The following is a 230686-nucleotide window of genomic DNA, read 5'->3' as shown; positions in this document are numbered from 1 at the left end:
GCCATTGTCCGGATGGGGCTTTTCGATAGTTTTTGAAATAGTGTCGAGCGGTAATTCACTTGCCGGAGTTTCCGTCAAGGGTACGTCAATATAACTCCAGTCAGTGTTCTTAGGAATAATAGGATCTATGACGTCGTAAAAATCGGGATACAATAAATCAAAACGTTCTTTGCCAAACATTCGAAGGGCATTGGTGTACTCTAAATCATTATCAGAACCTGCCAGATCTTTGGTCATGTACATCAATAGCAGAGCTGTTTTTTTAGCGGTCCAGGGCTCCGGCTTATAATCGAGCAGTTTGTATTCAACGGGGATGTCTTTTGGCTGTAATTGGCTGATGTAACTATTCACACCTTCTGCGTAAGCCTCTAAGTAAGCCATGGTTTCCGGATCTTCTTTGATCTTTTCAATCGTTTTTTCTGCACCAAATCCCATTCCTTGTCTGCGTTGTCGTCGGTCATGGTTCAGAGCTGCTTCACCAATAAATTCCGATAAACGACCTGCTGCAGCCATGGTTTGAAACTCCATTTGCCATAGTCTGTGCTTGGCCGTAATATATCCCTGCGCCCTGTACAAATCATTTTCATTCTCAGCAAAAATGTGTGGAATTAGTTGTTCGTCGTAATGAACGGTTACCTTGTCTTTGAGCCCATCAATTGAAACAATTCCGGTAATTGATTCGTCTTTTTCATTTTGCCAGATGCCGGTGGCCGGATTTAAAAATTTACCGATTGGCGGAACGGAACCAAATTTGGTATTGAGACCATAAAAGATAATTGCTGTTAGAAGAAGGGAAATTGTAAATTTTAAGTATTTCATAAATGCCGGTAATTATGATGCTGAAATTACTAAATAAAGTGCTCTCATTTTTCTATGTTTTACAATATGTTGTTTGCCTATTACTTCAATTCTTCATCAATGAGCTTTAAAACGGCTTCACACCTGCTAATTAATTCAAGATAATAGGTATTGCTTGCCTTTTGATTGAATGCCGTTGCCGAAATTGCTCTGACAAAAATTTTAAACCCCGGATCTTCTTTATTATTCAAAAAAGAATAATCATTTTCATTCAGCATTTCTTGTGTTGTAAAAATATCAGCAACGCTCCTGTTAAATTTGATAAAATCTGTTTCATTGGTCTCGTTGGTCGCAACGTTTACCATCCATGCACCTATTGCGGATAACAACGCCCTTTTTTGGTCGTATTCGCTATAAAGATCAACTATTTCCTCTTTCAATTCCGGGTTCTTAATCAGTCCTAATGCGCCTGAACTTATCATACCTTTATAGGTATTGTCATTTGGAGAAAAAACCTGATCCAGAGCTTTGTCATAAATGGCACTCATATATTGAGCTTCCTCTATACTGTCCACGCCATCATATAATGTAACTAGCAACTGTTTAATATCTTCCCGTAAATGATTATTGTTATGGATGATCCGCCTGAAGTTAATGGTGTCCTGGACTAAATCGCGATGAATTCGGAACAAATAATCCTCACCTGCTCTCCGGTCATTATTTTCCTGGTTCCAGTTGTTGACACTCAGGGCAATCAAAATTCCAAGAACCACGAGCACAATTTCTCCAATGGCGTAAAGTAGATACTTGCTGAACCTGTTTTCTGTGAGAAGTTGTTGTCTGATATGTCTGAAGAATTTTATCATGTTTTGTGGTTTGGCTATTTGAATCATAACCATCCGTGTGGTTATAGGTTCAGAAAGATTAGAAAGAGAGTCTTAACATATACCTAGCGTTTATGTTATTTTTTAATTAATCCAGACTATCCAATTGTTTTAAAAAAGTGATTGTTTGCTTTTTCACATTTTCAATTTCATTGACAAAGGAATAATGTGCAAAACCTTTGATATCCGTAAGACTAATAAAACCCGATGCCATTTTCCTTTCATTTATATCGGTCCAGATTGAATTGAAAATTTTTGAATTCTGATGCCCGGATACTGGATAATCATCTGAAAACCTTGATATTTTACTGGAATATACATTAGAATACCATTCCGAATTTTCTCTTTCAATATCCTGCAATGATATCAAGGCCATAAGCATATCATTAAATTCTTTTGAGAATAAATCAATATTACCCGATGCTATTAATGTGTTAAAGGTATTTCTGTTATACTTAAACCGAGTATTTAGTTCAGGCTCAAATTCATCCCTTGCTATTTTAATAAGAGTGTCTATTGGTGTTTCCAGGCCTAAAAACCTTTTTTGTTGCATGCGCAAAGCGTCCATAACCCGGTAATTTTCTGTGATCAATTTTCCCAGCATCAAAGTATCTTTTGACAGGTCATTTATCAAAGAGACTTTATAGGAATCCTTTAATTTTTCCTTTTTTCGATGCTCATTCCAATTATTGATTTGCAGTGCTATAAGAATTCCGAGAACCACAAGAATTATTTCCCCAATTGCATATTTCAAATACTTTCCTGTTTTTGAGCCTGCGGTAGCTCTGGCAGAGGTTGGGTTTTCTTCCATAAGGTCGTATCTGATTCGTCTAAAAAACTTAATCATGTTTCAAGTTTCAATTTTTTTTACAAGTGACTGTCTCACCCAAATATCCGCAGGGCATTTGATTTTACAAAGTAAAATTAAGTTTCGAGAACTAAAGAATTTTATCATTGGTCAATTGGTCAATGGTTGGTCATAGTTTCTGTTCCGAAGCTTTTCAGCCCTCGTAGCCATGCCACTTGGCCCTTGGTTATTATTCTGATCGGCATTGTCCTGTAAGCTTGTTCTGCCCATAAAAATACTATTTTGTAAGAAACGATCATCTTCCTAACCGACAATGCGGAATGGATTATGATCGATAATGAAACCCTTCACTCTTCAAATCTCTTATACTTTTTAAGTGTTTCAATTTTTAAGACATTGGGCGTGGAAACCCAGGATTCTTTGATTCCTTCCCAATCTTCATGAGTGCTGTGAACGGTGATTTAGTCTGGTTAAACCTTTTTCAGAACATTTTTACCGGTAATGGCCATGGTAGTCAAAACCCCTGAAAACAAAGCTCCTCCTATTCCTGCCGTTACAATATCCTGACCTGTAAGATAAAAGTTTTTGATTGGTGTCCTGGGAATTAAAAAAGCTTGCCTGAACCTGGAGGGACTGTGATCCAAACCGTAAATTTCTCCCTTTTTATAATTAACAAAATGCTTAGTACTAAGCGGGGTAGAAAGTTCATAACAATTCACTTTTCCTTTAACCTGAGGAAGTTGTTTGTATAGTTCCTTCAATAACCTTCGAGCAAGCTCCTCTTTTATTGCTTCATATTCCTTTCCCCTTTTTTTCCATGGGGTATCAGACCATTTTTCAAATATTTCGTAAGGGATCAGTGTAATGATATCAATAGTGCTTTTCCCGGGGTACCGATTAGACCAGTCAGGATCTTTGGCAGAGGGGAATGATATATAAACGACCGGAAATGGTTGTGTCAAATCCTTTAAATATCGTTCAACACACCTATCATGATCGCCTTCGGGCGGATAAACCCAATAATTTGTTTTTGGAAGTTGAAGTTCTTCCGGGGAGCCCTCCAAGCCAACATAAAGGCTTGCATGTGCCACTGATGGGTTTACTCTTTGTAGTTGTTCTTTAAGCTGATGCTTTTTAACTGATTCAGAAGGCAGTAATTTGGTATAGGTGGTCATTATACCTGCATTGCTAACGATGTTTTTGGCCTTAATTATTTTTCCATCTGTCATCCGAACCCCAATAGCCCTATTATTTTCAATGAGTACTTCTGCTACTTCTGCGTTAATAAGTATTGTCCCGCCGGAAGCAGCTATTATCGGGGCAACTTTTTTTACGATCTGCGAAGAACCGCCAACCGGGAAACTCCCACCATCAAAATAATGCCTTACAACTGTAGCGTGCATGTAAAAACTACTTTGTTTGGGAGGCAATCCGTAGTCCCCGTATTGACCGCAAAGTACTTTTATCAAAGTTTCATTGGTAGTCAGGGAACGCAGTACCTCATCGGTTGTTTGATCCGCCATTTTGTAAAACGGTGTTTTAAGGAACCTTCCGATCAGGGTGTTTAGAAAGGGAGGAATAGCCTTACTGATGAAATAGTTCCTGCTTGCTTTTACAGTCTTAAAGACTAAATCCACATAAGTGTTTATGGCGTGCTCTTCTTCCGGGAAATAGGAAATCATTTGTTTCTTAAAGTTTTTGACCCCTTTCACAAAGTCAAAGTGCTTTTCGCCAATGACAATCCGGTCATATACTTCTCCCATATCGGCCCACTTCAATTCACCATTGGTAATATAATCAAACAGTTTACGCATCATACTGTTTTTCCGTTGTACTTCCCCAATATAGTGGATACCCACATCCCATTCATAGCCTTTGCGTTTAAATACATGGGTGAAACCACCTGCTGTATAATGCCTTTCCAATACCAGAACCTTATGGCCCTGCTTAGAAAGGATTGCTGCCGTTGAAAGACCACCCATTCCAGAGCCAATTATAATTGTATCATAAGCTTCCTCTAATTGTGGTTGCTGTTTATAGGATTGAATCATGTTATTAGTTTTTTCATAAAATACAAAATTGAATAACCTTAACGAAAAAATGGCATGCTTACCAATGGGTTATAATACTTGTTAGAAGCTGTTTTAGTTTTGTTCAATACTAATTTTGCCCTTAACCCAATCCGGCAGGTAGAAATTCATACCTGTACTTTTTTCTGTTTCAACTAATTTATTCCTTAGTCCAATAGTTCTTAAACCAATCTTTTGCCTTAATTCATCGGTTTCAGATAAGGTTGATTTCTCAGGAGGGTTTAAAAACCCATATCCCGTTTCTGACCGATCAGATGAAGTTGCCTTTAGCCAGTCATCAATCAATGCAAACTCATAGGGAGACATCTCTCCGACCTTAATAGCCTGAATTAACCGGGGCCTTACATACTCGTAAATTGTGTCGTTTTTGGAATATTCCTGAGATATTGAATTATGGTGACTGATTATAGTTGCCATCCAGAAATCATTTCCGATAAGTTTTTCTCCCGGATACCCTTTATTTTGCAGCATCGTAATGAGTTTCGCCATCTGAATTTCACTATGCGGAGCAAATTTATTTGTTGCATATTTTTCCTGTGCTTTGTCACCTATTTTGAATAAGGCACCAAGGGCTTTTCTTTGATCTTTATTGAACATGGAATGTACACTGTCTCTTGCAGGCAGGTCAATTCTGGTTACATACAAATGGTGAAGACTGTCATACTCTTTTTTTATGGTCTTCCATTCAGGACCAATTTGAAATTGTCTTAAAAATTTATTCTTTTTTAACGCTTTTAATTCCAACCCGGCAGCTATGCATTTTTTTATATAGGAAAAGGCCTTTTGTTTTTCATTTAAGTAGAATGATAGCTGTGCTGCAACCAGACAATCTCTTAAAAAGACAAAATCATAGAAGTTAAAAACTTCCTCATATATGGTTATGGCTTCATGGAATTTTTCATCACCAATAAGGCTTTCTGCTTCCGCAATTTTACTGTGATAGTTTAGATAGTCCCAATTAGTATTTGCATTCAGAGTCAATGAAGCGAATATGGAAATGAAGAAAAACAAAAAAGCAAATCGATTTAATTTCATGATTTCAATACTAGGTGGATATAGTCAACCCAAACTGTAAGGTAACAAGGGTGTTATAATGTCCTTTAAACACTACTAAAGCTGGTTTTTATTTAATGCCGAATTTACATTAAATGAGAAAACATCGGGTCTTGAATAGTGTCCGACAGCATCAAACATTCGCTTCGATTTTATGATTTGCTGAAAGTCGATTTCTGCATATAATATTCCTTCTTCCGCCTCCAGTGGTCCTGCCAAAATCTGACCGTTTGGAGCAATTATAGCGCTATTGCCGGTATTTATCCATTTTCTCCCTTCCGGATATAGTTTTTTAAACTCATATTCATCCGGGATATCATCTATTTTTATAGCCATACAGGTGCTTATTACGAATAAACCACCTTCTCTTGCTATATGCTGCATAGACTGGAGCCAGTTTGGACTTTTATCCCAGGTAGGGGCTGCTAAAATTTGAGCCCCGGATTCATAGATGGCATTCCTGGCCAGTGGCATATAGTTTTCCCAGCAAATCAACCCTGCAATTTTTCCTGCTGAAGTATCGTATGAACATAAAGTACTGCCATCTCCCTGTCCCCATATTAATCGCTCACCACCGGTGGGGATTAACTTCCTGTGTTTTCCCAGAATTTCACCCTTGTGACCTATAAAGAGCAGGCTATTAAATAAACTTGAGTTGCTGGATTCTGTATTTCGCTCATGCATGCCTATTACAACATTAGTTTTAGCCTTTTTCGCGGCTTCACAGAGTTTACTGGTGGCATTATCCGGGACAGAAACAGCACTTTCCACAAGTTTGAGGTAAAGTTCATTTAATTCAGCTCCTTTACTGTTCGGAATAAGCCAGACCCAATCCGGGTATCCCGAGATAAAAGCCTCCGGGAAGACAACTAAATCAGCGCCATTTTTTCCGGCCTCAGATATGGCAGCACATGCTTTTTCAACAGTTTCTTCTTTGTTCAGGAATATTGGAGATAATTGGGCGGAGGCTACCTTTATAGTTTTATTCATTTATGTCATTTTTAATCGGCTTAAGTGTTTGCCATAGCTTATTTGAACTTCATTTTCTTGCGTAGTTCAATAAAACGGGGATTTTTTAAGAGATCGTCTGTGTAAAAAACATCAATATTTAATAAATAGGTGCCTGTTTCCTTTTCCTCAATACATCTTTCTGCCCAATCCAGGGCTGTTTCCACTTCACCATTGGTGTTATAGACACTGAATACCGCAAATGGATCTTCATAGTTATTTTCATTGACATGCTCAAAAAACTGTTTCGTTAATTCAGCCGTTTTAGAATTATTATTGCAATTACCATAAATATAAATTAGTGCAGATTCTATTAATTCGGATCCCCAGCCACTTAATAATTCCTTTGCTTTAGAAGCATCTGTCTGGGCCTGGTCACATTTGTTTTGATACAATCGGGCATAACCTCTCTTTACATAGCCCCAAATCCAATTTGGATGGAGGGAAAGAGCTTCTGAAAAGGCATCTTCTGATTCTTTAAAATTACCGGCAATTAGTTGTACCCATCCAAGATTATGAAGACTTGAAATAGAAATTGGATCCAGCGCAATAGCTTTTTTTGCCATGACTATAGACTCCTCGTATTTTTTCATTGCTGCCAGGAAAGCAGAATATCTGATAAAGGCATTGGCATTATAGGGGTTTAGCTCTATTGATTTTTTATAGGACGCTTCGGCTCCGTCCCAATCAAAATTACCATAAAACCTGATGGCTCCGTCCACATAATAGGCTTCTGCAGAATTAGGGTTAAATGCCAATGCTGTTTGTACAGCAAGCCGGGCTTCATTGAATATTTCATCCCTTTGAGCTGTAGAAAAAATAGCCTGGATTATCTTTTCATTGGCTATGGCAACATAAGCAGCCGCAAAGTTGGGGTCTATTTCTATGGCCTTTCTGAAATGCTCCAGGGCTTTTTCCGATTCATCGGCTGTAGAGCCATAACTTAATACCCTTCCCTTCATAAAATGGGATTGTGCTTCAGGATAGGCACTTGCTTCATTATCACTGGTCTGCAAGTTAGTTTTTACAGAACCCGGTAAGCTATTAAGGAGCGAACTGACCATATATTGCTCTAATTCAATAACATCGTTATTATCATAAAATATTTTATCGCCCCATATTTGAATGCCATCTTCAGCATTTATAAGTTCACAGCTAATAACCAATTGATCGTTCAATTTTTCAATTCTTCCTGTGAGCAGGAGGTCAGCCCCCAATTTTTGCTTTACTCCCGGAGCATTTCTTTCAGACGGTTCCAGAATAAATGTTGAATTCCTTGATAAAACCTGCAAGTTTGTTGTTTTGGAAAGCCGGTTGATAAGATTTTCCGGGATACCTTCTGTGAGATATGTTAATGATGAATCCGGGGCATTATTTTCAAAGGGTAAAATGGCCAGTTTATTGGATGCATCCCTATTTATTGCAGTTAATGTATAATCTATGTCCGGGGTTTTTGCCCAGAAATAAGCACCGGATAGCAATGTTACGGCTATAATAATTCCATAAGTTACCCTTTCTTTTATTGAAAAATCCTGAGCTCCTTTTTCGCCATGGTTCCAGTTCCACAGAACGGAAATTATAAAGCCACCAATCAGAAGAATTAAAGATAAGGTTAATGATTTGGGATTGAGATCGTATTTGGTAATGAAAAAGTCTACCGCCTGAAGTATGACAAAGGCTGCCGCAGGATATGCCACAAAAGACTTCCATATCTGACGTTTCTTAATATTTAAAAGCGGATTTTTCACTAACCTGATTATTCAAAACTTGTTTTGCAGTTAAATGTAGGGAAACTTCTTTACCTTAACCAAAAAGCCCAATGAATAATAGTCTTTGTGGTTCTTTTACTTTTTCATTCACTATATAAATATTTTGCTGCGGCAACTCCTGTTTTTATATGGTAGTGTCTGACATTTGTTATGATTTCCAATTGCCAATTAAATTCCAGCCCCATTCCCTCGGCAATATTCTTAGATTTAGTAAAAAAATATTTACCTCTTTCCAATCGATGCAAATCTTGCTTATCTACCGAGGGTGAATGCAATAGAAGACAGCCTTTTTCATTTTCATTATCCAGTTCACCAATAAAGAGAACCAATTTTTTTTAAATGATGCTAATAATTCTTTTCATACGTTTATTTTGAACTTAATTATTACCAGGGCAGGTTTAAGTGTTTAACTTCAGACTGGTAAAAATATTCAAGTTTTTCTATATGATTCCGTGAAACAGAAATATCTGTACTTTTGACATTGCTTATTAGCTGTTCTATATTTACGTTACCAGGAATAACTGTGGAAACAGCATCATAAGCCAAACAAAATGCTATTGCTATATGGGCCAGGTTTTCTTCTGTTCCAATAATGGGCTTAATTTTAGTCACCAGCTTAGCTCTGGTTTCAATATCTTCTTTAGACCATCGGCTTCGAATATCATTAAACCTGCTTTCGGCATTATATTTCCCGGTTAACCAGCCGGAATCCAGCGGAATTTTTACAATAATACCAACATCCTTATTTTGTGCTTCTTCAAATCCGCGCAGGGTATCCTGATGAAAGATATTAAAAAAAGCCTCAATCACTTTTGAATTTGTAGTATCCATCAACAACTTCATATCGTCATACGTATCCAAAGAAGCACCGTATGCCTTTATTTTTCCTTCGACAATTAACTTATCGAGTATCTCGTAATGGTCATTTTTATTTCCATCAAAATATTCAGAAGGTGGGTTGTGAATAATGAGTGAGTCAACATAATTTAATTGAAGTCTTTTTAAACTGCCTTCCAAAGATTCTTTAATATAATCAGAACTAAAGTTTATGGTACCTGTATGGGTGTGGCCAAATTTTGTATTAATTACTATTTTACTTCTGTCTCTGCCTTTAAGAGCCTTGCCCAATCTTTCCTCACTGGTGCCATGTCCATAATTTGGAGCCGTATCAAAAAAATTGATACCCAAATCCAAAGATTTATGTACAAGTTTAAGTGCTTCATTTTCCGTTATACTTTTCCATCCGGAGTTATGTCCTAATTGCCAGGCTCCAAGACCAATTTCAGATATATTTATTGAGCCTTTTATGTATTTTTTGTATTTCATTATGTGGAAAATACATTATTTGAAAGGTTTTGAATACTTATTGCGCTATTACTTATAAAACTTGTTAGTCGCTGATTATGTTCTCTATACGTTCTTTTATTGGTCTAAAATCTATCCAATAAATATCTCCACTATCCTCCCCACCTCTATGAAAAAACAAATACTTTCCATCGGGTGATACACTGGGACACATTTCGGTTAGTTCTGTATTTACTTCAGTGCCTAAATTAATCGCTTTTGTCCAGGTGCCGTTTTTATTGAAACTGATGTACAAATCATTTTCTCCATATCCTGAAGAACTTTCACCGTCATAAATGATATAGCTCTCATCTGGTGAAATATAGGGATGGGCGATATATTTTCCAGAGAAGTTTATTTCATTTCCCATTCTATCAATACTTTTATACGCACCTTGTTCATTGATTGAGTTATATATGACCCAGTCTTCGGGTTTGTCGCCTTTCTCTCCGGTAGTGAAGTATAAATTTCCATTCACTGAAGACGTTAAATACATTATAACAGACCTGTCCACAAATGGTTTTTCCAGGGGTTTTGGTTTTCCCCAACCACTTACATTTTTTTTACAATACCATTGGTGTAATCCTGAAGGCAAGATAGTGTCGTTAAGTGGTCTGGTGCTTCCAAAATAAAGTCGTTTTCCTTCGGGGTCGATATGAGGTTCAAAATCCCATCCTTTATCTGCTTTGAAGAAAGCTGATTCCGGAATAGACCATTTTCCATCCACTAATTGCATAGAATAAATTTCATTGTCCTCGTCCGGTTTTCTCCGTGTAAAATAAAGTTCATCCATTTCAGGACTGAAAGTAATGGCAAATTCAAAATTGTCTGTGGAAATAATACCCTGTCCAAAAACCAGGGCAGTATTTGTAGGGATTTGTTCGCCGAGTAATGTAAGATTTGCCTTTTCACTGTCCTGACAAGAAGTAATAAAGGCTGGCAGGAAAGTCAAAATGGGCAGGTATTTTTTAAATTTCATATTAAAATAGGATTGTATTGATTTCACGTATATGGGAATAGAAATTAACGGTTTAGTATAAGCGCTTGTTTTCTTCGATCACCGAAGCTTTGGGGATGGAGATAATGCCGCTTATAAATTGTTGGTTACCTTTTTTTTAGTTCAAACAAGTCTTTTCTTCTGTCTTTTAAGTTCCTTACACTACCAAACTGATGAAGCTCTCTCAAAAGGTCGATGTCTAAATCAGCAATTAATATCATTTCCGTATTTGGTGTGGCTTCCGCCTTTATTCCGTTCGTTGGAAAGGCAAAATCACAGGGAGTGAAAACCATGGACTGTGCATATTGAATGTCCATATTATGAACATTTGGCAAATTGCCTACACTTCCCGCAATGGCAACATAACATTCGTTTTCAATTGCCCTTGCCTGTGCACAGTTTCGTACTCTTGAATAGCCATTTTGGGTATCCGTAAGAAAAGGGACAAATAGGATATCCATTCCCTGGTCGGCAAGTAACCTGCTTAATTCGGGAAACTCTGAATCATAGCATATAAGCACACCTATCTTTCCACAATCGGTATCGAAAACTTTTAGTTGTTCTCCTCCTTGAAGCCCCCATACTTTGGCTTCATCTGGAGTTACATGTAATTTTTCATATCTTTCAACCGTGCCATCTCTTTTACATAGGTATCCTACATTATAGAGTTTACCTTTTCTAATTTCGGGCATACTGCCAGCGACAATATTTATATTATATGAAATAGAGAAGTTTGAAAACTTCTGAACAATCTCTTTGGTATGTTTGGCCAATTCTCTTATCGCTTCTGACTCACTCAGATGGTTGTCTTTCGCCATTAATGGCGCATTGAAAAACTCGGGGAATAAGGCAAAGTCAGATCGATAACCGGCAACAGCGTCAATGAAGTATTCTGCTTGTTGCAACAACGTCTTAATATTTTGGTACGGTCTCATTTGCCATTGAATCAATCCCAACCGAACAACTTTTTTCTTTATCGCGGCCTTTTTTATTGGCTTTTCATAGTATATGTTGTCCCATTCCAACAAGACTGCAAACTCCTTTGAAGATGAATCACCTTCCAAATACCCTTTAAGAATTCTGGCAGGATGAAAATCATTTGACATTTGAAAATTTAAGACCGGGTCGTGAATCTCTTTAAGTCTTACTTTTTCAATATATTCCTTTGGACTCAGTTTGTCGGAATACTTATGATAATTAGGAATTCGACCACCAAAAGCAATACCCCTCAGGTTCATTTTCTCACAAAGGTCTTTCCGGTAATCATATAGTCGTCTTCCAAGTCTCAGCCCTCTGAATTCAGGCTGTATAAACACATCTATACCATATAAAACATCGCCATCCGGATTATGCGAGTCAAACGAATAATCTGAAGTTATTTCCCGATAAGTATGGTTGTTGTCAAATTTGTCATAATCAACAATTATGGACAATGCGCAACCCGCTATTTGACCATTTACTTTTATTACCACCTGACCTTCAGGAAATTTATCGAGCAAACTCATAATATGATTTTCCTTCCAGTAGGCTTCCGGCATTGAAGCGTATGATGCCTGCATGGCATCTTTTATCTCCAGATAATCTTCAATCTGGAGGTATAGCAATTCAACCTTATCTATTTCGCTTAGTTTCATTTTTCCTTTTTTATTATTATGCCCAACAGTTACGCACATTAGCTGTATCTATGTGATTTCTCGTATACGTCGTTGGTTTAGTTTTTTGCAAATTCTATTAGAGGCTCAATGTTTCCATTGTCAGCTTCCTTCAAAGCGTTTATATACTCTTTCCTTGTTTTATCTGTTTTGACCATATTTGATCGATGCCAGGTAAACACCTCTTTGTCAAATATAGACTCTATAATAATATCGGCCATCATTCTGGAATGCCTTCCGTTTCCATTAGGAAAACAATGAATTGATACTAGTCGATGTTTGAATCTAATTGCAATTTCTTCAGGTGGATAAGTTTTATTCGCAATCCAATATTTTGTGTCGTCTAACAAGTTCTTTAATTCTATTCCAATGAGTGGCCAAGAAATGCCGATATTTTTCTCGGACCTCCTAAATTCCCCAGCCCATTTCCAAACATCCCCATACATTCTCTTGTGTAAGTCTTTTACAAATTTTTCAGTCAATATTTTGTTAGCCTTCAAATTTGCATGTATGGTCCATTCGACTGCTTTTTCAATGTTCAATTGCTCAAATTCATCTAGCTCTCCGTGAGTTGTAATTGTCTTAATTTTAAGACCTTTCTTTTCATCCTCATCTAATGGGGTTTGGCCTTCTCCATATTTTAGTTCTAGTCCCATATAGACTTTCTTACCTCTCGTTTAATTTCATTTGTGAGGTCTTTAATTGTTTTATCTAATTTTTCATCTCCGATTCCCTGATCCTCTAGTTTCATATTTTGATTCGTCCTCAAAACTATTTTTCGAGCTAATTTTTCTGATTTTTTGCTAATTAATTTTTCAATGGAACCATCGTTTGGGACAAATCCATATACAAATTTCATATCCAATGCTTGGGCAACATCTTTCAATTTGTTTATTGTTATTTGACCTGAAGCCTCTCGTTCTTCAATCTTTTGAATAGCCCCTTTGGTCATTTCAAGTTTGGTCCCCAATTGGTCCCTTGTCATATTAATGGTAGTCCGAATAGTGTTTATCCATCCTTTTGTTGGGACCAGGACCATTGCTGAATCTTGAAATTTTTCTAATTTTTGGTCCAGTTGTTCTATTTGAAGTTGTTTTTTGTTTCTCATCTTTCTAAAATATACATATATGTATTTCTAAACTCATTAAAAGTATACAAATATATATAAAAAATAAATAATAAGAATACTTATGTGTATTCTTTAAAATATAAAGCATACAAATATGTATGGTATTGAAAAGTAAAAAATAGGCGGTCAAAATTAAAGCCAAAGGTCTCGGCTATGCGTAGTTGCGTGTCCCGATAGTTATCGGGATTCAGAAGCCTGTCCTGAGCGCAGTCGAAGGATAGGCGATAACAAGCAATTACTTATAGCCATCCTAAGTTTGTAATATCTTTATTTTCTGATGTTATTTCAACTCTTGTTGAATCCATTTACAGACCAATGTTCTTTGGTGGATACTTTTTAAATGTTGCCGCATGCGTTTTCAACTGTGCACCTAGAGAAGCTAGCCATGCGTTTCTGCGGTGTCCTACGGGCATTTCTTCTTTTGGGTCTATATATAAATTGAACAGCCAAGGTGCCAAGCCAACATCCTGAATTGTTGCATAGTCAATCCACATATGTGGTGCTTGCGGGACAATGACTTTAATATGTTCCTTATACTCTCGCATCCGAATCCCCATCAGTTCAGTACCCCACCAAAAATAGACCGATTCACGATTCCCCTTTCCATTGTCATGAATTAGGAAACTTGATTGATCAATAAAATCATAATATCTATCGTCAGGTAGTAAGTCTTGAGATATACCTGCAAGGCGAAGGCTAGTGCCAAATAGATCCATTAAATCAAAAACATCATCGCTTACTCTACCGGGATTTATCATTCCTTTCCAATAGGCAATACCCGGTACGCGAACACCACCTTCAAATGTTGTTCCTTTAGCACCTCTAAATGGAGTATATCCACCATCTGGCCAGGCATCCATTTGCGGGCCGTTGTCTGAGGTGACGAAAATAAAGGTGTTTTCTAATTCGCCTGAATCTTCCAATGCTTTTACAATGCGACCAATATGCATATCTACCTCAACAACAGCATTTTTATAGGGATACTTGGCGGCACTAAGTCCGGGATAATCAGGGTTGTCAAAGTTATCGGCATGCACTTTCATAAAGCAGTGCTCAATAAAGAAGGGCTTGTTGGAACCAGATAATTCCTTAATTTTAGAAATGGTAAAATCAGCCAATTTATGGTCAGCACCTCCCATGTCTTCCAAGCTTTTAATTTCCTCCAGTTCGTTGGTTGTACCGTCTTTAAATCCATGAGTCAGGTGATTTGCCGGGCGAATGGTTTCAAATGCTTTCATGAGTTCTTCATTGAATACCAAGTCAGGGAATCGTCTTGGGTCAATGCCTTGTGTAATCTCTTTTTGGGCTGGATAATAACCGTAGTATTCATCAAAACCTACATCGTGAGGGCGCATACCTTTACCTTCGCCCACATGCCATTTTCCTGTGAGCAGGGTATAATAGCCATTGTCGCTAAGTAGCTTGGGTAAGCTTACTTCATCAGCCCAAGGATTCTGAGATATTTTATCGCCCGCAAGTATGGGACGCGTTAATCCGGTGCGTACTGGCAGCCTACCTGTTAAAATGGCTGACCGAGTTGGAGTACAGGTTTGTTGAGAATAACAGGAGGTCAATCTTAAACCTCCATTAGCCAGTTTATCCATTTCTGGTGTTGCAGCGCCAATAGCAGCGCCACCTCCATAAGCGCCTGGTTCTCCATACCCCAAATCATCAATAATGATCCAAACAATGTTTGGTTTCTTACCTGTCTTTTTCTCTAGGTCAGATAGTTTTTGGGTTACTTCTGCATCTTGTTGCGCGTGAGGAATTAAGGCTTCAAAGTTCTCTTTCGTCTTAATCGCCCGATTAAAACTTTGGGCGTTTGATTCAAAGTATCCCAAAACCAGAAAGAGTCCGATTAGGATTAAATGAAAGGCTTCTTTTTTCATATTAATTCATTTTTGTATTTAATCCTGCATGAAACACAACTGGTTGTATGTGCACTAATATACCGTATTATCACAAAAATTTGCCGAATAAGTATACCTTTTTTGGGATAAAAGCAGATCGTGAGACAACTAACAAGATCAAGTTTGGAAAAATTCATTTCTGCTCCCCGGAATTTAATTTGAAGTATCAATGCTTTTTGTATTTTTATTCAAAGTTAAATTTATGCCAACCTCTGAAGAGCAAACCATACAGCAATGTAAAAATTGCGAAGAAACCTTTGATGCCTCCTTTGAGTATTGCCCTTACTGTGGGCAGGAAACTGCAGATAACCTTACTATTGGGGTACTCTTTAGCAATACTATAGATAATTATATATCTATCGATGCCAGATTCTTCAGGAGTTTTGGGACCCTTATGACCAAACCAGGCGTGCTGGCCCGGAGGTTTGTAGATGGGAAACGACTAAAATACCTGCACCCGGCGCAGTTTTACCTCTTTATCTCGGTTATATTCTTCTTTATCTTTTCTTTTACCATCCGAAAGGCAGATAGCGAAGTTTCCGAAGTAATCAAAAAAGGAATGGAACAGGAGATCAATCTGGATTCTATTCCTGTAAAACAGGATTCATTGGCGCTTGCCGAAGCTAAAAAAGTCCTGAAAAGAAGTCAGAAAACTATAGGTTTAACAGATAAAGAAATTAGGGAAATAGATTCTGTAATGGCTTCAGAGCCAGAGGTGGTTAGCGTAGATTTTGGTTTTAAGCGCGATAGGTTAGACTCCCTTATCGCTGTAGGGGCCCCGATAGAAGAAAAAATAAAGGCAATGGGAATGAAAGAAGATGCGGATGCAGTTACCCAAAGGTTCTACACCCAAATGCTTAAGTTTTATGAGCAGCGGGGTGGGGGTATCTTACAGACGTTATATGATACTATTCCTGTGGCAATGTTTCTTCTTTTGCCACTTTTTGCCGTGCTTCTGAAAATTTTTTACTGGAAACCGGCCGTTTTTGCTCACCATCTCGTATTCAGCTTTTATTTCTTCACTTTTATATTTACAACCTTTTGTACCATTCTCCTCGTGAACAAAGTGTGGGAGGTGCCCATTGGGCTGGAAGTGCTCATTTGCTTCTCTTTTGTCATCTACCTTATGATTGCCCTGCGAAATTTTTATAAGAGTTCCTGGGTGGGTGCTTTTTTTAAAGCCGGTATCATCTCTTTCCTGTATATGCTCATTATTGTGCCTGTGGCTGCAATTGGGATTGTAACGGTGGCCTTTATGCTTTACTGAACATAAGTAAGGTGTGATAAGATTATTTGGCCATAAAGATAGCGTTCACAAAAAAAAGTTTTCCATTTTCCCAGAACCCCCTGAATAATGGGTTGTCCACCATATAAACAATTTGCCCTTTACCATGTTCTTCAACACCAAATACGAGGCTTTTACCCATTTTTTTCTGAGCTTCAGAACCTGCAAACCCGGCAACCGGTATGGTGTCTTTTGAAATATAGGCCACAGTGCCATTTTCGAGATAGTCATAGCTGTCAATTCCTATTTTAAGGCTAAAATAGGTGTCTTTATATCCAAATGCCATTGGATGTGAAGAGTCTACCCTTGCTTTAAAAATGGCACCTGTAATGTCATTTTTCATTTTCTCCCGCTCCAGATTTTCATGTGGTACCATTGTGGCAATTTCTAAACTATCCTTTTCCTTCTCCTTTGCGGTGATTTTGAACCCCCCTTCACCGCCCAAAAAAGCGATGGATTCACCCATGGAAATAAGTCTTCCGCCCTGATTTACCCATTCTTTCAAACGTTTGAGCATACTACTATCCAAAAACTTATCATATCCATTACCCCCCGGTAGAACTAATACATCATATTTTGTTAGATCTACTTCAGCAATATAACTGGCGTCTAAAACGGCAAGCGGATAATGTAATTGTTGCTCAAAGAAGTGCCATATCTCCCCGAAGCGCAGCGTGGAGGTTGGCATACCAGACAACACGGCCACCTTTGCAGCCGGGATCATTTTTACATACTTAGAACCTAAATCCTTGCCATCTTCTACAAAACCGCTGCTCACAGCAGTAAGTGATTTTTGATATTTATTTGCTGCCTCGATCAGTATAGCAGACAAATTTGTTATTCTTTCATTATCCACTTTGGTAATGATCAGACTTCCTCTTTCATAGCGGTTACCTTCGAGCGTAAATGGTTTTTGAGCCTGCCTGACCTTGATATTTTTTTGGTACAATTCAGCTAAAAACCTGGCATCATCCATTCCGTTCCAATCTGTAAGGATAGCGTAGGCATCAGAAATGGAATTCTCTTTTATTGCAGTTGATTCTGCTTTAGCCATTCCGTTGACCAAATTCTCAGAAGCAATAGCTTTTAATCCATATGCATAGGGCAGGGACCAGGCCGTTATATCATAGGTAAGCGAATCACTTAATCTTGCATTGGGTTCAAATAGCACTTTTACCAGGGTTCCCCTTGTCTGATTGGTCGAAATAATAAGGCTCTCAGAGTTGGTCTTCAGGCTCCCGTACCTGCCCGTTTTATAGTTAAAACCTTTTACCATATCTCCGGTTCCGTATGAAAAGGTTATCTGGTGCTGGTCCAGGAGTTTGGTAAGTGCTTTTAAATGATCTTGTTCCCCGTTGAGAACAAAACTCTTGTATTTATAATTTTTCGGTAAATAAAATCTTTTAAATTCCTCATTTAATTTGGGCACATTCTTAGAAGCAACTTCCACAGTGGATAATCCGGTACTAAGATGATGAGCAATCCTGTCTTTCAGGGTTAGTGTATCGCCATTGGCTGTAAGGACCCCAAGACCGGCCCGGCCACTGCCTCCCTGCTCATAAGTCATCCCAATAGCCCCGCTATATGTAGGGTAAGTGTCGCCATAACTGGGATAAAACAAATCAAAACGCTCCTTGGTATTGTATAGCCAACCGTTAGTGTCAAAATATTTCGCATGGTTCTTGCCAATTGTAACCTGAAAATCGCGCTGAAAATCTGTAATAACTTCGTGAAAAGGCTCCGCCGAAGGCGCAAAAAAATAGGGGCTATCTATACCTTGTTCATGGAAATCCACATGGATATGAGGCAGCCATTTATTATAAAGTTTTATCCTCTGCCGGCTTTCCAGCTGGGTAAGCCATGCCCAATCCCGATTGAGATCGAACATATAATGGTTGCTGCGTCCGCTCCACCATCCTTCGTGGTGTTCCTTGCTGTTTGGATCAGCCTGAAGGGCGGAATTTTTATATTGATTATACCAGTTCACATATCGCTCTCTTCCATCGGGATTAATACAAGGGTCTATAATTACTATGGTATTTTCCAGATAAACCTGTTTGTTGCTTAATAATTCATATATGGTTTGCATGGATGCCTCGGTACTCACGCTCTCGTTACCATGAACGTTGTAGCTGAGCCATACTATAGATTTCGAAGATGCGCCTGCTCCATTTGTACTTTTTAGATGTTCCTTTCGGATTTCCTCCAGATTCTGCATATTTTCCGCTGAAGAAACATAGGCCAGAAGCAGGGACCTGCCTTCGTTGGTTTTTCCATATTCAATGAGCCGTACACGGTCTTTAGCACCATCAGAAAGATATTGGTAGTAGTCTACAACCTGGTGGTGAAATGTGAATCTGGTTCCAAGTTCATAGCCAAGGAATTCAGAAGGCGATTTTATTTCCTGGGCATTAAAATTGCAGGTAATAAGTAGAAAGAGCATGGGTAAAATTCGCTTCATTAACCAGATTTTGATTTCGGACGCTAAAGCTAAGGATTATTCGGGAAACGCCATTTTAAGTTCGGTGTTTTTCGCCTGGGGGTCGCCAAGGTGCAAGCCGTTAAAGGAATTGCTTGTCATTTCTATGTTCTTAATACATCTTAACGTATTTTTGGGAAGAGTAAAACCCGAGAATTTTATCTTTGATCGGATTTTAGAAGTTTCTATGGAAGTAGCCAGTATACCATTTAAAAAAACCGGATATTTTTCTGCACTTATTTCCGACTATCTGGACGAAAACAAGAAGCTGAAATCCTTTTACCATAAGTTTCCGAAAATTGAAGATTTCAAGGAACAAATAGACGAAAAGTCGGGGACCTTCTCACCAGCCAGCAGGAAAATACTAAAGAGGGCACTTCAGGAGCAATATAGGGGTGTAAAGGCAACAAAGGCTACTTTAACTAATATTTCAACTTTCGAAAACACAGATACATTTACCGTTGTTACGGGGCATCAGCTCAATATATTTACTGGTCCGCTGTATTTTTTATACAAAATAATTACTACAATAAATCTTACAAAAACATTAAAGAATAGTTATCCGGAAAAAAATTTTGTGCCGGTATACTGGATGGCTACTGAAGACCATGATTTTGATGAGATAAATTATTTTAACCTGCACAGTAAAAAGATCCAGTGGAACCGTGAAGCCAGCGGGGCAGTTGGCAGATTAAGTACTGAAGGACTTGAAGCTGTCTATGATACATTTTCCAAAGAACTGGGGCATACAACCAATGCCAAAGGCTTAATTAGTCTGTTTAAAAATGCTTATCTGGAACATAAATCCTTAGCCGCAGCAACCAGGTACCTGGCCAACGAACTTTTTGGGACTTATGGCCTGGTGATTGTGGATGGCGATGATAGTGAATTAAAAAAACTGCTGATACCATATATTGAGAAGGATATCTTTTCAAACCTGACTTATCAAAAAGTAAACGAGACTATTGCTGCCCTGGAATCTGTTTCACCTGTATACAAAATCCAGGTAAACCCCAGGGAGATAAATTATTTTTACCTAAAGGATGATCTGCGTGAAAGGCTGCTGGAGAAAGAAGGAGTATTTCATGTAAATAATACGGAGATTACATTTTCTAAAGATGAATTGCTTCAGGAAATTAAAGAATATCCGGAAAGATTTTCACCAAATGTAGTCACCAGGCCACTATATCAGGAAGTAATACTGCCCAACCTCTGTTATATTGGAGGAGGCGGGGAATTAGCCTATTGGCTGGAGTTTAAATCATCTTTTGATGCAATGAAAGTGCCATTTCCAATTTTGCTTTTGCGCAATTCTGCCTTGTTGCTATCAGAAAAGGATAATAAAAAAATTCTAAATCTAGGCCTCCAACCAGCCGATCTGTTTTTAAAGCAAAATACGCTTATCAATAAGAGAATAAGGGAAATTTCCAATATTGATATAGATTTTTCTGAGCAAAAGAAACATCTTAAACTACAATTTGAGGCGTTGTATCGGTTAGCTGAAGAAACAGACAAGTCCTTCTTCGGTGCTGTAAAAGCTCAGGAAGTAAAGCAATTAAAGGGTCTGGATAAACTGGAAAAACGTTTATTGAAGGCTCAGAAAATAAAACTAAAAGATCAGGTCATCCGTATGACGGCCCTCCAGAATCATTTATTCCCAAATCAATCGCTTCAGGAACGATCCTTAAATTTTTCGGAACTCTACATGGAAATGGGTGAAAAGCTTGTTCCTTTTCTAATTAATGCTCTGAATCCCTTGCACCAGGAATTCCTTGTGTTAAAATACTAAGCCAATAAATGGCGTAGATTCCTTTTCCATAGTACTTTTACTAAAAACTATTCTCATGCATAATGTAGATATAGAATTGGTGGAAATGACCCTCGATGTCATGAAATATGCAATTCACAGAATAACAAATGAATCACCAGAGCTGGGTGCGCCTCGTAAAGAAGAGGAATTAAAGAGTGAAGTAGGGGAGACAATAACCCCTTTGGGCATAGGCGGAGAAAAAGCCTTTCATCTTTTTCGAGATGTATTGGTTAAAGCAACCGTTCCAATAGATCACCCCAGGCATTTGGCCTTTGTTCCTGCGGCACCTACCAGGGCGGCGGTTATGTTTGACCTGGTGACTTCTGCATCCAGCATACACGGGGCTTATTGGATGGAAGGAGCGGGGGGTATTTTCTGTGAAAATGAAGCAATGAAATGGCTTGTATCTCTAACCGGCATGCCGGAAGGTGCTTTTGGCGTTTTTACAAGTGGAGGTACTGCGGCTAACCTCTCTGCAATTGTTACAGCAAGGGAATATTGGAGGCAGAATAAGAAAAACAGGAATAAGAAAGGCTGTCTGATTACTTCGGTTGGGGCACATTCTTCCATAAAGGCCATGGCAAAAGTAATTGATGCCGATGTGCTGTTGGTGGAGACGGATGATCTGATGACGGCAGAAGCCTTGCAGGAAAAAATAGATTCACTTGATAAAAGTACCATGGAGCGGGTTTTTGCTGTAGTAGCGACCGGCGGTACAACCAATGCGGGTATTGTAGACGACCTTGAGGGAATTGCCGCCCTTTGTGAGAATCTTAATCTTTGGTTCCATGTAGATGCAGCCTATGGAGGAGGGGCCCTGGCGGCAGACTCTGTCAGGCATCTTTTTAAAGGAATTGAAAAAGCAGACAGCATTACCATTGATCCGCACAAATGGTTATTCTCGCCCTATGATTGCGGCGCTATTATTTACAAAAACCCTGAATTGGCGAAAACTGCACATTCTCAGGAGGGCTCGTATTTGGATATAATAAAAGACCCGGGTGCCCACGGATTTAACCCGTCGGATTACCAGATACAACTAACAAGGAGGTTACGGGGTTTACCTTTGTGGTATTCCCTTGCCACTCACGGGACAAATAAATATAAATGGGCAGTGGAGCGAGGTATTGAACTTGCCAATTTAGCAGGCGAATTAATCTCTTCAAGAGTTGAGGTAGAATTAATCAGACCGCCAAGCCTTTCCTGTGTACTTTTCAGACGTATAGGATGGTCTGAAGATGATTATAAAAACTGGACTTATACAAATCATCATAAGGGATTGGCCCTGGTGACCCCCAGCAAATGGAAAACAAAAGGTGGTTTTGAGACCGTGGCCCGTTTTTGTTTTATTAATCCGGATACAACGGAAGATGATATCAAGATCATCCTGGATACTATGAAATAGTCCGGATAGCTTTATGGCACAAGGAATTCTCCACTCCATAGGTCGTCCCGGTTGGAAAACCGAACCCGTATATGTTCTGGCTGCTGTAATTTAAGATATTCTATTTTATAAGGCGTGACTTCAACCACACAGAAATGGTTTTCTTCATTCAGGTATTCGATTGGAGCAGCATCTTTTAAGGGTGTTCCCGGTGCAAGTGCAGTAGTATATTCCTTGCGGGATTGTTCCGGGATATTTTGCCCGTGTTTTTCTTCTTTTGCCGAGCCTTTAATTATAGTTGCAAGGCCTTCAATTTTGATTTGCAACAGTTTTTCAGAGTTATAAAATAATAATGCTACTCTATTATTTTCCTTAATGTGAATTATTTTTTTTGATCTGAAATCAGTGTAGAAAGAACATTTAAGATCCTCAGAAAAATCTCTTAAGACTACCGTTCGTTGTCTTACAAAGCGGTCCAGACCTACTGTTCCCAGGGTGAAGTAGCGAAAAGGATGCGTTTTTTGAGTGCTTCCCTTTTTTAGTTCATCCTTAATTTCTTTAAAAAACTTTTCTGTATGTCCTATGGGTTTCATTATTATAAAGGTAAAAAAATAAAAAATGAGGTAGGGTATTTTTAAAGAAGATTGTTATATATATAAATTGCTATGAAAAAGTAAATTTTTTATAGACAAAATTGTGTCATAACAAGTTCATGTGTTTAGGTTGGTTTTTGATTTGAAAAGTCCCGTCGATGGTCGTCGGGGCTTTTTCTTTTTATGGATAAACAATCACTGTTGCAATTATGATTGGAAGCGTAATTGTGTTAGTAATGTACCGAAAGAAATTCTCTTATTTTGCCTTGTATTCCAGTCGCATCGTAATAGATGCAGTCTTCTTTTTGGCAGATGTATTATAGGCCCCGCCCCAGCTGTAATCCTCATCAGAATTTTGTCCTGTGATTTGAAAAACACCCATTCGGGCTGAAATCAGATCGCCTAAAGCACCTCCGGAATTCTCTGCTATTTTCTCGGCACGGATCCGGGCATCTTCTGTGGCCTTGGAAATCATTTTAATCTTGAGGTCAGATAATTTGGTGTAATAATAGCGAGGCGGAGAAGAATTAAACTGCACGCCTTTATTCAGAAGTTCAGTAATCTCGCGAGATACTTTTTCTATCAGGGCTACATCATTAGATTCTATCTGTACAGATTGCGACAACTCGTACCCCCGGAAGATGGTCCCCACAAAATTCCCGTTTTCGTATTTATTGTCGCGTTGTTCAATAGTCTGCACAGAATTGAAAATTATGTTTTCCTCTTTTATTCCTTTAGATTCAAGGTAATCTTTTACGATTTCCTTGTCCCTGTTCAGTTGTTCAAAAGCTGTTTTTAACACGGTATTAAAGGCAACAAAACGTCCATCCCATACAATGAGATCTGATGTAAAGTTCTCATTTCCCAGGCCCGTAACGGAAATTACCCTGGCAGGACTTGATCTTTGAACATAAGCGTTGCCTAAAAAGTAAGCGGCTAAGACTATGGCGACAGCAAAAATAATGGCATTTAAATGTTTCATTCTTAAAGCGTTAATAAAGATGTTATAAATATACCGAAAACTTGTATTTGAAAATGTCTTGAATTACTATTTTTGCCCATGCAAAACAATGTCCTCATTCTAGATTTTGGTTCCCAGTATACCCAGCTCATTGCAAGAAGGGTTAGAGAACTTAATATTTTCTGCGAAATCAAGCCTTATAATCACCTTCCGGAAGACCTCTCCGGGTATAAAGCGGTAATCCTATCCGGTTCGCCTTTCTCGGTAAGGGCAGATGATGCCCCGCACCCGGATTTATCCCAGATAAAGGGCAAGAAACCCTTGCTGGCCATTTGTTATGGTGCGCAATACCTGGCTCATTTTCATGGCGGAAATGTTGCACCATCCAATACGCGCGAATACGGACGGGCCAAGCTATCTGGAATTAATCGGGATGAACCGTTTTTCTATGAAATACGGGAAGGTTCACAGGTTTGGATGAGCCATAGCGATACCATTAAACAACTACCCGAAAATGCGGTAAGGCTTGCAAGTACAAATGATGTGCAAAATGCAGCCTTTAAAATAGATGGCGAATTAACTTACGGAATTCAATTTCACCCCGAGGTTTACCATACCAAACAAGGGAAACTGATTTTAGAAAATTTTTTGGTACACATTGCAGGATTGCAACAGACCTGGACTCCGGATGCATTTGTAGAAACCACAGTAGCGGAGTTAAAAGAAAAAATAGGGACGGAAAAAGTTATCCTTGGACTTTCGGGAGGGGTCGATTCTACAGTTGCAGCCGTTTTATTGCATAGGGCAATAGGAGATCATCTTCATTGTATTTTTGTGAATAACGGATTGCTCAGAAAAAATGAATTTCAGGAAGTGCTCGATCAATATGAGCATATGGGGCTCAATGTAAAAGGGGTTGATGCTTCGGCACGCTTTTTGAACGCTTTGGCAGGGGAAGCTGACCCTGAAAAGAAAAGGAAAATTATTGGCGGGGTATTCATAGATGTATTTGATGATGAATCACATAAAGTGGAGGATGCTAAATGGCTTGCGCAGGGTACTATCTATCCGGATGTAATTGAGTCTGTTTCTGCAACAGGAGGGCCTTCGGCCACTATTAAGAGTCATCATAATGTAGGAGGGTTGCCAGATTTTATGAAACTTAAAGTAGTGGAGCCTTTGAAAATGTTGTTTAAAGATGAGGTAAGGAGAGTAGGGGCCACTCTGGGAATAGAAGATGAACGCCTGGGCCGTCATCCATTTCCGGGACCTGGCCTGGCGATTCGTATTTTGGGAGATGTAACGCAAGAAAAAGTAAATATTTTGCAAGAGGTAGATGCAATTTTTATTAATGGATTAAAGGAATGGGGGCTTTATAATGAAGTTTGGCAGGCCGGAGCTATGCTTTTACCCGTAAATAGTGTGGGAGTTATGGGCGATGAACGAACTTATGAAAAATGTGTAGCTTTACGGGCAGTTGAAAGTACAGACGGAATGACGGCAGATTGGGTTAATTTACCGTATGAATTTTTACAAAAGACCTCGAATGAGATAATAAATAAAGTTCCAGGGGTAAACAGAGTGGTTTACGATATCTCCTCAAAACCCCCTGCAACCATAGAATGGGAATAAAACCTACAAGCATGTCTATAAGAATATTAATTACAACAGCGGCGATTATTCTGTTTTCATGCCAGGCCGTGGCGCAAAAGTTTAGCTCCCATGCGGTTAAAACTGGTGAAACGGTATATAGCATTGCAAGGCAATACAATGTAAATCCTGCAGATATCCTTAAGTACAATAAAGAAATTGCAGAGGGTGATATACTTAAGCCCAATACAATTCTGGTCATCCCTATGGGAGCAAATGTGCTAAGCGCCCGGGATTCAATCGCATTACAAAAAAAACAGTTAGAGGAGGAACAGGTAACACCGATAGCGTTTAGTATGCACAAGGTGAAGAAAAGAGAAACAATTTTTAGCATTGCGCAACGATACAATGTTTCTGAAGAGGAAATTAAACGCTACAACACGGAATTGTATGCGAATCAACTTAAAAAGGGTATGCGTTTAAAAATCCCCGAGTACCCAAAAGTTGAAGTTGAAAACGATAGTATTAATTTGGATGATTTTGAAACCTATACGGTATTGCCAAAGGAGACAAGATGGAGTATAGCCAATAAATATGGTATTACGATAGATAGTCTGCTTGCTCTGAATCCTGAATTATCCGTTACCACCAGCTACCTGGCCGAGGGGCAGGAGTTAAAACTACCCAAAATTGCCGGAAGTAGCGTTGAGGACCAAAACGTTCAATTGTATATATCCTATACGGTTCCACCTAAAAAAACATTGTATAGCCTTTCCCAGGAGTATAAAATAAGTTCACAGGATATTGTGAGACTAAATCCTGAAATTGGTGAACGCGGAGGTTTAAAAGAAGGTATGGTAATACGGTTGCCCGAAATGAAGGTTTCCGATAATGAGATTAACACAGAGAATTATATTTTTTATGAGGTTAAGCCTAAGCAAACAGTATACTCCTTAACAAGGAATTTAGGAGTTGATTATAAAGAAATGCTCGACCTCAATCCGGAACTTTCCAAAGGCCTTAAGGCCGGTATGGTCTTGAAACTCCCTATAGAAAAAAGGGGTAGTCTGGAAGTAAAGAATTCGCTGATTCTGGATAAGATTAATCTTTTGGATAGCATTAATACCATTCACAGGCCAAAACTAATTTATCTGCTGCCTTTTCGAACAGATAAAATAAACCTTGATGATATTGAAAGCGCCACAGACGCAATTACACGAAGCAATGCAATAAACTATAGCCTTGGTTTATATAGCGGTGCTTTGATTGCACTTGATTCTATTTCAGAACTGGGATTATCTGTAGATGTAAAGACATTTGATACGCAATTAAACCCGGACAAGACCAGGCAAATACTTCAGGGAGAAGATCTGGAAGGAGTTAGTGCCATTATTGGGCCATTGCAATTGAACTCCCTGAAAGAAGTAGCTATTAAGGCTGCAAATGCTGATGTACCTGTAATTGCACCATTAGCATCTACCGGTGACTTTGAGCTGGAAAACGTTTTCTTTACTATTCCATCTGATCAGATTTTGCGTGAAAGAATGCTTGACTTTATTGAGGAAACCAGAACAGATGAGAATATTATAGTAATAACAGACGCAAAGAACAAGGAAGTCAGTGAACAGATAAAAGAGGAATTTCCTGTTGCCAAATCTGTTGAGCTTCTGGAAGATGAAGAAAATATTTCTTTGGATTTGGAGGAGTTTGCCGCCCTTCTTTCGCTTGAAACAGAAAACTGGGTTTTCGTTGAGACAAATAATTTTAAAGTTGTATCCAGTGTGAGTTCTATCCTTAATTCATCGAATTCGGATACTACCAAAGTACGGATGTTCACTACTAATAAGAATAAGGCATTCGAAAATGATGTCATCTCAGGGGCGCATTTGTCTAATCTGAATTTTACATATCCGAGTGTAGATAAAGAAACCAATAACAATGCATTTGTTAGAAGATACAGAAGGCGTTTTGGGGCAGATCCGGACAGGTACGCTATTCGCGGATTTGATCTTACTTTTGACCTTCTTTTAAAACTGGCCTATAAACAAAATTTGTTTGAGGCCTCAAACCTGGTTGGGATTACGGAGTATTGCGGTAATAAATTTGATTATAGAAACGAACTTGCATCCGGGTTTTACAATGAAGCTTCCTATATTATGATGTACGATGAAATGCGAATAACGCGTGTTAAACCAGAACAATGACCTCAAGAGTTACTTATACAGGAGAATTGCGTACTCGTTGTGTTCACCTTCGCTCTGGCGATGAATTCATAACAGATGCACCGGTCGATAATAATGGGTTGGGACAAGCCTTTTCACCCACAGATACTGTTGCTACCGGTCTGGCCAGTTGTATGCTTACCATGATGGGAATTAAGGCCCGGGATATGGAGGTTGATCTCAAAAGGTCTTATGCTGAAGTTACCAAACATATGGCTGCAGATCCCCGGAGGATATCGCAGATTGATGTTGAGTTACATATGCCGGCCGTTATAACGGAAAAGCACAAAAAGATCCTGAAGCATACTGCAAGAACCTGCCCGGTAATTTTTAGTCTTCATCCGGATATTAAAAAGGAAATAGTATTTCATTGGGATCTCTAGGATTCATATTCGGTTTTTTTGCGTTTCTATTTTCAGCTGGTTCATTCGCACAGCAGGAAGCTACAATTCTTTGGAATCCCGGACAGAGACTGAGCTGGTCAAATTTTAAAGCCGAACCCCCAAAGGATTCAGAAATAGCAGCCACTACGGCAAGTGGTTTGAGTTATCAGTTTTCTACAACTGAAGAAAACGGAAAATATAAACTGGATTATTCGGTGGACACATATTTTTATCCAAATAGATCGTGGTATCAGCCAGATATATGCGATGAGGTAATCCTAAGCCATGAGCAGCTGCATTTTGATATTTCTGAATTGTATGCCAGGAAAATGCGCAAAATTATGGATGCTACTATTTTTACAAAAAATGCCAAGGCTGAGGTAAAAGCCATTTATCGCCAGATAAACAAGGAGCTTGCAGCGTTTCAACAGGTTTATGATCAGGAGACTGATTACTCTCGCAACATTGAGCAACAACTATCCTGGAATAAGAAAATAAAAGATTCCCTGGCAAAATAGAATTGGGAATTAAGATTCCTTCTTCATACTAAATATCACAAATTGTAACCCCCTCCTTTAATGCGGCAATTTTGTCTTCCCAGCTGGGAATAAACTCCTGGGCCACATAGCCTTTAAACCCTGTTTCAACAATGGCCTTCATGATTGCAGGGTAATACAGCTCTTGTGTTTCGTTGATTTCATGTCTCCCTGGATTGCCACCGGTATGGTAATGGCCGAAATATTGATGATAATCTCTGATAGTCCTGATAATATCTCCCTCCATTATCTGCATATGGTAAATGTCATAGAGCAATTTAAAGTTCTCCGAGCCTATTTCATTGCATAAAGACACCCCCCATTCCACATTATCGCACATATAATCTTTGTGATCTACTTTGGAGTTTAAAAGTTCCATCTGAATAACCACGCCGTGTTTCTCTGCCACAGCCATAATTTGTTTCAATCCTTTTGCGGAATTTTTGAGCCCCTCTTCTTCATTCATGCCATTTCGATTTCCACTAAAACAAATCAGATTGGTGTAACCGGCTTCTGCCACTTTTGGAATCATTTGTACATAGTCTTTTATCAGTTCTTCGTGCAGTTTAGCATCGTTCCAGCCTTTTTCAATGCCAAAACCTGCACCCCAGCACATAGATGCGTGTATGCCATACTTTTTCATTATTGGCCAATCATCCGGACCGGTCAAATCTATAGCTGTAATACCCAATTCATTTAAGTTTTGGAGAAAATCCTCCATAGGAATCGTGTTATAGCACCAGCGACATACGCTGTGATTAATATTTCCCTTAAACTTATTATTTTGTACTTCTGTATTTGTTATGGCATTTGCTTTGGAGGTGGCTAATAAACCTGCTGTGGCTGCCATAGAAGAGCCGATAAATGTTCTGCGTTTCATTTTCTATACTTTTGAGCATTTTAAAGATAAATTATTTAGATTTAAAAATGGAATATTTTTCAGACAAGAGAAAGCTGATAGAACTGGCGCATTACAAAATGCCTTATGGCAAGTTTAAAGAGCTCTACCTGATTGATTTGCCTGAGGCATATTTGGCCTGGTTTCATAGAAAAGGTTTTCCCGAGGGCAAACTCGGGGAGCAGATGAGGGCTGTTCTTGAGATAAAAATTAATGGTTTGGAAGGACTGATCAGAAAAATTAGGGAAGAATTTCCTTTGGATACCCAATGATTTCTAGTTGCATTTTGTACCTTTGAATCCCGTAACATAGATGTTCAATATGCCAGATACTAAATATGTTTTCGTTACGGGAGGAGTAACTTCTTCACTTGGAAAAGGAATCATTGCAGCTTCCTTAGCCAAACTTCTTCAGGCACGGGGATATAAAACAACCATACAAAAGTTAGATCCTTATATAAATGTGGATCCGGGTACTCTTAACCCATACGAGCACGGAGAATGCTATGTTACCGATGACGGTGCAGAAACCGATCTTGATCTTGGTCATTATGAGCGATTTTTAAATGTAAAAACTTCACAGGCCAATAATGTAACCACCGGTAGGATTTACCAGAGTGTTATTGAAAAAGAGCGCCGCGGGGAGTTTTTAGGTAAGACAGTACAGGTAGTTCCGCACATTACCAATGAGATTAAGGAGCGAATTCAAATGCTTGGGAATAGCGGGGAATACGATATTGTAATTACTGAAATCGGAGGAACGGTGGGGGATATTGAATCCCTTCCTTATATAGAGGCAGTAAGACAATTACTTTGGGAGTTGGGGGATAACAATGGTATTGTAGTACATCTTACTTTGGTACCATATCTTTCTGCCGCCGGCGAGTTAAAAACCAAGCCAACGCAGCATTCCGTTAAAACATTGATGGAGAGTGGAATTAAGGCAGATATTCTGGTATGCCGGACAGAACACGAACTATCTGATGACATCAAACAAAAATTGGCATTGTTCTGCAATGTTAAAAAAGAAGCTGTCATACAATCAATAGATGCCTCAACCATTTATGATGTGCCGGTAATGATGCAAGATGAAGGTTTAGATACGGTAGCCTTGCAGAAACTGAATTTACAGGATAATACAAAGCCAGATCTCGATCAATGGAATGAGTTCCTGGACAGGCATAAACACCCAAAGTCTGAGGTAACAATTGGGCTTATTGGTAAATATGTTGAATTGCAGGATTCCTATAAATCCATTCTGGAATCATTTATTCATGCAGGAGCTATAAATGAAGTTAAGGTAAATGTGAGATCTATACATTCTGAATTTATCACGGCCCAAAACTTTGAAGAGAAAATGAAAGGCCTTCAGGGTATTCTTGTTGCTCCGGGTTTTGGAGAACGGGGTATTGAAGGTAAAATTAAAGCGGTACGTTATGCCAGAGAGAATAATATTCCATTTTTAGGGATATGTCTGGGAATGCAGATGGCTGTGATTGAATTTGCAAGAAATGTATTGAAGTTAAAAGATGCCAATTCCACCGAAATGGATGAGTATACAGACCATCCGGTAATCAGCTTAATGGAAGAACAAAAGTCAATCACCAATAAAGGGGGTACCATGCGTCTTGGGGCCTGGGAATGTGAAATTAAAGAAGGAACACTTGCACATAAAGCATACCATGGCAGAACTTCAATTTCTGAGAGACACAGGCATCGTTATGAATTTAACAATGATTATAAGGAGGAATTTGAGAAAGCAGGAATGCTGGCCTCAGGGATAAATACAGATACGGGTTTGGTTGAAATAATTGAACTACCTTCTCATCCATGGTTTTTAGGCGTACAATATCATCCGGAATATAAAAGTACCGTAGCGAATCCACATCCTCTTTTTGTGGGCTTTGTGAAGGCCGTATTGTTGCACAAAAGACAACAAACTAATGCCAGTATGGCATAAACTCCACAATTGGATATATATTTGCAAACCATTTGGAACAATCCGTGCACAGGCATGAGCCAAAATTATTGCGGATTTGTATTTAAATTATATTAAATGGAAGAAAAGAAACTCGACATAAATTCCATCATTGGCTTTATACTGATATTTGGAATTCTTATTTTTTGGTTTTACCAAAACCAACCCACACCAGAGGAACTGGAGGCTCAAAAGGCAGAGAGGGCTAAGGTAGAATCTCAGGTAGCTGAGGAAGAACCCGGCACACCTGAACCCGTTTTAGAGGAAACAAAAATTGATCTGCAAGACTCTGTTGCAATTGCTGATTACAAAAGTGCCATAGGTGGTTTCGGATTTACTTCGGCCAGGGAAGGAACCACCGTTCTTGAAAATGAAGTCCTCTTCCTGGAGGTGAGCAATAAGGGAGGGCAGATAGTTGAGGCCAGAATGAAGAAATTTGTCACCTTCGATTCAATACCTATTTATTTGGTAAAAGATGGAAATGCATCTTTTGGAATTAATTTTTCAACGAGGGACAATCGGGTTTTAGATTCCAGGGATCTGTTTTTTGAACCCTCAATTTCAAAAAATGGCGAGAATCAGGTGCTTTCAATGAAGGCTAAAGTTGCTTCGGATCAGTTTCTGGAATTTCGCTACGAAATGAAACCCAACGAATACCTGGTAGACTACACAATGCGCTCGCAAGGTTTAAGCAGAGTAATAAATGATGCCCAACCAATAAATCTTAATTGGAAACTAAGGGGTATCAGGCATAATAAGAGTATCCAGTATGAGAACAGGTATACGAGACTTACCTATAGACATGAAGATGATAAAATAAGCAAACTGTCGGAGAGTAGTGATGATGAAGAAATTGAAAATGGGGTTCGATGGCTTTCCTACAGGCAACATTTTTTTAGTTCTATTCTGGCGACTAAAACTCCTTTTGATACTGCTACTTTAAATTCCAGGAATTTAGTGGAAGAGGAAAGTAAAGAGGCTCAGGTGACCAAAGAATTTGCTTCAGTTGCGCCATTAAAAATGGAGGGTGGAGAACTTTCATATACTATGAATTGGTATTACGGGCCAACAGACATAGAAGTATTGGCGCAATATAAGGATTTAGGTCTGGCAGATTCTATTCCATACGGCTGGGGGATATTTGGCTGGATTAACAGATATGTGTTTACGCCGTTCTATGGTTTTTTAAGTTCTTTTCTGCCCTTCGGAATCGCCATTGTTGTTATGACCATTCTGGTAAGACTGGCCATGTCTCCGGTTACTTATAAGTCATACTTGTCTCAGGCTAAAATGAAGGTGTTGAAACCTGAAATTACTGAGCTCACTGAAAAATATAAGGACAATGCAATGAAGAAGCAGCAGGAAACAATGAAGCTGTACAACAAAGCGGGGGTTAGTCCTATGAGTGGTTGCGTTCCTGCATTGTTACAACTACCTATTTTCTATGCGCTGTTTATGTTTTTCCCTACGTCTTTTTCATTACGTCAAAAGGCTTTTCTGTGGGCAAGCGATTTATCTTCCTATGACACTATCGCAGAGTTGCCGTTTACCATTCCTTTTTACGGTGATCATGTTAGTTTATTTCCAATATTAGCATCAGTGGCTATTTTCTTTTATATGATGATGACCACCGGGCAGAATATGCAAACCCAACCGGGGATGCCAAATATGAAATTCATCATGTACCTGTCTCCTTTGATGATGCTTTTCTTCTTTAACAACTACGCAAGTGGGTTGAGTTTGTATTACTTTGTTTCAAACCTTATTACTATCTTCATCATGTTGGCGATAAAGAAATTTATATTGGATGAGGACAAAATACATGCTCAGATACAGGAGAATAAAAAGAAGCCAAAAAAAGAAAATAAGTTTCAGCGCAAAATGCGCGAGATGATGGAGCAGGCAGAGCAGCAGAAGAAAGGCAAGTAGAGTCTCAAATAATCATATAACAAAAAGCCCTGACATTTCTGTCGGGGCTTCTAGCTTTAAGTAGGTTTAATTTGGTAAGATTTGGGATTTCAAAGATGCACTATAGTTTTCCCAGAAAAAAAGAATAGTTGTAAAGGCTCATTTTTTGTATGCTAACAGTTTCAATTTTGATGTCTCGTTATCTTTGAGTGAATTACTGCCTTTTTTCTTACAAAAAAACTCCCCTGATTAATCAGGGGAGTTTTCGCTATCAAATAATCGAATTAGTCGCTACTAAATCAATATTGTAATTAGTTGGTAGTATCAGGAAGAAGTACCGAATCAAGTACATGAATTACTCCGTTTCCAGCCTGGACATCTACGGCGATTATGCCTTTACCTGTATTGCCGGCACCATCTGTCACATCAGCAATATTTGGGTCTGTACCTGGTAGGGTTATAATGATGTCGTCTCCTTCCAAAGTTGTGGCTGGTGTATCTCCAGCTGGATTAAGGTCACTCGATGTAATATTGTTTTCGCTCACTACATGGTGCAATAGTACTTGTGTTAAAACAACTTCTCCCGGAATCTCTTCCAAAGCATCAAACGCATCATTCGTTGGCGCAAAAACTGTAAATTCAGGATTTATGCCATCCGCATTGCTGCCTTCAGTCCTTGATAGGATATTTACAAAATCAGTTCCCGGTGTCAAAGTTGTTAGGGCGTCAACAAGAGTAGAGAAGTTTGGGTCAGCAGCAGCAAAAGTTACTACTGTTGGGATATCGATTACTGTACCTACAGCATGTATGATCCCGTTAGATCCAACAACATCAGCAGTAGTTACTGTTGATATTCCATTAAATTGAACGCCGTCAGAGGTATTGTAATACAAACTTAATGCATTATCTCCGGGGCCGGTAGCGCTGGTATTTGTATAGCCGGCTACTCCTGCAACAAGGTCAGTTGAACTAACAGCATCTCCAATTACATGATTAAGTAGAATTTGAGAAAGTGCAGCAGTATTAACATTTCCTATTGGCGTTCCATCTAAGAATGTTTCGAACGCGGCATTGTCAGGTGCTAAAACTGTAAACGGCCCATCACCAGATAACACATCTATTAAATTTCCATCTGCCAACCCTAAGGCTACAACCAGGCTGCTGAAGTCCGCATTAGCTGCAGCATGTGAAACAATAGATGGGATTGGAATTACTGCATCTACTATATGAATTGTTCCATTGGAAGCGTCGATATCGGCACCGCCATCTGTTACGGCTGATACGTTGTTAAATCGTACACCATTAGATGTATTGAAATAGATACTTATGTTATTATCCCCGGCGCCTGTGGCATTTGTACTTGCATACCCAGCTCCTGAAGCTGCCAAATCTCCGGAGGTGATATCTGCCGAGATAACATGGTTCAATAAAATTTCAGCCAATACATCTGTTGGAACGTCATCTAAGGAGTTAAAGCCATTTGCTGCTAAAAAAGTTACAAATGCTGCATTTGTTGGAGCGAGAACCGTAAAAGGACCGTCTCCTTGCAGTACGTTCACTAAATCTCCATCTGCAGCTTGCAGGGCCGAGACTAAGGCCGATAGTTCTGGTGTTCCCAGAGCAATTTCGACAATGTTTTGTTCTGTCGGCAGGGGTACCGAATCACCATTGTCATCGTTAGAACATGAAAACGATAAAACCAGGGCTAATGTAGCCAGTATCGCTTTTAAAAAATTTGGACTTGATTTCATTTTTCTTTTCTGTTTAAATTAAATTATTTATTAATGTTTATCAAAAGTATATAAAAAGTTAAACAAAAAAATTGTTTTATTAAATGTTTAACATTCATTTTTAATCTATATATATTTAGCCATATGAATTAAAAGAGCCAGTATAATAGATTTAAGAAGTAGATACATAAAAATATAATGGTTGCTTTTGTTTAAAGTAAAAATAAAAACATTTAACATAAAATTAAATAAAGCATAAGAGTTCCACCCAGTTTTTAGACACAAAAAAACTGCCGTTGATTCGGCAGTTTTAATAGAAGTTAAATCTAAATATAGTCTTATGCTAATTGGCAGTGTCCGGGATCATTACTTCGGTTATAAGATGTACAACACCATTTGACGCCTGAAAATCCGAAACGGCTAAGATAATTTCTGAATTTCCTGAACCGTCTGTAATTGTTATTAGACCCAGTGCTCTTGAAAAGGTAATATCATCACCTTCCAGCGTTGTAACCGTCGATTGATCTGTAAAATCCTCAGAACGGTTATTTCCATTGGCTACATGATGTTGTAATACCGTTGTTAACAAATCCTCTTCAATATCGCTTACTGAATTCCAGTTGTCGTTTGTAGCCAGCAAAGCATCAAAAGCCGTTTCGGCCGGGGCGAAAACCGTAAAAGGTCCTGTGCCGGAAAGAAGTCCCACGAAATCGGTAGCCGGTGTTGCAGTGGTAAGCGCGGTGGTCAGCTGTTGAAAATTTATATCTGTGGTTACAAAAGTAACAACCGTAGGAAAATCAATAACAGTATCTACGGTATGAACAACACCGTTAGAAGCAAGGATATCTGCATCAATTACATCTGATGCACCATTGAATTGAATCGCTGTACCTGTCGCATCGAAATAAAGGGAAAGCTTTGTGCCATCCGTTGGTCCGTCTGCCAGGGTCTCCGCATAATTCCTTATCAGAGATACAAAATTAGCTTCATTTATTTGAGAACCTATTACATGGTTAAGGAGTAATTGTTCCAACAAGGGTACAGGCACATCATTGATACTTGCAAAATTGGCGGTAGCTAAAAATAAGTCAAACGCCGCATTTGTGGGGGCGAGTACTGTGAAAGAGCCAGGGTTTTCCAGAGTACTTGTTAAGCCGGTAATTTCCAGTGCCTCCACCAAAGTGGATAAATTTGGATTCGCCATTGCTATTTCAATAATGTTTTCTCCGGTTGGCACACTGCCTCCATTATCATCATTACTGCACGAAAGAACCGTTAAAGCGATTAGTGTTAAAATCAGGAAATGTTTGAAATTTTGGTAGATTTTCATAATATTTTTTTTGAGTGGTATAAAAATGCGATATTTTTTGGTAGTATTTTTTTTGTAAAAGTAACTTTAGGATAATTTTAATATTCCCATTATTTTATTTTTTTTGGTTTTCATTTCAAGAGTATTTGCTTCTTATAAAAGGTTTCTTGAAATTTTTAAAATGCCCATATCATTTTACTGCTCTCTAAATTCATAACGTTATATATCTATAAATGGTGTTTGGTCTTTGCACTGAACCCAAATTACTGGCAAATTTTGTAAATTTGGGGCTCTTTAGCAAATATGGAAAAAGTAGTTGTAGGACTTTCGGGTGGGGTAGACTCTAGTGTAGCGGCCTATCTGTTGAAAGAACAGGGATATGAAGTTATTGGCCTTTTTATGAAAAACTGGCATGATGATTCCGTGACTATTTCCAAAGAATGTCCCTGGTTGGAGGATAGCAACGATGCATTGATTGTTGCTGAGAAGCTGGGGATTCCTTTTCAGACGGTAGACCTGAGCAAAGAATATAAAGAGCGCATTGTAGATTATATGTTTCGGGAATATGAAAAAGGCAGGACGCCCAATCCAGATGTATTATGTAATCGGGAAATTAAGTTTGATGTCTTCCTGAAAATTGCAATGCAATTAGGAGCTGATTATGTGGCAACCGGTCACTATTGTAAAAAAGGAGAAATTATTGATGCTAATGGAGCAGTATCATACAGATTGCTGGCTGGAGAGGATGAAAATAAAGATCAATCGTACTTTTTATGCCAGTTGTCTCAGGATCAATTGGCCAAAACACTATTTCCAATAGGGGAATTGACAAAACCTCAGGTAAGGAAGATAGCCTTTGATAATGGATTAATTACCGCCGATAAAAAAGATTCCCAGGGGCTTTGCTTTATTGGGAAAGTTCGTCTCCCCGATTTTTTACAGCAAAAGCTGAAGCCAAAAAAAGGGCCTATAGTGGAAGTCCCCAGTGATGTGGCCCAATACCAGCGAACAGAACCTTCCTTTAAAAATAAATTTGAGGAATTGGCCTATTTTGCCCAAAAACCGGTATATCAAATCTCGGATGGCAAAGTGGTTGGCCAGCATCAGGGTGCTCATTATTTCACCAAAGGGCAACGAAAAGGACTTGATGTGGGTGGTACCCCTGAGCCATTATTCGTTATAGAAACGGATGTTTCTAAAAATATAATCTTTACCGGTCAGGGAAAAGCACACCCCGGACTCTATAGACGTACATTGTTTATAAGGAATGATGAATTGCATTGGATAAGACCCGACATGAGTATTAAAGTAGATGAATCTTTGGAGGTATGGGCCAGGATACGTTACAGGCAACCACTCCAAAAAGCGATTTTATACAAGGTTGATGCAGGGCTTTATGTTGATTTTGAAGAAAAACAATCTGCCATAACTGAAGGTCAGTTCGCGGCCTGGTATATAGAAAACGAGCTTGTAGGTTCCGGAGTAATTTCTTAATTTTTCAACAAAACAATCCGTATTTTGATAACTCCGGTTTAACTCCGGGATTTTTATTTTAAATCTATGCAAAATAGAATATGCACACTTTTCGGAATTGAATACCCAATTATCCAGGGAGGTATGATTTGGGCAAGTGGCTGGAGGCTGGCCTCGGCAGTATCCAATGCCGGAGGACTGGGACTTATTGGTGCGGGAAGTATGTACCCGGAAGTCCTGAGGGAACATATTCAAAAGTGCCAGCAAGCGACGGAAAAGCCTTTTGGAGTTAACGTACCTATGCTTTATCCGGATATTGATAAGTTGATGGAAATTATAGTAGAATTGAAGGTCAAAATCGTTTTTACTTCGGCCGGCAACCCTAAGACCTGGACTAATTTTTTAAAGGAAAATGGAGTTACCGTAGTACACGTTGTAAGTAGTGTCAAATTTGCTTTAAAGTCACAGAATGCAGGCGTGGACGCTATTGTTGCTGAAGGTTTCGAGGCAGGTGGTCACAATGGTAGGGACGAAACAACTACACTGACCCTGATCCCGGCGGTAAGCGAAAAAATAAATATTCCACTGATGGCTGCCGGAGGTATTGCTACCGGGAGTGCAATGCTTGCGGTAATGATTTTAGGGGCAGATGGGGTACAGGTAGGGAGTAGATTTGTAGCAAGTGATGAAGCATCTTCCCATCCGTTGTTTAAGGAAAAAGTTGTGGAGGCAGGGGAAGGGGATACCCAATTGACGCTTAAGGAACTAGCTCCGGTAAGAATCCTTAAAAATAAATTCTACCGGGACCTGCAGCACGCCTATGAACTAGGTTATGGCGTGGAGGAGTTAAAGGATTTATTGGGCAGGGCCAGAGCTAAACGAGGCATGTTTGAGGGTGATATGGAAGAAGGTGAATTGGAAATAGGACAGGTTTCAGCTCTTATTCACGACATTAAGCCTGCTGCTGAAATTATTGAAGATATGATGCAGGAATTCAATGAAGCCAAAAAAAGATTGGCAGATTTGTAGGCTACAATAAAAATAGATTGCATTCGGGCCGGCTTTACCCGAAGCAATAATTTATTTATAACCGTAACCTTACCCTAAGCACATAACTATCTGCTGTTATATACAATGTTGATTTATCTGCATTAAATGCACAATTTGAGGTGGCTTGTCCGGTTTTAATTTTTCCCAGTACCCTGCCTTCGGGGGAGAATATAAAAACCCCTCCGGGACCTGTTGCAAATATGTTTCCTTCATTATCCACTTTTAAACCATCCGGCAGCCCTTTTTCTTGTGCGACCATCCCGGTGGCATCATAAAAGGTCCTTCCATTTCTAATTGAACCGTCCTCCAATACATCAAATACTTTCCATATCGCTAGTTCTGGATCAGAATTCGCTACATAAAGCTTCTTTTCATCCGGTGAGAAGGCAATGCCATTAGGTCTTGTAAATTCGGTGGTTAAAAGGGTTAACTCTCCTTCTTTGCTGAGCCTGTATACCCCCTGGTAGTCCAGTTCTTTGTCCGGGTCCTCCATACGCTTTGGCAGGCCGTACGGAGGATCAGTAAAATAGAGGTCCCCGTTGCTCTTGTATGCCGCATCATTTGGGCTATTGAATCTTTTACCTTTATAAGCGCTTGCCAGGGTTGTATAGTTGGCTGCTGGTTCCACAAGCGAACTTTGCATTAAGGCGATCTGCCTCTCCCCATGCTGGCATAATACCAGTTCACCTTCGCTATTTAGGAGTAAGCCATTAGCCCCGGGTTCTGAACCCTCAAAATTTTCACCCATAAAACCAGAAGGCTTTAAATACATTTTAGCTTCTTCTCCTTCCTTCCAGCTATAAATTGCATTTCTTGGTATGTCTGTATACAATAGCATCTCCTGTTCGGGTAACCACAGCGGACCTTCTGTCCAGTCATGGCCTGCTGCTAATACTTCAATCATCGATGCTTCCGGAATTACAGACCAGAGACTTTCCTCATATGCCTCAATCTCACCTTCTTCAAATATTCTGGACACATTTGGCTTTTCCTGTTCTTTAATGGAAGTCTCTTTTTTTTCGGTTTTGCATTGGATCAGGATTAAGGCGTTAAATGCTACAAGGCCCAGGTATAATCTCTTTTTCATATTCTTTGTACAAAGTTTAGTGCAGGTAGTAACCCGATTAATTTAAATGATTTGAGCAGGGTATAATGCAACTTAACAAAATATCTGCTACTGCTGCAAGATTCTGATGTCCTCAATTAAACGTACTATTTCTTCGTCTTTGGTGCCGTCATAGATTCCCCGTATTTGTTTCTTTTTGTCTACAAGTACAAAGTTTGGCGTATGTATAAAATCCTGCAAACCTCCATCACCTTGATCAACCACTGCGAAATAATTTTTACGAGCCAATTCATAAATGTGCCTTTTATTACCTGTAGTAATATTCCATTTTGTATCAAGTGCTCCATTTTTAGAGGCATAATTATATAAAACGGGCACACTGTCATATTCCGGCGTTACAGAAAGCGACAATAATTTTACATCGGCATCATTCAAAAACTCCGTTTGCAATTTTTCCATATTGTTGGTCATAACCGGACAAATAGTCGGGCAGCGGGTAAAGAAGAAATCTGCTACATAGATTTTACCTTCATAATCCTTTTCGGTTATTGTATCCCCGTTTTGATTGATAAGTCTAAAAGGACCAATAGTATGGTTAGTATTCATATCCTGAAGACTCCTGTCTACCAGGGCAGGATTCAAATCTGAAGGATTATAAACTGCCGGTTGTTCTTCCCGCAACCAATAGGAAAAGAAAATCAATAAGGATGTAAGCACCAGGAATATAATTATTCCCTGCCTTAGATGTGGGTTTTTTAAAAATTCAGTCTGCAACGATGTTTGTTTATGAACTTAAATTATAGTACTAAAAGACATACTCATATATTGTTTTTAGAGTATTGAATTATCTAATTCTATATCGGCATTTTCCCAGGCTTTATCATATTCGGCCTTTATCAGAGCTGCCTCATCCATTTTACCCTGGGCTAACAGGCTTTTATATAGTCCCATAAGCGACCAACCGTTTTGCCTTAGTACTTCCAGGTCTTCTTTATAAATAATTTCAGCTTCATTGAATTTATTGGCTTTTAATAGTACGGCACCAAGGTTTTGACGCGTAGGAACATGCCAGGCCGCGGGTTCAGTATAAACAAGTTTATCTTCCAGGGCCACTGCATTTCTTAAATGTTCAATGGCTTTTGGCAAATCTCCCTGAAGTGAGGCCAGTTCTCCGGCAACAACTTCATATGCGATACCTGCAATGGATGCCGAGTTGTTATTGGCTGTAGCAACAAGTTCTTCCAGCTCAGGATCTTCTTTAAGGGTGGCAATGGCTTCCAGCTCTTCCTGGGCTTCTTTCGCATTATTTTTTCGAACAAACGCTATTCCACGGGCATAGTGCCTCATTAGATTTACATGTTTAATAGCAGGGTTTGGGGCCGGGATTGTCAATATCTCATTCCATTTACCAAATCGAACATAGGAAAGTATAGGAGTTGACGCAAAATCCTGTAGAAATGGAAGCGTAATCAATTCCCCTGTTGGTACTTTTTCTGCTGTTTTTTTTGCGGCATCAATGGCTATCTCGCTGGCACCCAGTAGACTTGCAGCAGACCAAAGGAAATGAATATTGTGCGGGTAATACCCCAGGGGATAAAGTCCCTGTGAATAACATTGTGATATGTAGTCTTCATCGGCTAAGATAGCAGCCTGATTGGTCTTAACTGCATCCAGATAACGACCTACTCGGATATAGATATGTGAGGGCATATGGACTATATGTCCTGCGGCAGGCATAAGTGAAGCCAATTTATCTGCACTTGGAACAGCAAGGTCTGGTTTAGGAAGCTCTACCATATGAATATAATAGTGATGTGCTCCCGGATTATCCGGATTTAATTCCATGGCACGTTCCAGTGCAGCCTTGGCTTCGGTTATATTTGGTGACGGATTTCCATCTTTATCCCAATAATTCCAGGGTACGGTATTCATGACCGATGCCGCATATAAGGTCTGAATATTTGAATCATCCGGAAACTGTTTTACTACATCAGTCATGGCCTCCATATACGCCATATTCAATTCAGCCACATCTTTAGTTAGGTCAGTACTGTATCTGGATGTAAGTGCGTTAATCAAAGCCTGTTCTTTGTCACTTGCATTAACGGCAAGTTTTTTTGCTTTAGCAAGGGCTTCATTGTATTTTTCTTTACGCTCATCCGGAGGTAACTGATCATTTATATTAGGTCCAAGTGCGTAGGCCTGGCCCCAATAGGTCATGGCTGAATTTGGATCCAGTCTGGATGCCTCCATGAAAGAGCGGTGTGCTTCCGCATGGTTAAAAGCATAGGTGAGTTTTAAGCCCTGATTAAAAAAAGTCTGGGCCATTTCGTTGGTAGTGGTAATAGTAAAACTCAGATTGCCCAGGTTTTCAAATAAGGGCGAAATCTGCTGGGTGGTGTCCACATCGCTCAATAAATATTTGGCAACCGTACATTTAATAGCATAAAAAGAAGCTTTTTGAGAATTGTCCAGGGTTTTTTCACCACTTTGTTTTGGTAAAAAATAGACAAGGGCAAGTAGCCCAATTGCGATAATTATAAGGCCAGATTTTTTTTTCATGATAGTATTATTAATAGTTGTTGCTTGTTTTTTGTTATCATAATATCGGGATTTTACCCGGTATGTTGTTGGATGAATGTTTTAGCCTCCTTCACTTCAGGCCTGTCGCTTTGCGATGATTCTGTAAGTATTAATAGTTCTTCAAAATACCTGTATGCCTTTTCCTGATCACCAAATCGCTTTGCGGCCATAGCTGCCCCATAAATTCCGTTGAAACGATTAGGATTCACATTTAGGTTTTTCTCATATACCTGCAATGCTTCAAGTGGTTTGTCCATAGCCAGTAACATTTCAGCCAAAAATTCCCGGGCCGGGATGAGCTTACCGGGTGTAATACCATGAACACCTGTAATATCTTCCATTTCTACAGCCTCTTTTAAAAGTGTAATTCCTGCATCTTCTTCTTCACTATAAAAATGTAACCAGCCTTGAACGATTTTCATTTGGATTAATACCTGGTTTGCATTAGCCTCATTTCCACCATCTAATATTTCTTGCCTTAAAGTGCTGAGGATTTCCAACTCTTCGTTGGCAGCACTTAAGTTTTTTAGATGCAGTGAACCTATAGCTCTGGTAAAATGAAGCAAAGAACTTTGCCATGGAAATTGATCCCATTTCACCTCCGATTCATGAAATTGAAGATTAGCTGCGACATCCCATCTTCCATTTTCCAGGGCAATTCTTGCGGGTACAGCAGCAAAGGGATATGCAATAGCAGCAATGTTTGAAGGGTAAACATCGTAAATTGTTTTCATGTACTGGTATTGTTCATTTGCATTTTTATTATCGCCTTTTTGCAAATAAGCATATACCAAATAACCCATGGCATGAAGTTCGTTGGACCAGTGACCCTCCATCCCACTTGCCTCGGCATAACATCTTGCAGATGACGCCGAACTTACATTAGATTGTATGGATTCATCCCATAATCCCAATCGCGTAAAGATGTGTGAGGGCATGTGCTGTGCATGTGATGAGGCCGGCGCAATATCAGCATATCTTCTTGCCGTTGGTAATGCCAAATGAGCCAATTCCGGGTAATCATAATTATGTATGATATAATGGGCAATTCCGGGGTGGTTAGGTTGGTCTACAAATAAGTTTTCAAGAATCTTGCCCGATTTTTTTTGATTCTTGTAGGTTTTATCCTTGCGATCTGCAGATGCTCTCAAGGCTAAAGCATAAAAAACGGCCGCTTCATTATCCTCAGGGTACTTATTATAAATTTTTTCCATCTTCTTTTCATACAACAATGCCCGTGTATTTTGATCAACAGTATCCCAATCTTTATAGTATATGCTTATAGCATCCAGATAATCCTTTTCTCTTTCTCCTTTTGGAATTTTGCTTGCAATTTCCAGAAGTTTCGATCCTTTTTCCAGGTAACTATTATCAGACTGATACCATAATGAATGTACAATACTCATAGCCACTCCCCAATAAGCCATTGCACAATCAGGATCAGCATCCAACACCTGGACAAAGGCTTTTTCTGCCTCTTCATATTCAAAGGAGTGCAATAAGGATACCGCCAGGTCAAAAGTCTCGCGGGTATCATAATTACAGGACAGGGAAAAGCTCACTTCTCCGAATTGTTCTGAACTACATAAAATGAGTTCGCCTCTGAGCAGATCAATGGCTGCCAATTCAGGAATCGGTTTTGATTTATTTTTGCAGTTGGTGAAGCTAAGTATACCTATTACAAAAAAGACTATCAGCCCGGTGTTTTGAGATTTCATAATTATTTAAGTTTAATACATTGGGGCCTATGTATATGAAGTACTTGAAAAATTGCACTTTAAAACTTTGTGCAACTCCCTCTAAAGATAGTAAAATCTGTATTGGTTGAAATAGTCTATGAATAAAACTGTATAGTTTGTTGCCGTTTACACATAGATTGGACATTATAAAGGATGAATGCCGCTCACATGGGCCGCTGGGTTTATTCGTTTACTTAATCTGTAAAAATTTGCTGATTCCGGACTATCTAAGCTACGAGCTTTTAATGTTTATGACTTTCATTATAATGCTCCTTAAGAAGGTCGCGCCCAAAATCATTCGTAAGATCCCTTACAGCGGTATGAACATGATTGGCATTGTTCTGAGTATTGTCATATTCTATTAAAATTACCGGGCTTTGTATTCTGTAGTAGTGGCCTTTTCCCGGGACTAAACTGCCTGCCCATGCAAATGAGAGCTGATTCATTCCAGAAGTCTTTATTTTATCTAAAAGAGATTGGGAAAATCCTGATTCATAATTGTTCAGATAAACCATTAATAATTTTTCTAAAGCTTCTTTTTGATCCTTGGTTAAATCTGAATAGGAAATACCAGGGGGATCAAGATTCGTTACAACTGGTTTATTAATAGTGAAAATTTCTCTTGGAGCTTCTTCAGAAAAAAGAGCTGTGGCAAGCTGTTCTTTTGAAAGCGAGTTTACCAGGGCAAACCCAAGTTGTGTTTCTAATTTTAAAACCTCTTTGCCTTTTTGTGATCCTTCTCGGACTATAGCAGGATTGGAGCCCAGGAAAGAAGGTGTAGAGGCAACAATCTTACCCTCTGAGGCAACAAAATTAAAGGAAATGTGATGTCCTTCGAACCGCCACCCCCAAAACTGCTGGGTCGCCGGATCATTAAAAACACAAAAATGATAATTGAGTGCATCACGCCCCGGTGAACCATCCGGCATTTTGAATTTACCTCCTTCAATTTCCAGTAAAACATTTTCAAGTGCTATGATTTCTTTTGTTTTTCGAAACCCTTCGTTGCTCAATGATCCTCTGAGCAGTGCCATGGCAGCATTTTTTTGTTTGTCATTAAAGTCATGAAAAGTGGGTCCTTTTCTTATTATCGGCACGAAATGAAAATTAAGGCGTTCCTCGCTATCCATTGCAAAAATTGTCCTTGACTTTAATTCCGGATCCAGAGTATTTAAAAATTCTGCCGCCAGAGTATTAAGTTCCTGTGAGGATGCAATGGCCATATAAAGGCCGCATCCAAGCATTAAAAAAATTGATTTAAATTTCATTAGTCCCTCATTTTATTGGAATAATTTCCATGTTGACTGTATCTGTTAACCTTCCCTGTTTCATCTCTTTCAAATACTACCATTTCCCCGGGTTCATCATCTGTTCTGATTTTTTGAAAATTGTCTCCCTTAACATGCTTAAGGAAAGTCATGGATTTGGCAGGAGATTGAGAAGGAAGACGCAGCATAACCAGCTTTCCTTCCCAGCTTGAAATATAACTTTCACTACCCCAGGGTTGATTGCTATAATAACCGGTATAATCTGTCATATCTTTTTTAGTGGATTCATCTGTTTCACCATTTTTAGATTCACCTTTTACCTTATTTAGTATGGCATGCATTTCCGTGGCATATTTATGGGGGTTTGTACCATTTGCGTTAATCATGACAGTGTAAGCCATTTTAGATTTTGGATTTAACTGAATCCCGGATCTGTAACCCGGGCAACTACCCCCATGGGAAACCCATTTTGTGCCATCGCTGCCTTTAGATACCGCAAAACCCAAACCCCAGGTGGTTTTCCAATCAGGGTCAGTCCAGTGTACCTGTTGCATATATTTTAGTGTAGAGGGCTTAATTATTTCTGTGATAGTTGAATCCATTAAGCGAAATTGCCAGGAAGCAAATTTTCCCAGGTCCAGTACATTAGATGAAAATCCTGCTGCAGCTGTAATACCATTTGCCTGGAATAGTTTTACTTTTTTGCGTTGCCCCATTCTGTCTAAAGATGAATATCCAATGGCTAGTTGACTACCATATAAAGACTCAGGGAGTTGTGTCCTGGTTTCATTGAGTTGAAGTGGCTTTAAAATATTCTCTTCCACGTAGTCAGTAAATGATTCCCCTGAAACCTGTTCTATTATTTCACCCAAAAGCGTAAGACCAAGATTGCTATATTGAAAATAGGTTGATGCCGGGTACAGGGTCTCCTGGTTTCCTAATTCATTTTTGATTTCCTCCTGCGTGGGAAATGGAAAATCCGGGCCTGTCCAATATGGAAAATTGGCCTCTCTGGGCAGACCGGATGAATGTGTTAATAAACCGCGCACTGTTATGGGGCCGCTATCTGAATATTTCTGATCCAGATTATACCAGGGTAAAAGATCACTCACTTTATCGTCCAAACGTAACTTTCCTTCATCATAAAGCTTCATAATGGCCGTTGCCGTAAATAATTTAGAAATAGAACAAATACTGCAAATTGTATTTATTTCTGTGTTCACATCTGCTTCCACGTTTGCCTTTCCGAAAGCCCCTGACCAAATTATTTCCTGATCCTTTATTATAGCAGCTGAAATACCCGGGAGTTTTTCATAATCTTTTTGGGCATCCAGCCAAACTTCGATAATTTTAAATGCTTCGGAATAGTCCTTTTTTTGCTCTTGCGCATTGGTACGGAGGCAAATAAAAGCTATTATGAGAAAAAGTTTGAATTTCATATTACTAATTAATGCTTTAGTTGGTTTATAGGCAGTATTACTATTTAATTCGACTTATTGAGATGGAATTCGGTTATTTTTTTATAAAAAAAACACCAGATAATTCAAATCCACCAGGCTTATTCCCCCACATCATTAATAAAAACCCGGGTTAAGGTAATGATTAAATAGAGAACTTTTTATTATTATTATTCTTTTAAACTGGATAAGAACTCTACCAAATCCCTTAATTCCCTTTTAGTCAATACCGTTCCCATAGGAGGCATGGCAGAAGGCATATTTTCTCTTTTCTTTATTCTTGAAACAGCTATTTCCATTGGTTCCGCATCCGAGGTACGAAGAATTATTTCTTCCTTGTTTTCCGCCGCAAGTATTCCTGCTACAACCTGACCATCTTTAAGTGTCAATACTACAGAACCATAACCAGGGGCCAGTCGGGCGCCCGGTTCTATAAGGGATTCAAGTATTTCCTCTCTGCTCAGTACATTGGCAATATTATCCATGGGAGGACCTACTTTCCCGCCTGCCCCTGCCAGAGCATGACATCTTACGCACTGTGCCGCTGAATTATTCTTAAAGACATTCGCCCCGGATCGCCTGCTACCTCCATAAAGAGCTTCTTTATAGGAATCAACAGAATACCCGCTGCTTTTAAGTTTACTCAAACCGGCAATCAGATCTTCCGATTCAGTTGATTCAACAGCCTCAATCAGATCCAGAATTACTCCGGGATTTAATTGCTTCCTCCCTGCTTTTTGAATCAGATTCGTGAATGCATCGCGACTTTGATCTAATGGCATCTCTGTTAATGCATCTATCATTCGCTGTTGCTCTCTCAGAGATCCATTTTTAAAAATTGGACCTATTACTGCAGGCAATTCATTTTTTGGGATATTTAATTCGGGTATTAGCCCAACAGCGGCCGCTCGTACATTCTCATCCATGTCCTGCATCCCTGTTTTGACAACCGATGTAATATTATCATCACCCAATTCTCCCAAAGCTTCTATCATGGCTACTCTTACCTCCGGACTCCGGTCCCTGTTTAGAATAGATTTTAGTTGTGGATTGTATGACGATATTCCAAGTGTTCCCAGAATTTTTGAGGCGCCGATAAGAATATTAGGATCCTTGTCCTCTAAGAATATTGGAATATCTCCCTGAATTTTTTCTTTTACAAAATTTGAATCCCTATTTATTTCCCCCCGGTAGCGCCCGTCTACCCTGTCCAATACGGAAGGGGACGCCCAGGTTCCTATAGCAGCCAAAGCCTCACCCCTGAGATCTCCGGAAACAGTTGTTCTTTTGGCAAATTCAATAAGCATATCCAATTCCTCCTCGCCACCAACTCTTAAAGCGGCATTTATGCTTCTGCGAAGTAACGGTTCTGAAGTAAACCGTTCTTCCTTTAAAAGACCTGCCAGTGCAGGCATGGCTTCCGGAATTGACCAGTCGTCATTGATGGCACGTGCTGCTTCAGTAACTATATATTCGTCATTGTCTTTTAAAAATAATGCTACCTCTGCATTTTGTAATCTTCTTAAAACCAGAACCGAGGCTATTCGCAAGCTTCTTTCCGGACTCTCAGATAAAGCAACTATTGGTTCAATTTCGCCAATACGACTCAATGCCAGGACCCCGGCATGACGTAAATAGACATCCTCATCATTGTTAGTGGCCAGGAAATTAATTAAAGGCTGAACTGCATTTTTATGCTCAATTCTTCCCAATGCCTGTGCTGCGAAGAAACGCACCCTTTCGTTTTCGTGTTCCAAGAGCGTAATCAGTTTTTCACCGGCCTCTTTATATTTTACATCTCCCAGAACCTTTGCAGCCTGTGCTATAATTTCCGGATCTTCATCATCCAATAATTCCATCAAAGGTTCGGCCTTTCCGTTATTGTCAGAAGCAATTTGACCAATGCCCCAAATAGCATGTATTCTGGCAAATTGGTTTTTATCTTCCAGTATTACTTTTTTTAAGGCCTTATATCCCCAAAAAGTGCGGTTTGCAAGCTCAAATTGCGCTTTTTGCCTTATGCGCATATCCGGATAAGCCAATAGCTCAGTAAGCTCATCAGCCGACAGATCTTCATAGGCTACAATCATCAGCCTTTGTGTCTCTTGCCTTTGCGCTTCCAGGTCATTTTTTGAATCCGTTACGTCTAACTTCCATACGCGTCCATAATTTTTTGTTCCCCAGCCATTTATCCAATCAGCAAGATATAGTGCACCATCCGGGCCGAATTCCAGTCCGGTGGGCAATACCCCGCTTAATACATCTATTTCTTTATCGAGATCAAAAGAAGCCCCTTTTGGTATTAAGTTAAAGGCCCAAATGTGAGACCGTGCCGGATCTCCAATAAATTCAACCAGAAAAAATTTATCCAACCAATCCTTGCCTAGTGCCGTGCCGGGGTTATAAACCATCCCTGTAGGGCCATTATGGTAATTGGCAATAGGAGGAATTATATAGGCCGCCTGTCCTTCCCAGCGTGGGAGGTATAGTTTTTCATCCATCCACACTTTATAGCTATTGTTCTTAGGATCTGTATATTTTCCATATTGCCAATTGGCCCTCCATCCTGCATCCGAACCCTCAACTATGTGCACAAGTCGCTCACTTTCCCCTCTGTGATCCCCATCATTATCTGATGAGATTAAATTGCCATAGGCATCAAAAACAAATTCGTGTGTATTTCTAAGTCCCCTTGCATAAACCTCAAAGTTTGTGCCGTCAGGATTACACCTAACGATCATACCCTGATTGGGTAAGTGGTGTGTTTCACCTTCTACGGTGGTAATGCTCGCTCCAATATCACCAATTCCCCAATAAATTTTACCATCAGGACCTTCTATCGCCCCGGACATTCCGTGGGCTCCAAATCCAATATGAACCGCAAAGCCATGTGCAATAGAAGTCTTAGTATCCATAACACCATCACCATTGGTGTCTTCCACACGCCACATATCCGGGCCTATACCAACAAAAATATCATCCTCCCGCACCAATAGTGCACCTGCTACATCTGTAATTTCTTCATGAAAGTCTTCCAAAATACGTTTGGAAACATCTGCAACACCATCCTTGTTGGTGTCTTCCAGTTTCCATATTTCATCTTTTTCAACGGTGAGATCCTTCCAATCGTGAATACTGTCGTTATTAAGATCAGGGAACCATTCATTCTCTTTACTTAGTTCCGGGGCAAATGTTTTTCGTAAAAAAGCACGTCTGTCCTCCACGGTTTGCAAACTAATTGAGGCCGTCATCCAATCCTGATGCCCCCGAATATCAAATTCTGAGTTTTTTTGCCTGTTGGTTCTTGTCAGGTATACATTGCCTTCATCATCAATATCAATGGCAATCGGATCCGGAGCTAATGAATCTGATGCCCATAAGTCCAAAGTCAATCCTTCTGCTAATTTTGGTGATATATATTCCTGACTGGATTCTGCTATCGTTACGGCAGATAACGAATCCAGCGTATAGGTTAAAGGGGTTTCTTTCGGAATTTTTGACTTTTGACTACAGGAATATACCATTAAACCTACTGCAATTAATGCAACGAAATAAGATATGTGCTTTTTTAAAATCATTGTTATAAATTAACGGATTGGATTAAATTTTGATTATTTTATTTTGATGGAATGGAACAAAGAGATTCAATATGATCGTCTAATTTATTTAGTGTTTGTGCGAGTATTTTGATTTGCTCCCGTGCTTCCTGCCATTCTTTTTGCTCGATTGCTTCCCTGACACCGGGCAATGTCTTAACACCATAACCTGTATAGAAGCCTGGCGCATAAATCTGATGCTTGTACCATGATCTTCTGGGCAATCCTGAAGCATTGGTTAAAGCAAGTTCGGAATGCATGAGCTGTTTATTTAATGCTTCCAGTTGTTTGTCAGAAAGTGAATTTAATTTAATCGCATTAAACTTTGCAATTGTGGCTTCAAGATCCATCATGCTATTTTGTATTGGTGTGAAATCCAAATATGGGATATTTTCCTTTTTCTCTGGTCTAACAAAGGGCTTAGCAGGGTCTGCAGCCAGATAAAATGCATTTTCTTCTATTAATTTGTTGTGCTTTTCTACTTCTTTTCTCATGCTTTCGCACGACTTCATTACTTCCTCAAGGTAGGTTGCAATAGTCTCTCTTAAGGGGTCAAAATTGAAGGGTAAGATATCAGCATTTGCAAGACGCAAAACTATCCTGCCAGCTGTTTTTGACAATGCAGCTCCGTATTCAAATTCAGGATCCTTAAATCGTTTGTAATGCGAATAAGTATCATAGATGGTATGATATTCTCCACCCGCATTTTCACCACCAAACCCTAAATTCAGCGAAGCAATTCCCGCATGTTGAATAAATGGTGTATAATCAGATCCCGATCCCAGGGCATAAAGCTCAAATTTATCGTCTCCGCCATTGACCATATCCCTGGCAATTTTTCTTTCCTTAATAGAAACGCCTTTCTGAGGATCTGTAACTACTTCTGCTACTTCACTTACCATTGTCTGTAATGTGTGGGAGCCTCCCACGTTGAAAAACCCTCTGCCATTACCATCTGTATTAATATATGCTACGGCCTTTTCCTGCAATTCTCCTTTATGATGTTCTACCCACTCTGTTGAACCAATCAGTCCCGGTTCCTCCGCATCCCATGCACAATAGACTAAGGTTCTTCTGGGGCGCTGCCCTTTTTTAGCCAGTTCACCGACTGCTCTGGCTTCCTCCATCAGAGCTACCATACCACTTACAGGATCGGCAGCACCATGAACCCATGCATCATGATGGTTCCCACGTAAAACCCATTCATCAGGAAATTCGGAACCTGTAAGGGTTGCTATGACATTGTAAGCCGGTTTTAGTTGCCAGTCAAATTCCAGTTTTAGATGAACTTTTGCAGGCCCTGGTCCGATATGGTATGTAATTGGTAAGCCTCCCCGCCATGCATCAGGAGCTACAGGGCCCCCAAGGGCTTCCAGCAATGGTTGTGCATCTTCATAGGAGATAGGCAGCACAGGTATTTTTGTTATCGTAGGAGCATCTTTTCGGTTTAATCTCTCGGCCTCCGGGGTTGCTCCATAACCCGGTGTAAGAACATCTCCCGGATAAAGTGGCATATCCATTACTGATCCTCGTTGCACACCGGTTTTATTTTTAAATGCCCCTTTTGGATAAACATCACCGGTAACATACCCATCATCCTTGGGATCTGAATAAATAATACAACCAATAGCACCCTTTTCGGCGGCTAGTTTAGGTTTTATTCCACGCCAGGATCCGTAATATTTGGCAATTACTATCTTACCTTTTACATCTATTCCCAATTTGTCCAATGCTTCATAGTCTGCAGGTATCCCGTAGTTAACAAATACAAGTTCAGACTCAACCTCGCCATCTGTAGAAAATGCATTATAACTGGGCAATAACTCATCTCCCTGAGCTGTATATGCGTCACCCTCAACGGGTACCGCTGTTAATTTAGCTTTATAGGTTGTGGGTTCTGTCAATTCCAGAACCCTGACTTTTGGGTAGGGGAAGAGGACCTGGTAGGTTTCTATTTTGGCATCATACCCCCAGGATTTGAATTGCTTTAACATCCATTCTGCCAGTTCTTTTCCATATTCGGTACCTACATAATGTGGCCGGGCTGCCATTTTCTTCATCCATGAATCTAAATTCGCAGTAGATATTTTTGATTCAAAGGCTGTTTCCAGATCTAATTGTTTTTGTACATTTTCTGGCTTAAATCCTTTTATGTTCTGGGCATTCAGGCTCAAAAAAAGAAGTATCAAAAGCAATGTGAAGGTCTTTTTGTACAAGTTGGTTTTTGTCATAAATATATTTTTTAAACCAGTTACTCTATTTCTATTTTATCAAGATACAATTCAAAATCTTCCTTTTTTTTGTTTCCGATCAAAATTGCAAACTGCTCCAGATATTGCCCCGGATAATTGGGAAGATCTACTTTTTGTCCTCGAAATGACGGGGTCATTGCGGAGAATGGAATTTGTAGTGTCTGCCATTTTCCATTGGTCTTAATATAGGCGATATATGAATAATAATCAGAAGCCCTGGTTTTAACCCGTATCTGATATTGCTTCCCATCGCCCTTAAGGCGTAACTTTATTTTCTTGAAAGCCTTTACCGATTTAGATTCCAGATTGTAGCGGACGGAAGAGAAACCACCATTATTTTCTAATGATACATGCCCTTTAAAAAGCGCATGGCCTTCATCATTTAAAGAGAAGTCGCCTTTTGAAAGGCCTCCCATTACACCATCATTTACTACTTTCCAGTTTTGAATATTACTTTCTCTGGAGAAATCAAACAGAACAAAAGATTCAGACATCATTAACATGAAAAGTATTAAAAAAAAGTATCTAATAAATACCATATTCAGAATTTTCTGCCTTTTGGTTTACACAGGAAGAATTTTTCCTGACTAAAGCTATTTAAATTCTTTACGTTACTTTTTGGCTATTACAATTCTATTTCAGATTGCACGAGATCGTTTTCTAAAAGTAACGATAAAAATAAACTCAATTTTCATAAATAATACCAGTATTTTATCAATTTTTGCGTCTATATGTACAGAAAAGCTGTCCTGTGCAGTTTAGGTCTTTTGCTTCTTAGCTTTATCTAAATCTTCGAAAGCTCTGTAAGTAAGGCAAGTCCGACTAAGAAAATATGTGGTTAGAAAGCAGTTAAATGGAAAACACTATTCACTAATTTCTCCGATATGGATACCAAAAAGACTTTCTTCATTTCGAAGGCCAATAAACCGAAATGGATATAGTCCTGTGAAAACTGCAAATAATCCGCGAAAGAAATAGCCGGTATTGCGTCTTCCTTTTTTAAATCTATATTTCAAAATTAACTATGGAGTTTTTTATCATTTACTTGCTCGGCCAAATGATTTAAGTAGGGCTAAGCTCAGGATATTTTTCTCATATTTACAAAAACAATTCTTTTAGGACTCATTCCTCAGGCTGGGTTTATTTTTATAGTTTTATCCGCAATAAAAGTTTTAATCAAAGGAAAGGAATTATGTTTTATTTTCTAATGGATCTATTGGGCACTGTAGCTTTTGCTATATCGGGTGTCCTTGTAGCCATGGATAAACGCCTGGATCTTTTTGGCGTATTAATTATTGCATTTGTCACAGCTGTAGGTGGTGGAACCCTGAGGGATTTGCTTATTGGCAACACTCCGGTGGCCTGGATGCTTGAATCTACATACATCATAACCATTATAGGGGCCGTTATTCTGGCTATTCTTTTTAGGGAAAAACTCAGGTACTTGAGAAAATCATTGTTCTTGTTTGACACTCTGGGGATTGGATTGTACACAATGGTTGGAATAGAGAAAGGCCTTAATGCCAGCCTGCTTCCGGTAATGTGCATTATTTTGGGGACTATAACGGCAAGTTTTGGAGGGGTTATCAGAGATATCCTGTGTAATGAAATACCGGTTATATTTCGTAAGGAAATTTACGCTACGGCTTGTGTTGTAGGTGGGTTGAGTTATTTTCTGTTACGAAAATTACCCTGGGGTGATGAATACGTTTATTTTGCATCTATCCTAATTGTTATTGGCATTCGCCTGGTGGCGGTAAAATACAAAATTGCACTTCCCAGCATTTATAAAACAGCATAATCATTCAACTATTTCTGCTTTAAGAATGTAGATATTTTGCATGGGCCAGTCTCCCGTATCTACGGGCTGCTGGTTAATTTTGTCAACCACGTCCATACCACTGACAACTTTTCCAAATGGGGTGAAATCTCCATCTAAATGGTACGAACCGGGTTTTGTCACAACAATAAAAAACTCATACGGCGAAGCGAGCATATGTGGATTATCTATTTCACTACTGGGCATTGAAATTGTTCCCCTGTGATGCTTATAACCTTTTCTTGTATCAGGTGGCAAAAGGTATCTGCCAATTTCTTTTCGCTTGCGGGCGGTTTCAGCGTTGTCTGCATTACCTCCCTGTATGATAAAATCTTTTACAACCCTGTGAAACATGGTATTGTCAAAATATCCTTTTTTTGTAAGATAAATAAAGTTTGCCTTGTGATATGGTACATTATCATATAACTGTACCGTAAAAGCACCCATACTTGTAGTGAGTTTTACCCTGGTGGTTTTAAGATTTTTTTGGTATTTAAAAAAGAAGTCTATGGCATTTTCCTCGGTGAGCACAAATGGCTCTTCTTCCGCAATTTCAGATGATGAATTAGTTATTGTATCAGTCAGAACGGTATCTTCTTTAACCGCTTTTTCATTTTCTGACCTGGAGCCGGATGTGGGTGCTTGCCTGCATGCACCAAAGAAAAATAGTGGTAATATTGCAAGGCAGGTAAATTTTAGATGCGACATGAATTATTCTGATTTTGCTCTACAGGTAGCAAAAATAAAAAAACTACCTCTTCCGGGAACATCTTCACATTATAAAATGGCTCCACAAATTCGCATCCAGGAGTTAAAAGCCATGAAAAAGAAGAATACGAACCCCAAGAAGGCCGGTGTTGTCGCTTTGTTTTATCCTGATAAAGAGCAAATGACAAATTTATTACTCATTCTCCGACATACTTATCCCGGAATACATTCCAATCAAATTGGATTACCCGGAGGCAAAGCTGAAAAAAACGATAATAATTTGCTCGATACGGCCTTGCGGGAAACCCATGAAGAAGTTGGTGTTAGGCCAGGCGATATTAAAATAATCAGATCGTTAAGTGAAATTTATATTCCGCCAAGTAATTTTGAGGTGCGTCCTTACCTGGGTTTATTTGATAAAAAATACCCTTTTGTAAAACAGGAGGATGAGGTAGAGGAATTGGTTGAGGTACCTCTGATTGATTTTATGGATGACTCTAAAATGTCCACCCAGATTCTCAGCACTTCTTATGCAGATAACATTGAGGTACCTGCCTTTAAACTAATGGGTTATACGGTTTGGGGTGCAACGGCTATGATGCTAAGTGAAATCAAAGAGCTTTTCAAACAGGTGTTATAAGTCATATTTTGTAGTTTTGTAGACTATGGGCTTATTTAAGAAAAATCCGTTTGGACATATTTTATTTCTAAAGAAGTGGTTGATTCGCAGTTTGGGTCTCATTACCCATCAACGATATAAAGGGTTTAATACGCTGGAGATAGAAGGTTCTGAAATTATTCGCAACCTACCCGATAGAAAAGTATTATTTGTAAGTAATCACCAGACCTACTTCGCAGATGTGGTTGCCATGTTCCATGTATTTAACGCCAGTTTACATGGTCGTGATGATTCCATTAAAAATATAGGCTATTTGTGGAACCCTAAATTGAATATATACTATGTTGCAGCGGCTGAGACGATGAGAAAAAGTCTCCTGACCAAAGTTTTGGCCTATGTAGGCTCGGTTAGTATAGAAAGAACATGGCGAGCGGAAGGTAAGGATGTCAACCGTCAGGTTAAAATGAGTGATATTACCAATATTGGCACAGCTTTGAATGATGGTTGGGTAATTACTTTTCCCCAGGGAACAACCACTCCCTGGAAACCGTTAAGAAAGGGGACGGCGCATATTATTAAAAGGTATAAACCTGTGGTAGTACCCGTGGTTATAGATGGTTTCAGGAGGTCATTTGATAAAAAAGGACTGCTTATAAAGAAAAAAGGGATTCTTCAGTCATTGGTTGTTAAAGAACCACTGGAGATTGATTATGAAAACGAATCTATTGAATCTATAATAGAAAAACTTGAATATGCTATCGAACAACATCCTTCATTTCTGAAAGTGATCCCTGAGGAGGAATTGCTGGCTTATGAAGAAAAAAACAAGCAGCGTAAATGGCGAAGTTAAACCTCCAGCTTTTTTAATTCGGCGTAATTTTTTCGAAGCCTGTTTAGGAGTATCCCATAAAGTAGTTTATAGAAAAACCATATCAAGATAAGCACAATGGCTATTGCAATAAGCACCATGCCAAATAACATTACCCAAAAAAGCGTTTCATTGCCTGCCTGAGAAGCCGCCTCCCTGATTTTATCACTACTGGCTCCATAGTTCAGATTACCATAAAGACTTACCAGCAAGTAGGCTACAAATATTCCGATGTTGAACCAGACATATTGCGAGACGGTTCTTTTAACATTCAGAATAGTTTTCATTAATTTTTTTGAAGATTCCGTTAAGGATATGAGTTTGTAATTAGAATAAAACTTATAAATAAAATATATTAATACTACATAATTGATTATTGTTAGCGTAGTTGTTATTTCATAGATATGCCAGGTCTTTTCAAGCTCCAGTGATTCCTTGCTGTATGAGATTAAATTGAGCGCCGCCCAAAAGACAAATTCAATGATACTTATATAAAAGATCCATTTTACAGTAGAAGATGACTTCTTTTTAATCATACTGTAGATCTCGTTATATGACAATTTAGGATGGTGTTCCTCCTTTTTTTGCCAATCCTTCTTTAGTAATTCTAATTCATCCATCATATCACCTTAGGGATTAAGTATGGTTCTAAGTTTATTTTTAACGCGATTCATTTTTACCCTGGCATTAACCTCGCTGATTCCTAATGTCTCAGAAATTTCGCTGTAATCTTTGTCTTCCAGGTAAAGAAAGACCAATGCTTTTTCTATATCTCCCAACTGCCTTACGGCTTTATACATTAACTGTAGTTGTTTTTCCTCTGTAGCATCATATTCTTCTGTTTTTATTCTATAAATAACGGAATCAAAATCCTGTGTTTTTATACTTTTTTTCGATTTCCGATACAGTGTTATTGCCGTATTCAAGGCTACCCGGTACATCCATGTACTGAATTTAGAATCTCCCCTGAATTTCGGATATGCTTTCCATAGTTGTATGGTTATTTCCTGAAATAGATCATTGTGAGCATCCCTGTTTGTAGTGTATAAACTACACACCTTGTGAACAATATTCTGATTGTCCTCAAGTTCTGTCACAAATTTGTGTTCCAGTTCTTTGTTCACGCCTTGGATTGGTAGTAAATTATCTATTAGTAGGTTAAATTGCAGGATTGTTACATGTTGCTTGCAAAATACTAATTTGTTTATTCCCGGGCCCGGGAAATCTATCTCATTTTATATCCAAAATAAGTTCGTTATTTTCTGTAATCCAGAGCGGGTGGCCTATCTCCCAGCAATGGGATATAAACAAATTCGGAGCCTCTTCGTTCGAGAAATTCAGCTTTGGCCTTAGCAACCAGTTCCTCGCTGGCTAACAGATCAATCGCGGTTAAAGTCAGGGTTTTTGCCGCAACCATCATACCTTTTTTACCAATTGAAGTGCCACCAGCGGCCACTGCCTGCCAGCTATGAGCAGGTGTCCCCGGAACCCAGGTTGCAGAACCCATACCTGCTGTTGGTACGGTAAAACTTACATCTCCTACATCTGTAGAACCTGAAGACTCCCCAACGGTATTGTAGGGTTGAATGGTTTCGGCGGTTTCTAAATCGGCTTTGTCATATCCCATTGTTTTTGCAATCTTATCTGCAAATACTATTTCATCTGTTGTATAACTAATTCCTCCAACCTTTGAAAGGTTGTCATACATTAATTTTTGTAAAGTCAGGTTTGGTAATAGTTCATGTGTGCCTCCAATCAGTTCATAATCCATGGTTGTTCCTGTGCCAAGGGCAGCACCTTCCGCTGCTTTTGCAATCCGATCAAATATATCCAGAACAACATCTCTTTTGTCATGTCTGGCATAATAGTATACTTCGGCAAAATCAGGGACCACATTCGGAGCTTTTCCACCCTGGGTAATGACGTAGTGAATCCTGGCTTCTTCCGGGATATGCTCCCTCATCATATTTACCATCATATTCATAGCTTCAACACCATCGAGTGCAGAACGTCCTTTTTCGGGAGCTCCTGCCGCATGTGCAGAAATACCATAAAATCTAAACTTAGCCGATTTGTTCGCCAGTGCAGCTCCTGCATTCGCCTCATTTTCGGCTCCCGGATGCCAGTGCAATGCTATATCCACATCGTTAAATAATCCATCCCTCACCATATATACTTTACCTGAGCCACCTTCTTCTGCAGGACACCCATAAAATCGTATGGTTCCTTTATTATTACCCGCTTTCATCCAGTCTTTTACAGCGATGGCAGCTGCCGCAGAGGCCGTGCCAAAAAGATGATGACCACATCCATGGCCAGCCTCTTTATCTGCTGATGATTTTTCAGGTACTGCTTTTTGAGATAAACCGGGAAGTGCGTCATATTCACCCAGGATGGCAATCACAGGTGCACCACTCCCGTACTCGGCTACAAAAGCCGTGGGAATGCCAGCCACACCCTTTTTTATAGTAAAACCCTCATCACGCAACGTTTTTTGTAACAAAGAAGAACTCTTTTCTTCCAAATAGCCCATCTCCGCAAATTCCCATATATTCTGGGCTATGACTCCATAGTCTTCAGATTTATTGTTCATCTCAAAAAGGACTTCATCTTTCGTAAGTTGTGCCTTCATGGTATTCCCACAATACAGGATTAAAGCGCTCAGTAATATTAATTTTCGCATGTTTGCTATTTTTAATTTTGAAGATAAATATAATCAAACGCACAACTTCTGAGGTCATCGTGCAAAGAATTCATCAGATATGGGGATTTTTGGACCCAATTTCTGATGTCATAGTTTGGCATTTTAAAGAACTTTCGATTAGAAAGGTTCAATTCAGGATATTGAAAGAATGAACAACGGCATCCCTAAACCTGTCTTGGATGATATTTGTTTACGACTTCAGCCAAATGCGAACGATCTAAATGCATGTAAATTTCTGTTGTTGTTATGCTTTCATGGCCTAACATTTGCTGAATAGCTCGTAAGTCGGCGCCATTTTCCAGTAAATGCGTTGCGAATGAATGTCTGAAAGTATGGGGACTAATGTTTTTAGAGAGATCAATTTTGACCGCAAGTTGCTTGATTATAGTAAAGATCATAGCCCTGGTAAGTTGCTTTCCCCTTCGGTTTAGAAATAATATGTCCTCAAATCCCTTTTGGATTTTTTGATGATTGCGCACCTCCTTTAAATAAATAGTAATGTATTTTTTATTTATATTACCTATAGGAACAAAGCGCTGTTTGTCTCCCTTGCCGGTGACCTTGATGAAATCTTCTTCAAAAAACAGATCCGAAATCCTAAGTCCGATTAATTCCGAGACCCTTAATCCGCAACCGTATAGCGTTTCCAGCATGGCTCTGTTTCGCTCTCCTTCGGGCGCCGATAAATCAATGGCTTTGATAAGACTGTTTATTTCTGCGGTGGAAAGGGTGTCCGGCAGTTTTCGGCCAATTTTTGGAGATTCTATTAAATCTAAAGGAGTATCCTTTCTGTAATCCTCAAAAACCAAATAGTTGAAAAAACTTTTAAGGCCCGAAATTATGCGCGCCTGCGACCTGGGACCGACTTCTTTGGCAACTTCATAAATAAAAAGTTGCAATGTTTCACGATCCAGAGAAACGGGAGTTTCTTCGATTCCCTTATTCACCAGAAATACTCTTAGTTTTTCTACATCCCTTAAATAATTGGAGATTGAATTGGCCGCTAAACCGCGTTCGATCTTCAAATAGTATCCGTAATCTGTTTGGGCTTGCTTCCAATTCATACCATAAAGATATCGCTTGTTTCACTTAATTAGAAATATCCATTTTTTTTTTATCTCTTTAATTGAGATTTAAAGTTTGCTTAGAAAACAGCTTGAACAGTTTTTAGGATGGTCGTTATTAAGCCTGGCAACCGGCTACAAAAATATTAAAGCCAGGGAGTATCTCATTCGCTTTTTTAGCACTATACATTTTATTACTTTTAGCCTATGAAAATTATAATAATTAACGGGCCAAACCTTAATCTCCTTGGAAAAAGAGAACCGGAAATCTACGGTGGCAAAACGTTTGAGGCCTACTTCGCGGATTTGCAGTCCAAATTCAAGGATTTGGAATTAGAGTATTACCAGTCAAATATAGAAGGGGAACTGATAGATAAAATGCAGGAGGTGGGCTTTACTTATGATGGGATTATCTTAAACGCCGCCGCATATACGCATACATCTGTTGGTTTGGGTGATGCAGTGAAAGCCATCAATACTCCGGTCGTAGAAGTACATATTTCCAATACGCATCAACGGGAAGATTTCAGACATGTTTCCTATATCTCACCCGGGGCTAAAGGTGTTATCCTGGGATTTGGTTTGCAAAGTTATGAGTTGGCAATCCGGAGTTTTTTATGAAGCTGAAAGCGGTTTAAGGTAATTCTGATCCATATAGAATGTCCCAAAAGGCAATAGTGAAGCCAGTACCAGCATAATTATTTTTTTTGGAGCTATTTTTCTTTCCACAGAAAAGATTACAGCCAGAAGCATATAGGCTATAAAAAGAAACCCATGCACATAGCCAATATAAATATTAGGTTCGGAAATATTTGCCCAATATTTTAATGGCATACTTAAACTAAACAAGAGCAAATAGGAGATGCCTTCCAATATGGCACTCAGGCGAAATATTTTGAGCATTTTTATTTTTTTTATTTATTGGGCTAGAGGTGTATAACTTCGCCATAAGCCTCTGCAACCGCTTCCATTACCGCCTCACTCATTGTCGGATGCGGGTGAACCGCCTTGAGGATTTCATGTCCGGTTGTCTCTAATTTACGGGCTACAACTGCCTCTGCAATCATGTCCGTTACCCCGGCACCGATCATATGACAACCTAGCCATTCGCCATATTTAGCGTCAAAAATCACTTTAACAAAACCATCGGCATTTCCGGAAGCCTTTGCCTTGCCACTTGCCGAGAATGGGAATTTGCCAACTTTGAGTTCATATCCCTTTTCTTTGGCTTGTTTTTCTGTAAGGCCAACGGAAGCAACTTCCGGCATGCAATAGGTACAACCGGGAATATTTCCATAGTCTAAAGGTTCTACATGCATTCCGGCTATCTTTTCCACACAAAGGATACCTTCGGCTGAAGCAACGTGGGCGAGAGCCTGACCGGGAGTAACATCGCCAATGGCATAATAACCCGGAATATTGGTCAGGTAGAAATCATTCACAAGAATTTTATCCCTGTCCGTAGCGATGCCAACTTCTTCTAGGCCAATATTTTCAATATTTGATTTAATGCCTACAGCAGAAAGTACGATATCGGCCTCCAGAATTTCTTCTCCTTTAGCCGTTTTTACTGTAGCCTTAACACCTTCTCCCGAGGTATCCACATGGGTGACTTCAGACGAGGTTTTAATTTTTACTCCTGCTTTCTTAAAGCTGCGTTCTAACTGTTTAGAAACCTCTTCATCCTCTACAGGGACAATATTTGGTAAAAACTCAACTACCGTTACTTCGGTTCCCATAGCATTGTAGAAATAAGCAAATTCAATACCTATAGCTCCACTTCCAACTACAATCATTTTCCTGGGTTGCTTCTCTAATGTCATTGCCTTGCGGTAACCAATAATTTTCTTCCCGTCCTGAGGCAAAGCGGGCAGTTCCCTGCTTCTTGCACCAGTGGCAATTATTATGTGGTCTGCACTGTGCTCCGTATCCTTGCCTTCAGCGTCTGTTACAACCACCTTCTTTCCAGGGGCCAACTTTCCAAACCCATTAATGACTTCAATTTTATTCTTCTTCATAAGAAACTGAACACCTTTGCTCATTCCATCAGCGACATTCCTGCTCCGTTTTACAACTGCATCAAAATCTTTATCCACGCCATCTGCTTTAAGCCCATAATCGGATGCATGCTGTAAATATTCAAATACCTGGGCCGATTTCAATAAAGCTTTAGTAGGGATACATCCCCAATTTAAACATACACCACCAAGATTCTCTTTCTCAACAATAGCCGTTTTAAATCCAAGTTGTGATGCCCTGATGGCGGTTACATAACCTCCAGGCCCACTTCCTAAAACAATAATATCGAATTTGCCCATTCCAGTATTTTTTGTGATTCAAATTTATGAGGTCGCAAAGTTACAAAACCAAATTGAAAGCTTTTGAACTTCCTTGAGAATCTTAGATTAATCCTTAAATTTTGCCTGGTTAAAAGCATTTGATTGGCCTTTGGGTATAGACAGGGATACCCAATTCTCCCCTTTTATAGTCTTCCCGAGCAGCACAATTTGACCTATATGATAAGAATAATGGCCCAATTGCCGGTTTAGAGCCTGAGGAATTGAGTGTGGTTCATTTCGGATTTTGATTGTATTCTGAAAATTTTCTTCATTTATTTCTTTAAGGGCGTCAAAAAAGCAATTCCATCCTCTTTCCCAGGCTTCAAGCATTTCCTCTTTTGTCTGGTAGGTGGCCTCAAATTCTGAGTCCCTGTTTCTCCAGGTTTTTTCACCATCCTCGGAAAAGAAATTAGTCCACCTGCTAAGCATGTTGCCCGATAGATGTTTTACAATTACTCCAATACTGTTGCCTGTGCTTTCATATTTCCAATGGATGTCCTCTTTATCGAGCTGATCAAAGGTTTTGTCGCCAAGGGATTTATAGCGCTGGCATTCAAATAATAAACTTTTTAAATACTCTGACTGTAAATTCATTTATTTCAAATCCGATATTGAATTTTAAAAACACGTATAACCAAATAAGCGGGGACTATTTTTGGTCAGGCACGAAACGCAGGGCTGCCCCGTTTATACAATGTCTCAGACCTGTAGTCTCGCGCGGGCCATCTTCAAAGACATGGCCGAGGTGGCCGCCGCAAACGGCGCAATGTTCTTCTGTTCTTTTATATCCAATTTTGTAATCCACATCATAGGCCACATTTCCCTCAATTTCCTGGTCGAAACTTGGCCAGCCACTTCCGGAATCAAATTTGTTTTCACTTTTAAACAAAGCCGTTCCACAGCCGGCGCAGACGTATGTACCTGCTTTTTTGTTATTTAAAAGCTCACTGGAACCCGCATTTTCAGTTCCGGCCTTTCTGAGAACATAGAATTGCATGTCCGTAAGTTCTCTGCGCCATTCTTCTTCAGTCTTATCCACATCAAATGTTTCTGTTTGTTCGGCCTTTTCTGCAATAACGGATTCTTTCTCTTGCGAAACCCCTTTACATCCCATTGAAATTAAGAGGATAATACATACATATTTTTTCATGACAGGTAATTTTTTCTTTTTCTGATTTTTTTTGACGGTTTTGAATTCAAAACCTTTCAAAGTTAAGCATAACTTCATAAAAAAATCCCTGCACTATTCTTGCAGGGATTTTTTTCTTTCGTTAATAGAAGCAGTTACAATTGTATTCTGTTAATATCTGTTTCCCTAATATTCAAGCTATTCATAACTTCCTCAATGTTTGAAACATCCATTTTTGAAGATTGGGCAAATTCTGCAGGTACAATGGCTATTCTGAATACCTGGTTATCCGTATCTCCGGGAGAAAGGGTTCCAAGGTCAATATCTGATTCCAGAAAGACACTTACATCCAAAAAGGTAAAGTCATAATTGTATTGCAACAAACCCTGAGCCAAAATTCGCGTTTGTGGCAAAAGCCTCCAGATATCCAGAGGTTCCCCATTACCATCTTCAGCAACGTCCCAAAGCAAGTAAACCAGGACTACATCTGATTCGAAGACTTCAACTGTCTGTGGAAATTCATAAAACAGGGAATAATCATTTCCGGCATCAAAAGTACCTTCAATCTCCAGTACCTGTCCTAAAATATTAACTCCGTCCAAGCCATCCAGCCCATCAAAACCGGGAGGTCCGGGAGGTCCGGGAGGTCCTACGGGTCCCTCGCAAGACAAAATAATTAAACTTAAAAATGCGCTGAATACTAATGTAACTTTTTTCATAATAGTAATTGTTTAATGATTAATATTTTAAGTCTTTCCATTATTTTTTCGAAATTTTCAAATACTGTCTTAAGCCTGAAAACAAAAAGCGTTCCAAAAATGGAGTAAGTCGTTATATTGGGTATTATTTCGGTAAAATTTGGGGCGTTGAGGCACTGTATTTCATATATTTTCCTATTTTTAACAAAAACCCAACTAACTAATTATGATGTTAAGACAACAACGTGTTGTAATTGAAAATATTACTCCTCAGCTTCAGTGTGGGGCTTTTTTTATTAAGCGAGTCGTTGGAGAATCTGTTATAGTTTATGCAGATATAATAGGAGATGGACATGATATAGTACAGGCAGAACTCCAATACAAGCATTCCGGCGCGAAATCTTTTAATACTGCGCGCATGGAACACCTGGGAGACGATGTCCACAGGGTTTCTTTTAAAGTCCTTAAGCAGGGATATTACATTTACAGGATTTCAGCCTGGGTAGATCATGCTCAAAACTGGCAGCATGGTATTGAAGCGAAGTTAAAAGATGATCAGCATGTAAACAGCGAGCTTTTAGATGGTGTGCAATACCTGAAAACCTTGTTGAAAAAGATAGGTCCCGCGGACAAGAAGTATATAAATGATTTGATTCAATCTTTTCAAAACGAAGATTTATATAAAAAAGCCATTAAAGAAGCGGTTTCAGATAAATTACATAAGTTATTTGTTGCATATCCAAATCGATTTTTAGCTAATACAAGCGAGGACCTTAAGGTTTATGTAGACAGACTAAAGGCAAATTTCAGTACCTGGTACGAATTTTTTCCAAGATCATCTTCCCCGGAGGAAGGAAAACATGGTACATTTAAGGATTGTGAGCGATTGCTGCCTAAAATAGCCCGCATGGGTTTCGATGTCCTTTATTTCCCTCCAATACACCCAATTGGTGAAGTAAACAGGAAAGGTAAAAACAATACAACAAATGCCCGGAAAGGAGATTCAGGGGTGCCCTGGGCAATAGGATCAAAGCTTGGGGGACATAAGGAAATACATCCGGAATTAGGTACAGAAGAAGACCTTAAAGGTCTCATAAAAAAAGCGAAAGGATTGAATTTGGAGATTGCACTGGATTTAGCTTTTCAGGCAGCTCCTGATCACCCTTACATATCGAGTCACCCCGAATGGTTCAGAAAAAGGCCTGACGGCACTATGCAGTATGCCGAGAATCCTCCAAAGAAGTATCAGGATATTGTAAACTTCTATTTTGAATCCCCCGCATTTAAGGAACTATGGGCAGAGCTTTTGTCTGTTACACTTAAATGGGTAGGAATGGGGATACAAATATTCAGAGTAGACAATCCACATACCAAACCGTATTATTTTTGGAATTGGTTAATTACCGAGGTAAAAAAGAAACATCCCGATGTACTTTTTTTAGCGGAAGCCTTTTCCAGACCTAAAGTAATGCAACAGTTGGCAAAACAGGGATTTTCTCAGTCATACACCTACTTTACCTGGCGGGTTCACAAGCACGAAATAATAGAATACATGCTGGAGCTTACGCAATCGGAAATGAAGGAGTATTACAGACCAAATTTTTGGCCAAACACACCAGATATTAATCCTTACCATTTGCAAGGGGCCAATGAGGCCATGCATATTTCCCGCTATGCCCTTGCTGCAACGCTTTGTGGCAACATTGGCATTTATGGGCCGGTATTTGAATACATGCTTTCCGACGCTTTACCCGGCAAAGAAGAATATTTGAATTCCGAAAAATATGAAGTGAAATTTTGGGATTGGACCATTGAAAATAAATTAACCCTTATAATTACTCGTTTAAACCAGGCCAGGAAAAACCATGAAGCGTTGCAGCAAACCAACAATATCAGGTTTTGTCATATTGAGAATCATCAGCTTATAGCATTCTATAAGTGGAACGATAATAAAACCGATGAGGTGCTGGTAGTTATAAACCTGGACTCTCATTATTCGCAGCGAGGGATGCTTCAGCTTCCTTTGGGCGATTTACGGGTCGATATAAGCCATGGGATAAACATGCATGATCTTATCACAGACAATAGTTATCTTTGGTATGATGAGTGGAATTTTGTAGAATTGCATCCTGCGTTGCCATTTCATTTGTTTCATATTAAAAAATAATAATGTCCAAAAAAAATCAGGACTCAATTCTTCAACCTCCCTATTCATTTAATGTAGCCTGGGAAAATTTATTGGATGATAAGAATTTTATCAAAGTCTTTCTTTCCGATATCCTTGAGGCCTATGTGGTTAAGCAACGATGGTATGGTGGCAAAGCGAGCAAGCTTAAATATATAGAACTCCGGGAATACTTCAGGATTCAGCAGAAAGGCGAAGTTTATTACGGTTTATTGCTGGAAGTTAATTTTGAAGAGGCATTTTACCAGCATTATTTTTTACCTATTGCATTTGTTACCGATGAGAATTTTGCCGAAAAAGAAAGGATTCTGCCCCTGAGTATAAACGGACAGGATGGTTTTATAATAGATGCAATAAACCTTGAGGCTTTTCGAAAGTTGGTATTTGAGCGTATCGTGAATGCAGAGCCAAATGATACTACCCGTGTAAGGTACCATAAAAGTATTGACTTTCATGACAAAGTCTATGAATCCTCTCGTTTTATGGGGCTAGAACAGAGTAATACTTCTGTAATAATCAATGATAGATCTGTTATAAAATTTTTTAGAAGGATCTACGCAGACAAGAATCCGGATTTTGAAATGAGTCAGTTCCTTTCGGAACGAAAAGGATATAAAAATACACCGGCCTATCAGGGAAGTATAAGTATCATGGATGCAGAGAATGTTAATGTTACCATAGCATTAATGCAGGAATTGGTCCCAAATCAGGGCGATGCCTGGGATTTTATGTTGAAAGAATTACATAAAATCTTTAGCAACCTCGAATATAAGGGGATAAATGTGCACAAATTGCCTCAAACAGAATTGTTTGAGCGGTTGAATATCAGGGATGTTCCGCCGGAAATTATTGATTGGGCGGGTTTGAACATTTTCCTGAAACTTCAGAAATTGGCACAGAGAACCGCAGAGATGCATATTGCTTTGGGTTCAGAATTTGAGGACACTGCATTCACACCTACTCATTTTAATGGGGATTACGAAGTGTGGCTAAAGAATAGATTGTTATATCAATTTCAAAATAGATTAAATACTGTTGAAAATAACCTTCATCGTTTGGAAGGTTTATCGCAAGAGCTTGCCAAGGAGTTTTTGGAGCGAAAAAATGAGATTAGAAAACGCTTTGTGAATTTTGACTGGACCAAGCTTAAAGGAGAAAGGATTCGCGTCCATGGAGATTATCATTTGGGTCAGATATTGGTTAAGGATGATGATTTTTATTTGCTTGATTTTGAAGGGGAACCGGAAAGCACTATTAGGGACAGGAAGGTTAAACAGCCGCCTTTAAAAGATATTGCGGGTCTTTTCAGGTCATTTCATTATGCGGTTTATGCCACAATTTTCAATCACATGGAAGACTATGCATATTCACAGGAAGATCTTTTTCTGGCGGGTGAGATTCTTTATCGTTACTTTATAGGCGTCTTTCTGGAAACCTATGTCAGTCTTATACAGGAACATAATATAAATATTGGTTATCGCCAGGAAAGAATATTTCTCCTGGAGTATTGTATGCTTGAAAAGGCAGTTTACGAATTGGGATATGAAATGAATTCGAGACCCAGATGGGCGGTGATACCTTTGCAGGGTATTATGAGTATTATTAACGAAACTAACTAACAAAACAAAAATGGGCAATGTAATTCCCTTTAGCTTATTATCGGATTTTGATATTAATCTTTTTAAGGCAGGCAAGCACTACCGGCTTTACAATCATTTGGGATCACACCCTATGAAATACAAAGGCAAAAAGGGGACATATTTTGCTGTTTGGGCTCCAACGGCTAAATCTGTTTCTGTAATAGGTGATTTTAATTACTGGGTAGAAGGTGAACATCAGCTTAATGTAAGATGGGATGAAAGTGGTATTTGGGAAGGTTTTATTCCGGGGGTAGAACAAGGCGCCCTGTATAAGTATAAGATTCATTCTCATAACAATAATATTAAAACGGAGAAAGCAGACCCTTTTGCCAGATATTGCCAGCATCCGCCCAATACAGCTTCTGTAGTATGGGATGACGCTTATAAATGGAAGGATAAGACCTGGATGGATACCCGTGAGACTAAGAATAGTTTAGACAAACCATATTCTGTCTATGAAATCCATCTTGGATCCTGGAAACGGGCCAATGAGGATAAGTTTATGTCCTATCTGGATCTGGCAGAAGATTTGGTTCAATACTTGAAGGAAATGAATTTTACACACGTAGAATTTATGCCGATTATGGAATATCCCTATGATCCTTCCTGGGGCTATCAGCTAACTGGTTATTTTGCGCCGACATCCAGATTTGGCAAGCCAGAAGATTTTAAACTTCTGGTAGATAAACTTCATCAAAATGATATTGGTGTCATCCTGGATTGGGTACCTTCACATTTTCCGGAAGATGCCCATGGGTTAGGATTTTTTGACGGCTCCTGCCTGTATGAAAACCCGGATAGAAGAAAAGGATATCATCCGGATTGGAAAAGTCTGATATTTAATTACGGCAGAAATGAAGTTCGCGCATTTCTGATAAGTAACGCCAATTTTTGGTTAGATCAGTTTCATGCAGATGGTCTCCGTGTCGATGCCGTTGCTTCAATGTTATACCTGGATTATTCGCGTGAAGAAGGCGAGTGGGAACCAAATATTTATGGCAACAACGAGAATCTTGAAGCTATATCCTTTATTCGCGAACTTAATCAGGAAGTGTACAGCAGTTTTAAAGGTATTCAAACAATTGCAGAGGAATCAACTTCCTTTTCTATGGTCTCCAAGCCTGTTAGCATTGGGGGACTTGGGTTTGGCATGAAATGGATGATGGGTTGGATGCATGACACCCTGGAGTACTTTAAGAAAGAGCCCATTTATCGCAGGCATCATCAGAATGATCTAACATTCAGTATGACCTATGCTTTTACCGAAAACTTCATGTTGCCTTTTTCCCACGACGAGGTAGTCTATGGAAAGCAGTCTTTGCTCTATAAAATGCCAGGGGATGAATGGCAAAAATTCGCTAACTTAAGATTGCTATACGGGTATATGTTTACGCATCCGGGTACTAATCTGCTATTCATGGGTGCGGAGTTCGGACAGTCTTCCGAATGGAATTATCAGCATAGTCTTGATTGGCATTTGTTGCAATATGATTTTCATAAAGGCGTTCAGGAGTTGGTAAAGGACCTGAACAAGCTTTATCGTACATCCCCTGCTCTTTATGAAAAACAATTCAGCCCTGAAGGATTTCAGTGGATAGATTACGGAGATTATGAAAATTCCGTACTTACTTATATCCGCCGTGGAAATGAACCTAAAAACGACCTGATAGTGGCTTGTAATTTCACACCGGTACCAAGAGAAGGTTACCGAATAGGAATTCCAAAAAAAGGGGCATTAAAGGAGGTTTTTAACAGTGATGCCAAAAAATATGGGGGAAGCGGTAGTAAAAATACCGGATTAAAAGTTAGCAAGACCCCATGGCATGGTCATAAAACTTCTATTGAAATTACAATTCCACCACTTGGGATCGTAGTTTTTAAATAAATATCGCCAACTATAACGTAATAGTTCATAAATCGCAGCAAAATCGTTTTTCTTTTAAAAGTTAAAGTCTTTTTTTTGTCTGTCTTTTAAATCACCCTTTATGATTACCAATACAGAATTAGAATACAAAGGCAATTTATATCCCAACCAAATAATTAAATTTAAGCGTGATACCGATAAATTTTATTTTACGTCGGAGAATGGGGTAATTCTTGAAATAACTGTACTGCGCAACAGCGCCATTAGATTCAGATATGCCACTGAAGAAGTTTTTCAACCAGATTTTTCCTATGCAATAAGTCCGGATGGCAGCAGGGGGTATAACAAACTAGAAGCCACAGAAACAAAAACAGAATATTTAATTAGCACTTCGAAAATTACGGTTCTGGTTGATAAAAAAACCATGAGAACCCAAATTTCAGACCTGGAAGGAAATATAATAAACGAGGATGAACTCGGATTTCACTGGGAGGAGAATTACCAATTTGGTGGTAATTCGGTGAAGATGAGCAAAATTACCCAGACCGCAGAAAGCTTTTACGGTATGGGTGATAAGGCCACGCATTCCAATCTGAAAGGGAAAAGAGTGAGCAATTGGGTTACGGATTCTTATGCCTATAGCAAAGATCAGGATCCGTTGTACAAGGCAATTCCATTTTATATTGGCCTCCATAACAATATTGCGTACGGAATATTCTTTGACAATACATTTAGGACCAATTTTGATTTTGCCCATGAAAGAAGGAATATAACCAGTTTTTGGGCAGACGGCGGAGAAATGAATTACTACTTTTTTTACGGACCTGAGATGTCCAAAGTAGTTAGGGCTTATACGGATTTAACCGGCACACCGGAAATACCGCCACTTTGGGCATTGGGTTTTCATCAGTCCAAATGGAGCTACTTCCCTGAGAGCAAAGTAAAGAAAATTGCCGCGAAATTCAGGGCGCTAAAAATACCATGTGACGCCATCTATCTGGATATAGATTATATGGATGGATTTCGCTGTTTTACGTGGGATAAGAAAAAATTTCCCGACCCCAAGGCCATGATACAGGATTTATACAAAGATGGCTTTAAAACTGTGGTCATGATAGATCCGGGAATTAAAGTAGATAAGGATTATTGGGTATACCAGGAAGCCTTGGAAAATGATTATTTCTGTAAAAGGGGCGATGGACCTTTAATGCGAGGTAAAGTCTGGCCGGGAGAATGCAGTTTTCCTGATTTTACAAATCCGATAGTCAGGAAATGGTGGGCAGGACTTTATAAAGAGCTAATGTCAGAAACTGGCGCCCATGCAGTTTGGAATGATATGAATGAACCCGCCATAATGGAAGTTCCCTCGAAAACGGCACCCCTGGATACAAGGCATGATTTTGATGGCCATCCATGCAGTCATAGAAAGGCACATAATATTTATGGCACTCAAATGGTAAGGGCAACTTATGAAGGTGTAAAAAAATACGTTTACCCTAAACGACCCTTTGTAATAACCAGGGCGGCATATGCAGGTGCTCAGCGTTTCTGTTCTACCTGGACCGGTGATAATGTTGCTACCTGGGAACACCTATGGATTGCCAATGTGCAGGTTCAAAGAATGTGCATGAGCGGTATGTCTTTTGTTGGTTCAGACATAGGAGGATTTGCAGAACAACCCAATGGTGAGCTTTTTGCCAGATGGATACAATTGGGTATTTTTCATCCGTTTTTTCGGGTGCATTCCAGCGGAGACCATGGAGATCAGGAACCATGGTCATTTGATAAAGAAGTAACCAATATTGTTCGGAAGTTTATTGAATTAAGATACCAGCTTCTTCCGTACCTGTATACCATGTTCTGGAAATATTCTAATGAAAACATTCCTATGCTAAAACCCCTGGTTTATTTTGATCAGGAGGATCATCAAACGCATTTTAGGACTGATGAATTTATATTTGGAGATCAAATATTAGTCTGTCCAATTCAGGAACCAAATGCAATGGGAAGAAGAATGTATATTCCCAGAGGTAAATGGCATAATTTCTGGACAGGTGAGGTTTTAGATGGTGGAATGGAAAAATGGGTTGCCGCGGATATAGATAAAATTCCGATTTTTATTAAAGAAGGCGCAATAATACCCAAATATCCTGTCCAGCAGTATGTTGGTGAGAAAGTTATCGAAGAATTAATCCTTGATGTTTACTTTAAATTGGGTGTTGAAAATTCTTCGGTCTATGAAGATGCACATGACGGTTACGATTATACAAAAGGGAATTATAGTTTAAGGAATTTTAAATTAAATGGTAAGAAAAATGAATTGATCATTCAGCAGTTCAAAAATGGAGCATTCATTACATCATATAGCTCATTTAAGATTAATCTGATTGATTTACCATTTGCTATTAAGGAGGTAGAAATAGATAATGAAATTGTTCCTCTGAAAGATCTCATAAAGAATGGAAATAATGCAATACAAGTCACTAAGGAATTTACTGTGTTGCATATAATTGGTAAATAAATATTTTGTATTTTAAACCTTAATTATTCATTAAAAATGAGCACGAAAAAGGTTGTACTGGCATTCGTATTATTATTGGGAATTGCCTCTTGCAAAGTCAATCCATTTACCGGGCAGAAAGTTTTGAACTTCTATCCCAACAGTCAGATATTCCCAATGGCCTTCTCCCAATACGATGAATTTATCGGACAAAATGAGGTCCTCGAGAATTCTGCCGAAGCCAGGATGATTTCAAAGGTTGGGCAGCGAATTTCTTCTGCTGCTGAAAGATGGTTGTCGGCGAATGGATATCCCGGCTATCTAAAGGATTACCGATGGGAATACAATTTGGTAAAAGACGATCAAATTAATGCCTGGTGTATGCCTGGCGGCAAGATTGTTTTTTATACCGGTATTCTGCCTGTTTGCCAGGGAGAAACAGGAGTTGCTGTAGTAATGGGTCATGAAGTGGCTCATGCCCTGGCAGATCACGGCGCACAGAGAATGAGTGCAGGAACCCTTCAGCAACTGGGAGCGGTTGCAGGAAATATTGCGATTCAGGATGAAGAATCGAGAAATATGTTTAACCAGGCATACGGAATTGGTTCATCAGTTGGAGTTATGCTGCCGTTCAGTCGCAGTCATGAAACTGAAGCGGATAGAATAGGACTTCAAATTATGGCTATTGCTGGCTATAATCCGGATGAGGCTGCTGAATTATGGAAACGTATGAAGGCAAGCGCAGGAGGGAATACTCCACTGGAATTTTTAAGTACCCACCCATCGAATGATACCAGGATTGCCAATTTAATCCAATGGGCTCCTTTAGCAAGACAGGAAGCTCAGAAGTTCGGTGTTACTTCTTTTCAATAGGCCGATCTCAAATGGTGATTGCTCTAATAGTTGTATATTCGAGGCTGCTTTTAAAGAGTAGCTTTTTAATAAATGGCCAGAACTTTTGCAATAAAAGGAAGTAAGAGATTATTAAATGCCTGGGCATTTTATGACTGGGCGAACTCTGTATATAGCCTCGTTATTGCATCAGCAATTTTCCCAATTTTTTATGGAGCTTTGTTTCGGGCAGCCGAAATTGAGAAAGTAGCTGTTTTTGGTGGTGAAATTGAGCGTGCACCATTGATAAGTTATCTTACATCGGCCGCTTTTTTGTTCATTGGTGTAATTACACCGCTAATTTCCGGTATCGCAGATTATCTGGGGAATAAGAAAATCTTTATGAAATTTTTTTGTTACCTGGGAGGAATTTCCTGTATCGGGCTTTACTGGTTTTCTCTGGAAAATATTTATTTGGGCCTGGGATGTTACTTTTTTGGTCTAGTGGGATTCTGGGTGAGTTTTGCAATCAATAATTCTTACCTGCCGGATATCGCATTCCCCGAGCAACAGGATAGTATTAGCGCAAAAGGATTTTCCATGGGTTATATAGGAAGTGTTCTTTTGCTATTAGTTAACCTAGCCATGGTTATGAAACCCAATATTTTTGGGATAGAAACCGATGCCTCTGAGGCAGCTGAGATCAGAGCCATGAAATATTCTTTCGTAACAGTTGGTATTTGGTGGATTTTGTTTAGTCAATATACTTTTTATTATCTGCCTAAAGGAGTTAAACGGCCCGGAGTGAGGCAAAATATTATTTTCAATGGATTCAAAGAATTAAAAGGGGTATGGCATCAATTAGGAAATGAAATAAAACTAAAGCGATATCTGGCAGCATTTTTTGTATACAGTATGGCTGTTCAGACTGTTATGTTGATAGCTACTTATTTTGGCGAACAGGAGATCAACTGGGGTTCGGATAGTGAGCGAACTACAGGATTAATCGTTAGTATTCTGGTTATTCAATTGGTAGCCATTTTCGGGGCTACCATGACGGCTAAGGCATCAAAAAAATTTGGCAACATAAAGACCCTTATGGGGATAAATATTTTATGGGTAATAATCTGTATCTATGCCTATTTCCTGATTACTCCAATCGATTTTTATATAGCCGCTGGTTGTGTGGGAATTGTCATGGGTGGTATACAGGCTTTATCGAGATCTACCTATTCCAAATTTATCCCGGAAACAACAGATACGGCTTCTTTTTTTAGTTTTTATGATGTGGCTGAAAAACTTGGAATTGTGATCGGCACTTTTTTATATGGATTTATTGCCCAGTTTACAGGAAGCATGCGAAATGCAACCATATTTCTGGGACTGTTTTTCCTATGCGGATTGTTTTTATTGACCAGAGTACATAAAAAACCCTGACATTTCTGCCAGGGTAGGATTGTTGTTCGTTTTTTGATGAATTTTTATCCCTTGGTAATATCACCAGAACCTGAAGATTTACTATCTATCTTTTTCGGATCTCCTTTATAGTGTATATCTCCGGAACCGGAAACTCGTGCTGTTAGCATTTCATTGGCTGTAACCTTAATATCAGCAGACCCTGAAACTCTGGCATCAACATTATCAGCTATCAGGTCATATGCCCGAATATCTCCCGAGCCTGAAATTTGAGCCTCAAATACTTCAGTGGTGCCACTTAAGTTAATATCACCGGAACCAGACATTGATGCGGTAATCGTTTTACATTCCAAATCCAGTGTGATATCTCCCGAGCCCGACATGCTGGTGCTAAATTCCGAAGCTGAAATAGTTTTTTTACCGACAATATCTCCAGATCCTGATAGTGAAAGGGCGCTAAGACTCTCTACCGGTACAGTAACTTTGATTCCTCCATCCTTTTTCCATGACGAAGGTTGAAGGTTATAGCCCTTTTTTACCTTAACTACCAGTTTGCCGTCCTTTACTTCAGTTTTTATATACTCCAGCAAATTTTCCTCTCCCTCAATGCTCAGTTTTCCCTCTGTTCCATCGACCAGCATAACATCAAACCACCCGGAAACTGAAATGGCATCATAATTATCCGTAGACCTTTCAATGGTTACTATATTTCCATTTCCTTTAATTTTCTTACCCCATTGTGCATTTGTGACTGCAACCATGCAAAGGGCTATTCCAAATGTTAGTATTTTATTCATGATCATGTGTTTTTTGTATATTGATATTTGTTGTTTAAAAGCGATCTTTAATTTTTGGTAAAACTAATACTGCCATAATCACTGGTTATGGAGATCCTGTTTTCACTGCTTTCGCTACCGTAAAATCCTTCGTAATATCTTTCATTGGATTTTTCTTTACTTATATTGATTTCAAAATCGTCTTTCCCGCTAACACCGGCATATTCAGTAGTGATTTCAAAATTGAAGTGATACATTGGATCGTATCCTATTTTAATACCGGTATAATCAGACCGTATTGACACATTTCCCGCATCCTGAGCCATGTTTTTTATGCTCACGGAGCCGTAATCTGCATTAATATCCACATTGCCATGAATAGTGCCCAGTTTTACATTTATATAATCCCCGTTCCCTTGCACACTATAGGCCTCATCTACTTCTAATTTACCATAATCACTGGAATACTCCAGGTTTTGCATTTGTCCGATTGTAGAATTCGTATAATCCGCGCTTATGTTTAAATCTCCGGCTTTTTGAATGGTAAACCCTGAGTAATCTGCAGAAATTTTGGCACTTCGCACATATTCTATAGTAGACTTAGAAGTGTAATCAAATTTTAATTCATTATTCCTGCCATGCAATTCACCAATTTCCAGCCTTCCATAATCACAACTAATTTTAGCATGCCCGTCAATGCGGTCAAGCATAATATTCCCATAATCATTATTAAGATGCACGCTATTTTTTACCGGCAGTTTAATAATATAATTGATTTGCATATTCACATTGTTATTTTTTCCCCAGTTCCAGCCCCAGCCCTTATCCTTGTTAAAGATAGTTTTTGCCGAAACCATATCGCTGCTTGCATCAAAATCCACAGTAATTTTATCGAGTTTCTCCTGTACTTTTGACTCGTTATTACCACTTGTTTTAATATGAACCTCAATGACCACTCTATTCTCGTTCCAGGAGCTTAAAGTTAAGTTACCATAACTATTGGTAACTTTTAGGAGTGCATCTGTATTGACATCAAATTCCTTTTTAATCGTCTTTTCCTTGGTATACTTGCCTTTGAGATTTCCATTGGAAGCCTGGCCTGTTGCCGGCACTATAAGAAGCGCGACTAGTATATATTTAAATAGTAATGTTTTCATCATCGTAATTTTTAAAAGTTTTAATGTTTTCTATTTTGTCCATAACTTCCTGTAATAAATCAATGCGTGTTTGGAAATTGGTAATCATAGCACTGAGTATTAGTTTGCTGTTTCCCCCGTCAATTAGATCTTGTTCGAGTTTTTTATAATTTTTTTCCAGTTTATTTAATTGCAACAAAGTGTCATCAACTAATTTTTTTGTCTCAGGTGTACTCTGGTCTACCAGTTCTTTAATTTGTCCATCAATGAGGTTGGCAAAATAAAACTGCGTTTGCGAAACTTCCGGTGATATTTTAGCCACCTGTTCATCTATTGAAGGTCTGCCCGTCGTATAGAGGGATGCCCCAACTGCGAAAAGCAATATAATGGAAGCGGCTATAGATAATGGCCTCCACCAATTATTCTTTTTTGGCTTTAGTCTTACCACACCATTGGAATTGCTTAATTTCTGCAGGAATCTTTCCTCATGGCCTACTCCTGGTTCTTCCGTATCAAAAGAACCTTGAAGGTTTTTAAACAATTCCTCTATTTTTCGATCTTCATTCATAATTAAGCATTTATCATTTTTTTTCTCAAACTATCCTTTGCCCTGGATATTGTCGTCCTGCAATTCGCATAGCTTATACCCATGATTGAACTAATCTCTTCGTAATCATAGCCTTCAATTAGATGTAAGGTCAAAGAAATTCTGTAATTGTCTTTCAATTGTTTCATGGTTTCCAGTACTTTTTGAGCCATTCGTTCTGTATTCCCATGATCCTCGGCAATTCCTTCATTATCTTCGACCTTGTACAATATTTCATCTAATCCTACCTCATTTTTTTTCTTCTGCTTTCTGTAATGGTAGATACTTTTGTTAATAACAATGCGCTTTAACCACGCACCAAAAGTAACGTCTCCTTTAAACGTATGCAGTTTCGTAAAAGCATTCAAAAACGATTCCTGCATAACATCTTCAGCTTCTGCACTATCTTTTACAATTCTGTATGCCGTGTTGAACATGGCTTTGTAATAGCGATTGTAAATCTCCATTTGTGCACTTTGCTTACCCTCCAGACACAATTGCAACAAGGCTTCAGTATGTACTTTATTTTGGCTCAAAAAGTAAATGCTTTGTATTAAAGATTGATTAATTTAAGTAATGTTACACTTTTTATGGAAAAATATTTCTTTGTTGGCATAAGAATTGTCTTAAGTAAACTGAAAAGCTGGTATTTACAGTGGTTTACGCTTAAATATGGGCTATTTAATGTAGTTTAGATAGAATAAAGTAATAGTTAATCTGTCCTTAAATGACAGAATGACCGAATAAAATGATATGGGATATTCAAAGTATTCAAAATTTGACAATATGACGTTACAGGGAATTGATGAAGATTCTGAATTAATACCGTTATTGACTCCGGAAGATGAAGAGGAGATGAATAATGAAAGCTTACCCGAGGTTTTACCAATTTTACCTCTTCGAAATACTGTATTGTTTCCGGGCGTGGTAATACCTATTACGGCTGGCAGGGATACCTCAATAAATTTGATAAAGGATGCCAATAAAGGATCTAAAGTTATAGGCGTTGTATCCCAAAAAGATGAAGAAACCGAAAACCCCGGGATTAAGGATATCAATATTTTAGGAACCGTTGCAAGGATATTGAGGGTTTTAAAAATGCCTGATGGCAATACAACTGTGATAATACAGGGAAAAAAACGATTTGAAATAGCTGAGGTTCTTACGGAGAATCCTTATATGACCGCCACAATTCGAGAAGCAGAGGAAGTAAGGCCCTTACCCGGGGATCAGGAATTTCTGGCCATCATAGATTCGATAAAGGAACTGGCATTAAAAATCATTAAAAATAATCCTAACATTCCAAGTGAAGCCTCCTTTGCGATTAAGAATATAGAAAGTAATTCTTTCCTGATAAACTTCGTTTCTTCCAACCTCAATCTGGATGTAAAGGACAAGCAGGACTTATTAGAGATTCCGAACCTGCAGGACAGGGCCCTGGCCACGTTAAAATATATGAATGTGGAATTTCAGAAGTTGGAACTTCAGAAAGATATCCAATCTAAAGTGCGCAGTGACCTGGATCAGCAGCAGCGCGAGTATTTTTTGCATCAGCAAATGAAAACCATTCAGGAAGAACTGGGAGGGGCTTCTTATGATGAGGAGTTTCTTGAAATGCAAGCCAAATCCAAGAAAAAGAAATGGGATGCAAAGGTGGCCGAGCACTTTGAAAAGGAACTTGCAAAAATGCAACGGATGAACCCTCAGGTGGCTGAGTATTCCATACAAAGGAATTATCTCGATTTGTTTCTTGATTTACCCTGGAATGAATATTCCAAAGACAAATTTGATCTGAAGAGGGCTCAGAGAATTTTGGACCGCGATCATTATGGGCTTGAAGACGTAAAGCAAAGGATTATTGAATATTTGGCTGTTCTTAAGCTGCGAAATGATATGAAATCTCCAATTTTATGCCTTTACGGCCCCCCCGGAGTAGGAAAAACTTCCCTTGGTAAGTCAGTTGCGGAAGCTTTAGGCAGGGAATATGTGCGAATGTCTTTGGGTGGTCTGCGAGATGAAGCGGAAATCAGAGGGCACCGCAAAACATACATAGGTGCCATGCCTGGAAGGATCTTGCAAAGTATTAAAAAGGCGGGGACTTCAAACCCTGTCTTTATTTTGGATGAAATAGATAAATTAGGAGCCAGCCATCAGGGAGATCCGTCTTCCGCCATGTTAGAGGTACTGGATCCTGAGCAAAATAGCGAATTCCATGATAATTTCCTGGAACTTGGTTATGATCTTTCTAAAGTCATGTTTATTGCAACAGCCAACAATCTTTCTACGATTCAACCCGCCTTGCGTGATAGAATGGAGATAATAAATGTTACCGGGTATACAATTGAAGAAAAAGTGGAAATTGCGAAACGACATTTGCTCCCAAAACAACTTAAAGAACACGGCCTCTCATCGAAAGATTTAAAAATTGGAAAACCCCAGCTGGAAAAAATCGTTGAAGGCTATACGCGCGAATCTGGTGTTAGAGGACTGGAAAAGCAAATAGCAAAAATGGTCCGATATGCAGCTAAATCAATTGCTATCGAGGAGTCATATAGCGTGAAGATTAGCAATAAGGATATAGAAAAAGTATTAGGTCCTGCCAGGATGGAGCGCGATAAATATGAAAATAATGACATTGCCGGAGTGGTAACCGGATTAGCCTGGACCAGTGTAGGAGGGGATATTCTTTTTATCGAATCTATTTTGTCTAAAGGTAAAGGAACCCTCAACATAACTGGTAACTTAGGCAAAGTTATGAAGGAATCCGCCACCATTGCAATGGAGTATATAAAATCTAATGCAGAGAGTTTTGGCATAAACCCTGAAGTTTTTGATAAATATAATGTCCATATTCATGTGCCTGAAGGGGCAACACCGAAAGATGGCCCAAGTGCGGGCATTACAATGCTTACTTCACTGGTTTCTTTGTTTGCTCAGAAAAAGGTTAAAAAAAGCCTGGCTATGACCGGTGAGATAACCTTAAGAGGCAAAGTTTTACCCGTTGGCGGTATAAAGGAAAAAATACTTGCGGCTAAAAGGGCCAGGATAAAGGAGATAATACTATCAGAGGAGAACAGAAAAGATATTCTGGAGATTAAAGAGGAATACCTGAAAGGGCTAACATTTCATTATGTTACGGATATGAGTGAGGTAATAGACATGGCCATTACTGACCAAAAAGTAAAAAACGCCAAGAAATTATAAATGATATTATGATACTAAATTTAACCTCGAATTCTAAGGATTGCATAAAAAGGATATTTTTGTTTCACTTTAATCATTTCTCTATACTTTTAACATATGAGCAAGATTATTATTGCAATTGATGGCTATTCTTCGACAGGTAAAAGTACCATTGCCAAAGAATTAGCCAAAGCATTGAATTACGTGTATGTTGATACCGGTGCAATGTACCGCGCTATTACCTTATTTGCTTTAGAGCAGAATTGCATTGTTGATCATGAAATAGACGTTAAGAAGTTACTTGGCGTGCTACCAATGGCAAAGCTCAGATTTCAGTACAATAAGGACTTAGGATATTCAGAAATGTTCCTCAATGAGAAGAATGTAGAGAAGGAAATAAGAAGTATGCGGGTTTCTAAAGAAGTTAGCAAAATTTCTGTAATCCCTGAAGTTCGGAAGAAATTAGTTAGCATGCAACGAGAAATGGGTGACAAGGAAGGGGTGGTTATGGATGGCCGAGACATAGGAACTGTTGTTTTTCCGAATGCAGAGCTTAAAATATTTATGACGGCTTCTCCAGACATCAGAGCATCAAGACGCTATAAGGAATTGATTTCACGGGGAGAAAACGTTGCTTATGAAGAAGTGCTGAAAAATGTTCGTGAGCGCGATTATATTGACTCGCACAGAGCATCTTCGCCGCTGGTTAGGGCCAAAGATGCTATAATATTTGACAATAGCGATATGGGCTTAAAAGAACAGTTTGAGAGAATCTATTATTACGCTTTGAAGGTCATTGATAAACAAAAAAAGAACGCTTAAAAGCGTTCTTTTTTTATAAATTAACAATCTATAGGTTAGGAATTATCAATACCTGATCCGGATGGATTATATCCGGGTTACTTAGAATATTCGTATTTGCATTAAAAATCTGTTTGTATTTCATGGCATCCCCATAATAATGTTTGGCTATTTTGCTAAGAGACTCTCCGCTTTTAACCACATGGCGATGATAAACAGAACTATCACCCACGGTAATATTTGCTTTAATATCAGTTGGATGTTCACCTCCGATTTCTTTTATTTTGTCCCAAATTAGATTTTTCTCATATTGGGTATGAGCTTCTCCTTTGATCTTTAAAACCCCATCAGATTCAACTACATCACCATCTTTTATTCCCAGTTTTTCTCCTAAATTCAGGACTGCCTTATATTTTTCTTTGACACTCATTTTGTATATTTTAATTGTTAGTATTTGACATCATGAAGTTACAAAATACCCATTGATTTTTCCAGGAAATATGCAAATCCGCCCCCTTATTTTAATCCTTACCTTCCTCTGCTTTGTAAAACAACATTTTAATTGTATTTTTGCACTCCTTTTTTGCAAATAATCAGGATAAAAAGGAAGGACAAAAAAACATATAACAGCTTCTGCAGGAATTGCCTTAATCCTGAAAGTACTGCGGAATACAAATTTAATCAGCACATGGCTGAAGAAAAAGCAATAACAGAGGCAGTAGAAACTGCCGAAGTAAAAGAAGAACAAAAAACAGAAACTCCAAAACAGGATCCTAAAGAGTTTTTGGAGAATTTCAATTGGGAGAAATACGAAGAAGGTATAGAGCGTGTTGAAGATTCCAAACTTGAAGAATTTGAAAAATTAGTTGCAGAAAACTTTGTAGATACTGCCGATGAAGAGGTCGTAGAAGGTGTGGTTACACATTTGACAGACCGCGAAGCAATTATTGACATTAATGCTAAATCTGAGGGGGTTATCTCACTTAATGAGTTCCGATACAATCCAGATCTGAAGATTGGGGATAAAGTGGAGGTGCTTATTGATATTCGCGAAGATAAAAGCGGACAGTTGGTATTATCTCATAGAAAGGCCAGAACAATTATGGCCTGGGATAGAGTAAATGCGGCACATGATAAAGAAGAAGTGGTAACAGGTTTTGTAAAGTGCAGAACAAAGGGAGGAATGATTGTGGATGTCTTTGGCATTGAAGCATTTTTACCGGGGTCGCAGATTGATGTAAAACCTATTCGGGACTACGATCAGTATGTGGGTAAGACCATGGAATTCAAAGTCGTAAAGATTAACCATGAATTCAAGAATGTAGTTGTTTCACATAAAGCGTTGATCGAGGCGGATATTGAAGAACAGAAGAAAGAGATTATCAGTCAGCTCGAAAAAGGCCAAGTACTGGAAGGTATCGTTAAGAACATTACTTCTTACGGGGTCTTTATTGATCTTGGTGGTGTTGATGGGTTAGTTCATATCACGGATCTTTCCTGGAGCAGAATAAATCATCCGAACGAAGTTGTGGAATTAGATCAGAAGCTAAATGTTGTTATCCTTGATTTTGATGACAATAAATCCCGAATTCAATTAGGTCTTAAACAATTGGAAAAACACCCTTGGGATGCTCTTGGGGATGAAATTAAAATTGGGGACAAAGTAAAAGGAAAAGTAGTTGTAATTGCAGATTACGGAGCCTTTTTAGAAGTAGCTGAAGGAGTAGAAGGCCTGATTCATGTTTCTGAAATGTCATGGTCAACGCATTTGAGGTCAGCACAGGATTTTGTGAAAGTTGGTGATGAACTCGAAGCCGTTGTTTTAACTCTTGACAGGGAAGATCGAAAAATGTCATTGGGTATTAAGCAATTAACTCCAGATCCATGGACGGATATTACTTCTAAGTATCCTGTTGGCTCTCGACATAAAGGTATTGTAAGAAACTTTACAAATTTTGGGGTTTTTGTTGAACTTGAAGAAGGAATAGATGGGTTAATTTATATATCAGATCTTTCCTGGACAAAGAAAATTAAACACCCGTCAGAATTCGTAACAGTTGGGGAAACTTTGGAAGTAGAAGTATTGGAGCTTGATGTAGAAGGTCGTAAATTAAGTTTGGGACATAAGCAAACTACAGAAAACCCCTGGGATAAATATGAGAAAGAATTTGCCCTTGGAACAGTTCACAAAGCTGCAATTTCTGAAATAGTAGATAAAGGTGCTATTATAGAATTTAATGAAGACATAACAGCATTTGTACCTCAGCGCCATATGGAAAAAGAGGATGGTAAAAAATTGAATAAAGGCGAAGAGGCTGAATTCAAGATTATTGAATTTAACAAAGAATTCAAACGTGTGGTGGCAAGCCACACAGCCATTTTTAGGGAAGAGGAACAACGCAATGTAAAAGCGGCCAAAAAGAAAGCAGCCGCTTCAGCTGAAGAGGCTAAACCAACTTTGGGTGATGCCAACGAGCAATTACAGGCGTTGAAAGACAAAATGGAAGCCGATAAGAAAAAATAGGTTTTTAAGAAGTCTTCTTCACCAGAAGTAAAGAAAAAGTCCTGATATTTACATCAGGACTTTTTTTATTTATTTAATATTTCATTAAAACGGAGAGCTTAAGTCCATACAATTTAGCATCAATCATTTAAATTAAGCAGAAATCCCTACTTTTGTAGTCGAAAAGAGTAGGTTATCCAGCCCATGAGTCAAAAAGTATTGCTTTCTTCCAAGGAGATTAACATTATACTACACCGCCTGGCTTGTCAACTTTTAGAACATCATTTAGATTTTACTGAGACCGCATTAATAGGAATACAACCACGTGGTATCTACCTGGCGCAGCGACTTTCAAAAATTCTCAAAGAAGATTATGGGGTTAGTAAAATTAACCTGGGACTTCTCGATATTACTTTTTACAGGGATGATTTCAGAAGAGGAGAGAAAACCCTGGAAGCCAGCAGCACTAAAATGGATTTCCTGGTAGAAGGTAAAAAAGTTGTACTTATAGATGATGTTCTGTATACAGGCAGGAGCATTCGTGCTGCCTTAACGGCTATACAGTCTTTTGGAAGGCCGAGTGAGATAGAATTATTGACCCTTATAGATAGGCGTTTTAGCCGGCATTTGCCAATTCAGCCAAACTATCGCGGCAGACAGGTAGATGCAATTAACGAGGAGAAAGTAAAGGTTATGTGGAAAGAAAATGACGGAAAAGATATTATTTATTTAGTAAGTAAATAAAGAACAGATGAGCGAATTGAGTGTTAAACACTTATTGGGCATAAAATATCTTAAAGAAAAAGATATCCAACTTATATTTGAGACCGCTGATCACTTCAAAGAGGTTATTAACCGATCGATTAAAAAGGTTCCGTCACTCCGTGATATCACTATTGCAAATATTTTCTTCGAAAGCAGTACCAGAACCAAGTTGTCTTTTGAACTGGCCGAAAAACGGTTGTCTGCGGATGTGATTAATTTTTCTTCCGCTCAGTCTTCTGTCAAGAAAGGAGAGACACTCATTGATACGGTAAATAATATTTTATCCATGAAAGTGGATATGGTGGTGATGCGCCACCCCAGTCCGGGAGCAGGAATTTTTCTATCGCGGCATGTAGATGCAGCCATTGTTAATGCGGGGGATGGCGCACATGAACATCCCACCCAGGCCCTTTTGGATTCTTATTCTATAAGGGAAAAATTAGGTGATGTCTCAGGTAAAAATGTGGTAATTATAGGAGATATTCTTCATTCAAGAGTAGCTTTATCAAATATTTTTGCTCTAAAATTACAAGGCGCAAATGTAAAGGTGTGTGGTCCCAGGACCTTGCTGCCAAAACATATAGAATCTTTAGGGATTGAAGTAGAGTCCAATCTTAAAAAAGCATTAAATTGGTGTGATGTGGCCAATATGTTGCGGATTCAGAATGAACGCCTGGATATAAGTTATTTTCCAACTACCAGAGAATATACACAACAATATGGTGTTAATAAAGCCATTTTGGATGGCCTGGATAAGGAAATTGTAATTATGCACCCGGGTCCAATTAACCGCGGGGTAGAGATAACCAGCGATGTGGCGGATTCCAAACAATCTATTATCCTGAATCAGGTTGAAAATGGAGTTGCCATACGTATGGCTGTAATATATTTATTAGCTTCAAAAATTAAATAGCGAATTATGATTTTTGATAAAACGGGTAATACTACTATAGTTTACCAGGAAAACATTTCATTGAGAAAATTCGTCGAGAATCTCAACAATTCCTACAGTAAGATTAAAAAGGATCACTTAATTATTAACTTATTTTCTTTTTCTAAGATTACTTCTAATGATGTCCTGGAGTTTCTCCAGATATCTAACAGGCACCGTGCGGCAAATAAATCATTTGTACTGGTCACCAATAAAGTAGAATATGATGAGGTGCCCGATGAAATATGCCTGGTGCCAACACTCCAGGAAGCCAAAGACATTATTGAAATGGAAGAAATTGAACGCGATCTTGACTTGTAATTAATGAATTATAATCTTGCTCAAATTAATATTGCGCGTATGCTGGCCCCTTTGGATAGCCCGGTTATGAAAGGTTTTGCAGATAACGTGGATAGAATTAACCAATTGGCGGAAATTAGTAACGGCTTCGTTTGGCGATTTATTGAGGATGATATTAGCGATTCGGCTGTTCAGGTCTTCCATGATGATTATGTTGTTGTGAATATCTCTGTATGGAAATCAATTGAGGCACTTTTCGACTTCACTTATACCTCTGAGCATAAGAACATATTTAAAAGGCAAAAAGAATGGTTCTCAAAAATGAAAAAGATGCATATGGCCTGCTGGTATATTCCAGAAGGCAAATATCCCACACCTCTGGAAGGAAAGGAAAGGCTTGAATACCTTGATAAATTCGGGGAAACCCCTTATGCCTTTACTTTGAAAAGAAATTTTACGGCAAAAGAGGCTAGCCTTTATAAATTGGAAACCTGGAAAAAACAATGAAGCTGCATATCCTTGGTTGCTACGCGGCTACTCCGAGAACATTGACTAACCCTACATCTCAGGTATTGGAAATAGAGAACCATCTTTATCTGATAGACTGTGGTGAGGGAACGCAGGTCCAGTTGAGAAAGAATAAAATAAAATTTTCAAGGATTGAACATATTTTTATCTCACATCTTCACGGGGATCATTTTTTCGGGTTACCAGGACTTATTTCCACTTTTAGATTGCTGGGCAGAGAAAAAGACCTGCACATATATGGACCCGAAGGAATTAAAGAGGCCATTACCCTTCTGCTCAGGCTTGGTAATTCATGGACGAATTATAAACTTATTTTTCACGAATTAACGTCTGCAAAATCTGAAGTTATTTTTGAAGACACCAAAGTGCAGGTCAGGACAATTCCTATGGATCATAGGATATATACCAATGGTTTTTTATTCAGTGAATTACCGGGCGAGCGCAAATTAGATGTATTGGCTGCAGCAAAACATAAAATCGATAAGGCATATTATCGGAGTATAAAGCAAGGTAAGGATATAAAACTAGATGATGGTTCAGTTATTCCAAATGCAGAGCTCAGTCTGGATCCTCCTCCACCAAAACACTATGCCTATTGTAGTGACACAGGGTATAATAAGGATATAATTCCACTTATAAAAGGAGTTGATCTGTTATATCACGAAGCTACGTTTTTAGAATCCGAAGCACATTTAGCGAAAAAAACGAAACACTCCACGGCAAGGCAGGCCGCAACAATAGCAGATGCAGCAAATGTATGCAGACTTATCCTGGGACATTTTTCTACAAGGTATAAATCTATACTTTCATTCAAAGAGGAGGCTATTCAAGTTTTTAACAATGTTGAATTGGCAGACGATGGTAAGATATTCGAAGTTTGAAAATAATATTTGTTCAGAAAATAGGTATCTCCCAGGATCTTGTGGCGAAGGAATATTATGGAATACTTTCTAAGCTCATTATAAAAATTCAATAACACTTCACTTTTATACAACTTTTCCCCAACTTTGTGTTGTTAATCGTTGTCTTCAAGGAAATGCATAGAGATTTAGGGAATCATCGGAAATCATACAATAAAAGTGCCCTTAATGAACAAGCCATATCAGACAATCCTCTGGAATTGTTTCAGAAATGGTTTTATGAGGTTGAAACTGCTGAGGGCATTGATGAACCGAATGCAATGACTGTTTCGACACTGGGATTGGATGGTTATCCAAAAAGCAGGGTGGTCCTCCTCAAAAAGTATACATTTGAGGGTTTTATCTTTTACTCCAATTACCAGAGTGAAAAAGGCAAAGCTATCCAGGCAGATCCAAGAGTTTGTCTGTCATTTTTTTGGCCCAATATGGAACGGCAGATTATTATTAAAGGAAAGGCTGAGAAAATAGCTAAAAATCTTTCCGATGGATATTTTGAGTCGAGACCGGAAGGCAGTAAATTGGGTGCCATTGTATCTGATCAAAGCAGTGTAATTGAGTCGAGAGAAGTCCTGGAAGTTGAATTGAAGAAATTAGAAGAAAAGTATAAAGGCAAAGAAATTGAACGACCGGATTATTGGGGTGGTTATCTTGTAAGGCCCGTATCTATGGAATTTTGGCAGGGAAGGGATAATCGGTTGCACGATAGAATCCGATATACACTTCAAGAAGATTTTGATTGGAAAATAGAGCGACTTGCTCCATAAAAATAATTGGATTATGAAAACTCTTATACTTGTGAGGCATGGGAAATCATCTTGGGAATACAGGGTAAGCGATCAGGATCGTCCTTTACAGGAGCGGGGTATTACTGATGCTCATCTGGTAAGTAATGAATTTAAAAGGCTATCCGAGAACATAGATTCAGTGTATTCAAGTCCTGCAAACAGGGCTCTTCATACTTGTATGATATTCTTAAGGAATTTCAATTATCCTTTGCAAAACTTAAAAGTTTCTAATGAATTGTACGATTTTTCGGGAGAAGCAGTAATGTCCTTTGTAAAGCAGCTGGATGACGACCTTAGTAAAGTACTTGTTTTTGGCCATAACTACGCACTTACCAACATCGTAAATCAATTTGGGAACAAGCCTATCGATAATATGCCCACTTCAGCGTTGGTCCAAATACGGTTTGATGTTACTAGTTGGGATACAATAAAAACTGGTATTACCGAACATATCCTTATTCCAAAACAACTTAGATAATGAATAAGACCAAAAATCAATACATCAACAGGGAAATAAGCTGGTTGATGTTTAATGATCGTGTACTTCAGGAGAGCGCAGATAAAAATGTGCCACTGATAGAACGACTTCGGTTTTTAGGAATTTTTTCAAATAATCTGGATGAATTTTTTAAAGTAAGGTACGCTACCATTAAAAGAATTGTTCTGGCAGGAAAGAAGGGGAAAAGTGCTTTGGGAGGGGAGAAAGCCAAGGACTTGTTGGCAGAAATCACCAAAATTGTAATTGAGCAGCAAAGTAAAAGCCTGGTTATTCACGGCGATATTGAGAAAGAATTGGAAGGGGAAGGTATTTTTCTAATCAATGAAAAGGAAGTATCTGAAAGTCAGGCCAAATTCGTTAAAAACTATTTCATTGAAAAAGTTAGCCCCCTGTTGATGACCATAGTCCTAAATGATCTTAACCAATTTCCTCTTTTAAAGGATACGGAAGCCTATCTGGCTATAAAAATGGTCCTTAGCGAAACCGAGAAAGACCAAAAGAATCAAAGAACCCGGAAGATTCGGTATGCACTAATAGAAATTCCACAGGGTACGGATCGTTTTGTGGTTTTGCCATCTGAAGGAAATAAAGATTACATCATAATTCTGGATGACCTGATCAGGTTTTGTCTCGATCGGATATTCCCGATGTTTGAATATGAGTCTATTTATGCACATATGATCAAAATAACAAGAGATGCAGAATTAGACATTGACAATGATCTAAGCAAAACGTTTATAGAAAAAATATCATCAAGTGTTCAGGGAAGAAAAATTAGTGACCCGGTTCGTTTTGTATATGATAAGGGCATAGGCAGGGATACCTTAGAATTTCTAAAAGGAAAAATGGGTATCAAGGATACCGATAGTGTTATACCGGGAGGGCGTTATCACAACAGGAGGGACTATATGAGCTTTCCAAGTTTAGGGAGACAAGATCTTATGTATGAGAAAATTACACCACTTCCTGTAAAAGGACTAAGCCTTGAAGGAAGCTTATTGGAGCGTATAGCCGAAAAGGACTATCTTATGTATGCACCCTACCATACTTTTTCTTACATAATAAAATTCCTTAGGGAAGCTGCACTGGACCCTAAAGTAAAGAGCATTAAGATCACTGTATATCGCCTTGCAAAGAATTCACAAGTGGCCGCATCTTTAATAAATGCCGTGAAAAACGGTAAAAAAGTTACTATGCAAATAGAATTAAGGGCTCGTTTTGATGAAGAGGCTAATATTAACTATGCAGAAGAATTGCAGGCTGAAGGTGTAAAACTGATCTTTGGAGTCCCCGGTTTAAAAGTTCATAGCAAAATTTGTGTAATTGAAAGGGAAGAAGGCGATTTAATAAAACGATATGGTTTTATAAGTACAGGGAATTTTAATGAATCAACGGCTAAGATATATACGGATTATACACTGTTTACGGCTAACGAAGCTATTTTAAAAGAACTCAAGATTGTCTTTGATTTTTTTGAAACTACCTACAAAATATATAAATACAAACATTTGATAGTTTCCCCGCACTACACGAAGAGTTTGTTTAAAAAATTTATTGATAATGAAATACAATCTGCAAAACTCGGGAGAGATGCCTACATTAAGATTAAGATGAACAGCTTTACCTCCTATGAAATGGTAGATAAGCTATACGAAGCAAGTAGGGCAGGGGTTAAAATTCAGTTAATTATAAGAGGTGTGTGTTGTCTTATTCCCGGGGTAGAGGGTATGAGTGAAAATATTGAAGCAATAAGTATTGTTGATAAATTTTTGGAGCATCCCCGTGTCTTTATTTTCAGTAATGAAGGAAACCCTAAAATATATATTTCTTCGGCTGACTGGATGACACGTAATTTAGATAACAGGGTAGAGGTTGGATGTCCAATTTATGATGAAGATATTAAACAGGAATTATTGGAAACCTTTGAAATTTCATGGAGTGACAATGTTAAAGCCCGAATTTTTGACAGGGAACAGAAAAATATTTATAAGAAGAATGAATTACCTAAGTTACGCTCTCAATTTGCTATTTATGATTATTATCTTAATAAATTGAATTCTAAAAAACTAGAAATTTGAATATCCGTAAGTTAGCCGCAATCGATATTGGGTCTAATGCAATCAGGTTATTGGTTCATAATGTTATTGAAGAAAGAGGCAAAGAAACAAGGTTTAGAAAAAATGTTCTTATCAGGGTTCCTGTCCGCCTTGGAGAAGATGCTTTCACTAAAGGTGCAATATCTGAATATAATACAAACAGAATACTAAAAACCATGAAATCCTTTAGCCTTTTAATGGAGGTTATTGGTGTAGAAAAATATAAGGCATGCGCCACTTCGGCGATGAGGGAGGCCCGTAATGGGAAAAAAATTATTGCCAGGATTTTAGAGGAAACGGGGATTTCTATTAAATTAATTAATGGCAAAGAAGAGGCCTCAATAATTGCATCTACTGATTTAAAAAAACTCATACAAAATGATCAGTCCTATCTTTATATTGATGTCGGGGGTGGCAGTACAGAATTTACTTTATTTACTGATGGCAAAATAAAAATATCCAGGTCTTTTAAGATAGGAACAGTTCGTTTGCTTAATAATATGGTAAATGATGAAGTATGGACCGATATGGAAAAATGGATTAAGAAATGCACGAAAGGCGTATCTGAAATTTCGATAATTGGTTCAGGAGGCAACATTAATGAATTACATAAATTGTCTGGACGAAGGGAAGGTGAACCTCTCTCTGATATCTGGCTGAATGCACAATATAAATTTTTAAATGGCACGTCCTATGAAGAGCGTATTTCTGAGTTAGGTCTTAACCCGGACAGGGCAGATGTAATTATACCTGCTACGCGGATATTTTTGTCGTCAGCTAAATGGAGTGGGGCAAGAAAGATTCATGTTCCTAAAATTGGTCTTTCCGACGGGATTATAAAAACCTTATATTATGAATAGGTAAAATGAGCTATTCCCATAAAATATTAACTAAGAAAAAATTAAGTTACCCATCTGCAGTTACAAATGATAATTAGTTCATGCTAGCCGTGAATAGTTTCTTTTTTGCCAAGATTTTTCATAATCCCTGCTTCATACTTTAAAAGATCCTCCCATTTTTTATCTACTTCGTCCCTTTTCCCGTATTTCCTGGCAAACTTCAAAAACATGCTATAATGTCCGGCCTCACTAACCATAAGTTTATGATAAAAATCAGCGAGTTCGTTGTCCTGCAGTTGCTCCGAAAGCAACCTAAACCGTTCACAGCTCCTGGCTTCAATTAATGCTGCATATAGAAGACGATGCACCAACTGCGTAGTTCGGTTTCCACCTTTAGGAAAAAACTTCAAAAGTTGAATGGCATATTCGTCCTTTCGATACCTTCCCAGGGTATTACCTCGCTTAAGGATCTTATCATGTACCATTTTAAAATGACCCATTTCCTCTCTCGACAATGCGATCATTTCCTCCACCAACTCAGGATATTCGGGAAAACTAATTATCAATGAGATAGCCGTACTTGCCGCCTTTTGTTCGCAATAGGCATGATCTGTCAAAATTTCATCTATATTTTTTTCCACTATGTTTACCCAGCGGGGATCAGTTGGTAATTTTAATCCTAACATATCTTAACTTTTTGCTAAATTAAAAAGAACCTGTGAAACACTTATGGTATTTAAAAACTATATCCTCGTAATAATAGAAGAGGTTTGCAGTTATCTTAATATATTTGTTTCCGCAAAGGATTTTGTTTTGTTAACTCCCTGTTTACGATTAATTGGAATATATGCTGCATTTGGATACGTGTAAAGAATTGTCTAAAATTCTTGGCGACAGTTTAGCTGAAGAAACGCATACCTGGATAGAGGACAGATTAGATATAATCGTAGAGTCAAAATCGGCTAAAGAACTGTATCTCTGCTATAGTTTACTGGCCGGTAGAATTGGTCCAGATAAAAAACCAAAAATCCGGGAAGTAAATCAGGAATTGGCCGAATACCTAATCGCACAGAAAGCAGACCTGTTGCAAATTGCCCGAATTTATCTGCTAATAAGGGTGCTGGAATCAGATAGGGCATATTTTTCAGGCAAGGTGGCAAATCTTATTGAGGTTGCTGATACGGGCGAGCTTGTAACCTTTTTGAAGTTTTTAATACTTTTGCCTAATGCCGGGGATTTTAATCGGGTAGGAGTTGAAGCATTGCGCACGAATATTGGGACTGTTTTTGACGCAATAGCATTAAACAATCCGTATCCATCGAAATACTTTAATGATCAGCAATGGAATCAGATGTACCTGAAAGCGGCATTTATGGAGCGCAATTTGGGAGATATAATTGATGTTGAGAAACGAGCTAACCGAGATCTGGCCAGAATTATTTCAGATTATGCCCATGAGCGATGGGCTGCTTCAAGGAGTATAGATCCCTTGTTATGGAGGCCTGTAGCACCATTTTTAGAAGGCGTATTACTACAGGATATGGATCATTTGTTCATGAGTAAAGATAAAACAGAAAATTTGGCCGCTGCACTTTGCTGTTATAGTTCTCCTCAACAGGAAGCCCAAAACCTGTTGAACGTCTATCCTGATTTAAAGGAAATGGTAACCGGTAATGAGGTTACCTGGGAAAATTTAAAAAAATAAACTATGAAGGAAAAAATGATGATAATCGACCCTCATATACACATGACCTCGAGGACAACCGATGACTATGAGGCTATGGCAGCATCCGGAATTGTTGCAATTATTGAGCCCTCTTTCTGGTTGGGCCAGCCACGTACTCAGGTTGGGTCATTTCAAGATTATTTTAGCAGCCTCGTTGGATGGGAACCTTTTAGGGCAAGTCAGTTTGGTATTAAACACTATTGCACCATAGGATTGAATTCCAAAGAGGCCAATAATGAAGCACTGGCCGAACAGGTAATGGAACTTTTGCCTTTATACCTTCATAAAGAAAATGTTGTTGCTATAGGAGAAATAGGCTATGATGATCAAACACCTGCTGAGGACAAGTATTTTAGAGAACAACTTGAACTCGCCAAAGAATTAAACATGACGGTTCAGGTTCATACCCCGCATAGGGATAAGAAAGCCGGAACGCTCAGGAGCATGGAGGTATGCATGGAACATAAACTGGATCCCGGTAATGTAATAATCGATCATAACAATGAGGAAACTGTAAAGGACGTCTTGGATAAAGGTTTTATAGCCGCTTTTACTATTTACCCTAAAACCAAAATGGGTAATGAACGCATGGTAGAAGTTGTCCGTAAATACGGCAGCTCCAATATAATAGTAGATAGTTCTGCAGACTGGGGGGTCAGTGACCCGCTGGCGGTACCGAAAACGGCAGCGCTTATGTTAAAGAGGGGTATAGCCCGTGAAGATGTTGTGAAAACCTGTTACCAAAATGCATTGGATGCTTTTAGCAAAAATGGGAAAATGAAAGAATCTGACTGGTTGAATCCACAGGGAATTAATCAATCCATTCTTTACAATGATAATAGTGTTTTAAGGGGGCAGGAACCACGCATAGACACAGATCAAATAAAATAGAATGAACATAGAGCTCCTGGGATACGCAAAGCTTACCAGGCCTGCAAACTTGCCCACTGCCATGGCGGATATAATGGCAGGGTCCAGTATTTCCGGACTTACTTTCCTGATGATATCAGATACTTCCTTAAACGGACCTGCATACCTGAATTTAATCTTACTTATATTTTCCTCGGTTTTTCTATATGGGGGAGGAGTTGTTCTTAATGATGTGTTTGATTTTAAAATTGACCAGATCGAACGACCCGAAAGACCTATTCCGAAAGGAGAAGTATCTCTTAAAGGAGCTGCGTTATTTGGATGCGGATTGTTGCTGTCCGGAGTTTTCCTATCCTTCTTTGTGAATCACCTTAGCGGTATTATAGCGGTTATTCTGGCCCTGACAATCCTACTATATGATTCCTACTCCAAAAAATATCAATTCCTGGGACCATTAAATATGGGCCTATGCAGAGCATTAAATCTCATTTTGGGAATGTCCGTTTTCGGTGAAATATTTCATTGGATGTATGCCGTAATTCCGCTTTTGTATATTTTTGCCATTACGCTAATTAGCAGGGGAGAGGTTTACGGCCAAAACAAAAAACACATTATTTGGGCAGGACTGATTTACGCAATGGTTATTTTTATCGTTTTGATGATTATACCAGACATACGGACACAGTGGATTGGTTTATTTCCCATCATGGGGTTATTTATATTTCTTATTTATAGTCCATTAATTAGGGCATATAGAGTAAATTCACCTGATAATATTAAAAAAGCTGTGGTCAGTGGTGTACTTTCAATAATTGTTTTGGATGCATCACTCACGGTAGGATTTGACGGTTGGCAGTTTGGTTTGATTGTTCTGCTATTGCTCCCGCTGTCATTCATACTTGCAAAGATATTTGCGGTAACTTAAATTAAAAACATGCAATTAAATCCCATAGAACAGTCTTTTGCAGTAAACTTTAAATATAGTTTACATTTCACAAGTGGCCTATTTGAAAGCAATAATGACTTGTTCATGAAGGTTATTAGGTCTTATAAACCAAATGAAAAGGTAAAGCTACTATTCGTTATAGACGATGGAGTACTCAAAAATCATCCTGAGCTTAGTGAAGGCATAAAAGAATATTGTCTTCTGCATAATAATCAATTACAATATACAGAGTGTCTGGTAACTCCTGGGGGAGAAAAATCCAAAAACAACTATGATAATGTGGATAGGATTATAGCAGCAATTAACGATAATGCAATTTGCAGGCATTCCTTTGTGGTTGCTGTTGGAGGTGGTGCCGTAATAGATATGGCAGGCTTTGCGGCCTCTATAGCCCACAGAGGGGTTAAACTAATTCGTATTCCAACTACTGTTCTTTCACAAAATGATGCGGCAATAGGGGTCAAGAACGGAATAAATGCATATAATAAAAAGAATTTTATAGGCACTTTTGCAGCACCGTATGCCATATTGAATGACAGCAAATTTTTAACCAGTCTTGAACAACGCGATTGGATTGCTGGGGTGGCTGAAGCCATTAAAGTAGCTCTCATAAAGGATGCTGATTTTTATAATACAATTAAGGAAAATGCGATCAGATTGAAAGAACGCGATATGGATGCCATGCTAAACACTATTTACAGGTGTGCCGAAATGCATATGGAACATATTGCCAGAGGAGGTGATCCATTTGAAAGCGGTTCTTCCAGACCATTGGATTTTGGTCATTGGTCCGCTCATAAACTGGAACAAATGAGCAACTATTCTTTGAGACATGGTGAAGCTGTTGCCAAAGGGATTGCACTGGATTTAACATACGCTCGCTTTAAAGGGCTGATTTCAGTTGAAATTTTGGACGAAATTTTAGAAATGATGACAGAAATTGGCTTTGATTTGTCTATTCCTGTTTCAGGGGATAAAGAAATACACGAGTTGTTAAAAGGGATTCAGGAATTTCGGGAGCATCTCGGGGGAGAATTAACTATAACATTGATAAACGGTATTGGGAAGAAATTGGATGTGCACCACATAGATATGGAAATAATGAAGAATGCATTAAATTTCCTGAATAATAAATATAAAATAAATGTAGCATAACCTATGCTTATAGATGATAGATACCATCTGACTTATTGCACCAATATTCACCCTGGACAGGATTGGGCCAGTACCTTTCAGAGTTTAGTGGACTACCTGCCTTTAATAAAGAATAAAATATCAGAAGATAAACCTTTTGGTATAGGATTGCGACTATCCAATAAGGCAAGTGAAGAACTTGCTTTGAATGATAATCTTCCGCAATTTAAAAGTTGGTTAATTACTAATGGTCTTTATGTATTTACCATGAATGGTTTTCCTTATGGAAATTTTCATGATGAGGTTGTAAAAGATAAAGTACATGAGCCCGATTGGACAACAAGGGACAGGGTCAATTATACTGCCAGACTATTTGAACAATTGGCTTTTCTCCTGCCCGAAGGTATTTCCGGAGGGATCTCTACTTCACCAATAAGCTATAAGCATTGGCATTCTGGCACAAAAGAGATAAATGCCGTCATGGAAACAGGAGCAATGCATTTGTCTGAGCTAATACTTAAACTCTATAAACTAGAAGAAAGAACATCCAAGTATCTTCACATAGATATTGAACCGGAACCTGATGGTATGCTGGAGAATACGGAAGATGTTTTAAAATTCTATCAAAAATTTCTTTTGCCAATAGCAAAGAATGAGCTTATAAAAATCCGGAATATAAGTGAAGAAAAGGCTAAAAAAATGGTATTGCGTTATTGTACCCTTTGTTATGATATCTGTCATTTTTCACTAGCCTATGAGGAACCCGCCCATACTTTTGAAAAATTAAAGAATGCCGGAATCAAAATTGGAAAAATACAGGTAAGTGCTGCTTTGAAAGTTAAGTTTGACACCTCTGGCAAGGATAAAATATGGGATTCCCTTGGGCAATTTGATGAGCCTACTTATTTGCACCAGGTTACCGTAAATTTAAAAGAGGGTGTTAAAACCTATAATGACCTGCCTATTGTTCTCAGGAATAAACCTGATGTGCCTGAATTAAGAGCTCATTTTCATGTTCCTATTTTTCTTGAATCTTTTGAAGAACTGTATTCTACCCAGGATCATATCCTGAAGGTGATATCTATTCTTAAAGAAAATCTTATTTCAGAACACCTTGAAGTTGAGACATATACCTGGGATGTGCTGCCGGGTTATCTTAAAAAAGACTTGTCAGAATCGATAATCAGGGAAATGAATTGGTTAATAGACAGACTATAAAAGGTATGGATAAAACGGTGGTTATTAATGTTGTTGGTCTTACCAAAAGACTAATTGGTGAACATACGCCCTTTATTAAATCATTTCTTGAAAAAGGTGAGGCAGCCTCTATTATACCGGTTTTGCCGGCTGTCACATGTACTTCGCAGACAACATATCTTACAGGTAAGTGGCCAACAGAACATGGTGTTGTTGGCAATGGATGGTATTTTAAGGATGAATGTGAGGTAAAATTCTGGAGACAATCGAACAAACTGATTGAGAGTGACAAGTTGTGGGATGAGATGAAACAATTGGATAGTGATTTTACCTGCGCAAATCTTTTCTGGTGGTATAATATGTATTCCACCGTCGATTTCAGTGTCACACCTCGCCCTAATTATCTTGCGGATGGCAGGAAGATCCCGGACATCTATACACACCCTCCTGAATTAAGGGACCAGTTACAAAATGAACTGGGTACATTCCCGCTTTTTAATTTTTGGGGCCCTAAAACTTCCTTGAAATCCAGTCAGTGGATAGCAGATGCGGCACTCAGGACGGACAAGTTACATGATCCTACTCTTACGCTGATTTACCTGCCGCATTTGGATTATAATTTACAGAGACATGGAATTGACTTCTCCAAAATAAGTATAGATCTCAAAGAAATCGATGATGTTGTAAAGAAGCTGGTAAGCTACTACGATAATGGGGATACTAATTTAGTTTTGCTCTCGGAGTACGGTATTACCAATGTGAACAATCCAATTCATATTAATCGGATTCTGCGCTCTGAGGGATTAATAAGTATCAGGGAGGAGAGAGGTCTGGAACTATTAGATGCCGGAGCCAGTAAAGCATTTGCAGTAGCCGATCATCAAATAGCACATGTTTATTTGAATGATCCAGCCATAAAAAAGAGTGTTAAAAATTTATTGGAAGGTATTGATGGTATTGAAAAAGTTTTATCGGCCAGTGAATTGAAAGAAGCAAATTTAGATCATGACAGATGTGGCGATTTAGTTTTGATCGCCGATAAAAATTCCTGGTTTACTTATTACTTCTGGATGGATGATGCAAAAGCCCCGGACTATGCCAGAATGGTGGATATCCATAAAAAACCAGGATATGATCCGGTAGAAATGTTTACGGATCCTGGTGATAAACTGGTAATGCTAAAAGTTATTTGGAAACTTATAAAAAAGAAATTGGGATTCAGGACAGTACTGAATATAATTCCTCTGAAAGCAGATTTGGTAAAGGGTTCTCATGGAAGAATACCGGAGGATACATTAGATTACCCGGTATTTATTACAAACAACAGACGTCCGTTAAATCAAGGACTATTTAAATCCACAGAAGTTTATAAGCTTATAACGAAGCAGTTAACCGGTTAAAATTCTTTATTATGAAAAATATGTTCAAAATTCTTTCTCTGGTATTTACATTATTGTTTATTTGGGCGGCATATGTTCAATACAACGATCCCGACGCTCTGTTGTGGTATGCTATTTACGGAGTTGCCGCAGCGGCCTCCCTTTTCTTTTATTTAGGTAAATTAAATGTTACGGCAGCTGTTATCCTGAGTTTCATTTATTTGGTCAGCACGTTTGTTATGTGGCCTGATCAATATGAAGGCGTGACTATTGGAAATGGAGATATTGAAAATATTGAAAGGGGCAGAGAGTCTCTGGGCCTGCTGATTGTCGCATTGGTAATGCTTCTTTATGCTGTTAGGCTCCGATTGGTAAATAAATCAAAGGTCTAGGTCAAACTCCTTTCTCAGGAGATCAATAGCAGGGTTTATTTCCCTGAGTTTTTGATATTTCTCTTCAGGGGTATAGGCAAATTTTTTGGCTATTTCTTCGTTTACGCTTATTTTCAGCTCAATGCTATAATTGTTGAGTTTTTTTCTTAGATACTTTATAAGTTGAAATTGTTCCCTTTCAATTTCTTTTTTCATTGTACCATTCGGGAGCTCAATACATATTTGCGTTTGATCAACTATTTTGGGCTGGTCGGAACTTAGATTCGAAGCCATAATTTTTTTGCCTGCCTTGTCCAATTTTTGAATATAAGTCTCCCAATGTTTTAGTAAATCCTCTTGAGTAAAACTTTCTTTGGGTAATTCGTCTTCATCAACAACAACTTCAATCTTTTTGAGCTGATGTTCTTTTTTTGCCTTCAAACTGGATATTGATAATCCGGAAATTCTTTTGGATCGCTCTTTGATCCGAATTTTTATACCGGGATCTGATACCAATACTTCCTCTGATATTATTTCAGAAAGGGGCTGAGAATCTATTTTTTCTGTTGCTGGGAATTCTTCCGGATAATTAATTTCTGCTTTCTTCTCTATGGGAATGGCCGTTTTTATTTTTTCCGGGCTTTTAGCAGATTCCAATGATTCCTGCCCTTCACCAATGGGGAGAGTATTAATAAAGAAGGAAGTAGGTATTAGTTGAATTTCACTGCTACGGGAAGAGCTGAGGTTTTCAAGATTTTTTTTTTCACCATTAAAATCTATGGAGGCTAATTTCATCAGGGTTAATTCAACCAATAATCTATGATTTTTACTGGTTTTATAGTTAAGATCACAATCATTAGCTATAGCTATCCCTTTCATTAAAAAGGATTCAGAAGTTTTTTTAGATTGCTCGAGATACTTTTTTTTAGCCGTATCACCAACTTCCAATAGGGCAATAGTGTCTTCGTGCCTGCAAACCAAAAGATCCCTGAAATGCGAAGCCAGACCGTTAATAAAATGATGCCCTTCAAAACCTTTTGCAAGTGTATTATTAAATAAAACCAGCAATTGAGGGATGTTATGTTCCAGAATTAAATCTGTTGTTGTAAAGTATGTGTCATAATCCAGAACATTTAAATTCTCGGTAACGGCAGCCCTTGTAAGTTTCTTTCCAGAGAAACTTACAACACGGTCAAAAATAGACAGTGCATCTCTCATAGCCCCATCTGCCTTCTGGGCAATAATGTGCAGTGCATCTTCTTCTGCTTCAATACCTTGCTGTTCGGCAATATATTTTAGATACTCGGCGGCGTCTTTAACAGTTATACGTTTAAAGTCGAATATCTGGCAACGCGACAATATAGTCGGTATTATCTTGTGTTTTTCTGTAGTTGCCAGAATGAAAATAGCATGTCTGGGTGGCTCTTCAAGTGTTTTTAAGAAAGCATTGAAAGCAGATTGAGATAGCATATGTACCTCATCAATAATATATACTTTGTATTTTCCAACCTGCGGTGGTATGCGCACCTGATCTATCAAACTCCTGATATCATCAACGGAATTGTTGGATGCCGCATCCAGTTCAAAAATATTGAATGCAAAGTCTTCATCTTCCTTTTCCGTGCCGTCCTGATTGATCTTTTTGGCTAAAATCCGTGCACATGTAGTCTTACCAACCCCCCTTGGACCACAGAATAGAAGCGCCTGTGCAAGATGGTTATTTTCTATAGCATTCAGCAACGTATTAGTAATGGCTTCCTGCCCCACAACATCTTTAAAGGTCTTGGGTCTGAATTTACGAGCCGATACAATAAAAGGTTCCAAATAAATAAGCTTTTGTAGACTAAATATAAACGCTTAACGTGTTATATACAAATATAGAGATAGCCGAGTATTTTGTCGTTCATTTTAAACATAGATGCCCAGTTTTTATCAACAATTAATTGGGGGCAGCAAAGCAAGCTATGGCCGACATTTATAAATGTTTTTTATTTCCTTGCGTTGATTCCATTAAGATAAAGGAATTAACCAATAAACCTTATTAACTCGGTAATTTTTTTTGGCTTCAAAAGGATGTTGTACCTTTGTATTATCAGGTCACCTTATCGCGCTCATATTTTAATATGGGTGAGGAAAGTCCGGACACCATAGTGCGGCATAGCGGGTAACGCCCGTCTCTTCCCTGTTTAGGGAAGAAGGACAAGTGCAACAGAAAGCAGGTACAGGTAATGCTGTAGTGAAATCAGGTAAACTCTATGCGGTGAAACGCCATGTATATCAGCGTTTGAGGGCGGCACGCTCAAGTTGAAGGGTAGGCGGTAAGAACTTTTGGGTAACCACAAGTCCAGATAAATGATAAGGGGGTCTCTTTGAGGCTTTACAGAATCCGGCTTATGACCTGCTTTTAGAAAAAATCCTTTGTTCTTTATGATTTATTTTAAATCTAAGAGTAAGGGATTTTTTTATTCTGAGGCTAATCCGGTTCAAAAAAACTAAAAACACTTCCTCCGTATTTCTTAATAGATTTAAAGTTCTCAAGAAGAGATAAATCCGTGTGCTTGGAATGCTCAATAATCAAAATGCCGTTTTCATTCAATAATTGTCTTTGGAAAACAATTGAAGTAATCTTTGAACAATCGTCAGCAGTGAAGCTATAAGGGGGATCAACAAATATTATATCAAAATTCAGGTTTACCTTTTCAATAAATTTAAAAACATCGTTTTTTATGGCAGAAATGTTGAAATCAAGTTCATTTGCTATTTTGGCAATGAACTTAATACATCGGTGATCTTCATCAACTGCTACTATATCGCTGCTGCCTCTGGATGCAAATTCAAAACTAATATTTCCTGTGCCGGCAAACAGGTCCAGTACTTTCAAATCCTCAAAGTAATAGTTGTTATTTAGGATATTGAATAAGGCCTCTTTTGCCATATCGGTCGTAGGACGCACCGGCAGGCCTCTGGGAGCATTTATGCGGCGACCCTTATGTGAACCGGAGATAATTCGCATTACAGGGCGTTTAAAACGGTAAAATCTACCTCCTCCTTCGCGAGCTCTTCAGTGGAATAAATATCGCTGGGTGGAATAAATAATGAAATATGCTGAATATATTCATAAGCAATATTGTAAAGCTCATCTCCCATATCTACTTCTCCGAAAAGCCTTATTTTTACGGTTTCAGTATCCAGCTTCAGTTGTTCTAAAGTAAAAAGCAGGTAATAAATAAAGTCTTCTTTGGTTTTATATTGAAAACTGTTAAAGAGAAGCAATTGTTTTTGAGCAAGTACAGTAATATCCATCTGATTATCTGCAACATGGACATAACAAATGGTCTCATTTCCGTTGCTGTATGAATTCAATAAAGATTGCACCATAACTGTCCCATGGTGCATAAATTCAAATTCCCCAAAGAGATCATAAATATAATTGTTGATGTTCACAAATGGCACATAAACATTTACCAAATCATAGCTATCTATCTCGTCATATTCAACAAGGTCATTAGCGAGTATCTTTACATTAAACTTTAGATAATTGGCAAGCTCTGCCGTATCAAACAAGGGTTTAGGAACAAGGCTAAAGAGATTATTCTTGTGGATGACCACCACCTCAGAAAAGGAATACCCTTCAATATTTGATTCTCTGAAAAGTTGCTTTAATTCCTTCTGCAATTCATAAGGACTTAGCTCTTTCCCAAAGCTTCGCCGCTTAAACTCTTTGATCGTATTGGCAATGGTGTCCACGATACAAAAAGAAAGTCCATTCAAGCTAACCTGAATGGACAATTTATAATAATTTTCAATATCGTTATTGATCTCCTTTTTTGTCATAAATAGGTGGCCAGTTGCCATTGGTACTTACATCTGTAAGTGAACCTACTTTAATTTCCGGTCCGTTTACTTCTTCAACACTAATCTGAGCGTTTTCCCTGTTCAAAAGATCCTTAGGCTGATCGTATAAAATAACATCCTTTTTAACTTTGGCTTCAAAAACCGGCGCTTTATAACCTCCCTTATCAATAATCTCTGCTTTCATAGTAAATTTTTCTCCACCTTGCGCATAAGGAACATTCATCATGCTTTTGTACCGATCATCACCTTTAAATATGGAATCCTTTACAGAAACAAATCCCAAAGTGTCTATAATAGTTATTTCTTTCAACATATCAATTCCATAAACCTTATCGAACTCCATATAGGAAGAGTCTCTTTGCTGGGTTATGGTATATTTTCCTGTATCAACAAATGAAACAAGGCTATTAAAGTCGTTGGCAAACTTTCCATTTACGGTCCTGTAAGCTTCCTGAGAATTTCTAATATCTTTTAAAGTTGAAATAACTTTAGAAAAACGCTCTTCTTTTACCTTTTTAAACTCAATCGGCCCTGTTACAGATCTATAGATTAGGAATCCAAGTCCTACGCAAATTATCCAAAGTACTATCTGAAGTATGGTTTTCATTTTTAACTGGTATTAATTATCTTTAGTGGTCTTCACAAATCTACAATTTTTTTTTAATCGTAAAAGGTTTTGTAGCAAAAATCCTCTTTATATTTGAAGGCTTATGAAATTGCTTACGGCACCTTCTTTTTATAAACTTCTTAAGGACAACTTCCCTCATATACCTACATCAAAACAAGAAGTGGCCTTACAGCAGCTGGCTCATTTTGTGTTGTCAGAAAAAAAAGAGGAAGTTTATTTATTAAAAGGTTTTGCAGGTACAGGTAAAACTACGATAGTAGGAGATATAGTATCTAACCTGTGGAAGACTACTATGAAGGCCGTACTTCTGGCACCTACCGGCAGGGCCGCTAAAGTGATGAGTAGTTATTCAAAAAGTCAGGCCTTTACAATTCACAGGAAAATCTACTTTCCAAAAAAAGAAAGTGGAGGAGGCATAAAATTTATACTGGCACCGAACAAGCACCGGGATACCATTTTTATCGTAGATGAAGCTTCTATGATCCCTGATGCACCATCAGATTCCAGGTTATTTGGCAATGGGTCGCTGTTAGACGATTTGTTGATGTATGTTTACTCCGGACATAATTGTAAACTCATTTTGATTGGCGATACCGCACAATTACCTCCGGTTCACTTGCAAATCAGCCCTGCTTTAGATAGCGAAAAACTATCGTACAATTATAATAAAGAAGTAATAACCCTTGAATTAGATGAAGTAGTCAGACAGGCAGAGAACTCAGGCATATTATTGAATGCGACCAACCTGAGGGAGCAACTGCAATCTGGATACCTGGAGGAATTTAAATTTGATGTTGAGCCATATAAAGACATAATAAGACTTGTTGATGGCTATGAAATTCAGGAGGCAATTGATAATTCTTACCGGGAAAATGGCAAGGAAGAGACCGTCCTTATTGTGCGCTCAAACAAAAGAGCAAATTTGTACAATGAAAACATCAGAAACAGAATTTTATACCTGGAAAATGAGCTTGCCCCTGGGGATTACATGATGGTAGTAAAGAATAATTACTTCTGGTTAAAACCCAATTCTGAAGCTGGTTTTATAGCAAATGGCGATATTATTGAAATACTTGAGATATTTTCCATTAAGGAACTCTATGGATTCAAATTTGCTGAGGTAAAAGTGAAAATGGTAGACTACCCAAACCAAAGGCCATTGGAGACGGTATTGTTATTAGACACAATAAGGGCAGATACACCCTCTTTGTCCTATGAAGACGGGAATAGGCTATACCAGGAAGTGCAAAACGATTATGCTCATGAAAAATCTAAATACAAGCGTTTTCTGGGCGTAAAGAATAACAAGTACTTCAATGCCTTACAAGTAAAGTTTTCCTATGCCATAACCTGTCATAAATCTCAGGGAGGCCAATGGGATACTGTATTTGTAGAACAACCTTATCTTCCTAATGGAATAGACCGTGACTATTTGCGCTGGCTTTATACCGCGGTAACAAGGGCAAAGAAAAATTTATACCTTATAGGGTTCAAAAGTGATTTTTTTGTTGATTAGGAATGACTTAATTTAGTGCTAGGGATTTTTGTAATGACATCGGAAACAATAATTAGCATATTTCTTGGGATTGGACTTGCTGCTTCGGCCGGATTTAGGGTTTTTTTGCCTTTGTTTGCGCTCAGCCTTGCGGCCCATTTCGGGGTTTGGGAATTAAATCAAAACTGGGTTTGGATTGGAAGTCTGGCAGCATTAATTGTACTTGGAGTGGCTACGTTGGCAGAATTAATGGCCTATTTTATTCCCTGGGTCGATAATTTACTCGACAGCATGGCTATACCCCTTGCAGCAATTGCAGGTACTGCCGTAATGGTTTCTACGTTAGCTGATTTGGATCCGGTGGTAACCTGGTCTCTCGCTATTATAGCCGGGGGCGGAACCGCAACCGCAATAAAGGGGGCATCTGCAGCAGGAAGGGTAGTCTCCACTTCAACAACAGGAGGCCTCGCAAACCCTTTGGTATCAACATTAGAATCGGGAACTGCCATTGTTGTTACTACAGCATCGATATTTGCACCAATATTAGCTATGGTACTGGTTATAATAATCCTGGTTTTTATTTTTACAATTTATCGCAGACTAAGACCAAGAGTTAAACATTAATAAAATTATATCAATGACTAAAATAATCGCCATGATACCTGCCCGCTACGCGGCAACCAGATTTCCGGGAAAATTGATGCAGGATTTGGCTGGAAAACCAGTCATTGTGCGTACAAACGAGGCCGCTTTAAAGACTAATCTTTTTGATGAGGTTTATGTGGTAACAGACAGCCCTATTATTTTTGATGCTATCATAAAAGAAGGCGGGAAGGCAATTATGAGTAAGGAAGAACACGAATGCGGGAGCGATAGAATAGCGGAAGCGGTGAATGACATGGAAGTTGATATTATTGTAAATATACAGGGAGATGAACCTTTTACAGATAAGGAGAGTTTAGTTAGTATGCTGGATGTATTCGAAAATGATTTAAACGAGGAAATTGATTTGGCATCTTTAATGACAAAAATTAAGGATTCAGACGAGATACATAACCCGAATATTGTGAAAGTAATTGTTGATAACAGAAATTTCGCACTGTACTTTTCGAGGTCGGCTATTCCTTATCTGAGGTCAACAGATATGCAAATTAACTATTTTAAACATAAAGGCGTCTATGCTTTCAGAAAGAGGGCACTTATGGATTTTAGGAGTTTACCTATGTTAACTCTTGAAGCTGCGGAGAAAATTGAGGCCATTCGATATTTGGAATATGGGAAAAAAATTAAAATGGTGGAAACGGATGTAAATGGAATTGAAATTGACACTCCTGAAGATCTTGAGAAAGCCAAAGCAATATGGAATTAGATTTTAGTAATATTAAAGTTGTTGGCTTCGATGCGGATGATACGCTCTGGGTTAATGAAACATATTTCAGGGAGGCGGAGGAAAAGTTTGCAGCACTTCTTGAAAATTATGAAACAAAGAATAAGGTAGATCAGGAGCTTTTTAAAATGGAAATGAATAACTTAGAACTCTATGGTTATGGAATAAAAGGTTTTATGCTTTCCATGATTGAATCTGCAATGGAATTATCAAATAATAATGTTCCTCCCGAGACGATTACTGAAATTTTAAATCTTGGAAAGGAAATGATTACCAGGCCTGTAGAACTTTTACAGGGTGTGGAGGAAGTGTTGCAAAAACTGGCCAGGAAATACAGGTTAATTGTCCTTACTAAAGGAGATCTCTTAGATCAGGAGAGAAAATTGGAAAGGTCCGGCCTGACCAGATATTTCCACCATGTTGAGGTTTTGAGTGACAAAAAAGAAGAAAATTATAAAAATTTACTGGACCATCTGGAGATTAAAACCAATGAATTTTTAATGATCGGTAATTCATTGAAGTCAGATGTTTTGCCTATTATGAATATAGGTGCCAAGGCGGTACATGTGCCTTTTCATACGACATGGGCACATGAACATATAGCTCCCGAGGAGCATGATAATAGCCACCTGACATTAAACACACTATCAGAAATTTTAAAATATCTCGAATAAACACATGGAAGAAGAGAAAGACTTACAATTAGAAAAAAGTGCCAAGAGAACAAAAGGTCCTTACAGAAATTTCCCAATGGTACCCCGTGTGGTATTCGGACAAGGTAGCTTTGACCAGTTAGGAGAAATACTTATGCCTCATAGAAACAGCAATGAAGCTCCTGCAATCTACCTTGTTGATGATGTTTTTAAAAATTCGGCCCTGATTGACAGGATTCCGATTTTATATCAGGATAGAATTGTATTGATTTCAGCGGATAAAGAACCAAAAACCGGACAAGTAGATGATTTGGTAAGCACTATAAAAGAGGATTTTTCAGAATTACCTTCAGCTATCGTGGGCATTGGCGGAGGTACTTTGTTAGATCTTGCTAAAGCTGTTGCGATAATGCTAAATAACGAGGGCTCTTCGTCCAATTATCAGGGTTGGGATTTAGTACATAATCCGGCAGTTTATCATGTTGGGATACCAACAATAAGTGGCACAGGGGCAGAAGTGTCCAGAACGACAGTTTTACTTGGTCCTGAAAAAAAACTTGGTATAAATTCCGATTTTACGCCATTTGACCAGGTTATTCTGGATCCTGATCTCCTCCATGGCGTGCCTAAAGAACAATGGTTCTATACCGGGATGGATTGTTTTATTCATTGTATAGAATCGCTTAACGGAACCTATCTGAACGCATTTAGTCAGAGTTATGGAGAAAAAGCCCTGGAATTATGTGAAGAAGTATTCCTGGGCGATATTTCCGATGCAGACTCCAGAGATAAGCTAATGATGGCTTCATGGCATGGAGGTATGAGTATTGCCTATTCCCAGGTAGGTGTTGCGCATGCAATGAGTTATGGGCTTTCTTATTTGCTGGGCACAAGACATGGTATTGGAAATTGTCTTGTTTTTCAACATTTGGGAGAGTATTATCCGGATGGGGTAGCCAAATTTAATGAAATGATGGAAAAGCATGATATTCAGCTACCGAAAGGAATATGCGCAAATTTAACTGATGACCAGTTCAATACTATGATCAAGGTATCAATGGGCATGGTGCCGCTATGGGAAAATGCCCTGGGTAAAGATTGGGCAAAATACATAACTCCCGAGAAATTGAGATCTATTTACGAGAAAATATAACCTTAGGGGTTTATTAATTCTACCATTATTGACATTTGATTCTATTTGGGATCTTTGGATTTTGATTAATTTAAGGCGATAACACCAATATAAATCCCATATACTGCTTCTATGCACCAACTTGCTAAATTTATATTTTTTAAAATACTTAAGTGGAAACTAATTGGTGACTTTCCCCAAGTAGATAAATGCGTTGTAATTGTTGCCCCCCATACGAGTTGGGTGGACTTTTTACTGGGTTTGCTGGTAAGGAGGGTTTTTAATGAGGAAATTAATTATATTGGAAAGGAAAGCCTATTCAGGCCTCCGTTTGGATGGTATTTTAGATGGATGGGGGGTACTCCGATAGATCGAAGTAAAAGCCAGAACAAAGTTGCCGCAATCACAAAAATATTTGATGAACGCAAGCGATTTCGATTGGCATTGGCTCCGGAGGGCACGCGTAAAAAAGTACAAAAATGGAAAACCGGATTCTATTACATAGCCAAAATGGCAAAAGTTCCCATAGTAATGGTAGCCTTTGATTTTGGTAAAAAAGAAGTTAAGATTTCAGAACCTAAATACACCACAAATGATATGGAAGGAGACCTTCAAACCTACAGGGAATTCTATAAGGGTGTTGTTGGTAAAATCCCGGAATATTCTTAACTCCTTACGAACGTAAAGCTAATGCTGGCGGATTCGAAATTACCATCATTGTCAAAATCATATTCTCCGGATTCGAATCCTCCATTTATGGTAAAAGTATTCGATGTTAGAGTTGCCCCATAAGTATCCCAATCTCCGGGATAATTGGCCCATTCGATAGCGAAATAATATTGTCCTTCAAATTTTTCCCAGAACATTTCTCCGCTTGTGGTATAGGATGGCCTATCTGAAGGGTTGATGGTTAAAGTAAACCTGCCACTGCTTTGGACAGTAAGGGTTACAGTTCCTCCTTCGTTTATTAGATCAAGAAAATTTGTATTTCCATCACTAAAACTGGCCGAGGTAGCTTCCCAGCTGCCTGCCAATGCACTAATTTCAAATGGCCCTCCTTCTTTAACTAATTCTTCCGGATCATCTTCCGAACAGGAGAGTAGTAAAAAGGCGAATAATGGAACGAATAAAAATATATTGCTTAGTGTTTTCATAGTCCAGGATTTTTAGGTTAATCAATAGTTTTAGTTCAGCTTTAGCATTTTTAGTAATAAGCGCTATGAACTAAATAAAATTAGAGTGATTATAACCTTTCTGCAATGACCTTAGTCAGTCATTCCACTAAATTGGAGTAGCCGCTTTATCCTTAAAGTGAGTCTGTGTAATGGCGTTCACCTGATCTCAACTAATGATTGGGATTATATGATACTTTAGACTGTTAATGACTATGCTAAGTGGGAGTTATTCCTGCATTGTATGATACACATTCTGCACATCATCATCTTGTTCAATTTTTTCCAGGAGCTTTTCAACATCTTCCACTTCTTCGGGGGAAAGTTCCTTGGTGATTTGCGGGATTCTTTCAAATCCTGAAGACAGAATTTCAATATTTCGCGATTCCAGTTCCTTCTGAATGGCTCCAAAGCTCTCAAAAGGGGCATAGATCAGAATGCCATCGTCATCCACAAAGACCTCTTCCGCACCAAAGTCGATCATGTCTAACTCAATTTCCTCCGGATCTATTCCTTCTGCGTTGATGCGAAAATTGCAGGTATGGTCAAACATAAACTCAACAGACCCGGATGTGCCAAGGCTTCCGTCGCATTTATTAAAATAACTACGTATATTGGCCACAGTCCTGGTATTATTATCCGTGGCTGTTTCTATTAAAATGGCTATTCCATGGGGTGCATAGCCTTCAAATAATACCTCTTTAAAATCGCCCTGGGACTTATCGGAAGCCCTTTTGATGGCTCTTTCAATATTGTCTTTGGGCATATTCACAGACTTGGCATTCTGAATAACGGCACGAAGACGTGAATTGGCATCCGGATCGGGGCCTCCTTCCTTAACAGCCATAACAATGTCTTTGCCAATTCGCGTAAAAGCTTTGGACATTGCTGACCATCGCTTCATTTTACGCGCTTTCCTAAATTCAAATGCTCTTCCCATAAATTAACGAATGCTATTTCCCGGAAGCAAATTTAACAATTTAAAATGGTGCTACAAGGAAGACCAGAACAAGTCAAAAAACTAACCACCCACTATCTTTTCAATACTATCTGCAAGCTTAAAATCTTTGTCGGTTATACCCCCAGCGTCATGCGTATTCAATCGAATATTAAGGGAGCTATACACATTGGACCAATCCGGATGGTGATTTTGTTGCTCGCATTCAAACGCAATCCGCGTCATTATTGAAAAGGCATCTTTGAAGTTTTTAAACTTATAGCTGCGTTCAATGGAGCCGTCTTTATATTCCCAACCATTCAGGTTTTTTAACCTGTTAGTTACTTCATCTTCACTTAGTTTTTCCATAAGTTTTATTTTTCCTAAAGTTAGAAAAAATCGAATTGTGAATTTAAGAATAGTCAGGTTTCTTATAAATCAGCCAATAACATGATGATCAATAATTTCCTGGCAACTAATACGAAGGTTTTTGGGAAGTTTATTGTCTTTGGGTAAAACTGCCAGGTAGCGCTCCTCATTTGTGGTGAACACCCTCTTAAAAATAGGATTGAAGCTCCCAATCCTTTCAAGAATATCTTTTATAAAATCTTCGTGGTGAACCAAATCATAACTACCCAAATGGTAAATTCCAATCTTATTTCGATTAATGAGGTAATGGATTTGCTGGGTAAGTTTGCTAATGCTTGTTACATTAACAATCAGGTTCGGGAAAACTTCTATTGGTTCATTGTTCCAAATAAATTTCTTCATTTCCTTTACCCGGGGCGATGAATTCCCAAATACCATTGGGATCCTTAAAATTGCCATTTTGGACTTAGGTAATCGCAAAAGCATATTCTCTATTCTGATTTTTAGTCTCCCGTAGACGCTTTCAGATAAGGTTTTATCTTGTTCATATGATGGGTATTTACTATATGCATCAAATACATTGGCAGAAGATAAGAAGTATAGTCTGCAGTCGTTTTTAATGAGATATTCCGCCATATGCTGATGGGCCTGAATTTGGGCACCGAAATTACCCCTTAAGGCGGAAATAATTATTTGCGGACGAATTTGTTCCAGAAGTTGATAGATATCATCTTCCAGCATATCATACCTTATAAATTGTTTGTTCTCTTCGAAGGAGCTTCCGGACGAACAATACGTAGCATAGGTGTCAAAATAATTGCAGAGTTCCTTGTAAATAGCATTCCCGATAAAACCGCTACCCCCTAAAATAAGTATTTTCTTTCCTCCGTCTTTCACACTCGTACCCTCTTCGTTCGCAAAAAGAATTTAAGTTTTATAAAATGGTAATTTCACCACTTTTGCCATTACTGTATTCTTACGTATCTGTATATAAATATCACTTCCCGGATCCGAGAACATTGTTTTTACATAACCCAGGCCAATACCCTTATTCAGTGAAGGAGACATTGTTCCTGAGGTAACATAGCCAATTTTATTGCCTTCTCCATCTACAATTTCATAACCTTGCCTTGGGATTCCACGTTCCTGCAATTCAAAGGCAATTAATTTTTGTTTTAGTGGTTGCTCCTTTTCTTTTGCAAGACCTTCACTGTTCACAAAGTCTTTGCTAAACTTTGTAATCCAACCCAGGCCGGCTTCCATCGGAGAGGTTTCATCATTAATGTCATTCCCATAAAGGCAATAGCCCATCTCTAATCTAAGCGTATCCCTTGCAGCCAAACCAATTGGTTTAATTCCATAGGCAGAACCTGCTTCCAGAACGCTATCCCAAATTTGTTTTACTTCCTCATTTTTGCAGTAGATTTCGAAACCGCCCGAACCTGTGTAACCTGTTGCTGAAATTATAACGTGTTCTATCCCGGCGAAATCACCTACTACAAAATTGTAGAACTTTATGGCAGAAAGATCTACAGAGGTTAAAGACTGCATGGATTCTACCGCTTTTGGCCCTTGTATAGCCAATAAAGAGTAGTTATCCGATATATTTCTTAGATCGGCACCAATAGATTCATTGTACCTGGAAATATGATCCCAATCCTTTTGAATATTAGAGGCATTAACGACGAGAAGGAAGACTTCTTCTTTTACCCTGTATACAATGAGGTCATCCACAATACCCCCGGATTCATTTGGGAAGTAGCTGTATTGGGCTTTTCCAACCGTGAGTTTTGAAGCATCGTTTGATGTAACCTTTTGTATAAGCGTTAAAGCGCTGGGTCCCTCAACCAGGAATTCTCCCATATGAGAAACATCGAAGACGCCCACTGCTTTTCGCACAGTTTCATGTTCGGCATTAACACCTTCATAAGATACCGGCATTAAATATCCTGCAAAAGGAACCATTTTAGCTCCGAGTGCTTCATGAGTTTTAGTTAAAGCCGTATTCTTCATATTTCTTCGATTTAAGCTGCGCAAATTTATAGAAAATTAATAGATAGCTCAATTTGCCTTCACAATGTTTTATGACTACCAGATATAAGATACATTATTTGCCTAACAAATAACTTTTAAGTTCATCGTAAGTATCAATATTGACAGAAACTTTCTTTTTCTCCAATACATTTTGAATCTGAGAAGGAATTGGCAAGTTCAATTTTAGGGTTTCTTCAACTACGTCTAAAAACTTAACAGGGTGCGCTGTTTCCAAAAATACACCAAAGGTATCCGGGTTGTCTTTCTGATATTCTTTCAGACCTAAATATCCTACAGCACCATGGGGATCAGCTATATAGCTGCTGCTATTATAAATTTCAAGGATTGCACGTTTTGTTTGTTCATCGGTAAAGGAATACGAGGACAAATTATTCCTTAATTCGGTAAAATTATTTTTATAAAGATTCCTAATCCTAATAAAATTACTGGGGTCTCCTACATCCATTGCATTAGAAATAGTAGCTTTTGAAGTCACAGGAGTATATTCTTGTGTACGCATAAAACGCGGTACCGTATCATTTACATTTGTTGCCGCTATAAAATGTGCAACCGACATGCCTAGTTTTTGGGCTACCATCCCTGCGCAAATATTTCCAAAGTTACCACTGGGGACAGAGAATACTATGGGTCGCTTCTTGCTTTTAAGTTTTTTATAGGAAAATAAAAAATAAAACATTTGTGGTAACCACCTGGCAACATTTATTGAATTTGCTGAGGTTAATTGTATTTCAAACTTCAGTTCCGAATCTAAAAATGCAGTTTTAACCATATTCTGGCAATCGTCAAAATTGCCATTAACCTCAAGAGCCGTAATATTCTGTCCCAAAGTTGTTAACTGACGTTCCTGGATATCACTGACTTTACCACTTGGGTACAATATTACCACATTAACACCTTTGACGCCCAAAAAGCCGTTAGCTACTGCCCCGCCTGTATCTCCAGAAGTAGCTACCAACACTGTTACCTCACTGTTTTCACCCTCTGAGAAATAGCCGAGGCTTTGTGCCATAAACCTGGCCCCTACATCTTTGAAAGCAAGTGTGGGCCCATGAAAAAGCTCTAAAGTTGCTACGTTTTTTTCCAATTCAACAACGGGAAAGGGAAAATCTAACACGCTGGTTATAATTTCTTTTAATTTAATTTCAGGTATACTATCACTGGCGAATTGTTCTATTGCCTCAAAGGCAATTTCGTGATCTGATAGTTCTTCAATATTCTCAAAAAAAGAAGCAGGTAATGGTTTTATTTCCCGTGGAAAGTACAAACCTCTGTCGGGAGCTATTCCTCTTAAAACAGCATCTTTAAAGGATACATCCGCAGCTTTATTATTTAAACTATAAAATTTCATTTACCGGTTTTAAGGAATAAAAAGTCAAAATTATATTTTATGCATTCCTTTGGTATTTATTTTTGATACATATACGTCATAATCCACACCAATATTGAGGTATACATTCCTCATCGCTTCTGCCACTTTCTCTGCCGTTTCTTTTCCTCTGCTCAAGGCAAAAATAGAAGGCCCCGATCCGGAAATTCCGGTGCCCAATGCCCCTGCCTTCATTGTTTTTGATTTTACATCCCCAAAACCAGGGATTAACATGGAGCGGATTGGTTCTATAATGTGGTCTACCAAAGACCTGCCAATCAGGTCGTAGTCTTCAAGGAAAAGTCCGGATACGAGTCCGCCAACATTTCCCCATTGTTTTATCCCGTCTTTTAAAGAAATGGATGTTTTAAGAATTTTTCTAGAATCTGATGTCTTTACTTCAATCTGAGGGTGAATCACCGAAGCAAACAATTCAGGGGGAGTATTTATTTTGATAATATCCAAGGGTTCATAACTACGCACCAGGGTAAATCCACCATATATGGCAGGCGCTACATTATCTGCATGCGCCACGCCGCTGGCTAAGGCCTCGCCTTGCATGGCAAATTTTACAAGTTCAATAGGTGAAAATGGCTTATCCAGAAGCTCATTCATAGCCCATACAGCGCCTGCAGCACTTGCAGCACTGCTGCCAATTCCACTCCCGGCTTTAATCTTTTTGTGAATTTCAATCTCAAACCCACCAGTATAATTGCTTTGTTCTAAAAAGGCCAATCCCGCTACCCCGGCAACATTATTTGCTGTTTCAAGGGGTAAGGATTGCCCTGTTATTTTAGAGATTCTGATACCGGGTTCTTTTGTCTTTTGCACGATCATTTCATCTCCTATTGCCTCCAGGGCCAAACCAAGGACATCAAATCCACAGGAAATATTAGCAATAGTAGCCGGACAAAAGACTTTAATTTTATTCATTTAATTAAAAATTTCCTATTCTTACGATATCTGCAAAAATGCCGGATGCAGTAACATCCGCACCGGCCCCGGCCCCTTTGATAATCAACGGTTGGTTGGGATATCTTTCCGTATAGAAGAGTACAATATTATCACTTCCCTCTAAATTATAAAAATCATGACCCTTGGGGATTTGCTCTAATCCAACACTGGCATTTCCATTTGCAAATTCTGCAACATATTTCAACTTGCTTTCAGAAGAAACCGCCTTTGCATAAAGTTCCTGAAAGGATTTTTCATAGGCAGTAAGGGAAGCATAAAAGTCCTCATTATTGGTGGCAGCCAAACTTTCTTCGGGTAAAAATGACTTGTTCTCTATTTCCTCTATATCCAGTTTATAACCACTTTCCCGTGCCAGGATTAAAATTTTTCGCATTACATCAATGCCACTGAGATCTATTTTTGGATCCGGTTCAGTAAATCCTTCCTCCTGGGCTCTTTTAACAACATCGTGAAAAGTGGTAGAGTCATCAAAATTATTAAAAACAAAATTCAGGCTCCCGGATAGTACAGCTTGTATTTTGTTGATCTTATCTCCGGAGGCTATCAAATGTTTCAGAGTGTCTAGGATCGGTAATCCGGCACCCACATTAGTCTCAAATAAGAATGGAGAATTATATTCCCGTGAAAGCTCTTTAAGGTTCCTGTATTTTTCGTAGTCCGAAGAACAGGCTATTTTATTGCAGGTAACTACTGAAACACTTCGTTTTAAATAATCAGAGTAAGTCTCAGCCACAATTTCGCTGGCGGTATTATCTACAAAAATGCTATTGCGATAGTTATATTTTAAGACGTTTTCATAAAACCTGATCTTATCCGCTTTTTCACCCTCTTCCAACATCTCTTCCCAGCGTTCCAAGGGTATCCCATCCTCATCAAAAACCATTTTTCTCGAATTAGACAATCCAATGACCCGCGGATTTAGTTTAAGGTTCTTTTTAAGATATTTTTTCTGATTTTCGATTTGCTTAATAAACCTGGAACCCACATTGCCCACGCCCATTACATAGAGGTTTAATTGCTTAATATTTTCCTCAAAAAACTCTTCGTGTAAAGTATTCAGGGCCTTTTTTACATCCTCCTTTTTAATAACGGCCGAAATATTCCTTTCTGAAGCGCCTTGTGCAATAGCCCTGATATTTACATTGTTCTTACCTAATGCACTGAACATCTTTCCGCTTAGGCCTTGGTGACTTTTCATATTATCTCCTACCAGGGCAATGATGGCGAGTTCACTTTCTACAATAACCGGTTTAATTTTATTTGTAGCTATTTCATATTCAAAAGCCGTGTTTACCAATGATTCTGCAGTTGCGGCATCATTATCAGAAATTCCAACACAAATTGAATGCTCTGAGGATGCCTGCGTTATAAGCACAACACTTATACCGGCCTGGGAAAGCACTTCAAAAAAGCGCTTTGAAATACCCGGTATCCCGATCATTCCGGGGCCTTCCAATGAGAGAAGCGTAATATGCTCTACATTGCTAATGCCCCTTACGGATTTGCCAAGGAAATTTTGGTTTTTGGCTATTAAAGTACCCGGTTCTTCCGGGGCAAAAGTATTTTTAATGAGGATAGGTATGTTTTTCGACAGTACAGGTTGAATGGTAGGTGGGTAAAGAACTTTAGCTCCAAAATGGGATAATTCCATTGCCTCTTCATACGAGATCTGTGGGATGGCCTTTGCCTGTTTAACTATCCTTGGATTAGCCGTATACATGCCACTAACGTCTGTCCATATTTGTAATTCTGCGGCATCGATGGCAGCGGCCACTATGGCTGCTGAATAATCAGAACCACCTCTGCCTAAGGTTGTTGAATTGCCTTTGGTTGATGAAGAAATGTATCCGGGAATGACGGTTATGTTGTTTTTAGAATTTGAAAAATATGTTTTGCATAAGCCATTTGTGCTTTTAAAATCCACACCGGCCATTCCATACACATCATCGGTTTTGATTAGTTCCCGACTATCTTTAAATGCAGAATTCATACCTTCTGAGATGAAGAATTCACTGATAATATAAGAAGATAAAAGTTCGCCAAAACTTACAACCTTGTCGGTTAACTTAGGGGTCTTTTCAGCAATTAGAAATGCCCCTTCGGCCAGCGTATCCAGAATGTTTAATTCGCTTTTCACTTTGCTTAAAATGGCACTTTGCAATTGAATTGGAATAAGTTCTTTAATGGTCTTTATATGCCTGGCCTCTATTTCACGTAGACAATCTCTATAGTTCTCATCCTGCATGGATGCCAAATCAACCGTTTTTAAGAGTAAATCTGTAATTCCCCCGAGAGCTGATACTACAACAACCATCTTGTTTCCATCCAAATTTTTGACGATATTCTGAACCCGTTTTATATGTTGTGCATTGGCTACTGAAGTACCTCCAAACTTTAAAATCTTCATTATTATATTTTATTAATTGCGCAATTGATACCGGTGTTGTGAGTGAATTTAAATGAATACGGACGTATATGTAGAATATTACCCCTTAGGGGTAGCAGTGGCGGTTGTAGCAGCAAAATAGTGCTGATTGGCATGGGATAAAGCCCATCTGTTTATGTCCGATATAATTTTCATAATGGCTATGATAACAATTCAAAAGTAGGACTTTTGAGCCCCTTATCAAATAATTCATGCTATTTTTGCGAAGTCATCAATCTTTTTCAAATATTTTTACAAAAAATAGTTCTTTTGGGATGATTGATTGCCATACAATGGAATTTGAAATTTAAACCTAAACAAGAAAGGCTATTTTAAACAAGGGTATTGCTTTAAAGGGTTATTCCAGGATCTAACTTTCATTTGGGAAATGAAGATATTTACGGCCAAGCAGATTTACGCAGCTGACCAATTTACATTGGCAGAGCAAAACATGAATAGTTATGAACTTATGGAAAGGGCGTCTATTCAACTTTTCAACTGGCTGCACCACAGGCTGAAGGGGGCACAGGTAAAAATTAAATTGTTTTGTGGGATTGGAAACAATGGTGGAGATGGATTGGCCCTGGCCAGGCATTTGCAGGAACATGGGTATAATATTGAAGTAATTGTTGTAAACTACAGCAAAAAGAGGTCTCCCGATTTTCTTGCTAATTTGGAACGATTAAAAGATCGTAAGATTTGGCCATATTTTATGAACCCGGATACGGGACTTCCTTCAATTGATTCGGAAGAAATTGTTATTGATGCTCTTTTTGGGATCGGATTAAACAGATCACCGGACAAATGGGTAGGGCAGATTATTGAACATCTAAATAATTCAGGCGCTTTTGTTGTTTCCGTTGATGTTCCATCGGGTTTGTTTTTAGATCGTGCTGTTGAAAATTTAAAATCAGTTGTAAAAGCTAATTATGTGCTTAGTTTTCAGTTTCCCAAACTTGTTTTTTTCTTGCCGGAAACTGGGGTATTCTCTAATCAATGGGAAATTTTGAATATTGGTTTGTCTCAAAAATATATAGAACAGACCCATGCCAGCTTCGAGCTTATTGGCAAAAATGAAGTTTTAAGTTATTATATCCCAAGGGAAAAATTTTCGCATAAAGGCACTTATGGACATTCTTTGATTCTTGGGGGCAGCTATGGGAAAATCGGGGCCGTTTCCCTTGCTTCACGCGCCTGTATTACAACGGGGAGTGGGTTGGTCTCGGCCTATGTGCCGCAGTGCGGGTATATTCCATTGCAGAGTTCATTGCCCGAAGTTATGGTTCTAACTGATGAAGGCGAAAAGGAAATTTTGAATATTTCTGTGAAAATTGAGCCGGATGTTATAGGAATGGGAATTGGAATGGGAACTACGGAAAAGACACAGAAAGCATTCACAGAATTTTTAGATTCATTAAAAGCTCCATTGGTAATCGATGCTGATGGACTGAATATTATTTCCCTAAATAAATCATTATTAAAAAAGCTTCCTCCAAAAACTATACTCACACCGCATCCAGGAGAATTGAAGCGATTGTTGGGTGCCTGGGCAGATGATTTTGATAAGCTGGAAAAGGCTAAACAATTTTCTAAAACCTACGATTGCATCCTCGTACTTAAAGATGCTCATACTATTGTGATCTATGACGATCAGGGATATATAAATACAACAGGAAATCCGGGTATGGCTACCGCAGGAAGCGGGGATGTGCTAACAGGAATGATTACTTCATTAATGGCACAGAGATATGAACCTGTGAAGGCAGCTATTTTTGGCGTATACCTGCATGGTCGGGCAGCAGACATAGCAATTGAAAAGCTGGGATATCAGGCGCTGACTGCAACCGCCATAATAAATGGAATTGGGCCTGCTTTCACTGATTTGTTTAATGTGCCGCCTATGGATGCTGAAAACACAGCAAAAAAAGAATGATCACTTCTGACGCACTCTTCTTTTCACCCAGGCGAGTGCATTGTTATAATCAATGTAAAATTTCATAGGTTTTTTAAAGAAGAGTTTTTCAATTTTAAAATTATGCATATCTACTTCCTTTACGGATACAACAGCAAATGCCTTAAGATTTTTTAACTCCCTTAAATAACTGTAAATAGTAGGATCTATAGCATAGGAATTTTTTCTGAGACTGATAATACCAAAATTTTTATCTCTAAAATGGATCTCTGAAATTCCTATAATTTGATAGGCCCTTTCCAGGGTGAGTGTTGCCCCTTCGTCAAAGATGGCAACCATGTGATTTTCGAATACCTGAACGGTACCAATATCTAAGTTGTATTCTTTGACTATAATTATTTTCTTAGCCGGTCCGACTTTCATTTCATATAGTTTAGTGTGTCTAAGACGAAAGTATAGGCTTGTACAAGTTTTCCGAAAAATATTAGACCAAAGGCATATATATCGTTTATATGGTTTGAGGTAAATCCAGGTGTATTCTTATTCTTACTTTTTGTAATCCAGGGAAATAAAAAAAGGGACCAATTAACTTGATCCCTTTATGACTAAATTCTTACAATGTGCTATGCTTTGGAGCCCTTTTTAGATTTTTTTATCTTAATAGATAATTCATCTTTCTTTTCATCCAGGTCCATGAAAATACTATCTCCTTCTTCGAGTTTAGAATTTACAATTTCCTCAGCCAGGGCATCTTCGATATATTTCTGAATCGCTCTTTTCAAAGGTCGTGCACCGTATTGTTTGTCAAAACCTTTATCGGCAATATAATCTTTGGCTTTATCCGTTAAATTCAGATCGTATCCAATATCCTTAATTCTTTCGTAAAGCTTATTTAATTCAATGTCGATAATCTTGTGAATATGTTCGCGCTCCAGCGGATTAAATACAACCACATCATCTATTCTGTTAAGGAATTCCGGAGCAAACGCCTTTTTCAGGGCATTTTCAATGACACTCTTATGGTGGTCGTGTTCCTGTGATTTTTTTGCTGCTGTTCCGAAACCTACGCCTTGTCCAAAGTCCTTGAGCTGGCGGGCACCAATATTCGAGGTCATTATAATGATCGTATTTCTGAAATCTATTTTGCGACCCAGACTATCCGTTAAAAAACCATCATCCAATACCTGAAGCAACATGTTAAAAACATCCGGGTGTGCTTTCTCAACTTCATCCAATAGAATTACAGAATAAGGTTTGCGTCTGACTTTTTCAGTAAGTTGTCCGCCTTCCTCGTACCCCACATAACCGGGAGGAGCACCAACTAGTCTGGAAATGGCAAATTTTTCCATATACTCACTCATATCAATCCTGATCAAGGCATCTTCAGAATCGAAAAGCTCCTGAGCCAACACCTTGGCCAACTGGGTTTTACCAACACCTGTTTGTCCGAGGAAAATGAATGAGCCTATAGGTTTATTCGGATCTTTAAGACCCGCTCTGTTTCTTTGTATGGCTTTCGCAACTTTCGCAACAGCTTCATCCTGCCCAATAACATTCCCTTTAATGAGATTTGGCAATTCAGCAAGTTTGTTGCTTTCAGTCTGTGCTATTTTATTTACCGGAATTCCACTCATCATAGAAACCACATCAGCCACATTATCCTCACTTACCGTTTCCCTGTGAAGTTTACTGTCTTCCTCCCATTTTTCCTGGGCAACTGCAAGTTCTTTTTCTAATCTTTTTTCATCATCCCTAAGTTTCGCCGCTTCTTCATAACGTTGTTTCTTAACTACACTATTCTTCAGCTCGCGCACGTCTTCCAGCTGATTTTCCAATTCAAGAATTTGTTTTGGAACATCCATATTTATTATGTGTACCCGTGAACCAGCTTCGTCCAAAGCATCTATTGCTTTATCCGGCAAAAACCTGTCGGTCATATATCTGTTTGTAAGCTTAACACAGGCCAAAATGGCTTCATCAGTATAATTTACATTGTGGTGATCTTCGTATTTCCCTTTAATATTCATTAATATTTCAATGGTTTCCTCCACTGTAGTTGGCTCTACCATTACTTTTTGGAAGCGTCTTTCGAGCGCGCCGTCTTTTTCAATATACTGTCTGTATTCATCAAGGGTAGTTGCTCCTATACATTGAATCTCTCCCCGTGCCAAAGCCGGTTTAAACATATTTGAAGCATCCAGGCTGCCTGTAGCGCCTCCAGCACCCACTATAGTATGGATCTCATCTATAAACAGGATGACATCATCATTTTTTTCCAATTCATTCATTACGGCTTTCATCCGCTCTTCAAACTGACCGCGATATTTCGTGCCGGCAACCAGCGAAGCCAGGTCTAAGGTGACCACCCTTTTATTGTAAAGGATCCGGGATACTTTTTTGTTTATGATTCGCAGCGCCAAACCTTCCGCAATTGCACTTTTACCAACACCGGGTTCCCCAATTAAAAGTGGGTTGTTTTTCTTTCTTCTGCTTAGTATCTGCGATACTCGTTCAATTTCTTTCTCCCTGCCAACAACAGGATCCAATTTGTTTTCTTCTGCAAGACGCGTTAAATCTCTTCCGAAATTATCTAGAACAGGTGTTTTGGATTTTTTGCTTCCTTTTTGACCTGAAGCAGAACCAAAAGAACCTTCTTTACCTTCTACCGGTTCATCAGAATCACTTGGAAACGATTCAGAGGTAGGGGAGTCAATATAGTCATCCTCACTTGTGATCATGGATTTAAACTGATCTTTCACACCATCATAATCCACTTTGAGCTTGTGAAGTAATTTTGTGGTAGGATCGTTTTCGTTTCTCAGGATACATAAAAGTAAATGTGCGGTATTTATTGAAGAGCTTTGAAACAATTTAGCTTCTAGAAAGGTCGTTTTCAATGCGCGTTCTGCCTGTCTTGTAAGATGAAGATTTTTTTTATCTTTTTGAATCCCTCCGGAATTTGGATTTGCCGGGCTCAAAATCTCAACTTTTCGTCTTAAGTGATCCAGGTCTACATCCAGGGCATCCAAAATGCTGATTGCTTTGCCATTTCCGTCACGCAGTAAACCCAGCATTAAATGCTCGGTACCAATAAAATCATGACCCAGCCTTAATGCCTCTTCCTTGCTGTAAGCAATTACATCCTTTACCCTTGGTGAAAAATTATCATCCATAAAATTTTCTTATTCAGTAATAAAATTAGTAAATCTTATTATAAGAACGGCAAATACCGTACCTATATTCGACAAACTTGGACTAAATGACGAAAAAAACACGGATTTACAAAAAAATTAACAACCTTATTATTAACTAAATTACTATCCGGATGTGTTAATAAATTCTTTAATAAACTCCTTGGAATGTACTCTGCATGCTTTGATTTTGCGTATATTGGCCTGATATTTTAAACACATCAAAGCAATAAGTTTTTTATATGGCTGAAGGAGAAAAATTGATCCCCATCAACATTGAAGATGAAATGAAATCAGCCTACATTGACTACTCAATGTCGGTCATTGTGTCACGTGCCCTTCCCGATGTCAGGGATGGTTTAAAGCCGGTTCACAGGAGAGTTTTATATGGAATGCACGATTTGGGTGTTCGTTCATCAAGTTCGCACAAGAAATCTGCAAGGATTGTCGGGGAAGTTTTAGGTAAGTATCACCCCCATGGTGATACATCTGTTTATGACAGTATGGTGAGGATGGCTCAGGAATGGAGTCTGCGGTATATGCTGATTGACGGGCAGGGTAATTTTGGTTCTATTGATGGTGATAGCCCGGCGGCAATGAGATATACGGAAGCTCGCATGCGCAAGATTGCCGATGAAATGCTGGCAGATATTGATAAAGATACCGTAGATCACCAACTCAATTTTGATGATTCCCTCAAAGAACCGACAGTTCTGCCTACGCGGATACCAAACTTATTAATAAATGGTGCCTCGGGTATTGCAGTTGGTATGGCAACCAATATGCCTCCACACAACCTGTCTGAGGTTGTAGATGGGACAATTGCCTATATTGACAATAAAGATATTGAGATTGATGAGCTAATTACCCATATTAAAGCTCCGGATTTTCCAACCGGGGGTATTATATACGGATACGATGGTGTAAAAGAAGCTTTTCATACAGGGCGCGGCAGAGTTGTTATGAGGGCGAAAGCCACTTTTGAAGAAGTTCAGGGCAGGGAATGTATAATTGTCACTGAAATTCCATATCAGGTCAATAAAGCGGACATGATAAAAAAGACTGCGGATTTGATCAATGACAAAAAGATTGATGGCATAGCTTCAATCAGGGATGAATCTGACAGAAAGGGAATGCGCATTGTATATATCCTTAAAAGGGATGCCATACCTAATATTGTCCTCAATACATTATACAAATATTCGGCACTGCAGTCATCCTTTAGTGTTAACAATATTGCACTGGTCAAAGGAAGGCCGAAATTGCTCAATGTAAAGGAGATCATTCATTATTTTGTAGAGCATAGGCATGAAGTTGTGGTAAGGCGCACAACCTTTGAGCTGAAAAAAGCGGAAGATCGCGCCCATATCTTAGAAGGGCTCATTATTGCATCTGATAATATTGATGAAGTTATTTCTATCATCAGAGCATCTTCCAATCCGGATGAGGCAAGGGAAAACCTCATGGAGAGATTTAAATTATCCGAAATACAGTCCAAGGCCATTGTGGAGATGCGCCTTCGCCAGCTTACTGGTCTTGAGCAAGATAAATTGCGTTCGGAATACGATGAGATCATAAAAACTATTGCCGATTTAAAAGATATTCTGGCTAATAAGGATCGCAGAATGCAGATCATAAAAGATGAGCTTCTTGATGTAAAAGAACGTTATGGAGACGAAAGAAGATCAGAAATAAATTTTGCCGGTGGTGACCTTAGTATAGAGGATATGATTCCTGACGAACAGGTCGTAATAACGATATCTCATGCAGGCTATATTAAAAGGACCCCGCTGAGTGAATATAAAACGCAGCACAGGGGAGGAGTAGGGCAAAAAGCTTCATCTACCAGGACCGAGGATTTCCTTGAACATCTTTTTGTTGGCACCAACCATCAATATATGTTATTCTTTACCCAGAAGGGAAAGTGTTTTTGGATGCGGGTTTATGAAATACCGGAAGGAAGCAAAACATCAAAGGGAAGGGCCATTCAAAACCTTATAAATATTGAGCAGGATGATAAGGTAAAAGCTTTTATTTGCACCCAGGACCTGAAGGATGAAGAATATGTGAATAGCCATTATGTTATTATGGCCACTAAAAAAGGTACGGTTAAAAAAACTTCTCTGGAACAGTATTCCAGGCCTCGGCAAAATGGAATTATTGCCATTGGCATAAGAGAAGATGATGAATTGTTAGAAGCCAAATTAACTACGGGTACCAGCCAGATTTTACTGGGTCTTAAATCCGGGAAGGCCATTAGGTTTGAAGAAAGTAAAACCAGGCCAATGGGACGAAGCGCATCTGGTGTGCGGGGTATAAAATTGGCAGATGATAATGATGAAGTCATAGGTATGGTTTCTGTACATAATTTTGATGATGAAATATTGGTTGTTTCAGAAAATGGATATGGAAAAAGATCGAATATTGATGACTACAGGATTACCAATAGGGGTGGAAAAGGCGTAAAGACGATCTCCATAACTCAAAAAACCGGAGGCCTTGTGGCCATTAAAAATGTTTCGGATTCTGACGACTTAATGATTATAAATAAATCAGGAATAGCTATAAGGATGAGCGTTGATGATTTGCGTACTATGGGCAGGGCAACACAGGGTGTTAAATTGATCAACCTCAAAGAAACTGATTCCATAGCAGCCGTTGCGAAAGTAATGAAGGATGAAGATAATCTGGATGAAGTAGATATCATGGATATTGAAGTGAAAACGGAAGATGGCACGGCTCTTGATACGGATACTACTGAAAACGATAAAGAATAATTAATAAACACTAATACGTAAATTGAATTTTAAAATGAAGACTAAACTTTTAACTCTGGCATTGATGTGCGTAGCACTAGCCGGATTTTCACAGAAAGGAGAACTTAAAGCAGCGGATAAAGCATTAAAATCTGGTGATGCAGCATCGGCTAAAGCATCTTTAGATGGTATACAGGGAATGATCAGTGGAGCAGATGAAAAAGTCCAGGCTGAGTATTTCTTCCTAAGAGGTAAAACGTATGCTGATCTTGCCAATAAGGGCGATGATGCTGCTTTTAATGAGGCAATTGACTCATTTAATAAGGTGCTTACTATTGAAGGTGGTAAGGGAAAGTATTCTGACGAAACAAATCAGCGAATGGCCGCTATTACTGCTGATTTAGTGAATTCTGCCGTTGACGACAACAGTAAAAAGGAATTCAAGAGCGCCGCAGAAAAACTCTATTTAGGATATAAGATCAGTCCTAAAGACACTATTTACTTGTATTATGCAGCAAGTAGTGCTGTAAATGGCGGTCTTTATGAGGAAGCTCTTGGTTATTACGAGGAATTAAGAGATATTAAATATGATGGTAGTGGAGTAGTATATAAAGCTACAAATATAGAGACCGGTGTAGAAGAGACAATGGAAAAGACACAAAGGGATTTAATGGTAAAATCAGGGGCATATAAAGACCCCGTAGATGAAAAATCACCTTCTAAGAACGCTGAGATTGTTAAAAACATGGCTTTAATCTATTCTCAATTGGGTCAGGATGATAAAGCACTTCAGGCGTTTGCAGATGCCAGGGCAAGTAATCCGGATGATGTTAATTTACTCCTTAACGAAGCCAATTTACATTATAAACTGGGCGATAAGGATAAATTTAAAACCCTTATGGCAGAAGCATCTCGAATGGCTCCGGATAATGCAGATTTGCAGTATAACATAGGTGTAATTAATATGGAACAAGGTGATATAGAGGGAGCCCGTAATGCATATAAAAGGGCACTGGAGATTGATCCCAATTATGTTAATGCTCAATTGAATCTGTCAACAACCTACGTAGATGAAGGTAATGGCCTGATTGACGAAATGAATAGTTTAGGTAGTTCCAAAGCGGATATAGCCCGTTACGAAGAATTAAAGAAGCAGAAAGATGATTTGTTCAGGGAAGGCGCGGTTATTTTGGAAGATGCACTAAAATTAAAGCCAGACAACCCGGGGGTTCTTACCCAACTTAAAAATATTTATGGGGCATTGGGTGATACTGAGAATTTTATGAGAATTAAGAAGTTACTTGGGGAATAACTCAAATAGTAATTCTTCAAAAAAAAACCCCGGCAAACTAATTACCGGGGTTTTTTTATACGATTTTTTTTATGACCCTTAATTTATGGGTGTATTTCCTCTGTTCTGTATTGAAGATACCAGTATGATCCAGCCTGTCTATTCTTACTTTTCCATGGACATGGATTATAAAATTATCTTGCATAATTAGTCCTACGTGATTAATCTGCCCCTCCTTGTTATCAAAAAAAACCAGGTCTCCGGGTTCACTTTCTTCAATAAAACTCAAAGCTTCGCCCTGTGTTGCCTGCTCTTCTGCCCTTCTTAGTAGTTTATGGCCATTTATTTTGTAAACCATTTGTGTAAAGCCCGGGCTATCTATCCCAAAAGGGGTTTTTCCACCCCATAAGTAGGGTGCATTCAGATAGTGAAGTGCGGTAATTATCAGATTCGATTTTCCGTCTTCCGAGCCTACTAAGGCACCTTCAAATTTATGACTAAGAAATTTGGAATTATTGACAGCTGATCCCAGTACTACCGGAATTAGTGCGGTATTGCCATCACTGACGTAAGATACCAGATCTGCTGAGAATCTCGCCCCCCCGGAACTTTTAAGGGTTTTAGAATCCTCCCTGGATATAGGGATGAATTGGTTATTTCTAACCCATCCTTCGCAACCATCAAAGTCATCGCGAATTTTACTCCAGTATTTTCTTTTTTCCAGGATTTTAAAATGATCCCCGTAGAGAAGTTGGGTTACCATCTCGCTTGCATCTTCAGCAAGAATTCTTATTGGTACTATACTAAGGTTACAAATACCGTGATGCATAGGCTGTCTTTACAGCTATATTAGTTTCTTTCTAAAATAATAGCCGAAGCCCCACCTCCTCCATTGCAGATGGCGGCAGCGCCTATTTTAGCGTTATTTTGCTCTAAAACACTTAGAAGGGTAATTATTATTCTGGCTCCGGAGCAACCCAGCGGATGTCCAAGGGATACCGCACCACCGTTTACATTTACATTATTATCCCTGAGTTTTAATAGTTTCATATTGGCTAGTCCTACTACGGCAAAAGCCTCGTTAAACTCAAAATAATCTATTTGGTCTATTTTTATACCGGCTTTGGCAATTGCTTTGGGCAGTGCTTTGGCGGGGGCAGTAGTAAACCATTTTGGTTCCTGAGCTGCATCGGCATAACTTTTTATGCTTGCAATGGGTTTTAAACCCATTTCGTTTGCTTTTTCGGCACTCATTAACACCAGGGCCGCGGCTCCGTCGTTTATTGTAGATGCATTGGCCGCTGTAACTGTACCGTCTTTTGTAAAGGCAGGTCGCAGTGCAGGTATCTTATCTAATTTAACGTTTTTAAATTCTTCATCTTCATTTACAACAATTGGTTCACCTCTGCGCTGCGGTACTTCAACCGGGACAACTTCATTGGTGAATTTGCCAGATTTCCAAGCCTCTGCAGATCGTTTGTAAGACTGAATGGCAAATTGATCCTGCTCCTCCCTGCTAAAATTGTGTTCAATAGCACAGGCATCTGCACATACGCCCATTGCATTTTGGTCATAAACATCAACTAAACCATCTTTTTGCATACCGTCTATTAGTGTTGAAGGACCAAATTTTTGACCGGTTCTCATATGAACGTAGTGTGGAATAAGGCTCATATTCTCCATACCCCCTGCAATGACAACAGAAGTGTCCCCCAGCGCAATAGATTGCGCGGCTTGCATTACTGCCTTCATCCCGGATGCACAGACTTTATTTACTGTGGTGCAGGGAACCGAGTCAGGGATACCGGCAAAAATCGCAGCCTGTCTTGCAGGTGCCTGTCCCGTTCCTGCCTGTACTACATTACCCATAAGCACCTCATCAATTATATCAGGACTTAGGTTTATTTTGTCCATGGCGCCTTTTATAGCTATGGCCCCTAACTTTGGAGCCGGAATAGTCGATAAAGAACCCATAAAACTACCAATAGGTGTTCTGGCTACAGACACAATAACTACCTCTTTCATATGTAAATCGATTAACTATGCGAAATTAATAAATTAAAGTGCAATGAACCGTGTTTAGTCTCTAAAAGGCAATAGGTAACGCTATTATTTTCTATTTTTGAAGAAGATATTTTCTACTATGGGGAAAACCTTGGACGGCGTTTATAAAAATCAATCACTTATTTACAAGTATATTCTCTATGTGGTTACCATAGCCTGTATTGTATTTTTCTTTCCAAGAGGAGGTAAGTTTAAATATGAATTTCAGAAGGGTAAACCTTGGCAATACGAAAACCTTTATGCGCCTTTTGACTTTTCCATTAAGAAGACAGCCGATGAAATTGCCGAAGAGAAAAATGCCATAGAAAGTAGTCAGATAGATTATTATAATTACGATGAAAAATTGGCTGCCCGGGCTTACCAGATTTTTGAAGAAAAATTCCCTGTTGTTTTCGGTGCTGAAAAATTTAGCAACAGATCCCGGCGTATTTTGCAACAGCTGGGCAAAGAATTTCTGGATACCATATATACGCACGGATTCATAGCAAATGTGGACAAGCTGATTTCAAAGAATAGTCTTTATCTGATAAAAGAAGGGGAAGCAAGGCTGGTGCAACCTGAGGCCTTATATAGAATGAGTACTTTGAATGATTCAATCAGCGCGATGCTGGAAACCAGAAGACTTGGAAGCTATGAATCTGACTTTAAGACACTTTTCTTTGAGGTATTGCAACCTAATGTTTCCTATGATGAAGAACTTACGAAAAGAGAATTGGAAGAGGCTATTTCCGAGATTTCCATTACAAGAGGCAATGTAGATGAGGGAAAGCTAATAATTGCCAGGGGAGAGGTTGTAGAATCGGAGAATTTAAAAATTCTGGAGTCCTTAAAAGCGGAATATGAATCGGAATTATGGACAGAAAACAACTATTATTTTATCCTTTTTGGGTATACTATTTTAGTTGCTTTGGTTCTTATCATGTTGTTTTTGTTTCTCAAAAAATACAGACCAGAAGTATTCAGGAACAATGTAAAGGTGACCTTCATATTCTTTAATATTTTGCTAATGGTATTAATAACCACACTTGTGGTAAAATACAATGAGACTTATGTTTTTGTGGTACCATTATGTATAATGCCCTTAATTCTTAAAACCTTCTTTGATGCCCGGTTAGGCCTTTTTGTACATGTCTTAACCGTACTTATTTTGGGATTTGTAGTTCCTAACAGCTTTGAATATATTTTTCTTCAGATCATTGCAGGGATAGTAACCATTCTGACGGTCTCTGAACTCTATAAGCGGGCTAACTTATTTATTTCTGTAGGCCAGATAACACTTATCTACATCATAGGTTATTTTGCTTTTCATATTATTCATGAAGGCAACCTGGACAATTTGAACTGGTACATATTTGGATTTTTCTTTTTAAACGGTATGATTACTTTGTTTGCCCAGCCCCTTATTTACATCTACGAAAAAGTGTTTGGTATGGTTTCCGATGTTTCCTTACTCGAATTATCTGACACCAATTCCAAATTGCTTAAGGAACTTGCCAATAAGGCGCCGGGAACTTTTCACCATTCTCTGCAGGTTGCCAATCTGGCAGAAGCTTCGGCCAATGAAGTTGGGGCAAATGCAATGCTGGTCAGGGTAGGGGCTTTATACCATGATATTGGTAAAATGAACAACCCCACTTATTTTACAGAAAACCAGGTAACCAGTATAAATCCGCATGACGATCTGGACCCCAAAGAAAGTGCCAAAATAATTATAAATCACGTCATTGAGGGAATAGAACTGGCCAGAAAATTTAATTTACCGGACAGGGTTATCGATTTTATAAGAACGCATCATGGAACCAACCTGGTTTACTATTTTTATAAGAAACAGCAGAAATTGGATGAAGCTGTTAAGGAATCTGATTTCAGGTATCCCGGGCCCATTCCATTTTCTAAAGAGACTGCAATTTTAATGATGGCCGATTCCGTAGAAGCGGCCTCCAAGAGTTTAACTAACCCGACATATCAGGTCATTGATGAATTTGTTGAGAAGATCATTACAGGGCAAATGAATGCAAATCAGTTTTTGAATGCGAATATTACCTTTAAAGAGATTCAAATGATTAAGAAGGTACTTAAGCACAAATTAACCAATATCTACCATCTCAGGGTTGAGTATCCGGAATAATTGAAAAGAAAGGTTCCTCTATCAGGGATATGGGTTATTGCTAAGAAAATCTCTAATTTTTATTAAATAATCATATTTCCAAATTTACATGGTCTTTCCTATGATTTACACGGATTAGACCGGCCTAATCTTCAGAATCCTCATTTTCCGGATTCTCATCGAAATCATGATCATCCTGTTCATCAAGATCATCATCATCTGGTTCATCATCAGCATGGTCTTCCATAGCAGTTACTAATCGTTTGCTGACTTTTACCAGATAAATGGTATCATCAGTTCTTACTTCTACCGATTCAATAACTTCATTCTGTGCGTTCTTAAAGGTTATAATATCATCCTCATCATATCCGTCAGGATATTTGGTCACCAAAAGATCCAGGATATCATTATTTAATTTCTTATAATCTACAATTACTCTTCGCATAGTGTCAATTCAATTATTTCAGTTTTACATGTTTAGTAAGTAAGCAAAAATCAAAGGTGCGACAATAGTGGCATCACTTTCGATTATAAATTTTGGGGTGCCAATATCCAATTTGCCCCAGGTAATTTTTTCATTGGGGACTGCACCCGAATAGGAGCCATAGCTCGTTGTTGAGTCGCTAATCTGACAGAAGTAACTCCAAAAGGGTGTGTCTGCAATTTCAAGGTCCTGGGTGAGCATGGGAACCACACATATGGGAAAATCACCTGCAATACCGCCTCCTATTTGAAAAAACCCAATGCCATTTTTCGAATTCTTTGTATACCAGTTGGCTAAGTATGTCATATATTCAATACCAGATCGCATGGTGCTGGCCTTTAGTTCTCCCTTCATTACGTAACTCGCAAAAATATTTCCCATGGTACTGTCTTCCCATCCGGGTACCACCATTGGTAAATTTTTTTCGGCGGCGGCATACATCCATGAATCCTTCAGGTCTATTTCGTAATATTCTTCCAGTACCCCTGAGAGTAGCAATTTGTACATATATTCATGAGGAAAATAGCGCTCTCCTGCTTTTTCGGCATCCTTCCATATTTTAAAAATATGCCGCTGCAACCTTCTAAAAGCCTCTTCTTCAGGAATGCAGGTATCTGTAACCCGGTTTAGTCCTTTTTCCAGTAAGCTCCATTCATCCTCCGGGGTTAAATCCCTGTAGTTGGGCACCCTTTTATAATGCGAATGCGCCACCAGATTCATAATGTCTTCTTCCAGATTTGCACCGGTACAGGAAATGATATGCAACTTATCAGACCTTATCATTTCTGCAAAACTTTTACCCAGCTCTGCTGTACTCATGGCACCAGCAAGTGAAACTAACATTTTGGAACCATTGTTTAACTGTGCTTCGTATCCTTTTGCAGCATCAACAAGGGCAGCCGCGTTAAAATGTAAAAAATGATCTTCAATAAATGCAGAGATAGCTCCTTTAGTCTTCGTCATCGTCAAATTTGAAATTGGTATTGGATACGGATTTAAAATCGGTATCATAAGTATTATCATAATCATCTTCGGCCTCTTGCCCTTTAAACTTATAGGTCAACATTTTATAAAATAATTTGGCGGCAAGGAAATCGGGGGATTTATCATTCTTATTGGGACATAATTCAACCATATCAAACCCAACAACGTTTTTCTCCTTAAAAACCTGTAAAAGAAATTCGAGGGTTTCATACCACAATAATCCACCGGGTTCAGGTGTACCCGTAGAAGGCATGATGGAAGGATCCAGTGCATCAAGGTCAAAAGTGATAAAAACGTTATCAGAAAGTTGATCTATAACATTGTCCATCCAATACTCGTTACTCAACATTTCATGTGCGAAAAAAGTCTTTTCCGGATCCATATAGGTTTTCTCAATAGTATCCATGCTGCGTATTCCTACCTGAACCAAATTTGTCTGTTGCGATGCTTCATGGACCGCACATGCATGGTTATACTGGGTACCCTGATAAGTTTTTCTTAAATCTGCATGTGCATCAATATGTAAAACGCTCAGGTTCTCAAAGCACTCATTGAATGCCCTGATACTTCCAATAGAAATTGAATGTTCTCCTCCTATGAGAGCCACAAATTTGTTGCGTTTGATATATTCTTTAGTGGTTTTATGCACCGCATTAACCATAGCTTCCGGGCTGCTATTTTCTAAAATTTCATCGGCCAGGTATATACCCTGTTTGAAGACTTCCGTATCCGTTTCAATATCATAGAGTTCCATATTCTCTGAAGCTTCCAAAAAGGCATTTGGCCCTTTGTCTGCTCCTTTACCCCATGTGCTTGTTCCATCATAAGGAACAGGGATAAGAACAATCTTTGCTTTTTCAAGTTGTGCCAGATCTTGTGGGATCCCCGCATAGTTATTGTTTGTTTTCACTTTAAATTATATTTTAGAATAATTGTCAAATAATGCTTCGGTAAGGTATTCTCCATTCTGAGATTTATCGACAGGTTTGACTTTTGCCATGTCATAACCCAGAATGGTTAAAATTTGATCCGAACTTTGTTCCGGTTTATAAACAGAAGAGATTATTCTTCCATTCTCATCTTTATCAATTAAAATATACTTTGGCTGTGGTATTAAGCAATGCTGCAATCCGCCAAAGCCCCCCAGGGTTTCCTGGTATGCCCCGGTATTGAAAAAGCCAATATACAAAGGTTTGTCTCTCTTAAATTTGGGAAGGTAAATAGCATTCATATGTTGCTCACTGTTGTAATAATCATCACTATCGCAGGTAAGCCCTCCCAACAAAACTCTTTCGTATTCACTGTCCCAGCGATTAATGGGAAGCATCACAAAGCGTTTGTTAATTGCCCAGGTATCGGGCAAGGTGGTAATAAAAGAAGAATCGATCATATTCCACTTTTCCCTGTCGTTTTGTTGCTTCTGATACAAAACCTGATAAATAGCTCCTCCGGCCTCCCCAACAGTAAAGTTTCCGAATTCTGTATAAATATGTGGTACAGGAACATCAGCTTCTTTACAGACCAGACTTATTTGATTGACAATTTCGTCTACCATATACTCATAGTCGAATTCAAAAGCAAGTGAGTTTTTGATGGGAAATCCACCCCCAATATTTAAGCTGTCCAGAGAGACGCAGTTCTTCTTAAGACGCACGTATACCTTGAGACATTTTAGCAATTCGTTCCAGTAATAGGCATTATCCCTGATCCCTGTATTGATAAAAAAGTGGAGCATTTTTAGTTCTACCTTATCATTATTCTTAATTTGATTTTCGTAAAAAGGAATGATGTTCTTATAGCCAATGCCCAGACGTGAGGTATAGAATTCAAACTTAGGTTCTTCCTCGGAAGCAATACGAATCCCTACTTTAAAAGTGTCATTAATTTCTCTTGAAAGTAAATCTATTTCTTCATAGTTATCTATGATGGGAATGCAATTTTGATGACCTGTATTAATGAGCCTGGCAATGTTTTCAATGTATTGCGGCTTTTTGTACCCGTTACAAATTACATAAGTATCGTTTTTAATTTTACCTGACTCTATAAGATGTTCCACAATATTAATGTCAAAGGCCGAAGAAGTTTCAATATGAATATCATTCTTGAGGGCCTCATTAAGAACATGGGAAAAATGGGAACTTTTGGTGCAATAACTATAATAATATTTTCCACCATAATTATTTTTTTTCATGGCATTGTTGAACCATGTTTTGGCGCGGTTAATATTATCAGAAATTTTGGGTAAATAAATAAATTTTAATGGGCTTCCATGGGTTTCTACAAGGCTTAGAAGGTCTATGCCGTGAAACCGTAAATTATTTTCCTCCAGAGATAGGTCATCCTGAGGAAAATCAAATGTCTGATTAATCAGATCGATGTATTTTGTATTCACTTGAGTATATATAGATATTGAAAACTTGGTTTAATAAAATTGCTCACACTTATACGTAAAAAGCGGAGGCTTTAGTTCTCAACTTCAAATAATTATTTGTTTTGCCGTAGTAGGAATAAAAAAGTAGCCGTGCTGGCTCGAAGAAATTGCGGTAATAGCGGAAGTTAGCTCTATATTTCGGTTACTTATCCGATAAGCAGATATTGGGTTTGACTTCCTAATTCCCAAAATCCCGAACGTATAAACACGGTTCATGATGTGCAGCTAAAAGCTTTAATGTCTCACAAGTGATTTTTTGTTTGACAAAACAAATGAAAACAAAATTTTTGAATTAATTACAGATTTATAAAAAAAGTGATAATAACTTAACACTAATTTCTTAATGAGCCAAGATTTTCCTGATATTTGGGATTGTGCAGAAATAAATTTCCGGACTGTACAGGATAAATTATCTCAAATCCGGTACCTCAGGGATCAGTATCAGGAATAACGACAGCATAATAAAAATAAAGAGTTATTCTTCTATTCCTTCAAATAATTATCCAGAGGGTTCAGAAAGTTATTCGCACTGCTCAGTTCCTGTGCGAGTACCTGGGCTTCTGCAATCATTTCAGAAGATAGGCCCTGGGTAGTTGAAATATTTTGTTTGGCATGGTTTTGAGGCGATGGATCCATGGTAGCCGAAACCAATAATAGCGCAAGGCCCGCGATCCTGTTTTCTTTTACACCCTGTCCCCGTATATAAAGCATACCCAGGTTGCCTATGGCCAGCGGATCACCCTGAACGGCGGCCTTACGATACCACTCATTGGCTTTTGCGAAATCAACCGCTGTGCCGCGTCCATTTTCATAGAGCACTCCCAGGTTGTATTGCGCCGCTGAATTATCCTGAGCAGCAGATTTACCGTACCAAACAACCGCTTCCTTTTCATCTTTGGCAACTCCAATACCGTGCTCATACATCAAAGCCAAATTAAATTGGGAATCGGCATGGCCAGAGCTGGCAGCCGTGAGAAACTCTTTATAAGCCAGAGGCAGGTTGTTGGCCTGGTAAGCCGCAATCCCGGCCTTAAAATTTACATTTTCCTTAACTTGGGCAAAGGTCTCGACCGCAAATGCCATGGTGGCAAGGATACATGCATTAAATGCAAGAATTTTGAATCTATATGACTCCATAATGTATAGTTTCTAATATACCCCAATTTACAAATTAAAAAGTAGAAAACTTTTGCACTACCTAAGGGGTTTTGGAAGATATAGACATCCTTAGTTTTACCTTTTTTTTATATTATTTCTTATAATTGGCCTTCTGGCTTTGGCGAGTTACTTTTAAATCTATATTATAAATTCTTATTATTGTTCTATTACAAATTACGGAAATAAAAAAACCATCAGTTATGATGGCTTAGTCTAAAATATTTGGTTTTCAGGTTTTAGATTACTTCCACATTTACTGCGTTCATTCCCTTTTGTCCTCTTTCCAAATTAAACTTTACGTTGTCATTCTCATGAATTTCATCGATAAGGCCACTTTGGTGAACAAAGATGTCTTCGTCTGAATCAACTGGTTTTATAAAACCAAATCCTTTGGTCCTATTAAAAAATTTTACTGTTCCTTCTGTCATTATTTAAATATTTATTATTAATTATTTTTTTATATATTAATTCATTATCGCCGGTGCTACAACCGGTTCTACTCTGCCTAATTCTCGAAGCATTTTTATATGATCCCAAATAGCGGCTCTGAGTGTTTTTTTGATATGATAGGGAATACCATATTCCTTTGCCGTCTGTTGTACTATACCTGATATTTTTTTATAATGAATATGGCAAATATTTGGCAATAAGTGATGCTCTATCTGGAAATTTAGCCCCCCAATTAACCAGGATAATAACCCGCTTCTAGGTGAAAAATTACTAGTGGTTGCTAGTTGATGTGCATGCCAGTCGCCTTCTAGTATACCATTTCCATCAGGTAAGGGAAATTCTACACTAGGCATTATATGTGCCACCTGAAATACAATGCTGATCAAAATACCGGTTACAAAATGCATACTTAGAAAAGCCAGAATAATAATCCATGGTGCCAGTGGTACTATCAAAAGTGGCAGGATTAATGCATAGGTGTAGTAGAGAAGTTTCCATCCTATTAATTTCACCAGTTCTGTTTTAAATTCATTTTTTTTACTAAAAAACCCTAGCTTTCTATAGCGATTTATTCTTACAAAATCCTTTGAAGTAATCCAGGAAATAGTAGACAGTCCATAGAAAGCCCAAACATATATATGTTGAAACCTATGAAACCAATTCTTTTTGGCATGAGGTGAAAATCGCAGGACAGCAGGAGGATTTATATCATCATCTGCTTGCTCTATATTTGTGTAGGTATGATGCAATACGTTGTGCTGAATTCTCCATACAGTTGCATTCGCACCTATTAGGTTCATGGAGTATCCCAGGTATTTATTAACGTATTTATTCCCAGAATAGGAACCATGAATGGCATCATGCATAATTCCCATACCTATTCCTGCCATTCCCAATCCACTAATAATATATAGCACGAAAAGTATCAAGGCAGTGCTTATAAGACCACTGTTGATAATGATCATTGGTAAAAGAAATAGTGATAACATAAGTATTGTTTTTACAACCATGCTTTTGGTGGCATGTATACTTAGATCATTTGATTTGAAATAGATTTTTACTCTTTTTCTTAATGTCTTTGAAAAGTCGGAACCCGATCTTTCTGAAAATTTTGGCGTTTCTATATTGTAATTATTTAGTTTGAAGCTTTAAACCGGCATATGAAATTAATGGACACCAAATATGCTTGTTCACTAATGTTTTCTGACGGTAAATAATTTGAGGAATGTTGAAGAAACTAATTGATGTATATGAGGAAAATTACTTTTCACCAAAAATAATATCTAAACCAGAATCACTTCTTCTTCGTATCGGCTTATAAAATGTTTTTTGCACTATTGCTATTAAAAACTAAAGAGAGCGGGAGTAAATTAAAGATCCGGGTAGATCGAAATAAAGGCAAGCTTTCTGACCTTTTAACAATCCAAAGATACATTTTATTTAAAATACTATTCCAAATAAAGTGTTAAACCGCTAAAAATGAATAATATATTAGTAGGAGTCATCAAATAATCACCAATTCCTTTTCCTAAACCCACTATTTATATTTTACGAAATACTACGGCAAATGCTGGTCATGTAGAGATTTTGTATTTAAGTAGTTAAGTCAATATTCACCGTACTGCTAATTACAATTCAATAATTATCCCTGAACAATTATTCAAGTTTTTCTTCCACAGCTATCAAATTGTCGTCCGGAATTCGGTCAATCATTTTATTATAAGGATCAATTCCCGCTTTGATGGGCATTTTATCGACCGTATAAGTAAAGGAACTTTCACCGGGCTTCACCCATTTTTTTTCCAATACAATGGGCGATTTAACTGTCATTCCCAAATCATTCTTTACATCTTCCCCGAAAATCCCAATTTCCAGAACATTTGGCTGTTCCGGTGAACCGAGGAGTTTTCCATTCCCGTCAAAATGACTTTTGCCGCTTTGCACATCAATAGTAACCTCGTATTGTCCATTTTCCAATTGCTTATATGTTGCATTGGAAGTTTTATTGGAATACAGGGTGATTTTCTCAAAACTATCTTCCAGATAATATTTTAAAGAATCCGGAGTGGCTGTATGTATAAAATGATACCATTCCTTTGTATTCGTAAATGGCGCTTTAGGTCGAAAAGCTGCAGAATCTGCATAACTTCTGAATGCGTTATTTAGATTCTTTTCTCCCACAAGATCCTGTAAGGCATACAGTATAAGTCCGCCTTTTCTGTACCAGACATAGGCCTGATTGTCATTATCGAGCAGTGTTTTTTCAAATTTACTTTCATTTGCCCTGCTCCTTAAGTAGTTATCCAGTTCTTCTTTGAGGAATTCCTGCATGGCATCTACGCCATATTCTTTTTTCATCACCATTAGGGAAGAATATTCTGCCATTGACTCTGATATCTGGTTGGAACCCCTGGTAGCTGAAGGGGTAATCTGATGTCCCCACCACTGATGTGCCACTTCGTGCGCCGTTACTGTATATACATAATCCAGATCTTCAGGGTCACTAAAATCTCCTACCCAACCAAAACTCTCCGCAAATGGAACGGTATTGGGAAAGGACTGTGCAAAGGTGGAATAGCGTGGAAATTCCAGGATTCTCATTTGACGGTACTGGTAAGGGCCATAATTTTCAGCAAAATAATCCAGTGAATGTCGCACCCCTTTTACAAAACGATCCATATTATAAGTATGTGTTGGATGATGGAAAATTTCGATATTAACTTTTTCTCCATTTTTACCGGTCCAAACCTCCTTATGCACATTATACCTTGCTGAGGAAATATTGTAAAAGAAATCCAAATCACCTTCCATCTTATAAGTGAAATACCTCCTACCATTCTCTTCCCACTCTTTTTGCAAATAGCCCGGCATAATTGCTATCTGATCCGGAGCCGTGCTTACGGTCCCCTCAAAAGTTACATAATCTGCATCGTCGTTAAACAAAAGATTTTGCAAACCCCATTCGTCGTCCTGTGGAGGAAGTTGATAATCTTTGATAGGGAGTTCATATTTCTTGCGGTCCTGATCACTTGTTAATTCACTCTCCGTGGAATAGCCGAAAGAGGGGAAAAAGTTATTATTAAGGAATGTACCGTTGTATACAATGTCCGATCCACTGCCTTCATTGGGAAACCCATTAAAAGAACCGGTTACGCTTAACTCCATAACCAGGGTGTCATTGGGCTGCATGCTTTTACCCAGGGAATAGATTTCATAACCAAAAGCTTCGTATTTCTTACCAAGAACGGGCGTTTTTCCATCTATTTTGAAGTCTTCAACTTTTTTATGGAAGATGCCCGGTCCTCCCCAGTTGAGATGAAGAGAATCAATGGTTTCGTTCGATTTGTTTACCATCTTATATGTCACTTTGATAGTAGCCCTCCGCTTTTCCGGAACCAGATCTGCATTTACCTTTACATCAATAACCTTGGGCTGCGTTTTCCGGTAATATTGGCTTAGTTGCTTCTCATAATCAGCAGAAGCTATGGTACCTGCCTTCTCGGTCCTATAATTATTTAATGTTTTGGTATTGTAGTTTATGAAGACTCCGGAACCCAACCATATAAGGACTAACAGAACTATAGAGGAAAGCGTGCTTACTTTTAATCTACCGCGGGCAATTTGAAGGCGCGCTTTACTCCCGGAATCGGTACCCCGTTTCCAAAACAGAAAACCCAAAAGGGTAAGTATAGCCCCAAATGCCAGCCAATAAAGTCTGAACCAAAAAAGCGAAGTGCCAAAATGCCCGAAGCCATTCATGTCCGAAACCGTATATCCGGGGGCATAGCTGTATAGATATAGATTGTTATCTACATCCAGAAAGCTATTCAACCCAAAAAGTGTTGCCCAGATAGCAATGGCAATCACATGGCCAATAAATTTTTTGGTTACCAAAGAATGCACGCAAAAGGCAAGCATCACAAAAATGATGTACTTCGGAAATTCAATCAGGTACAGGTCAGTGAAATACTTATCGAACTCAAAATTGAAATAACCTTTTATTACCTGATTAAAAACTCCGCTGATAAGAATTAGGTTTACCAACAGAAAACTTACAAAGGTAAGTGCAAGGAATTTAGAGCCATAAATAATACCATTAGGGATGGGCAGCGAACCGAATATCTGATCGTAGTTGACATTTCGTTCCCTGTGGAGGACTTCGCCTGTCATAAAAACAATCAACACAAATATTAAAATTATAAACTCAAAGTCCTTTACCTCCAGCATGTAATAGGTAAGGGGTAGGGAGGGGGTACCATAAACAGGAAAGCCAAACCAGGCACCAAAAAACAAGAAAAGTACTGCGGCAACCAGAATAGCAATAAAGAAATTATCCCTGATAATATTTTTGAACTCTATAATGGCGAGCTTGAAAAGGAGTTTTACATTGAGTGCATTGGAATAAACCTTGGCAACCTCGGGAATACGAGTATGAATTGCAGAACCTTTAGTATCTTCTTCCAGGTTTTTTCTTTTTTTAGTACGGTAACTCCTGCTGAGAAAGCGTTGAAAATCAAACCTAAATAAGGTATATAAAAGGGCTGTCAAGCCAAGTCCCACCCAGAGGACACGATTCCATACAAGCATCCCTTTAAAAGGAACCATTAAGGTATTTTGCTCTTCCGGAGTCCAGTATTCAATAATGTTATTATAGGTACCAAACCCAAATGGATCCAGGAGACTAACCAAAGCTTTATTGTCTATATCCTGGGTTAGTGTTAAAGTTATCAGGTAGGTGATAAAGAGAATAGCGCCACCTGCATAAGCCAGCATAACTCTCTTCGTTAAACTCACCAAAGAAAAGAAGATACATCCGGCAAAGAAAAAATTACTCCAGTAGAGAATTATGGTAGGTTGTAAATAGTACCAAAAATTAAAGGAGGTAAATCTTTCAGGCTCCTCGTAGCCTGCATACGGACCTATCATAAAGCCTATAATTAGGCCCAGATGGAGGCCAAGGCTAATTAAAAACAACACGGAAAGCGAGCCAAAAAACCGACCTGAAATATAGCCCTTTTCGCTAATAGGGTAGGTAAAATAATAGTTTTCTGTTTTATGCTCAATATCCCTGTACACCGGCACCCCCATGATAGCGCTGGCCAGCATTATACCAAAAATGCTGATTGTATTTAGCATAGTTGCTATGGCGACCGGAGAATTGACAAATACTTTTTCTGAGGCCGGTCCGTTACCACCAATGGCCACAATAAGCCCGAAAACGAATAGGATGCCAAAATAGGCCCAGGTAGCAGGCCGTTTTAGTCTGTACTTTATCTCGAAGAGGAATATTTCTTTAAACATACTGGATAGTTTTTGAGTGATGAATTGCTTAATCTGTGATTCGCTCCATTCTGGATGAGATCTCGGCAAAATAAACATCCTCTAAATTGGCCTTGCTGGGTTCAAAAGTGGAATCGGGCCGCTCATCACTAAGCACATGAATTATGGTTTGCCCTGCCTTTAGATAAGTGGAAATCACCTGCATTTCAGACTGATATTCTTCCAGATCTCCTTTTTCTATTCCCTTTTTCCATATCCTGTCTTTAACGTTCTCAGTTAGTTCAGAGGGATTCCCCTTCGCTACCACCTCTCCGAGGCATATGATAGCCATATTGTTGCACAGATTGGAAACATCGTCTACAATGTGGGTAGATAGAATAACGATCGTATTCTCCCCAATCTCACTTAATAAATTATGAAACCTAATGCGTTCTGCCGGGTCTAAACCGGCTGTGGGTTCATCTACAATAATTAAGCTGGGATCCCCAATCAATGCCTGCGCAATGCCAAAGCGTTGTTTCATGCCCCCGGAATAGGTGCCAAGGCTTTTATTACGAACGTCCCATAAATTGGTCTTATTTAATAAAGACTCTACCAGGTCTTTGCGCTCAGATTTATTGGAGACTCCTTTTAACGAAGCAATATGATTAAGCATATTATAGGAACTTATTTTCGGATATACTCCAAATTCCTGCGGCAGGTACCCAAGTATTTCCCGTACTTTGGCTTTATCCTTCAAAATATCTATATCACCCATAGTTACCGTGCCGGAATCTGCCTGTTGCAAAGTAGCCAGTGTTCTCATAAGGGATGATTTTCCTGCGCCATTTGGTCCTAAAAGCCCAAACATTCCCTGCGGTATGGTAAGGTTGACATCTTTCAGGGCTTGAACGCCATTGGAATAGGTTTTGTTTAAATTTTTTATTTGTAGTTCCATAGTTATGTTTGGTATGTCAGTTTATGTATTAAGTCAGGATTATTTGGAAGATATAGTAGCAATTCCCTTCCAGTCGTCACCGGTTTCCTGTGTTATCATGTGGGCCGACCTGTTTAGAAACAATTTGGCAGCACTATCACTTCGTTCTTTTTTTACAATTTGTTGAAATGTTACGGCAGCCATTGCAAATTCTTTCATGAAATACTGTTTCATACCTTCTTCAAAGGTTTTAAGGGTTGCTAATTTATGCTTTGAAAGTTGTTCGTTGTCACCGTTTATACATTCGTAAAGATCTATAGGTTTTTGTTTTCCTTTTACCTGAACAGGTCCTAAATACCTGAAATCAAACTCTTCCGGATGGGTCAGATTATTTTTGCAGTTGTCTGTTAATAAAATAGAAGACCCGTAATGTTTGGAAAGCCCTTCAATTCTTGAAGCCGTATTCACAGTATCCGATATAATTGCTGCATCCAGTCTTTCTATATCGCCTGTAATGCCCATTATAAGATTACCATTTTGCATCCCGATTCCAAGTTTTATCGGGAAACGTTCTTTAACTGCTCTTTCTTCATTAAATATCCTTAGTTCTGAATGCATTTCAACCGAAGCTCGCAATGCGGTCTGGGAACCATTAGGGAAAAGCGCCATAAAGCCATCACCCAGATATTGCATAATGAATCCGTCGTTTTTACGTACAATAGGCCCCATCCTTTTATTAAAGGAATTTATAAAAAGGAAGTTGTCTTCAGGGTCCAGATTCTCTGATATTGTCGTAAATTCCCTGATATCGGCAAAAAGCACAGTTACTTCTTTTTCTACGAGATCACCTAAAGATACTTCCGTAAGTCTGTCTTTCCCCAGGGATTTAATAAACTCATTTGGAACAAATTTTTGACTTACTTCGTGAATAGACCTGATAGCTTCTTCCCGTTCCTTTGCCTCCTTTAGTCCTTTCTGATAAAGGTGGGCAGTTTCCAGAGCGCCTGCCGATTGTAATGAAATTGTAGTAAGTAGTTTTAATTCAGCTGCCGTGAATTCTTTTTCTTCACTATTACCCAATATAACCATGCCCAGGGTTCGGTGTTTCACCTTAAGCGGGGCATACATAATTGTCTTCAGATGGTTTAATGCCGGATTATTTATGATTTTATTTGAAGGTACAATGGCCGATGTACCCCTGCTAATCAGTTCTTTGAGCAGAACATTGAGTTTATGGATGTTCTTTTCTTTCTCAGGATTCAGGCCAAATGAAGCAAGTTCAACTACTTCATTTTGTTTCGGTTCATAAATTAAAAAGAGACCATGTGTTGAATTAATAATTTGAGAGGCTTCTGTAAGGGCCATCTCTGCAATTGATTTTTCATCTATTTTTTCAGAGATCATCTCACTAAAACTATAGATCATATTTATTTCCCGATACAGGCCTAAAACCTCATTTCCAATTTTTTTCTTTTCGAGTTCTTTTTCAACCAGGACCATTAACATATTGGCTAATAATCTCCCATCCTCATTTGACGTCAGTAACCGACCATAGACAACGTCATCCAGACTTAAGTTAAAAGATTGAAACCCCTCACTGATAGTGCCGAATAGCAGCATCTCGTCACATCCGATTACCCCGAAATTTAATCCCAGTTTCGAAGCGATATCACTCAAGGCGGATTGTGATTTTTTTCCTTTCCTTAAGATATTTTTCAGGGCTTTTAAATAATATTTAGAATCTGTTTGCCGGGTCATTCCTATACTTTCAGTATTTCTTCCGCGACAGCCAGCATCTCATCGGGGTCAAAAGGTTTTGTCATGTATCGGTCTGCGCCCATATCAAGCCCTTTTTGCCGATCAACTTCCTGACCTTTTGCAGTTAAAAGTATAATGTAAACATGTGCTAAATTGAGCTCTTTTTTTACTATCTGACAAACCTCCATTCCATTCATTTTAGGCATCATAACATCGAGGAATACAAGATTTGGTTCTTCTTCCTTTATTAAGTTTAATGCCTCTTCACCATTCTCAGCAAACAATAATTCTACCCCTTCATCCTCCAAATCCTCCAATGTTTGCTCAATTAACATTCTGATGTGAGCTTCATCATCTACTATCAGTAATTTTTGTCCCATATAATAATTAATTTCTTTTTTGATTTATTTTACTCGTAGATAAAAAACATAACATTTTCCATTCCTTCCTGCAATTTCAGGTCTTTTATTATTTTTTGATCCCCATTATAAACGGAGTTTAGCATTATGATATCCGGTTTGGATTTAGTAGCTGTTTCCAAAAAGTCCTTGGAAGTAGACTCCACTACTTTGTAGCCCCGGGCATTTAATACTTCGGTCAGCGTTTTAACGGCTGAGGCGTCTTCATCAACTACCAGTACTTTTTTCTTGGATACGCCCTGTTCCAGAAGTTCCTCTACTTCATGAAACAAATGTTCTGTATTTATTGGTTTCGTAAGATAGCGGTCTACACCAATCTTATATCCCCGTTCTTTGTCCTGTACAATAGACAAAATGATTATTGGGATGTCCATAGTTGCCGGATCGTTTTTTAGTACTGCCGCCACATCAAATCCGTTTATTTCGGGCATCATGACATCAAGAATTATTAAATCCGGTTTTGATAAGCGCACCATGTCCAGGGCCGCTTTGCCATTGGCGGCTTCTTTTACCTCATACCCCGCCTCTGTAAGTTCCTGCCGCAGTAAAGACCGGATAGGCGTATCATCATCCACCACTAAAATAGTCTGCGCCTTTTTCAACGTTTTAAGAGAGGAGTGCTTAATTTGTTTTTTTAAGCTTTTAAGGATTCTGTCGAGTTGAATTGGAGGCTTATCCGATCCTTCTCCCATAACAGGAATGGTAAAGAAAAATGTACTCCCAACTCCTTCTGTGCTTTTCATCCAGATAATACCGCCGTGATGTTCAATGATTTCCCTGCAAATGGGAAGGCCCAGTCCTGTGCCTTTGGGTTTGTCGGTAAGTGTATCCCCGGCTTGCCTGAAACGTTCAAATACCTTGTGCCTGTCTTCCTCCGAAATTCCTATCCCGGTATCCTGTACTTCAACAATTATTTGTCCGTTGTCCAGAGATGCTTCAATAATGACAGATCCCTTATCCGTAAATTTAACGGCATTGGACAAGAGGTTAATAACCACCTGTATCAGCTTATCTTCATCTGCACTGACTACCGGAAGATCATCAGCAACTTTTTTCTTCAGGCTTAGCTTTTTCTCTTCAAACAGGGAAGATGTACTGGCTATGGCCCTGCTGATGACGTCCTGGATGAAAATAGGCTTTTTATTCCATTCCATTTTGCCTGATTCTATCTTGGCGAGATCCAGAACATCATTGATCAAATTGGTAAGGCGCTCCCCCTCAGACACCACCACATTAAGGTTTTCGCTAACCTGTTGCATGGTTCGCTTTATTTTTTGATCATCAACGGTCACCGCAGGAAATATTTTTTCTTCGAGCCTTTTCCTGATGATTTTTGCAAAACCCAATACAGATGTCAATGGGGTACGTAATTCATGACTTACGGTAGACAGAAAGGCGCTTTTCGCTTCATTGGCATCCTCTGCTTTTGCTTTGGCACCTTTGGCTTCTTCATAAAGTTCTGCATTATGAAGGGCAATACCCACGTTAATTGCAATTGTACTCAACAAGTTTTTATCTTCCTGATTAAACCTGCTGGCCAATTGCGTGCTTTGTACACTTAATACTCCAATAATTTTATCTTCCACAGGAATGGGAACCCCTAAATAGGAGATAGCCCGCTTGCCCGTCTGGGCGATCCCATACTTGTCGTACTGGGCAACTATATCGGTATCTTTGTTTATTAATAAAGATTCACCGCTCTGAATAATTTTAGAAGTGAATCCCTCCCCAAAATCCATGGGAGGCATATCATCCCCATCCTGGTAGGGAAAATTGATAATCCCTTTTTCTTCATCTAACAAGGCCAGATAAGTAATATCCGATTTAAAAAGCTTCTTCATTTCATTACCTACAAGCTGTATCAGTTCATTAAGTTCTAATTTTTCGGTTAGCGCCTTACTTACATGGTTTACTGTGGCCAACTCTTCCAGACGCTGTTGTACTTCTTTGGTGCGTTCTTCCACTTTTTCTTCCAGATCTTTTTGCTGTTTTACTAAGATGTTAGTCCTGGTTTTTACAATAGCGTAGACGAGAAGGAGAAAGCCTAAGAGATACAGTGTATAAGCCCACCAGGTTTTATACCAGGGCGCAATAATATTAAAGCCGATAGTTTTTTCTTCTGAGACATCCCCATATACATTTTGCGCTTTTACTTTAAAACTATATTTTCCGGGCGGAAGATTGATATACTCTCTGGATGCCTGTTTGGTCCATTCAGACCATGTTTTGTCAAGGCCTTCTAATTGGGTGCTATATTGCATTTCATTTTGCCCAATAAACAAGGGGGCTGCATAGCCAATAGTTACATTATTCTGGTCATAGGATATTTTAAGACCTTCAGGAAAATCTGAATTGCCGGCATATATAAGAGAATCTCCCGTAATAGCCAACTTTCTCAATTCTACATTGAAGTTGGGAACAAATGGTTTAGCAAGATTTCCTTCATATCTTATAACCCCATCAGGACCTGTGAACCATGCCAATTGGGTGTCATTCTCTCTGGAATCCTCAACGTAAATAGTCCAGATTCGATTATTCTTAAGTTCCTTAAAAGTATCTTTGTTAATGGTATAATCTCCATTAGAATCCTTTGAGGCCACCATTAATCCGGATCCCACATCAAACCACAGGTTATCCCGATCATCTTTATAAAAATTAGTTCCGGGCGTGTCAAAATCTACCTGGTCGCCAAAAAAGAATTTTTTTTCTTCAAAACGGTTTTTACTTTCATCAAAAGTAAGAGACTGCTTGGTTTCTGATGCCCAGAAAACAGTTTCTTCCCCGGCTTCCACAAAAAATATTCTGGAATTCGGCAATCCATTTCCGGTATCCAGGTAATCAAATTTCGAATCCGAGAAACTTAGTTTATTATCAACTATTTTGGGATAAATACGTATTACCTGTCTTTCTACACTAGACTCTACAAACAAACTTCCATCAGAAGCTTCAGTCATATTAGCACTACTTCTGGTTGGTTCATTGGTGAATGATTCTTCTACCAATTGATTTTTACCCTCATCAAAATAAAAACTTATTATTCCTTGCTGATGTGATACATATACACGCTTTGGATCTTTCTTTGACTGATAAATTTGACCGGCTCTAAAATCATAATCGACATTTTCCCGAACATACCTAAAGGTTGTCCCGGTAATTTCAACAAAGCCCATCCCATTGGTTCCCACATAAAGCCTGTCATTTAATTCCAAAAAATTAGTTCCCTGACCAAAGGTGCCGGGTATATTTTTAATCACTTTTTCATCTTCATCCAAATAAGCAACACCATCGTTGTTGCTCAAATAAAGGGTTCCATTAAACCTGTAAACAGCATTGACCACATTTGTAGACAACCCCATATCGGAATCCATCAAGGTAAATGAGGAATTAAGGTTGGTAGTGGAAATTCCATTTAAGAGCATAATCCAAAGAACACCTCTCGAATCTACATATACATAATCCACGCTCCCATCCTGCAAACCATTATCTGTGGTATACTTCTGTACTAATTTTCCATCATGATCAATTAAATAAGCGCCATCACTAAAAGTATTTAACACGAAACGACCATCATCCAGGGCTACTCCCGGCAGGTATAATTTATCTTTAACGTAGGCATCTATTTCTGTCTTAAAAGGTTTAAATTCTTTTCCATCATATAGGAAAAACCCCTGGGTTCTTGTACCAATAAGCAATTGATCTTCATCATAAGGCAAGATTGTATAAATACGTTCGCTGGTAAACGCTTCTCCTCCCGGCACAAGCTCAAAAGTGTCATCATCCTTCAAGATACAGAGACCTACCCCCCAAATACGCAAGTAATAGGTGTCATTTACAATATTACCTACGTGATAACCATCCTCAGAGGTAATCACTTTCATGTTTTCACCATCCCAGGCATATAATTTAAATTCTGTTCTAAAAATGATCCGCCCCTTATGGTAATCTATTTCCCAAACATCCTTAAAAGACCTGTGTTCTTCAGGAATTTCATTTAGCAACGACTTATATTGAAATTCTCCTTTTTCATCTGCTTCCAAATATCCTAATTCGCCTATACCACCAACATGAATAGTGCCATGCTTATCTTTTTTTAACGACCGCGTACCTCCAACAGTTGGTAACCTGATTATCTTCCAGTTTACTCCATCATATTGCAAAATCCCGGCACCATTTGCGAAATACATTATTCCTTTATCATCTTCCAATGCCCACCAATTAGCAGGTCCGGCACCATAATCCTGGTATTTATAATTTGTAATAATTGGTTTGCCCAATTGTTTCTGGGCCAAAAGAGGTGAGGTCGCTATTAAGAAGAAACAAATAAATAAGCCAAAGTTCTTCAGGCAGGTGTGCAATATAGTTTTTAGCATAGTTGGCAGGAAAATAGTTGTGGTTGGTCTTAATAAAAATAATAATGAGTGGAATTTACAAAATTTATTGGTACCGTATAACGTAATTTCTAAAATGTGAGTTTGTTTAACAATGTTTTGCGAAGATTCCTACAGGCCGGCGACATTTGCCAATAGATACCAAAAATCAACAGGCCATTCTTAATTTTTGTGTATTTTAGGCGACAATAATAAGGCCCTTGAAGTCTTGTATCTGAAATGGTAAAAATGAGAATTATAAAAAGTATAACCGGGAATAGCACTCTAATTTAGATGAATAGCAAAAAATTGCATACCGCTGCTCTTGAGAAGCTTTATGGCCCCATTTCGTGTGAAATAATTCACCAGGATAGTGAAATAAGGATTGTACACCTCAGAGATAAGGAGGATGTTTCGAGGACGGTAGGGGTTGTCCGGTTCTATAATACAGATCACAAACCTATTAAAGAGGTTCATCAGACGATACTCGCGGGAGGCCTGCTTGGAAAAACCCTGCAACAATCCAAAGTTCATTATGAAAAGCAAACCGTTGGCATGGTACCTGTGATATTGCCGGATTGGATAAAAAATGATTTTCGCACTGATCAAGAACATAGTGTTGCTGTAATCTCAATTATCACTATAGATACTTTTTCCGGAAGTCCATTACGATATACCGGGATAATTGAAGTCCTGCCTCCGGATCTGAGTGCCGGTTATGACCTGGATATTATTGAAAAGCAGGATATTGATCATGATATGTTACCCTTATTTGAATTAGCCGATTTAAAAATTAAAAATTTAATAGTATAAAATGTATAACTGTGTAGTAATAGGAGCAGGTCCGGGAGGAATAGTTGCCGTAAAAGAACTTCTCGAAAAAGGGATAAAGAACGTTTTGTGTTTGGAGCAGTCAGATACTCTTGGGGGCGTTTTTTCAAAGGGGTATGACAACCTTATCCTCACCTCTTCCGTAACTTTTAGCATGTTTTCGGATTTCTGGGTAGGCGAAGGCAATGACCATCATTTTTGGAGTAAGGATGAAGCCGTCTCCTATTGGAATTCCTATGCCGGCCATTTTGGGGTGAAAGAACACATACGTTATGGCAGCAAGGTGGCTGAAGTTGTTTCAATTGAAGAAGATCATTGGCAGATTAGACTGGCATCTGATGAATTAATAGAAACCAAACGCCTTATTTTGGCGATAGGAAATAATAATGTACCCAAATACCCTGACTGGCAAAAAGAACTAACCAAGGTTTCCTATTCACATTCCAGGGACTATAAAAATGCAAACGATTTTGAGGGTAAGCGAGTGCTTGTTGTAGGCGGCGGTGAATCAGGATCTGATGTGGCCTATGAAATTTCCAAGGTAGCCAAAGAATGTTGGGTAAGTCTCCGTGAATCTACCGGATGGGTGGTTCCGCGCCGACGCGGAGGACATGCAGCTGATGTTTCCACACATCGCGGAATATGGGATTTGCCCCGTGAATATGGCAAACAGTTAAGTCCATTTGTCCTAAAACTCGAGCGAGCAAGGCAAGACCCCGTTTTTGATGCCCTGGCAGACCTCAATGAAAAAATTACAGCTCAGCGTGGCATCTGGGGCATATTTGGGACCAAAACCCTTGCCTTACCCAAGGCAATTGCACATCATGGATGTAAGGTAGTGGGGGCTATTACCAAAGTGGAAAAGGGGGGTGCTAAGTTAACCGATGCAGAAGGCACTTGTATTGAGGATATTGATACTATTGTTTTTTGTACCGGTTACCAGAATAGAGTAGACTTTATGCCAGAAGGACTCAAGACCTGCGATCCCAGGAAGATGTATAAGCATATGTTTCATCCCGAATATGGCGATCGCATAGCTTGGATAGGGTGGGCGAGACCCGGTTTTGGAAGTCAGTTCCCAATCATGGAAATGCAATCACGTTATTGTGCGCTAATTTTTAATGGGGATATGAAATTACCGGATCCGCATGAAATGGATGAAGTAGCACAAAAAGATTTTAGCATATACCGTGAACAATTTGAAGAAAATGCAGATCGAATACGCAGTTTGGTGGATTACCATGGATATATGAATGGCATGGCGAAAATTATTGGCTGCAACCCGCCTCTTCGAAAATACTTTTTCCTGCGCCCGAAACTTTGGTTGCATCTCATGTATGGGCCTACACAGGCTACGCAATTCAGACTGCGCGGTCCGGGCAGGAAAGTTAAACTTTCACATGAAATAATAAAGAAACTTCCTATAAGTACGTATAACCATATTGTAAAAGCAGGATTGCGTGGCAGGGTGCAATTTGGGTTAAAAAGCCTGGTGCCTGATTTTCTTCAAAATTAGCCCGGCGCCGGTTTAGGATTGGGAAAATAGGAATCAAAGCCAAATGCGACCTTGGCCTGCTTTATATTCCTTTTCACAGGGTTAATTATATAGGCAGGCTACGCATCATGCCTGGGCTTCATCAGCAGCTAGGTTCCGAATCTCAGAATAAAGCCACTATACCAATTGTGAACACAACGGCTTTTGTGGAAATCAGTAAAAGTTTTACGCTTGGATTGGAATTCAATAATTCAGACCCCGGAAACTTTGATGAAGAAGAACCGGAATTACCAGCCATGCCGCAAGTGCTAATAGAATGTTCAGATCATTGATCATTGCGAACATGGTGGGAGGCGAATTTGCGTCATTAAAAGTTTATGCAACAGGGCTATTCGTATAGTCGAGAATGCTAACAAGCTTTTAAAATATATATTTGTAAAAAAATTATTTGCTATTATGACTAAATTCCTAAATAGCTATATTTTAAATTTATTTCTATTTTGCTTCTTTGCCATACAATATTCATGTCAGTTGGATAGGTTAAATGAAGGTGATCTTAACCCAGTTCCTAATACCGGGGATGTTTCTACTTCCACAAAGTCAAAAACAGATGTTTGTCATAATGGGCATATAATTAATATAAGTAATAATGCTCTTGGAGCGCATCAGCGACATGGAGATGCGGTAGATATGGATGGAGATGGCTATTTTGATATTGCCAGTGTCTGTGGTGAAGTAGATTGCAATGATTCCGATGACCAAATTAATTCTGGGCAAGAGGAGATTTGTGGCAATCAAATAGATGACGATTGCGATGGCCTTGTTGATGAGGACTGTGAATTATCAATTCTTCCGATAGCATATTATCCATTTAACGGAAATGCCAATGATGAATCCGGAAATGGAAATAACGGAACAGTTAATGGAGCAAATTTAACAATGGATAGATTTGGAAATGAGAACAGCGCCTATTCTTTTGATGGTATAAATCAAAACATACAGATAACCTCAGCGCCAGAAAACGCCCTTGGAACCACCAATTTTTCGATTTCAACCTGGTTTAAAAGTAGCAGTCCCGATGAAATGTTCATTTGGAATAAAAGCAATACCAATTGCGGTGATACTGAAGTTGGACCTTCAATTGGATTTCTTCAATCCGGTGACGGTACCCTATCTGTGGTTGCCGATTTATCAACTACATATACCTTGAATTCTTTGGATGCTGTGAATGATGGTGCATGGCACTTTGCCGTATTGGTTCGGGAAAATAATACAATGACTCTTTACCTCGATGGTCTCGTAGAGAATTCAATTGCAATAGCCTTAGATGCCGATTTTACGACGTCACTCGATCTTTATATTGGGGGAACTACCCTTTGCGGTAATTTTTATCAAGGTGATATTGATGAGTTCTCTATTTACAATCAAGCGTTGAGTGGCGCTGAAATTTCTGAGATGTACGATTGACTAAATTTTAAAAGATTATTCTGTTACGAGTCTAATGGACTTCATCAAAACCCTAAACAATCTTCCATATTTGGTTTAACCATATAGTTAGTCTTTTGCTTTAAGAAGTGTTACTATTCCTTATACGGCCTAAAGTTTAATCAATAAAGAAGTCTTTCTTCTTAAATATGTAACATTAGATATTAATTGTACTCTCTTTTTCAATATTTGGCATTTTCTCTTTTTTGAGACCATTCACAAAATACATATCCATCATGCCCTTGTTCTTGACATGTATTTGCCCCCGGTGTTCACAATTATACCGGTCCCTGATAAGCAGGTACGTACTTTGAGAGACATTTACCCTTCCCGGTTCCGATAAGGATTCCATGCGTGCTGCCACATTAACTGTATCTCCCCAGATGTCATAGGCAAATTTTCTGGTTCCCACCACTCCGGCAATAATGACACCAGTATTGATGCCAATACGGACATCAAAAGGAACGATATCCTTAGGCGTGTTGCGCCTGGTTTCTTCCATCACCTGGGCAATTTCAAATGCGGCCTGTACCATTTTATAGGGATGGTCTTTGGTAGGAAAGGGTAAACCCCCTGCGCACATATAGGCATCGCCAATGGTTTTTATTTTTTCAAGGTCGTATTTTTCCATAATGGCATCGAACTTCGAAAAATAATAATCTACAGTTTTAACGAGCAATTCCGGGGAAAGGTTCTGTGAATAACTGGTAAATCCTTTAAAATCTGTAAACATTACGGTCACCGATTCAAATTTTTTGGCCTTTACCTTTCCATTCTGCTTCAATTCCAGGGCGGTTTCATCCGGAAGGATATTGAGCAGCAGGTTTTCGGATCGGTTTTTCTCCTCTTCGATGATCTTATTGGTTTTCTTAACGTAACGGTATCTTTTGTAAGATCCTACAGCAAGGATAAAGACGAAAAGCAGCCCTAAAATAGTGCCATAGATTACATATTTTTGCCTTTTTGCGAGCAACTGGGTAATCTCTGCCTCTTTCTCAAGTAATCCAATTTCATCCTCTTTCTTTTCCAAATCAAAATCAAATTGGAGGCCGCGGATCTTATCATCAGTTTCTACATTAAACAAGGAGTCCTTGGCAGCAATCAACTGTGTTTGGTATTTGAAGGCATTGGTATAATCTCCCTGATTGGCATATGCCATGGATAAACCTTCATAAATATCCTTCAATTCAAATTTGATGCCCATTTCATTGGCCAAAGATTCCGCTTCCCGGAATGCACTCAGTGCTTTTGCAAAATCATCGTTTTGATAGACCTTTCCAAGTTCAATCAGAGTCTGAACCATTTGCAATTGTTGGTTATTCTCTTTTGCATTTTGATAGGCCTGGTCCAGATAGGATATTGCCTTCTGTTTTTCACCCATTTTAAATTCTACGATCCCTAATTTGGTAAGGTTATCCGTATTATCAGCGGTATTAAGGGTCAACGGCAGGGCATCCTGATAGTATTTCAATGCTTCCCTGTAATTACCCTGTAGCAGATAGATCTCGCCTTCACCCATTAAATAGGAAGTAGTTATTTGGGGTTTATCTATTGCCGGCAAATACTTTGGGATTCGGTTAAAATATTCCAGGGCCAAATCGTAATCATTGGGGTTATCACCATACACCCCACCAATATTTAATAAAGCAGAGGCAATACGCAAAGTGTCCTGTATTTTTTCGGCGATACTTAAAGATCGCAGGTAATAATCGATGGCTTTCGTATTACTTCCCTGGCTGTAATACACCGCCCCCAAATTGTTAGATAGGTTGGCTATACCCTGGCTGTCCTCAATGAATTCAAAAATTTCAAGAGATTTTGTCCAGTGGTCCAGCACTTCCATAAAGTCCCCCTGATAGTAATAAGCCATCCCAATATTCTTCTCTGCATATGCCTTTCCCCGTAAATATCCAAGTTCATCGGCAAGTTCTGCGGCTTTTTTGGAAATGACCAGGGATTCAGAAATATCCTCGTTCTGAAGTATGGCCACGCTCAGAGCGTTCAGGGTATTAACCTGCAAAGTATCCTGCTTCCCTGACTGAACCACAGTCTTTAAACTGTCCATTTGAGATTCCTGGGACATTATTGACCTAGCCGAAAATAATGCGCAACAGATCAGGGCTGCAAAGATTGTTTTATTTCCCACTATATTCATATCGGTTCCTGTAATCAGTCTTTTACCACCGTATAGACATTAACATCGTCTTTGGAGGTGATCCTTATAAAATACATGCCCTCAGGGTAGTCAGCCATATTAATTTCATGTGTAACCGGGCTATTTCTGCCATCCAAGGAAGTGTTAAGATATAAAATCCCATAGAAATCAAATATATCAAGGGTAACAACCTCCGAAATATTCTGATCAATGAACAATATGTCATTCCTAAGGCCATTCACAGGATTCGGATGCAAAATAAAGGACGCATCCGTACCTGAAATTCCCGAATCGCACCTGTTGTCATTGGCATTGGCATTGGACGTTGTTGAACTTTTATGTGTGCTGTCCCTGCTTGTAAGTTCCCACTTCAGTGTATTCCCATTAAAACGAATTGAGAAAGTGCCCTGGCCCGGTAAAAAGATAAAGGGTAATTCCCCCATGCTGGTAGCCGCTGCCGGCCCGGTTAACTGATTCTCCGGTCCTTCGGCTATATAAATAGTCTCTTCATTAGGGTTCTCATAACGGTAATGTGCAATATAAAACAAACCATCAGGATCACTGAAATTTTCCTCCACACAATCCAGGTAAGTCCTTATTTTTCGAAGGTTATTACCGGTAGGATTTATATATAGCGTTCCAATATTACTATATTCAATCTCATAATTTCGGGGTTCCGCTATTTTAATAAAATAGATTCCGGTTGCACCGGGAGTATAGGCAAGCCCATTGGCATCTTCAAAGATATATGGGATGCCATCAGGGAATACATCCACCTGAGTTTCATCATATTCGTAGCCTTCAATAGTAGTGCTTATGAGGGAAGTGTCTATGATGGTTCCCTGATCAATTATCAGGTCTCCGGTTTCAACTACTAATGTAGCCGGATTTACCGTAATGGTGCTGGAATCGTAAGTAATATTAAAATTCGCACCGATAGGCGCAAATAAAGCACCGGGATAGGAATAATGCACTTCCGGTATTGGGGTTACATCGAGTCCTGTAATAAGGTTTACGGAATAGAAATTAGAGACATTGCCGCCAGTTTCGGAATCATCGTCTGCGTGGAGCACCGCAAATACAGGGGAATAATCATTTCCATCCTCAGTGCCTCCCAGGTCACCATCATTGACTACGGCTTTAAACCTGTTTTCAAAAAACACCTTACCTGTTAACAGATCTTCTCCGTTAACGACTGCCTTGAATCTGTTTACGACAGCCTTAAATCTATTTTCTATAGAATTATCTCTACTTTCTATATAATTATCAAGATCCTGTGCATCCAGATCAATAAGGTCCATTCCATTAACCACAGCTTTAAACCTGTTAAGAAGGGTATTCTCTGTTGCCATCCAACTGCCGCCATCCAACAAATCTAAAAACTCTGCTGTGTTCACGACGGCTTTAAACCTGTTAATCAAAGCCAGGGTATTATCTTCAAAAAATGTTGCATTGTGTGCCTGTGAAATGTTGGCCAGGAATTCTGTATTATTTGATATATTTCCTGGATTAGCATAGTTGTAATTCAGCTCAAGGTTAATTGCCTCCCCATAGGTAGTAACCACAGGTTCCGGAATTATGGTAAGGGCCCTTTTGGTCACCGTAAAAGACCCACTTTTAAAATTAACTACGAACCCTTCTAAAGCATCCACTTGTTCCTGTGTGGCGTTGTCAAGGTCAAAAGAGGGAAAAATAACATAATTAAATACCTTGGGATAAGGCGGTACAGCAGGGGTTGTAAAAATTACTTCGGGGAGCCCAAGGCTTTCAAAAGTAACACCTTCGGGAAGCCCTTCTACCGTAAAATCGAATAATTGCTCATAGTCCTGCCCATATTCTATGGAAACGTCATCTGCAATAATATTAATGGCTAATTTACCATCATCCAATAATAAAATCGGATTGGATTTACCTCCGTCTGTTCCTTCGGGCACTGTTGAATTTGTAAACACCGTAACAGGCTCGTTACCAGTAAAAGGACCTACCAGAGCTATTATCTCGGTCTCACTGGATGAGGTAATTTCCAGTTCTTCATCACCATAGAATAGCTTAGGATCTTCAGGAAAATAGAGGCCATTAATGGTTAGTTCAAAATCTTCTGCACTCACCACCTTGCCTTCTTCTGTTATAAAATCCGTTATCAGGGCGGTCTGTGTTGCAATTTGTTTAAATGCTCCAACCGCATTGACTACACCGGCTCCAAGCTGGTCGGGATTACCAGCCGGGACTGCTGTATCTTTAAAAAGTTGTAGTATGTCAACAAATTGTTCCCCATACCATGAAGGCAATGCTGATTTCATTAATGCGAATGCCGCCGCTGCATGAACAACCGAAGCTGAAGTACCAAAAAAGTTTTTAAATTCATCCCCATCTACAGGTACGCCTGCCACTTCGTTCTGGCCTATTGTAAGAACATTGGTATTTACACCGTCATAGGAAGCCAATGTAGCCTGCGGCGTGGAGCCATCTGAAAGTGTACCTGCATAGGAAGAAAATGGCTGGGGTACAGGATTAGCCGCTTTGCGAAAATCTACCGCACCAATAGCAAATGCTTCCGGAGTGAGGGCATGCCCGCTGATAGTTGGTGCGCCGTTAAAATACTCCAATACCTCCAAACTGTTTGCAACAAAGATGATGTACCTGAACGCCAGGCTACCCGGATTTCCATTGGCACTGGTAATCAGAAAATTAGCTTCGCCATCTGCAGTTGCTTTAAAAGTGCTATATTCAATGGGATCCTTGGTGTTGTTATAATAATTATTTCCTACGAGCAGTCTTTCCTGATCGTCTACCACCCAAAAATCCAGGTCGTTGGTTGCCCCTAGACTGTTGTCTTGTGATGCAAAGGATTCGGCCCACTGTGTGACAATCATATAGGTCTCACCTGCTTTTACCCTGAATCTTTGGTAAATATCATCGGAACCATCCGGATTGGTTCCAAACACGTGTGCCACGGCTTCGGGGTCTGGAACAAAATCGGGGATATCAGCGCTGCCGGAAGCCTGAAATACAGCCTGGTAGGCATTGTTAGAAAAATTCCCGATAGAAGTGAAATAAAAGTTTTCACCAGAATTGGTAAATTCCCGGATAGCACGTCCAATGTTGCTCAGACCAAACATGGGTTCTCCCGGAAATGTAATATCATCGGTAATAATATCGGCTTCAGCACTATTTAAATTTTGCACAGCCAGTTCAAAATCCCTGGGAGATAAAACTCCGGTACTGAATGCCAGGCTCGCACCCGGTGCAATATCATGAGCAATTTGAAGCATGGCCCTTCCTTCATCGGATATTTGGGAAAAGGTGTACGGATAATCTTTAAGTACCTGGACAGGTGTATCATAGATAGGGTTGCCTATTCCCTTGGTCCCCGGAAGATCCCTGTTCCCTACGTCTATGGCTTCATTGGTTGGTTGCCCTGGTTCAGGGAGATTGGCATCAAAACTATTGGAAATCACCCCAATCTTTATGCCACTGCCGTCTACAGGCCGACTGCCATCAGCCGTTACAATACGGAACGATTCGCGGACAATATCCGAGGTTTGGGCGGCATCTCCCTGTGTGACAGCATCACCTGTTTCCTCTGCAACACCTGAAGTAAAAGGGGTGTACAATGCCTGCGCCGTTTTAATGATATCAAAATAATCTGCAAGGACAGGAACTTGAGGCTCCGAAGGCGGTTTCGGGAGTAGTCTGTTGATTGGGAAAAAGACATCAATTGCCTTCAGCCCCTCCAATTTAATAACCTCTGGATCAACGATGAAATCGGAATTCTGCAAATTATTACCATCATAAGTAAGGCTAAAAACGTCCTCCAGCACATCAATTACGGCCTGAGTTTGCCCGTTAAATGGAATTATTTGTATAAGTACTTTTTCATTGGAATCTATCTGATAAATTACATCTGACGGATTATTACCGGCAGTCCCTGCACCCAATGAGATAAGTTCAGGAGTAATAAATCCTATTGATTTTCCATTTCCCGGACCTATGACCGGAACAATAAAGCTATCTGCTTCACAAAGCTGGGAGTTGGAATCTACCCTGATTTTAACCTCGTTGGATTGGTCAAAAACCACCGTCCATTTGGCATGTCCGCCCTTTGCAAAGACTACCGGAATTACCTTTTCATGGGTGCCGGGCTCAAAAACGTTGATGCCCGGAAATTTTTGAATCCCCTCATATTCAGACTCATCTATCCTATCACTTAAAAAAATATAACTGTCTTCAGGGCTGTCTAAAGTAATAGGTTTGTTGGTAGGGTTGGTGTACCCAAAATAGGCCCGGTATAGCCCATTGCCAATATCTTCCATGCAGGCAGTAAGCGTAACATCTCTATTGTTATTACCTTTTTGTGCGGTAATTGGGGATGTTAAAAAACTTACTAACAAAAATAAACCCGCATATTTAAGCAATCCTGCCTTCCCATGACGCGCCTTGTTAACAAGTAAAAAAATATTTGAGTAAAAGTGCCACATTTGACAAATCAGTTTTTGGTTATTATTTAAGGATGTATATCTGCCACGTCCTTTTTTAACTGGGGGAATAAATCATGCAGGCAAGACCTGGGAAAAGCACTTGAGTTAGTTTAATAATAGCTAAGAGGTAGGACTAAGATACGACTAAATTTCATTTTCTTAAAGCCATTACTTTTTCAGGTAAAATCCGGGGAGGATTGGATAGAGCCAAGATATTAATAAAATTCGGTTATAATTATTTATTTTTTGCCGAAGGTGATGTAATGTTGGATTTTTAGGATAAATGACACAATTAGAAATCTTTTTTGGCATAATGCAAAAAAATGGGTTTGAAAATTGTATTCTTTGCAATGTTTGATCATATAAAATTGTACGAGGTGCGCTTGTGGAAGGTTCTGAAAATAAGCAATCCTTTATAAACCTTATACCCCTTTTTATGAGTTTCTTAAACGTAGTAAGGATTTAAAAAAAATGGATGGGTAATTAGTAAAATTATATCTTTGAACAGAATTGGAAAGAGCTAGATGAGGAAAATTATACCCCCCCTTTTACTGCTGTTTTGTTGTTTTCCGGGTTATGGCCAGGCCCTTTTTGAGGAAAGCTTAACCGAATTTGTGAATGAAGAAGTGATTTACGGATCAATACCTATTTTTCATGGGCCGGGAATCTCATTTATGGATTTTGACAATGATGGCTGGGACGATATTACCATACCGGCCTCAGCTAACCGGGACTTTCAATTTCTACGAAATACCGGTGGGCAATTTGAAATCATTGAACTACCCATTAGTAGCGGAGGAACCTATGCCCGCCAGGCCCTATGGGTGGATTTCGACAACGATGGGGACAATGATTTTTTTGCTACCAGTGATCAGGGTAGATGTTGGTTTTACAGGAATGATGGCGGAAATACGTTCACAGATATCCTCGCTGTCTCAGGAATTGCTCCTCAGGCTTCAGAATATTGGGGAGCTTCCTGGGGAGATTATGACAATGACGGTGATCTTGATGTATTTCTTTCTGTAAGAGACCCGGACAGGTTAAATTATAATCTCCTTTACCGCAACGATAATAATGGCACCTTTACAGATGTGACCTTATCTGCGGGCCTGCCATCAATAGGATACCTTACCCAAAGTGCAGCTTTCATAGATTACGACCGGGATGGGTATCAGGACCTTTTTTTGGCCAATGACAAGGACGAATTGCCCAATTTCTTATACAGAAACAGGGGCGACGGCACCTTCCAGGATGTAAGCAGTTCCTCCGGGATGAATCTTTTTATGGATGGGATGTCAACCACCGTTGACGATTACAATAATGACGGATGGTTAGATATTTACGTCACCAATATTTACCCTGCGTTTTTATCCGGTAGTGTGCTGGGGAATGCATTTTTAATGAATAATGGAGATGGGACTTTTAGCAATGTAGCACAGGGCAATGGTACGCGTTATGATGGTTATGGCTGGGGTGCTATATTTTTAGATAGTGAAAATGATGGTGACCTCGATTTATATGTGAGTAGCCATCTTGATGGCACTGACGGAAGGCCTCCATCGGCATATTATGAAAACAATGGAAGTGGTAATTACACAATTCCTTCCAATGCAGGTTTTATAAATAATATTAAAGCCAGTTATGGAAATGCCATTGGGGATATACAGAACGATGGCCTACCCGATATTGCCGTGGTAAATATTGCGGATCAGCCCATAGACCTATGGGCAAACCGGACAGCGACACAAAATAACTGGCTAAAAGTAAAACTTCAGGGAACTCAGAGCAATAGCATGGGTATCGGATCTTATATTGAAATAGGGGTAGGACAAGAGGTAAACTATAGATATACCATGTGTGGTGAGGGCTTTATCAGCCAGAACAGTCTTTCAGAATTTTTTGGCTTGGGAGCGGCCACTGAGGCAGATTATGTTGAGGTTACCTGGCTAAGCGGCTTAAAAGATCGTTTTGAAAATGTATCTTCTAATCAATTAATCACACTTGTGGAAGGGTCCAGCCCTGTTGAAAACAATGGAAACCCAAATGGTGGAGGTAATGGAGGTGGAACTACCAATCCGGATTGGTCTGTTGCTCGCCAATGGAATGAGGTATTGTTAGAGGCCATACGCCTTGATCTGGCCCGGCCAACGGTTCATGCGCGCAACCTTTTTCATAGCTCACTGGCTATGTACGATGCCTGGGCCTTGTTTGACGATACAGCTGAAACCGTATTTCTTGGAAAGACCTTTAAGGATTTTTACTGTGCATTTGATGGCATATCGTCCCCGGAAGACCTGGAGGCTGCCAGGCATGAAATATTAAGCTACGCCCTTTATAGATTACTTTTTCATAGATTCTCTGATTCTCCAAGGGCAGTTTCTGCCTTGCAAAATTTTAACGCCTTGTTTACTGAATTGGGCTATGACCCCACCTTTCAAAACATAGATTATTCGTCCGGGTCCTATGCGGCCTTAGGTAATTATTTGGCATCAAAACTCATAGAATTTGGCTATCAGGACGGAGCTAATGAAGAAAATGGCTATGAAAATCAGGACTACAATCCGGTAAACAGTCCGCTTTCTTTGGAAAACTATGTCGATGTTGTTGAATTAAACGACCCTAACAGATGGCAACCCCTTGCCTTTGAAAGTTTTATAGATCAGAGTGGAAATTTAATTGATGGTCCTGTTCCTGAATTTCTAAGCCCGGAATGGGGGAAGGTTAAACCATTTGCACTCAAACCTTCAGATTTGGAGATATTAAACAATGGTTTTGACAGCTATATTTACAATAATCCGGGTGCTCCTCCGGGAATAGACAATTCCTCCGAAAATGGTTTTGCCGATCCTTATAAATGGCATTTTGCATTGGTGGCGTCCTGGTCTTCCCATTTGGACCCTGACGATCCTACCTTAATAGATATTTCTCCGGGGGCTCTGGGTAATGTAGACATTGCCTTGTACCCCGAAACATTTGAGGAATATCAGTCCTTTTATAATTTCATGGAAGGAGGTGATATTGGCACGGGGCATAATTTAAATCCCGCTACACAAGCACCATATGAACCACAGTTGGTTAAAAGGGCCGATTATGCCAGGGTGCTCGCAGAATTTTGGGCAGATGGTCCGGATTCAGAAACTCCTCCCGGTCATTGGTTCACCATATTGAATTATGTAAGTGATCATCCGGAAACAGTAAAACAGTTTGGTGGGGAAGGTTCTGTAGTAACCGATTTAGAGTGGGATGTAAAGGCTTATTTAGCTCTGGGCGGTGCAATGCACGATGCTGCTGTAAACGCCTGGGGAATAAAAGGTTATTACGACTATATAAGGCCAATTTCAGCTATTCGTTATATGGCCTCTAACGGTCAAAGCACTAATGCAATGCTACCGAGCTATCATCCACAGGGTTTACCCCTTATTCCGGGGAGAATTGAATTGATTGAAAGTGGAGACCCTCTGGCGGGAGTTGGAGACGAGAATGTTGGAAAAATTAAAATATTTGCATGGAAAGGGCCGGATTTTATTAATAACGCGTCCACAGATATTGCCGGAGTAGACTGGATCCTTGGAACCCGCTGGTGGCCTTATCAGCGCCCCACATTTGTTACACCACCTTTTGCAGGTTATCTTTCGGGCCATTCCACTTTTTCGCGTGCTGCCGCAGAAGTACTTACCCTGCTTACAGGTGATGCCTATTTTCCGGGAGGAATGGGAATATTTGATATTGAACAGAACAATTTTTTAGTTTTTGAAAGCGGACCCAGCGAGAACCTGACCTTGCAATGGGCTACTTACAGGGATGCTTCAGATCAGACCAGTTTATCGCGCATTTGGGGAGGCATTCATCCACCTATAGATGACATTCCGGGACGCATAATTGGCGATAAAATTGGTAAGGAGGCATTTGGTTTAGCCCGGGAATATTTTGAGGGACTGGTTACTTTGAAACCGGATAATTTTCTGGTCAAGACTATTGGCGAAAGTTGCCTGGATCTTAATGATGGGGCCATATCTATTGATGCTAAGGAGTATTATGATTATGTCGCAATTATTAATGGTCAGGAATATTCTTTTAACCGGGAAATTGAAATTGAAAATCTTGCACCCGGCATGTATACCATCTGTTTAAGGGTGGAAAATGAGCCGGCATTTGAACAGTGCTATGACTTAAATATACCGGAAATAGAACCCCTGGATATTACGGCAAAGACAGAATTTCAGGGATTATCCTCTAAAACCTATTTCGAGATTAATATAGGTACTCCGCCCTATGTACTTACTGTAAATAATGAGCTAAAAGGAACATTTGATAGTAATCAGTTCAGTTACCCCGTGAACAACGGCGATCTCGTTAGTTTAAAATCCGGTCTGCCCTGTGAAGGCGAATTTTTGGAAATAATTTCTTATTCAGACAAAATAATAGCATATCCCAACCCTACATCCGATTATCTTAATCTGCCCGGAACATCTGATAATAGCATTATCTCAGTGCATACTATTGCAGGACAATTGGTAAAACAATTTGAAGGTAAGAACCCCCTGGACCTTTCTTTTTTGAGCAATGGGGTTTATTTTATTAATATCAGGGATGGAGAATCCACTTCCCGTTTTAAAGTGGTTGTTTCTAATTAATTCAGATAGTTTGGTTTAGCCAATATTAAGATCCCTAACTTGCGTAATGGACTTTTTGCTTTAAGTGATCGCGACAGGATTTACTCCATCGATGGCAGATAATCATTTCACAAATCGCTATTTTTGACTTCAGTTTTAATGATATGGTCATAAATTCTATAGCTGAGATTCTTAATATTCTCACTGCATTTTTAAGTTTATTTTTCGCTTTCTATTTACTCTCCTTAAAATCTGAGAACAGATCATCAAACGTTCTTATTTCATTCTATTTAATTATCGGTGCCATTGATTCCGCTACAGTACTAAGTGGTCAATTAATTAGTCCATATTATCCCGGATTTGCGTTACTTCTAAATACATCACTCTTTTTAAGCCCACCTCTTTTATATTTTTATATATGTTCTGTAACCTATGAAGATTTTAGATTAAAAGGCAAACATCTCTGGCATACTCTTCCATTTGTGATTGCTATCCTCTTACTGAGTCCAAGATTCTATTTGGCAGATTTTGATAAGAAAATAGAATTATTAAGAGCTAGTGACGGTTTAATTATTGAATTTAAGTTAGTATATCTCTTGCTTCATGCTCAGGCCACTGCATATATTATTGCATGTTACATTGTAATTCTGAGATCGAAAAAATTACTCCTGGAAAATTATTCAAATGGTAACGTAAATTATTACAATTGGCTGATTACGCTTATAACATTAATTGCAATAGAAATAGTGGTTTCTACATTCAAAAATGCATTGATGATAAATGATTTGGATGAACTATATGAGATAGCAATGACCATAACAGGACTATCGGCTTTGTTATTTATTTGCTGGCTTGTGATCAAGGCCCTGAAAACACCAGAACTCTACGGAAGGGTAGATTCAAAACAACTTCTTGTTAAACAACTTATTGCTCGAAGTCCTCGAAAAGCAACTCCGGCAGCAGTAGATAAAGAAAGCTATGAGGCTTTAATCAAACTAAAAAGTCATATGATAACAAAAGCGCCTTATCTGGAACCCTCCTTAAGTATTTATGATCTTTCGAAACAATTAAATTTACCAACGAAAGAACTTTCGATTTTAATTAATCATAATCTTAATCAGCATTTTTTTGATTTTGTGAATGAATATCGCATCAAAAAAGCCATGGAAATATTGGCAGATGCCTCTAAAAGTGATCTTACTATACTTGAAATATTGTACGAAGTGGGATTTAATTCAAAATCTTCTTTTAATACCGCGTTTAAAAAATACACTAAACTAACCCCTACTCAATATCGAAAACAATATAGTACATAGGGTCTGAGAAAAAAGTCGTACGCCTTAAGATTTAAAAGTCGAACACATAAATTGGTTCGACTTTTTTTATTCGGTCGATTTTCTTGTAAATCTAAAGCACCTTTATCCCATCAAAATCAAATGAAGAGCAACTTTATTAAATGTCATGAAACCACAATCGCAAATTAAGCCCATCCCATTCTTAACTTCCTTAGTTATATTTTTAGGCGCAGCAGTGCTGTTCCTGATTAATGAACGCGTTATTATACCCTATCTCGATCAATTAGGAGCAAGCCAACTGATGCTGTTTTTAACCTATATTTCGCCTTTTGCTTTGTTCTTTTTTGTTGCTCTGTACGGCTATAGAACGGAAGGAAATCCATGGAACTGGAAGGCGCTAAAGGCTCGTTTTCGATACAAACCTATAAAAGGAAAAATGTGGTTATGGACGATTCTTTTCGTGGCAGTTGATACAGCTTCATATCTTATAGTCTATAAATTTGCCTTTCCTGTAATTAAAAAAATACACGATGTATTTCCTACACCTGAGGTTGTAACGAATTTCATGAATAATGGCGAAACATTTGCCGGCTTTAATGTTCATGGTAATTGGTGGCTACTGGGCCTTTTTCTTTTGTTATATTTCTTAAATGTGGTAGGAGAAGAGATTTTATGGCGGGGCTATTTATGGCCGCGTCAGGAATTGACTCATGGCAAATATACATGGATCGTGCATGGATTATTATGGACATCATTTCACTTGTTTGCACCATATAACGCAGTTATGGTATTGCCGGGCGCACTATTTATGTCCTATATAACGCAGAGATATCAAAATAACACCATATTCCTGATCTCTCATGCTACTCTTAATGGCATACCATTAATTATACTCATAACGAACATAATAGGATAAGATTAATTTTATAAACCCGAGTTTAATTAAATATCAAATCATGACACAAGACAATATTCAAGATGGGTAGTGTATATGAACGGAATTTTCACACGAATCAGAGAATTACCCATAAACTTAATTCGGCTAATCCATCCAAAGAAGAATTATAAAACAATTATAACCCTAATCCAAGTATTATGAAACGCTTTATTATTTTAATCTGTATTTTACTATTTAGTTTAACTGCATGTACCAAGGATACTATTGCAGGTTCCGGAACCCCAATTTCAGAATTTAGAAATGTTGCCGAATTTACTAAAGTTAGTAGTGAAGGTGTTTTCGAAGTTACTATTACCCAAGGTGACTTTCAATCCGTAGAGATTACGGCAGATGACAATATAATCCAACGGGTAAAAACCGAAGTGGTAGATAATGAGCTCAGACTGTATTTGGATGATCGAAATTACAGGGATATAAGTTTAAAAGCCAATATTGTTTCTAAAAGGATCACTGGAATTGAAAATACGGGAATTGGCAATTTTGTCATATCCAATGTTAATGAAAGCGGAAACTTTAATATCTACAATTCTGGAACCGGAAACATTAGTGTAACAGGGCGCGCTGAAAGTTTGACAGTGGAGAATGAGGGAAATGGAATACTCAAAGGATTTCAATTCATTGTGTCAGATTGTAATGTAGAAATAATTGGCAGTGGCGATTGTGAAGTTCACCCTACGGGTATATTAAATGTAAATATAGAAGGTAGTGGGGATGTTTATTACAAAGGAGCACCGACTATAGAAGCCAATATTTCGGGTTCGGGTAAAGTTATTAATGCAAACTAAAAAAAAAGCATTTAGATTTACCCGCTTTTCGAATAATATTAAAGTTATGGTGACAGTGAAGGGCCACCATGCTCTTCCAAAGCAGCAACGCGAAGGAGTGGCTGGTGCGGTGGCATCCTGCCAATAGGATTACCTTCCTCCTCCGCTGCACTGCGGAGGACAAAGACGGTTTTCCTTTAAGTTCAATGCAGCAAATAAAAAACCACACAAGGCGTTGCCTTGTTATTTTGTATTTCCTTCATTTATGAAAGCCTGAGCTTTCAACACTTCAGAAAATACAAAACCACGCATGAAGCGTGGTTTTTTGAGTGTCGTGATCGCGACAGGATTGAATATCCTTCCTTCTCCGTAGTCTAAATGAAAAGTTACAAATCAAAGATTTGTTCTTTTTTATTCTCACTTCGATTCCTGAACAAGTTCAAATCTCACTCAAATAAAAAAAGCCCACGTATGTGGACTTTTCATTCTTAAGTGATCGCGACAGGATTCGAACCTGTGACCGTCTGCTTAGAAGGCAGATGCTCTATCCAGCTGAGCTACGCGACCTTTTATTTTATTACTTGGTCTTTACAACTAGTTCACCGAAGCTGCCTGTCCACCGAATCCACCGAAGCCTTGGCGTAGGTGGGGGAGGTGGAAGCTGCGCTACCCTACAAAATACGCTAATATTTTGCGGGGCAAATATACTAATGTATTGTTTACAATAAAACTAATTACCAGCAATATTTATAGAACACAAAAAGTCATATATATGTGGTTATCACAACTATTAGAACTAATAAGCCATGGACATACATAAGGTCTGCCAAAAAGCACATGGTTTAAAATCAACTTTTTAAGCATTAGTAACTCTAATTAGAACTTTTTCCTTTAAATGATTTTCGGATGTTTTCTAATTTGAAATCCGCACCAAAAAGATGTTTTTGGTATAGAAATCCGGGGATTTAGGTTTTTTTGTTTAAGAAATAAATTACATTTATCTCACGGATTCAGAGCTTTTATTTTATCTTAATTTCTTTCTCATCTCAAGGCAATCTGGATTAACTTTTATCGGGGAATTAAGTAATAACTGGTTTAGCATAATGCAGGATAAAATTATTAAGTACCGTTCCATAATTGTAATAGCAGCAACTGTTATTACCCTGCTTTCATTGCTGCTAATTCCCAGGCTCCAAATAAATGCCAATGTAGATGATTATGTACCTGATACCATCAAAAACAAAATTTACCTGAAGGAGCTGGATAGTATTTTCGGGGGAAGTGAAATGATTTTGCTAATGCTGAATGCTGAGGATGTTGTAAATGCGACAACCTTGAACAGACTGGAATCGCTTGCAACCGATTTAAGCACACTGGAAGGTTTAGACAGGATTATCTCTCCTTTCAATGCACAGGAAATTTCCATTGAAGACGGATTGATGTCTATGACACCTTTCTTTGAGGATATTCCTGATAGTCAAGCCGGTTTTGAAGCCCTAAAGAAGAGAATAGCCTCAAACAGCATGGCCAACAGGTTCTTTTCAGACGATTTTAGCCTTGTTTCCCTGGTTCTGATAAAAAACACGGGGACACCGGATATAATTATAGATGAAATCAAAGAAGTGATAGCTGCAAACCCGGGTAAGGAAGAAACCCTTATAGGCGGCCTGCCCTTTATAAGGCATTCTATTTCAGGTAATATCTTAAACGATTTAATTGTACTGCTTCCCATTGCCATGTTTCTTATGGTCTTTATGTTATACTTTTCATTTCGCGAATGGAAAGGGGTATTCATGCCCTTTCTTATTGTTCTTATGAGTATTATTCTCTCATTTGGATTGATGGCCTTTTTTGGGTGGAAGATTTCGCTGTTCAGCATTCTCATGCCCATTATGATAATTGCCATAGCCAATGATTATGGGATTCACTTAATAGCACACTACCAGGAACTGGCGGGGGCTGAGGAATCGCTATCGATGAAAGAAATTTGCAAACAGATATACAAAGACCTGAAGAAGCCCATACTTATAACCGGGGTCACGACTATTGGAGGGATACTGGGTTTACTTAGCCATACAATGATGCCTGCGGCAGAGTTAGGCGTGCTTACCGCTATTGGTATAGGCTTTGCCTTACTGCTGAGTCTATGGTTTTTACCCGCAATGCTGTCCTTTTTTAAACTAAAGGACAAAGGTTCCGCGAAGGGCAAAAAAAAGAATTCTGTTCTGGATCGAGGGCTGGTACGCATGGGAAATTGGGTAACCGGGCATCCAAAAACAATTATCGCAAGTGCTGTTTTTGTAACAATTATAGGAGTAGTTGGAGTATTTTTCCTTAAAGTAGATACCAATGTAGAAAGCTACTTTTCGGCTAAATCGGAGGTTGGACGTTCAACAAAACTCATAAATGAAAAGTTTGGGGGCTCCCAATTTATTTCTTTGCTTTTTTCCGGGGATGTACTCACTCCGGAAGTAATGAAAAGGATGGAATTTTATGAAAAGGAAATAATAAAAGACCCTGCGGTAGGACTTGTAAGTTCCCCCGTTTCACTGGTAAAAGAACTCAGCAAGGGGTTTTACGAATTAACGGAAGAAGGTTATAATGAAATTCCCGAAACCTCGGAGGAGATTTACCAGTTAATTGAAATGTTTTCACTTGGTGGTAATGAAGACGATATCTCCCAATTCCTGGATTACAATTACGAAAACGCAAGAATTTTAATAAGTCTCAAAGATGGGAGCAATAGCGCCAATAAAAGGGTGCTGAAGAAGATTAATACACTTACAAAGGACGATCCAAATGTTCGATATGCTGCCGGGGCAGGACTTACAGAAATTGAATTGGCGGATATAGTGGTAAAAGGGCAGATTAAATCTTTGATTTTTGCTCTGGCTGTGGTTTTTATCATTTTGAGTTTTGTATTGCGTTCTCCAAAAGCTGGATTGCTTTCCGGATTACCAATAACTATAGCAATAGTGGTGCTATTTGGATTGATGGGAATATTTGGAATTGCCTTAGACATCGCCACAGCCCTGCTATCGTCGATTATGATTGGCGTAGGCGTAGACTATACGATTCACTTTTTATGGCGCTTTAAGACAGAAAGATCCAGAGGTCATGATCACAGGAAGGCAGTACGCATAACGCTCAACACTTCAGGCAGGGGAATTATCATAAATGCTCTTTCGGTTATTGTTGGTTTTATGCCACTTATCTTATCTAATTTTACCCCTTTAAAGTATTTCGGTGCTTTGATTGTCATCTCCATTACTACCTGCCTCATTAGTTCACTGTTTTTGGTTCCGGCGATAGTAATTCTTACAAGGCCGGAATTTCTTGAGTAATTTATAATTGTAAGCAGATAATGGTACGATCCTTGTAAAATTTGTTGAGGGGATTTGTTGGTACTGTAAATCAACCCTTTTAGATCTTAGTAAATACTGTTTTACCATATAATATTGGGAAGAGTACTGATTTTCCTCAAAATTTGGTAATATTGTTATCTATGTTGAAGCTTAAATTAGTAGTGCTATTTGCAGCCTTTTGTATGCCTCTGATGGGGCAGAATAATGCCCGGGATATTTTTGAAAAGGCAGCAGATCAGCTTTTGACGGCAAACCTGGAACTATTACTTGAGATAAAGGAGATTGCGAGTAATGGCAAGTTTAAAGAAAAGCAATACAATGTTCTTATAGGAAAATCAGAAGGTGTGGAATGGACCAAAACCGTGGTTCAGCAACCACCTAAGTTAAAAGGGATAACGATTGTTATTACGGATTATCCCGACGAGACCGGATTAATAGAAATATTTACACCGGCCAATGGTAAAATCAGAAAGATGAAAGCAACTCCCAAAAATATGGAGTTGGTCAATTCCGGGGTTTCTATTGCTAATTATACTTCCAAAGACCCCTCACAGTTAAGTCTTGAGTTTAAAGGAAATGAAGAATTTGAAGGTAAATTATGTTACAAATTAGAAGTTATTGACATCCGGGATCTTGAGAATGGTAAAACCATTTATTTAATTGAAAAAAACACGTATCGAATTTTAAAAATTACAGCCTTTGATAAGGATGGTTCACAAAAAAGTATTACAACCTATTCCGATTTTCAGGCTATTGGGGAGCTAAAAGGAAAAACCCATCCCATGTTTATGGTGAATAAAGACCTTAAAAAAGCGAAGCACAACGAAATAAAGATTTTGAAAATCAATGCAAGGCCCGATTTAAAGGAAGAGAATTTTACCATTGAGCCCGTAATCAACTAAACAGTAAAAGGCTTACGCCTTGAAAAATAACTTGTCATGTCTATAAAGAAATCTATTTTGAAACCAAAAGAGATGGCCGCCCTTTTTAAACTGAAATTAGGGGGTAAAAAAATCGTGGGCCAACATAAGAATGACAATTTAAAAAATAATGAAAGCCTTATATTTTGCTATGATACCCTCGATAAGGTATCAAGATCATTTGCTGCAGTTATAAGACAGTTACCGGAAGAGATAAGTGATGTTGTTTGTATTTTTTATCTCATTTTAAGAGGACTCGATTCCGTTGAGGATGATATGGATTTATCTAATGAAGCTAAAATTCTTCTGCTTCGTGAATTTTATGCAAAAAACTTTGAAGAAGGTTGGAGTCTTACCAATGTAGGAGATAAACAGGAATACCGCGATCTGCTTGCCAATTATGATAAGGTAATCGACGCGTTTTTAGTGCTTGATGAAAAATACCAGAAAATAATAACAGAGATCTGTAAAAAGATGGGGGACGGGATGGCAGACTTTGTGGAATCCAAAATAACTTCTATTGAGGATTACAATTTGTATTGCCATTATGTTGCCGGTTTGGTTGGAATTGGATTGTCTGAGCTTTTTGCCGCTTCCGAAATTGAGAGCAGGGAATTGAAAACTAAAGAGGTGCTTGCAAATTCAATGGGCCTTTTTTTGCAAAAAACCAACATTGTCAGGGATTATAAAGAGGACCTGGACGAAAACAGAATCTTTTGGCCGGAAGAGGTTTGGACCTTATACGGCCCCACATTTGAAAGTTTTTCCTTAAACCACGAAAAACCGGAATCTCTTTCGTGCCTCAATCATATGGTAAACGACGCACTTTCTCATGCCACAGACTGCCTGGATTACTTGAAACTATTGAGGAATGAACGGGCATTCAGATTTTGTGCTATTCCACAGGTAATGGCTATTGCAACACTGGCGGAAGTTTATAATAATAAAAAGGTCTTTACGGAAAATGTAAAAATCAGGAAAGGATTGACAGCCAAGCTAATTCTAAATTCCGGTTCCATTGAAGAAGTAGTTAAAATTTATAAAAAGATGGCCGCTTCTATTGAAGGAAAAATTCCAGACGGACTTCTAAATTCTCCGCGAACTAGAGAGATAGTAGAGAACATAAATAACTACTGTGATCTGGCATTATCTGAATCCTATAAACCGCATGAAATTGCCTAGGCATGTACAACTGATTTAGACCTGTTTGTTAGCGTAAAATGGTCTCACTTCATTTTATGGCTGATAATCTTTAAAAACTTACCACATTATTAGCCTACATACTTTAGTAAACTAAATAAAAAAATTACTTTTGGCGCTGAACACAAAAATCGAGGAATACCATAGGGTAAAACTCCGTAAAAAATAAAAAAAATACTTTGTATGAAAACACTTAAAATTTATGCCATTGCTTTATTCTTTTGCACATGCTTAACTTCTCCTTTGTTGGGACAGGAAATAGATAGTACAATAGAGCCAAGAGAAAGATTAAGTCTTGTTACATCGCAGGGAACAGTAACGGATATCGTGAAAGAAACCCGCGAGGTAACCTTAAAAGGACCCGATGGTGAGCTGGTAACCGTCACTGCCGGCCCGGAAGTGGAAAGGTTTAATGAAATCGCTGTTGGTGATAAAATCAATTTTGACTACTATACCTATTTAAAGGCAGAGTTTAGAGCACCAACTGCTACTGAGTTGGCAGAACCATTAGTAGTTTTGGAGGGTGAAGGAAAAGCTTCTGTTGAGGAAGCTCCGGCAGGGGCTGTTGGAACAATGATTAAGGCTGTGGTAACTATTGAAATACTTAACAGGCCTAAGATGCTGGCTACTGTAGAAGGCCCTAATGGAAACTATTTAACTATTCCCATGAAGGATGCGGCTTTTATGGAACAACTCCATATTGGTCAGGTTTTGATATTGACCTACGCAGAAGCTATGGCTATTTCTCTGACGAAAGCAGATAGCGAATAACAAAGTTAAATTTATTTGTTTTTAAAAATGAGAGCCAAATAGGCTCTCATTTTTTTTGAGACTTTTATTATAGCAAAAGCATGGTTTACCGGTTGTAGATAGCTACTTGGAAAGATTCGTCTGTTGACCAGGGAAATGCCCAATATCCAAACGCAGTAAAACAATTCAATCAACCCTCCGGGCACACTTTCTTCAAGAAAACATTATTATGATAAGAGTTAGTACATTAATTTTAGTAATTTTCAATCCAAATTTTACAGTTGTATTCATATAACAGATATTATAAATGAAATTTGGGCCAATAAGCTTTATGCTCTTTCTATTAGTAATAACTCCTGCATTTTCTCAGGAAAGTGAAGGGGAGGAGCAAACAAAACACAGGGTGGCTTTTCTTTTTGGGTTGACGCATATTCCCAGGACCATTGAAAATGGTGAGCTGCTTAAATCAGAAGAACTGACTACCATTGGGATTGATTATTTCTATATATTAAACCAAAAATGGCATATAGGTGTAGTTTTGGACTTAGAACTGGGGAAATATGCGGTAGATTTTGATGGTGAAAATATACCACGGGAGAATGCATTGGTTACGGGTTTGGTAGCAGTTTATAGAATATATAAGGGCTGGAGTATTTTTACCGGCCCGGGGGTAGAATTTGAAAAAAACAAGAATATTTTTATTATAAGGGCCGGTATGGAATATGAATTTGAGCTTGGAAAAAACTGGGGCCTGGCCCCGGCTTTTAGTTATGATTTTAAGAAAGAATATAGTGCATACTCCCTTGGTGTTGCTCTAAGCAAACGTTTTTAGGGTTTACATAAATATACCGGTATATATCTTACCCGATTGTCGTTTTCTTCAATGGAGCTGGTCAAACATTATTGCTTTTCGCTAAATAATTCCTAAGGGTTTAATGATCGCCAATTGCTTTAATACTCCAAATTACTTATATTTATTTAGAATAAGCAATAGAGCATTCTCTCCCCTAAATACTCTTTTATTAAGAAGCCTATTCTGTGGTTTTATATCGGCCTTTTTATGATATATATATCATAAATTTATTTAGACAAAGTAAGCATTTTTACCATAAGTAATGAGATCTGATCCTGTATTAACTTAAAGAAACGCAATCGCTAATAACTAATTCATCCAATCAAATATTTATTAATAACGGAAACACTTAAATTTTAAAACTAAGACTATGAAGAAAACTATTTTTTCGGGAGTACTGCTCTTTTTAATTAGTGCAATGACCTTTGCACAGCAAACCAAAAAACCCAATATCCTGGTGATATGGGGAGATGATATCGGTTATTGGAATATCAGTCATAACAATCACGGGATGATGGGGTTCCATACCCCAAACATTGACCGTATTGCAAAAGAAGGGATTGCCTTTACGGATTATTATTCCCAACAGAGCTGTACGGCCGGTCGTGCCGCATTCTTAGGGGGCAATGTGCCGGTGCGCACAGGTATGACCAAAGTGGGGATGCCCAATGCGCCTCAAGGCTGGCAAAAAACGGATGTAACCATAGCCACGGTGATGAAAAGTCTGGGCTATTCCACCGGGCAGTTTGGAAAAAACCACCAGGGAGATCTGGATGAACATTTGCCAACCATGCACGGGTTTGATGAATTCTATGGGAACCTTTACCACTTAAATGCGGAAGAAGAACCGGAAAATGAGGACTATCCACATGATTTGGTGTTGGCTAACGGAAAGAAATTCGAAGAGGTTTTCGGGCCCAGGGGCGTGATCCATAGTTGGGCAGACGGCAAAGGGGGACAGCGGGTTGAGGATACTGGTCCTCTCACCAAGAAACGGATGGAATCTATTGACGATGAATCTGTTGCAGAAACCAAAAGGTTTATCAAAGAACAGGTAGACTCCGGAAAACCCTTCTTCACCTGGTGGAATGGTACCCGCATGCATTTTCGCACGCATGTAAAAGAGGAGCGGCGACATCCTGGGAATGACGAGTATACAGATGGGATGATAGAGCATGATATGCATGTAGGCCAGCTGCTGGACTACATTGATGAATTGGGTATTGCAGACAATACTATTATTTTTTATTCTACAGATAACGGTCCTCACTTCAACACCTGGCCAGATGCCGGCACAACTCCATTCCATGGTGAAAAGAATACCAGTTGGGAGGGGGCATTTCGGTCGCCTGCGTTTGTCAAATGGCCCGGGAAATTTCCTGCAGGGAAGACCCTGAATGGAATTTTTTCTCATGAAGATTGGCTACCTACCTTCGCCGCCGCTGCAGGATCTGATGATATTTCAGACCAACTTAAAAAGGGGGTTACGCTCAATGGCAGACAGTACAAGAATTATATTGATGGTGTGAACCAGTTGGATTACCTTATGGGTAAATCCGAGGAATCTGCACGCAAGGGCTTCATTTATGTTAGTGATGCAGGAGAAATAACCGCGCTGCGCTATGGAGACTGGAAGGCGATGTTCCGCGTACAGCGTGAAAACAAACTGGCACTTTGGTTTGAGCCTTTTGTAGAACTCAGAGGGCCATACCTGTTTAACTTGAGGCGCGATCCGTTTGAGAAAGCTTTGGTAGGCTCTAATACATATTGGGACTGGTATGTAGACCGTGTTTATATGTTGGGGGGTATGCAGTATTACGCCCTGAATTTCCTTAATACTTTTAAAGAGTTTCCTCCCAGCCAGGTGCCCGGGGACTGGAGTCTGAGCACTATTGAAAAGCAGGTTAATGAAATGATACCAACAAGTCGCTAGAACTTAAATAGTTGAAGTTTAAAAACAACTTTAAAGAGAGGTAAAATTCAGCACTTTGGAGTGGTTGTAGATCCGTATACCTGGTTATTATTAGAGTACCGCTGAATGCAACCATAAAGGTTAGAGAATAGATAAAAACGGGTGTTTCGAGAGAATCGGAGCACTCTTTTTTTATTGTAAAGTTAGTTGATCCTGCATCTAAGGGTTTAGATGGATGTTGTTGTTCTTCTTTTGTAAGGTTTTATAATACAGATCGAAATACACCCTAAATGAATTCTACAAAGGTTAATTCACTGTATGTACGTTGTTTAAATAATTCCTTGGATTGCACTATATTTATAGCCCTTAATAATTTCCATTGTGACTGATCTGCTATTTGTTTTTTTTGCAGGAATATCCTTAACCACAGGCTTAGTTTATACTGGCCTGGGTATCTTTTATAAGAAATATGGGGCAAATTTCATCTTCGGTCTGTTTGCTAATGTAGTGGAGATATATTTTCTGAGATTATTGCCATCACAGGCCAATTCTATATAGCCGTAGTTGTAGCTATTATAGTCGGCAAATTTGCCAGCAAGAATTAGGTTAATATACCTTTGGATAATTATTAAGTTCTGTAAATAATACGAAACCAAAAAGAATATGATTAAATCAAACTCAAAGTTTCCATTTATAATAAACCTGGCTGCTTTTATAATCATAATTGCAGGATTAATCTATGGTGCGGGCTTAATCACTCCGGTTTTAATGGCAGTATTTCTTTCTATTATTTGTACACCACCCATTAGGTATCTGGTAAGGAAGAGGGTACCGCAGAGTTTGGCTGTTTTAGTTGTATTTCTGATGCTTATAGCAATCTTCATTGGTTTAGGTGAATTAGTGGGACAATCCCTTGCGGCATTTACTCAAAATGCCGGATTGTATGAACAAAACCTGGATCAAATTGGTGCATCTGTTTTTGACTTTTTAAATGACAGTGGATTTAATTTTTCATTTGATAAAATGGATGATTTATTGGAACCTTCCAGGATTATGGGTTTTACAGCCAGCTTACTGAGTCAGCTTGGCGGGTTTATGGGCAATTTCTTAACCATCCTCTTCCTGGTACTTTTTCTTTTGTTGGAATTGGATGATATTTCAATTAAGGTAGATGCAATCCTAAAAGACTATTCTGCAAATTATTCATATTTTGATGAAATTGGGAACAGAATTCGTCATTACCTCTCAATTAAAACACTTACAAGTCTTATCACGGGCATTTTAATATGGATAGCGCTGTCACTTATTGGTGTTGATTATGCCATTTTATGGGGTTTAGTAGCATTCCTGTTAAACTATATTCCAACTATAGGATCTTTTATTGCAGCGTTTCCTGCTGTTCTGTTTGCTCTGGTTCAACTTGGATTTGGGGGTGCATTGGCTGCTCTGATTGCATTTGTTACGGTGAATTTGATAATAGGAAGTATTGTAGAGCCAAAACTAATGGGGCAGGGGATGGGATTATCTACTGCAATAGTATTCTTATCGCTTATTTTTTGGGGTTTTGTATTAGGTACTGTAGGTATGTTTTTATCTGTTCCATTGACCATGACTGTGAAAATTATGCTGGAGCATAACCCAAAGACAAGGTGGATTGCCATTATTCTTGGAACAAAAAAAGATGCAAAAGCCTTGATTGAAGAAGATGCAAAAGCCCTGATTGAAGAAAATGAATCGGAATAACTGTTCGGGATAGGAAATGGCATTAAAATAAATGGACAAAAAAGATTAAAAGCCATACTGAATTACAATATTCAGGTAATTTGCTTTATGCTACTTTTGTCCATTTCATTACAATCTGGCACAGATAATAACGTAAATTGTAATCTATTGAGCTTCAAAAGGACATTCATATTTGTCCTTTTCCGAATATATTATTACTACTAAACAGAGAGGAATAAGTGTTTAATTTTCCATTTCCTGCAATTTAGTAAGCGCTTCTGATTTGGAATTCACGTCCAGTTTTAAGTATATATTCTGAATATGAAAATTTACGGTACTTGGAGTAACAAAAAGTTTATCGGCAATAAGCTTATAGGTAGCTCCCTGGCACAGGTAATCAATTATTTCGTTTTCCCGTTCCGAGAAAGCATTATAAGATTTTCTGTGAAACATGGATATCACGGCTTTGACTATGTCATTGCTCATGGTGGCACCTTCATATTTGATGGAATTTAAGGCATTGTACATACGCTTTTTGGTAACCGGTTTCGTGAGGTAGCCATTTGCCCTATTTTTAAAGGCATTTTTGATAAGCTCAAAATCATTCTGTTCGCTTATCATAATAATTTTTACTTCAGGATCTTTTTTTCTGAACAGGCGTATTCCATCTATGCCACAAACGTTGGGCATAGAAACTTCAGAAACAATTATATCTGGTTGTACATGATCAAAATCTTTTAAGGCGTCTTCTACGGAAATATAAACACCTTTGAGTGCATAGTCCTGGTAAGTTTCAAAATAGTATTTGTAGGCCGCATGAAATAAGTGATCATTATCTATAACAATTATATTAAGGATATTCGATTTCATATCTATTAGTATTTTGGGGTTAAAAAAATAATAAAGAAATAAGAAATTAAAAGTTTGAAAATGAGCAAGTTAATAGGAGTATTTCATTGCTCAATAAGCAATTTTTTAAACCATAGCACATAGCGATGCACACTAGATATGGATACAGTCCATCTATCTCTTACCGTGAAGTAAAATGCGATGTTAAAACAAAAACACAGGTATTAACTGCATACGTTTTAAGGGTACCATAAAATAGCAATACAACAAGGGGTCCCTAGCTTATAAGGATCTGATAATACCAGATACCAATAAGTTAAAAATCCAACTAAAACGGTATTAACTGTGGTTTAAAATGGAGCTTCCTTTAAGAAGGTTACAGGATTAGCTCTTGTTTTTGGCCTGCCATGCGAGCCGGTTTTGGGGTAATTTTCAGTCTGCATATTATGGGGTTTTGGGGGTTGAGCGATCGTTATTCTATTACTTTAATAATTTAAATATATATAAAAATTAGAAAGGCAATGATATTACGTAAGTATTTTCGTTCAAATGCAGACCGGTTGGTCGGTAATCTTGTCTGTTTTTCTCATTATTAATATTGTAAAAAACTCCCGGGAGCCTGGTGTTTTTTGACTAAAACATTTTTCAAATAATAAAACGAACCATGCATTGTCATTGAAATCAAATGAATTCGAATTTATATCATAATAAAAAGAAAGTAAGCCAAAGCGCCTATGTAGTAAGATTTATTATACTTGTTTGCAGTCCATAAGCAGGTATCAATTATTTTGGGATAAATAATTTACAAGTATAACAGACAAACTGTTTAATGTTCCTATTGTCCCTGGAAAATCATTAATCTTCATACATTAGATCTGCGGTTGCCGGGGGATTATCAACCTGCATAATCCACTTTTCATCATTATATTTTCCATTTAAATCAGAAACATAAGCAACTTCGGCTTCTTCCTTAGCTTTAAAATCAGCCAAATAAACATAATACAAACCATTTTTCTTATTGTAAAATTGTTTCGCATCCAACCCCTGTTCATTCAGCTGATTCATAAAAGCATTTAAATATTTTTTGGTCTTATAAACATTGGCAATTACATAATAGCCAGATTGTACTCCAATATCAGATAGATTTTGAATTTTTATAGGTAGTTTAATATACTTCTTGCGTTCCGCATCTGTTAATTCACCGGAAGTATTCAATTCCATGGTATTGGCTGTTGTAAATTCCACATTATTTGTCGCGGAATTCGTTTTACTGTGGTTTGATGCCAATACTGTATTTTCCGGACTGTTGAAATCCTGTAAATTATTTTTCACACTATTTTCTACATCATTTCGCAAAATACGTACTATCATTTCAAACTTTTTCTCAAATTGTGCATTACGTGCGTTCTCTATGGAATCCTGCCTTAAAATCAGCTCGTCCAGGATTAACCGGTTTTGATAGGCAAGAGATTTAGAATCTTCTTCCTGAGATATTGTATAAGCCACAAGTGAAGTTTCAGGTGTATTTTTCAGATTCTTGTTTTTCGTTTCGGAGGATTTTTTAGTATCCCCTTTAGATTTGTTTTGAGCACTGGTTAATTCCGATATTTGCGCTTCATATTTACGCGTAAGCTCTTCAATCTGATTCCTCGTGTCTTTATTTTGATTTTCCCTCATTTGTGCTAATTGTTCTTCATAATTCTGAACAATTTCATCAATTCTGTTTTCTTCTGATTTTACTACGTAACCGCCAATGGCTGATGGTTGGTTTTTAAAGGTATACGCCAGGGACAATTCATGATTCCAGCCAAATTCTGCACCCTGATCCAGGAAATTCTTTTCTACCAGATACCCCAGAGACAACTTTTTACTAAGGTTAAAACCTATACCCAAAGACATTCCGTAAGTGTCATCCAGGGTACTTTGAAACCATCCGTATTTCGGTAATTCAAGTACAACCGAACCTACATAAGAAAGACTTCCGTCCAGGTTCTGTCCCAATTGCACAAGGGGCATTAGCCTTGCGTTGGCAAATAAACCGGACGTGGCCATAAAAGCGTGCGTATATTGCAGAGAGCCTTTTACAGTTTTAGCATTAAAACTGGTTATAAATTCATTGGTGGTCTGACTGTATTTAATAAGGTTTTCCGCGTAGATCCCTATATCAAAGTTTCCATAGGAGAATGTAATTCCGGGCTGAATAGCAATCTTGTTTTCTAATTTTGCTTCCAGAATTTCAGGGTCGTTCTCAGTGGCAACCGCCCGGTTTTTATCAACTCCTACACTGTAATAGGTAACATTTGTCCCAAAGGTTAAGCTACTCTTGGATCCCAATTGTACCGAAGTGGCATAATTGGCATTAAATCCGAACTCCTGGATAATACCGATGCGCTGACTGTATATACCTAAGCCTAAAGCCGTATGGTCATTGAATTTATTGCTAAATCCCAGATAATAGTTTTGATTGTTATCTTCAAATGTAGCATACTGATTTCGATGCAGAATATTAAGATAAGATTTGTTTTCCCGAACCAGTGAAAATGTAGGGTTTATTAAGAACCTATTGAAAAACAGCTGATTGTGATAGGTAGTGTTCGAGCTAAGATCAGAGAATGCTTCCTGACCGTACGAAGCCTGAGCAAAAAGGATAAGGCAAAACACTTTAAGTACGAATACTTTCTTAATTATAGTGGTGTTACAGTTCATCTGATTGAAATTTAAATTTTTATCTTAATACTTGTTATCCGATATGCTTTTCTAAACTAGTGTTGATCGGATTGTATGATTCGAAAATTTCGTTTCAACTTTATATTTTCTGAATAGTTTTTAGAAATCATCGATTCCCGGGCTACCAAATAGATCGGGGTTGCGCCCCTGTTTGGTTTTGGTCACAGTGCTGCTAAGAATCAGTCGTCTTCATAAACGGAGCTAGCGAAATTTGCTTTTACTTCGGTGCTGAAAACTTCCGCGAAGTTATATTCGCCATCATCATGCTGCTTGTCATTTTTAGGTTTCAGGAATTGAAAAGCAACTTGTTGTACTGCATCTTCCGTATTCCCGCGATTAGACATTACATAGCCCGTTCCATTTCCGGTAAGAGATATTGAAAAATCGTCTTTATTACTATTAATAGGACTACCTAAATTTACAGACCAACCTACTTTTTTATGAAACACCTGTACCATAAATACATCCAGGCCACCATGGCCTTTGTGACCATCTGATGCATAGAAGAGGGTAGTACCTCCTGCGAGATTAGGATATAAGTCATTCTTTTTTGTATTGACCTTTTCACCAAGATTCTTGGCAACACCCATGCTGCCATCCTTGTTAATGGCAGACACATAGATATCATATTTTCCAAAAGTTCCGGGCATGTCTGAAGCAAAAAATAAGCGTTTCCCGTCTTTTGATACCGTAGGGTGCATGCTGGAGTAATATTTAGGCGATAATGCTACTTCTTTGATATTTTTCCATCTTCCATTAACCTTTTCTGCCCTGTAGATTTTGTGGACTAATTGCTTTTTGGAGAAAACACCATATTTGGGCTGTATAAAACTCGCTTTGCTAAAATAAGCTGTATTACCATCTGCCGTTACAGAAATTGGAGTTTTATAGGCGTTTTTGTAGTTAAATGTTTTATCATTCAAAACTACCGCATCATTTTCCCCCTCAAATACCTTTTGTGCGAGATCTTCCAGGGATTCGCTGACAGGGTTAGGAAGTTCCTCAACAGGTATTCCCCTGTCGGCTATTGAATTATTTACATGGTATTCGGACTTAATTTGGGCTAACCAGTCTTTGTCATGGATTGTACCTGCAATTACCGATCCGGAAACCTTTTGAAGGGCAAATTGATAGCGCTCAGAGCAGCCAGAGTTCAGAATGCCATCTTCACTAATCGCTATCAGCTTTTTATACCAAAAAACTGCAGTTTCATAATTCTGACTTAAGAAGTTGGCATTCCCTAAATCTTCATAAATTTCATTTTCGGCATATCCTAAATTCAATAGTTCCTGATAATTACTCGCCCTTTTATTGGCTTCATAAATTTCCGGATTAACAGATTTGGAAATCTTAGGATTCTGCGAATACGATGAATAGCAAAAAAACGTTAGTAAACATCCTAAAGCTACTTTGTAGGTTAAAGTACTCTTCATAGGTCAAGATATTGGGTTATTATTGAATCCAAAGATCAAAAAATGTTTTGAGCTATGACCTAGCAAAAATTCATAGGTTTTCGATAAATCGATTCATTTATCGGATGAATGGAATAGTTGGCGGGCTGTTGTTTCTACTATAGAAGCTCTCTTAAGTACTGCTATTATTGGGAAAAAGTACTTTATAGAATTGAAAATATATTTTGGATCATTTTTTCAAAAGGAACTTCCCGAAACCTGTTAAATTTTGAAGAATTGAGGAAAAATGTCTCTTTTTTAACATGAACTAAGATTCAGTTTTGAACAATTAATACTAGATATTTAAGTATATTAATGTTTTAGAAGGCAGACTATTTTGGTTTGATAAAGGTTCGAGCCGGATGAATTTTGGGGCGAATATAAAGTATAGTAATTAATGTAACTTGACTATCTTTAAAAAAAACATCTCAGGAGAATAACTTCAATTAAAAGATATTATTGTCAGCCAGTATTTACAAAAAGTATTTTTATAACCATTAAGAATACTGCATTATAATCCAAACCATTACTAATTAAGACATTGCATGATACATTATTGGATTACAATCATAAAGATTTTAGTACTGCGCAATTTTCAGAGCCCTGTTGAAGCCGGGCAAACCATTAAACGAACATTTAAAGTCAGGTTTTTCGATTGTGATGGCCTGCGTGTAATGACTGCCTGGAAATATCCGGTATACATGGATTTTATGCGATGGGAACTTATTGGAAGATCAAAATTATACAACGCAATAGTAAAAAGAGGGTTAGCGCCAACACTCGGTTCCCAGAAGATTATCTATAGGAAGCCCTTAAAACTATGGACTAAGTTCGATGTAGTTCTGAAAACCGCAGGTTGGGATGAAAAATGGATTTACCATCTCCATAATTTTGAACAGGATGGCGAGCTTAAAGCAATAGGGATTACCCGGGCACTAATTTGGAAAAGGGATGTACCCGGCGTTCTTTCAGAGATTATGCAGGAAGCAGGTATCTCCCAAGCAAAAGAACCTCCATTATGGGTTAAAGAATTGTATGCTAATGACGCAGTTATTATATATGATAATCAACCAGTTACTAAAATATAAAAGACTTAATTTTTCTTTCGTGTTTCCCTGTGATGTTGTAGAAGCCCCTTTAAGCTCTTAAGATATTCAGTTAATGTGTATTCATCTATCCCGGGATGGTCAGCAGCAGGAAGGGTCATAGGGCTTTCCTCTAAAAACCTGTAAAGTTCCGGATATTCCGTCTCTATAGTAGTCGTGATTTCCAGAATTTCCTGTAAAACGGATTGCAGATCTTTCATGGTATTGAAGTAGTTAGATTTTGTTCTTCAATAAATCTATGGTATTCCAAATCTATTGCAAATGATCCTTGTCAGGCTTTAAACAACCGGGAGGGATGACCCTGATCATTGCCATCCTGAAAGTATTTCCTTTCTTTTGAAATACTATCTAAAGCTAGTTACCATGAAAAAAATGCTGGGGTTATTTACGCTGTTGTTTTCCACATTTATTATGGGACAACATACGGCTGATAAAAGAATATCGATCTCGGAACATCAAACAGATGATATTTATCTGGCCGGTGAAACTATAAGGATAAATGCGATAGTTGATGGGGATGTTGTGGCGGCAGCAAGAAAAATTTCAATTATAGACAGTCTTCAGGAAGATCTTATGGCAGTCGGGGCCGATATAAATGTAAGAGGCCCGGTAAAAGATGATATACGTGCCGTCGGAGGCAGGTTAATCATTGATTCAGAAGTAGGTGATGATGTGATTTTGGCAGGCGGGGAAGTAACGATCACTGAAAATGCCGTAATATATGGTAACCTGATCAATTTTTCTGGAAATATTGAAATGAACGGAGAGGTGAAAGGGATGCTTAAATCCTATTCCGGCGAAATAGTACTAAATGGCAAAGTAAGGGAGGAGGCATACCTGTATGGCGGGTCAATTTTAATTAATGGTGAAATATCAGGGACCTCAAAAATTGCAGCTGAGGAATTTGAAATTGGCAATGATGCCAGGTTTCTAAGTGATGTGGAGTACTGGTCGGAAGATCCTGAAATTAATTTTAAAAACTCCTTGATAAACGCCAAAGCCACTTACAATGAAGGCCTTATGCCGGATAAAGAGGATCTCTCCTGGAATGTCTGGAAAGGTTTTAGTTTGGTCGCATTCGGGCTCTGGGTCTTTTATGTCATTTCCGCATTTTTAATTTTAGTCCTACTGAACTGGGCATTCAATGATTTTTTTGCAGATACGGTAACCCATTTGGATAAAGAAATATTGACAAGTTTTATCTATGGACTGCTCTATCTATTAGGTATGCCTTTGCTCATTCTGTTTACATTTATTCTGATAATTGGCATTCCTGTTGGCTTGTTTCTTCTGTCGGTTTACATTTTCAGTGTTCTGTTTGGACATTTAATAGCAGCCTTGTTACTAGCCCATTACTTAAATAAAAATCGAAATTGGAATTTCTGGACTTTAATATTAGTCTCATTAGGCCTGGCTATTGTACTTCGATTACTAACCCTGATACCATTTTTGGGCAGTTTAGTATCTATAGCAGTAATTGCCATTGGTTACGGATTATTTTTACTGGTTTTCCTACAAAAGCGAAAAAACAAACTAAAAATAGCGCAATAATGTTGTTAAAAGAAGAACATAGATCCATTGAAATTCCCCTAAGAAAAGTCGTTTTAAAAGGAAATCTTTCAGTTCCGGAAAATGCCGGGGCATTGGTGCTTTTCTCACATGGTAGCGGCAGCAGCAGGTTGAGTCCCAGAAACAACTATGTAGCAAGTGTATTGCAGCAAGAGGGGCTGGGCACCCTATTGTTTGATCTCCTAACCGAAGAAGAAGATAGGCTTTACAAGACCCGTTTCAACATCGACCTATTGACCCGAAGGTTGATTGCCGTAACAGAATGGATAAAAATGCAAGAGGAAACCAAAGGACTTCAAATAGCTTATTTTGGGGCCAGTACCGGAGCTGCTTCCGCCTTGGGGGCTGCCGCTTACTTTGGTGATGAAATTGTGGCAGTGGTCTCCAGGGGTGGGAGGCCGGATCTTGCCATGTCCGAATTGCATGAAGTTACAGCACCCACACTCTTGATTGTTGGCGGATGGGACAAAGTGGTAATTGGCTTAAATAAAAAAGCCTATGATAAATTAAGGTGTGAACGGAAACTGGAAATCATCCCGAGCGCCACACACCTTTTTGAAGAGGAGGGTAAATTAGAGGAAGTTGCGGCTTTATCCGCAAAATGGTTTATAAACCATATAAACATAAATTAGATATAATGTTCAGGGATAGAATTGATGCGGGGATACAGTTGGCAGATGAGTTGCTGCCGTATAAGGATCAAAACGTAGTGGTTTTAGCTATTCCAAGAGGTGGGTTACCTTTGGGGGCAATAGTGGCTAAAACCTTGCAGACCCCACTGGATGTTGCCTTGTCTAAAAAAATAGGGCATCCATATAACCGGGAGTACGCCATTGGTGCTGTTAGCATGGAACAAATTGTTCTCAATGACGTTGCCGGAGTCCATCAGCGTTATATAGACGAAGAAACAACTCGTATCAGGGAAAAATTAAAAAAAAGACAAGAGCAATACTATAAAACCCGCAAACCTCAGGAATTAAAAGATAAGGTTGTGATAATCATTGATGATGGCATTGCAACGGGAAACACAATTCGTGTAACGGCAGAAATGGTCAGGGCCCATCATCCAAAAAAAGTAGTAGTAGCAATTCCCGTGGCCCCTCCTTCGGCAATTAAGAGTCTGGAAGCGTCATCCTTTGTTGATGATGTAATTTGCTTGTATACCCCCAGGGATTTTATGGCTGTTGGTCAGTTTTATGAATTTTTTAATCAGGTCTCTGATGAAGAAGCTATAAAGTTATTACAGGAAAGCTACGAGCTCAAACATGACTAGCCTTTAATAACCGCTACCGGTCTGAGTTTTGCCACTTTTTTGGCTATTCCTGAGGAGGTTACCGTATCCACAACAACTTCTATATCCTTATAGGCAATTGGGGCTTCCTCGGCAATTCCCCGGTAGGATCCCTCTACCAAAATACCTATCTCCTGAAGTTCTTTTTTTAAAATTGGAGCATTAACCACTTTTTTGGCTGCAGTCCTGGACAAATTTCTTCCTGCGCCATGGCAACAAGACCCAAAAGTAAGCTCATGACTTTTGGAAGTACCTGCCAGCACATAAGAGAAAGTACCCATGCTGCCGGGAATAATTACAGGCTGGCCGGTTTCTATATAGTTTTGAGGCAATTCGTCAAAACCCGGTCCAAACGCACGGGTTGCTCCTTTTCTATGTACAATTACTTTTTGAAGTTCCCTGTCAATACTATGAGTTTCAATTTTCGCAATATTGTGAGCCACATCATACACCAGTTTCAAAGAACTGTTTTCTCTGCCGAAAATAGTTGCCCACACATTTCGGGCCTCCCAGGTAATGAGCTGTCGGTTGCACCATGCATAGTTTGCTGCAGCACACATCGCTTTAAAATATTCTTGTCCTTCCGGGGAATCGAAAGGAACACAAGCCAGTTCACGGTCTGGCATTTTTATGCCGTATTTAGCCATGGCAGTCATCATTAAACAAATATAATCTGTAGCAACCTGATGCCCCAGTCCGCGTGATCCTGTGTGAATCATTACGGTAACCTGACCTTTTTTTAAACCGTAGGTTTTGGCAATACTATCATCAAATACTTCAGTGACATGACTTACTTCTACAAAATGATTTCCCGAACCAATGGTACCCAACTGATCGTGTCCGCGATTTTTCGCCATTGCAGAAACTGCCTTTGGTACAGCATCCGCTAATTTCCCTTTACTTTCAATATATTCAAGGTCTTCCCGGGTTCCATACCCGTGTTCCACTGCCCATTCTGCACCAATTGCCAGTACATTGTCCATTTCCTCCTGGGTAAGCCTGATTTTGCCACCTTTGCCAAGTCCTGTAGGTATTTCCTTGTTCAATTCATTCACCAAATTCTCCAATTGATCTTTGATATCCTCTATCTGCAATTGAGAAGCCAGCAGGCGAACTCCGCAATTAATATCATAACCTATTCCCCCCGGCGAAATTGCGCCATTGGGATAGGAGGTGGCGGCGACACCGCCTATTGGAAAACCATATCCTTCATGAACATCGGGCATAACCAGCGATGCTTTTTTGATACCGGGAAGGCATGCCACGTTTACCAGTTGGTTTAAAGACCTGTCTTCCAGGATATCGTCCAATAGAATTTCGTTGGCCAAGATCCAGGCAGGGACTTGCATATTATTTCGAAAAGACTTTGGAATTTCCCATAGGTAATCCTCAATTTTCCGAATATCTGCTTTTTCAACTTTCTTCATCTAGATATCAAAGATTATATGCGTTTCCCAGTTATTGTCATCATTCTTTTTAACTCGGGCCTCATGGTAGGTAACCCCTTTTATTTCCCTGTCGAACTGATCAAACCAAATACCAAATAACTGCGCCTCTAACTTGTTTTCTGTTAGTTCTGAGAAATAAACATTACAAAAAAGAGATTTCTGGATATTGGAGAGGGACAATACTTCGGATAAAAAATCAATTAATAAACCGGTACTGTCATTAGCGGAAACAACAACCCGCCGGGAACAGTCAAAATGAGTAATGGTCTTGCAGCCACCTTCCTTCAGTATATCGCACATTGCCTCCAGACTTTTCGTAAAGAGTTCCTGCAATGTGCGGCCACTGACTTCAATTTCAACATCGGCGGTATGTTTCACATATTGATTCATTTTTTAATTGCTTTGACCGTAACAAATGATCCTTCCCCATGCCCTTTTTTGGGGACCTGAACTTCCTCTATTTCTTCCATGTTTCCAAATAGGGTCTGATTGAAGACCAAATCCTTGAATCCGGAACTTTCAAGTACCTTGGTCAGGCGATCCACAGTATAAAAACTGGCATTTCCATAGAAATTACTTCGGTTCTTTTTAGCGATATACTCTTCTGCCACACTACGTTCTTTATCCAAAAAGCCAATGATAATAGCCCCATTGGGCTTGAGTACCCTATGTGCTTCACGAAAGGCTCTTTTTATATCGGTTAGGAAACAGACGGTGACAAAAAGAACAAAATCAAATTGTAAGGCGGCATAGGGCAAATGTTCAGCAGTTCCTTCCATAATTTCAATACCTCTTTTTATGGCTTTTGCAGCCATTTCCCTGGATGGTTCTATACCTTCCTTAATACCTAATGGTTTTGAAAATCTACCGGTACCGAGTCCAACTTCTATACCGCTAATGTTTTGAGGCAGTTCCAAAAACTGTTCCTGAAGGGCCAAAACCTCGGATTGATAGACCTCTGGATGGTCCTCGTACCATTTTTCATACTGAGACACATGGGTGTCAAATGTTTCTATAATTGCCATATCTTTTTATTTTATCTCAATATGACAAGAAAAAGGGGAATGCAAAATGACCTAAATCAGTCCAATGGAATTTAACATACGATTAGATTATTTTTAACAGGCATAACAAAATAGGGGAACAAAAAAAACCGTCCAAAGCAGAGATCAAACATTGAACGGCATATTCGGTAAATCAAACAAAAGAAACTTTTATTCCATAATGCCAAAGGTTACCTTCGTATTTACGCGATATTCTGCAATACTGTTGTCTTTTACACTTACTTGCATGTCCTGAACATAAACGGACTTAATGTTCTTGACCGTTTTTGATGCTTCATTGATAACATTCTGCACGGCATCCTCAAAACTCTCCGTAGAGTTACCTAAAACTTCTATTACTTTTAATACTGACATAATTATTTATTTTAATTGTTTACAAATTTGAAAAGGCTTTTAACTGATACTGATATTGTTCTCCCGGACTAAATTGTCATTTTCATTTGCATATATCCATCATGGCACCGGCTCTTGTTTTGGGGAACATTTAGCCAAAAGTATTTCTTTCATATTCGCTTCACAATGATTTGAATCATACCGGTTTTACGCTTAAATATTCTTCCAACTGATTTGCATCATTCCGTTAGTGTACCCTTCAATTTAAATTTGTTGTTGATCCGATCACTATTTCGTAAAGATGACTACTGTCAAAAATGAGATCATGATTAAAAATTTGGAGATAAAGGAATGTATTGAGTTATTGAACAATAACTATATAGGGCATTTGGCATTTATATCACATCAGGAGCCTTATATATTGCCTATTACATATTCTTATAATCCAAAAACTAATACAATTACAGGATATTCTTCAGAAGGCCATAAGATTGATGCAATGCGAAAAAATGATCTGGTTTCCCTTGAAGTAGAAGAAATAACATCTGTGAACGACTGGCGATCTGTACATGTTCAAGGTACATTCGAAGAACTGCAGGGAATTGATGCAAAGTACCTTTTACATGAGTTTGCTCAAAAAGTAAAAAAATTAGTTGCACAAAAAGAGGGGTCACAGCCGGAATTTATAAGTGAATTTTCCAGCAAAATATATGGGCAAGGTATCCCTATAGTATACAGGATAAGGATTCAGGAAATTACAGGAAAGTTCAGGGAATCCAAAAATTAGGATGTAGTTTTTGGTTAAAACTTTAGTTTGATTGCTTAGGCGGAATTAATAGAATTATATATTTCATTTAAAAATAAAGACAATGAAAAAATACCTTAAGTATTTTAGTGAAATAGGCATACAGGATGTTTCTTTGGTAGGTGGTAAAAATGCCTCTTTGGGAGAAATGTATAATGAACTCACTTCTCAGGGTGTAAATGTCCCAAATGGTTTTGCTATAACTTCCCATGCATTTTGGGATTTTTTGGATGAAAATTCACTGCGGAATCCTTTACAAACTATATTAACCCAGTTAGATACCCAAACCTATGCAAATTTAAATCAAATAGGGGAGAAGGCCCGTAATCTGATATTGGGAGGAAAGTTGTCCTCAGATCTTTCACAAAAAGTTATGGAAGCCTATCGGGGGTTATCAGAGGATGAAAATTGTGCTGTTGCTGTGCGAAGCAGTGCCACGGCAGAAGATCTGCCCGAAGCAAGTTTTGCGGGCCAGCACGATACATTTCTCAATATTGAAGGGGAAAGTGCATTGCTCGGGGCCGTTAAAAAGTGTTTTGCTTCACTTTATACAAACAGGGCTATAAAATATCGGGATGAAAAAGGTTTTAAACATGCAGAGGTTGCCCTTTCTGTCGGGATTCAAAATATGGTCCGTGCAGACAAAGGTTGTTCGGGGGTAGGCTTTACGATTGAGCCTGAATCTGGTTTTGAGAACGTCATCTTGCTATCAGGTGTTTGGGGATTGGGAGAGAACATTGTTCAGGGGGCTGTGAACCCTGATGAATATTATATATTCAAACCTATCCTTGAAGAGGGCAAATTTCCTATACTCCAGAAAAAAATGGGGGATAAGAAATTAACGATGATCTATTCAAAGTCCAGTGAGAATAACCCAACAATAAATATAGATACACCCTTACCCAGGCAGCGCCAATTTGTTTTATCTGATGAAGAAATAATTACCCTGGCACATTGGGCTTCCGCCATTGAAAAGCATTACCGGAAACCTATGGATATTGAATGGGCAAAGGATGGACTTACCAATAAACTATATATCATTCAGGCCCGTCCGGAAACCGTGCATTTTAGTAAGAACAAGAACCTGTATATTCAATATAAACTAGAGGAAAAAGGTAAAGTATTGGCTTCGGGAAATGCTGTGGGTTCCAAAATTAAAGTTGGGACAGCCCGTCTGTTAAATTCTCCAGGGGAAGCTAAAAACCTTTCTAAGGATGATATTTTTGTTACCGATACCATTACCCCGGATTGGGACCCCTTGCTAAAACAGATTGGCGGCATAATTACCAATAAAGGAGGAAGAACTAGCCACGCTGCCATTGTAGCAAGGGAACTGGGAGTTCCTGCAATCGTAGGATGCCTTAGAGCTACGACAGTTCTGAAGGAAAGTGATACTATTACCTTATCCTGTTCACAGGGTAAAACAGGTTATATATATCAGGGTAAACTTTCTTTTAGTGAGCAAGAGATAGACTTTTCCAACATACGGATGCCACATACGGAAGCTAAAATGATACTGGCCGATCCCGAAAATGCATTTCAGTTGTCATTTTACCCAAACGATGGGGTAGGCTTATTGCGAATGGAATTTATAATAACGCATTCCGTAAAGGTACACCCCATGGCATTGGTTAAGTTTGATGAGGTACAAAATACCACGGAAATAGAACAAATAGAAAAACTTACAGTAGGCTACGAAAACAAGCAGGACTATTTCATAGATCAACTCTCACAAGGCATTGCCACTATAGCTGCTGCCTTTTACCCTAAAGAGGTCATAGTTAGGCTGAGCGATTTTAAAACCAACGAATACGCCAACCTCATAGGTGGTAAGGCTTTCGAGCCAAGAGAAGAAAACCCCATGCTGGGATTTAGGGGGGCATCCAGATATTACAGTGAGCTCTATAAAGAAGGTTTTGCCCTGGAATGTGCGGCTATCAAAAAAGTACGGGAGACCATGGGACTCGACAACCTTAAGGTAATGGTTCCTTTTTGCAGGACATTGGAGGAAGGCAAAAAGGTGGTGGCCATCATGGAGGAATACGGGTTGAAAAGAGGTAAGAATGGTCTTGAAATTTATACCATGGTAGAGATTCCCAGTAATGTTATTTTGGCAGAGGAATTTGCCGGGATTTTTGACGGGTTCTCCATAGGATCCAACGATCTGACCCAGCTGACCTTGGGAATCGATCGAGATTCAGAACTTATGGGCAAACTGTTTGATGAAAACGACCCTGCTGCCAAAAAGATGATTTCCATGGCAATAGCATCTGCTCGAAAAACCAATACAAAGATTGGATTGTGCGGTCAGGCACCAAGTGACTTCCCGGAATTTGCAAGGTTTTTGGTCAAAGAAGGCATAAACAGTATATCCTTCAATCCGGATGCCCTTATACAAGGCATTGAAAACATTAATAGGGCAGAGCAGAGTATTATGAGTTTAGGACAGACGGCAGACAGCAATTGAAGGAATTTACTTTAGGCAAAATTTTTGCAACAATTGGTTAAATAGCCAATCTAACGCTTATCTCCATAAAAAAGTTAGCATGGCATTTGCCAATGCTAACTTTTTTGCTGGCTTATGAAATAAAGTGGTCTGGTCAATTCTAGGCTGACCAGGAACATTCACTGAGTTCTGATTTCAGGAATCTAACCCGAAAGCATAATATTGTTTCCCGGGCATATCCTCGTATACTCCTTCCAACATTACGCCACCTTTTTTGTTTTCCAGAATCGCCACCAGTTCTTTTACATTAGTCACTTTTTTACCATCTACATGTGTAATGATATATCCGGGACGTATTTGGGTTTTTTGGCGTAGCAACCCGGGGTAAAGATTAACTACTCTTACACCACCATCCAAATTCAATTTTTTGGCAGTTTCCTTATCCAGTGTTTCAAAATCAGCTCCCAGATAATTCAGCATTTCCACATTTTCTTTTTTTGTAATATCCGTAGAGCCCTTTACGTTTTCCAGGGTAACCTGATATTCTCTTTCTTGTCCCTTTCGATTCACAATTACAGAGATTTTGTCTCCTGGCCTGTGGCGGGCTATGATTTCCTGTAATCTTGGCGAAGTAGCTACATCTATTCCGTCTACCTTAACAACTATATCTCCGGCCTTAATACCTGCCTTTTCAGCAGCACTGTCTTCGTTGACACTTTCAATCCAGACCCCTTTAATGAAATCAATATTTTTTTCTTTTGCTAAATTGCCGGTCATCGTGGCAATGGTAACGCCCAGGATTCCGCGCTGCACACTTCCATATTTCAATAGATCAGCTATTACTTTTGTAACTATATTACTGGGTATGGCAAATCCGTATCCGGTATAGCTTCCGGTTCTGCTGGCAATAGCCGTGTTGATACCCACGATATTCCCGTCAAGGTCTACAAGGGCACCACCGCTGTTACCGGGATTAATGGCTGCATCTGTCTGTATAAAGCTCTCTACGGCAAGTTTCGCAGGGTTGATATTGATGTTACGTGCTTTGGCACTCACAATGCCCGCAGTAACCGTAGAATAAAGGCTATAGGGGTTTCCAACGGCCAATACCCATTCCCCGATTTCCACCTTATCTGAATCTACAAAAGATAAGGCTTTTAAATCCGTGCCCGTAATCTGCAGTAAGGCCAGATCGGTGGTTGGGTCTGCACCAATTACAGTTGCCTTATAGGTTTCATTATTGTGAAGTGTAACTTCCAGCTCCGTGGCATTTTGTATAACGTGGTTATTGGTTACGATATGTCCTTTTTTGTCAATAATTACACCAGAACCCGAACTGTACATCGGTTGCCGGGGCATATTCTCCGGCATTTGAAAACGATCTCCGAAAAAATCACGAAAAAGATCGGGTAAGTCAGGGGGCAGTATATCTGTATTGTCGATTGAAGCGGTCTGGGTTGATCTGATATGTACCACAGCATCCAATACCTTTTTTGCGGTTTCTGTAAAATCAACCGGACCTCTCTGGACTTCCCCCTGGTCATTTTGGTAGTTCCGGTCAGCGCTACTTTCTGCATAAAATTGCGGCAGATCCATATCGCTGCTTTCGGTTAAACCATTTATATCCTTACATGATGCCAGTGAAATAGTTACCAGCCCTATCAATAGTATTATGATACTTCTTTTTAGTTTTTTCATGGTTTTGAGTTTATAATGTTATTATATCAACTTCTTCTTCCGGGTGTATTTCTATTGCTTCTGCCCCTATTGGCATTATGTTCCTCATGATACCTTTGGATATCATCGTTACGATATCCTTTTACACGTTCATACCTTGAACGCCGCAGATCTAAATTGCGATATCGCGGTGGCAAGAAGTTTCGCCTAACCCAGACTCCCCCATCCAAATAGATATAGGTCCGTGCCGATAGGTCATAGTAAAAAAAGTATTCCGGGAAATAGACATAACGAACTACTTCCACCCGGTTAGGATAGAACCATGGGGGTGGAGGTTCACTGATTCCTGTGGTCATTACAACAGGCCCACAGCTTCCAATGATGATAAAAGAAGTCAGGACCATTAAATAACGAAATTTTTTAAACCTGGTCATACCTTATAATTTTAATTACAAAATAATAGCATGTCCCGATAGTTTGTAATGACCTACATCATTTCAGGGATGGTTATATAGATATATTTTTATATCCGGTGAGTTGCCAATTATGCTATTTCAATTGGTATATGTTCATCCGGCCTGAATAAAAATTATGAAACAATCGTCCGATAAAAAAACAAATACTGATTCGGCCAAAAAAGGCAAGCCAAAACAGCCCGGGGGAGGATATAACATTAATTTGGGCTATATTTTGCTTTTTACGACACTTCTATTGTTTTATATTTTTTCAAACCCTGTTGCTGTTACCAAAGAAATAACCTGGCAGGAGTTTGAGACTTCGATGCTTTCTCAACATGAGGTTGCGAAAATAGTGGTTGTCAATAAGGAGGTAGCAGAAATATATATTAAAGAAGAAAGTCTTACAGATTCAAAACACCAATGGATTAATGATAAGGCCATTAATTATAAAACAGGACCACACTATGCGATCCAGATTGGTTCAGTGGAAAGTTTTGAAAACAAAATGGCCATGGCACAGCAAGACTTTTCTACTGAGGACAAAGTAGAAGTAAGTTATCAGAACCGTATAGATTTTTGGAATATTGTACCGTGGTTATTGCCTCTTCTTTTTTTGGTCTTGTTCTGGGGATTTACACTTCGAAGAATGCGAACCGGAGGCACATCGAACCCCTTGTTCAATTTTGGAAAATCATCTCCCCAATTAACGGAGAAAGGGCATAAAAGCAAAGTATCTTTCGATGACATTGCAGGCTTAAAAGAAGCTAAGGCTGAGGTTATCGAAGTGGTAGATTTCCTCAAACACCCGGAACATTACACTAAATTAGGAGCTAAAATCCCTAAAGGAGTTATGCTTGTTGGCCCACCGGGAACAGGGAAAACCTTAATGGCCAAGGCAGTAGCGGGTGAAGCCGGGGTTCCTTTCTTTTCCATGTCTGGTTCGGAGTTTGTAGAAATGTTTGTTGGAGTAGGCGCATCAAGGGTTCGGGATCTTTTCAGGCGTGCCAAAGAAAAAGCACCTAGTATTATTTTTATCGATGAGATTGATGCTGTGGGCCGTTCGCGCGGAAAGATAAATGCATTTCAAGCCAATGATGAAAGGGAAAGTACCCTAAATCAATTGCTGACAGAGCTGGATGGTTTTGGCCCTAATACAGGAGTAATTGTTTTAGCTGCCACTAATCGCCCGGATGTTTTGGACAAGGCCTTATTAAGGCCCGGAAGATTTGATCGGCATATCTACCTTGAACTGCCCAATAAACAAGAACGAATTGAAATTTTCGGGGTTCATATACGGGACCTTAAATTATCTAAAAATGTAAACGTTCAGGAGCTGGGTGCATTGAGTCCGGGATTTTCGGGAGCTGATATAGCCAATATATGCAATGAAGCTGCACTCATCGCTGCACGTAAAAAGAAGGAGGAGGTTGAGCAGGAAGATTTTATGGAGGCCAGGGATCGGGTTGTTGGAGGACTGGAGAGAAAGAGCAAAATAATTTCTGCTAAGGAAAAGGAAATCGTTGCGCATCATGAGGCCGGGCATGCCGTTGCAAGCTGGCATTTAAAAAATGTGGATTCACTGGTCAAAGTATCTATTATTCCCCGGGGAAAATCCCTGGGTTCTGCCTGGTATCTGCCTGAAGAAAGGCAAATTGTAACAAGGGCACAGTTTGTAGACCAGATTTGTGCATCTCTTGGCGGGCGCGCGGCAGAGGAAATTATTTTTAATGAGGTTTCATCCGGGGCATTGGATGATCTGGAAAAAGTGACTAAACAGGCGTATACCATGGTCGCTTATTATGGCTTGGATAAGGAAATTGGCCCCATTAGTTATTACGACTCCACAGGTCAGAATGAACGTATGTTTGGGAAACCCTATAGTGAGAATATGGCAAAGTTAATAGATACAGAGGTGCAGGATTTGGTGCACGGTTGTTATAACCGAACAAAAAAGCTCCTTTTAGAACATAGGTCAGAACTGGAAGAACTTGCACAACTTTTATTGAAAAAAGAAATAGTTGAAAAAGATGATTTGGAAAAGATCATGGGAAAAAGGGCTATTGCTGAATTAGAAGGAGATTAATAAGTGAAAATTAAAACAAAATATCATGGAAAAAGAAGTAATTTACAACGCGGACCTGCATTTTGAACACCAGCAATGGTGGTCCGAACTCGCCTTTTGGGAGGATGAACTGAGATCTTTTAACATCAGGTTGAGCGAGTTGGTAACCCGCTGGACTGATAAGGAGGTACTTGCACAACTAGAGCATTACCAAAATGAATTTATCCTGCACAACGGCATTATTGACAAACTAAAAGAGGCTATAGAGGTACATGAAACCAGAATAGCCGGCCAAAGCCAACAGGGGCAAGATGCACTGGATACCGTACTGGTTAAAAGGCATCTGGAATTTCGGAATAAAATGGAAACCCAACGAGAGATTTATGCAGACCTTAAAAAGGAGTTCTTCCGTTTTCTAACCAAATATATGTAGTTTGCCAGGGGTAATTTCTTTTGGCCGGGTATTTTTAAGTTGGATTGGGGAGACCTTTACCTGGAGTATCATAGCTTGTTTTAATCCTGTATTCTTTAAGCGAACTGAGCATGACCTCATTATTATGAAATCATGCTCAGAATTTAAATTCCATTTCCAATCAATTATTGAAGTATTTTTTTACTATAGTCCCTTAGCATATTCAAAGACTAACCTTTTGAAACCCCTGAATTCAACTTCAAATTTAGCCATGGTGCTTTTAACCTTGTTGTGTTGATTTCTATAATCGATGTCGGCCAAACCCTCTTGTCCTTTCTGCAACCGTGCCAAAATACTTTCATGTCTCATTATGTCTTCCGACATATAATCAAATATTTCCATGTGAATTTTGTCCAGGCTTTTAAGTATTCTGCCCAATTGAGATTTTGTATTCTCTTTAGTTTCTTTTTTCTGAAGAAGGTTTGCAAAAAAACGAATCTCATCTTTCCAAAAGGCTATTGTTTCAAGCCATTCCTTGCTTTCTATATGCAAATCAATCAATCCCGTACCTAATAACACATCCGTTTTGGGGTTAGCATTTGTAGTTTTCATGTTGTTTCTTTTTTAAATCCATTTACAAATCTTTTATAAAAAGTGGTTTCAAGGCTGCTTCGCGCATCTTCCAGGAGTTGTTCAATTTCCAGGATATCTTTATTGAGTATTTTAGAGATTTCGTCCAGCTCAAATTGGTGTTGGGTAAAAAGTTCAAAAACAGCACGCATATCGGCTGGTAAATGATGCAGTACCATTTCGGTATGCTTACGAATGTTCTCTTTGCCAAGATCCCGATCCAATTTTGCCATCATATCCCTGCCGCTGTCCTCCAGGAAAATGTTTTTTAAAATATAATCATGTTTTCTATAGGAGATGTCATCCAGTTCTTCCATCATAACATAGTCGCCATCTCCATCCACGCTAAATTTTTCGGCCATACTATCCCATTCTGCTTTAGCATAGGAATCAATATTGTCCAAAAATAGTGTATCGAACTCCTCATCAGCCATAATCTCATCCAGCAGTGAATCTGCTTTTTTGAACAACCAGGGGTGGAAGTCTTTTTTGCGCTTTATTTCATCAAAGTGGTCAAATGCCTCTAAATAAAGCTGATCTGTAATATCCTCCGGCTTGTATTTTCCCCTGGGAATCAGATGTTTGGACATAGCTGTATTTAATTTCCTTTTGATGTAAAGTTTCACCTCGGGCATAACCTTTAATAGCAGTGAATTAAACTCCTCCTTTTTGCCTTCTCTTTTTAGTTGTACCAGATCGGTATAGGTTCGAGCCACAAATAGATGGAATGCTTTCTTGTTTTCGTAATAAGCAGTTGAATTTTCCATAATAAAACTTTTTATGTTATGTAAAAATGCAATCTTATCACGACCGATCAAATGATTTTGATCATTGTTGAAAATTTCCACAACTGATGCACATCATTTTGTAGAATTAAAGATTGGAATAACTTGGCAGTCAGTGCAGTGCGGGTATTAAGAAAAACTGATGCTAATGGTAATAATACACTATGGAGATAAAAATTACACATAGGGATAAGCTGTTATTTCCGGATACGGCCATTACCAAAGGTAATCTGGTTGATTATTATGAAAGGATTGCGGGCCATATGCTTCCTTTTCTCAAAGACCGCCCCCTTACGTTACATCGTTTTCCGTCCGGAATTATAAAAGAAGGGTTTTTTCAAAAGAACGCATCGGCTTATTTCCCGAACTGGATAAAAACTGCCAGAGTAAAAAAGAAAAATGGTTGGGTTAACCATGTAATCTGCAATACTGTGGATACCCTTATATACCTCGTAAATCAGGGTACGATTACTTTTCATATCACCCTTAGCAGAATGAATAAACTGGAATTTCCGGACAAACTAATTTTTGACCTGGATCCACCAAAAAACAATTTTAATGACGTGGTAGAAGGAGCCAGGACACTACGTGAAATTTTGGAAAACAGACTGGGAATGAAAACTTTCCTTATGACTACGGGTTCAAAAGGGCTACATGTGGTTATTCCCTTGAATTGCACTGAAAATTTCAACGAAGTACGCGATTTTGCTAAAAAAGCAGGCACTTATATTTGCTTTAACGACCCCGGAAAATATACAATGGCAATGCCTAAGAACCAGCGTAAAGGCAGGTTGTTATTAGACTATATGCGCAATGCATACGCACAAACCGGTGTTTGCCCGTTTTCTGTAAGAGCAATAGAGGGAGCTCCCGTGGCCACACCGCTCCACTGGGATGAACTGAATAGTAGTGCGCTGCACGCCCAAACCTATACCATTCATAATGTATTCAAAAGGTTAGAGGAGATGGAAGGTCCATGGAAGCACTTTGAAAAAAACCGTAAAAGTATCGCTGACGCCAAAACCAAACTGGAAGAATTATTAGAAGAACAAACCCATGCGGAACTTAATTAAAGACAGCTTAAACACAATGGAAAACACAGATAAACGAATCTCGATCCTGAGAAATTCGGGCAGACCTTTGAATAGTCCTTTGGATTTAAACCCCCTCATGGATGAGCTCTGCAATTCCCGTTTGGTATTATTGGGCGAAGCCTCACACGGAACCCATGAGTATTACACCTGGCGAACTGCCATTAGTAAACGTCTTATTGAAGAACATGGGTTCAATTTTATAGCTGTAGAGGGCGATTGGCCCGATTTTTATCGTGTAAACCGTTATGTAAAACATTATAATGCAAATAGCGGTAATTCCGTGGAGATCTTGAAAGAATTCAATCGCTGGCCAACATGGATGTGGGCCAACTGGGAAACAGAAGCCCTGGTATCATGGCTGCATGAGCATAATAAAACTATACCAACTAATAAAGGAGTCGGAATCTACGGTTTGGATGTTTACAGCCTATGGGAATCCATGGAAGCAATAATTGACTATTTAGAGACGCATGATATATCCCTGTTGCCAACTGCAAAAAGGGCTTTGGGCTGTTTTGAACCATTTGGTGATGAGATGGGGATGGCGTATGCAAGATCTTTACAGCGGTATTTGTCCAGGACATGTGAAAATGAAGTGGTGAAACTTTTGGGAGATATCAGACAGCGCGCAGCCTCTTATAATACGGATATTGAGGCTTCGTTAAATATAGAACAGAACGCATACATCGCCAAAAATGCAGAAAGCTACTACCGTGCTATGGTAAGCATAAATGAAAACTCATGGAACCTACGCGACTACCATATGCTGGAAACCTTAAAGCGGTTGTTAAATTTTTACGGATCAAATTCAAAAGCTATTGTATGGGAACACAATACGCATGTTGGAGATGCAAGGGCTACTGATATGGTCCTGGAAGGCTCTATAAATTTAGGTCAATTGGTAAGGGAACAACTTCCCGCCTATAATCCCCGGATTGTAGGTTTTGGTTCCAACCAAGGCACTGTTGTTGCTGCGGAAGAGTGGGGGGCGCCCATGCGAAGTATGAAGGTGCCGCAAGCAATGCAGGGGTCATGGGAATGGCTGTTACACCAAACAGGAAAAGGAGATCAATTGATTCTAATGGATGAATTAAAGGATAAAAGCGGTTTCAGAAAACATATTCCACACAGGGCTATTGGGGTAGTCTATCATCCCGGGCACGAGCAAGTTGGTAATTACGTACCCTCAATAATGACGGAAAGATATGATGCTTTTATCTATATAGACAGCTCATATGCCGTTCACCCAATGAAGGTTTTCGTAGATAGATCCCAGTTGCCCGAAACCTATCCTTGGGCGTTTTAGCAATTAGGTAATAACAACTTTGATTTGCTTAAATAGTTTGATGGCAGATATTTTCCAATCCCATGCTATAAAGATAGTGCTATCCTGCAGTTATTATACCTAAACAGGCTCCCTGGAATTAAAAGGCTGGTGATAATACCGCTTCCCCGTTGCTTTGTATAAAGCATTGGCTAAAGCGGCAAAAATAGGGGGGAAGGTGGGTTCGCCAAGTCCGGTAGGATCTATATCATTTTGAACAAAGTGAACATCAATTTCCCTGGGTGCCTCACTCATACGAATCATCTGATACCTATCGAAATTAGATTTTTCGGGCAAACCATCCTTGAAAGGTAATTCCCCATACCATGCATTCCCAATACCGTCTACAATACCTCCTTCACAAAGGTTCGTTGCTGCATCCGGATTGATCACAATACCACAATCAATAGCACAGGTAACTTTTTCAATAATGGGTTTGTCATTCTCCCATTTCATGTCCAGTACCTGGGCAGCATAGGAATTATGACAGAAATAAGCGGAAACTCCACGGCTCAAGCCATTTTCATTGCTACCCCAATTAGATTTTTCCTTTACCAGTTTCAAGACGCCGGCATAACGTTCCGCATCATATTCATTATTTTCACCTACCGGATTCTGCCCGGCTTTTTCTAAAAGCTCCAAACGGAAATCTATGGGATCTTTTCCAACTGCTTCTGACAATTCATCCAGAAAGGACTGTTCCGCACTCGCCATAAAGTTAGAGCGCGGTGCCCTAAAAGAACCAATGGTAATATTTGTATTGATTGTCCAGCTTTCTGCCAGGTAGTTATCAACGGCACCTGCAGGAAACCTATTGGCATATAAAGGGCTTTCGGGAATACCTCCCGCATTTATGTGAATTGCTGTAAGCTTGTTTTTTTCGTCCAAGGCCGCTTTATAAATAACCTGGTACATTGGTCGGTAGATGCCTCCCGTCATATCATCCTCCCGTGTGTAAATGAGTTTCACCGGAGCATTCATTTTTTGGGAGATTAGAGCTGCTTCTATGGCCCAGTGAGCATAAGAACGTCGGCCATACCCTCCCCCCAGGCGGGTCAATTGGATATCAATTTGCTCTACAGGCATTCCTAAACGAGCTGATAATGCCTGTTCAGTTAATTCTGCTTTTTGTAATGGCCCTGCCAGTGCTGCTTTCCCATTTCGTACATCGGCAAAGAAGTTCATGGGTTCCATGCAATTGTGAGCAAGGAAAGGAGCCGTATAAGTTCGCTCTATTACCCTTGCTGCATTCTTAAATGCGGCTTCAGGGTTACCATCTTTGCGTACCGTTTGACCCTGATTAAATGCCATCTCAGACATTTTAGCTTTATGATTGGTTGTACTCTCCAAACCGGCCGGGATGTTCAGGGTTTGAGCTGCTGACCCACCATAAAATCTTTTTTGTTCTGTATAGCTTTCGAAAGGTTCCCACTCCGCAGTAATTGCTTTTTTTGCATTCATTACCTCCCAGGTAGTATTTCCTACAATGGCAACAACTTCGAGAAACGTACAGGTATCAAAATGCTGCCTTTCAAAATCATCATCTAATACTTTAATTGTAAAAACATCTTTTATCCCGGGCATTGACCTGACACCTGAGTCGTCAATTGATTTTAGTTTCATACCAAAAGCGGGAGGATGGACTATCATTGCAGTCAGCATCCCTTCTTTATAGATATCAGAGCCGAATAGGGTTTGCCCTGTTGCGATTTTAAACCCATCTACATTTTTACGCGATGTGCCAATAATCTTAAAATCCTTAATTTCTTTAAGTTCAACTTCATCCGGGACAGGAATTTGGGCCGCTGCCGAAGCCATTTCTCCGTATCCTGAAGATTTGCCACTTCCTTGATGGTGCAATACTCCTGCGACTGTTGTGATTTCTTCTACGGGCACCTGCCAGGTCTGTGCGGCTGCTTCCCGAAGCATCTGACGGGCCGATGCACCGGCCATTCTAAGTCCATTCCATCCGAATCGAATGGCATTGCTGCCACCAATAAATTGACGACTGTATAAATCTGTATTTAAAGGGGCCTGCTCTATTATTACATCATTCCAGTCAATATCCAGTTCATCGGCAACGATCATGGGCATGGATGTTTTTACGTTCTGACCACCTTCAGGGTTGGGAGACATTATAGTCACCAACCCATTTTCACCAATTTTCAGATAGCCATTGATTTCAAACCATTCCTTGGGCATTCCCTTTGCCGCCATTTTTCCTGCCTCCTTAGGTTTGCAGGAATTTAGCCAACTAAAGCCCAGGACAAGGCCGCCACCTGCCAGACTGGTGTTTTTTATAAATGCGCGCCTTCCTATTTTAGTTTTTATTGTATTCATGAAATCCTGGTTTCCTTTTAAGGGCTGCATTAACGGATTAATCCAAAATGATGCTATATTATTCCGGTTATCCCACTAATGGCGGTTTATCCAGAATAAAGGGCTGATGGTAATGCCTTCTTCCGGTAGCTTTATATAAAGCATTGGCCAGAGCTCCCATGATAGGGGGGAAAGGAGGTTCACCAAGTCCGGTTGGGTCTATACCATTGTCCACGAAATGGGTTTCGATGGACTTTGGTGCCTCACTATGGCGAATCAACCGATATTTGTCATAGTTGTTCTGTTCCGGTGCACCATCCTTAAAAGTAATTGCGCTGTACATAGCATGGCCAATTCCGTCTACAACCCCACCTTCGGCCAGGTTGGTCGCTGCATCAGGGTTGACAACAATACCGCAGTCAATGGCTGATGTAACTTTTTGAACTATTGGCTGGTCGTTGTTCATTTCAATATCAAGAACCTGAGCTACATAGCTATTATGACAAAAATAGGCCGAAACCCCACGGTGCATACCTGATTTATCAGAACCCCAATTTGATTTTTCCCTGACCAATTCTAATACCCCTGCATATCGACTGGCATCATAGTCATTAGTTTCCCCTACTGGATTTTCCTGTGCCCTTTTTAATAAATCCAGTCGAAATTCTATAGGGTCTTTACCTGCCGCCTCTGCCACTTCATCCAGGAAAGATTGTTCGGCACCTGCAATGAAATTTGATCTTGGAGCCCTAAAAGCACCTGTTGTGATATTGGACTCTATGGTCCAATCTTCCGCCAGATAGTTGTCTAAAGCCCCTGCCGGAAATCGATTGGCAAATAGCGGACTCTCGGGAATTCCTCCTGCTTTGATATGAAATGCGGTTAAATTGTTTTCTGCATCCAGCGCAGCACGATAGGTAGCGGAATAGCTTGGGCGGTACGTGCCTTGCGACATATCGTCCTCCCGGCTGTAAACAAGTTTAACAGGCGCTTTTGCTTTTTGTGAGATTGCGGCTGCCTCCACCATGAAGTGCCCATAAAGTCTGCGGCCGAATCCACCCCCTTGTCGGGTCATCATAATATCTATATTTTCTAACGGAAGGCCTAAAAGTTCAGCAATGGCGGGTTCCATCCATTCCGGTGTTTGGGTAGGTCCCAGTAACTCTGCGTGATTTTCGGTAACATTGGCAAAGAAATTCATTGGCTCCATAGTATTGTGTGCCAGGAATGGGCAACTGTAGCTCCTTTCTATTATTTTAGCCGCATTCTTAAATGCATCATCGGGATTACCATCCTTGCGGACTATCCTTCCGTTTCTGGCTTTCAGCTCTTCCATTTTTGACCTGTGGGTTGCTGTGTTCTCCAAACCTGCAGGGTGGTTAACGTTCATGTCGTTCCCGAACATAGTCATGCCCACAGTTACATCCGAAGCTTTCTCCCACTCGATTTTTATATTTTTTTTCGCCTGCATTACCTGCCAGGTTGTTTCACCCAATACTACTACGACCTCATTGAATGCTGTATGGTGGAAAGCACTTCTTTTAAAGTCATCCTCGTAAAGTTTTATGGAAAATACATCTCGTATACCCGGCATTTGTTTGGCCGAGTCTGCATCAAAAGATTTAAGTTTCATGCCGAAAGCCGGTGGATGCGCCAGGGTGGCGATCAACATTCCTTCCCGTTGAACATCCAGGCCGAACAAAGGCTGGCCCGTAACAATCTTTTTTCCATCTACGTTTTTGCGCGAAGTACCAATGATAGAGAATTCTGACCGCTCCTTCAATTCTACTTCTTCTGGTACTTCCATTAAGGATGCTGCTGATGCCATTTCACCATAACCTGCTGAATTGCCACTAGCTTCATGGGATATTATACCGGCCACTGCAGTTATTTCATCTACCGGCACTTGCCAGGCCTTTGCAGCAGCTTCTTTGAGCATGTGTCTGGCAGTTGCTCCAGCCATACGAAGGGCTTGCCAGGAGCTGCTAATGGACCGGCTTCCCCCGGCTACCTGCCAGCTATAGAGGTTGGTATTAAGCGGCGCCTGTTCCACAATTACCTGTTCCCAGTTAATTTCCAGTTCGTCTGCAACAATCATTGGCATGGAGGTCTTTACGTTTTGACCGATCTCCGGATTTGGAGACATGATGGTAACCAGGCCATTATCACCAATTTTTAAATAGCCGTTAATCTCGAACCATTCCTTAGGCATTTCCCTGACAGCCATTTCTTTTGCCTGTTCCGGTTTACAAGAATTTAAAAAACTAAATCCAAGAACCAGTCCGCCACCTGCTAAACTGGTATTTTTTATAAAAGCACGTCTTCCGAATTTTGTTTTTATTGTTTTCATATTGTGATTTTCTACGTATTAGATTTTTATTCTTTAAAAAATTCCCGGCATTATATATTCTTTAATTTATCCCACCAAAGGTGGTTTATCGTTAGCAAAGGGCTGATGGTAATGCCTCCTGCCTGTGGCCTTGTATAGTGCATTGGCCAAAGCACCGAATACCGGTGGAAATGGAGGTTCGCCCAGTCCTGTAGGGTCAATTTCGTTTTCTACAAAATAAACTTCTATGTTCTTCGGTACTTCGCTATGGCGAATAATCTTGTAACTATCAAAATTACTCTGCTCAGGTTTTCCGTCTACAAAGGAAAGATTGCCATACATCGCATTCCCAATACCATCGATGATTGCCCCTTCCGCCATATTGGAAGCAGCATCCGGGTTGATCACGATGCCGCAATCAACGGCACAGACTACTTTTTCCACTTTTGGCGTATCACCATCCATTACAACATCTACCACATGGGCGGCGTAACTGTTATGGCAGAAATAGGCGGATACACCTCTGTGAACCCCTGGTATGGATTCACCCCATTTAGATTTTTCCCTTACCAGTTTGAGCACTCCGGCCAGGCGGTCAGCATCATAATCGTTTTTTTCACCAACTGGATTATTTTTAGCACTTTCCAACAGTTCTAATCGAAAATCGATAGGGTCTTTTCCGGCCTCTTCGGAAATTTCATCTAAAAAGGCCTGTTCAACACCGGCCATAAAGTTGGAACGCGGTGCCCGGAATGCACCTATGGTAATATTTGAATTGATTTCCCATTGTTGGGCCAAATAATTAGCTACTGCCCCCGCCGGAAATCGATTTGCAAACAATGGAGTTTCTGGCACCCCTCCGGCCTTCACATGAAAGGCAATCAAATTATTGTTTTCATCAAGTGCTGCGCGGTAGTTAGCTTGATAGGATGGGCGATAGATGCCAAAAGTCATATCATCTTCCCGACTGTAAACCAGTTTTATTGGTGCTTTTGCCTGTTGCGAAATAAGGGCTGCCTCAACGGCATAATGACCATAGGCTCTTCTACCAAAACCACCTCCCATACGGGTAAGTTCAATGTCTATTTGTTCAATGGGAATACCCAATCGTGCCGCGACAGTTGATTCGGTCAAACCAGGTGCCTGCAAGGGCCCGGCAAGCCTTGCTCCCTCCTTGGTGACATGGGCAAAAAAGTTCATGGGTTCCATACAGTTGTGTGCAAGGAATGGACAGGTATAGGACCGTTCTATGACTTTTGCCGCAGTTTTAAAGGCAGTTTCAGGATTACCGTCCTTACGTGCCGTAGTTCCCGAAGTAGCGGCCATTTCGTTCATTTTGGCATAGTGTACGCCAGTACTTTCCAGACCACCGGGTATATGTACTTCCATTTCAGTGCCAAATCGATCTACAATAAATTTTGAATCTGAGATGGGCTCCCATTCCACATTCAACTTCGTTTTGGCGTTCATGACTTCCCATGTTGTGTTACCAACAATGACCACCAAATCAGTAAAGGCATTGGTGTCAAAATAGCCCCGTTTCATATTATCTTCCAGGGTCTTAATCTTGAAAACATCCACAATACCGGGCATAGTGCGAACTTCGGAATCGTCATAAGATTTCAATTGCAGGCCAAATGCCGGAGGATGCTCTACCATGGCGACAAGGGCATCTTCAAACTGGTAATCAGAGCCGAACAATGGTTTTCCGGTGATGATTTTTTGGTTCTCGACATTCTTTTTTGAGTTGCCGATAATCGTGAAGTCTTTAACTTCCTTCAGAGATACTTCTTCTGGTATTTCCATTTGTGCTGCTATGGCAGCCATTTCCCCAAAGCCGGCAGAATTTTGGGAGGCTTTGTGGGTAAGCACGCCTTCTGAAACTTTGACTTCTACTACGGGAACTTCCCATGTTTGTGCAGCGGCTTCTCTCAACATTTGTTTTGCTGTGGCACCCGCCATGCGCAATCCTTCCCAACGTCGACGGATACCCTGGCTACCACCTGAGAATTGCCAACCGTATTCTTCTGCATTAAAATTGGCTTGCTCCACTAGTACGTCTTTCCATGCCACATCCAATTCGTCGGCCACGATCATGGGCATTGAAGTGATTACCCCTTGCCCAAATTCAGGGTTGGGGGCCATGATGGTCACCAGGCCGTTATCACCAATTTTCAGATAGGCATTGATCTCGAACCATTCTTCAGGCATTTCCTTAACGGCCATAGATTCTACATCCCTGGGTTTGCAGGAGTTTAAAATACTAAAGCCCAATACAAGTCCACCACCTGCCAGACTGGTATTTTTTATAAAGGCACGGCGACCGATCTGCGTTTTTAGGAGTGTCATTTTATATTTTTTAGAATCCACTATGATTCACTGTTAGCCGCCATTTTTACGGCTTTTTTGATACGGACATAGGTTCCACACCGACAAATGTTGCCGTTCATTGCCATTTCAATTTCTGAATCAGAAGGGTTGGGATTCTTTTCCAGCAGCGCGGCTGCTGTCATAATCTGCCCCGCCTGGCAATAGCCACACTGTGGTACGTCTACTTCCAGCCAGGCTTTTTGAACCGGGTGATCGCCATTTTCTGAAAGACCCTCAATAGTAGTGACTTCCTGATTGCCAACAGCCGATACGGTAAGCATACAAGCTCTAACCGCAATACCGCTCAAATGAATGGTGCAGGAACCACATTGTGAGATTCCGCAGCCATATTTTGTTCCAACCAATTTAAGGTGGTCACGCAACACCCAAAGCATTGGGGTGTTGGGATCAACGTCTACTTCTTGTGTTTTTCCGTTGATGTTTAATGAAAATTTTGCCATGATTGTAAAAGTTTCTATGAATTTATGAATTTTCTTTTGTATTTGCTATTTAAAGTTCAAACCTATGGATTAAATGTGTTAAAATTTTGGATTACTATCACTTTGGTTTTAAAATATTAAGTTTCCGCAACCAGGATATTACCTCTAATTCGGTTTCCCTTCTTTTTTCTCCCTTTATGACCAGATAAATACCGTCCCGTTCTATTCCACCTTTTAACGATAGCCCCTGCATAATGGTACTGTTCGGGCACAGCTGTCTTATCTGCTGAAAACCACTACCCACCCCATAACCCGCATTGGTATTGAACGGGATTATAGTTTTACCAGCCAATTCGTATTTATGCAAAAAACTTTTAATCGGAGGCGGCAATTGCATGCCCCAGGTGGGGAAGCCCAAAAAGACCGTGTCGTATTGATCCAAATTAATCCTGGTTCTCAAAGGGGGCAAGTAACCGGTCTCGTTTTCCCGGGCTACCTGCCTTACTGTGGCAGTATAATCTTCGGGATATGAATTTTCCAATTCCAGGGCCACCAAATCACCGCCGACTTTGTCGTGAATTAGCTCTGCAACTGCCTTAGTGTTATTGGTGCGTGAGAGATATATAATCAAAGTATTGTCAGAAGCCTGAGGCTGCTGTTGCCCGGATTGCATCTGTAAACAAGATGAAAACAATGTAAATAGAACTAAGATCTTATGGTACATATATTTCCCAGATAAAATTATTATTGGTCTATCAAAGCGGTCTCCGGCCCTCTAACGCCCACCAATGGTATTTTTTCCAGTGCCCCCCTGAATTCCATCAATTCTGTATTGGTGAATTTTATGTTGAGGGTACCCATGTTTTCTTTCATATGATGGAGTTTTGTTGTTCCGGGAATAGGGACGATATAAGGCTTTTGTGCCATTACCCAGGCCAGAGCAATTTGAGCTGGGGTGGCATCTTTCTTTCTGGCCCATTCGCGAACCAGAATGAGCACTTTCATGTGGGCTTTAATAGCTTCTGGTGTAAAATACGGTACCGAGGCAAATCTGGAATCTGCTGAAAAGCGACTATATTCATTAAATTTATCGCCCAAAAACCCTCTGTTTACAGCACCCCATGGCACAAAGCCGATACCCAATTCACCGCAGGTGTCAATGACCTCATTTTCCAATGCTCTCTGAATCATTGAATATTCACTTTGAACTGCTGCAACGGGTTGCTCAGCATGGGCCTTTCGAATCGTAGTAGGGGAAACCTCTGATAAACCAAAATGCAGGGCTTTCCCTTCTTTGATCAGGTTTTTTACGGTTCCGGCCACATCCTCAACCGGAACATTAGGGTCCAAACGATGCAGATAGAGCAAATCAATGCGGTCCGTCCGCAACCTTTTCAACATGCCTTCTACAGCCTGTTTTATAAATTCCGGCTTGCTGTTTCTACCCCCTCTTTGCCCGGAGGTCAAATCAAAACCAAACTTACTTGCAATGACCACCTCATTACGCATAGGAGCAAGTGCTTCGCCTACGAGTTCTTCATCCGTAAATGGGCCGTATACCTCTGCTGTATCAAAAAAATTAACACCAAGATCCACAGCTCCCCGTATCACGGGAATCATGTCTTTTTTATCACGAGGTGGATTATAGCTGCCACTTTTCATGCTCATACAACCAAGTCCTATTGGCGATACTTCCAATGCGCCCAACATCCGCTTTTCAGGGTTGGAAGCTGCTTTTAAACCCTCAATTTTACCGGTTGAACTTTTTTCGTTCGAAAAAGCCAGTGGGCCTGCCACCATACCCGCTCCTAGAAGGGCAGATTTTGATATAAAATTTCTTCTGTTCAAATTATTTCCTTTCGCTTTCATATGCGTATACTTAAATTAATACTACTTAGTTCTGTAGGTGTGTTTGCAAAAAATCAATAACCTTGGTCCGTATATTTTCCACATCGAACATTTCTCCAAAATGTGGGGCTTCCTTAACCATGATCAATTCGTTTTCAACACCATTCACCGTCAACCAAGAACTTAAGAGCTGAGATTGCCTTGGCGAAACCAAATCATCCTTTTCCCCATGAACAATCAGAAAAGGAGGATCCTTTTCATCCACATAGGTTACCGGACTAGCCATCTTGGCCAAGTCAGGTCTATCAAGGGGAGGAGCACCAATCAATAAAGCTTCAGGCGATTTGGCATCATTGGCCCCTGGGAATAAAATCAGTTCGGCGGGACCGTAGAAATCCACCACGGCCTTAAAACCAAACGCTTTAGTGGTTTTCGGCACAAAGAAATCGGCAATATCATTATTTTTTGAAAGTCCCATCAAGGAAGCCAGATGACCCCCTGCGGAAAATCCTATTAAGGCAATTCGGTCTTTATCGAAACCGTACCTATCTGCATTATCGACCAAAAAGGAAACCGCACGATTACAGTCTTGAATTTGGGCCGGGAAAACAGCTTGGGTCGCGAAACGATAATCAATGGAGGCCAAAGCAAAACCTTTAGAAACAATTTCAGCAACGGTTTCTTTCATGTACCCGATATCGGCGTATTTGTCATTGACCAACCAACCGCCGCCATGCACAAATACGACCAAGGGTATTTTACCGGATACTTTTTGGGGCAAATAGATATCCAACAAATGTTTTTGCAATGTGTCGTTGGCATAGTTAATATCGCCATGCAAAACCGTTCCCTCAGGAAATACCTCAATAACCCGATTGGTTTGTGAAAAACCTTCACCTATTAAGGTTAAAAACAATACTGCTGTTGCGACTATGTTGTTGAATTTATTCATAGAATGCACAACTGGTTTATATACCGCGTGATTGTAGTTCGTTTCTGAGTTTAACCCCCTTTTCAATGACATCCAATCTCGCTTTTCTTGGATCTGGTTTTCCAACGGCTGCACCATCTAACTGTATATCCATAATTTCACCTTCATTTTTAGTATAGACTGGCCAGTTTGGTAATCCATCTCCATTCGGGTTTCCGTTCTTGGCGAAATTTACCCAGTACCCATTCATGATTTCCCCCACTTTTTTATCTTCAGGAGTTGTCTCTGGATTACCCCAACGTGCATCAAGATTATTAAACACATAGCCAACTTCGGAACCATGGCCGGCACCGTATTTCATTCTTTCCTTCATAGGTTCGGGTACAAAACCAAAATGGTAAATAAACGTAGGTTCACCTTTTTCCGCGAAAGCCCTGGCGGCAAAACGTCCCGGTTCTCCCCACACCCAATCGGTATTGAACTTGGTAATCACCTCTTCAAAATCTTTGGTGCCATCAGGATCATAGGCAGCTTGTGCTTCCTCCTTAAACTCGCCAAAAAGTGAAAACAGTTCTTCTTTTGTCTTACTGTTATTGACAAAACTACCCCCGATTTCGGCGCTGTTAGAACCGATCATCAATGGTATTTGCATTTGTCTACCAGCGTTGTAGGCACTTTCAGCTGTTTCTACCACCAACGAACCGTCCAAAATAGGTCCTGAATACGTTCTTGGACCACCTTCACCATCATTTTCTTGACCGCTATCTACAATTTCTTCCACAGGCAATGCGCGCAACCTGCGTAAGGCATCGGCATCCGTACCTTCTATTCCATGTTTTTTGGCAAAGTTGACACCGATTGTTTCGGCCGAAAACTTGTAAAAGGGATCAGCATTATCTTCTCTGATGGGCCGCCCGGTAAGAACACCATCCCTGCCGCCACCAGATTGGCTGATGGCTTTGTGGAAAAGTCCCTTTGCATCTGGAATGGTCATTAAAGAGTGTACCGATACGCCACCCGCAGAAAAACCAAAAATCGTCACACTATCAGGATTACCACCAAAAGCGGCAATGTTCTTTTGCACCCATTGCAGTGCTGCAATTTGGTCCATATAGGCATAACTGCCTTTATGTTCTTCAGGATTTTCGGCGCTCAACGCTGGAAATGCAAAATGCCCTAAACGCCCCAAACGGTAATTAATGGTGATTAAAACCACTCCCTTCTTCGCAAATTCATCACCCGCGATTCCAGCTCCGGAACCACTTCCACCAACAAAGCCTCCACCATGAATCCAAACCATGACGGGCAGGTTCGCACCCGTATTTGCATCAGCGGGTTTCCACACATTTAGGTACAGGCAATCTTCGGATGAACCTTCACTAATGGTTCCCGGGGCCCCACCCCAACCGGACTGTGCGCAGTTGGCACCATATTCCGTAGCATCCAATTCACCTTCCCAAGGTGATAATGGTTGAGGGGCTCTCCAACGAAACTCACCAATTGGAGGAGCCGCAAAGGGTATTCCTTTAAAACTGGCTACACCATCTTCTTGCACACCACGGATTACACCCAATTCGGTTTTTACTTTGGGTGCACTTTCTTGTGCAGAAATAGCAACTCCTATTAATAAACTCAATCCTAAAATATACTTTTTCATTTTTGTTATTAAATTGAGTTATTTAAGTTTATTTCCTTGTCATTAATTTACCGAAGTTGAGATTTGCTTAATGTGCAATTTCATGGGTATCACGAACGCTGCTGAAGGTAAGGTCCAACAACTTCCAGTTGTCTCCTTCTTTTTTATAGAATTCGGTCACCGTAAATTCATTAGACACGTCATTGCCACGAACATGGGCCATTAGAGTAATGCGGTTCCATAGTACTACAGTGTTATTATCAAAAACTTCTACGACAACATCATGTACATCCGCATTTTTATACCAGATACTTCCGGTTTCAATTATTTCAAGTTCCCTGTCTTTTTTCCAGGAACCGCTCATGTGTACAAAACGGGATTTATCATGAAACAGGTCTGCTAGTTTGTTAACATCCTTATCTGCCATCCATTCCCATTTTGCTTTGGAAAGATCTTTGATTTCCTGTTCAATTTTAGCATTTTGTGCAAAGGACGATGCCCCTAATGTGATAGTTAAAATTGCGATAAGTAATGTTCTCATATTTATAATTTTAAAGGGTTTATGTTTAAATTTTATTAATTCAATTTTCTAAAAATCTTGGGCATAGTTTCTGCATCTACCGCCTCCATATCAATTAATTTTAAGTCTTTGACCATTTCCAAGGTCGTCTCTTTATAGTGCTTAAAATGTGGTGTTTGTAAATGCGATTCATAGGCTTCTTTGTTTGCATAAACCTCCAAAAGCCTGACTTGTGTTGGTTTCTCTTTTTCAAACATAGGATATATACAAATCACCCCCGGCTCTAAACGCACCGAGGCTTCGGATTCTTCTTTGAGAATGGCAACATAGGTATCAACAAAATTGGAATCAATTTCAATTTCTGCAATCCTTACCATCATTTCAGCTGGATTTGTGTAGTTTTTAGCTTTTTTGGTTTTTTGAGCAGAGGAACCTGCCGATAGAGCAATCAAAACAAAAAGCAATCCAAATTTTTGAAGTCTCATTTTGTTATTTGTGTTAGTCCAATTCATTTTCTTTTAACCATTCCGATATCAGATCGGCAATCTCCAAATTCTTCAGATTATACGGGTAAGCTAGGGATTTTTAATTAAATAAAATCACTCTCCTCCAAAAGTATAAAGTACTCATTTTAATTCACTTACCCATTTTACGGTTTTACATACCACTTTTACATATTTTGGGCAACTTGTTTGATACCCTGCTAATCTATAGCTTATCTTTAACTAAAAATCAAACGGATCATGGAGAATGTTTTGAACGTTAATACAGTAAGTGATTATCTTGATTTGCGAAAACAAGAGGTATTACATCCTTTGGTAGGGATTGTTGATTTTAAAAAAGTAAATGAAACGGGGAATACTAGTAGGAGGTATGATGCTTTCCATTTTGGGTGCTATGCCATCTTTTTAAAGGATGCCACGGGCTGTAAAATGATGTATGGTGGTAAATCATATGATTATGATGAAGGGACGCTGGTTTTTATAGGCCCAAACCAAACCATTGAATTGACTAATTACGATCCCGGCTTTAAGCCTGAGGGCTATGCCCTGCTCTTTCACCCGGACCTTTTTTTGGGCACGGGTATGGGTAAAAAAATCAATGACTATAGCTTTTTCTCATATGCCACGAATGAAGCGCTGCATCTGTCGGTGAAGGAGCGAAAAGTGATTTTAAGTTTGTTGGACAAGATTCAATTTGAATTGGAACAAACCATTGACAGGCACAGTAAAAAATTGATTGTGGCGAACCTTGAACTATTTTTGGATTATTGTATACGATTTTACGACAGGCAGTTTATCACTCGGGAAAGCGTAAATCAGGGCATCGTTGAAAATTTTAAAACTCTCCTGGATGATTATTTTAATTCCGAAAAACCTCAAAAACAAGGTACACCTTCGGTTAGTTATTTTGCGAAGGAACAGCACCTTTCTTCAAATTATTTTGGGGACCTGGTTAAAAAGGAAACCGGTAAAAGTGCCCATGAACATATTCAAACCAAACTTATTGAAGTTGCTAAGGAAAAAATCATTAATCATGATAAATCACTTAGTGAGATTGCTTATGAACTTGGGTTTAAGTATCCTCAGCATTTTACCCGGCTATTCAAAAATAAAGTTGGGTATACGCCTAATGAATACAGGTTGTTGGGCTAAATGAGCCATAACCGGCTTTCTACAAAAGAAAATCCTTATTTTTAACTTCCTGGAGTCCGGACCGAAAATCCTATGGGATTTCCCGTATCGTATTCATAGCTTTAAAGTCATTCAAAACAAGTGACCTGAACAATAGAAATGTCAAAACAACAGATATGATAATTCAAATAATCAAACTAAAATCCCAACTTCCGGAAGAGGAGTTGTTAAGAAGAGCCAAAGAACGAGAGGCACAATTTAAGTCCTTGCCAGGACTTTTACAGAAATATTATGTGAAACTAGAACAACCCGGGCAATTTGGAGGAATTTATATATGGGATTCTGAAGAATCATTAAAATCTTATGGTAAATCAGCCTTAGCGTCCAGTATTCCGGAAGCTTATGAAATTGTAGAAGCTCCGAATATTGAGATTTTGAATGTGCTGTTTAAACTTAGGGAATAAATTACGCAATACCTGCCAGGGTCTAAAAATTAATTAATTCATATTTTATTAATTACCACCTTACCATTATGAATTAGTCATTTATACCTCGGTAAAAAAGTTATTAAAGTAACCTTATTCAAGGAATTTAAAAACTGAATAATACCGCAACCTGGTATGAATATGTGTCATTATTACCTTCTCTAAAACTACCGGGAACAAGGAAAGCCTCATCCTATGCCAACTATAGGAATTTAAAATAACCAATAACTATCCACTAGTTAATTTGTTTAAGAGAATTTGTTTAGGTTTTAGCCCTATGAATTTGGATTTCTAATTTACCGGCAAGGAAAATATTTCTTATCTTTAAATATTAGGTAAGTCGATTGATTTTGGTTCTTCCTCCTTCCGACTTAACCGCTTCGCGTTAAGCTCAAATTGCGCCAGACAGAGCCAAATCATAGATTCCCCCTTATGTCCTATTAAATAAAAACTAACTTGAAGTTCAGTGAAATTAAAAAAATATACAGCAGAGCTTAAAAGGCGTAAGGTATTTAAGTCAGCGATAACCTATTTAATAGTTGCATGGTTAATTGCCCAGGTATCTGATATTATTCTTCCGACGTTTAATGCGCCGCCATATTTTATGAAAGCCCTGATCTTTATATTGATTATAGGCTTTCCTATAAGTCTGATATTTGCATGGGTATATGAATTGTCCCCAAAAGGAATTAAAAAATTCAAAAATATTGAAACGCAGACACCACCATCACAAGAAACAAGCCAACAACCCATCGAGGACAATAAAAAACTAGCGGTCTTGCCCTTTCAGAATATCAGCCCCGGCAATGGCAGCAATTATTTTAGTGACGGATTGACAGAAGAAATCATTATCCGTCTATCAGGAATCAAGGAGCTTGAAATTGCTTCACGACGAACTTCCATGCGGTATAGAGATTCTGAAATGGATATTGCATCCTTGGGTCGGGAATTAAACGCTAGATATATTTTACACGGTACGGTGCGTAAACATCAGAACGACTTAAAAATATCCACGGAATTAATTGATGTCGAAAAGGATTCTGAACTTTGGGCCGAAATTTACAGTGGAAAGATGGCTGATGTTTTTGGTATCCAGGAAAAGGTGGCAAAAAAGATTGCAAATTCATTGCAATTAAAGCTTACTCCAAAAGAAAAAGCCGCACTTGGTAAAAAGGCAACATTAGATACCGGGGCTCATGATGCTAACTTAAGAGCTCGTGAGTTTCTGTTGAGATATACAAAGAGTTATCTTCTTTTAGCGATAGAACTTTTTCAAAATGCAATAGATCTGGATCCAAAATATGCAACTGCCTATGCCGGGATGAGTGAGGCTTGTGGATTGTTATATGAAACGCATGATAGAGATCCCTCTTGGCTTGAAAAGGCTGAAGAATCGGCATTGAAGGCACTTATCTATGAACCTTCCTCGTCTGAAGCATATAGTGCACTCGGGCTGGTTTATTACAATAAGAAATTACTAAATGAGGCATTAGTAGCTGTTGAAAAAGCTATTTCTTTTGACTCTGACAATTTTTTTGCCTACTGGATAAGGGGCAGACTCTACAGAATGATGGACAGAGACTCTGAGGCCACAGGAGATTTCAATAAGGTATTAGATCTTAATAGTGATTTCCATTCAGCTTATGGAGATTTGCAGATGTCTTATGAAAAATTGGAAGACAAGGAAAATCTGCAGAAAACTATTCAACGAGCGGCATTATTTTACCCCTCCTATTTACTGCGAAACCCTGATGACTCACGCGCCAGACAATTTTATGCCTTTACATTAAAAAGATTAGGCCGCCTGGAAGAAGCCAAAAAGGAAATGTATAAAGGGATTAAACAAAACGAAAACGACCCAATTATTATTTATAATGCAGCTTGTTTTTATGCTTTAATTGGCGATAATGCTGCTTCAATTGAAAATCTTAAAAAAGCAATAGATAATGGCTTTGGCAATTATGAATATATTAAACATGATCCCGATTTATATAGCTTAAAAAAGGAACCTGAATTCATTTCGCTATTAGAGGGGAAATAAAATAGCTTAGGCAGACAACATGCATAGCTCATGTCTGCGGTGATAAGCAAAAAATTATTAGATTTAAGTAAAATAATTATAAGTACAACGTATTATCTTATGCCTTCTTGTTCATTGTATATAGGAGACCGTTGAACTTTATTCCTATAACTCCTTTTTAATAGTGTTCTTAAGGAGAAGCTATAGGAAAAACCAATTATCATAGGATGCTTTCAAACATCACACAACGATTAGTAGTGCAAAATATAGAAGCCTTACAGAAAGGCAGTTTAAAAAAGTATCTGCTTTATGCAATAAGCGAACTTATTCTTATAGCCATTGAGCTATTAATCGCCATTAACTTTTTAGATAATAACCTTTAACCAAATACGCAATATTATGAGAACATTAAAAAACTTAATTGTCAAAGCTAACTTTATTGGAATAGTAGTATTAGTTTCATCTTCTTTTTTGTTCATACAGTCTTGTAAAAGTGAGAAAAAAAGTACCCCGGTAGAAACCGCTGCTGAGCCCAAAGAGAATGTTATAGAAATAATAACGGAGAATATGGATTTTCAAATGCCCGATACTATTCCCTCCGGGTGGAATACGTTTCGTTACAAAAATCAATCACCTCAAACGCATTTTTTCCTTGTAGACAAGTATCCTGAAGGGAAGACTTCGGAAGATGCAGAAAAAGTTATAGGTCCGGTCTTCGATAGTGCAATGAAACTAATTATGGAAGGAAAACCTGAGGAAGGTTTTGCTGAGTTTGCAAAACTTCCTGAGTGGTTCAGCGAAGTTGTGTTTGTAGGAGGTTCAGGGCTACTCTCTCCAGATCAGGTGGCAGAAACAACAATAAATTTAAAACCGGGTAAATACATTATTGAATGTTATGTAAAAATGAGCAATGGTGTATTCCACACCTCTATGGGAATGACAAAAGATATTGTAGTAAAACCTGTTGATTCCGGCAATAAAGAATTGATTGCAGATATTGCCATTAATATTTCGAGTACAGATGGCATAGTATTTAATGACTCTATAAATTCTGGTAAACACACCTTTTCCGTATTCTATAAGGATCAAATTGTTCATGAAAATTTTGTTGGGCATGATATAAACCTTGTCAGGCTGGATGAAAATGCCAATCTCGAAGAGTTGGAGAATTGGATGAATTGGGCGGACCCTAAAGGATTGATAGAACCGGCACCGGATGGTATCACCTTTATGGGTGGTGTAAATGATATGCCGGAGGGTAATATTGGGTTTTTCACAGCAAATTTGGAACCTGGCAAGTATGCGTTAATATCTGAGGTGCCAAACGCTTTAAGTAAAAACATGCTAAAAACATTTGTAGTACCTGAATAATATAATCCAAAAGTAGTTATTGCTGGTAACTCATTAAATGAAATAAATTACTTGTTCTCTGCGTACTTGGAAAATCCTCTGGTTTTTCCTCAAGTCCGTTTTCTATTTGCTAACTTAGACATAACTAAAGCACAAATAGATATGGAAAATATAACTAAAGGATTAAAACGCCGGGAGTTTTTAAAAGGAACCGCAAAAATTGCTACAGCAACTATTGTTTTAGGTTTAGGCAGCTCAAAATTACTTGGAGCTATTGGCGATAAGCAAAAGGCGATAGCCATTCCTACTGTACAACTCAACAACAATGTGACAATGCCAATTTTAGGATTTGGCACAAACACATTAAAAGGGTCAATTGGTGTTCGTAGCGTGTTTGAAGCAATTTCAGTAGGTTATCGCCTTATTGATACCGCTCATATTTATGGAAACGAGGAAGCCGTTGGGGAAGGTATTAAGCAAAGTGGTATTGATAGAAAGGAACTATTTATAACCTCTAAACTTTGGGTGGATGATATGGGTTATAAAAGCACTATAAATGCGTTTGAAACATCTATAAAAAAGTTAGGGGTTGAATATTTAGACCTTTATCTTATCCATCGTCCCAGAGGAGATGTTAAAAGTTCATGGTTGGCAATGGAAGAGCTCTTTGCAGCGGGTAAAATCAGGGCTATCGGGGTTAGTAATTTTGAGCCTGAACAACTTGACGAATTAAAAACTTATGCCAAAATTGAACCCACAATTAATCAAATAGAAACCCATGTTTTCTTTCAAGAGAAAATATCCTATCCATTTTTAAAGAATTCCAGGACACAAATAGAAGCCTGGTCTCCTTTTGCTGCCGGAAGGAATGGAATTTTTAGCAACCAGACTTTGGCTGCTATAGGCAAAAAGCACCAAAAGAGCATAGCACAAGTATGCCTGAGATGGCATTTCCAACGGGGTGTTGTTGCTATCCCAAGATCTTCACAAAAAGCACATATGATCGAAAACCTGAACATTTTTGATTTTGAACTTGATGAAGCTGACATGAATACCATAGCCTCTCTGGATCTAAATAAAACTCAATTTCCTGAATGGGGGTAATTTAAAAAAACTATACTAGCTTGTGTATAAACCATTAAAACCATTCAGGGACAATACTGTTGGCCATCAAACAATTGAAAAACTACTTACATTATGAAATCAAAAATAAAAATCTCTCCCCTCAATCTATTGCTATGTGCTGCAGCTATTCTTTCTATGGGTTATTTGGTTGGATGTCATTCCAATGCGGAAGCACCGTCTTATCCGCAGGGAATTATTTTGAATAGTGGTCCGGGTCTTGAAAATATTCAGGATGTGACAGATGTCTTTCTTGAAGCATGGAATAAAAGAGACGCCACAGCTTGTGCAAATACGTATTCTAAAGACGCCATTTTTATGCCGCAAGGTGAATCTTCTATAGTAGGAAGAGAAAATATTCGGAAGTTTTTCAATGAAAATGAATGGGAGACTACAAACGATGCTAAAATGAATATTGAAGAAAAAGTAGACGAGGTTATTTATTTTGGTGAATGGTCTGTGATGAGAGGAACAGGGGAAATTACAGTTACTGAGGCGGATGAGATAGAAGATAAATATAGATTTAAGTGGGTTATGTTGAGTAAAAAGAATGAAAAGGGCGAGTGGGAGTCTGTTTGGGATATATTCAATGAAGAATTACCCTGCAAAGGAATTTAGAATCTGTTTCTACGGTTGCTTCTAAAAAAGTGGGGAGATATGTCCCGTATCTTCATCCTGATGAATATTAAAAATTCTATCTTCAAATTTTTAAACCAAAATCAAATATTATGGAAAACCAAAACGCAACTTACATATTAACTGAAATATGGAATGCAAAGCCCTCCTGGCTAAATTTGACAGAATCACAGCGAAGAGAATATTTCGACAAAAAAATAAATCCTTTGCTGATGGGAATGGTTGAAAAAGGTGCTGAAATATTGGGATGTGCCGTTAACGGTAACACAGGTGCTGAGCGAATGAATTATCAATTTATGGCAGTCTGGAAATTACCAAACAAGGCCCTGTCAGATCAGCTGGAAGCAGCAGCAAAAAAAGCCGGTTTTCTTGACTACTTCGACCAGGTAAATTTTAGTGGAAATATGATACCGCCGCCCGTTTTAAATGAAAGTATGGTGAATGTATAGGTAAACCATTAATTTCAAAGAATAGGTTTAACAAAATAGCTGACAAATGAAAAAGGAAAATAGTCTGGTTCTGGGAATAGCATTTGGAGTTGCAATTGGAACTGCAATAGGAGTTACCACGGATAATCTGGGGTTGTGGCTTAGTTTAGGGGTAGCCATAGGTGCTGCATTTGGCACTGCAATTATGCAAAAGGACAAAAAGGCTGATGACGATAAATCCTTATAGTCTCACTTCCGGTAAACAGAAAAAATCTTTAGATGAAATCAATTTCTTTATCCATTGTTTTCCTGCTTTCAGCGCTTACTTCTTTTGGACAATCAGGCACTAATTTCTCAAATGAGGAAGTCGTTGAAGATTTAAAATATCTTTACGAAACACTAAAAGATGCACATTACAATCTGTATGCCTATACTACGGAACAAAAGTTTGATTCGGCCTATCATAAAGTAAAAGGTGCTATCCATAAAGATTCATTAAACTTATTGGAAACTACCAACCTTTATCAACGCTTAATATCCGTGGTAAATAATGGTCATACAGAGATTGATTTTCCGGGACAATCCTATTTGGAATATGCCTATGGGGGCGGAACTGTTTTCCCTTTGGAAATTGCCTTTGAATACGATAAAGCATTGGTAAGAAAAAACTGGTCTGATATTGATGAAATTAAAGTTGGCTCGGAGATTTTAAGTATAAATGGGATGGCTATGCCAGAAATTCTCTCAAAAATATATCCCCAGGTATCTGCCGAACGCACATATTTTAAAAATGCCAAAATAGAAATGTATTCTTTTCCAAGATATTACTGGCAGGTTTTTGGACAGCAGGATGATTTCCGTATTGAAATTGTTTCAGGTGAAACTGTCAACAATTATTTGATAAAAGCTGTAAGCGCATTGGACGGTTTTGAGATGAAAAGGACTGAAGTGATAACCGGCGCGAGGAATCTAAAATTTATAGGTGCTTCTGCTTACCTTAATCCAGGGGGTTTTGGTGGGGATGAGGATAAATACAGACGGTTTATAGATTCTGCTTTTTTGGAAATAAAAGATAGAAAGAGCAAAAATTTAATTGTAGATCTCAGAAATAATTCTGGAGGCAATGATTCTTTTAGCGATTATTTAGTATCTTATATTGCGGATAAACCTTTTAAATGGACTTCGGGATTTACACTTAAAACAAGTAAATTTCTTAAGGAGCATACCAGGCAGCACAATGATACGACTGCTGTTTATTTTCAAAAAATACTGACCCATAAGAATGGAGAAATTTATGATTATGAGTTTGATGAATACCAGCCACAACCTAAACAAAAGCGATTTGTGGGTAAAGTGTTCGTTTTGGTCAATAGGCAATCGCACTCTCAGTCGGCCGTCACCGCTGCCCAAATACAAGACTATAATTTTGGAACCATTGTAGGGGAGGAGACTGGTGATTATCCATCCTTGTATGCATCTCAATTTCAATATGTGCTGCCAAATACCGGCATTCCTGTTAAGGTTTCCAAAGGATATATTGTTCGCGTTAGCGGAAGTACTGCAGAACAAGGGGTAATTCCTGATTACTTCATCAAAGACCATTTATTGGATGAAGATGATGAAATATTAAATGGTTTATTAAAGAAAATTGAAAAAAAGTACTAGGCACTACAGGGTATATAGGTTAATGCACTAAAGTCCATATCCTGTGATTGCAAGGAGAATTTTAGAAATTAGCCAATAGATAAAAATAACCCAATTTCATGCAAAAAATTAATATCAAAGAAGGTCCTAAACTTGAGGATTACAAGGCGTATGGCAGCCTGAACAACTTAGTATACGAATTTTTGGAAACCACAAAAAAGTCGATCGCCGAACTTGAAGGCTGCACCATATGGATGATCAATTCAACTGCCACAGGTGGTGGTGTAGCGGAGATGCTACCAAGCCAAATACGTATTTTGCGATCCCTGGGGGTACGGATTGAATGGATGGTCATTGAGGCGAAGGATGAATCATTTTTTAACCTTACCAAACGAATACACAATGCAATACACGCCAGTGGTGATGGCATATTTACCGAGGAAGATCGTGCCATTTTTGAGAAGGTTAATGCACAGAACGCAGATCGGGCCGTTGCGGCTATTCAGGATGGGGATCTGGTTGTAATCCATGATCCGCAACCCATGCCGCTCGCAGCAATGATAACTAAAAAGCGAAATGTAAAAATGGTATGGCGATGCCATATTGGTTTAGAAGAACAAAATAAAACGACCAGGGGAGTATGGTCATTTTTATCCGATTATTTTGATTCATATGACCAGTTTGTTTTCAGTCTGCCTTCCTATGTTCCAGAAGAACTGAAAAAGAAAACCTCCATAATTACCCCTGCTATAGATCCCCTGAGCCATAAGAACAGGATACTGCATACAGATAAATGCATCGGTATCTTATTGCAATCGGGCATAATCAGTGGCCGTGAACCTTTGCTCTACGGTTATTATGAGCATCAGGCAAGGCGTATAATGCCAGATGGCTCTTACAATGCAGTGAACCACAACAGTGATCTGGATCTTATTTACAGACCAACTGTCACTGAAGTCTCCCGGTGGGACCGTTTGAAAGGTTTTAAAGAACTTATGGATGCCTTTATTATGATGAAAAGGGAAAATGAAGCTTCCTCAGATACTTCCGGTGTCCCTTATAAAAGGATTAAAGCTGCCAGATTGATTTTAGCCGGCCCTGATCCTGCATTTGTAGCGGATGATCCTGAGGGAGAGGAAGTACTGAACGAATTGATTGAACAGTACCAATCTATCGATCCCGACCTGCAGGCCGATATAGCTATTTTACTGCTACCACTGGATAACCCCAAGGAAAATGCATTGATCGTTAACGCCTTGCAACGTTTCTCGAATATTATAGTCCAAAATTCGATCCAGGAAGGGTTTGGGTTAACAGCAACAGAAGCCATGTGGAAACAACGGCCGGTTTTGGTCTCAGGAGCGGCAGGATTGCGTTTTCAGGTACAGCACAATGTCAACGGAAAAATTAATGAAGATCCTACGGATCTAATCAGTTTGGCCAATATGATAAAAAACATGCTCAACAACCCGAAAGAACGAGACAAGTGGGGCTTTAACGGACAGATCAGGGTTATTGAGAATTTTACACTTTTTAGCCAGATAGCTTCATGGCTATCGGTCCTGTCTAAATTAAGATAAGTACCTGGTTTTTGCATAAATGCGATTAGAAGCCAAGTCGCTGAATTTTGGATTTTCCTGGACGTGTTTGATAATGAATGTTTATCTTTAATGGGGAGCAGACGGAATTATTTGAATTTGCTAAACAGCTGCGTAGGCAAAAATATGGCCGGAACTAAAACCACATAATTGAAGTATTTCTGTCAGCAAAAATGATAAGAATCATGCTAAAGGATTACCTTTTTGATTATATTCCTCAGTAACTAAGACCAATATATAAGATTTGACCGCCTAAAACGACAAGTCTCCAATGGCTGCTATAAAAAAACTAGCTTCAATCATGTTTACCGACATAGTCGGTTATACTGCTTTGATGGGATCCGATGAGGATAAGGCATTTGAAGTGTTGCGAAAAAGTCGGGAAATTCATATCAAAAGTATCAATCAATTCAAAGGCAAACTTATCAAGGAAATGGGCGACGGTATGTTAGCTCAGTTTGATACTGCAATAGATTCGGTCTTGTGTGCCATTGAAATACAAAAGCAATCTGGAAAGCAAATCAAAGAGAAAATTCGGATTGGATTGCACCTGGGGGATATTACTTTTGATCACGAAGATATTTTTGGCGATGGTGTAAATATAGCCTCCCGATTGCAATCGGTTGCAGATCCGGGAGGTATTTATATATCAGAATCCATTCAAAAGGCTATTCGGGCTAAAAGTTCTGTCGGAACCAAATATTTGGGAAAAATCAAATTAAAAAATGTTGATTTTCCTGTAAACACTTATTGTATTCTAGAAGAAGGATTGCCAGTCCCTTCTGCTGCTAAAATAGAGCAACTAAAAGGAAGATCCCTGTTTCATAAGCTTAGCAGGTCGGTTTATGTCTATATAATTTTGTTGCTTTTGATCATTGCCAATGGACCCTGGATCGGAAATTACTTTAAAACTGATGCACCTGCAATATCCTCATTACTTATTCTACCCTTCGACAATTTTACCGGGGATGCCTCATTGGAATATATTGTCGAGGGAATACACGATGCATTAATAGGTGATGTAGGAAAAATAAGTGCCCTTAGGGTCCCTTCCACACGAACTGCCAATGCTTATCGGAATGTAGAGAAATCAATCCCTCAAATAGCCACAGAACTTAATATAGATGCAGCCGTGGAAACTTCAGTGTCTTGCTACGGCGAAAATATTTGTGTTCAGGTAAAATTAGTTAGTGCATTTCCTGAAGAGAAGCAGTTATGGGTTCATAATTTTAACATTGAGAAAGGCGAACTTTCGAATCTTTCCAAAAAAATCACCAAAGAAATTTCCCGGCAAATTAATTTAAACCTGACTCCTCTGGAAGAACAATTGCTGGCTGAAGCCAGGCCTATAGATCCTGATGCTTACGAGGCTTATTTAAGGGGTATGGCGCATTGGGAGTTGGGTACCAAGCCAGATCTGGATCGCGCCATGGAATATTTTCAATTGTCCAGTGAAATTGATCCTGATTATGCCCTTGCTTATTTAGGGATTTCCAGAACCTGGGGAGGATATGCGCAACATGGATTTTTACCCTATCATGAAGTCTCCGGGAAAGTTGATGTTGCGAGAAATAAAGCGCTGACGCTAGATAGTACGCTTGTAGAAATCCATGCAGGAATGGCCACCAAATATACATGGGGTGACTGGAATTGGAAGAAAGCAGAAAAAGAGTTCTTGAAAGCAATTGAGCTAAATCCAAATTATGCATTTTCGCATGCATATTATTCACATTTTCTGGCAATTATGGGCGATCCCGAAAAAGGGCTTCCGCATAGTGAACTAGCTATGGAATTAGATCCATTTAACACTTTATATATGTCCATTCATGCGCAAGCCCTTAAAAATGCCGGTAGGTTTGATGAAGCCCTTGAACTATTGCTAAAACTATATGAAATTGAACCGGACCAGGGCATTGCACTTCCGGCCCTGTGGGCAGTATATCACGAATTGGGAGATTCTCAAAAGGCACTTGATATAGCTAAAAAAATATACGAATTAAGGGAAAATGAGCTAGCCTTAAAATCTCTTGAAGAAGGATTTGAAGAAGGGGGCTACCATTTGGCCATGCAACGCACCGCTGAGATGATGATCTCTCAACGAGGTTCGATTTATTTTCCTTCATGGCAAATATTTACCCTTTATTGCCGCGCAGAGATGAAAGTAGAGGCCCTGGAATGGCTCGAAAAAGCATTTGAAGAACATGATAGCAACATGCCTTATATCAGTATAGACCCTCTTTTTGATTTTTTGCGTGATGACCCCGGATTTCTAAAAATCCTTGAAAAAATGAATTTGTCTGCATAAAAATTATAATCCGATAAAGTGCTTTTATAAACCTGAGCTGTTGCATTCCAAATTTGGAGTATTTAAAAGGATTTATAGTAAAACTTTGCAGGTTAGAAAATAAAATTGCCAAACAAATAATCGTCTGGTTTTCTAAGTCCACCTGACGGCCTCCTGTTCAGGATCAGGCCGCAAGCGTAATCCTGAAATTATAAATACTAAACTCCAAATTCCAAGCTTGTATTTTAGCAACACAATACAGGAATAATAAAGGTCAGTAGGATAAATAAAACTACCGACCTTTTGCAATACTTTTATATTAGTTTATTGATAAACTCTTATATAATCTACTTCCATGGTACCTTCGGTAAACGCACTATCAATAGCTCCACCAAGTGTGCCGCCCATGGCGATGTTCATAATAAAAAAGAAATCGGCGTTAAACGGAGTTCCGGAAGAATTCACAAAACTGGTATGGATAAATTCATCATCGACTACAAACTTGATGCTGTCTGGAGTCCATTCCACCGTGTAATTATGAAACTCAGTAGTAGCTGTGGCTATGGGGATAGAACCAGTCACCGCAGTTCCACCAAAGTTCCCGGGATAATGTAAAGCACTTGATGTAATATTGGGACTGTTTCCAACATGTTCCATAATATCTATTTCACCACAATCTGGCCATCCCACTGTATCAAAATTAGCACCCAAGGCCCATAATGCAGGCCATGTGCCTCCACCAGAAGGGAGTTTAGCCCTAATCTCTACACGACCATAGGTAAACTCATATAAGTTCTCGGATTTGATTCGTGCAGAAGTAAAGGCACCTACAGGGCTCACTCCAAAATCGAAGAAGACAACGATACGATCAAAGTTATATGCCGGAGCCATGCTAAAATCAAAAGTCAGAGTTTCCCAACTTTCAGATACCGTGGTACTCATGTCAACTTCATAATTTTCATCGGCATTAGCAGAATTTTCAAGTTTTAGTTTCACAACCGCGCCAACTGTTGGAGACCAGGTTTTCATACTGATACTTGAATACGTTGTCAGATCTAATGGGTCGGATAAATTAAAGAATGATCCGGCAAAAGTTTCAGCACCTAAAGGTTTGGTAGATTCTCCCACCATGGCAGATGTATTTTCACCTGAGGCATCGGGATTGGCTACAACCTGTGTAGATGCACCTCCAAAACCTGTAAAAGTTGGTGCGGTTCCTTCGAAATCATCAACTGTTGAAGTGGCTCCGCCGGTAGCAACCAACGTAATATCATCAAAATAATGTACCGCAGCTTCTCCGCCCTGAGATATGGCTGTAATTTTTAGCATTCCACCTTCGACGACAACATTTTCGGGATCATCTGTATAGGTTTGCACCTCATTATTTCCCCATCCTCCTGCACCAAGATCGTAGGTCCAATTGGCGGGATCAGGAGCACCGTCTACATCAAATTCATCTGACCATACCAAAGTATTATAAATGCTTTCAAGCTTTTCGTCTCCACCTCCGGTTGCCGGTTCTGAAGAAAACCTATGATACCATGCCAAATCCGGATTGAGGGCGTCATATGTTCGTACATATAGCAAATCTTCGCTTATGGATAGAATTTCATAGGTAGAAGACCCTACGTAATACCCCATAAACCCGGCATCGGAAAAATCTATTTGCGTTCCTGTTGTTTCTGCCTCCGGAACATTGCCTTGTACGGATGTCAGGGTAACCGTTTTGGAACCCGAAGTATCAAAATCATAACAAAAATCGTCTACCTCTGTACCTCCTGCCACATCTTTGTGCGCGGAATTGAAAAAGGTCTGTCCCTTGTTATCCAGGGTATAAGATATTACATCGCCACTTATTGAAAAGGTCAGCTCATCGTCACACAGGCAATCCGAATCAGGGCTACCACACTTTTCGAAAGCCTGGGCTGAATACCATTTAGGGTACCACCAATCTCCGTCGATTCCTTCCCGTGCAGGACCTACCCCGAGGTGTCCCGGTTCTGCCGCCGACAAATACCATGTTTTTGAATCATCGTTGGTCAGCAAAGAAATGATCTCAGCAAACTCGGACGTTCCCCCGTCAACATTTACTGCTATTTGAATTGTCTCCGAAATACTTAGTCCCCTTGCTCCGTTTGCTGTGACAGTAACACTATAGGTATTCTGTCCACCCTTATCATAGAACTTAACGACATTGCCCGTAAGTGATTCTTGAGATGTATCATCACCAAAATCAAATGTATATGAAGAGGCATTTGAAGCCTTTGCTTCAAACATAACCTTTCCGGAGCCATCATTACTAATTTCTGATGTAACTACAAGATTAGATGGGGTTAACACTTCAGGAGTATCCTCAGAACAACTCAATAAAATTAATAAGAGTGTCGAAATAATGAAATTGATACTTTTCATAGTTTTCTTTTTTTTAACTCGTTACGGCTTTGTTCCGGAAATTAGTTCAGGTCTTGAATCAGACATTGGAATACCTTATGCCGTTACATTTTTTTTTTACAATATAATAGTTTTGTAAGCAAAATCCATAATAATTACTTTTATTACGTCATTCCGTGCCGGCTACAATTTGTGTTGTGCGCCTTCATAGAGGGATAAAACTGTATTGTTCATGTCTTTTCCTGTCTGGTCTTATTGTTTTAACTGCTTAAGTGTCTGCTGACCCTGGGCTATAAAAACAAAAAATAATCCAACCACTTTCGTGATTGGATTCTCTCGGTCGGGTTTGTACAACGAAGTTTCTCCTGGATAAACGTAGTTGTGGTGGCAGGATTACCTTCGGTGATCCTGGAATGGGGTTTTTTGCTCAAGAAAAACCATACAAAGCTGCGCTTCGTTACGTTTTTTATTTTACTTACTCCTTCAAGCAAGCTTGAGTCGCCATAAAATAGAAAAACCAGACACTTAAGTGTCTGGTTTTTCTCGGTCGGGGTGGCAGGATTCGAACCTGCGACCTCCTGCTCCCAAAGCAGGCGCGATAACCGGGCTACGCTACACCCCGATGGTCATCTATAAATCGTTTTGCTCCGCGTTTCTTAATGCGTTTTTCCAACTGCATAGCCTCTGATCTGCTATCCATAGGTATTTGCA

General features: G+C 39.0%; 186 protein-coding genes, 2 tRNA genes and 1 other RNA gene (1 of these 189 cut by a window edge). 89 read left to right on the top strand and 100 right to left on the bottom strand.

What is annotated here, in order from left to right; translation table 11 throughout:
• The 14 genes from G504_RS0110545 to G504_RS0110475 all read right to left on the bottom strand — a co-directional run.
• Positions 1–819, bottom strand: partial view of a penicillin acylase family protein gene (locus tag G504_RS0110545; RefSeq protein ID WP_019670143.1) — the start only. 1593 nt of this gene lie to the left of the window's left edge; 819 of the gene's 2412 nt are visible here — the first part of the coding sequence; it begins with the start codon at positions 817–819; its stop codon lies off the left edge, out of view.
• A gap of 80 nt (positions 820–899) precedes the next feature.
• Positions 900–1664, bottom strand: a complete 765-nt coding sequence (locus G504_RS0110540) for a DUF6090 family protein (RefSeq protein ID WP_157473246.1) — start codon at positions 1662–1664, stop codon at positions 900–902.
• A gap of 106 nt (positions 1665–1770) precedes the next feature.
• Positions 1771–2529, bottom strand: coding sequence for a DUF6090 family protein (locus tag G504_RS19990; protein WP_157473243.1), 759 nt, complete (start codon positions 2527–2529; stop codon positions 1771–1773).
• Positions 2530–2960: 431 nt separating this feature from the next.
• Complete coding sequence (locus tag G504_RS0110525) at positions 2961–4541, bottom strand: phytoene desaturase family protein (RefSeq protein WP_019670140.1); 1581 nt, start codon at positions 4539–4541, stop codon at positions 2961–2963.
• Positions 4542–4634: 93 nt separating this feature from the next.
• Positions 4635–5615, bottom strand: coding sequence for a hypothetical protein (locus tag G504_RS0110520; protein ID WP_019670139.1), 981 nt, complete (start codon positions 5613–5615; stop codon positions 4635–4637).
• A 75-nt stretch (positions 5616–5690) separates the two neighbouring features.
• Positions 5691–6623 carry a carbon-nitrogen hydrolase family protein gene (locus G504_RS0110515; RefSeq protein WP_019670138.1) on the bottom strand — a complete coding sequence of 311 codons (933 nt, stop codon included), beginning with the start codon at positions 6621–6623 and terminating at the stop codon, positions 5691–5693.
• 38 nt (positions 6624–6661) lie between these two features.
• On the bottom strand, positions 6662–8389 hold the full coding sequence (locus tag G504_RS0110510) for a tetratricopeptide repeat protein (RefSeq protein WP_019670137.1): 1728 nt from the start codon (positions 8387–8389) through the stop codon (positions 6662–6664).
• Between the two features lie 104 nt (positions 8390–8493).
• The gene (locus G504_RS0110505; RefSeq protein ID WP_019670136.1) at positions 8494–8739 is read right to left on the bottom strand and encodes a hypothetical protein; all 246 of its coding nucleotides are present in this window, start codon (positions 8737–8739) and stop codon (positions 8494–8496) included.
• A 55-nt stretch (positions 8740–8794) separates the two neighbouring features.
• Positions 8795–9736, bottom strand: a complete 942-nt coding sequence (locus tag G504_RS0110500) for an aldo/keto reductase (protein WP_019670135.1) — start codon at positions 9734–9736, stop codon at positions 8795–8797.
• 64 nt (positions 9737–9800) lie between these two features.
• Positions 9801–10733: a TolB family protein gene (locus tag G504_RS19230; protein WP_019670134.1), complete on the bottom strand. Its 933-nt coding sequence runs from the start codon at positions 10731–10733 to the stop codon at positions 9801–9803.
• A 125-nt stretch (positions 10734–10858) separates the two neighbouring features.
• Positions 10859–12385, bottom strand: a complete 1527-nt coding sequence (locus G504_RS0110490; protein WP_026348508.1) for a carbon-nitrogen hydrolase family protein — start codon at positions 12383–12385, stop codon at positions 10859–10861.
• Positions 12386–12462: 77 nt separating this feature from the next.
• Positions 12463–13059: a mobile mystery protein B gene (locus tag G504_RS0110485; protein WP_019670132.1), complete on the bottom strand. Its 597-nt coding sequence runs from the start codon at positions 13057–13059 to the stop codon at positions 12463–12465.
• The gene (locus tag G504_RS0110480) at positions 13050–13511 is read right to left on the bottom strand and encodes a mobile mystery protein A (RefSeq protein WP_019670131.1); all 462 of its coding nucleotides are present in this window, start codon (positions 13509–13511) and stop codon (positions 13050–13052) included. Before G504_RS0110480 ends, G504_RS0110485 begins: the two co-directional genes overlap by 10 nt.
• 326 nt (positions 13512–13837) lie before the next feature.
• A complete protein-coding gene (locus tag G504_RS0110475) occupies positions 13838–15421 on the bottom strand; it encodes an arylsulfatase (protein ID WP_019670130.1) in 1584 nt (527 codons plus the stop codon).
• A 223-nt stretch (positions 15422–15644) separates the two neighbouring features.
• On the opposite strand from G504_RS0110475, the gene G504_RS0110470 reads away from it, so the two are divergent.
• Positions 15645–16709, top strand: a complete 1065-nt coding sequence (locus G504_RS0110470) for a DUF3667 domain-containing protein (RefSeq protein WP_026348507.1) — start codon at positions 15645–15647, stop codon at positions 16707–16709.
• A gap of 22 nt (positions 16710–16731) precedes the next feature.
• On the opposite strand, the gene G504_RS0110465 is transcribed toward G504_RS0110470, so the two are convergent.
• On the bottom strand, positions 16732–19188 hold the full coding sequence (locus tag G504_RS0110465) for a M14 family zinc carboxypeptidase (protein WP_026348506.1): 2457 nt from the start codon (positions 19186–19188) through the stop codon (positions 16732–16734).
• Between the two features lie 205 nt (positions 19189–19393).
• Between G504_RS0110465 and bshC the strand changes: the two genes are divergently transcribed.
• Both bshC and G504_RS0110455 read left to right on the top strand, forming a co-directional pair.
• Entirely contained in the window at positions 19394–20995 is a 1602-nt protein-coding gene (gene bshC, locus G504_RS0110460) for a bacillithiol biosynthesis cysteine-adding enzyme BshC (protein WP_026348505.1), read from the top strand.
• A 55-nt stretch (positions 20996–21050) separates the two neighbouring features.
• Positions 21051–22421 (top strand): pyridoxal phosphate-dependent decarboxylase family protein, encoded by a 1371-nt coding sequence (locus tag G504_RS0110455; protein ID WP_019670126.1) that lies wholly within the window; start codon positions 21051–21053, stop codon positions 22419–22421.
• Positions 22422–22432: 11 nt separating this feature from the next.
• Here the strand turns inward: G504_RS0110455 and G504_RS0110450 are convergent, their stop codons facing one another.
• On the bottom strand, positions 22433–22993 hold the full coding sequence (locus G504_RS0110450) for a pyridoxamine 5'-phosphate oxidase family protein (RefSeq protein WP_019670125.1): 561 nt from the start codon (positions 22991–22993) through the stop codon (positions 22433–22435).
• Between the two features lie 256 nt (positions 22994–23249).
• Positions 23250–23975, bottom strand: coding sequence for an SIMPL domain-containing protein (locus G504_RS0110445; protein WP_019670124.1), 726 nt, complete (start codon positions 23973–23975; stop codon positions 23250–23252).
• Between the two features lie 78 nt (positions 23976–24053).
• On the opposite strand from G504_RS0110445, the gene guaA reads away from it, so the two are divergent.
• From guaA to G504_RS0110425, 4 genes are read left to right on the top strand one after another with little or no spacing between them, the layout of a single operon-like run.
• Positions 24054–25586, top strand: coding sequence for a glutamine-hydrolyzing GMP synthase (gene guaA, locus G504_RS0110440; protein ID WP_019670123.1), 1533 nt, complete (start codon positions 24054–24056; stop codon positions 25584–25586).
• 11 nt (positions 25587–25597) lie between these two features.
• The gene (locus G504_RS0110435) at positions 25598–27748 is read left to right on the top strand and encodes a LysM peptidoglycan-binding domain-containing protein (RefSeq protein ID WP_157473240.1); all 2151 of its coding nucleotides are present in this window, start codon (positions 25598–25600) and stop codon (positions 27746–27748) included.
• Complete coding sequence (locus G504_RS0110430) at positions 27745–28149, top strand: OsmC family protein (protein WP_019670121.1); 405 nt, start codon at positions 27745–27747, stop codon at positions 28147–28149. The genes G504_RS0110435 and G504_RS0110430 overlap by 4 nt, the downstream gene beginning before the upstream one ends.
• Positions 28137–28667: a DUF922 domain-containing protein gene (locus tag G504_RS0110425; protein ID WP_019670120.1), complete on the top strand. Its 531-nt coding sequence runs from the start codon at positions 28137–28139 to the stop codon at positions 28665–28667. The genes G504_RS0110430 and G504_RS0110425 overlap by 13 nt, the downstream gene beginning before the upstream one ends.
• Before the next feature lie 28 nt (positions 28668–28695).
• Here G504_RS0110425 and G504_RS0110420 read toward each other — a convergent pair whose 3' ends face one another.
• A complete protein-coding gene (locus G504_RS0110420) occupies positions 28696–29565 on the bottom strand; it encodes a hydroxypyruvate isomerase family protein (RefSeq protein WP_019670119.1) in 870 nt (289 codons plus the stop codon).
• Between the two features lie 47 nt (positions 29566–29612).
• Between G504_RS0110420 and G504_RS0110415 the strand changes: the two genes are divergently transcribed.
• From G504_RS0110415 to yidC, 3 genes are all read left to right on the top strand, one after another.
• A complete protein-coding gene (locus tag G504_RS0110415) occupies positions 29613–29855 on the top strand; it encodes a DUF3820 family protein (protein WP_019670118.1) in 243 nt (80 codons plus the stop codon).
• A 49-nt stretch (positions 29856–29904) separates the two neighbouring features.
• Positions 29905–31542: a CTP synthase gene (locus G504_RS0110410; protein WP_019670117.1), complete on the top strand. Its 1638-nt coding sequence runs from the start codon at positions 29905–29907 to the stop codon at positions 31540–31542.
• A gap of 96 nt (positions 31543–31638) precedes the next feature.
• Complete coding sequence (yidC, locus tag G504_RS0110405; protein ID WP_019670116.1) at positions 31639–33489, top strand: membrane protein insertase YidC; 1851 nt, start codon at positions 31639–31641, stop codon at positions 33487–33489.
• A 290-nt stretch (positions 33490–33779) separates the two neighbouring features.
• Here yidC and G504_RS0110400 read toward each other — a convergent pair whose 3' ends face one another.
• On the bottom strand, positions 33780–35219 hold the full coding sequence (locus G504_RS0110400) for a fasciclin domain-containing protein (protein ID WP_019670115.1): 1440 nt from the start codon (positions 35217–35219) through the stop codon (positions 33780–33782).
• A gap of 322 nt (positions 35220–35541) precedes the next feature.
• On the bottom strand, positions 35542–36528 hold the full coding sequence (locus tag G504_RS0110395; protein ID WP_019670114.1) for a fasciclin domain-containing protein: 987 nt from the start codon (positions 36526–36528) through the stop codon (positions 35542–35544).
• Positions 36529–36810: 282 nt separating this feature from the next.
• Between G504_RS0110395 and mnmA the strand changes: the two genes are divergently transcribed.
• Positions 36811–38001, top strand: a complete 1191-nt coding sequence (mnmA, locus tag G504_RS0110390; RefSeq protein ID WP_019670113.1) for a tRNA 2-thiouridine(34) synthase MnmA — start codon at positions 36811–36813, stop codon at positions 37999–38001.
• 66 nt (positions 38002–38067) lie between these two features.
• Entirely contained in the window at positions 38068–39009 is a 942-nt protein-coding gene (locus G504_RS0110385) for an NAD(P)H-dependent flavin oxidoreductase (protein WP_019670112.1), read from the top strand.
• Between the two features lie 55 nt (positions 39010–39064).
• Here the strand turns inward: G504_RS0110385 and G504_RS0110380 are convergent, their stop codons facing one another.
• The 9 genes from G504_RS0110380 to G504_RS0110340 form a co-directional block, all read right to left on the bottom strand.
• A complete protein-coding gene (locus G504_RS0110380) occupies positions 39065–40117 on the bottom strand; it encodes an SMP-30/gluconolactonase/LRE family protein (protein WP_019670111.1) in 1053 nt (350 codons plus the stop codon).
• 87 nt (positions 40118–40204) lie between these two features.
• Positions 40205–40870, bottom strand: coding sequence for an SCO family protein (locus G504_RS0110375; protein ID WP_019670110.1), 666 nt, complete (start codon positions 40868–40870; stop codon positions 40205–40207).
• 57 nt (positions 40871–40927) lie between these two features.
• Positions 40928–42658, bottom strand: coding sequence for a tetratricopeptide repeat protein (locus G504_RS0110370; protein ID WP_019670109.1), 1731 nt, complete (start codon positions 42656–42658; stop codon positions 40928–40930).
• Between the two features lie 53 nt (positions 42659–42711).
• Positions 42712–44397 (bottom strand): tetratricopeptide repeat protein, encoded by a 1686-nt coding sequence (locus tag G504_RS0110365; RefSeq protein ID WP_019670108.1) that lies wholly within the window; start codon positions 44395–44397, stop codon positions 42712–42714.
• A gap of 263 nt (positions 44398–44660) precedes the next feature.
• Entirely contained in the window at positions 44661–45686 is a 1026-nt protein-coding gene (locus tag G504_RS0110360; RefSeq protein ID WP_019670107.1) for a DUF3500 domain-containing protein, read from the bottom strand.
• On the bottom strand, positions 45686–47125 hold the full coding sequence (locus tag G504_RS0110355; protein ID WP_019670106.1) for a serine hydrolase domain-containing protein: 1440 nt from the start codon (positions 47123–47125) through the stop codon (positions 45686–45688). The genes G504_RS0110360 and G504_RS0110355 overlap by 1 nt, the downstream gene beginning before the upstream one ends.
• A 188-nt stretch (positions 47126–47313) precedes the next feature.
• Positions 47314–50721 (bottom strand): HEAT repeat domain-containing protein, encoded by a 3408-nt coding sequence (locus G504_RS0110350; protein ID WP_019670105.1) that lies wholly within the window; start codon positions 50719–50721, stop codon positions 47314–47316.
• A gap of 38 nt (positions 50722–50759) precedes the next feature.
• Entirely contained in the window at positions 50760–52970 is a 2211-nt protein-coding gene (locus tag G504_RS0110345) for a M28 family metallopeptidase (RefSeq protein WP_019670104.1), read from the bottom strand.
• 20 nt (positions 52971–52990) lie between these two features.
• Positions 52991–53530 carry a CIA30 family protein gene (locus G504_RS0110340; protein ID WP_240473036.1) on the bottom strand — a complete coding sequence of 180 codons (540 nt, stop codon included), beginning with the start codon at positions 53528–53530 and terminating at the stop codon, positions 52991–52993.
• A 653-nt stretch (positions 53531–54183) separates the two neighbouring features.
• Between G504_RS0110340 and G504_RS0110335 the strand changes: the two genes are divergently transcribed.
• Positions 54184–54792: a trimeric intracellular cation channel family protein gene (locus G504_RS0110335; protein ID WP_019670102.1), complete on the top strand. Its 609-nt coding sequence runs from the start codon at positions 54184–54186 to the stop codon at positions 54790–54792.
• On the opposite strand, the gene G504_RS0110330 is transcribed toward G504_RS0110335, so the two are convergent.
• Entirely contained in the window at positions 54793–55518 is a 726-nt protein-coding gene (locus tag G504_RS0110330; RefSeq protein WP_019670101.1) for a peptidylprolyl isomerase, read from the bottom strand. It lies immediately after the preceding gene.
• Between G504_RS0110330 and G504_RS0110325 the strand changes: the two genes are divergently transcribed.
• A complete protein-coding gene (locus G504_RS0110325; RefSeq protein ID WP_019670100.1) occupies positions 55517–56158 on the top strand; it encodes an NUDIX hydrolase in 642 nt (213 codons plus the stop codon). The genes G504_RS0110330 and G504_RS0110325 overlap by 2 nt on opposite strands.
• A 25-nt stretch (positions 56159–56183) precedes the next feature.
• Positions 56184–56987, top strand: coding sequence for a lysophospholipid acyltransferase family protein (locus G504_RS0110320; protein WP_019670099.1), 804 nt, complete (start codon positions 56184–56186; stop codon positions 56985–56987).
• Here the strand turns inward: G504_RS0110320 and G504_RS0110315 are convergent.
• The 4 genes from G504_RS0110315 to xerD all read right to left on the bottom strand — a co-directional run bounded on the left by G504_RS0110315 (position 56984) and on the right by xerD (position 60773).
• Positions 56984–57628, bottom strand: coding sequence for a hypothetical protein (locus G504_RS0110315; protein ID WP_019670098.1), 645 nt, complete (start codon positions 57626–57628; stop codon positions 56984–56986). The genes G504_RS0110320 and G504_RS0110315 overlap by 4 nt on opposite strands.
• 6 nt (positions 57629–57634) lie before the next feature.
• Positions 57635–58129 (bottom strand): RNA polymerase sigma factor, encoded by a 495-nt coding sequence (locus G504_RS0110310; protein WP_019670097.1) that lies wholly within the window; start codon positions 58127–58129, stop codon positions 57635–57637.
• 131 nt (positions 58130–58260) lie between these two features.
• Positions 58261–59688 carry an amidohydrolase gene (locus G504_RS0110305; RefSeq protein ID WP_026348502.1) on the bottom strand — a complete coding sequence of 476 codons (1428 nt, stop codon included), beginning with the start codon at positions 59686–59688 and terminating at the stop codon, positions 58261–58263.
• Between the two features lie 185 nt (positions 59689–59873).
• Positions 59874–60773 carry a site-specific tyrosine recombinase XerD gene (gene xerD, locus G504_RS0110300; protein ID WP_019670095.1) on the bottom strand — a complete coding sequence of 300 codons (900 nt, stop codon included), beginning with the start codon at positions 60771–60773 and terminating at the stop codon, positions 59874–59876.
• A 207-nt stretch (positions 60774–60980) separates the two neighbouring features.
• Between xerD and aroQ the strand changes: the two genes are divergently transcribed.
• Entirely contained in the window at positions 60981–61394 is a 414-nt protein-coding gene (aroQ, locus tag G504_RS0110295; protein ID WP_019670094.1) for a type II 3-dehydroquinate dehydratase, read from the top strand.
• Here the strand turns inward: aroQ and G504_RS0110290 are convergent.
• From G504_RS0110290 to G504_RS0110270, 5 genes are all read right to left on the bottom strand, one after another.
• Positions 61389–61676: a DUF3817 domain-containing protein gene (locus G504_RS0110290; RefSeq protein WP_026348501.1), complete on the bottom strand. Its 288-nt coding sequence runs from the start codon at positions 61674–61676 to the stop codon at positions 61389–61391. The two genes, aroQ and G504_RS0110290, sit on opposite strands and share 6 nt — an antisense overlap.
• A gap of 23 nt (positions 61677–61699) precedes the next feature.
• Positions 61700–63091, bottom strand: coding sequence for a dihydrolipoyl dehydrogenase (gene lpdA / locus G504_RS0110285; protein ID WP_019670092.1), 1392 nt, complete (start codon positions 63089–63091; stop codon positions 61700–61702).
• Between the two features lie 87 nt (positions 63092–63178).
• Positions 63179–63706, bottom strand: coding sequence for a DUF1572 family protein (locus G504_RS0110280; RefSeq protein ID WP_019670091.1), 528 nt, complete (start codon positions 63704–63706; stop codon positions 63179–63181).
• A 55-nt stretch (positions 63707–63761) separates the two neighbouring features.
• On the bottom strand, positions 63762–64262 hold the full coding sequence (gene msrB, locus G504_RS0110275; protein WP_026348500.1) for a peptide-methionine (R)-S-oxide reductase MsrB: 501 nt from the start codon (positions 64260–64262) through the stop codon (positions 63762–63764).
• A gap of 134 nt (positions 64263–64396) precedes the next feature.
• Positions 64397–64960 (bottom strand): hypothetical protein, encoded by a 564-nt coding sequence (locus tag G504_RS0110270; RefSeq protein ID WP_019670089.1) that lies wholly within the window; start codon positions 64958–64960, stop codon positions 64397–64399.
• Positions 64961–65165: 205 nt separating this feature from the next.
• On the opposite strand from G504_RS0110270, the gene G504_RS0110265 reads away from it, so the two are divergent.
• The 6 genes from G504_RS0110265 (at position 65166) to G504_RS0110240 (ending at position 75396) form a co-directional block, all read left to right on the top strand.
• Positions 65166–67106 carry an alpha-1,4-glucan--maltose-1-phosphate maltosyltransferase gene (locus tag G504_RS0110265; RefSeq protein ID WP_316928674.1) on the top strand — a complete coding sequence of 647 codons (1941 nt, stop codon included), beginning with the start codon at positions 65166–65168 and terminating at the stop codon, positions 67104–67106.
• 2 nt (positions 67107–67108) lie between these two features.
• A complete protein-coding gene (locus tag G504_RS0110260) occupies positions 67109–68743 on the top strand; it encodes a trehalose synthase (protein WP_019670087.1) in 1635 nt (544 codons plus the stop codon).
• Between the two features lie 10 nt (positions 68744–68753).
• Entirely contained in the window at positions 68754–70649 is a 1896-nt protein-coding gene (glgB, locus tag G504_RS0110255) for a 1,4-alpha-glucan branching protein GlgB (protein WP_019670086.1), read from the top strand.
• A gap of 100 nt (positions 70650–70749) precedes the next feature.
• Complete coding sequence (locus tag G504_RS0110250; RefSeq protein ID WP_019670085.1) at positions 70750–73149, top strand: glycoside hydrolase family 31 protein; 2400 nt, start codon at positions 70750–70752, stop codon at positions 73147–73149.
• 36 nt (positions 73150–73185) lie between these two features.
• A complete protein-coding gene (locus tag G504_RS0110245) occupies positions 73186–74001 on the top strand; it encodes a M48 family metallopeptidase (RefSeq protein WP_019670084.1) in 816 nt (271 codons plus the stop codon).
• A gap of 72 nt (positions 74002–74073) precedes the next feature.
• Positions 74074–75396, top strand: a complete 1323-nt coding sequence (locus G504_RS0110240) for an MFS transporter (RefSeq protein WP_019670083.1) — start codon at positions 74074–74076, stop codon at positions 75394–75396.
• Positions 75397–75440: 44 nt separating this feature from the next.
• Here G504_RS0110240 and G504_RS0110235 read toward each other — a convergent pair whose 3' ends face one another.
• Genes G504_RS0110235 through G504_RS0110220 form a run of 4 tightly spaced genes read right to left on the bottom strand, consistent with a single transcriptional unit; the run spans position 75441 to position 78409 of the window.
• Entirely contained in the window at positions 75441–76172 is a 732-nt protein-coding gene (locus G504_RS0110235) for a head GIN domain-containing protein (RefSeq protein ID WP_019670082.1), read from the bottom strand.
• A 47-nt stretch (positions 76173–76219) separates the two neighbouring features.
• The gene (locus G504_RS0110230; protein ID WP_019670081.1) at positions 76220–77308 is read right to left on the bottom strand and encodes a DUF4097 family beta strand repeat-containing protein; all 1089 of its coding nucleotides are present in this window, start codon (positions 77306–77308) and stop codon (positions 76220–76222) included.
• Positions 77289–77855, bottom strand: coding sequence for a hypothetical protein (locus G504_RS0110225; protein WP_019670080.1), 567 nt, complete (start codon positions 77853–77855; stop codon positions 77289–77291). The genes G504_RS0110230 and G504_RS0110225 overlap by 20 nt, the downstream gene beginning before the upstream one ends.
• A 2-nt stretch (positions 77856–77857) precedes the next feature.
• A complete protein-coding gene (locus G504_RS0110220; RefSeq protein ID WP_019670079.1) occupies positions 77858–78409 on the bottom strand; it encodes an RNA polymerase sigma factor in 552 nt (183 codons plus the stop codon).
• A 250-nt stretch (positions 78410–78659) separates the two neighbouring features.
• Between G504_RS0110220 and lon the strand changes: the two genes are divergently transcribed.
• Both lon and cmk read left to right on the top strand, forming a co-directional pair.
• Complete coding sequence (gene lon / locus G504_RS0110215) at positions 78660–81077, top strand: endopeptidase La (RefSeq protein WP_019670078.1); 2418 nt, start codon at positions 78660–78662, stop codon at positions 81075–81077.
• A 96-nt stretch (positions 81078–81173) separates the two neighbouring features.
• Complete coding sequence (cmk, locus tag G504_RS0110210; RefSeq protein ID WP_019670077.1) at positions 81174–81878, top strand: (d)CMP kinase; 705 nt, start codon at positions 81174–81176, stop codon at positions 81876–81878.
• Positions 81879–81906: 28 nt separating this feature from the next.
• Here the strand turns inward: cmk and G504_RS0110205 are convergent, their stop codons facing one another.
• Positions 81907–82287, bottom strand: coding sequence for a LysM peptidoglycan-binding domain-containing protein (locus tag G504_RS0110205; protein WP_019670076.1), 381 nt, complete (start codon positions 82285–82287; stop codon positions 81907–81909).
• 258 nt (positions 82288–82545) lie between these two features.
• On the opposite strand from G504_RS0110205, the gene rpsA reads away from it, so the two are divergent.
• The 10 genes from rpsA to G504_RS0110150 all read left to right on the top strand — a co-directional run bounded on the left by rpsA (position 82546) and on the right by G504_RS0110150 (position 92044).
• Positions 82546–84381 carry a 30S ribosomal protein S1 gene (gene rpsA, locus G504_RS0110195; RefSeq protein WP_019670074.1) on the top strand — a complete coding sequence of 612 codons (1836 nt, stop codon included), beginning with the start codon at positions 82546–82548 and terminating at the stop codon, positions 84379–84381.
• 183 nt (positions 84382–84564) lie between these two features.
• The gene (gene pyrR / locus G504_RS0110190; RefSeq protein ID WP_019670073.1) at positions 84565–85104 is read left to right on the top strand and encodes a bifunctional pyr operon transcriptional regulator/uracil phosphoribosyltransferase PyrR; all 540 of its coding nucleotides are present in this window, start codon (positions 84565–84567) and stop codon (positions 85102–85104) included.
• A gap of 7 nt (positions 85105–85111) precedes the next feature.
• Positions 85112–86038 (top strand): aspartate carbamoyltransferase catalytic subunit, encoded by a 927-nt coding sequence (locus G504_RS0110185; RefSeq protein ID WP_019670072.1) that lies wholly within the window; start codon positions 85112–85114, stop codon positions 86036–86038.
• 6 nt (positions 86039–86044) lie between these two features.
• On the top strand, positions 86045–86377 hold the full coding sequence (locus tag G504_RS0110180; protein WP_019670071.1) for a hypothetical protein: 333 nt from the start codon (positions 86045–86047) through the stop codon (positions 86375–86377).
• Between the two features lie 3 nt (positions 86378–86380).
• Positions 86381–86863: a DUF3291 domain-containing protein gene (locus G504_RS0110175; RefSeq protein WP_019670070.1), complete on the top strand. Its 483-nt coding sequence runs from the start codon at positions 86381–86383 to the stop codon at positions 86861–86863.
• Entirely contained in the window at positions 86860–87765 is a 906-nt protein-coding gene (locus tag G504_RS0110170; protein ID WP_019670069.1) for a ribonuclease Z, read from the top strand. Before G504_RS0110175 ends, G504_RS0110170 begins: the two co-directional genes overlap by 4 nt.
• Before the next feature lie 155 nt (positions 87766–87920).
• Positions 87921–88568 carry a pyridoxamine 5'-phosphate oxidase gene (gene pdxH, locus G504_RS0110165; protein ID WP_019670068.1) on the top strand — a complete coding sequence of 216 codons (648 nt, stop codon included), beginning with the start codon at positions 87921–87923 and terminating at the stop codon, positions 88566–88568.
• 13 nt (positions 88569–88581) lie between these two features.
• Complete coding sequence (locus tag G504_RS0110160) at positions 88582–89067, top strand: SixA phosphatase family protein (protein WP_026348498.1); 486 nt, start codon at positions 88582–88584, stop codon at positions 89065–89067.
• Positions 89067–91166 (top strand): polyphosphate kinase 1, encoded by a 2100-nt coding sequence (gene ppk1, locus G504_RS0110155; RefSeq protein WP_019670066.1) that lies wholly within the window; start codon positions 89067–89069, stop codon positions 91164–91166. Before G504_RS0110160 ends, ppk1 begins: the two co-directional genes overlap by 1 nt.
• The gene (locus tag G504_RS0110150; protein ID WP_019670065.1) at positions 91163–92044 is read left to right on the top strand and encodes a Ppx/GppA phosphatase family protein; all 882 of its coding nucleotides are present in this window, start codon (positions 91163–91165) and stop codon (positions 92042–92044) included. Before ppk1 ends, G504_RS0110150 begins: the two co-directional genes overlap by 4 nt.
• An 83-nt stretch (positions 92045–92127) precedes the next feature.
• Here the strand turns inward: G504_RS0110150 and miaE are convergent, their stop codons facing one another.
• Entirely contained in the window at positions 92128–92709 is a 582-nt protein-coding gene (miaE, locus tag G504_RS0110145; protein WP_019670064.1) for a tRNA-(ms[2]io[6]A)-hydroxylase, read from the bottom strand.
• 161 nt (positions 92710–92870) lie between these two features.
• Here miaE and G504_RS0110140 point away from each other — a divergent pair, with 161 nt between their 5' ends.
• The 7 genes from G504_RS0110140 to G504_RS0110110 are packed head-to-tail and all read left to right on the top strand — an operon-like array spanning position 92871 to position 99667.
• Positions 92871–93728 (top strand): EboA domain-containing protein, encoded by an 858-nt coding sequence (locus tag G504_RS0110140; protein ID WP_019670063.1) that lies wholly within the window; start codon positions 92871–92873, stop codon positions 93726–93728.
• Between the two features lie 3 nt (positions 93729–93731).
• Positions 93732–94640, top strand: a complete 909-nt coding sequence (locus tag G504_RS0110135) for a TatD family hydrolase (protein ID WP_019670062.1) — start codon at positions 93732–93734, stop codon at positions 94638–94640.
• 1 nt (position 94641) lies between these two features.
• Positions 94642–95544 carry a UbiA-like protein EboC gene (eboC, locus tag G504_RS0110130; RefSeq protein ID WP_019670061.1) on the top strand — a complete coding sequence of 301 codons (903 nt, stop codon included), beginning with the start codon at positions 94642–94644 and terminating at the stop codon, positions 95542–95544.
• Between the two features lie 9 nt (positions 95545–95553).
• A complete protein-coding gene (locus G504_RS0110125) occupies positions 95554–96720 on the top strand; it encodes a 3-dehydroquinate synthase (protein ID WP_019670060.1) in 1167 nt (388 codons plus the stop codon).
• Positions 96721–96723: 3 nt separating this feature from the next.
• Positions 96724–97917 carry a metabolite traffic protein EboE gene (gene eboE, locus G504_RS0110120; RefSeq protein ID WP_019670059.1) on the top strand — a complete coding sequence of 398 codons (1194 nt, stop codon included), beginning with the start codon at positions 96724–96726 and terminating at the stop codon, positions 97915–97917.
• A 5-nt stretch (positions 97918–97922) separates the two neighbouring features.
• Entirely contained in the window at positions 97923–99296 is a 1374-nt protein-coding gene (locus G504_RS0110115; RefSeq protein WP_019670058.1) for an alkaline phosphatase family protein, read from the top strand.
• Between the two features lie 11 nt (positions 99297–99307).
• Positions 99308–99667, top strand: coding sequence for a transmembrane 220 family protein (locus tag G504_RS0110110; RefSeq protein ID WP_019670057.1), 360 nt, complete (start codon positions 99308–99310; stop codon positions 99665–99667).
• On the opposite strand, the gene G504_RS0110105 is transcribed toward G504_RS0110110, so the two are convergent.
• Positions 99656–101470: a DNA polymerase III subunit gamma/tau gene (locus G504_RS0110105; RefSeq protein ID WP_019670056.1), complete on the bottom strand. Its 1815-nt coding sequence runs from the start codon at positions 101468–101470 to the stop codon at positions 99656–99658. The two genes, G504_RS0110110 and G504_RS0110105, sit on opposite strands and share 12 nt — an antisense overlap.
• A gap of 265 nt (positions 101471–101735) precedes the next feature.
• Here G504_RS0110105 and rnpB point away from each other — a divergent pair.
• Positions 101736–102055, top strand: an RNA gene (gene rnpB / locus G504_RS19255) — RNase P RNA component class A.
• A gap of 64 nt (positions 102056–102119) precedes the next feature.
• Here rnpB and rsmD read toward each other — a convergent pair.
• Genes rsmD through G504_RS0110090 form a run of 3 tightly spaced genes read right to left on the bottom strand, consistent with a single transcriptional unit; the run spans position 102120 to position 104108 of the window.
• The gene (rsmD, locus tag G504_RS0110100) at positions 102120–102659 is read right to left on the bottom strand and encodes a 16S rRNA (guanine(966)-N(2))-methyltransferase RsmD (RefSeq protein ID WP_019670055.1); all 540 of its coding nucleotides are present in this window, start codon (positions 102657–102659) and stop codon (positions 102120–102122) included.
• Positions 102659–103480 carry a DUF3822 family protein gene (locus G504_RS0110095; RefSeq protein WP_040444085.1) on the bottom strand — a complete coding sequence of 274 codons (822 nt, stop codon included), beginning with the start codon at positions 103478–103480 and terminating at the stop codon, positions 102659–102661. The genes rsmD and G504_RS0110095 overlap by 1 nt, the downstream gene beginning before the upstream one ends.
• On the bottom strand, positions 103458–104108 hold the full coding sequence (locus G504_RS0110090; protein ID WP_019670053.1) for a hypothetical protein: 651 nt from the start codon (positions 104106–104108) through the stop codon (positions 103458–103460). Before G504_RS0110090 ends, G504_RS0110095 begins: the two co-directional genes overlap by 23 nt.
• A gap of 103 nt (positions 104109–104211) precedes the next feature.
• Here G504_RS0110090 and G504_RS0110085 point away from each other — a divergent pair, with 103 nt between their 5' ends.
• From G504_RS0110085 to G504_RS0110060, 6 genes are all read left to right on the top strand, one after another.
• On the top strand, positions 104212–105645 hold the full coding sequence (locus G504_RS0110085) for an ATP-dependent DNA helicase (RefSeq protein ID WP_019670052.1): 1434 nt from the start codon (positions 104212–104214) through the stop codon (positions 105643–105645).
• Between the two features lie 33 nt (positions 105646–105678).
• On the top strand, positions 105679–106248 hold the full coding sequence (locus tag G504_RS0110080) for a DUF4126 domain-containing protein (protein ID WP_019670051.1): 570 nt from the start codon (positions 105679–105681) through the stop codon (positions 106246–106248).
• A gap of 31 nt (positions 106249–106279) precedes the next feature.
• Entirely contained in the window at positions 106280–106993 is a 714-nt protein-coding gene (kdsB, locus tag G504_RS0110075; RefSeq protein ID WP_019670050.1) for a 3-deoxy-manno-octulosonate cytidylyltransferase, read from the top strand.
• Entirely contained in the window at positions 106984–107685 is a 702-nt protein-coding gene (locus G504_RS0110070) for an HAD family hydrolase (RefSeq protein WP_019670049.1), read from the top strand. Before kdsB ends, G504_RS0110070 begins: the two co-directional genes overlap by 10 nt.
• 4 nt (positions 107686–107689) lie before the next feature.
• On the top strand, positions 107690–108817 hold the full coding sequence (locus G504_RS0110065) for an iron-containing alcohol dehydrogenase family protein (RefSeq protein ID WP_019670048.1): 1128 nt from the start codon (positions 107690–107692) through the stop codon (positions 108815–108817).
• Positions 108818–108928: 111 nt separating this feature from the next.
• On the top strand, positions 108929–109465 hold the full coding sequence (locus G504_RS0110060) for a 1-acyl-sn-glycerol-3-phosphate acyltransferase (protein WP_019670047.1): 537 nt from the start codon (positions 108929–108931) through the stop codon (positions 109463–109465).
• Here G504_RS0110060 and G504_RS0110055 read toward each other — a convergent pair.
• The 8 genes from G504_RS0110055 to thrA all read right to left on the bottom strand — a co-directional run bounded on the left by G504_RS0110055 (position 109462) and on the right by thrA (position 118077).
• Complete coding sequence (locus G504_RS0110055) at positions 109462–109950, bottom strand: hypothetical protein (RefSeq protein ID WP_019670046.1); 489 nt, start codon at positions 109948–109950, stop codon at positions 109462–109464. The two genes, G504_RS0110060 and G504_RS0110055, sit on opposite strands and share 4 nt — an antisense overlap.
• A 247-nt stretch (positions 109951–110197) precedes the next feature.
• A complete protein-coding gene (locus tag G504_RS0110050) occupies positions 110198–110908 on the bottom strand; it encodes a YebC/PmpR family DNA-binding transcriptional regulator (RefSeq protein ID WP_019670045.1) in 711 nt (236 codons plus the stop codon).
• Positions 110909–110989: 81 nt separating this feature from the next.
• Complete coding sequence (locus G504_RS0110045; protein WP_019670044.1) at positions 110990–111274, bottom strand: 4a-hydroxytetrahydrobiopterin dehydratase; 285 nt, start codon at positions 111272–111274, stop codon at positions 110990–110992.
• 69 nt (positions 111275–111343) lie between these two features.
• A complete protein-coding gene (locus G504_RS0110040) occupies positions 111344–112171 on the bottom strand; it encodes a sugar nucleotide-binding protein (RefSeq protein WP_019670043.1) in 828 nt (275 codons plus the stop codon).
• Positions 112172–112201: 30 nt separating this feature from the next.
• Positions 112202–113287, bottom strand: a complete 1086-nt coding sequence (gene gcvT / locus G504_RS0110035) for a glycine cleavage system aminomethyltransferase GcvT (protein WP_019670042.1) — start codon at positions 113285–113287, stop codon at positions 112202–112204.
• Between the two features lie 94 nt (positions 113288–113381).
• Positions 113382–114677 (bottom strand): threonine synthase, encoded by a 1296-nt coding sequence (thrC, locus tag G504_RS0110030; protein ID WP_019670041.1) that lies wholly within the window; start codon positions 114675–114677, stop codon positions 113382–113384.
• A gap of 30 nt (positions 114678–114707) precedes the next feature.
• Positions 114708–115628, bottom strand: a complete 921-nt coding sequence (locus G504_RS0110025; protein ID WP_019670040.1) for a homoserine kinase — start codon at positions 115626–115628, stop codon at positions 114708–114710.
• 4 nt (positions 115629–115632) lie between these two features.
• The gene (thrA, locus tag G504_RS0110020; protein WP_019670039.1) at positions 115633–118077 is read right to left on the bottom strand and encodes a bifunctional aspartate kinase/homoserine dehydrogenase I; all 2445 of its coding nucleotides are present in this window, start codon (positions 118075–118077) and stop codon (positions 115633–115635) included.
• 406 nt (positions 118078–118483) lie between these two features.
• Here thrA and G504_RS0110010 point away from each other — a divergent pair, with 406 nt between their 5' ends.
• Positions 118484–120028, top strand: a complete 1545-nt coding sequence (locus G504_RS0110010) for a bifunctional ADP-dependent NAD(P)H-hydrate dehydratase/NAD(P)H-hydrate epimerase (protein WP_019670037.1) — start codon at positions 118484–118486, stop codon at positions 120026–120028.
• Here G504_RS0110010 and G504_RS0110005 read toward each other — a convergent pair whose 3' ends face one another.
• Both G504_RS0110005 and G504_RS0110000 read right to left on the bottom strand, forming a co-directional pair.
• Positions 120029–120430 carry a hypothetical protein gene (locus G504_RS0110005; RefSeq protein WP_019670036.1) on the bottom strand — a complete coding sequence of 134 codons (402 nt, stop codon included), beginning with the start codon at positions 120428–120430 and terminating at the stop codon, positions 120029–120031. It abuts the gene before it with no gap.
• A 200-nt stretch (positions 120431–120630) separates the two neighbouring features.
• Positions 120631–123180, bottom strand: a complete 2550-nt coding sequence (locus G504_RS0110000) for an ATP-dependent Clp protease ATP-binding subunit (protein ID WP_019670035.1) — start codon at positions 123178–123180, stop codon at positions 120631–120633.
• Positions 123181–123440: 260 nt separating this feature from the next.
• On the opposite strand from G504_RS0110000, the gene gyrA reads away from it, so the two are divergent.
• Entirely contained in the window at positions 123441–125975 is a 2535-nt protein-coding gene (gene gyrA / locus G504_RS0109995; protein ID WP_019670034.1) for a DNA gyrase subunit A, read from the top strand.
• Between the two features lie 34 nt (positions 125976–126009).
• Positions 126010–127266: a tetratricopeptide repeat protein gene (locus G504_RS0109990; protein ID WP_026348496.1), complete on the top strand. Its 1257-nt coding sequence runs from the start codon at positions 126010–126012 to the stop codon at positions 127264–127266.
• 55 nt (positions 127267–127321) lie between these two features.
• Here G504_RS0109990 and G504_RS0109985 read toward each other — a convergent pair whose 3' ends face one another.
• Together G504_RS0109985 and G504_RS0109980 are read right to left on the bottom strand one after the other, a co-directional pair.
• On the bottom strand, positions 127322–128074 hold the full coding sequence (locus G504_RS0109985) for a C40 family peptidase (RefSeq protein ID WP_019670032.1): 753 nt from the start codon (positions 128072–128074) through the stop codon (positions 127322–127324).
• Between the two features lie 20 nt (positions 128075–128094).
• Positions 128095–129270, bottom strand: a complete 1176-nt coding sequence (locus G504_RS0109980; RefSeq protein WP_019670031.1) for an acetyl-CoA C-acyltransferase — start codon at positions 129268–129270, stop codon at positions 128095–128097.
• 118 nt (positions 129271–129388) lie between these two features.
• On the opposite strand from G504_RS0109980, the gene G504_RS0109975 reads away from it, so the two are divergent.
• The gene (locus tag G504_RS0109975) at positions 129389–131437 is read left to right on the top strand and encodes an HD family phosphohydrolase (protein ID WP_019670030.1); all 2049 of its coding nucleotides are present in this window, start codon (positions 129389–129391) and stop codon (positions 131435–131437) included.
• Between the two features lie 124 nt (positions 131438–131561).
• On the opposite strand, the gene G504_RS0109970 is transcribed toward G504_RS0109975, so the two are convergent.
• From G504_RS0109970 to G504_RS0109915, 12 genes are all read right to left on the bottom strand, one after another.
• On the bottom strand, positions 131562–131861 hold the full coding sequence (locus G504_RS0109970; protein ID WP_019670029.1) for a hypothetical protein: 300 nt from the start codon (positions 131859–131861) through the stop codon (positions 131562–131564).
• Positions 131862–131885: 24 nt separating this feature from the next.
• Entirely contained in the window at positions 131886–132863 is a 978-nt protein-coding gene (locus G504_RS0109965) for a deoxyhypusine synthase family protein (RefSeq protein WP_019670028.1), read from the bottom strand.
• Entirely contained in the window at positions 132850–133794 is a 945-nt protein-coding gene (gene speB, locus G504_RS0109960) for an agmatinase (protein ID WP_019670027.1), read from the bottom strand. Before speB ends, G504_RS0109965 begins: the two co-directional genes overlap by 14 nt.
• Before the next feature lie 6 nt (positions 133795–133800).
• Positions 133801–135276 (bottom strand): type III PLP-dependent enzyme domain-containing protein, encoded by a 1476-nt coding sequence (locus G504_RS0109955; protein ID WP_019670026.1) that lies wholly within the window; start codon positions 135274–135276, stop codon positions 133801–133803.
• A gap of 522 nt (positions 135277–135798) precedes the next feature.
• Positions 135799–136452 carry a tetratricopeptide repeat protein gene (locus G504_RS18565; protein WP_019670025.1) on the bottom strand — a complete coding sequence of 218 codons (654 nt, stop codon included), beginning with the start codon at positions 136450–136452 and terminating at the stop codon, positions 135799–135801.
• 257 nt (positions 136453–136709) lie between these two features.
• Positions 136710–136901 (bottom strand): cold-shock protein, encoded by a 192-nt coding sequence (locus tag G504_RS0109945; RefSeq protein ID WP_019670024.1) that lies wholly within the window; start codon positions 136899–136901, stop codon positions 136710–136712.
• Positions 136902–136937: 36 nt separating this feature from the next.
• On the bottom strand, positions 136938–137912 hold the full coding sequence (locus G504_RS0109940) for a fatty acid desaturase family protein (RefSeq protein ID WP_040444125.1): 975 nt from the start codon (positions 137910–137912) through the stop codon (positions 136938–136940).
• A gap of 667 nt (positions 137913–138579) precedes the next feature.
• Entirely contained in the window at positions 138580–142224 is a 3645-nt protein-coding gene (locus G504_RS0109935) for an ABC transporter permease/M1 family aminopeptidase (protein ID WP_026348494.1), read from the bottom strand.
• Positions 142225–142252: 28 nt separating this feature from the next.
• Entirely contained in the window at positions 142253–143140 is an 888-nt protein-coding gene (locus tag G504_RS0109930) for an ABC transporter ATP-binding protein (RefSeq protein WP_019670021.1), read from the bottom strand.
• 39 nt (positions 143141–143179) lie between these two features.
• The gene (locus tag G504_RS0109925) at positions 143180–144877 is read right to left on the bottom strand and encodes an adenylate/guanylate cyclase domain-containing protein (protein WP_019670020.1); all 1698 of its coding nucleotides are present in this window, start codon (positions 144875–144877) and stop codon (positions 143180–143182) included.
• A 2-nt stretch (positions 144878–144879) separates the two neighbouring features.
• A complete protein-coding gene (locus G504_RS0109920) occupies positions 144880–145257 on the bottom strand; it encodes a response regulator transcription factor (protein WP_019670019.1) in 378 nt (125 codons plus the stop codon).
• A 29-nt stretch (positions 145258–145286) separates the two neighbouring features.
• Positions 145287–149666, bottom strand: coding sequence for a response regulator (locus tag G504_RS0109915; RefSeq protein WP_083930742.1), 4380 nt, complete (start codon positions 149664–149666; stop codon positions 145287–145289).
• A gap of 291 nt (positions 149667–149957) precedes the next feature.
• Here G504_RS0109915 and G504_RS0109905 point away from each other — a divergent pair, with 291 nt between their 5' ends.
• The 4 genes from G504_RS0109905 (at position 149958) to G504_RS0109890 (ending at position 153456) form a co-directional block, all read left to right on the top strand.
• Positions 149958–150476 carry a hypothetical protein gene (locus G504_RS0109905; RefSeq protein ID WP_019670016.1) on the top strand — a complete coding sequence of 173 codons (519 nt, stop codon included), beginning with the start codon at positions 149958–149960 and terminating at the stop codon, positions 150474–150476.
• Between the two features lies 1 nt (position 150477).
• Complete coding sequence (locus tag G504_RS0109900; RefSeq protein WP_019670015.1) at positions 150478–152010, top strand: flavin-containing monooxygenase; 1533 nt, start codon at positions 150478–150480, stop codon at positions 152008–152010.
• Between the two features lie 107 nt (positions 152011–152117).
• Entirely contained in the window at positions 152118–152321 is a 204-nt protein-coding gene (locus G504_RS0109895) for a hypothetical protein (protein ID WP_019670014.1), read from the top strand.
• A gap of 124 nt (positions 152322–152445) precedes the next feature.
• Positions 152446–153456, top strand: a complete 1011-nt coding sequence (locus tag G504_RS0109890) for a LamG-like jellyroll fold domain-containing protein (RefSeq protein ID WP_083930740.1) — start codon at positions 152446–152448, stop codon at positions 153454–153456.
• A 175-nt stretch (positions 153457–153631) separates the two neighbouring features.
• On the opposite strand, the gene G504_RS18560 is transcribed toward G504_RS0109890, so the two are convergent.
• Both G504_RS18560 and G504_RS0109880 read right to left on the bottom strand, forming a co-directional pair.
• On the bottom strand, positions 153632–155539 hold the full coding sequence (locus tag G504_RS18560; RefSeq protein ID WP_169336906.1) for an adenylate/guanylate cyclase domain-containing protein: 1908 nt from the start codon (positions 155537–155539) through the stop codon (positions 153632–153634).
• Between the two features lie 104 nt (positions 155540–155643).
• Positions 155644–160107 carry a S8 family peptidase gene (locus G504_RS0109880; RefSeq protein WP_019670011.1) on the bottom strand — a complete coding sequence of 1488 codons (4464 nt, stop codon included), beginning with the start codon at positions 160105–160107 and terminating at the stop codon, positions 155644–155646.
• A gap of 524 nt (positions 160108–160631) precedes the next feature.
• Between G504_RS0109880 and G504_RS19490 the strand changes: the two genes are divergently transcribed.
• The 4 genes from G504_RS19490 to G504_RS0109860 all read left to right on the top strand — a co-directional run bounded on the left by G504_RS19490 (position 160632) and on the right by G504_RS0109860 (position 167758).
• Positions 160632–164741, top strand: coding sequence for an FG-GAP-like repeat-containing protein (locus tag G504_RS19490; RefSeq protein WP_019670010.1), 4110 nt, complete (start codon positions 160632–160634; stop codon positions 164739–164741).
• Between the two features lie 143 nt (positions 164742–164884).
• Positions 164885–166036 (top strand): helix-turn-helix domain-containing protein, encoded by a 1152-nt coding sequence (locus G504_RS0109870; RefSeq protein ID WP_019670009.1) that lies wholly within the window; start codon positions 164885–164887, stop codon positions 166034–166036.
• Between the two features lie 145 nt (positions 166037–166181).
• Positions 166182–166931, top strand: a complete 750-nt coding sequence (locus tag G504_RS19225) for a CPBP family intramembrane glutamic endopeptidase (RefSeq protein WP_019670008.1) — start codon at positions 166182–166184, stop codon at positions 166929–166931.
• A gap of 179 nt (positions 166932–167110) precedes the next feature.
• A complete protein-coding gene (locus G504_RS0109860; protein ID WP_019670007.1) occupies positions 167111–167758 on the top strand; it encodes a head GIN domain-containing protein in 648 nt (215 codons plus the stop codon).
• Between the two features lie 472 nt (positions 167759–168230).
• Here G504_RS0109860 and G504_RS0109850 read toward each other — a convergent pair.
• A tRNA-Arg gene (locus G504_RS0109850) sits at positions 168231–168304 on the bottom strand.
• A gap of 536 nt (positions 168305–168840) precedes the next feature.
• Here G504_RS0109850 and G504_RS0109845 point away from each other — a divergent pair.
• From G504_RS0109845 to G504_RS0109810, 7 genes are all read left to right on the top strand, one after another.
• On the top strand, positions 168841–171081 hold the full coding sequence (locus tag G504_RS0109845) for an efflux RND transporter permease subunit (RefSeq protein WP_019670005.1): 2241 nt from the start codon (positions 168841–168843) through the stop codon (positions 171079–171081).
• Between the two features lie 161 nt (positions 171082–171242).
• On the top strand, positions 171243–172004 hold the full coding sequence (locus G504_RS0109840) for an outer membrane lipoprotein-sorting protein (protein WP_026348492.1): 762 nt from the start codon (positions 171243–171245) through the stop codon (positions 172002–172004).
• Positions 172005–172040: 36 nt separating this feature from the next.
• A complete protein-coding gene (locus tag G504_RS0109835) occupies positions 172041–173204 on the top strand; it encodes a squalene synthase (RefSeq protein ID WP_040444080.1) in 1164 nt (387 codons plus the stop codon).
• 201 nt (positions 173205–173405) lie between these two features.
• A complete protein-coding gene (locus tag G504_RS0109830; protein ID WP_019670002.1) occupies positions 173406–173993 on the top strand; it encodes a hypothetical protein in 588 nt (195 codons plus the stop codon).
• Positions 173994–174303: 310 nt separating this feature from the next.
• Positions 174304–174804, top strand: a complete 501-nt coding sequence (locus G504_RS0109825) for a hypothetical protein (RefSeq protein ID WP_157473234.1) — start codon at positions 174304–174306, stop codon at positions 174802–174804.
• A gap of 391 nt (positions 174805–175195) precedes the next feature.
• Positions 175196–176758, top strand: a complete 1563-nt coding sequence (locus G504_RS0109820) for an arylsulfatase (RefSeq protein WP_019670000.1) — start codon at positions 175196–175198, stop codon at positions 176756–176758.
• 642 nt (positions 176759–177400) lie between these two features.
• Positions 177401–178480, top strand: a complete 1080-nt coding sequence (locus G504_RS0109810) for an AI-2E family transporter (RefSeq protein WP_019669998.1) — start codon at positions 177401–177403, stop codon at positions 178478–178480.
• A 222-nt stretch (positions 178481–178702) separates the two neighbouring features.
• Here G504_RS0109810 and G504_RS0109805 read toward each other — a convergent pair whose 3' ends face one another.
• The 3 genes from G504_RS0109805 to G504_RS0109795 all read right to left on the bottom strand — a co-directional run bounded on the left by G504_RS0109805 (position 178703) and on the right by G504_RS0109795 (position 183468).
• Positions 178703–179329, bottom strand: coding sequence for a response regulator transcription factor (locus G504_RS0109805; protein ID WP_019669997.1), 627 nt, complete (start codon positions 179327–179329; stop codon positions 178703–178705).
• 834 nt (positions 179330–180163) lie between these two features.
• Complete coding sequence (locus G504_RS0109800) at positions 180164–182014, bottom strand: PorP/SprF family type IX secretion system membrane protein (RefSeq protein ID WP_019669996.1); 1851 nt, start codon at positions 182012–182014, stop codon at positions 180164–180166.
• A gap of 200 nt (positions 182015–182214) precedes the next feature.
• Positions 182215–183468: a PD40 domain-containing protein gene (locus tag G504_RS0109795; protein ID WP_019669995.1), complete on the bottom strand. Its 1254-nt coding sequence runs from the start codon at positions 183466–183468 to the stop codon at positions 182215–182217.
• A gap of 563 nt (positions 183469–184031) precedes the next feature.
• Between G504_RS0109795 and G504_RS0109790 the strand changes: the two genes are divergently transcribed.
• The gene (locus G504_RS0109790; protein WP_019669994.1) at positions 184032–184574 is read left to right on the top strand and encodes an acyl-CoA thioesterase; all 543 of its coding nucleotides are present in this window, start codon (positions 184032–184034) and stop codon (positions 184572–184574) included.
• Between the two features lie 5 nt (positions 184575–184579).
• Here G504_RS0109790 and G504_RS0109785 read toward each other — a convergent pair whose 3' ends face one another.
• On the bottom strand, positions 184580–184792 hold the full coding sequence (locus tag G504_RS0109785) for a hypothetical protein (RefSeq protein ID WP_019669993.1): 213 nt from the start codon (positions 184790–184792) through the stop codon (positions 184580–184582).
• Positions 184793–184955: 163 nt separating this feature from the next.
• Here G504_RS0109785 and G504_RS0109780 point away from each other — a divergent pair, with 163 nt between their 5' ends.
• The 3 genes from G504_RS0109780 to G504_RS0109770 are packed head-to-tail and all read left to right on the top strand — an operon-like array spanning position 184956 to position 187434.
• On the top strand, positions 184956–186143 hold the full coding sequence (locus tag G504_RS0109780) for a bactofilin family protein (protein ID WP_019669992.1): 1188 nt from the start codon (positions 184956–184958) through the stop codon (positions 186141–186143).
• Positions 186143–186793 carry a dienelactone hydrolase family protein gene (locus G504_RS0109775; protein ID WP_019669991.1) on the top strand — a complete coding sequence of 217 codons (651 nt, stop codon included), beginning with the start codon at positions 186143–186145 and terminating at the stop codon, positions 186791–186793. Before G504_RS0109780 ends, G504_RS0109775 begins: the two co-directional genes overlap by 1 nt.
• 5 nt (positions 186794–186798) lie before the next feature.
• Positions 186799–187434, top strand: a complete 636-nt coding sequence (locus tag G504_RS0109770; RefSeq protein WP_040444113.1) for a phosphoribosyltransferase — start codon at positions 186799–186801, stop codon at positions 187432–187434.
• Here the strand turns inward: G504_RS0109770 and G504_RS0109765 are convergent.
• The 4 genes from G504_RS0109765 to G504_RS0109750 all read right to left on the bottom strand — a co-directional run bounded on the left by G504_RS0109765 (position 187431) and on the right by G504_RS0109750 (position 190318).
• Complete coding sequence (locus tag G504_RS0109765) at positions 187431–188879, bottom strand: RtcB family protein (protein WP_019669989.1); 1449 nt, start codon at positions 188877–188879, stop codon at positions 187431–187433. The genes G504_RS0109770 and G504_RS0109765 overlap by 4 nt on opposite strands.
• A complete protein-coding gene (locus G504_RS0109760; protein WP_019669988.1) occupies positions 188880–189290 on the bottom strand; it encodes an archease in 411 nt (136 codons plus the stop codon).
• The gene (locus tag G504_RS0109755; protein WP_019669987.1) at positions 189287–189925 is read right to left on the bottom strand and encodes a class I SAM-dependent methyltransferase; all 639 of its coding nucleotides are present in this window, start codon (positions 189923–189925) and stop codon (positions 189287–189289) included. Before G504_RS0109755 ends, G504_RS0109760 begins: the two co-directional genes overlap by 4 nt.
• A 189-nt stretch (positions 189926–190114) precedes the next feature.
• A complete protein-coding gene (locus G504_RS0109750) occupies positions 190115–190318 on the bottom strand; it encodes a dodecin family protein (RefSeq protein WP_019669986.1) in 204 nt (67 codons plus the stop codon).
• Between the two features lie 304 nt (positions 190319–190622).
• Here G504_RS0109750 and G504_RS0109745 point away from each other — a divergent pair, with 304 nt between their 5' ends.
• Both G504_RS0109745 and ppsA read left to right on the top strand, forming a co-directional pair.
• Complete coding sequence (locus G504_RS0109745; RefSeq protein ID WP_040444111.1) at positions 190623–191084, top strand: pyridoxamine 5'-phosphate oxidase family protein; 462 nt, start codon at positions 190623–190625, stop codon at positions 191082–191084.
• 82 nt (positions 191085–191166) lie between these two features.
• Positions 191167–193569, top strand: a complete 2403-nt coding sequence (gene ppsA, locus G504_RS0109740; RefSeq protein WP_019669984.1) for a phosphoenolpyruvate synthase — start codon at positions 191167–191169, stop codon at positions 193567–193569.
• Between the two features lie 174 nt (positions 193570–193743).
• Here ppsA and G504_RS0109735 read toward each other — a convergent pair whose 3' ends face one another.
• Positions 193744–195246, bottom strand: a complete 1503-nt coding sequence (locus G504_RS0109735; protein WP_019669983.1) for a Do family serine endopeptidase — start codon at positions 195244–195246, stop codon at positions 193744–193746.
• A gap of 26 nt (positions 195247–195272) precedes the next feature.
• The gene (locus G504_RS0109730; protein ID WP_019669982.1) at positions 195273–195659 is read right to left on the bottom strand and encodes a hypothetical protein; all 387 of its coding nucleotides are present in this window, start codon (positions 195657–195659) and stop codon (positions 195273–195275) included.
• A gap of 157 nt (positions 195660–195816) precedes the next feature.
• On the opposite strand from G504_RS0109730, the gene ftsH reads away from it, so the two are divergent.
• Both ftsH and G504_RS0109720 read left to right on the top strand, forming a co-directional pair.
• Positions 195817–197766 carry an ATP-dependent zinc metalloprotease FtsH gene (gene ftsH / locus G504_RS0109725; RefSeq protein WP_019669981.1) on the top strand — a complete coding sequence of 650 codons (1950 nt, stop codon included), beginning with the start codon at positions 195817–195819 and terminating at the stop codon, positions 197764–197766.
• 25 nt (positions 197767–197791) lie between these two features.
• The gene (locus G504_RS0109720) at positions 197792–198178 is read left to right on the top strand and encodes a hypothetical protein (RefSeq protein ID WP_019669980.1); all 387 of its coding nucleotides are present in this window, start codon (positions 197792–197794) and stop codon (positions 198176–198178) included.
• A 183-nt stretch (positions 198179–198361) separates the two neighbouring features.
• Here G504_RS0109720 and G504_RS0109715 read toward each other — a convergent pair whose 3' ends face one another.
• Both G504_RS0109715 and G504_RS0109710 read right to left on the bottom strand, forming a co-directional pair.
• Positions 198362–198769: a hypothetical protein gene (locus G504_RS0109715; protein WP_019669979.1), complete on the bottom strand. Its 408-nt coding sequence runs from the start codon at positions 198767–198769 to the stop codon at positions 198362–198364.
• On the bottom strand, positions 198766–199554 hold the full coding sequence (locus G504_RS0109710) for a sigma-70 RNA polymerase sigma factor region 4 domain-containing protein (RefSeq protein ID WP_157473231.1): 789 nt from the start codon (positions 199552–199554) through the stop codon (positions 198766–198768). The genes G504_RS0109715 and G504_RS0109710 overlap by 4 nt, the downstream gene beginning before the upstream one ends.
• A gap of 182 nt (positions 199555–199736) precedes the next feature.
• Between G504_RS0109710 and ligD the strand changes: the two genes are divergently transcribed.
• Both ligD and G504_RS0109700 read left to right on the top strand, forming a co-directional pair.
• Positions 199737–200645, top strand: coding sequence for a non-homologous end-joining DNA ligase (gene ligD / locus G504_RS0109705; protein ID WP_019669977.1), 909 nt, complete (start codon positions 199737–199739; stop codon positions 200643–200645).
• Positions 200629–201972: an erythromycin esterase family protein gene (locus G504_RS0109700; protein WP_019669976.1), complete on the top strand. Its 1344-nt coding sequence runs from the start codon at positions 200629–200631 to the stop codon at positions 201970–201972. The genes ligD and G504_RS0109700 overlap by 17 nt, the downstream gene beginning before the upstream one ends.
• 99 nt (positions 201973–202071) lie before the next feature.
• On the opposite strand, the gene G504_RS0109695 is transcribed toward G504_RS0109700, so the two are convergent.
• The 10 genes from G504_RS0109695 to G504_RS0109650 all read right to left on the bottom strand — a co-directional run bounded on the left by G504_RS0109695 (position 202072) and on the right by G504_RS0109650 (position 214868).
• Positions 202072–204330 (bottom strand): xanthine dehydrogenase family protein molybdopterin-binding subunit, encoded by a 2259-nt coding sequence (locus G504_RS0109695; protein ID WP_040444108.1) that lies wholly within the window; start codon positions 204328–204330, stop codon positions 202072–202074.
• Positions 204331–204397: 67 nt separating this feature from the next.
• Positions 204398–206659, bottom strand: a complete 2262-nt coding sequence (locus tag G504_RS0109690) for a xanthine dehydrogenase family protein molybdopterin-binding subunit (RefSeq protein WP_019669974.1) — start codon at positions 206657–206659, stop codon at positions 204398–204400.
• Between the two features lie 66 nt (positions 206660–206725).
• Positions 206726–208987: a xanthine dehydrogenase family protein molybdopterin-binding subunit gene (locus G504_RS0109685; protein WP_019669973.1), complete on the bottom strand. Its 2262-nt coding sequence runs from the start codon at positions 208985–208987 to the stop codon at positions 206726–206728.
• A gap of 20 nt (positions 208988–209007) precedes the next feature.
• The gene (locus G504_RS0109680) at positions 209008–209469 is read right to left on the bottom strand and encodes a (2Fe-2S)-binding protein (protein WP_019669972.1); all 462 of its coding nucleotides are present in this window, start codon (positions 209467–209469) and stop codon (positions 209008–209010) included.
• Between the two features lie 97 nt (positions 209470–209566).
• A complete protein-coding gene (locus G504_RS0109675; protein WP_040444078.1) occupies positions 209567–210172 on the bottom strand; it encodes a flavodoxin in 606 nt (201 codons plus the stop codon).
• A gap of 20 nt (positions 210173–210192) precedes the next feature.
• Entirely contained in the window at positions 210193–211317 is a 1125-nt protein-coding gene (locus G504_RS0109670) for an aldo/keto reductase (protein ID WP_019669970.1), read from the bottom strand.
• 25 nt (positions 211318–211342) lie between these two features.
• A complete protein-coding gene (locus G504_RS0109665; protein WP_019669969.1) occupies positions 211343–212248 on the bottom strand; it encodes an alpha/beta hydrolase in 906 nt (301 codons plus the stop codon).
• A gap of 16 nt (positions 212249–212264) precedes the next feature.
• Positions 212265–213884, bottom strand: coding sequence for a carboxylesterase/lipase family protein (locus G504_RS0109660; protein ID WP_019669968.1), 1620 nt, complete (start codon positions 213882–213884; stop codon positions 212265–212267).
• A 67-nt stretch (positions 213885–213951) separates the two neighbouring features.
• A complete protein-coding gene (locus G504_RS0109655) occupies positions 213952–214404 on the bottom strand; it encodes a nuclear transport factor 2 family protein (protein WP_019669967.1) in 453 nt (150 codons plus the stop codon).
• Between the two features lie 35 nt (positions 214405–214439).
• Positions 214440–214868 carry a putative quinol monooxygenase gene (locus tag G504_RS0109650; protein WP_019669966.1) on the bottom strand — a complete coding sequence of 143 codons (429 nt, stop codon included), beginning with the start codon at positions 214866–214868 and terminating at the stop codon, positions 214440–214442.
• Between the two features lie 258 nt (positions 214869–215126).
• On the opposite strand from G504_RS0109650, the gene G504_RS0109645 reads away from it, so the two are divergent.
• The 12 genes from G504_RS0109645 to G504_RS0109595 all read left to right on the top strand — a co-directional run bounded on the left by G504_RS0109645 (position 215127) and on the right by G504_RS0109595 (position 227605).
• Positions 215127–216038 carry a helix-turn-helix domain-containing protein gene (locus tag G504_RS0109645; protein WP_019669965.1) on the top strand — a complete coding sequence of 304 codons (912 nt, stop codon included), beginning with the start codon at positions 215127–215129 and terminating at the stop codon, positions 216036–216038.
• 155 nt (positions 216039–216193) lie between these two features.
• Positions 216194–216481, top strand: coding sequence for a YdhR family protein (locus G504_RS0109640; protein ID WP_019669964.1), 288 nt, complete (start codon positions 216194–216196; stop codon positions 216479–216481).
• A 487-nt stretch (positions 216482–216968) separates the two neighbouring features.
• Positions 216969–218543: a TPR end-of-group domain-containing protein gene (locus tag G504_RS0109635; protein WP_019669963.1), complete on the top strand. Its 1575-nt coding sequence runs from the start codon at positions 216969–216971 to the stop codon at positions 218541–218543.
• A 206-nt stretch (positions 218544–218749) separates the two neighbouring features.
• Entirely contained in the window at positions 218750–218905 is a 156-nt protein-coding gene (locus tag G504_RS19660) for a hypothetical protein (protein ID WP_157473229.1), read from the top strand.
• Positions 218906–218921: 16 nt separating this feature from the next.
• Complete coding sequence (locus G504_RS0109630; RefSeq protein WP_019669962.1) at positions 218922–219893, top strand: hypothetical protein; 972 nt, start codon at positions 218922–218924, stop codon at positions 219891–219893.
• A gap of 141 nt (positions 219894–220034) precedes the next feature.
• Complete coding sequence (locus tag G504_RS0109625) at positions 220035–220976, top strand: aldo/keto reductase (RefSeq protein WP_019669961.1); 942 nt, start codon at positions 220035–220037, stop codon at positions 220974–220976.
• A 93-nt stretch (positions 220977–221069) separates the two neighbouring features.
• Positions 221070–221612: a YybH family protein gene (locus tag G504_RS0109620; protein ID WP_157473226.1), complete on the top strand. Its 543-nt coding sequence runs from the start codon at positions 221070–221072 to the stop codon at positions 221610–221612.
• 110 nt (positions 221613–221722) lie between these two features.
• Entirely contained in the window at positions 221723–222079 is a 357-nt protein-coding gene (locus G504_RS0109615; protein ID WP_019669959.1) for a DUF6616 family protein, read from the top strand.
• A 46-nt stretch (positions 222080–222125) separates the two neighbouring features.
• On the top strand, positions 222126–222305 hold the full coding sequence (locus G504_RS0109610) for a hypothetical protein (protein ID WP_019669958.1): 180 nt from the start codon (positions 222126–222128) through the stop codon (positions 222303–222305).
• A gap of 32 nt (positions 222306–222337) precedes the next feature.
• A complete protein-coding gene (locus tag G504_RS0109605) occupies positions 222338–223723 on the top strand; it encodes a S41 family peptidase (RefSeq protein ID WP_019669957.1) in 1386 nt (461 codons plus the stop codon).
• Positions 223724–223821: 98 nt separating this feature from the next.
• Positions 223822–225282: a glycosyltransferase gene (locus G504_RS0109600; protein WP_019669956.1), complete on the top strand. Its 1461-nt coding sequence runs from the start codon at positions 223822–223824 to the stop codon at positions 225280–225282.
• A 289-nt stretch (positions 225283–225571) separates the two neighbouring features.
• The gene (locus G504_RS0109595) at positions 225572–227605 is read left to right on the top strand and encodes an adenylate/guanylate cyclase domain-containing protein (protein ID WP_019669955.1); all 2034 of its coding nucleotides are present in this window, start codon (positions 225572–225574) and stop codon (positions 227603–227605) included.
• Positions 227606–227908: 303 nt separating this feature from the next.
• On the opposite strand, the gene G504_RS19985 is transcribed toward G504_RS0109595, so the two are convergent.
• Complete coding sequence (locus G504_RS19985; protein WP_240473035.1) at positions 227909–229996, bottom strand: family 16 glycosylhydrolase; 2088 nt, start codon at positions 229994–229996, stop codon at positions 227909–227911.
• Between the two features lie 526 nt (positions 229997–230522).
• Positions 230523–230597 (bottom strand) — tRNA-Pro (locus G504_RS0109585).
• Between the last annotated feature and the right edge of the window lie 89 nt (positions 230598–230686).

This window comes from Eudoraea adriatica DSM 19308 (genome assembly GCF_000382125.1).
In the GTDB taxonomy this organism is placed as follows: domain Bacteria; phylum Bacteroidota; class Bacteroidia; order Flavobacteriales; family Flavobacteriaceae; genus Eudoraea; species Eudoraea adriatica.
This window is presented reverse-complemented; position numbering and strand designations above follow the sequence as displayed.

Coding starts and splice junctions, on each gene's coding strand:
- G504_RS0109970 (WP_019670029.1), bottom strand. CDS start 131,861: ATGCGAAGAGTAATTGTAGATTATAAGAAATTAAATAATGATATCCTG.
- G504_RS0109750 (WP_019669986.1), bottom strand. CDS start 190,318: ATGTCAGTATTAAAAGTAATAGAAGTTTTAGGTAACTCTACGGAGAGT.
- G504_RS0110205 (WP_019670076.1), bottom strand. CDS start 82,287: ATGAGTGTCAAAGAAAAATATAAGGCAGTCCTGAATTTAGGAGAAAAA.
- G504_RS0110305 (WP_026348502.1), bottom strand. CDS start 59,688: ATGCGAAAATTAATATTACTGAGCGCTTTAATCCTGTATTGTGGGAAT.
- G504_RS0110095 (WP_040444085.1), bottom strand. CDS start 103,480: ATGACAAAAAAGGAGATCAATAACGATATTGAAAATTATTATAAATTG.
- G504_RS0109900 (WP_019670015.1), top strand. CDS start 150,478: ATGTATAACTGTGTAGTAATAGGAGCAGGTCCGGGAGGAATAGTTGCC.
- aroQ (WP_019670094.1), top strand. CDS start 60,981: ATGAAAATTATAATAATTAACGGGCCAAACCTTAATCTCCTTGGAAAA.
- G504_RS0109650 (WP_019669966.1), bottom strand. CDS start 214,868: ATGAGACTTCAAAAATTTGGATTGCTTTTTGTTTTGATTGCTCTATCG.
- G504_RS0110025 (WP_019670040.1), bottom strand. CDS start 115,628: ATGAATAAAATTAAAGTCTTTTGTCCGGCTACTATTGCTAATATTTCC.
- G504_RS0110005 (WP_019670036.1), bottom strand. CDS start 120,430: ATGAAAGTCGGACCGGCTAAGAAAATAATTATAGTCAAAGAATACAAC.
- guaA (WP_019670123.1), top strand. CDS start 24,054: ATGCAAAACAATGTCCTCATTCTAGATTTTGGTTCCCAGTATACCCAG.
- G504_RS0110365 (WP_019670108.1), bottom strand. CDS start 44,397: ATGAAATCTCAAAACACCGGGCTGATAGTCTTTTTTGTAATAGGTATA.
- lon (WP_019670078.1), top strand. CDS start 78,660: ATGACGTTACAGGGAATTGATGAAGATTCTGAATTAATACCGTTATTG.
- G504_RS0110115 (WP_019670058.1), top strand. CDS start 97,923: ATGGATAAAACGGTGGTTATTAATGTTGTTGGTCTTACCAAAAGACTA.
- G504_RS0110330 (WP_019670101.1), bottom strand. CDS start 55,518: ATGTCGCATCTAAAATTTACCTGCCTTGCAATATTACCACTATTTTTC.
- G504_RS0110010 (WP_019670037.1), top strand. CDS start 118,484: ATGAAGATATTTACGGCCAAGCAGATTTACGCAGCTGACCAATTTACA.
- G504_RS0110185 (WP_019670072.1), top strand. CDS start 85,112: ATGAGCGAATTGAGTGTTAAACACTTATTGGGCATAAAATATCTTAAA.
- G504_RS0110050 (WP_019670045.1), bottom strand. CDS start 110,908: ATGGGAAGAGCATTTGAATTTAGGAAAGCGCGTAAAATGAAGCGATGG.
- G504_RS0110360 (WP_019670107.1), bottom strand. CDS start 45,686: ATGAAATTTAAATCAATTTTTTTAATGCTTGGATGCGGCCTTTATATG.
- G504_RS0110180 (WP_019670071.1), top strand. CDS start 86,045: ATGATTTTTGATAAAACGGGTAATACTACTATAGTTTACCAGGAAAAC.
- G504_RS0109720 (WP_019669980.1), top strand. CDS start 197,792: ATGGAAAAAGAAGTAATTTACAACGCGGACCTGCATTTTGAACACCAG.
- G504_RS0110410 (WP_019670117.1), top strand. CDS start 29,905: ATGCCAGATACTAAATATGTTTTCGTTACGGGAGGAGTAACTTCTTCA.
- G504_RS0109895 (WP_019670014.1), top strand. CDS start 152,118: ATGCCTGGGCTTCATCAGCAGCTAGGTTCCGAATCTCAGAATAAAGCC.
- G504_RS0110515 (WP_019670138.1), bottom strand. CDS start 6,623: ATGAATAAAACTATAAAGGTAGCCTCCGCCCAATTATCTCCAATATTC.
- G504_RS0109645 (WP_019669965.1), top strand. CDS start 215,127: ATGGAGAATGTTTTGAACGTTAATACAGTAAGTGATTATCTTGATTTG.
- G504_RS0110325 (WP_019670100.1), top strand. CDS start 55,517: ATGAATTATTCTGATTTTGCTCTACAGGTAGCAAAAATAAAAAAACTA.
- xerD (WP_019670095.1), bottom strand. CDS start 60,773: ATGAATTGGAAGCAAGCCCAAACAGATTACGGATACTATTTGAAGATC.
- G504_RS0110485 (WP_019670132.1), bottom strand. CDS start 13,059: ATGGGACTAGAACTAAAATATGGAGAAGGCCAAACCCCATTAGATGAG.
- G504_RS0110245 (WP_019670084.1), top strand. CDS start 73,186: ATGAGCACGAAAAAGGTTGTACTGGCATTCGTATTATTATTGGGAATT.
- rsmD (WP_019670055.1), bottom strand. CDS start 102,659: ATGCGAATTATCTCCGGTTCACATAAGGGTCGCCGCATAAATGCTCCC.
- G504_RS0109835 (WP_040444080.1), top strand. CDS start 172,041: ATGTCTATAAAGAAATCTATTTTGAAACCAAAAGAGATGGCCGCCCTT.
- ligD (WP_019669977.1), top strand. CDS start 199,737: ATGGAGATAAAAATTACACATAGGGATAAGCTGTTATTTCCGGATACG.
- G504_RS0109670 (WP_019669970.1), bottom strand. CDS start 211,317: ATGAAAGCGAAAGGAAATAATTTGAACAGAAGAAATTTTATATCAAAA.
- G504_RS0109710 (WP_157473231.1), bottom strand. CDS start 199,554: ATGGAAAATTCAACTGCTTATTACGAAAACAAGAAAGCATTCCATCTA.
- thrC (WP_019670041.1), bottom strand. CDS start 114,677: ATGAAATTTTATAGTTTAAATAATAAAGCTGCGGATGTATCCTTTAAA.
- bshC (WP_026348505.1), top strand. CDS start 19,394: ATGGAAGTAGCCAGTATACCATTTAAAAAAACCGGATATTTTTCTGCA.
- G504_RS19230 (WP_019670134.1), bottom strand. CDS start 10,733: ATGAAATTTAAAAAATACCTGCCCATTTTGACTTTCCTGCCAGCCTTT.
- G504_RS0110265 (WP_316928674.1), top strand. CDS start 65,166: ATGATGTTAAGACAACAACGTGTTGTAATTGAAAATATTACTCCTCAG.
- G504_RS19990 (WP_157473243.1), bottom strand. CDS start 2,529: ATGATTAAGTTTTTTAGACGAATCAGATACGACCTTATGGAAGAAAAC.
- G504_RS0109920 (WP_019670019.1), bottom strand. CDS start 145,257: ATGGGACAAAAATTACTGATAGTAGATGATGAAGCTCACATCAGAATG.
- G504_RS0109730 (WP_019669982.1), bottom strand. CDS start 195,659: ATGACCAGGTTTAAAAAATTTCGTTATTTAATGGTCCTGACTTCTTTT.
- G504_RS0110480 (WP_019670131.1), bottom strand. CDS start 13,511: ATGAGAAACAAAAAACAACTTCAAATAGAACAACTGGACCAAAAATTA.
- G504_RS19490 (WP_019670010.1), top strand. CDS start 160,632: ATGAGGAAAATTATACCCCCCCTTTTACTGCTGTTTTGTTGTTTTCCG.
- pdxH (WP_019670068.1), top strand. CDS start 87,921: ATGCATAGAGATTTAGGGAATCATCGGAAATCATACAATAAAAGTGCC.
- G504_RS0110290 (WP_026348501.1), bottom strand. CDS start 61,676: ATGCTCAAAATATTTCGCCTGAGTGCCATATTGGAAGGCATCTCCTAT.
- G504_RS0110235 (WP_019670082.1), bottom strand. CDS start 76,172: ATGAATAAAATACTAACATTTGGAATAGCCCTTTGCATGGTTGCAGTC.
- G504_RS0109760 (WP_019669988.1), bottom strand. CDS start 189,290: ATGAATCAATATGTGAAACATACCGCCGATGTTGAAATTGAAGTCAGT.
- pyrR (WP_019670073.1), top strand. CDS start 84,565: ATGAGTCAAAAAGTATTGCTTTCTTCCAAGGAGATTAACATTATACTA.
- G504_RS0110395 (WP_019670114.1), bottom strand. CDS start 36,528: ATGAAAATCTACCAAAATTTCAAACATTTCCTGATTTTAACACTAATC.
- G504_RS0109860 (WP_019670007.1), top strand. CDS start 167,111: ATGAAACGCTTTATTATTTTAATCTGTATTTTACTATTTAGTTTAACT.
- G504_RS0109775 (WP_019669991.1), top strand. CDS start 186,143: ATGTTGTTAAAAGAAGAACATAGATCCATTGAAATTCCCCTAAGAAAA.
- G504_RS0109830 (WP_019670002.1), top strand. CDS start 173,406: ATGAAAACACTTAAAATTTATGCCATTGCTTTATTCTTTTGCACATGC.
- G504_RS0109615 (WP_019669959.1), top strand. CDS start 221,723: ATGGAAAACCAAAACGCAACTTACATATTAACTGAAATATGGAATGCA.
- G504_RS0110140 (WP_019670063.1), top strand. CDS start 92,871: ATGCTGCATTTGGATACGTGTAAAGAATTGTCTAAAATTCTTGGCGAC.
- kdsB (WP_019670050.1), top strand. CDS start 106,280: ATGATACCTGCCCGCTACGCGGCAACCAGATTTCCGGGAAAATTGATG.
- G504_RS0110110 (WP_019670057.1), top strand. CDS start 99,308: ATGAAAAATATGTTCAAAATTCTTTCTCTGGTATTTACATTATTGTTT.
- ppk1 (WP_019670066.1), top strand. CDS start 89,067: ATGAATAAGACCAAAAATCAATACATCAACAGGGAAATAAGCTGGTTG.
- G504_RS0109735 (WP_019669983.1), bottom strand. CDS start 195,246: ATGAAAAAACTAAAAAGAAGTATCATAATACTATTGATAGGGCTGGTA.
- G504_RS0109935 (WP_026348494.1), bottom strand. CDS start 142,224: ATGTTTAAAGAAATATTCCTCTTCGAGATAAAGTACAGACTAAAACGG.
- G504_RS0109930 (WP_019670021.1), bottom strand. CDS start 143,140: ATGGAACTACAAATAAAAAATTTAAACAAAACCTATTCCAATGGCGTT.
- G504_RS0110435 (WP_157473240.1), top strand. CDS start 25,598: ATGTCTATAAGAATATTAATTACAACAGCGGCGATTATTCTGTTTTCA.
- G504_RS0109840 (WP_026348492.1), top strand. CDS start 171,243: ATGTTGAAGCTTAAATTAGTAGTGCTATTTGCAGCCTTTTGTATGCCT.
- G504_RS0109675 (WP_040444078.1), bottom strand. CDS start 210,172: ATGTACCATAAGATCTTAGTTCTATTTACATTGTTTTCATCTTGTTTA.
- eboE (WP_019670059.1), top strand. CDS start 96,724: ATGCTTATAGATGATAGATACCATCTGACTTATTGCACCAATATTCAC.
- G504_RS0110520 (WP_019670139.1), bottom strand. CDS start 5,615: ATGAAATTAAATCGATTTGCTTTTTTGTTTTTCTTCATTTCCATATTC.
- eboC (WP_019670061.1), top strand. CDS start 94,642: ATGAACATAGAGCTCCTGGGATACGCAAAGCTTACCAGGCCTGCAAAC.
- G504_RS0110540 (WP_157473246.1), bottom strand. CDS start 1,664: ATGATAAAATTCTTCAGACATATCAGACAACAACTTCTCACAGAAAAC.
- G504_RS0109965 (WP_019670028.1), bottom strand. CDS start 132,863: ATGACGAAGACTAAAGGAGCTATCTCTGCATTTATTGAAGATCATTTT.
- G504_RS0110070 (WP_019670049.1), top strand. CDS start 106,984: ATGGAATTAGATTTTAGTAATATTAAAGTTGTTGGCTTCGATGCGGAT.
- G504_RS0110415 (WP_019670118.1), top strand. CDS start 29,613: ATGGAATATTTTTCAGACAAGAGAAAGCTGATAGAACTGGCGCATTAC.
- G504_RS0110475 (WP_019670130.1), bottom strand. CDS start 15,421: ATGAAAAAAGAAGCCTTTCATTTAATCCTAATCGGACTCTTTCTGGTT.
- G504_RS0109640 (WP_019669964.1), top strand. CDS start 216,194: ATGATAATTCAAATAATCAAACTAAAATCCCAACTTCCGGAAGAGGAG.
- G504_RS0110355 (WP_019670106.1), bottom strand. CDS start 47,125: ATGAAATTCAAACTTTTTCTCATAATAGCTTTTATTTGCCTCCGTACC.
- G504_RS0109680 (WP_019669972.1), bottom strand. CDS start 209,469: ATGGCAAAATTTTCATTAAACATCAACGGAAAAACACAAGAAGTAGAC.
- G504_RS0109765 (WP_019669989.1), bottom strand. CDS start 188,879: ATGAAGAAAGTTGAAAAAGCAGATATTCGGAAAATTGAGGATTACCTA.
- G504_RS19225 (WP_019670008.1), top strand. CDS start 166,182: ATGAAACCACAATCGCAAATTAAGCCCATCCCATTCTTAACTTCCTTA.
- G504_RS0110280 (WP_019670091.1), bottom strand. CDS start 63,706: ATGAATTTACAGTCAGAGTATTTAAAAAGTTTATTATTTGAATGCCAG.
- G504_RS0109990 (WP_026348496.1), top strand. CDS start 126,010: ATGAAGACTAAACTTTTAACTCTGGCATTGATGTGCGTAGCACTAGCC.
- G504_RS0109980 (WP_019670031.1), bottom strand. CDS start 129,270: ATGAAAGAGGTAGTTATTGTGTCTGTAGCCAGAACACCTATTGGTAGT.
- msrB (WP_026348500.1), bottom strand. CDS start 64,262: ATGAAAAAATATGTATGTATTATCCTCTTAATTTCAATGGGATGTAAA.
- G504_RS0110230 (WP_019670081.1), bottom strand. CDS start 77,308: ATGAAAACATTACTATTTAAATATATACTAGTCGCGCTTCTTATAGTG.
- G504_RS0109595 (WP_019669955.1), top strand. CDS start 225,572: ATGGCTGCTATAAAAAAACTAGCTTCAATCATGTTTACCGACATAGTC.
- G504_RS0110345 (WP_019670104.1), bottom strand. CDS start 52,970: ATGACAAAAACCAACTTGTACAAAAAGACCTTCACATTGCTTTTGATA.
- G504_RS18560 (WP_169336906.1), bottom strand. CDS start 155,539: ATGGACAGTTTAAAGACTGTGGTTCAGTCAGGGAAGCAGGATACTTTG.
- G504_RS0109685 (WP_019669973.1), bottom strand. CDS start 208,987: ATGACACTCCTAAAAACGCAGATCGGTCGCCGTGCCTTTATAAAAAAT.
- glgB (WP_019670086.1), top strand. CDS start 68,754: ATGGGCAATGTAATTCCCTTTAGCTTATTATCGGATTTTGATATTAAT.
- G504_RS0110335 (WP_019670102.1), top strand. CDS start 54,184: ATGTTTTATTTTCTAATGGATCTATTGGGCACTGTAGCTTTTGCTATA.
- G504_RS0110385 (WP_019670112.1), top strand. CDS start 38,068: ATGCAAAATAGAATATGCACACTTTTCGGAATTGAATACCCAATTATC.
- mnmA (WP_019670113.1), top strand. CDS start 36,811: ATGGAAAAAGTAGTTGTAGGACTTTCGGGTGGGGTAGACTCTAGTGTA.
- G504_RS0110420 (WP_019670119.1), bottom strand. CDS start 29,565: ATGAAACGCAGAACATTTATCGGCTCTTCTATGGCAGCCACAGCAGGT.
- G504_RS0110500 (WP_019670135.1), bottom strand. CDS start 9,736: ATGAAATACAAAAAATACATAAAAGGCTCAATAAATATATCTGAAATT.
- G504_RS0110170 (WP_019670069.1), top strand. CDS start 86,860: ATGAAGCTGCATATCCTTGGTTGCTACGCGGCTACTCCGAGAACATTG.
- ppsA (WP_019669984.1), top strand. CDS start 191,167: ATGAAAAAATACCTTAAGTATTTTAGTGAAATAGGCATACAGGATGTT.
- G504_RS0110260 (WP_019670087.1), top strand. CDS start 67,109: ATGTCCAAAAAAAATCAGGACTCAATTCTTCAACCTCCCTATTCATTT.
- G504_RS0109785 (WP_019669993.1), bottom strand. CDS start 184,792: ATGAAAGATCTGCAATCCGTTTTACAGGAAATTCTGGAAATCACGACT.
- G504_RS0110085 (WP_019670052.1), top strand. CDS start 104,212: ATGAAATTGCTTACGGCACCTTCTTTTTATAAACTTCTTAAGGACAAC.
- G504_RS0109695 (WP_040444108.1), bottom strand. CDS start 204,330: ATGAATACAATAAAAACTAAAATAGGAAGGCGCGCATTTATAAAAAAC.
- G504_RS0109880 (WP_019670011.1), bottom strand. CDS start 160,107: ATGTGGCACTTTTACTCAAATATTTTTTTACTTGTTAACAAGGCGCGT.
- G504_RS0109610 (WP_019669958.1), top strand. CDS start 222,126: ATGAAAAAGGAAAATAGTCTGGTTCTGGGAATAGCATTTGGAGTTGCA.
- G504_RS0109630 (WP_019669962.1), top strand. CDS start 218,922: ATGAGAACATTAAAAAACTTAATTGTCAAAGCTAACTTTATTGGAATA.
- G504_RS0110400 (WP_019670115.1), bottom strand. CDS start 35,219: ATGAAATCAAGTCCAAATTTTTTAAAAGCGATACTGGCTACATTAGCC.
- G504_RS0110380 (WP_019670111.1), bottom strand. CDS start 40,117: ATGAAAAAGAGATTATACCTGGGCCTTGTAGCATTTAACGCCTTAATC.
- G504_RS0109800 (WP_019669996.1), bottom strand. CDS start 182,014: ATGAACTGTAACACCACTATAATTAAGAAAGTATTCGTACTTAAAGTG.
- G504_RS0110090 (WP_019670053.1), bottom strand. CDS start 104,108: ATGAAAACCATACTTCAGATAGTACTTTGGATAATTTGCGTAGGACTT.
- G504_RS0109665 (WP_019669969.1), bottom strand. CDS start 212,248: ATGAATAAATTCAACAACATAGTCGCAACAGCAGTATTGTTTTTAACC.
- G504_RS0109715 (WP_019669979.1), bottom strand. CDS start 198,769: ATGAAAACTACAAATGCTAACCCCAAAACGGATGTGTTATTAGGTACG.
- G504_RS0110125 (WP_019670060.1), top strand. CDS start 95,554: ATGCAATTAAATCCCATAGAACAGTCTTTTGCAGTAAACTTTAAATAT.
- G504_RS0109625 (WP_019669961.1), top strand. CDS start 220,035: ATGGAAAATATAACTAAAGGATTAAAACGCCGGGAGTTTTTAAAAGGA.
- G504_RS0109700 (WP_019669976.1), top strand. CDS start 200,629: ATGCGGAACTTAATTAAAGACAGCTTAAACACAATGGAAAACACAGAT.
- G504_RS0110525 (WP_019670140.1), bottom strand. CDS start 4,541: ATGATTCAATCCTATAAACAGCAACCACAATTAGAGGAAGCTTATGAT.
- yidC (WP_019670116.1), top strand. CDS start 31,639: ATGGAAGAAAAGAAACTCGACATAAATTCCATCATTGGCTTTATACTG.
- G504_RS0109985 (WP_019670032.1), bottom strand. CDS start 128,074: ATGCATCACGGTATTTGTAACCTTAGTATAGTACCAATAAGAATTCTT.
- G504_RS0109795 (WP_019669995.1), bottom strand. CDS start 183,468: ATGAAGAGTACTTTAACCTACAAAGTAGCTTTAGGATGTTTACTAACG.
- ftsH (WP_019669981.1), top strand. CDS start 195,817: ATGAAACAATCGTCCGATAAAAAAACAAATACTGATTCGGCCAAAAAA.
- G504_RS0109600 (WP_019669956.1), top strand. CDS start 223,822: ATGCAAAAAATTAATATCAAAGAAGGTCCTAAACTTGAGGATTACAAG.
- G504_RS0109770 (WP_040444113.1), top strand. CDS start 186,799: ATGTTCAGGGATAGAATTGATGCGGGGATACAGTTGGCAGATGAGTTG.
- G504_RS0109890 (WP_083930740.1), top strand. CDS start 152,446: ATGACTAAATTCCTAAATAGCTATATTTTAAATTTATTTCTATTTTGC.
- G504_RS0109940 (WP_040444125.1), bottom strand. CDS start 137,912: ATGTTATCACTATTTCTTTTACCAATGATCATTATCAACAGTGGTCTT.
- G504_RS0109655 (WP_019669967.1), bottom strand. CDS start 214,404: ATGAGAACATTACTTATCGCAATTTTAACTATCACATTAGGGGCATCG.
- G504_RS0110350 (WP_019670105.1), bottom strand. CDS start 50,721: ATGATTTTAAAAAAGCACATATCTTATTTCGTTGCATTAATTGCAGTA.
- G504_RS0110060 (WP_019670047.1), top strand. CDS start 108,929: ATGCACCAACTTGCTAAATTTATATTTTTTAAAATACTTAAGTGGAAA.
- G504_RS18565 (WP_019670025.1), bottom strand. CDS start 136,452: ATGGAGTCATATAGATTCAAAATTCTTGCATTTAATGCATGTATCCTT.
- gcvT (WP_019670042.1), bottom strand. CDS start 113,287: ATGAAGAATACGGCTTTAACTAAAACTCATGAAGCACTCGGAGCTAAA.
- G504_RS0109915 (WP_083930742.1), bottom strand. CDS start 149,666: ATGCTAAAAACTATATTGCACACCTGCCTGAAGAACTTTGGCTTATTT.
- G504_RS0110225 (WP_019670080.1), bottom strand. CDS start 77,855: ATGAATGAAGATCGAAAAATAGAGGAATTGTTTAAAAACCTTCAAGGT.
- G504_RS0110000 (WP_019670035.1), bottom strand. CDS start 123,180: ATGGATGATAATTTTTCACCAAGGGTAAAGGATGTAATTGCTTACAGC.
- G504_RS0110135 (WP_019670062.1), top strand. CDS start 93,732: ATGAAGGAAAAAATGATGATAATCGACCCTCATATACACATGACCTCG.
- G504_RS0109805 (WP_019669997.1), bottom strand. CDS start 179,329: ATGAAATCGAATATCCTTAATATAATTGTTATAGATAATGATCACTTA.
- G504_RS0109925 (WP_019670020.1), bottom strand. CDS start 144,877: ATGACCCGGCAAACAGATTCTAAATATTATTTAAAAGCCCTGAAAAAT.
- rpsA (WP_019670074.1), top strand. CDS start 82,546: ATGGCTGAAGAAAAAGCAATAACAGAGGCAGTAGAAACTGCCGAAGTA.
- G504_RS0109790 (WP_019669994.1), top strand. CDS start 184,032: ATGATACATTATTGGATTACAATCATAAAGATTTTAGTACTGCGCAAT.
- G504_RS0109605 (WP_019669957.1), top strand. CDS start 222,338: ATGAAATCAATTTCTTTATCCATTGTTTTCCTGCTTTCAGCGCTTACT.
- lpdA (WP_019670092.1), bottom strand. CDS start 63,091: ATGGGCAAATTCGATATTATTGTTTTAGGAAGTGGGCCTGGAGGTTAT.
- miaE (WP_019670064.1), bottom strand. CDS start 92,709: ATGTTAGGATTAAAATTACCAACTGATCCCCGCTGGGTAAACATAGTG.
- G504_RS0110450 (WP_019670125.1), bottom strand. CDS start 22,993: ATGAAACCCATAGGACATACAGAAAAGTTTTTTAAAGAAATTAAGGAT.
- G504_RS0110240 (WP_019670083.1), top strand. CDS start 74,074: ATGGCCAGAACTTTTGCAATAAAAGGAAGTAAGAGATTATTAAATGCC.
- G504_RS0110270 (WP_019670089.1), bottom strand. CDS start 64,960: ATGAAAAAAGTTACATTAGTATTCAGCGCATTTTTAAGTTTAATTATT.
- G504_RS0109975 (WP_019670030.1), top strand. CDS start 129,389: ATGGGGAAAACCTTGGACGGCGTTTATAAAAATCAATCACTTATTTAC.
- G504_RS0110370 (WP_019670109.1), bottom strand. CDS start 42,658: ATGAAAAAAAAATCTGGCCTTATAATTATCGCAATTGGGCTACTTGCC.
- G504_RS0110470 (WP_026348507.1), top strand. CDS start 15,645: ATGCCAACCTCTGAAGAGCAAACCATACAGCAATGTAAAAATTGCGAA.
- G504_RS0110080 (WP_019670051.1), top strand. CDS start 105,679: ATGACATCGGAAACAATAATTAGCATATTTCTTGGGATTGGACTTGCT.
- G504_RS0109745 (WP_040444111.1), top strand. CDS start 190,623: ATGATTAAAAATTTGGAGATAAAGGAATGTATTGAGTTATTGAACAAT.
- G504_RS0109870 (WP_019670009.1), top strand. CDS start 164,885: ATGGTCATAAATTCTATAGCTGAGATTCTTAATATTCTCACTGCATTT.
- G504_RS0110065 (WP_019670048.1), top strand. CDS start 107,690: ATGGAAGAAGAGAAAGACTTACAATTAGAAAAAAGTGCCAAGAGAACA.
- cmk (WP_019670077.1), top strand. CDS start 81,174: ATGAGCAAGATTATTATTGCAATTGATGGCTATTCTTCGACAGGTAAA.
- G504_RS0110465 (WP_026348506.1), bottom strand. CDS start 19,188: ATGAAGCGAATTTTACCCATGCTCTTTCTACTTATTACCTGCAATTTT.
- G504_RS0109820 (WP_019670000.1), top strand. CDS start 175,196: ATGAAGAAAACTATTTTTTCGGGAGTACTGCTCTTTTTAATTAGTGCA.
- G504_RS0110320 (WP_019670099.1), top strand. CDS start 56,184: ATGGGCTTATTTAAGAAAAATCCGTTTGGACATATTTTATTTCTAAAG.
- G504_RS0110445 (WP_019670124.1), bottom strand. CDS start 23,975: ATGAAACATTTAAATGCCATTATTTTTGCTGTCGCCATAGTCTTAGCC.
- G504_RS0110455 (WP_019670126.1), top strand. CDS start 21,051: ATGCATAATGTAGATATAGAATTGGTGGAAATGACCCTCGATGTCATG.
- G504_RS0109825 (WP_157473234.1), top strand. CDS start 174,304: ATGCTCTTTCTATTAGTAATAACTCCTGCATTTTCTCAGGAAAGTGAA.
- G504_RS0110045 (WP_019670044.1), bottom strand. CDS start 111,274: ATGGAAAAACTAAGTGAAGATGAAGTAACTAACAGGTTAAAAAACCTG.
- gyrA (WP_019670034.1), top strand. CDS start 123,441: ATGGCTGAAGGAGAAAAATTGATCCCCATCAACATTGAAGATGAAATG.
- G504_RS0110490 (WP_026348508.1), bottom strand. CDS start 12,385: ATGAAACTAAGCGAAATAGATAAGGTTGAATTGCTATACCTCCAGATT.
- G504_RS0110315 (WP_019670098.1), bottom strand. CDS start 57,628: ATGATGGATGAATTAGAATTACTAAAGAAGGATTGGCAAAAAAAGGAG.
- G504_RS0109905 (WP_019670016.1), top strand. CDS start 149,958: ATGAATAGCAAAAAATTGCATACCGCTGCTCTTGAGAAGCTTTATGGC.
- G504_RS0110160 (WP_026348498.1), top strand. CDS start 88,582: ATGAAAACTCTTATACTTGTGAGGCATGGGAAATCATCTTGGGAATAC.
- G504_RS0109780 (WP_019669992.1), top strand. CDS start 184,956: ATGAAAAAAATGCTGGGGTTATTTACGCTGTTGTTTTCCACATTTATT.
- thrA (WP_019670039.1), bottom strand. CDS start 118,077: ATGAAGATTTTAAAGTTTGGAGGTACTTCAGTAGCCAATGCACAACAT.
- G504_RS0109755 (WP_019669987.1), bottom strand. CDS start 189,925: ATGGCAATTATAGAAACATTTGACACCCATGTGTCTCAGTATGAAAAA.
- G504_RS0110250 (WP_019670085.1), top strand. CDS start 70,750: ATGATTACCAATACAGAATTAGAATACAAAGGCAATTTATATCCCAAC.
- G504_RS19985 (WP_240473035.1), bottom strand. CDS start 229,996: ATGAAAAGTATCAATTTCATTATTTCGACACTCTTATTAATTTTATTG.
- G504_RS19660 (WP_157473229.1), top strand. CDS start 218,750: ATGCTTTCAAACATCACACAACGATTAGTAGTGCAAAATATAGAAGCC.
- G504_RS0110055 (WP_019670046.1), bottom strand. CDS start 109,950: ATGAAAACACTAAGCAATATATTTTTATTCGTTCCATTATTCGCCTTT.
- G504_RS0109845 (WP_019670005.1), top strand. CDS start 168,841: ATGCAGGATAAAATTATTAAGTACCGTTCCATAATTGTAATAGCAGCA.
- G504_RS0109620 (WP_157473226.1), top strand. CDS start 221,070: ATGAAATCAAAAATAAAAATCTCTCCCCTCAATCTATTGCTATGTGCT.
- G504_RS0109945 (WP_019670024.1), bottom strand. CDS start 136,901: ATGACAGAAGGAACAGTAAAATTTTTTAATAGGACCAAAGGATTTGGT.
- G504_RS0109660 (WP_019669968.1), bottom strand. CDS start 213,884: ATGAAAAAGTATATTTTAGGATTGAGTTTATTAATAGGAGTTGCTATT.
- G504_RS0110340 (WP_240473036.1), bottom strand. CDS start 53,530: ATGGTATTTATTAGATACTTTTTTTTAATACTTTTCATGTTAATGATG.
- G504_RS0109690 (WP_019669974.1), bottom strand. CDS start 206,659: ATGAAAACAATAAAAACAAAATTCGGAAGACGTGCTTTTATAAAAAAT.
- G504_RS0110175 (WP_019670070.1), top strand. CDS start 86,381: ATGAATTATAATCTTGCTCAAATTAATATTGCGCGTATGCTGGCCCCT.
- G504_RS0109810 (WP_019669998.1), top strand. CDS start 177,401: ATGATTAAATCAAACTCAAAGTTTCCATTTATAATAAACCTGGCTGCT.
- G504_RS0110430 (WP_019670121.1), top strand. CDS start 27,745: ATGACCTCAAGAGTTACTTATACAGGAGAATTGCGTACTCGTTGTGTT.